The organism is Flavobacterium sp. ACN6, assembly GCF_002304005.1.
Classification (GTDB): Bacteria; Bacteroidota; Bacteroidia; order Flavobacteriales; family Flavobacteriaceae; genus Flavobacterium.
Genome location: NZ_MRCQ01000003.1, coordinates 1 through 230,686 on the forward strand (window position 1 = coordinate 1; position 230,686 = coordinate 230,686).

Annotated in this window: 210 protein-coding genes, 6 tRNA genes, 1 pseudogene and 1 riboswitch (1 of these 218 cut by a window edge); of the genes and pseudogenes, 127 read left to right on the top strand and 90 right to left on the bottom strand. The window is 32.9% G+C overall.

Annotation, left to right across the window (positions count from 1 at the left end; all coding sequences use genetic code 11):
- Positions 1-891 precede the first annotated feature (891 nt).
- From thrS to BSF42_RS05305, 11 genes are all read left to right on the top strand, one after another.
- Positions 892-2,838: a threonine--tRNA ligase gene (thrS, locus tag BSF42_RS05255; RefSeq protein WP_095952078.1), complete on the top strand. Its 1,947-nt coding sequence runs from the start codon at positions 892-894 to the stop codon at positions 2,836-2,838.
- Positions 2,839-2,860: 22 nt separating this feature from the next.
- A complete protein-coding gene (infC, locus tag BSF42_RS05260; RefSeq protein WP_095952079.1) occupies positions 2,861-3,412 on the top strand; it encodes a translation initiation factor IF-3 in 552 nt (183 codons plus the stop codon).
- Positions 3,413-3,544: 132 nt separating this feature from the next.
- On the top strand, positions 3,545-3,742 hold the full coding sequence (rpmI, locus tag BSF42_RS05265) for a 50S ribosomal protein L35 (protein ID WP_007810722.1): 198 nt from the start codon (positions 3,545-3,547) through the stop codon (positions 3,740-3,742).
- Between the two features lie 181 nt (positions 3,743-3,923).
- Positions 3,924-4,268, top strand: coding sequence for a 50S ribosomal protein L20 (gene rplT, locus BSF42_RS05270; RefSeq protein WP_008464948.1), 345 nt, complete (start codon positions 3,924-3,926; stop codon positions 4,266-4,268).
- Positions 4,269-4,419: 151 nt separating this feature from the next.
- Positions 4,420-4,992: a Crp/Fnr family transcriptional regulator gene (locus BSF42_RS05275; RefSeq protein WP_095952422.1), complete on the top strand. Its 573-nt coding sequence runs from the start codon at positions 4,420-4,422 to the stop codon at positions 4,990-4,992.
- A gap of 78 nt (positions 4,993-5,070) precedes the next feature.
- Positions 5,071-5,505, top strand: coding sequence for a carboxymuconolactone decarboxylase family protein (locus BSF42_RS05280; RefSeq protein WP_095952080.1), 435 nt, complete (start codon positions 5,071-5,073; stop codon positions 5,503-5,505).
- A 168-nt stretch (positions 5,506-5,673) separates the two neighbouring features.
- Entirely contained in the window at positions 5,674-7,398 is a 1,725-nt protein-coding gene (locus BSF42_RS05285) for an ATP-binding protein (RefSeq protein WP_095952081.1), read from the top strand.
- 1 nt (position 7,399) lies between these two features.
- A complete protein-coding gene (locus BSF42_RS05290; protein ID WP_095952082.1) occupies positions 7,400-9,169 on the top strand; it encodes a hypothetical protein in 1,770 nt (589 codons plus the stop codon).
- Between the two features lie 11 nt (positions 9,170-9,180).
- Positions 9,181-9,849, top strand: coding sequence for a response regulator transcription factor (locus BSF42_RS05295; protein ID WP_095952083.1), 669 nt, complete (start codon positions 9,181-9,183; stop codon positions 9,847-9,849).
- 138 nt (positions 9,850-9,987) lie between these two features.
- A complete protein-coding gene (locus BSF42_RS22625) occupies positions 9,988-10,155 on the top strand; it encodes a hypothetical protein (protein ID WP_162789231.1) in 168 nt (55 codons plus the stop codon).
- Between the two features lie 68 nt (positions 10,156-10,223).
- On the top strand, positions 10,224-11,027 hold the full coding sequence (locus BSF42_RS05305) for an endonuclease/exonuclease/phosphatase family protein (protein WP_095952085.1): 804 nt from the start codon (positions 10,224-10,226) through the stop codon (positions 11,025-11,027).
- Here the strand turns inward: BSF42_RS05305 and BSF42_RS05310 are convergent.
- From BSF42_RS05310 to tgt, 10 genes are all read right to left on the bottom strand, one after another.
- Positions 11,024-12,283 carry an asparagine synthetase B gene (locus BSF42_RS05310; protein ID WP_095952086.1) on the bottom strand — a complete coding sequence of 420 codons (1,260 nt, stop codon included), beginning with the start codon at positions 12,281-12,283 and terminating at the stop codon, positions 11,024-11,026. The two genes, BSF42_RS05305 and BSF42_RS05310, sit on opposite strands and share 4 nt — an antisense overlap.
- Positions 12,284-12,635: 352 nt before the next feature.
- Positions 12,636-13,301, bottom strand: coding sequence for a response regulator transcription factor (locus tag BSF42_RS05315; RefSeq protein WP_095952087.1), 666 nt, complete (start codon positions 13,299-13,301; stop codon positions 12,636-12,638).
- 117 nt (positions 13,302-13,418) lie between these two features.
- Positions 13,419-14,210, bottom strand: coding sequence for a sensor histidine kinase (locus BSF42_RS05320; RefSeq protein ID WP_095952088.1), 792 nt, complete (start codon positions 14,208-14,210; stop codon positions 13,419-13,421).
- 4 nt (positions 14,211-14,214) lie between these two features.
- Positions 14,215-14,655 carry a hypothetical protein gene (locus tag BSF42_RS05325; RefSeq protein WP_253250987.1) on the bottom strand — a complete coding sequence of 147 codons (441 nt, stop codon included), beginning with the start codon at positions 14,653-14,655 and terminating at the stop codon, positions 14,215-14,217.
- Between the two features lie 209 nt (positions 14,656-14,864).
- Positions 14,865-15,245, bottom strand: a complete 381-nt coding sequence (locus BSF42_RS05330; RefSeq protein ID WP_095952090.1) for a hypothetical protein — start codon at positions 15,243-15,245, stop codon at positions 14,865-14,867.
- Positions 15,246-15,381: 136 nt separating this feature from the next.
- Positions 15,382-16,926, bottom strand: coding sequence for a replicative DNA helicase (dnaB, locus tag BSF42_RS05335; protein ID WP_095952091.1), 1,545 nt, complete (start codon positions 16,924-16,926; stop codon positions 15,382-15,384).
- A gap of 140 nt (positions 16,927-17,066) precedes the next feature.
- The gene (locus BSF42_RS05340; protein WP_095952092.1) at positions 17,067-18,020 is read right to left on the bottom strand and encodes an acetyl-CoA carboxylase carboxyltransferase subunit alpha; all 954 of its coding nucleotides are present in this window, start codon (positions 18,018-18,020) and stop codon (positions 17,067-17,069) included.
- A gap of 112 nt (positions 18,021-18,132) precedes the next feature.
- Complete coding sequence (locus BSF42_RS05345) at positions 18,133-19,023, bottom strand: DMT family transporter (RefSeq protein WP_095952093.1); 891 nt, start codon at positions 19,021-19,023, stop codon at positions 18,133-18,135.
- Positions 19,010-20,098, bottom strand: a complete 1,089-nt coding sequence (locus tag BSF42_RS05350; RefSeq protein ID WP_095952094.1) for an LptF/LptG family permease — start codon at positions 20,096-20,098, stop codon at positions 19,010-19,012. The genes BSF42_RS05345 and BSF42_RS05350 overlap by 14 nt, the downstream gene beginning before the upstream one ends.
- Before the next feature lie 66 nt (positions 20,099-20,164).
- Positions 20,165-21,295: a tRNA guanosine(34) transglycosylase Tgt gene (tgt, locus tag BSF42_RS05355; RefSeq protein ID WP_095952095.1), complete on the bottom strand. Its 1,131-nt coding sequence runs from the start codon at positions 21,293-21,295 to the stop codon at positions 20,165-20,167.
- 335 nt (positions 21,296-21,630) lie between these two features.
- Between tgt and BSF42_RS05360 the strand changes: the two genes are divergently transcribed.
- From BSF42_RS05360 to BSF42_RS05370, 3 genes are all read left to right on the top strand, one after another.
- On the top strand, positions 21,631-21,951 hold the full coding sequence (locus BSF42_RS05360) for a hypothetical protein (RefSeq protein ID WP_095952096.1): 321 nt from the start codon (positions 21,631-21,633) through the stop codon (positions 21,949-21,951).
- A 322-nt stretch (positions 21,952-22,273) separates the two neighbouring features.
- Positions 22,274-23,125 (top strand): transketolase, encoded by an 852-nt coding sequence (locus BSF42_RS05365; protein WP_095952097.1) that lies wholly within the window; start codon positions 22,274-22,276, stop codon positions 23,123-23,125.
- Between the two features lie 75 nt (positions 23,126-23,200).
- The gene (locus tag BSF42_RS05370; RefSeq protein ID WP_095952098.1) at positions 23,201-24,154 is read left to right on the top strand and encodes a transketolase family protein; all 954 of its coding nucleotides are present in this window, start codon (positions 23,201-23,203) and stop codon (positions 24,152-24,154) included.
- A 152-nt stretch (positions 24,155-24,306) separates the two neighbouring features.
- On the opposite strand, the gene BSF42_RS05375 is transcribed toward BSF42_RS05370, so the two are convergent.
- Positions 24,307-25,398 (bottom strand): FKBP-type peptidyl-prolyl cis-trans isomerase, encoded by a 1,092-nt coding sequence (locus BSF42_RS05375; RefSeq protein ID WP_095952099.1) that lies wholly within the window; start codon positions 25,396-25,398, stop codon positions 24,307-24,309.
- 79 nt (positions 25,399-25,477) lie between these two features.
- Between BSF42_RS05375 and BSF42_RS05380 the strand changes: the two genes are divergently transcribed.
- Entirely contained in the window at positions 25,478-25,867 is a 390-nt protein-coding gene (locus tag BSF42_RS05380; RefSeq protein WP_095952423.1) for an RNA-binding S4 domain-containing protein, read from the top strand.
- A gap of 192 nt (positions 25,868-26,059) precedes the next feature.
- Complete coding sequence (locus tag BSF42_RS05385; protein ID WP_095952100.1) at positions 26,060-26,560, top strand: phosphoribosyltransferase domain-containing protein; 501 nt, start codon at positions 26,060-26,062, stop codon at positions 26,558-26,560.
- Here the strand turns inward: BSF42_RS05385 and BSF42_RS05390 are convergent.
- Positions 26,552-27,070: a shikimate kinase gene (locus BSF42_RS05390; protein ID WP_095952101.1), complete on the bottom strand. Its 519-nt coding sequence runs from the start codon at positions 27,068-27,070 to the stop codon at positions 26,552-26,554. The genes BSF42_RS05385 and BSF42_RS05390 overlap by 9 nt on opposite strands.
- A gap of 126 nt (positions 27,071-27,196) precedes the next feature.
- On the opposite strand from BSF42_RS05390, the gene BSF42_RS05395 reads away from it, so the two are divergent.
- From BSF42_RS05395 to BSF42_RS05410, 4 genes are all read left to right on the top strand, one after another.
- Positions 27,197-27,269, top strand: a tRNA-Lys gene (locus BSF42_RS05395).
- 40 nt (positions 27,270-27,309) lie between these two features.
- Positions 27,310-27,382: transfer RNA gene (locus tag BSF42_RS05400), tRNA-Lys, on the top strand.
- A 41-nt stretch (positions 27,383-27,423) separates the two neighbouring features.
- Positions 27,424-27,506, top strand: a tRNA-Leu gene (locus BSF42_RS05405).
- Between the two features lie 139 nt (positions 27,507-27,645).
- Positions 27,646-27,718, top strand: a tRNA-Lys gene (locus tag BSF42_RS05410).
- A 67-nt stretch (positions 27,719-27,785) separates the two neighbouring features.
- On the opposite strand, the gene BSF42_RS05415 is transcribed toward BSF42_RS05410, so the two are convergent.
- Positions 27,786-28,481: a hypothetical protein gene (locus BSF42_RS05415; protein WP_095952102.1), complete on the bottom strand. Its 696-nt coding sequence runs from the start codon at positions 28,479-28,481 to the stop codon at positions 27,786-27,788.
- A gap of 178 nt (positions 28,482-28,659) precedes the next feature.
- On the opposite strand from BSF42_RS05415, the gene BSF42_RS05420 reads away from it, so the two are divergent.
- The 7 genes from BSF42_RS05420 to BSF42_RS05450 all read left to right on the top strand — a co-directional run bounded on the left by BSF42_RS05420 (position 28,660) and on the right by BSF42_RS05450 (position 35,411).
- On the top strand, positions 28,660-29,160 hold the full coding sequence (locus tag BSF42_RS05420) for a tetratricopeptide repeat protein (protein ID WP_253250988.1): 501 nt from the start codon (positions 28,660-28,662) through the stop codon (positions 29,158-29,160).
- Between the two features lie 207 nt (positions 29,161-29,367).
- Complete coding sequence (locus BSF42_RS05425; RefSeq protein WP_095952103.1) at positions 29,368-30,267, top strand: MerR family transcriptional regulator; 900 nt, start codon at positions 29,368-29,370, stop codon at positions 30,265-30,267.
- Between the two features lie 39 nt (positions 30,268-30,306).
- The gene (locus BSF42_RS05430) at positions 30,307-31,773 is read left to right on the top strand and encodes an NAD(P)/FAD-dependent oxidoreductase (RefSeq protein WP_095952104.1); all 1,467 of its coding nucleotides are present in this window, start codon (positions 30,307-30,309) and stop codon (positions 31,771-31,773) included.
- A gap of 3 nt (positions 31,774-31,776) precedes the next feature.
- A complete protein-coding gene (locus BSF42_RS05435) occupies positions 31,777-32,616 on the top strand; it encodes a phytoene/squalene synthase family protein (RefSeq protein WP_095952105.1) in 840 nt (279 codons plus the stop codon).
- A 229-nt stretch (positions 32,617-32,845) separates the two neighbouring features.
- Positions 32,846-33,286: a sterol desaturase family protein gene (locus BSF42_RS05440; RefSeq protein WP_095952106.1), complete on the top strand. Its 441-nt coding sequence runs from the start codon at positions 32,846-32,848 to the stop codon at positions 33,284-33,286.
- Between the two features lie 147 nt (positions 33,287-33,433).
- Positions 33,434-33,943, top strand: coding sequence for an SRPBCC family protein (locus BSF42_RS05445; protein ID WP_095952107.1), 510 nt, complete (start codon positions 33,434-33,436; stop codon positions 33,941-33,943).
- 172 nt (positions 33,944-34,115) lie between these two features.
- Complete coding sequence (locus tag BSF42_RS05450) at positions 34,116-35,411, top strand: deoxyribodipyrimidine photo-lyase (RefSeq protein WP_095952425.1); 1,296 nt, start codon at positions 34,116-34,118, stop codon at positions 35,409-35,411.
- 172 nt (positions 35,412-35,583) lie between these two features.
- On the opposite strand, the gene BSF42_RS05460 is transcribed toward BSF42_RS05450, so the two are convergent.
- Both BSF42_RS05460 and BSF42_RS05465 read right to left on the bottom strand, forming a co-directional pair.
- On the bottom strand, positions 35,584-36,888 hold the full coding sequence (locus BSF42_RS05460; RefSeq protein ID WP_095952109.1) for an AarF/ABC1/UbiB kinase family protein: 1,305 nt from the start codon (positions 36,886-36,888) through the stop codon (positions 35,584-35,586).
- Positions 36,888-37,547, bottom strand: a complete 660-nt coding sequence (locus BSF42_RS05465; protein ID WP_095952110.1) for a TetR family transcriptional regulator C-terminal domain-containing protein — start codon at positions 37,545-37,547, stop codon at positions 36,888-36,890. Before BSF42_RS05465 ends, BSF42_RS05460 begins: the two co-directional genes overlap by 1 nt.
- A gap of 98 nt (positions 37,548-37,645) precedes the next feature.
- Between BSF42_RS05465 and BSF42_RS05470 the strand changes: the two genes are divergently transcribed.
- On the top strand, positions 37,646-38,557 hold the full coding sequence (locus tag BSF42_RS05470) for a TIGR01777 family oxidoreductase (protein WP_095952111.1): 912 nt from the start codon (positions 37,646-37,648) through the stop codon (positions 38,555-38,557).
- 2 nt (positions 38,558-38,559) lie between these two features.
- Here the strand turns inward: BSF42_RS05470 and BSF42_RS05475 are convergent, their stop codons facing one another.
- From BSF42_RS05475 to rmuC, 4 genes are all read right to left on the bottom strand, one after another.
- A complete protein-coding gene (locus tag BSF42_RS05475; RefSeq protein WP_095952112.1) occupies positions 38,560-39,129 on the bottom strand; it encodes a YceI family protein in 570 nt (189 codons plus the stop codon).
- Between the two features lie 236 nt (positions 39,130-39,365).
- Positions 39,366-39,761, bottom strand: a complete 396-nt coding sequence (locus tag BSF42_RS05480) for a VOC family protein (RefSeq protein ID WP_095952113.1) — start codon at positions 39,759-39,761, stop codon at positions 39,366-39,368.
- 42 nt (positions 39,762-39,803) lie between these two features.
- Positions 39,804-40,352: an acyl-CoA thioesterase gene (locus BSF42_RS05485; RefSeq protein WP_057117795.1), complete on the bottom strand. Its 549-nt coding sequence runs from the start codon at positions 40,350-40,352 to the stop codon at positions 39,804-39,806.
- Positions 40,353-40,535: 183 nt separating this feature from the next.
- Positions 40,536-41,909: a DNA recombination protein RmuC gene (rmuC, locus tag BSF42_RS05490; RefSeq protein ID WP_095952114.1), complete on the bottom strand. Its 1,374-nt coding sequence runs from the start codon at positions 41,907-41,909 to the stop codon at positions 40,536-40,538.
- Between the two features lie 185 nt (positions 41,910-42,094).
- On the opposite strand from rmuC, the gene BSF42_RS05495 reads away from it, so the two are divergent.
- From BSF42_RS05495 to BSF42_RS05515, 5 genes are all read left to right on the top strand, one after another.
- Positions 42,095-42,961, top strand: coding sequence for a protease complex subunit PrcB family protein (locus BSF42_RS05495; RefSeq protein WP_095952115.1), 867 nt, complete (start codon positions 42,095-42,097; stop codon positions 42,959-42,961).
- 90 nt (positions 42,962-43,051) lie between these two features.
- Entirely contained in the window at positions 43,052-43,264 is a 213-nt protein-coding gene (locus BSF42_RS05500) for a hypothetical protein (protein ID WP_253250989.1), read from the top strand.
- A gap of 124 nt (positions 43,265-43,388) precedes the next feature.
- Positions 43,389-43,904 (top strand): RNA polymerase sigma factor, encoded by a 516-nt coding sequence (locus BSF42_RS05505; protein WP_256385344.1) that lies wholly within the window; start codon positions 43,389-43,391, stop codon positions 43,902-43,904.
- Positions 43,901-45,535: a hypothetical protein gene (locus BSF42_RS05510; protein ID WP_095952117.1), complete on the top strand. Its 1,635-nt coding sequence runs from the start codon at positions 43,901-43,903 to the stop codon at positions 45,533-45,535. The genes BSF42_RS05505 and BSF42_RS05510 overlap by 4 nt, the downstream gene beginning before the upstream one ends.
- Positions 45,536-45,577: 42 nt before the next feature.
- Positions 45,578-46,108, top strand: a complete 531-nt coding sequence (locus BSF42_RS05515) for a MepB family protein (RefSeq protein ID WP_095952118.1) — start codon at positions 45,578-45,580, stop codon at positions 46,106-46,108.
- Between the two features lie 68 nt (positions 46,109-46,176).
- Here the strand turns inward: BSF42_RS05515 and BSF42_RS05520 are convergent, their stop codons facing one another.
- A complete protein-coding gene (locus tag BSF42_RS05520) occupies positions 46,177-46,929 on the bottom strand; it encodes an SDR family NAD(P)-dependent oxidoreductase (protein WP_095952119.1) in 753 nt (250 codons plus the stop codon).
- A gap of 148 nt (positions 46,930-47,077) precedes the next feature.
- The gene (locus BSF42_RS05525) at positions 47,078-47,521 is read right to left on the bottom strand and encodes a hypothetical protein (protein ID WP_253250991.1); all 444 of its coding nucleotides are present in this window, start codon (positions 47,519-47,521) and stop codon (positions 47,078-47,080) included.
- Positions 47,522-47,667: 146 nt separating this feature from the next.
- On the opposite strand from BSF42_RS05525, the gene BSF42_RS05530 reads away from it, so the two are divergent.
- Both BSF42_RS05530 and BSF42_RS05535 read left to right on the top strand, forming a co-directional pair.
- Positions 47,668-48,249 carry a pseudouridine synthase gene (locus BSF42_RS05530; protein WP_095952120.1) on the top strand — a complete coding sequence of 194 codons (582 nt, stop codon included), beginning with the start codon at positions 47,668-47,670 and terminating at the stop codon, positions 48,247-48,249.
- Positions 48,250-48,311: 62 nt separating this feature from the next.
- Positions 48,312-48,767 carry a tRNA (cytidine(34)-2'-O)-methyltransferase gene (locus BSF42_RS05535; protein ID WP_095952121.1) on the top strand — a complete coding sequence of 152 codons (456 nt, stop codon included), beginning with the start codon at positions 48,312-48,314 and terminating at the stop codon, positions 48,765-48,767.
- Between the two features lie 53 nt (positions 48,768-48,820).
- On the opposite strand, the gene BSF42_RS05540 is transcribed toward BSF42_RS05535, so the two are convergent.
- The 4 genes from BSF42_RS05540 to BSF42_RS05555 form a co-directional block, all read right to left on the bottom strand.
- Positions 48,821-49,597, bottom strand: coding sequence for an ABC transporter ATP-binding protein (locus tag BSF42_RS05540; RefSeq protein ID WP_172426652.1), 777 nt, complete (start codon positions 49,595-49,597; stop codon positions 48,821-48,823).
- Positions 49,598-49,697: 100 nt separating this feature from the next.
- On the bottom strand, positions 49,698-50,108 hold the full coding sequence (locus tag BSF42_RS05545; RefSeq protein WP_095952123.1) for a GxxExxY protein: 411 nt from the start codon (positions 50,106-50,108) through the stop codon (positions 49,698-49,700).
- Between the two features lie 144 nt (positions 50,109-50,252).
- Positions 50,253-51,281, bottom strand: coding sequence for an iron ABC transporter permease (locus BSF42_RS05550; protein ID WP_095952124.1), 1,029 nt, complete (start codon positions 51,279-51,281; stop codon positions 50,253-50,255).
- Position 51,282: 1 nt separating this feature from the next.
- Complete coding sequence (locus BSF42_RS05555) at positions 51,283-52,425, bottom strand: ABC transporter substrate-binding protein (protein ID WP_095952125.1); 1,143 nt, start codon at positions 52,423-52,425, stop codon at positions 51,283-51,285.
- A gap of 108 nt (positions 52,426-52,533) precedes the next feature.
- Here BSF42_RS05555 and BSF42_RS05560 point away from each other — a divergent pair, with 108 nt between their 5' ends.
- From BSF42_RS05560 to BSF42_RS05600, 9 genes and pseudogenes are all read left to right on the top strand, one after another.
- On the top strand, positions 52,534-52,881 hold the full coding sequence (locus BSF42_RS05560) for a DUF5522 domain-containing protein (RefSeq protein ID WP_371615194.1): 348 nt from the start codon (positions 52,534-52,536) through the stop codon (positions 52,879-52,881).
- Between the two features lie 30 nt (positions 52,882-52,911).
- A pseudogene (locus tag BSF42_RS05565) lies at positions 52,912-53,243 on the top strand (four helix bundle protein).
- Between the two features lie 30 nt (positions 53,244-53,273).
- Positions 53,274-53,780 carry a bifunctional adenosylcobinamide kinase/adenosylcobinamide-phosphate guanylyltransferase gene (gene cobU, locus BSF42_RS05570; protein WP_095952127.1) on the top strand — a complete coding sequence of 169 codons (507 nt, stop codon included), beginning with the start codon at positions 53,274-53,276 and terminating at the stop codon, positions 53,778-53,780.
- 303 nt (positions 53,781-54,083) lie between these two features.
- Positions 54,084-55,763 (top strand): nicotinate-nucleotide--dimethylbenzimidazole phosphoribosyltransferase, encoded by a 1,680-nt coding sequence (cobT, locus tag BSF42_RS05575; protein WP_095952427.1) that lies wholly within the window; start codon positions 54,084-54,086, stop codon positions 55,761-55,763.
- Between the two features lie 66 nt (positions 55,764-55,829).
- Positions 55,830-56,261: an IS200/IS605 family transposase gene (tnpA, locus tag BSF42_RS05580; RefSeq protein ID WP_095952128.1), complete on the top strand. Its 432-nt coding sequence runs from the start codon at positions 55,830-55,832 to the stop codon at positions 56,259-56,261.
- Positions 56,262-56,967: 706 nt separating this feature from the next.
- Positions 56,968-57,765 carry an adenosylcobinamide-GDP ribazoletransferase gene (locus BSF42_RS05585; RefSeq protein WP_095952129.1) on the top strand — a complete coding sequence of 266 codons (798 nt, stop codon included), beginning with the start codon at positions 56,968-56,970 and terminating at the stop codon, positions 57,763-57,765.
- Positions 57,750-58,283: an alpha-ribazole phosphatase gene (gene cobC, locus BSF42_RS05590; protein ID WP_095952130.1), complete on the top strand. Its 534-nt coding sequence runs from the start codon at positions 57,750-57,752 to the stop codon at positions 58,281-58,283. Before BSF42_RS05585 ends, cobC begins: the two co-directional genes overlap by 16 nt.
- A gap of 69 nt (positions 58,284-58,352) precedes the next feature.
- Positions 58,353-58,550, top strand: a riboswitch (cobalamin riboswitch).
- A 26-nt stretch (positions 58,551-58,576) separates the two neighbouring features.
- Positions 58,577-60,430 carry a TonB-dependent siderophore receptor gene (locus tag BSF42_RS05595; protein ID WP_095952428.1) on the top strand — a complete coding sequence of 618 codons (1,854 nt, stop codon included), beginning with the start codon at positions 58,577-58,579 and terminating at the stop codon, positions 60,428-60,430.
- Positions 60,431-60,433: 3 nt separating this feature from the next.
- Entirely contained in the window at positions 60,434-61,468 is a 1,035-nt protein-coding gene (locus BSF42_RS05600; protein ID WP_095952131.1) for a YncE family protein, read from the top strand.
- An 85-nt stretch (positions 61,469-61,553) separates the two neighbouring features.
- Here BSF42_RS05600 and BSF42_RS05605 read toward each other — a convergent pair whose 3' ends face one another.
- Positions 61,554-63,014 carry a S41 family peptidase gene (locus tag BSF42_RS05605; protein WP_095952132.1) on the bottom strand — a complete coding sequence of 487 codons (1,461 nt, stop codon included), beginning with the start codon at positions 63,012-63,014 and terminating at the stop codon, positions 61,554-61,556.
- A 165-nt stretch (positions 63,015-63,179) separates the two neighbouring features.
- On the opposite strand from BSF42_RS05605, the gene BSF42_RS05610 reads away from it, so the two are divergent.
- The 5 genes from BSF42_RS05610 to yiaA all read left to right on the top strand — a co-directional run bounded on the left by BSF42_RS05610 (position 63,180) and on the right by yiaA (position 65,813).
- Positions 63,180-63,689, top strand: a complete 510-nt coding sequence (locus BSF42_RS05610) for an RNA polymerase sigma factor (protein ID WP_095952133.1) — start codon at positions 63,180-63,182, stop codon at positions 63,687-63,689.
- Positions 63,676-64,140: a hypothetical protein gene (locus BSF42_RS05615; RefSeq protein WP_095952134.1), complete on the top strand. Its 465-nt coding sequence runs from the start codon at positions 63,676-63,678 to the stop codon at positions 64,138-64,140. Before BSF42_RS05610 ends, BSF42_RS05615 begins: the two co-directional genes overlap by 14 nt.
- Positions 64,141-64,158: 18 nt before the next feature.
- Positions 64,159-64,686 carry a DUF4252 domain-containing protein gene (locus BSF42_RS05620; RefSeq protein WP_095952135.1) on the top strand — a complete coding sequence of 176 codons (528 nt, stop codon included), beginning with the start codon at positions 64,159-64,161 and terminating at the stop codon, positions 64,684-64,686.
- A 1-nt stretch (position 64,687) separates the two neighbouring features.
- A complete protein-coding gene (locus tag BSF42_RS05625) occupies positions 64,688-65,227 on the top strand; it encodes a DUF4252 domain-containing protein (protein ID WP_095952136.1) in 540 nt (179 codons plus the stop codon).
- A gap of 187 nt (positions 65,228-65,414) precedes the next feature.
- Positions 65,415-65,813 (top strand): inner membrane protein YiaA, encoded by a 399-nt coding sequence (gene yiaA / locus BSF42_RS05630; protein WP_095952137.1) that lies wholly within the window; start codon positions 65,415-65,417, stop codon positions 65,811-65,813.
- Positions 65,814-66,148: 335 nt separating this feature from the next.
- On the opposite strand, the gene BSF42_RS05635 is transcribed toward yiaA, so the two are convergent.
- The 3 genes from BSF42_RS05635 to rpmH all read right to left on the bottom strand — a co-directional run bounded on the left by BSF42_RS05635 (position 66,149) and on the right by rpmH (position 70,672).
- Complete coding sequence (locus tag BSF42_RS05635; protein ID WP_095952138.1) at positions 66,149-67,342, bottom strand: M57 family metalloprotease; 1,194 nt, start codon at positions 67,340-67,342, stop codon at positions 66,149-66,151.
- Between the two features lie 164 nt (positions 67,343-67,506).
- A complete protein-coding gene (gene carB, locus BSF42_RS05640) occupies positions 67,507-70,362 on the bottom strand; it encodes a carbamoyl-phosphate synthase large subunit (protein ID WP_095952139.1) in 2,856 nt (951 codons plus the stop codon).
- 148 nt (positions 70,363-70,510) lie between these two features.
- Complete coding sequence (gene rpmH / locus BSF42_RS05645) at positions 70,511-70,672, bottom strand: 50S ribosomal protein L34 (RefSeq protein ID WP_008464848.1); 162 nt, start codon at positions 70,670-70,672, stop codon at positions 70,511-70,513.
- Positions 70,673-70,837: 165 nt separating this feature from the next.
- Between rpmH and BSF42_RS05650 the strand changes: the two genes are divergently transcribed.
- Positions 70,838-71,353, top strand: a complete 516-nt coding sequence (locus BSF42_RS05650) for a hypothetical protein (protein WP_095952140.1) — start codon at positions 70,838-70,840, stop codon at positions 71,351-71,353.
- A 320-nt stretch (positions 71,354-71,673) separates the two neighbouring features.
- Here BSF42_RS05650 and BSF42_RS05655 read toward each other — a convergent pair whose 3' ends face one another.
- Positions 71,674-72,333: an alpha/beta hydrolase family protein gene (locus BSF42_RS05655; protein ID WP_095952141.1), complete on the bottom strand. Its 660-nt coding sequence runs from the start codon at positions 72,331-72,333 to the stop codon at positions 71,674-71,676.
- Between the two features lie 291 nt (positions 72,334-72,624).
- Between BSF42_RS05655 and BSF42_RS05660 the strand changes: the two genes are divergently transcribed.
- A complete protein-coding gene (locus BSF42_RS05660) occupies positions 72,625-72,927 on the top strand; it encodes a GNAT family N-acetyltransferase (RefSeq protein ID WP_253250992.1) in 303 nt (100 codons plus the stop codon).
- Here the strand turns inward: BSF42_RS05660 and BSF42_RS05665 are convergent.
- The 5 genes from BSF42_RS05665 to BSF42_RS05685 all read right to left on the bottom strand — a co-directional run bounded on the left by BSF42_RS05665 (position 72,924) and on the right by BSF42_RS05685 (position 80,212).
- On the bottom strand, positions 72,924-74,354 hold the full coding sequence (locus tag BSF42_RS05665) for an anion permease (RefSeq protein ID WP_095952142.1): 1,431 nt from the start codon (positions 74,352-74,354) through the stop codon (positions 72,924-72,926). The two genes, BSF42_RS05660 and BSF42_RS05665, sit on opposite strands and share 4 nt — an antisense overlap.
- A 19-nt stretch (positions 74,355-74,373) precedes the next feature.
- Positions 74,374-75,531 (bottom strand): porin, encoded by a 1,158-nt coding sequence (locus BSF42_RS05670; protein ID WP_095952143.1) that lies wholly within the window; start codon positions 75,529-75,531, stop codon positions 74,374-74,376.
- A gap of 231 nt (positions 75,532-75,762) precedes the next feature.
- The gene (locus BSF42_RS05675; protein ID WP_095952144.1) at positions 75,763-77,196 is read right to left on the bottom strand and encodes an anion permease; all 1,434 of its coding nucleotides are present in this window, start codon (positions 77,194-77,196) and stop codon (positions 75,763-75,765) included.
- A gap of 24 nt (positions 77,197-77,220) precedes the next feature.
- Complete coding sequence (locus BSF42_RS05680; RefSeq protein ID WP_095952145.1) at positions 77,221-78,375, bottom strand: porin; 1,155 nt, start codon at positions 78,373-78,375, stop codon at positions 77,221-77,223.
- 202 nt (positions 78,376-78,577) lie between these two features.
- Entirely contained in the window at positions 78,578-80,212 is a 1,635-nt protein-coding gene (locus BSF42_RS05685) for an ABC-F family ATP-binding cassette domain-containing protein (RefSeq protein ID WP_095952146.1), read from the bottom strand.
- A 305-nt stretch (positions 80,213-80,517) separates the two neighbouring features.
- On the opposite strand from BSF42_RS05685, the gene BSF42_RS05690 reads away from it, so the two are divergent.
- The 5 genes from BSF42_RS05690 (at position 80,518) to BSF42_RS05710 (ending at position 84,019) form a co-directional block, all read left to right on the top strand.
- On the top strand, positions 80,518-81,189 hold the full coding sequence (locus BSF42_RS05690) for a response regulator transcription factor (protein ID WP_095952147.1): 672 nt from the start codon (positions 80,518-80,520) through the stop codon (positions 81,187-81,189).
- Positions 81,189-82,460: a cell wall metabolism sensor histidine kinase WalK gene (locus tag BSF42_RS05695; protein ID WP_095952148.1), complete on the top strand. Its 1,272-nt coding sequence runs from the start codon at positions 81,189-81,191 to the stop codon at positions 82,458-82,460. The genes BSF42_RS05690 and BSF42_RS05695 overlap by 1 nt, the downstream gene beginning before the upstream one ends.
- 71 nt (positions 82,461-82,531) lie before the next feature.
- Positions 82,532-82,975, top strand: coding sequence for a PepSY-like domain-containing protein (locus BSF42_RS05700; RefSeq protein WP_095952149.1), 444 nt, complete (start codon positions 82,532-82,534; stop codon positions 82,973-82,975).
- 25 nt (positions 82,976-83,000) lie between these two features.
- Positions 83,001-83,462, top strand: a complete 462-nt coding sequence (locus BSF42_RS05705; protein WP_095952150.1) for a PepSY-like domain-containing protein — start codon at positions 83,001-83,003, stop codon at positions 83,460-83,462.
- Between the two features lie 113 nt (positions 83,463-83,575).
- Positions 83,576-84,019 (top strand): PepSY-like domain-containing protein, encoded by a 444-nt coding sequence (locus BSF42_RS05710; RefSeq protein WP_095952151.1) that lies wholly within the window; start codon positions 83,576-83,578, stop codon positions 84,017-84,019.
- Positions 84,020-84,117: 98 nt separating this feature from the next.
- Here BSF42_RS05710 and BSF42_RS05715 read toward each other — a convergent pair whose 3' ends face one another.
- Together BSF42_RS05715 and BSF42_RS05720 are read right to left on the bottom strand one after the other, a co-directional pair.
- Entirely contained in the window at positions 84,118-85,293 is a 1,176-nt protein-coding gene (locus tag BSF42_RS05715; protein WP_095952152.1) for a GlmU family protein, read from the bottom strand.
- A 364-nt stretch (positions 85,294-85,657) separates the two neighbouring features.
- Positions 85,658-85,912 (bottom strand): type B 50S ribosomal protein L31, encoded by a 255-nt coding sequence (locus tag BSF42_RS05720; protein WP_095952153.1) that lies wholly within the window; start codon positions 85,910-85,912, stop codon positions 85,658-85,660.
- 250 nt (positions 85,913-86,162) lie between these two features.
- Here BSF42_RS05720 and BSF42_RS05725 point away from each other — a divergent pair, with 250 nt between their 5' ends.
- The 6 genes from BSF42_RS05725 (at position 86,163) to BSF42_RS05750 (ending at position 93,171) form a co-directional block, all read left to right on the top strand.
- Positions 86,163-86,693, top strand: coding sequence for a DUF4199 domain-containing protein (locus tag BSF42_RS05725; protein ID WP_095952154.1), 531 nt, complete (start codon positions 86,163-86,165; stop codon positions 86,691-86,693).
- A gap of 8 nt (positions 86,694-86,701) precedes the next feature.
- On the top strand, positions 86,702-87,658 hold the full coding sequence (locus BSF42_RS05730) for a glycosyltransferase family 2 protein (RefSeq protein ID WP_095952155.1): 957 nt from the start codon (positions 86,702-86,704) through the stop codon (positions 87,656-87,658).
- A gap of 86 nt (positions 87,659-87,744) precedes the next feature.
- Positions 87,745-89,472 (top strand): phospho-sugar mutase, encoded by a 1,728-nt coding sequence (locus tag BSF42_RS05735; RefSeq protein WP_095952156.1) that lies wholly within the window; start codon positions 87,745-87,747, stop codon positions 89,470-89,472.
- Between the two features lie 4 nt (positions 89,473-89,476).
- The gene (locus BSF42_RS05740; RefSeq protein ID WP_095952157.1) at positions 89,477-90,520 is read left to right on the top strand and encodes a YhcG family protein; all 1,044 of its coding nucleotides are present in this window, start codon (positions 89,477-89,479) and stop codon (positions 90,518-90,520) included.
- A complete protein-coding gene (locus BSF42_RS05745) occupies positions 90,513-92,342 on the top strand; it encodes an ABC transporter ATP-binding protein (protein WP_095952158.1) in 1,830 nt (609 codons plus the stop codon). The genes BSF42_RS05740 and BSF42_RS05745 overlap by 8 nt, the downstream gene beginning before the upstream one ends.
- A 127-nt stretch (positions 92,343-92,469) precedes the next feature.
- Entirely contained in the window at positions 92,470-93,171 is a 702-nt protein-coding gene (locus tag BSF42_RS05750; RefSeq protein WP_095952159.1) for a DUF2971 domain-containing protein, read from the top strand.
- Between the two features lie 194 nt (positions 93,172-93,365).
- Here the strand turns inward: BSF42_RS05750 and BSF42_RS05755 are convergent, their stop codons facing one another.
- The 4 genes from BSF42_RS05755 to BSF42_RS05770 are packed head-to-tail and all read right to left on the bottom strand — an operon-like array spanning position 93,366 to position 98,929.
- Positions 93,366-94,085, bottom strand: coding sequence for a hypothetical protein (locus tag BSF42_RS05755; protein WP_095952160.1), 720 nt, complete (start codon positions 94,083-94,085; stop codon positions 93,366-93,368).
- A gap of 31 nt (positions 94,086-94,116) precedes the next feature.
- Positions 94,117-94,773: a hypothetical protein gene (locus tag BSF42_RS05760; RefSeq protein WP_095952161.1), complete on the bottom strand. Its 657-nt coding sequence runs from the start codon at positions 94,771-94,773 to the stop codon at positions 94,117-94,119.
- Positions 94,770-97,235, bottom strand: coding sequence for a carboxypeptidase-like regulatory domain-containing protein (locus tag BSF42_RS05765; protein WP_095952162.1), 2,466 nt, complete (start codon positions 97,233-97,235; stop codon positions 94,770-94,772). The genes BSF42_RS05760 and BSF42_RS05765 overlap by 4 nt, the downstream gene beginning before the upstream one ends.
- Before the next feature lie 11 nt (positions 97,236-97,246).
- Positions 97,247-98,929 carry a M23 family metallopeptidase gene (locus BSF42_RS05770; RefSeq protein ID WP_095952163.1) on the bottom strand — a complete coding sequence of 561 codons (1,683 nt, stop codon included), beginning with the start codon at positions 98,927-98,929 and terminating at the stop codon, positions 97,247-97,249.
- A 180-nt stretch (positions 98,930-99,109) separates the two neighbouring features.
- Between BSF42_RS05770 and BSF42_RS05775 the strand changes: the two genes are divergently transcribed.
- The 3 genes from BSF42_RS05775 to rny all read left to right on the top strand — a co-directional run bounded on the left by BSF42_RS05775 (position 99,110) and on the right by rny (position 101,467).
- Positions 99,110-99,400: a hypothetical protein gene (locus tag BSF42_RS05775; protein WP_095952164.1), complete on the top strand. Its 291-nt coding sequence runs from the start codon at positions 99,110-99,112 to the stop codon at positions 99,398-99,400.
- A 4-nt stretch (positions 99,401-99,404) separates the two neighbouring features.
- A complete protein-coding gene (locus tag BSF42_RS05780) occupies positions 99,405-99,698 on the top strand; it encodes a cell division protein ZapA (protein ID WP_095952165.1) in 294 nt (97 codons plus the stop codon).
- Between the two features lie 209 nt (positions 99,699-99,907).
- The gene (gene rny, locus BSF42_RS05785) at positions 99,908-101,467 is read left to right on the top strand and encodes a ribonuclease Y (protein ID WP_095952166.1); all 1,560 of its coding nucleotides are present in this window, start codon (positions 99,908-99,910) and stop codon (positions 101,465-101,467) included.
- A gap of 75 nt (positions 101,468-101,542) precedes the next feature.
- Here rny and BSF42_RS05790 read toward each other — a convergent pair whose 3' ends face one another.
- The 5 genes from BSF42_RS05790 to BSF42_RS05810 all read right to left on the bottom strand — a co-directional run bounded on the left by BSF42_RS05790 (position 101,543) and on the right by BSF42_RS05810 (position 106,194).
- On the bottom strand, positions 101,543-103,063 hold the full coding sequence (locus tag BSF42_RS05790) for a PAS domain-containing protein (RefSeq protein ID WP_095952167.1): 1,521 nt from the start codon (positions 103,061-103,063) through the stop codon (positions 101,543-101,545).
- 152 nt (positions 103,064-103,215) lie between these two features.
- Positions 103,216-104,112: a site-specific tyrosine recombinase XerD gene (gene xerD / locus BSF42_RS05795; RefSeq protein WP_095952430.1), complete on the bottom strand. Its 897-nt coding sequence runs from the start codon at positions 104,110-104,112 to the stop codon at positions 103,216-103,218.
- Positions 104,113-104,193: 81 nt separating this feature from the next.
- The gene (locus BSF42_RS05800) at positions 104,194-104,715 is read right to left on the bottom strand and encodes a hypothetical protein (RefSeq protein ID WP_095952168.1); all 522 of its coding nucleotides are present in this window, start codon (positions 104,713-104,715) and stop codon (positions 104,194-104,196) included.
- 140 nt (positions 104,716-104,855) lie between these two features.
- Positions 104,856-105,437: a porin family protein gene (locus BSF42_RS05805; protein ID WP_095952169.1), complete on the bottom strand. Its 582-nt coding sequence runs from the start codon at positions 105,435-105,437 to the stop codon at positions 104,856-104,858.
- A 202-nt stretch (positions 105,438-105,639) separates the two neighbouring features.
- The gene (locus BSF42_RS05810) at positions 105,640-106,194 is read right to left on the bottom strand and encodes an outer membrane beta-barrel protein (protein ID WP_095952170.1); all 555 of its coding nucleotides are present in this window, start codon (positions 106,192-106,194) and stop codon (positions 105,640-105,642) included.
- A gap of 279 nt (positions 106,195-106,473) precedes the next feature.
- On the opposite strand from BSF42_RS05810, the gene BSF42_RS05815 reads away from it, so the two are divergent.
- The 3 genes from BSF42_RS05815 to BSF42_RS05825 all read left to right on the top strand — a co-directional run bounded on the left by BSF42_RS05815 (position 106,474) and on the right by BSF42_RS05825 (position 110,247).
- Positions 106,474-107,034, top strand: a complete 561-nt coding sequence (locus BSF42_RS05815) for a porin family protein (RefSeq protein WP_095952171.1) — start codon at positions 106,474-106,476, stop codon at positions 107,032-107,034.
- Between the two features lie 150 nt (positions 107,035-107,184).
- Positions 107,185-107,598 (top strand): type II 3-dehydroquinate dehydratase, encoded by a 414-nt coding sequence (aroQ, locus tag BSF42_RS05820; protein WP_095952172.1) that lies wholly within the window; start codon positions 107,185-107,187, stop codon positions 107,596-107,598.
- Between the two features lie 159 nt (positions 107,599-107,757).
- A complete protein-coding gene (locus tag BSF42_RS05825) occupies positions 107,758-110,247 on the top strand; it encodes a DUF5686 and carboxypeptidase regulatory-like domain-containing protein (protein ID WP_095952173.1) in 2,490 nt (829 codons plus the stop codon).
- 225 nt (positions 110,248-110,472) lie between these two features.
- Here BSF42_RS05825 and BSF42_RS05830 read toward each other — a convergent pair whose 3' ends face one another.
- The 4 genes from BSF42_RS05830 to BSF42_RS05845 all read right to left on the bottom strand — a co-directional run bounded on the left by BSF42_RS05830 (position 110,473) and on the right by BSF42_RS05845 (position 113,947).
- Positions 110,473-111,351: a cation diffusion facilitator family transporter gene (locus BSF42_RS05830; protein WP_095952174.1), complete on the bottom strand. Its 879-nt coding sequence runs from the start codon at positions 111,349-111,351 to the stop codon at positions 110,473-110,475.
- Between the two features lie 65 nt (positions 111,352-111,416).
- Complete coding sequence (gene murA, locus BSF42_RS05835; RefSeq protein ID WP_095952175.1) at positions 111,417-112,730, bottom strand: UDP-N-acetylglucosamine 1-carboxyvinyltransferase; 1,314 nt, start codon at positions 112,728-112,730, stop codon at positions 111,417-111,419.
- Positions 112,731-112,921: 191 nt separating this feature from the next.
- Positions 112,922-113,647 carry a DUF4290 domain-containing protein gene (locus tag BSF42_RS05840; RefSeq protein WP_095952176.1) on the bottom strand — a complete coding sequence of 242 codons (726 nt, stop codon included), beginning with the start codon at positions 113,645-113,647 and terminating at the stop codon, positions 112,922-112,924.
- Positions 113,648-113,650: 3 nt separating this feature from the next.
- Entirely contained in the window at positions 113,651-113,947 is a 297-nt protein-coding gene (locus tag BSF42_RS05845; RefSeq protein WP_095952177.1) for a DUF493 family protein, read from the bottom strand.
- A gap of 319 nt (positions 113,948-114,266) precedes the next feature.
- On the opposite strand from BSF42_RS05845, the gene BSF42_RS05850 reads away from it, so the two are divergent.
- From BSF42_RS05850 to BSF42_RS05875, 6 genes are all read left to right on the top strand, one after another.
- Positions 114,267-115,178, top strand: coding sequence for a S9 family peptidase (locus BSF42_RS05850; protein WP_095952178.1), 912 nt, complete (start codon positions 114,267-114,269; stop codon positions 115,176-115,178).
- Between the two features lie 1,597 nt (positions 115,179-116,775).
- The gene (locus BSF42_RS05855; protein ID WP_095952179.1) at positions 116,776-117,309 is read left to right on the top strand and encodes an AAA family ATPase; all 534 of its coding nucleotides are present in this window, start codon (positions 116,776-116,778) and stop codon (positions 117,307-117,309) included.
- Between the two features lie 63 nt (positions 117,310-117,372).
- Positions 117,373-119,268: an ATP-dependent DNA helicase RecQ gene (locus BSF42_RS05860; protein WP_095952180.1), complete on the top strand. Its 1,896-nt coding sequence runs from the start codon at positions 117,373-117,375 to the stop codon at positions 119,266-119,268.
- The gene (gene fmt, locus BSF42_RS05865) at positions 119,268-120,215 is read left to right on the top strand and encodes a methionyl-tRNA formyltransferase (RefSeq protein WP_095952181.1); all 948 of its coding nucleotides are present in this window, start codon (positions 119,268-119,270) and stop codon (positions 120,213-120,215) included. The genes BSF42_RS05860 and fmt overlap by 1 nt, the downstream gene beginning before the upstream one ends.
- Before the next feature lie 180 nt (positions 120,216-120,395).
- On the top strand, positions 120,396-120,668 hold the full coding sequence (locus BSF42_RS05870; protein ID WP_095952182.1) for an HU family DNA-binding protein: 273 nt from the start codon (positions 120,396-120,398) through the stop codon (positions 120,666-120,668).
- Positions 120,669-120,796: 128 nt separating this feature from the next.
- Positions 120,797-121,357, top strand: coding sequence for a YqgE/AlgH family protein (locus BSF42_RS05875; protein WP_095952431.1), 561 nt, complete (start codon positions 120,797-120,799; stop codon positions 121,355-121,357).
- Here BSF42_RS05875 and BSF42_RS05880 read toward each other — a convergent pair.
- Entirely contained in the window at positions 121,354-122,193 is an 840-nt protein-coding gene (locus tag BSF42_RS05880) for an aminotransferase class IV (RefSeq protein ID WP_095952183.1), read from the bottom strand. The genes BSF42_RS05875 and BSF42_RS05880 overlap by 4 nt on opposite strands.
- A gap of 54 nt (positions 122,194-122,247) precedes the next feature.
- Entirely contained in the window at positions 122,248-122,640 is a 393-nt protein-coding gene (locus tag BSF42_RS05885; protein WP_095952184.1) for an START-like domain-containing protein, read from the bottom strand.
- Positions 122,641-122,789: 149 nt separating this feature from the next.
- Between BSF42_RS05885 and BSF42_RS05890 the strand changes: the two genes are divergently transcribed.
- Positions 122,790-122,863, top strand: a tRNA-Met gene (locus BSF42_RS05890).
- Positions 122,864-123,013: 150 nt separating this feature from the next.
- On the opposite strand, the gene BSF42_RS05895 is transcribed toward BSF42_RS05890, so the two are convergent.
- Positions 123,014-123,496: a hypothetical protein gene (locus tag BSF42_RS05895; protein WP_095952185.1), complete on the bottom strand. Its 483-nt coding sequence runs from the start codon at positions 123,494-123,496 to the stop codon at positions 123,014-123,016.
- Positions 123,497-123,838: 342 nt separating this feature from the next.
- Here BSF42_RS05895 and BSF42_RS05900 point away from each other — a divergent pair, with 342 nt between their 5' ends.
- Positions 123,839-124,096 carry a hypothetical protein gene (locus tag BSF42_RS05900; protein ID WP_095952186.1) on the top strand — a complete coding sequence of 86 codons (258 nt, stop codon included), beginning with the start codon at positions 123,839-123,841 and terminating at the stop codon, positions 124,094-124,096.
- Between the two features lie 96 nt (positions 124,097-124,192).
- Here the strand turns inward: BSF42_RS05900 and BSF42_RS05905 are convergent, their stop codons facing one another.
- Together BSF42_RS05905 and BSF42_RS05910 are read right to left on the bottom strand one after the other, a co-directional pair.
- Positions 124,193-127,216 carry a hypothetical protein gene (locus tag BSF42_RS05905; RefSeq protein WP_141248433.1) on the bottom strand — a complete coding sequence of 1,008 codons (3,024 nt, stop codon included), beginning with the start codon at positions 127,214-127,216 and terminating at the stop codon, positions 124,193-124,195.
- 207 nt (positions 127,217-127,423) lie between these two features.
- Positions 127,424-127,840 carry a hypothetical protein gene (locus BSF42_RS05910; protein ID WP_095952188.1) on the bottom strand — a complete coding sequence of 139 codons (417 nt, stop codon included), beginning with the start codon at positions 127,838-127,840 and terminating at the stop codon, positions 127,424-127,426.
- Positions 127,841-128,163: 323 nt separating this feature from the next.
- On the opposite strand from BSF42_RS05910, the gene BSF42_RS05915 reads away from it, so the two are divergent.
- The 5 genes from BSF42_RS05915 to BSF42_RS05935 all read left to right on the top strand — a co-directional run bounded on the left by BSF42_RS05915 (position 128,164) and on the right by BSF42_RS05935 (position 133,359).
- Positions 128,164-128,688, top strand: a complete 525-nt coding sequence (locus BSF42_RS05915; protein ID WP_095952189.1) for an RNA polymerase sigma factor — start codon at positions 128,164-128,166, stop codon at positions 128,686-128,688.
- Positions 128,689-128,734: 46 nt separating this feature from the next.
- Complete coding sequence (locus BSF42_RS05920; protein ID WP_057117728.1) at positions 128,735-128,944, top strand: hypothetical protein; 210 nt, start codon at positions 128,735-128,737, stop codon at positions 128,942-128,944.
- Positions 128,945-128,955: 11 nt separating this feature from the next.
- The gene (locus BSF42_RS05925; protein ID WP_095952432.1) at positions 128,956-129,798 is read left to right on the top strand and encodes a FecR family protein; all 843 of its coding nucleotides are present in this window, start codon (positions 128,956-128,958) and stop codon (positions 129,796-129,798) included.
- A 98-nt stretch (positions 129,799-129,896) separates the two neighbouring features.
- A complete protein-coding gene (locus BSF42_RS05930) occupies positions 129,897-132,515 on the top strand; it encodes a carboxypeptidase-like regulatory domain-containing protein (protein WP_095952190.1) in 2,619 nt (872 codons plus the stop codon).
- Positions 132,516-132,519: 4 nt separating this feature from the next.
- The gene (locus BSF42_RS05935; protein ID WP_253250994.1) at positions 132,520-133,359 is read left to right on the top strand and encodes a DUF4249 domain-containing protein; all 840 of its coding nucleotides are present in this window, start codon (positions 132,520-132,522) and stop codon (positions 133,357-133,359) included.
- Between the two features lie 283 nt (positions 133,360-133,642).
- On the opposite strand, the gene BSF42_RS05940 is transcribed toward BSF42_RS05935, so the two are convergent.
- Both BSF42_RS05940 and BSF42_RS05945 read right to left on the bottom strand, forming a co-directional pair.
- Positions 133,643-135,445: a glycoside hydrolase family 2 protein gene (locus BSF42_RS05940; protein WP_095952192.1), complete on the bottom strand. Its 1,803-nt coding sequence runs from the start codon at positions 135,443-135,445 to the stop codon at positions 133,643-133,645.
- A gap of 421 nt (positions 135,446-135,866) precedes the next feature.
- Positions 135,867-136,472: a nucleosidase gene (locus BSF42_RS05945; protein ID WP_095952193.1), complete on the bottom strand. Its 606-nt coding sequence runs from the start codon at positions 136,470-136,472 to the stop codon at positions 135,867-135,869.
- A gap of 185 nt (positions 136,473-136,657) precedes the next feature.
- On the opposite strand from BSF42_RS05945, the gene BSF42_RS05950 reads away from it, so the two are divergent.
- The 4 genes from BSF42_RS05950 (at position 136,658) to BSF42_RS05965 (ending at position 139,019) form a co-directional block, all read left to right on the top strand.
- Positions 136,658-137,221, top strand: coding sequence for a DUF6642 family protein (locus BSF42_RS05950; protein WP_095952194.1), 564 nt, complete (start codon positions 136,658-136,660; stop codon positions 137,219-137,221).
- Positions 137,222-137,223: 2 nt separating this feature from the next.
- The gene (locus BSF42_RS05955; protein ID WP_095952195.1) at positions 137,224-138,144 is read left to right on the top strand and encodes an AraC family transcriptional regulator; all 921 of its coding nucleotides are present in this window, start codon (positions 137,224-137,226) and stop codon (positions 138,142-138,144) included.
- A gap of 72 nt (positions 138,145-138,216) precedes the next feature.
- Positions 138,217-138,417, top strand: a complete 201-nt coding sequence (locus BSF42_RS05960; protein WP_172426645.1) for a hypothetical protein — start codon at positions 138,217-138,219, stop codon at positions 138,415-138,417.
- A gap of 29 nt (positions 138,418-138,446) precedes the next feature.
- Positions 138,447-139,019 carry a pentapeptide repeat-containing protein gene (locus BSF42_RS05965; RefSeq protein ID WP_095952197.1) on the top strand — a complete coding sequence of 191 codons (573 nt, stop codon included), beginning with the start codon at positions 138,447-138,449 and terminating at the stop codon, positions 139,017-139,019.
- 150 nt (positions 139,020-139,169) lie between these two features.
- Here BSF42_RS05965 and BSF42_RS05970 read toward each other — a convergent pair whose 3' ends face one another.
- The 4 genes from BSF42_RS05970 to BSF42_RS05985 form a co-directional block, all read right to left on the bottom strand.
- The gene (locus tag BSF42_RS05970) at positions 139,170-140,744 is read right to left on the bottom strand and encodes a DUF5123 domain-containing protein (protein WP_095952198.1); all 1,575 of its coding nucleotides are present in this window, start codon (positions 140,742-140,744) and stop codon (positions 139,170-139,172) included.
- 30 nt (positions 140,745-140,774) lie between these two features.
- Complete coding sequence (locus BSF42_RS05975; RefSeq protein ID WP_095952199.1) at positions 140,775-142,565, bottom strand: RagB/SusD family nutrient uptake outer membrane protein; 1,791 nt, start codon at positions 142,563-142,565, stop codon at positions 140,775-140,777.
- Positions 142,566-142,585: 20 nt separating this feature from the next.
- Positions 142,586-145,801, bottom strand: a complete 3,216-nt coding sequence (locus tag BSF42_RS05980) for a TonB-dependent receptor (protein WP_095952200.1) — start codon at positions 145,799-145,801, stop codon at positions 142,586-142,588.
- A 626-nt stretch (positions 145,802-146,427) separates the two neighbouring features.
- Positions 146,428-147,594: an MFS transporter gene (locus tag BSF42_RS05985; protein ID WP_095952201.1), complete on the bottom strand. Its 1,167-nt coding sequence runs from the start codon at positions 147,592-147,594 to the stop codon at positions 146,428-146,430.
- Positions 147,595-147,696: 102 nt separating this feature from the next.
- Between BSF42_RS05985 and BSF42_RS05990 the strand changes: the two genes are divergently transcribed.
- The 6 genes from BSF42_RS05990 to BSF42_RS06015 all read left to right on the top strand — a co-directional run bounded on the left by BSF42_RS05990 (position 147,697) and on the right by BSF42_RS06015 (position 155,348).
- The gene (locus tag BSF42_RS05990; RefSeq protein WP_095952202.1) at positions 147,697-148,530 is read left to right on the top strand and encodes an AraC family transcriptional regulator; all 834 of its coding nucleotides are present in this window, start codon (positions 147,697-147,699) and stop codon (positions 148,528-148,530) included.
- 93 nt (positions 148,531-148,623) lie between these two features.
- Positions 148,624-148,956, top strand: a complete 333-nt coding sequence (locus BSF42_RS05995) for a hypothetical protein (protein WP_095952203.1) — start codon at positions 148,624-148,626, stop codon at positions 148,954-148,956.
- Between the two features lie 98 nt (positions 148,957-149,054).
- Positions 149,055-149,582, top strand: a complete 528-nt coding sequence (locus BSF42_RS06000; protein WP_095952204.1) for a DUF3347 domain-containing protein — start codon at positions 149,055-149,057, stop codon at positions 149,580-149,582.
- A gap of 1 nt (position 149,583) precedes the next feature.
- The gene (locus BSF42_RS06005) at positions 149,584-150,144 is read left to right on the top strand and encodes an AraC family transcriptional regulator (RefSeq protein ID WP_095952205.1); all 561 of its coding nucleotides are present in this window, start codon (positions 149,584-149,586) and stop codon (positions 150,142-150,144) included.
- 228 nt (positions 150,145-150,372) lie between these two features.
- Positions 150,373-152,907: a heavy metal translocating P-type ATPase gene (locus tag BSF42_RS06010; protein ID WP_095952206.1), complete on the top strand. Its 2,535-nt coding sequence runs from the start codon at positions 150,373-150,375 to the stop codon at positions 152,905-152,907.
- A gap of 200 nt (positions 152,908-153,107) precedes the next feature.
- The gene (locus BSF42_RS06015) at positions 153,108-155,348 is read left to right on the top strand and encodes a multicopper oxidase family protein (protein WP_095952207.1); all 2,241 of its coding nucleotides are present in this window, start codon (positions 153,108-153,110) and stop codon (positions 155,346-155,348) included.
- A 446-nt stretch (positions 155,349-155,794) separates the two neighbouring features.
- Here the strand turns inward: BSF42_RS06015 and BSF42_RS06020 are convergent, their stop codons facing one another.
- Complete coding sequence (locus BSF42_RS06020; RefSeq protein WP_095952208.1) at positions 155,795-156,247, bottom strand: DUF4442 domain-containing protein; 453 nt, start codon at positions 156,245-156,247, stop codon at positions 155,795-155,797.
- Positions 156,248-156,502: 255 nt separating this feature from the next.
- Here BSF42_RS06020 and BSF42_RS06025 point away from each other — a divergent pair, with 255 nt between their 5' ends.
- The 5 genes from BSF42_RS06025 to BSF42_RS06045 all read left to right on the top strand — a co-directional run bounded on the left by BSF42_RS06025 (position 156,503) and on the right by BSF42_RS06045 (position 160,889).
- Positions 156,503-156,958, top strand: coding sequence for a DUF4870 domain-containing protein (locus BSF42_RS06025; protein WP_095952433.1), 456 nt, complete (start codon positions 156,503-156,505; stop codon positions 156,956-156,958).
- Between the two features lie 195 nt (positions 156,959-157,153).
- Positions 157,154-157,486 carry a PadR family transcriptional regulator gene (locus tag BSF42_RS06030; protein WP_008464689.1) on the top strand — a complete coding sequence of 111 codons (333 nt, stop codon included), beginning with the start codon at positions 157,154-157,156 and terminating at the stop codon, positions 157,484-157,486.
- A gap of 3 nt (positions 157,487-157,489) precedes the next feature.
- Positions 157,490-159,232 (top strand): PspC domain-containing protein, encoded by a 1,743-nt coding sequence (locus tag BSF42_RS06035; protein ID WP_095952209.1) that lies wholly within the window; start codon positions 157,490-157,492, stop codon positions 159,230-159,232.
- A gap of 3 nt (positions 159,233-159,235) precedes the next feature.
- A complete protein-coding gene (locus BSF42_RS06040; RefSeq protein ID WP_095952210.1) occupies positions 159,236-159,970 on the top strand; it encodes a head GIN domain-containing protein in 735 nt (244 codons plus the stop codon).
- Between the two features lie 85 nt (positions 159,971-160,055).
- The gene (locus tag BSF42_RS06045) at positions 160,056-160,889 is read left to right on the top strand and encodes a GIN domain-containing protein (protein WP_253250996.1); all 834 of its coding nucleotides are present in this window, start codon (positions 160,056-160,058) and stop codon (positions 160,887-160,889) included.
- A 170-nt stretch (positions 160,890-161,059) separates the two neighbouring features.
- Here the strand turns inward: BSF42_RS06045 and trxB are convergent, their stop codons facing one another.
- Complete coding sequence (gene trxB / locus BSF42_RS06050) at positions 161,060-162,007, bottom strand: thioredoxin-disulfide reductase (protein ID WP_095952212.1); 948 nt, start codon at positions 162,005-162,007, stop codon at positions 161,060-161,062.
- Positions 162,008-162,184: 177 nt separating this feature from the next.
- Between trxB and BSF42_RS06055 the strand changes: the two genes are divergently transcribed.
- Positions 162,185-162,259, top strand: a tRNA-Pro gene (locus tag BSF42_RS06055).
- 359 nt (positions 162,260-162,618) lie between these two features.
- Here BSF42_RS06055 and BSF42_RS06065 read toward each other — a convergent pair.
- Entirely contained in the window at positions 162,619-164,763 is a 2,145-nt protein-coding gene (locus BSF42_RS06065) for a hypothetical protein (RefSeq protein ID WP_095952434.1), read from the bottom strand.
- Between the two features lie 228 nt (positions 164,764-164,991).
- Between BSF42_RS06065 and BSF42_RS06070 the strand changes: the two genes are divergently transcribed.
- From BSF42_RS06070 to BSF42_RS06100, 7 genes are all read left to right on the top strand, one after another.
- Positions 164,992-165,399 carry a septal ring lytic transglycosylase RlpA family protein gene (locus BSF42_RS06070; RefSeq protein WP_095952214.1) on the top strand — a complete coding sequence of 136 codons (408 nt, stop codon included), beginning with the start codon at positions 164,992-164,994 and terminating at the stop codon, positions 165,397-165,399.
- 274 nt (positions 165,400-165,673) lie between these two features.
- Positions 165,674-166,441, top strand: coding sequence for a ParA family protein (locus BSF42_RS06075; RefSeq protein WP_095952215.1), 768 nt, complete (start codon positions 165,674-165,676; stop codon positions 166,439-166,441).
- 5 nt (positions 166,442-166,446) lie between these two features.
- A complete protein-coding gene (locus tag BSF42_RS06080; protein ID WP_095952216.1) occupies positions 166,447-167,349 on the top strand; it encodes a ParB/RepB/Spo0J family partition protein in 903 nt (300 codons plus the stop codon).
- Positions 167,349-167,909 carry a DUF5683 domain-containing protein gene (locus tag BSF42_RS06085; RefSeq protein WP_095952217.1) on the top strand — a complete coding sequence of 187 codons (561 nt, stop codon included), beginning with the start codon at positions 167,349-167,351 and terminating at the stop codon, positions 167,907-167,909. Before BSF42_RS06080 ends, BSF42_RS06085 begins: the two co-directional genes overlap by 1 nt.
- A 40-nt stretch (positions 167,910-167,949) precedes the next feature.
- Positions 167,950-168,678 (top strand): 4-hydroxy-tetrahydrodipicolinate reductase, encoded by a 729-nt coding sequence (dapB, locus tag BSF42_RS06090; protein WP_095952218.1) that lies wholly within the window; start codon positions 167,950-167,952, stop codon positions 168,676-168,678.
- A gap of 62 nt (positions 168,679-168,740) precedes the next feature.
- On the top strand, positions 168,741-170,294 hold the full coding sequence (gene lepB / locus BSF42_RS06095; protein ID WP_095952219.1) for a signal peptidase I: 1,554 nt from the start codon (positions 168,741-168,743) through the stop codon (positions 170,292-170,294).
- Between the two features lie 155 nt (positions 170,295-170,449).
- Positions 170,450-171,070 carry a WbqC family protein gene (locus BSF42_RS06100; protein WP_095952220.1) on the top strand — a complete coding sequence of 207 codons (621 nt, stop codon included), beginning with the start codon at positions 170,450-170,452 and terminating at the stop codon, positions 171,068-171,070.
- Positions 171,071-171,155: 85 nt separating this feature from the next.
- Here BSF42_RS06100 and BSF42_RS06105 read toward each other — a convergent pair whose 3' ends face one another.
- The 6 genes from BSF42_RS06105 to BSF42_RS06130 form a co-directional block, all read right to left on the bottom strand.
- The gene (locus BSF42_RS06105) at positions 171,156-172,202 is read right to left on the bottom strand and encodes an endonuclease/exonuclease/phosphatase family protein (RefSeq protein WP_172426646.1); all 1,047 of its coding nucleotides are present in this window, start codon (positions 172,200-172,202) and stop codon (positions 171,156-171,158) included.
- 15 nt (positions 172,203-172,217) lie between these two features.
- On the bottom strand, positions 172,218-173,081 hold the full coding sequence (locus BSF42_RS06110; protein WP_095952221.1) for a rhomboid family intramembrane serine protease: 864 nt from the start codon (positions 173,079-173,081) through the stop codon (positions 172,218-172,220).
- A 43-nt stretch (positions 173,082-173,124) separates the two neighbouring features.
- Positions 173,125-173,874 carry a rhomboid family intramembrane serine protease gene (locus tag BSF42_RS06115; RefSeq protein WP_095952222.1) on the bottom strand — a complete coding sequence of 250 codons (750 nt, stop codon included), beginning with the start codon at positions 173,872-173,874 and terminating at the stop codon, positions 173,125-173,127.
- Entirely contained in the window at positions 173,871-175,802 is a 1,932-nt protein-coding gene (gene mutL / locus BSF42_RS06120) for a DNA mismatch repair endonuclease MutL (protein ID WP_095952223.1), read from the bottom strand. Before mutL ends, BSF42_RS06115 begins: the two co-directional genes overlap by 4 nt.
- Before the next feature lie 165 nt (positions 175,803-175,967).
- Complete coding sequence (ribH, locus tag BSF42_RS06125; RefSeq protein WP_095952224.1) at positions 175,968-176,540, bottom strand: 6,7-dimethyl-8-ribityllumazine synthase; 573 nt, start codon at positions 176,538-176,540, stop codon at positions 175,968-175,970.
- 93 nt (positions 176,541-176,633) lie between these two features.
- Positions 176,634-177,413 carry a tetratricopeptide repeat protein gene (locus BSF42_RS06130; RefSeq protein WP_095952225.1) on the bottom strand — a complete coding sequence of 260 codons (780 nt, stop codon included), beginning with the start codon at positions 177,411-177,413 and terminating at the stop codon, positions 176,634-176,636.
- A 374-nt stretch (positions 177,414-177,787) separates the two neighbouring features.
- Between BSF42_RS06130 and BSF42_RS06135 the strand changes: the two genes are divergently transcribed.
- The 12 genes from BSF42_RS06135 to BSF42_RS06190 all read left to right on the top strand — a co-directional run bounded on the left by BSF42_RS06135 (position 177,788) and on the right by BSF42_RS06190 (position 187,756).
- Positions 177,788-178,867 carry a DNA replication/repair protein RecF gene (locus tag BSF42_RS06135; RefSeq protein ID WP_095952226.1) on the top strand — a complete coding sequence of 360 codons (1,080 nt, stop codon included), beginning with the start codon at positions 177,788-177,790 and terminating at the stop codon, positions 178,865-178,867.
- A 158-nt stretch (positions 178,868-179,025) separates the two neighbouring features.
- Entirely contained in the window at positions 179,026-179,700 is a 675-nt protein-coding gene (locus BSF42_RS06140; protein WP_095952227.1) for a DUF2461 domain-containing protein, read from the top strand.
- Between the two features lie 226 nt (positions 179,701-179,926).
- Positions 179,927-180,967 carry a glycosyltransferase gene (locus tag BSF42_RS06145; protein WP_095952228.1) on the top strand — a complete coding sequence of 347 codons (1,041 nt, stop codon included), beginning with the start codon at positions 179,927-179,929 and terminating at the stop codon, positions 180,965-180,967.
- Positions 180,968-181,102: 135 nt separating this feature from the next.
- Entirely contained in the window at positions 181,103-182,116 is a 1,014-nt protein-coding gene (murB, locus tag BSF42_RS06150) for a UDP-N-acetylmuramate dehydrogenase (RefSeq protein ID WP_095952436.1), read from the top strand.
- Positions 182,117-182,142: 26 nt separating this feature from the next.
- On the top strand, positions 182,143-182,652 hold the full coding sequence (locus BSF42_RS06155) for a hypothetical protein (protein ID WP_141248434.1): 510 nt from the start codon (positions 182,143-182,145) through the stop codon (positions 182,650-182,652).
- A gap of 1 nt (position 182,653) precedes the next feature.
- Entirely contained in the window at positions 182,654-183,121 is a 468-nt protein-coding gene (locus tag BSF42_RS06160) for a GNAT family N-acetyltransferase (RefSeq protein ID WP_095952230.1), read from the top strand.
- Positions 183,121-183,735, top strand: a complete 615-nt coding sequence (locus BSF42_RS06165) for an FMN-binding negative transcriptional regulator (RefSeq protein ID WP_095952231.1) — start codon at positions 183,121-183,123, stop codon at positions 183,733-183,735. The genes BSF42_RS06160 and BSF42_RS06165 overlap by 1 nt, the downstream gene beginning before the upstream one ends.
- 83 nt (positions 183,736-183,818) lie before the next feature.
- Positions 183,819-184,925 (top strand): glycosyltransferase, encoded by a 1,107-nt coding sequence (locus BSF42_RS06170; RefSeq protein WP_095952232.1) that lies wholly within the window; start codon positions 183,819-183,821, stop codon positions 184,923-184,925.
- Positions 184,916-185,467: an RNA polymerase sigma factor gene (locus BSF42_RS06175; protein ID WP_095952233.1), complete on the top strand. Its 552-nt coding sequence runs from the start codon at positions 184,916-184,918 to the stop codon at positions 185,465-185,467. Before BSF42_RS06170 ends, BSF42_RS06175 begins: the two co-directional genes overlap by 10 nt.
- 159 nt (positions 185,468-185,626) lie before the next feature.
- The gene (locus BSF42_RS06180; protein WP_095952234.1) at positions 185,627-186,463 is read left to right on the top strand and encodes an energy transducer TonB; all 837 of its coding nucleotides are present in this window, start codon (positions 185,627-185,629) and stop codon (positions 186,461-186,463) included.
- Between the two features lie 112 nt (positions 186,464-186,575).
- On the top strand, positions 186,576-187,313 hold the full coding sequence (locus BSF42_RS06185) for a DUF4184 family protein (RefSeq protein ID WP_095952235.1): 738 nt from the start codon (positions 186,576-186,578) through the stop codon (positions 187,311-187,313).
- A gap of 62 nt (positions 187,314-187,375) precedes the next feature.
- Positions 187,376-187,756: a PH domain-containing protein gene (locus tag BSF42_RS06190; protein ID WP_095952236.1), complete on the top strand. Its 381-nt coding sequence runs from the start codon at positions 187,376-187,378 to the stop codon at positions 187,754-187,756.
- Positions 187,757-187,813: 57 nt separating this feature from the next.
- On the opposite strand, the gene BSF42_RS06195 is transcribed toward BSF42_RS06190, so the two are convergent.
- Positions 187,814-188,707 (bottom strand): M48 family metalloprotease, encoded by an 894-nt coding sequence (locus BSF42_RS06195; protein WP_095952437.1) that lies wholly within the window; start codon positions 188,705-188,707, stop codon positions 187,814-187,816.
- Between the two features lie 327 nt (positions 188,708-189,034).
- Here BSF42_RS06195 and lipA point away from each other — a divergent pair, with 327 nt between their 5' ends.
- The 3 genes from lipA (at position 189,035) to BSF42_RS06210 (ending at position 193,209) form a co-directional block, all read left to right on the top strand.
- On the top strand, positions 189,035-189,901 hold the full coding sequence (lipA, locus tag BSF42_RS06200) for a lipoyl synthase (RefSeq protein WP_095952237.1): 867 nt from the start codon (positions 189,035-189,037) through the stop codon (positions 189,899-189,901).
- Positions 189,902-190,012: 111 nt separating this feature from the next.
- Positions 190,013-191,011 carry a type I glyceraldehyde-3-phosphate dehydrogenase gene (gap, locus tag BSF42_RS06205; protein WP_095952238.1) on the top strand — a complete coding sequence of 333 codons (999 nt, stop codon included), beginning with the start codon at positions 190,013-190,015 and terminating at the stop codon, positions 191,009-191,011.
- Positions 191,012-191,037: 26 nt separating this feature from the next.
- Entirely contained in the window at positions 191,038-193,209 is a 2,172-nt protein-coding gene (locus BSF42_RS06210) for an ATP-binding protein (protein ID WP_095952239.1), read from the top strand.
- A gap of 6 nt (positions 193,210-193,215) precedes the next feature.
- Here the strand turns inward: BSF42_RS06210 and lpxK are convergent, their stop codons facing one another.
- On the bottom strand, positions 193,216-194,232 hold the full coding sequence (lpxK, locus tag BSF42_RS06215; RefSeq protein WP_095952240.1) for a tetraacyldisaccharide 4'-kinase: 1,017 nt from the start codon (positions 194,230-194,232) through the stop codon (positions 193,216-193,218).
- The gene (locus tag BSF42_RS06220) at positions 194,232-195,056 is read right to left on the bottom strand and encodes a KilA-N domain-containing protein (RefSeq protein WP_095952241.1); all 825 of its coding nucleotides are present in this window, start codon (positions 195,054-195,056) and stop codon (positions 194,232-194,234) included. Before BSF42_RS06220 ends, lpxK begins: the two co-directional genes overlap by 1 nt.
- A gap of 198 nt (positions 195,057-195,254) precedes the next feature.
- On the opposite strand from BSF42_RS06220, the gene BSF42_RS06225 reads away from it, so the two are divergent.
- From BSF42_RS06225 to rluF, 5 genes are all read left to right on the top strand, one after another.
- Positions 195,255-196,349, top strand: a complete 1,095-nt coding sequence (locus BSF42_RS06225) for a Nif3-like dinuclear metal center hexameric protein (protein ID WP_095952242.1) — start codon at positions 195,255-195,257, stop codon at positions 196,347-196,349.
- A gap of 3 nt (positions 196,350-196,352) precedes the next feature.
- Positions 196,353-197,132 (top strand): zinc ribbon domain-containing protein, encoded by a 780-nt coding sequence (locus tag BSF42_RS06230; RefSeq protein ID WP_095952243.1) that lies wholly within the window; start codon positions 196,353-196,355, stop codon positions 197,130-197,132.
- A 188-nt stretch (positions 197,133-197,320) separates the two neighbouring features.
- Positions 197,321-198,181 carry an alpha/beta fold hydrolase gene (locus BSF42_RS06235; RefSeq protein WP_095952244.1) on the top strand — a complete coding sequence of 287 codons (861 nt, stop codon included), beginning with the start codon at positions 197,321-197,323 and terminating at the stop codon, positions 198,179-198,181.
- Between the two features lie 66 nt (positions 198,182-198,247).
- Complete coding sequence (locus BSF42_RS06240; RefSeq protein WP_095952245.1) at positions 198,248-198,592, top strand: antibiotic biosynthesis monooxygenase; 345 nt, start codon at positions 198,248-198,250, stop codon at positions 198,590-198,592.
- Between the two features lie 201 nt (positions 198,593-198,793).
- A complete protein-coding gene (gene rluF, locus BSF42_RS06245) occupies positions 198,794-199,678 on the top strand; it encodes a 23S rRNA pseudouridine(2604) synthase RluF (RefSeq protein ID WP_095952246.1) in 885 nt (294 codons plus the stop codon).
- Positions 199,679-199,714: 36 nt separating this feature from the next.
- Here the strand turns inward: rluF and BSF42_RS06250 are convergent, their stop codons facing one another.
- The 11 genes from BSF42_RS06250 to BSF42_RS06300 all read right to left on the bottom strand — a co-directional run bounded on the left by BSF42_RS06250 (position 199,715) and on the right by BSF42_RS06300 (position 214,503).
- Positions 199,715-201,106: a DUF4173 domain-containing protein gene (locus BSF42_RS06250; protein WP_095952247.1), complete on the bottom strand. Its 1,392-nt coding sequence runs from the start codon at positions 201,104-201,106 to the stop codon at positions 199,715-199,717.
- A gap of 81 nt (positions 201,107-201,187) precedes the next feature.
- Positions 201,188-201,478: a transcriptional regulator gene (locus tag BSF42_RS06255; RefSeq protein WP_095952248.1), complete on the bottom strand. Its 291-nt coding sequence runs from the start codon at positions 201,476-201,478 to the stop codon at positions 201,188-201,190.
- Positions 201,479-201,487: 9 nt separating this feature from the next.
- Positions 201,488-202,102: a hypothetical protein gene (locus BSF42_RS06260; RefSeq protein ID WP_095952249.1), complete on the bottom strand. Its 615-nt coding sequence runs from the start codon at positions 202,100-202,102 to the stop codon at positions 201,488-201,490.
- 294 nt (positions 202,103-202,396) lie between these two features.
- Positions 202,397-203,323 carry a magnesium transporter CorA family protein gene (locus tag BSF42_RS06265; RefSeq protein ID WP_095952250.1) on the bottom strand — a complete coding sequence of 309 codons (927 nt, stop codon included), beginning with the start codon at positions 203,321-203,323 and terminating at the stop codon, positions 202,397-202,399.
- 405 nt (positions 203,324-203,728) lie between these two features.
- Positions 203,729-204,616, bottom strand: a complete 888-nt coding sequence (locus BSF42_RS06270) for a bifunctional 5,10-methylenetetrahydrofolate dehydrogenase/5,10-methenyltetrahydrofolate cyclohydrolase (RefSeq protein ID WP_095952251.1) — start codon at positions 204,614-204,616, stop codon at positions 203,729-203,731.
- Between the two features lie 140 nt (positions 204,617-204,756).
- Entirely contained in the window at positions 204,757-206,109 is a 1,353-nt protein-coding gene (ffh, locus tag BSF42_RS06275) for a signal recognition particle protein (RefSeq protein WP_095952252.1), read from the bottom strand.
- A gap of 855 nt (positions 206,110-206,964) precedes the next feature.
- Positions 206,965-208,647: an MBOAT family protein gene (locus BSF42_RS06280; RefSeq protein ID WP_095952253.1), complete on the bottom strand. Its 1,683-nt coding sequence runs from the start codon at positions 208,645-208,647 to the stop codon at positions 206,965-206,967.
- Between the two features lies 1 nt (position 208,648).
- A complete protein-coding gene (locus BSF42_RS06285) occupies positions 208,649-210,070 on the bottom strand; it encodes a GDSL-type esterase/lipase family protein (RefSeq protein ID WP_095952254.1) in 1,422 nt (473 codons plus the stop codon).
- The gene (locus tag BSF42_RS06290) at positions 210,067-211,545 is read right to left on the bottom strand and encodes an SGNH/GDSL hydrolase family protein (RefSeq protein WP_095952255.1); all 1,479 of its coding nucleotides are present in this window, start codon (positions 211,543-211,545) and stop codon (positions 210,067-210,069) included. The genes BSF42_RS06285 and BSF42_RS06290 overlap by 4 nt, the downstream gene beginning before the upstream one ends.
- Positions 211,546-211,819: 274 nt before the next feature.
- Complete coding sequence (locus tag BSF42_RS06295) at positions 211,820-212,410, bottom strand: HmuY family protein (protein WP_095952256.1); 591 nt, start codon at positions 212,408-212,410, stop codon at positions 211,820-211,822.
- Between the two features lie 26 nt (positions 212,411-212,436).
- A complete protein-coding gene (locus BSF42_RS06300; RefSeq protein WP_095952257.1) occupies positions 212,437-214,503 on the bottom strand; it encodes a TonB-dependent siderophore receptor in 2,067 nt (688 codons plus the stop codon).
- Between the two features lie 104 nt (positions 214,504-214,607).
- Between BSF42_RS06300 and BSF42_RS06305 the strand changes: the two genes are divergently transcribed.
- Positions 214,608-215,510 (top strand): DUF6607 family protein, encoded by a 903-nt coding sequence (locus BSF42_RS06305; protein ID WP_095952258.1) that lies wholly within the window; start codon positions 214,608-214,610, stop codon positions 215,508-215,510.
- Positions 215,511-215,593: 83 nt separating this feature from the next.
- Here the strand turns inward: BSF42_RS06305 and BSF42_RS06310 are convergent, their stop codons facing one another.
- The 3 genes from BSF42_RS06310 to argS form a co-directional block, all read right to left on the bottom strand.
- Positions 215,594-217,027 (bottom strand): SusD/RagB family nutrient-binding outer membrane lipoprotein, encoded by a 1,434-nt coding sequence (locus BSF42_RS06310; RefSeq protein WP_095952438.1) that lies wholly within the window; start codon positions 217,025-217,027, stop codon positions 215,594-215,596.
- 11 nt (positions 217,028-217,038) lie between these two features.
- Positions 217,039-220,230 carry a SusC/RagA family TonB-linked outer membrane protein gene (locus BSF42_RS06315; protein WP_095952259.1) on the bottom strand — a complete coding sequence of 1,064 codons (3,192 nt, stop codon included), beginning with the start codon at positions 220,228-220,230 and terminating at the stop codon, positions 217,039-217,041.
- 733 nt (positions 220,231-220,963) lie between these two features.
- Entirely contained in the window at positions 220,964-222,742 is a 1,779-nt protein-coding gene (gene argS, locus BSF42_RS06320; RefSeq protein WP_095952260.1) for an arginine--tRNA ligase, read from the bottom strand.
- A 331-nt stretch (positions 222,743-223,073) separates the two neighbouring features.
- Between argS and BSF42_RS06325 the strand changes: the two genes are divergently transcribed.
- The gene (locus tag BSF42_RS06325; protein ID WP_095952261.1) at positions 223,074-225,488 is read left to right on the top strand and encodes a TonB-dependent receptor domain-containing protein; all 2,415 of its coding nucleotides are present in this window, start codon (positions 223,074-223,076) and stop codon (positions 225,486-225,488) included.
- Between the two features lie 90 nt (positions 225,489-225,578).
- On the opposite strand, the gene BSF42_RS06330 is transcribed toward BSF42_RS06325, so the two are convergent.
- Together BSF42_RS06330 and BSF42_RS06335 are read right to left on the bottom strand one after the other, a co-directional pair.
- Positions 225,579-226,250 carry a copper homeostasis protein CutC gene (locus BSF42_RS06330; protein ID WP_095952439.1) on the bottom strand — a complete coding sequence of 224 codons (672 nt, stop codon included), beginning with the start codon at positions 226,248-226,250 and terminating at the stop codon, positions 225,579-225,581.
- 188 nt (positions 226,251-226,438) lie between these two features.
- Positions 226,439-227,446 carry a 3-oxoacyl-ACP synthase III family protein gene (locus BSF42_RS06335; RefSeq protein ID WP_095952262.1) on the bottom strand — a complete coding sequence of 336 codons (1,008 nt, stop codon included), beginning with the start codon at positions 227,444-227,446 and terminating at the stop codon, positions 226,439-226,441.
- Positions 227,447-227,709: 263 nt separating this feature from the next.
- Here BSF42_RS06335 and BSF42_RS06340 point away from each other — a divergent pair, with 263 nt between their 5' ends.
- Positions 227,710-230,121, top strand: coding sequence for a prolyl oligopeptidase family serine peptidase (locus BSF42_RS06340; RefSeq protein WP_095952263.1), 2,412 nt, complete (start codon positions 227,710-227,712; stop codon positions 230,119-230,121).
- A 107-nt stretch (positions 230,122-230,228) separates the two neighbouring features.
- Here the strand turns inward: BSF42_RS06340 and BSF42_RS06345 are convergent, their stop codons facing one another.
- A protein-coding gene (locus BSF42_RS06345) for an ABC transporter ATP-binding protein (RefSeq protein WP_095952264.1) crosses the window boundary here: on the bottom strand, positions 230,229-230,686 show its end. 493 nt of this gene lie beyond the right edge of the window; only the last 458 of its 951 coding nucleotides appear in the window; the start codon falls outside the window, past its right edge — the gene reads right to left on this strand; the stop codon is at positions 230,229-230,231.

The window sequence follows — 230,686 nt, forward strand, 5'->3', positions numbered from 1 at the left end:
GAACTTTCCCTGTTTGCGGGGTGCAAATGTAACATCCGTTTTCAAATATCACAAGCTTTTTTGAATCTTTTTTTGAAAAAACTTTTCAGTTTAAAATTCAATGCCTGTCAGTGTTTCAGTGAACGTTTGTCGTTGTTGCGGGTGCAAAAGTACCACCTTTATTTACATTTACAAGCCTTTTTTTTATATTTTTTCCATGTTTTAAACGCTTTTTTCTTAACACTCTGATAACTGCTTATTTACAAAACTAATTTTTTCTTTATATCCTAGGTTTTTTCTTATTTACACTATCTTTTCTGCATTTTTAATACTGTTTGAAATGCCTGTTTTGTCAATTTTATATTCTTGAAGGTACTTTTTTGATATTCATCTCCTCTTTTCCCCCTTTCCTTCTTTTGAAAACTACTGCCCTAGCCCCGAATTAAAAATAAATTCCAATTTTTTAAAACCCAAATTCCAATTTTCTTGGATTGTGGGATATTGGACGCGGGCTTCGACTTCGCTCAGCCTGACAAACGGTATTTGAATTCTAAAAACTTCCTTTGTCATTAAATAGGCTTCGGCTTCGCTCAGCCTGACATGACTTTACATTTTTCTTGGAAAGTCAGATTAACAAATAAGATTTTAAATAATACCTGCGTAATGCATAAGACGCACTGCTGTGTGTTTCTACGGAAAATTGGATTTTAATTAAAATTAATTCTATACATATATATAGGTATATACAAAAGTAAACCCGACAGGTTTCAAAACCTGTCGGGTTGGGTTGATCAAATCTATTCCTAATATGGTAGCAGCCTCCAGTACTTAGATAATAAAATAATCTTCTACATATATATATTGTATGTATTTTAGTAATCATGTATATTTGCATTCACAAAATTATAAACAATGATCAAGATTACTTTACCCGATGGGTCAATTAGAGAGTTCGCTTCGAGCGTAACTCCAATGGAGGTCGCTAAAAACATTAGCGAAGGTTTTGCAAGAAATGTTATTTCTGCATCTTTTAATGGTACAACTATTGAAACCGAAACTCCATTAACGACCGACGGTAATCTTATTTTATATACTTGGAATGATGCTGAAGGTAAAAAAGCTTTCTGGCATTCGACTTCGCATGTAATGGCTCAGGCCCTTGAGGAATTATACCCAGGAATTAAATTAACTCTTGGACCTGCAATTGCTAATGGGTTTTATTACGACGTAGATTTTGGTGATCAGAAAATTTCTGAGGCTGACTTTAAAAAGATCGAAGATCGTGTTCTTGAAATTTCGAGAGGGAAGCATGAATTTAAAATGCGTCCTGTAAGCAAAGCAGATGCATTAGAAATGTACAAAGACAATGTTTACAAGACTGAATTGATTTCTAATCTTGAAGACGGGACTATTACTTTTTGCGATCATGCTACTTTTACAGATTTATGCCGTGGTGGACATATTCCGAATACTGGAATCATCAAGGCTATGAAAGTTATGAGCGTTGCTGGTGCTTACTGGAGAGGGGATGAAAAGAACAAACAGCTGACTCGTGTTTACGGAACATCTTTCCCTAAACAAAAAGATTTAACGGAGTACCTTGAACTTCTTGAAGAAGCAAAACGTCGTGATCACCGTAAATTAGGAAAAGAACTTGAATTGTTTGCTTTCTCTCAGAAAGTAGGTCAAGGTTTACCTTTATGGTTACCGAAAGGAGCTGCACTTAGAGATCGTTTGGAGCAGTTTTTGAAAAGAGCTCAAAAGAAAGCAGGATATGAACAGGTTGTAACTCCACATATTGGTCAGAAAGAACTTTATGTTACTTCTGGACATTATGCGAAATATGGTGCTGATAGTTTTCAGCCAATACATACTCCAGCGGAAGGTGAAGAATTTTTATTGAAACCAATGAACTGCCCTCACCACTGTGAAATTTACAATGTAAGACCTTGGTCATATAAAGATTTACCTAAGCGTTATGCTGAATTTGGTACTGTATATAGATATGAGCAATCTGGTGAGTTACATGGCTTGACTCGTGTTAGAGGTTTTACTCAGGATGATGCGCATATTTTCTGTACTCCAGAGCAATTGGATGAGGAATTCAAAAAAGTAATTGACCTTGTATTGTATGTATTTGGTTCTTTAGGTTTTGAAAACTTTACTGCTCAAATCTCGTTGAGAGATCAAGAAGACAGAGAGAAATATATTGGTACAGATGAAAACTGGGAAAAAGCTGAAAATGCTATTATTAATGCAGCAAGAGACAAAGGTCTTAATACTGTTGTAGAATACGGCGAAGCTGCATTCTACGGACCAAAGCTTGACTTTATGGTTAAAGATGCTTTGGGAAGACAATGGCAGTTAGGAACTATTCAGGTTGATTACAATTTACCAGAACGTTTTGAATTGACATATAAAGGTGCTGATAATGAATTACATCGACCAGTTATGATTCACAGAGCTCCTTTTGGATCTATGGAACGTTTTATCGCAATTTTATTAGAGCATACAGCAGGAAATTTCCCACTTTGGTTAATGCCAGAACAGGCTATAATCTTGTCTTTGAGTGAGAAATACGAAAATTATGCTAAAAAAGTTTTAGATTTGCTAGAAAATCACGAAATTCGCGCCCTAATTGACAACCGAAATGAAACTATCGGTAAGAAAATTAGAGATGCAGAGATGCAGAAAATTCCATTTATGCTTATCGTGGGTGAGGAAGAAGAGAAAAACGGTACTATTTCTATTCGTCGTCACGGACAAGAAGGAAAAGGTAATATTACAGTTTCAATCGAAGAATTTGCTTCGATTGTAGACGAAGAAATAAAAAAGACATTAAAAGTATTTACAGTTTAACTTAAATTAGAAAGTCATAGCAATAAGAAGCAACAGAGGTTTTCAACCTCGAGTAGAAAAAAAAGATGCACACAGAATAAATAACAATATTCGTGGAGTACAAGAAGTAAGGTTAGTAGGCGAGAACATCGAACCAGGTGTATTTAAGCTTGCAGAGGCTTTGCGTCTAGCAGATCAGTTTGAATTGGATTTGGTTGAGATTTCGCCAAACGCTGAGCCGCCGGTTTGTAAAATCATGGACTACAAGAAATTTGTTTACGAACAAAAGAAAAGAGACAAAGCATTAAAAGCTAAATCTTCTCAAGTTGTGGTAAAAGAGATTCGTTTTGGTCCTCAAACTGACGAGCATGATTATGAGTTCAAAAGAAAGAACGCTGAAAAATTCTTAAAAGAGGGAGCTAAATTAAAAGCTTTCGTTTTCTTTAAAGGACGTTCTATCATTTACAAAGATCAAGGTCAGATTTTATTATTACGTTTGGCTACAGATTTAGAAGAGCACGGTAAAGTTGAAGCTATGCCTGTTTTAGAAGGTAAGAGAATGATTATGTTCATTGCTCCGAAGAAGAAAAAATAATTATTTGCTATAAGCAGTAAGCTTTAAGCTTTAAGCAAACGTTATTGTAAATCTTTGCTTAAAGCTTAAAGCCTAAAGCCTAAAGCTTTTGAAAATATAAGTAAGTAAGAATAAATTAAAACACTAGGAAAAATGCCTAAAATGAAAACAAAATCTAGCGCTAAGAAACGTTTTAAAGTTACTGGCTCTGGAAAGATTAAAAGAAAGCATGCTTTTAAAAGTCACATCTTGACTAAAAAATCTAAAAAACGTAAATTAGCTTTGACACACTCAGCGCTAGTTCACTCTACAGATATGAAAAGCATCAAACAACAATTAAGAATTATCTAATATAAGTTTAAAGTTGTAAAGTCTTATAAGTCGCAAAGTTGTAAACTTTTGACATTTGACTTTTAAACCTTTGACTAAAGATTTTCTTTAGGTTAAAAAAATATTTATATAACCTTGGAGTACGGCTTTCAAGTTCCTTTGATTCAATTCAGGACGCCTGCTACAAAAACACATTAAAATTATGCCAAGATCGGTAAATTCAGTTGCTAAAAGAGCAAGAAGAAAAAAAATAATGAAGCAAGCCAAAGGTTTCTTTGGTAGACGTAAAAACGTTTGGACAGTTGCTAAGAACGCGGTAGAGAAAGCAATGAGCTATGCTTACCGTGACAGAAAACAGAATAAAAGAAATTTCCGTTCATTATGGATTCAACGTATCAACGCTGGAGCTAGATTAGAAGGAATGTCTTATTCTCAATTCATGGGGAAAGTTAAAGCTAACGGAATCGAATTGAACCGTAAAGTTCTTGCAGATTTAGCTATGAACCACCCAGAAGCTTTCAAAGCAATACTTAATAAAGTAAAATAAACGTTTTATAAACTCAATTTAGATTACTTACTTATCATAAAAAAACCATTCGTTTATTCGAATGGTTTTTTGTTTTTATGGAGATTACAACAATTCTATTAGTTTACGAATTAAAATAATTAAAGTAAATTTACTTAAAACTATCAATGAAATGCATAATGCAATTTTAGACCATATTCAAAAGTTTGTTCCACTTGAGCCATCAGAAATTGACATACTCGAATCCTGTTTAACTACAACACAGATTAAGAAAAAGAGTCTCGTATTACAAGAAGGACAGGTCTGCAATACGATGTACTTTATTGTAAAAGGCTGTATGCGTCAATATATCATTAACCCAAAAGGAACGGAACAAACATTACAATTTGCTGTTGAAAATTGGTGGATAACAGATTATTTAAGTTATCATAACCATACTCCATCTCATTTTTATATTCAAGCAGTTGAAACGACAGAAGTGATTGCAATTGATAAAACGGTTTTAGAATCTGTACTGGTTCAGATTCCAAATCTTGAAAAGTATTTTAGAATTGTTGCTCAAAAAGCATTTGGCGCCGCTCAGATGCGAATTAAATTTTTGTTTACAATGTCTGCAGAAGAACGATATAATCACTTCAAAAACCAACAACCGGATTTTGTCCAGCGTGTTCCGCAATATATGCTTGCCTCCTATTTGGATTTTTCGGCAGAATTTATGAGTAAAATAAGAGCTGGAAAAGTGTGATTGAATTTCTTGAAGTAGTTCAAGTTTTTAAGAGTATACATTACTGACCTTTGTAATGAACTTTTAAAACATATAAAAATGAAATCAAGAATTGTTATCCCGAACGTTGCTCCAGAAGCTTATCAAGCTTTAATGAACTTAGAAAAATATATTTCTACAACTTCATTAACTGCGGTTCATAAAGAATTAATTAAAATTCGTGCATCACAAATTAACGGTTGTGCATTTTGTATTAATATGCATACTGCTGATGCTAGAAAGCATGGAATTTCTGAACAAAGAATATACTTAACAAGTGCTTGGCGCGAAGCTGATGTTTATACAGAAGATGAAAAAGCAATTTTGGCTTTAACAGAACAGGTGACTTCAATAAGCAACCATGTTTCTGATGAAGTTTATCAAAATGCAGCGAATTTATTTGATGAAAAATATCTAGCTGAAATCATTTTAGCAATTATTACAATCAACTCTTGGAACAGACTTGCAATTACAACTGGACTGAGAGCCGTTTAAATTTTATAAGGAGATTTTTACAAGCTTCAATCATTCAAAAGCCCTTTGTTTAAAAGGGCTTTTTGTATTTAGCTCTAAATGAGAATCAAAAAAAACGCTATTTGAAAATAATTGAAAATACCGTATTTATACTCTTTTGAGATTTCCAGAAATATTTATTTTTGGCGCATGATACCAAAAAGAGCGCAAATATTATTTTATGTAATTGTCATATTATTAACGCTTTTATCTTGCCAAAAGAGAAATTCTCCTAACAAAAAAGAAGCCTACAACAAAGCTAAAGCCGACAAACTAATAGCTGTGGCTGACACTTTGTTTGACAACAATAAATTTGACAGTGCGTTTTACTATTACAATGAAGCAATTTTTGTCTGCTCTCCAATTAAGGATGCTGAAAACTATATCAGTACTTTAAACCGAATGGCGATTATCCAGCAGACTCACGGAGATTTTGCAGGAAGCGAAGCCACAATTACAAAGGCACTGCCTTACGCAAAATATGTAAAAAACAAACTTCATACCTGGAACTTATATGTTACGCTAAGCGTTAACTACTTGGATACATACGATTACAAGAGCGCTATATTATATAATGAAAAAGCTTTACAATTAGACACAAAAAACTGGAGAAAGCTGGCAGCTAAAAATAATATCGGAGTTGCTCTTATTCAAGAAAAAAAATATTACGAAGCGCTTACTATTTTTCTTCCTTTAGAAACAAAAGATGAAATAGTTAAAGACAAGGATATTTACGGTTCTTTATTGGACAACATTGGTTTTTGTTATTTTAAAATAGACGCTCCTAAAAAAGGATTGGAGTATATGAATAGAGCTTTAGAAGTAAGGCAGGATGCTCAAAATCCTTTCGGCTTGGGAAAAAGCTACATGCATCTAGCTGAATTCTATCAACAAAGAGATCTTTCTTTATCTAAAAAATACATTCTTTTAAGCTATAAAGAATATAGTAAAATCAACTATATCGACGGCAGGCTTTCAGCCCTAAAAATGATAATTAACAACAGCAATAATAATGAATTAAAAGAGTACTCAAATCTTTACATTGCATTATCAGACAGCATTGATGAAGTAAGACAGAAAGCTAAAAATCAATTTGCAAAAATTAAGTATGACTCTAAACGTGAAAAAGAAGAAAATTTAAAGCTTAAAGCTCACAAGGCAGAAAATGAATTGGATCTCGAGAGACAAAAAAATAGAAATATTATCTCATACATTATAGTTATCTTGAGTTTGTGTCTGATATTAATTCTATATTATTATTTAACCTCTAAAGCAAATCGTGACAAAATTGAAGCCGCTTATAACAGCGAAACAAGAATTTCTAAAAAACTTCATGATGAATTAGCAAATGATATTTACCATACAATGGCTTTTGCTGAAAACAAAAACTTGTCTTTACTTGAAAACAAGGAACAGTTATTAAATAGTTTAGACACTATTTATTCCAGAACAAGAGATATCGCTAGAGAAAACTGTACAATTAGTACAGATGGAAATTATGTTTTATCAATTAAAGAAATGATTTCTGGGTTTAATACTCCAAATATAAATCTTTTAATTAATGGCTTGGATACAATTTCCTGGCATGAAATAGATAAAGCAAAGAAAACAGCAATTTACAGGGCGATACAGGAGTTACTGGTAAACATGAAGAAACACAGTGAAGCCAGTTTGGTTGCCATTATTTTTAAAGAGACGAACAAGGACATTACAATCAATTACACTGATAACGGTAAAGGAATTGATGTTACCAAAATGGTTTTAAAAAATGGACTGCATAATATTGAGAATAGGATTCTTGCCATAAAAGGTAAAATCAATATCGAATCTGATTTAGGAAAAGGATTTAAGGTGTTTATTAAATTTCCTTTGTAAGATGAAAAATATATTTTCTTATCTTCAAGCTAGTCTTATATTAAACTGCTTTACGCTGTTAGCTGTGGTTTTGTCAATATTATCCTGCGATAAAAAAAAACAAATCTATATTAAGAACACAGATAATACCACTGCTATATACAAAATGGTAAAAAAAGGAGACAGCCTAAATCATGTCTCAGAATATGACAGTGCAATTTTTTATTTTAATAAGGCTCAATTGCTTTGCAATCCTAAAATAGATTACGCAAATCAATATGTTTATTCATTATCACAAATAGGGTTTATTCTGCAAAGAAGTGGTGATTATTATGGCAGCGAAAATATACTCACAAAAACACTTCCGTATTTAAAATATACATCAAAACCAAGGCTCTCTCAAATCGTGTATAACATAACAGCTAATAACTATTATAATACTTATGATAACGACAATGCGCTATTGTATCATAAAAAAGCATTAAAAATTGCCATATCTCAATTTAGAAAAGCACAAATTAAATGTGATATTGCCTTCATTTATATGCAGCAAAAAAAATATTTGGAAGCGATAAATTTACTAGAACCATTAGCTAAGAAAAAAACCGAAGATAAAACCGATGCTGTAAATTCCGAAATTCAATATTCGGCAGTATTGTATAATCTTGGGCTTTGCTATCTACGTTTAGGAAATCATGAAAAACAAGCTTTGGATAATCTTACTAAAAGTCTGGAAATAACTCTTAAAACAAATGATAATTTTGAATTAATTGGTTGTTATCATGCTCTTTATTTGTATTACAAAAAATACAATAATCCTGAATTAAAGAAATATCATGCGATGAATGGATATATTTCTGCATGTAAAGCAAATTCAATATCCAATCAAATAAATTCTTTGGGCGAGGTAATTGAAGCTGAGGATGGTGAAAATCTAAAAAAATATGTAAAAATTTATCTTAAGTTAACTGACAGCATACATGACGCCCATAAAAGAACCAAAAATCAATCTTCTACCATAAAATTTCTTTTCAAAAAAGATAAAGAAGAAAATCTCGAACTTAAAACTCAAAAAGCAGAGAACGATTTACAGCTGCAAAGACAAAAAAATAGAAGTTACATTTCGTATGTAATAATATCTTTAAGTGTTTTAATATTACTTTTTTTAATATTTCATATCACTTCTAAAAGTAAACGAGAAAAAGATGATGCCATTTTTAAAAGTGAAATGAGAATTTCCAACAAACTGCACAATGAACTTAATTCAGATGTTTTTCAAACTTTATTATTTGCTGAAGATAATGATCTAGAGGATAAAGAAAATAAGGAAAAACTATTGGATAAGCTCAATAATATTTATTTAAAAACGAGAAACATTTCAAGAGAAAACAGCAAAATCCCTATCGATTATAGATATGTTTCTGCTTTGAAAGAAATGATTTCAGAATATAAAACAGAAGATGTAAATATATTATTAAACGGTTTTGATACAATCGCTTGGGATGCAATTAACAAAAACAAGAAGATAATACTTTACCGCGTTTTACAAGAATTATTGTTTAACATGAAAAAATTTAACAGCTCGAGTTTAGTAAGCATAATAGTAAAAACAACCCATAAAAATCTAGCTGTTTCGTACACCGATAACAGTAATGAAATTACTTCTAAAAATATTATTTTAGAAAAAAGACTACAAAATGTGGAAAACCGTATTAAAACAATAAAAGGAACTATTAATTTTGACAAAAGTTTAGAAAGAGGTTTTAAATTAAGTTTCACATTTCCTATATAAGATTAAATAATATGTTTAAAAAAGTTTTGGTTGCCGAAGATTTAGACAGTATCAGTATTGCTGTGATCCAAGTTCTTGAAGAGCTTAACATCCCAGTGATTGATCATGTAAAATATTGTGATGAAGGTTTACTCAAAGTAAAAAAAGCGCTGTTTGAAAAAGAACCCTATGATTTATTAATTACTGATTTATCTTTTAAACTGGATCACAGAAAAGCAAACTTAACTTGTGGAGATGAATTAATTGAAGCCGTAAACACTGTTCAGCCTGCAATAAAAAAAATTGTTTTTTCGATAGAAGATAAAAGCTATAGAATTAAAACTCTTTTTAATGAATTGGGTATTAATGCATATGTTTCTAAAGGAAGAAACAGCATTACAGAATTAAAAAATGCTATTGAAAGCACGTATAAAAACGAGGAAAAAGTACTTTCATCTGATTTGTCTTTCAGTTTTAATGATAAGGCTTTAATTGAAATCGAATCGTATGATATTTCTATTTTAAAACTTCTGTCGCAGGGGTATATTTTAGAGAGCATTTCAAAAGAATTTAAAGATCTGTCTATCACTCCAAACGGAACGAGCAGTATTGAGAAAAGAATAAATAAATTAAAAATATATTTTAAAGCTAATAATAATGTCCATTTAATTGCTATCGCGAAAGATTTTGGCCTAGTTTAATTTAATGGCTTTACGGAATCCCGTAAGGATTGCATGTTTGATAGTTTTAAATTTGTAAAACCTATTAACCAAATGAGACCAAAAAATAAAGCAATTTTTGTATTTACAAAAATTAACACAATCCAAAATAAAATTATTATGAAAACAATGTTTCTTTGTCTTTTTTTATCGATAAGCTTTGCTTTTGTTTCTGAAAAAACAGGCTGGCTGGAAATTGATTGGAAAATAATTTTTATTCCAGCACTATTAGTTTTACAAATTATAATTATTGGTACTGCCTTAAAAAACAGATATAAAAAGCACTAAAAATTCAAGAAAGGCCTGAAACGAATAATATAGGAAATAACTATATTTGACTTCATTTTTAATTTTACATGAAAAACGTTCTCAGCCCTCTCCTACTATTATTTACACTTTTATCATTTGCACAAACCAAAGTTTTATCTTGGAATATAGAGAACTTTGGAAAATCAAAATCTGCTGTTGAGTTAAATTATATTGCTAAAAAAATTACTGCTTACGATATAATTGCCATTCAAGAAGTAGTTGCTGGAAACGGCGGCGCTCAGTCTGTTGCTAAATTAGTAGACTTGCTTAATGAAAAAGGGGCAAAATGGGACTACAGCATCAGCGATCCCACATCGAGCAGCAGTTATAAAACGGAACGATATGCTTTTATTTGGAAGACAAATAAAGTCAAATTGAAAAATAAGCCGTGGCTTGAGAAAAAATATAACTTAGAAATTGATCGCGAACCTTATTTTGGTACTTTCGAAATCAATAAAAAAACGATAACTCTAGTTAATTTTCATGCTATTACCAAAAAGAAACAGCCTGAAACCGAAATCAAATATTTTAAATTTCTACCAAACGAATATCCAAGTCTAAATTTGATTTTTTTAGGAGACTTCAATTGCCCAGAGAAACATTCTGTTTTTAATCCATTAAAAGGAATGGGATATGCTTCTGTTTTAAAAAATCAAAAAACTACCCTAAAACAAAAGTGTAAAAATAATATTTGTCTTGCCTCTGAGTTTGACAATATATTTTACAAAACTTCTACTTTAAAAATCATTAATTCTGGGGTTATTAAATTTTATGAAGATTTTGATTCTCTTCAAAGTGCCAGAAAAGTTTCTGATCATATTCCGATTTGGTTTGAATTCTCTTTAAACTAGGTTTTGAGTTTCTTTTTTCGAGCAGCAGGAAACAATACATTATTCAGAATCAATCTGTAACCTGGAGAATTAGGATGCAGATCTAAAACAGTTGGCGGATCTCCAACCTGATGCTGAAAATCTTCTGGATCATGTCCTCCAAAAAAGGTAAACATTCCTTTTCCTTTTTCACCATGAATATATCTTGACTCGCCATTTAGTTCACAAGTTCCCATAATTAATACGTTCGATTTTATCAGTGAAGTATCAAATGAAGTTGTCTGTCCCATAAAACCTTTTACCAATTGTGTATGATTTTGGCAGAGCATACTTGGAATTGGATCCCATTTTGCAGAGAATTCCATTAAAGAAAAATAATCTTTATCCATCATAATACGTCTTTTCGTCGTCATATCGATATCTGAAAATTCGTAGACCTCAGGTTTTCTTTCCAAAGTAAAGTTTTTAAAAGCAAAAGAATTAGTATAATTTAATTTCGATTGGTAATTTGATTCGCTAGGATCACCGTCAAACATAGTCTCGCAGATATCAACTCCATCTGCAGCAAGAGCAATATCAAAGCTATCCGTTGCAGAACACATGGCAAACATAAATCCGCCGCCAACAACAAAATCTCTAATTTTCTTGGCTACAGCTCCCTTTTCCTGAGATACTTTTTCATATCCTAATTTTGTGGCTAATGCTTCGGCATCCTTTTTTTGATCAATATACCAAGGCGTATTTTTATATGCTGCATAAAATTTTCCGTACTGGCCGGTAAAATCTTCATGGTGAAGATGAAGCCAATCGTATAATAAAAGCTGATCACTTAAAACCTCTTCATCATATATTGGTGTAAACGGAATTTCGGCATAAGTCAAAACTAGTGTTACGGCATCGTCCCAAGGTTGTTTTCCCTTTGGCGTGTATACCGCAATTTTTGGTGCTTTTTCCAAAATTACTGATTCCATATTTTGAGAAGGACTTGAAATTTCGTTTAAAATCGAAGCTTGTTCACTGTCTGAAATAACTTCAAAACTAACTCCTCTAATTTTACATTCCTTTCTTATTTCCTCGGCATCCGGCAGCAGGAAAGATCCGCCGCGATAATTTAAAAGCCAGCTTGCTTTATAATCTCTGCTTAAACACCAATATGTTATGCCGTAAGCTTTTAAATGATTTTGCTGCGTGGATTCGTCCATCGGAAGTAAGATAAACGATGCTCGAGCATTAAATGTAATTAATAGTATAAAAATGTAGAATAAACTTCTATGCATCCGAAAATTATTTTAGTAAAGATATAAAGGAAGAGCCAAAAAAAAGAATGCTTAGAATCTTTTATAACTTAATAGAATGTTAAATGTAAAAACAGGGGTAAATACCTGATTTACAATATTGAAAAAAACAGGTAAAAACACCTATAGTATGGCAGAATATTCTATATACATTTGCTATCCCAGGTCATAAAACTAATCAAATGTATAAAAAAACAACCGCCATGAAGTTTAATGATAGTAATAATCAAGAAAAGGGTATGAATATAATTCAAAAAATAGGTTTATGCGTTTTAGTGCTCACAATCATCTTATATTATGTTTTGTCAATTCAATTTTTGACAGCATAATTATATTAGATTGTTAAAACCGCTAGATCATTTTGAATCGCATACACAACCAAGCCAGCAATGTTTCGTGATTCTGTTTTAAGGAGCAGATTATTTCGGTGTCCTTCTATAGTTCTCGGACTTAAAAAAAGATGGTCTGCAATTTCCGCAGTTGTTTTCTGCTGGCAGATCAGCTGCAGTATTTCGACCTCGCGAGGCGAAAGAAAATTAGTTTCTAAACCGCCTTTTGAATTTTTAGGAGAAACTATTGTGTCCTGAATTGTTTTTAAAACACTTTCGTTGTAATAAAATCCTTTTGAAGCTACTTCATTGATAGTGAGAATAAGATCTTTTGGAGTAGTATTTTTTATTAAGTAAGCAACGGCACCTACCTGAATCATATTGGCTATAAATGATTTTGTATCATAACTAGTCAAAGCTATTATCTTAATATCAGGATATGATTTTCTAATAATTTTTGTGGCTTCAACACCGTTTAATACCGGCATTTTTAAATCCATTATAATGATGTCGGGTTTTACTTCGTTTTTTTCTAACAGAGAAATAAGTTCATCTCCGTTTGAAGCTTCAAAAATGATGTCAATATTTTCTTCTCTTTGTAGTAAAAAAGAAATTCCTTTTCGAAACAAAATTTCATCATCTACTAAGGCGATTTTAATAGCAGCATTCATCTTACTTTGATTTTGGTCGTTTGGTTTGGTGTGCCGAATTTACGAAATATGATTTAGAAAAAGCTTAAATCACCTTATTTTATTGACTAAAAACCTTACTTTAGTGTAAATTTTAAATTAAAAAGTAAAATTCACTACAATTCCGTTATTTATTTCAGATGTAATATTTATAGTTCCTTCTAAAAACGATATACGGCTGTCAATATTTTTCATTCCCAAGCCTTTTTGATTTTCATCATTCGAGCTATCAAAACCAATTCCATTATCTTCATAATCGCAAATATTAACCCCATCTTTATTAGCAAAGGAGATCCATAATTCAGTTGCTTTTCCATGTCGAAGCGAATTATTCATAAGCTCTTGTAAAATTCTAAAAACATGTAAATGTCGATCGATATCATTATCGTCAAAATCGATCTCGTTTTTATAATGTGTTTTTACAGATTTACTACTTTCAAATTCTTCGCATAATTCTTCTATCCCAGCGTTTAAACCAAATTTCTCAAAAACTGGCGGCAATAAATTATGGGCAATTTTTCTAGAGTTATCTAATGCTTTAGTCGTTAGATTGATGATGTTTTCTGTTATTTCAGCAGTTTCTGCTTCAGTAAGGTTTGGAGCTGTCAGTAAATGACTATTCAAAGAAACAATATTTAATTTTGAACTAATATCATCATGAAGATCCTGTGCAATTCTTTTTCGTTCTTCTTCTTGTGTAATAATTATGGCATGTAACTGCTCCTTTTGATATTGAAGTATCAAATCTTTTTTCTCTAACTCCTTTTGAATAATTTTTTTTCTAGAAAAGTAAAAAAACACGATTAAAACTACTGCAACAATCATGAAGAAAAGAGAGGTGTATAAAATAATCGCAACAATTTCTTTTTCTGGAAGTGAATTTACTTTCATAACTTTAAGATAATTCTAATTTATCTTTCTTTTTTTTAGGTGCAAAACTAAATTTCCATTCATATAAAATGATAGAATAATACAAAACAAGTAATACTGCATTAAGCTCCCAGCTCAAGAATTTAAACTCCTTACTCAAATTATGGGTTAAATTACCAATTAGAAATAATACCGTACTAGTAAGTAAATAGAACACAACCCCAATATTGAAGTAATAATATTTTCTAGTTTCTGTAAGCATATTGTAAAAATGAATCAGGGCAAAGACTACAATTAAAACAGAAGTCAACGTTATCTCAAACAAATTGAAACGTAAAAACTGATTCCAATCCATCACAAATTGAACTCCTAATATTACCAGCGCAGCAATCAGGCTTATTTTTACAAAGTTTTTTTGGCTTTTTAAAGTGAATAATGAATTATAAAACAGTCCTAGCAATATCATTTGACCTATGATAAAAATATTGACGAGAAATAAATTATTCAATCGAAAATGATACATTACTTCCATTGAAAATTGCAATACACAACAAAAGGCAAGATAACTTACAAAAAAAACACTAGCTTTTTTCTCTCGAAAAAAGCTATATGTATATAATATAAAGTCTGCCAATAAAATGCAGTAAGTCAAATATATAATTAAATCAAACATTGTTATGGATTTAATGGGCTATCAGGATCTCCATAAGGAGGAACAGGGCGTGCGCCATCGTAAACAATAGGTGCGCCTCCTAAGCCGCCTTCGCTGCCTTCACTCTTGAAAACGTCAACATAGATTTCCTTTTCAGAATCCCATTTTGCCCCTACAAATATTAAAGTTTGCTCTCCGGCTTTGTTGATCCCTTTGTAAGCACGAACTGCTTCAATATCTTGATCCATTACTAATTTTAAGGTTTCCAAAGGAATTAAGTAACCGTCTACTTTTTTTCTTCTTCTTCCCTCTTCCGTTGCAGCGTCTTTACGATATTTGTCTGCCCATTCTATACCTTCGGTCAATGGTATTTCAACACTTCCAAGATTTAATTTTTCATTCATAATTTAAATTTGTTATTGGTTAATAATTTAAAAAAATTAATAGTTTACAATTGGTTTGGCTAAACTACTGATTTTAATTAAAAAAATTAACATCCAAACATAAAAAAAGCCTTAAAAATAAGGCTTTTATGATTTATTAAAATGGAACATCGCTGTCGTCATCGTCGTCATTCAAATTACTTCCAAAAGCTTCATTTGCAGAAGGAAGATTATTAGTAATAAACGGATTATCGTCATGATTCATTTTTGACGGCAAATCATCATAACCGCCCGTAAATTCATCTAGATTATCAAATTTTCCTAAGTGTCCTAAAAATTTCAAACGAATATTTTCAATACCACCATTACGGTGTTTTGCAATCATAATTTCAGCCTGTCCAGCAGTTGGCGAAGCCTCTTCATCATCCCATTCCTCAATTTTGTAATATTCTGGACGATATAAAAACGAAACGATATCGGCATCCTGCTCAATTGCTCCAGATTCACGAAGATCCGATAGTAAAGGTCGTTTACTAGAACCACGCGTTTCTACAGCACGCGACAACTGAGAAAGTGCAATAACCGGAACGTTAAGCTCTTTTGCCAAAGCTTTTAAGTTTCGGGAAATTGTTGAAATTTCCTGCTCACGATTTCCTCCTCCTTTATTATTTCCTCCCGCAGTCATCAACTGCAAATAATCTATAATGATAATTTTAATACCATGCTGCGACGCTAAACGACGGCATTTTGCTCTTAAATCGAAAATAGAAAGTGAAGGTGTATCATCAATAAATAAAGGCGCTTTCTCTAAATCTTTTACTTTAGTACTTAGCATTGTCCATTCATGAGCCTCTAATTTACCTGTACGCAATTTTTCTGATGACAATCCTGTTTCAGAAGAAATTAGCCTCGTAATTAACTGAACAGATGCCATCTCTAGAGAGAATAATGCTACTGCATGTCCAAATTGGATCGCAATATTTCTGGCCATAGAAAGTACAAATGCTGTCTTTCCCATCGCTGGTCTGGCCGCTATAATAATTAAATCACTCGGCTGCCATCCAGAAGTCAGTTTGTCTAAATTCGTAAAACCAGTTTCTACACCACTTAATCCCTCTTTTTTAGAAATCTCTTCAATTTTCTTTTTAGCTTGTAAAACTAAACTCTGCGCAGTTTCAGAACTACGCTTGATATTTCCTTGTGTTACTTCGTATAATTTAGATTCGGCTTTATCCAATAAATCAAAAACGTCTGTACTCTCATCATACGATTCTTCAATAATTTCTGAAGAAATTCTAATCAAACTTCTTTGAATAAATTTTTGAAGAATGATACGAGAGTGAAATTCAATATGCGCAGACGATGCAATTTTCTGCGTAAGCTGAATCAGATAAAAATCTCCTCCTGCAACATCCAGTTTTCCATTTTTCTTTAATTGAGACGAAACCGTTAAGATATCAATTGGCTGCGTTTCGGTAAAAAGCTGTAAAATTGCTTCAAAAATATGTTTGTGTGCATCTTTGTAAAAAGCATCGGGCTGCAAAATGTCAATTACATCGTCAACCCCTTTTTTATCAATCATCATTGCTCCCAATACAGCCTCCTCTAAATCAAGAGCTTGCGGTGGCAATTTTCCTTTTTCTAAGTTGATAATTGTAGTTTTGTCAACCTTTACGGGGTTTAAGTTTTTGAAATTTTCCATATAGCGAAAGTAGCAAAATTTAAAAAAAATCTGCTATCGAGTTATAACTATTAATTGTTTATAAATTATCCTGATTTGTTCATAACCAAAAAAAAATCCGAAACGGTAAGGCTTCGGATTTTAAGTCTCTTTGTATGAATTTACTCTTTATACTCGCCCATATTACTGTATTTGTCCATTCTTTGGGCAATTAAGTCGGCTGTTGATAAGTCTTTTAATTCATTATATCCTTTAGTGATGTATTCTGCAACCGTTTTAAAAGTTGTTTCACGGTCGTAGTGCGCTCCTCCTAATGGCTCAGGGATCACATCATCAACTAATTTTTGTTTTTTCATATCAGAAGAAGTCAATTTTAATGCTTCTGCTGCACGTTCTTTGTATTCCCAGCTTTTCCATAAAATAGAAGAGCAAGATTCTGGAGAAATTACAGAATACCAAGTATTTTCTAACATATATACTTTGTCTCCAACACCAATTCCTAAAGCTCCACCTGAAGCACCTTCACCAACAATTATAGTAATAATTGGCACTTGAAGACGAACCATTTCGAAAATATTTCTTGCAATAGCTTCTCCCTGTCCTCTTTCTTCCGCTTCAAGTCCTGGATATGCACCCGGAGTATCTACTAAAGTCAAAACTGGAATTCCGAATTTCTCTGCCATTTTCATTAAACGCAAAGCTTTACGGTATCCTTCTGGATTAGCCATACCAAAATTACGGTATTGACGTGTTTTAGTATTAAAACCTTTTTGCTGCCCGATAATCATAAACGATTGTCCGTTTACTTTACCAAGACCGCCAACCATAGCTTTATCATCTTTAAAACCTCTGTCTCCGTGAAGTTCTAAAAAAGTATCTCCACAAATTGCTTTAATATAATCTAAAGTGTAAGGTCTATTTGGGTGTCTTGACAATTGTACACGCTGCCAAGCAGTAAGGTTTTTATATATTTCTTTTTTAGTCTCTACTAATTTTTTGTTGATTTCCTTGCAAGTCGGCGTTACATCAACGTCAGATTCTTTTCCAATAATAACGCACTTTTCTAACTGTTCTTCAAGTTCTTTAATTGGAAGCTCAAAATCTAAATATTCCATGGATTTTTGAATTTTGTTTGTAAATCGAACCGCAAATATAAAAATATTATATCATTGGCGAAGTTAATTGTTATTTAAAGTATAAAAATGCAATTTAAAAATAAGTAAACTATTACAAGTTTTGTTTCTTATTCTGATAATGTTTGAAAACACCATTTAGAATAACTGTTATGATAATTATAACTGCTCCTATGTAAAATTCGACACTCATTTTTTCTTTTCCTCCTAATATAAAGTACGCCAAAACGATTCCGTAAACAGGCTCTAAATTAGTAGTTAACATTACCGTGTAAGGTGTTAATTTCTGCATCACTTTTACAGAAGCCGTAAAAGCATAAGCTGTACAAATTGAAGACAACACTAACAACAATACCCAGTTATTCAATGACATAGTGAAGAAATCTGCGGTAAATTTTCCTTGAAAAAGAAAGTAAATAGTAATAAAGAAAACGCCGGCGCCAAACTCGTAAAATGTGATTACTGAAGGTTCATGATCGGCAATTAATTTTCCATTCATCAAGGTAAATAAAACCCCTAAAATTATGGATGCCAAAGCAAAATAAACACCTTGAAGATATTTTATTTCTACTTGAAGAATTAACCCTAAACCTGCGATAATAATAAGTCCAAAGAAAACTTCGTACCATAATACTTTTCGTCCGTAGAATAAAGGTTCCAATAAAGAGGCAAAAAAAGCGCCTAACGAAAATATGGATAACGTAATGGAAACATTTGAAACATGAATTGCCTTGAAAAAGAAAATCCAATGCAGTGCAATTAATAATCCAACAAAAATCAGTTTAAAAAATTCTTTGATTGGAACTTGAAAAGACTGCTTTTTAAAAACAATAAAACCACCAAGAAAAATCCCTGCCAATAACATTCTAAACCAAACCAGATTTTCCGCGTCAATAGTAATTAAAGCGCCTAAAATGGCTGTAAAACCCCAGATAAAAACAATTAAGTGAAGATTTAAATAACTTTTTAAATTATCGTTTCGCATTGCGTAATAAGTAAACTGCCAAGATTCCGAAAACAATATTTGGAAACCAAACAGCTAATAAAGGTGAGAAAGTAGATTTTTCGGCAAGTGTACCGAATATTTTATCAAAAAACACAAATGAGAAAGCAATTGCAATTCCAATTGCTAAGTTGGTCCCCATTCCGCCGCGTCGTTTCATAGAAGAAACCGAAACCGCAATAATCGTTAAAATAAACGCTGAGACAGGTACACTGTATTTTTTATAAAGAACAACTAAATAGGTATTGATATTTCCAGAACCTCTTTTTCTTTCTTTTTCAATAAAATCGTATAATTTACCTAAAGTCAGTGTTTCTGCTATATAAACAACAGGTGTTAAATCTGCTAGTTCAAACTTAAAAGCGATGTTTTTTTCTGGAGATTTTTCGATCACGTCATTCAATTCGCCAACTGTTCTTTTGGTGTAATCGTATAAAATATAAATCTTCTTTTTAGGATCCCATTTAATACGGCTTGCCGTAATTTTATAGGTCAATTTTTCTTTTTCGAAATGTTCTAATGCAAAATTAAAAGCCGTTTTAGATTCTTCATTAAAACTGTTTACAAATATAAAATCGTGATCATTAATTTGTCTGTAAACATTGGTGTTTTCACCCCGCATGAGCTCTTTTCCATTTCCCTTTAAATAGGTATATCTAAAATTATTGTATCCTTCACTCGCCGCAGGCACAATAAAAAATCCCATTAACAATACAAAAAGCGAAACAATTGTTGCCCCAATAATATAAGGACGCAAGAAACGGGTAAAAGAAATTCCCGAACTCAAAATCGCAATAATCTCGGTATTATTTGCCAGTTTTGACGTAAACCAAATTACCGACAAAAACAGGAATATCGGAAAAAGTGAGTTAATAAAATAGATCGTAAAATTGTAATAATAGAAGGCAATATCCCAAAACGGAATCTTGTTTTCCAGCATCTTATTCACTTTTTCAGAAACATCAATAACAACTCCAATTGGCGCAAACAAAAGCAGCATAACAGAGAAAGTTCCCAGATATCTTTTTAAGATGTATTTATCTATTATTGACAACATAAAGTTTAATCGTTTATTTGTTCAAATCGTTTAACCGAATAAACGATTAAACGAATAAACCTATTTTTAAAGTCTTTGACTCATATTTTTAACCATCATTTCTTTCCATGGTCTAAAATCGCCTGCTAAGATATGTTTTCTAGCTTCACGAACCAACCACATATAGAACCCAAGATTATGAATGGTTGCAATTTGTTTTCCTAAATATTCATTGGCAGCAAATAAGTGACGCAGATAAGCTTTTGTATATTCTGTATCCACAAAAGTATGTCCCATTTCATCAATTGGAGAAAAATCTGCTTCCCACTTTTTGTTTTTGATGTTGATGGTTCCGTTTGCTGTAAATAACATCCCATTTCTTGCGTTACGAGTTGGCATTACACAGTCGAACATATCAATTCCTAACGCAATATTTTCTAAAATATTTATCGGAGTTCCAACTCCCATTAAATAACGAGGTTTGTCTTCTGGTAAAATTTCGCAGACAACTTCTGTCATAGCATACATTTCCTCTGCTGGTTCACCAACCGAAAGTCCGCCAATTGCATTTCCCTGCTGACCCGAGTTCGCAATATATTCAGCCGACTGGCGTCGTAAATCTTTATAGGTACTTCCTTGAACAATTGGAAAAAATGTTTGTTCATATCCATATTTATAAGGCACTTTATCCAGATGACTAATACAACGGTCCAACCAGCGGTGCGTCATATGCATCGATCTTTGGGCATATCTGTAATCACAAGGGTAAGGTGTACATTCATCAAAAGCCATGATAATATCGGCCCCAATGGTACGCTGAATTTCCATTACATTTTCTGGTGTAAAAAAGTGATAAGAACCGTCAATATGCGACTTGAACTTAACTCCTTCTTCTTTAATTTTTCTATTATTTGAAAGAGAGTACACTTGATAACCTCCAGAATCAGTCAAAATATTACGATCCCAATTCATAAATTTATGCAGTCCTCCCGCTTTTTCAAGAATTTCAGTCTGCGGACGTAAATATAAATGGTAGGTATTTCCAAGAATAATATCAGGATTTATATCGTCTTTTAATTCACGCTGATGTACACCTTTTACAGATGCAACCGTTCCAACAGGCATAAAAATAGGAGTTTCTATAACTCCGTGATCAGTAGTAATACTTCCCGCTCTCGCTTTAGACTGCGGATCTTTTTGTAATAAATCAAACTTCATCTGTTTCTTTTTTCTCCCAATTGTTCGGGACGGCAAAGATAGTTTAATTTCAGAGAAATTTAATTAGATAATTTGTCAATTAGAAAATTTGATATTGATTAAAATTAACTTAAAACCTAAAACCTTAAACTTCTAAGATCTTACTACTTTCTATAACTCAGTGGCTACACCTCAAACGAAGTATACTGATCTCCAATAAGAATAAAATCTCAGAAGAAATCAAATGTAAAAACTACAACAATCAGATTAGTAATATGTAACGGAACTGCTTCATTATTTCTTAATTTTAAATGAAATAAAAAGACAATTATTATCAATTTTAAAGAATAGAAATCATGATAAATTCAGAAGAAAGAGATCCAGCAGAACGTTTAGACGATATTAAGGATGAACAAATTGAAAGAAATCTGGAAAATTTAGATTATCCAGCAAATGAAGATATTTACAATCAGGAAGAAAAATTAGAAGACATTGATCCAGAAGGCATTTCCGGTGAAAGAATCATCAATCAAGATAACAATCACGAATGGAAACAAAACAGCGATAAACTAGGAAACGACCTAGATGTTCCAGGATCAGAACTTGATGATGAACAGGAAGACATTGGTTCAGAAGATGAAGAAAATAATTTCTACAGCGAAAGCGATACCAATTAAAATTGCTTTAATTTTTTTGCCACAGATTAACACAGATTTTTTTAAATCAATTTAATCTTTTTAATCTGCGGCAAAACTTTATAATATATGCACTGCTTTTTTTGCCACAGGTTTCACAGATTTACACAGATTTTTTAATCAAGTTAATTCGTGAAATCTGTGGCAACACTTTTATACAGAATATACATTTCGTACTTTTTTTCTAAAATCAATTAAAAAAGACTACAAAAATTTAACAATTGAAACAAACTAAAGCAGAAAATCATTTGTCTCCCCGCAAAATAACAATTACTTTTGCTACAGTTTAAAATTTTACATATAAATGAAGCCTAACACACAACAATTAAGCGATTTAACGATCCAAGTAAGAAGAGACATTCTTAGAATGGTACATGCTGTCAACTCAGGTCACCCAGGTGGTTCTTTAGGTTGTACTGAATTTTTGGTAACTCTTTACCAAAACATTATGGAGCGCAAAGAAGGTTTTGATATGGACGGAATTGGAGAAGATATCTTTTTCCTTTCAAACGGCCACATCTCTCCAGTGTTCTATAGCGTTTTAGCTCGCAGCGGTTATTTTCCAATTTCAGAACTTGCTACTTTCAGATTATTAGATTCTCGTTTGCAAGGGCATCCAACAACTCACGAAGGTTTACCGGGAGTTCGTATTGCATCTGGTTCATTAGGACAAGGTTTATCTGTGGCTCTTGGAGCAGCGCAGGCTAAAAAATTAAACGGAGACAATCACTTAATTTACACTTTACACGGTGACGGAGAATTGCAGGAAGGTCAAAACTGGGAAGCAATTATGTACGCATCTGCTAAAAAAGTAGATAATATTATCGCAACAGTAGACCTTAACGGAAAACAAATTGACGGAACAACTGATGAAGTTTTACCAATGGGAAGTCTTCGCGCTAAATTCGAAGCTTTTGACTGGGACGTTATAGAAATTGCAGAAGGAAATAATATCGACGCAATCCTTGCAGGATTAAATGATGCAAAATCAAGAACAGGAAAAGGAAAACCTGTTTGTATTTTATTACACACAGAAATGGGTAATGGAGTTGACTTTATGATGCACACACACGCTTGGCATGGTAAAGCTCCAAACGATGAGCAATTGAAAAATGCTTTAGCTCAAAATTATTCTGCAGATCAAATCGACTATTAAAAAAAGCTTTATGCTATAAGCAGTAAGCCATGAGCTTATTGCCTAAAGCCTATTGCCTAAAGCAAAAAAACAAAAATGAAAAAATACGAAAATACAGGAAGCAAAGATACTCGTTCAGGGTTTGGAGCGGGAATGACTGAACTAGGTCAAAAAAATGAAAATGTAGTAGCATTATGCGCTGATTTAATTGGATCATTAAAATTTGATGATTTCAAGAAAAATCACCCAGAGCGTTTTTTCCAAATCGGAATCGCAGAAGCGAACATGATTGGAATTGCTGCAGGTTTAACAATCGGCGGGAAAATTCCTTTTACAGGAACTTTCGCTAACTTCTCTACAGGAAGAGTTTACGATCAAATTCGTCAATCTGTTGCTTACTCAGACAAAAACGTTAAAATTTGTGCTTCTCACGCTGGTTTAACTTTAGGAGAAGACGGTGCAACTCACCAAATTTTAGAAGATATTGGTTTAATGAAAATGTTGCCAGGAATGACTGTAATCAACACTTGCGATTACAATCAGACTAAAGCAGCTACGATTGCATTAGCAGACCACCATGGTCCAGCTTATTTACGTTTTGGACGTCCAGTTGTACCTAACTTTACTCCTGCTGACGAACCATTCGTAATCGGAAAAGCAATCTTATTAAACGAAGGAACTGACGTAACAATTGTTGCTACTGGACACTTAGTTTGGGAAGCGCTTGTTGCTGCAGAAGCTCTTGAAGCAAAAGGAATTTCTGCCGAAGTAATCAACATTCACACTATCAAACCTCTTGATGAAGAAGCTATTCTAAAATCGATAGCAAAAACTAGATGTGTGGTTACTGCAGAAGAGCACAACTACCTTGGAGGTCTTGGAGAAAGCATTTCAGGAGTATTAGCTTTAAACAATCCAACTCCTCAAGAATTTGTAGCTGTACAAGATAGTTTTGGTGAATCTGGAACTCCAGAGCAATTAATGAACAAATACAAATTAAACAACCAAGCAATTGTTGAAGCTGTAGAAAGAGTTATTAAAAGAAAATAATTTTTAGATTTTCTTACTTATAAAAAAACCTCGAAATTCACATTTCGAGGTTTTTTTATTGATCAACTATCGTCCTACTCATAAAAGACGATTTGCATAAAAAAAGCCTCGTAAATATACTTACGAGGCTTTAATATTTTTTATTTTCTTTATTATTTAGCCGAGTGATGATCTTTATCAACATGGATTCTTAATCTGCCCGGTGAAGTATAATCTGGATTTCCTGTTGCTGAGAAAGCAGGAATTCCCCATGTCTCACTTTCATCTACGTTTGGTGTAGCAGGATTATCTGGAATTGGATCATATGGATAATACAAACTAATTCCTGTTACTAGAGCATCAGCTGGTTTTGTAATTTCGAATCTTGTTGTGTAGCCATCACCATCATCATCAAAATCATAAAAATCAGGAGTTCCATCTCCATCAGTATCATCGATTAGTTCTTTTGGCAAGTTAGGAAACCTAACCGTATCTCTTTGATCATATAAATAGCCATCACCATTAATATCTTCTAAATAAGTTGGCACACCATCTCCTAATACTACTTTAGATCCACCTGAAACGATATACTCACTATCTGATCTCTTTAGAGCAAACAATTTAAAACTAAAAGTTAAAGGTGAATAAGCCGGAATACCGCTCGGAGACGAAGCATAATAAGCAAGCCCTGAAGGCAAAAACATTACTCCAGCACCATAATTATCATAAGTAATAGTTCCATCTGCACCAGCAGGATTCTCAATACCAACTCCAAACTTCGGCATAATTTCTCCCCATCCGTCAATTGTTGGCTGCGCTGAATAAATATCTAGATCTAAATTACGTACTAAACCATAAGAACTATCAAACTGGGTTCCATCAAAAAGGGTTCCTGTATAAGAAACAGAAACACTGTCAAAATTACATGGTGATTCTCCAACTCCCTTTCTTAAAGTTAAATAATACACTCTATAAGTAACATCACGACTGTAAACATCTCTATGCTCTAATGGATAAGTAGTCTGGTCCCAAATAGAAGTCTGTGTTGTCGGATCTGTAATTTTCGAAATAGTAACATCAAAATTTGGCGTTACTGTAATAAAATTTGTTTTTAAATATTTTTCAATCGAGTCATTATCTGCTTTATACTGCTCTGCATAATCTCGTACTGGAGTAACAACTACCTCATCATCATCCTTTTTATTACAAGAAACGACAGCAACAACTGCCAGCAATAAAACAAAATAATATTTAAATTTATTCATTATTATGATTTTTTTAGGTGCGCAAGATACAATATTGATTTATTTTTGTAAAGAATTTAACTTGGATTTTAGAAAAATTATGAGAATAGACAAATACTTGTGGTGCGTTCGATATTACAAGACTAGAAACATGGTTACTGAAGCTTGTAAAAAGAATCATATCACTGTAAATGGGCAGGTTGCAAAACCCTCAAAAGAAGTTTTCCCTACGGACCGAATTACTTTTAGGAAAGATCAAATTACGCAAATTATAACTGTTCTTGACATTCCAGAAAGTCGTGTCGGCGCAAAATTGGTTGATATTTACCGTAAAAACGAAACGCCGCCAGAAGCATACGCGCATTTAGAGTTATTAAAATTATCGAAAGAACATTACCGAAAAAGCGGAACAGGACGTCCAACTAAAAAGGACAGAAGGGATATCGACGAATACGGAAATGAAATTTTTGATGAAGAGGAAACGGAATAAATTTCTAATTTTCAATTCCAAACTCCAAAAACTTACTAACACATAAATTCCTAAATCAAAAAATCAATTTTGGAATTTGAGATTTAAAATTTGGAATTTAAATTTTCTAAATTGGAATTTGGAATTAAAAAATTGGAATTTGGATTTTTAATATTGGAATTTTAATTAATTATATTAGCAAAAAAATAAATTATGAGCAGTAACATTATCTTAACCAATCAAGAAGTCGAACACAAAATAAAACGCATCGCTTATCAGATCTACGAAACATTCGTAAACGAAGAAGAAGTTATTATTGCCGGCATTGCTTCAAATGGATATGTTTTTGCCGAAAAAATCGCAACAGCACTAAGCAGTATATCAACTTTAAAAGTTTCCATCTGCGAAGTAAGAGTAAACAAGCAAAATCCACAGGACGCAATAAAAACTTCATTAAGCCCTGAAGAATATAAAAACAAAGGATTAGTACTGGTTGATGATGTTCTAAACTCAGGAACTACATTAATCTACGCTGTCCGTCATTTCTTAGACGTTCCGCTTAAAAAATTCAAGACAGCGGTTCTTGTGGACAGAAATCATAAAAAATATCCTGTAAAAGCAGATTTTAAAGGAATTTCCCTTTCAACTTCATTATTGGAGCACGTCCAAGTTGTTTTCGATTCTGAAAACGGCGATTATGCTTCTTTAAGCTAAAATCTTCAAAATATCCTGAACCGTTTCTTCGACAGACTTATCATCTACCGAAACTTTATGCTGCGCGTGATTGTAATAAAAGCTTCTGTCGAATAAATGTTTCGCGATGAATTCTTTCATCTCTTCTTCATTCATATTAGCTATTAAAGGACGCTTGCTCTTATTATATACTAATCTATTATATAAAGTATCAATTGATGCTTTTAAATATACAGAAGCAACGTCGTCTCCTTTTAGCAATTCATGATTATTAGCATAACAAGGAGTTCCTCCTCCTAATCCGATAATGTTATTTTCGTCAGATTGCAGCAATTCGACAAAAATTTGGTGTTCTAATTTTCGAAAATAGATCTCTCCATGCTTCTCAAAAATTTCATTTATGGACATTTTTGCTCTTTCTTCGATAATTTTATCCAAATCTAAGAACGGAATATTTGTGATTTTTGACAAATTTTGGGCAATTGTCGACTTTCCGCAGCCCATATAACCTAACAATACAATTTTCTTCATACTAATAAAACCTTATAAACTAAGCGATTGGAAATTTTTCCAAAAAAAAGACAAATTTATAATAAATTTGCTTGGAAACTTCAAAATAAACTCCTTATATTTGCACCCGCATTCAAGAAATTAAATGACTCGATAGCTCAGTTGGTAGAGCACATCACTTTTAATGATGGGGTCCTGGGTTCGAGCCCCAGTCGGGTCACAAATTTTGTGATTAACAAATTAAATTTCTTGAAAGCATTGACTCGATAGCTCAGTTGGTAGAGCACATCACTTTTAATGATGGGGTCCTGGGTTCGAGCCCCAGTCGGGTCACAAAAGGTTGTTCGCCATGGCGAATGACCTTTTTTATTTTAGGCCACGTGGAGAAACGGTAGACTTGCCATCTTGAGGGGGTGGTGCTCGTAAGGGCGTGTGGGTTCAAATCCCACCGTGGTCACAAAAAAAAAATAAAGCATATCATATTGTAATATAGACTTTTACAACAATGCGTAAAATTTATTGCAAAATTCATTTAAAAAAAGGCTTATAAAGCTAAAATAAGTACTTATATTTGCACCCTCGTAAGAGAAAAAACAGACTCGATAGCTCAGTTGGTAGAGCACATCACTTTTAATGATGGGGTCCTGGGTTCGAGCCCCAGTCGGGTCACAAAAGGTCAAGTAATTATTTTACTTGGCCTTTTTTGTTTTTAGGATATTACAAAATGAACAACTGATTACAAACTGCCCGTTAATAATTTATTTTTATACAACAATTCCAATTGTCTTTCCTGCATATCAATCCCTATAATAAAACCAAGTTTGTTCTTATACGCTATATCCAGCAATTCTAAGAAAGATTCTGCACGTTCATTATCCTCAAAATGCAAATTTTCTTTATCCAGAAAAAGAAGCTCAACATCTTCATGTGTTATCCAATTTGCAATTCCCATTCCGTCTTGCAGCAAAAAATCATTCCAATTGTCAAGCTCATCAATAATATTGCACGTTACTGTTTTACTATTAATCGTAAAATTTCTAGAAACCCCGCCTTTACCTAATCCCAAATGCGGATTATAATCAGCGCAAGTTTTGAATAGATAGTATTCTAAAAATTTAGAAAACTCATAATGCCACTCTAATTTTCCCAAAAAAAGCTTCTGACTCTCATAATCTGTTATTTTTTCAAATTCATCATGAATCTTAAAAGTTTGATTCATTGCCTTCGAAATTGAAATAACGCTTTGATTATTCTGCTCAATCAAACTATTAATTTTCTCTTCAGACAAATGAGAAATCCCACCAACAAAATAATGCTTTAAGAATTCCCGACTAGCTTCAGTCAAGTCACCGGCTTCTCCTTTTAGTTGCGGAACTACTTCTCTATAAAATTTCCTATCATCAAACAAATGCAGACTGCACCAATACCCCATTTTTGTTTATTTTTTAACGAATGTATAAATACTTTACTCTTCTTAATTATTTTTCTTTTCAAATTTTAGATTAAAATAATCCAATCTCCAGCCATCATTTACAAAATAAATTTCCTCATAAAATAAAAACTTTCTTAAATTCGTTGCAAATAATTAATCACTAATCCCAAATTAGTTTATGAAAAACCTACTATTAGCATCATTTATGATGATTACCTGCTCGATCTGGGCACAATCGGCGACTGGTTACTTCGACAAAGCCATGAAGAAAGCGGACGCTGGAAACACAAAAGGCGCAATTGCCGACTATACCAAAGCTATCAGCATGAATTCTAAATTTGTTGAAGCTTATCAAAATCGAGGCGTTGCAAAATACAAACTAAATGACCTTAAAGGCGCTCAGGCAGATTTTAGCAAAACAATCGAATTAGACAGCATGAACGCAGATGCTTTTACCGGCAGAGCCAACGTGAACTACAAATTACAAAACTACCAAGGCACAATTGACGACTGCACTTCCTCTTTAGGATTAAATCCAAAAGACTACATAGCTTACAATTTAAGAGGTTTGGCCTATAATAAAATTGGCAACAGCAAAAACGCCTGCAAAGATTTTACAAAAGCGATTGAATTAGGAAGCCAAAGCGCTGTAAAAAACAGAGCTACTTTCTGCAAATAACATCCAAAAACAAAATAGTCTGCAGATTTATTCTTCAGACTATTTTCTGTTTTTTATTAAAGTAATATATTTCTTAAAAAAAATATACCTGTTTTTACGTATAAAATATATTTTTAGTATCTAAACCTCTAATCCTCTATCTTTTTAATGTAGTTTTAAGACAGCATATAAGATTTTGTTTTACATTTGTCGACCTAATCGCTAGAAATGATAAACAACATTAAAACTGTTTTCAGTATTAAAGATCTTGAGAACTTATCTGGAATAAAAGCGCATACCATACGCATCTGGGAAAAGAGATACAACATCCTTGAACCAATGCGAACCGATACTAATATAAGATTTTACAATCTTCAAAACCTGCAGAAACTTCTCAACATCACCTTATTACACGAATACGGTTACAAGATTTCTAAAATAGCAACGTATCCTGATGAAAAGATACCGCAATTGGTACGCGAAATAATCTCCAAGAAAAACTCACAAAACTATGCCATTACCTCTTTTAAAATGGCCATGATGAACTTTGATCAGGAATTATTCTTTAATACATTCGATTGGCTTATTTCCGAAAAGACTTTTAAAGAAGTTTTCAAGGAAAATTTTTTACCTCTTTTAAAAGAGCTTGGGTTGTTATGGCAGTCTGAAACGATCACTCCCGCAAATGAACACTTTATGAGTCATTTGATCAAACAGAAAATATTAATTTACACAGAAAGCCTTCAAATAAGAAAACCAACCAAAACAGATAAAATTTTTGTTTTATCGCTTCCGCTGAATGAGATTCACCAAATTGGATTATTATACCTGCAATATGAAATTCTAGATAAAGGTTACAAAACCATTTATTTGGGCGAAAGCATGCCAATAGAAAACCTTCAGGATTTAACCAGACATTTTGAGAATATTACATTCGTTTCGTTTATGACCGTTCAGCCGGACAGAAGCGTTATCAATCAATATGTAAAATCTATGGGACAGAAATTATTACAGAAAAATAATGAAATCTGGCTTATGGGAAAAATGGTTGAACATATCGACGAAAAGGCTTTAAGCGATCGAATTCGAATTTTCGATTCCATGGAAGAAACTATTAACATGATCTAATTTTATTTTGTTTAAGTTTTTCTTATATTTGTTAAACAAATGAAGAAAACAATTGCAATAATAGGATCTGGCTTTTCCTCCCTAGCCGCCGCTTGTTACCTTGCACAGCAAGGAAACAGTGTTACTATTTATGAAAAAAACCAAACGATTGGCGGTCGCGCCAGACAATTCAAAAAAGACGGTTTTACTTTTGACATGGGACCAAGCTGGTATTGGATGCCCGATGTTTTTGAACGTTTCTTTCAAGACTTCAATAAAAAACCATCTGATTACTATGAACTCGTAAAGCTAAACCCTGCTTATCGTGTTTATTTTGGAATAAATGATTTTATCAGCATTTATGACAATTTAGAGAACATAAAATCTACATTTGAAGAAATCGAAAAAGGAAGTGCGCAAAAGCTTCAAAACTTTATCGATAAAGCCAAAAGCAATTATGATATTGCCATAAAAGATTTAGTTTATCGCCCTGGAGTTTCGCCGCTTGAATTAATTACAAAAGAAACCGCTTTAAAACTCAATCAGTTTTTAGGTAATGTCAGTGCTGATATTCGCAAGGAATTTAAAAACGAAAGACTTATCCAGATTCTGGAATTCCCTGTTTTATTTCTCGGAGCAAAACCAACCAAAACGCCATCGTTTTATAATTTTATGAATTATGCCGATTTCGGTCTCGGAACCTGGCATCCAAAAACGGGAATGTTTGATGTTATTCGAGGCATCGAAAAACTGGCTGTAGAATTGGGCGTTACCATTAAAACCAATTCTTCAATAGAAAAAATAATCGTCGAAAACAAAACTGCAACTGCAATCGTTATCAACGGCGAAATCATAAAAGCCGATATTATTTTAAGCGGTGCCGATTATCAGCATACCGAAACTTTGTTAGAAAAAGAACATCGTGCGTATTCTGAAAAATATTGGGAAAGCAGAATTTTTGCTCCCTCTTCTCTACTCTTTTTTATTGGTTTCAATAAAAAAATAGAAAACATTTCTCATCACGCTTTATTTTTTGATACCGATTTTAATCAGCACGCTGTTGATATTTACGATAAACCAAAATGGCCTGACTCACCATTATTTTATGCCAATTTCCCATCAAAAACGGATCTAACTGCTGCGCCTGAAGGAATGGAAACTGGTTTCTTCTTAATTCCGCTTGCGCCAGGAATCGATGATAATGAAGCACTTAGAGAAGAATATTTCGAAAAAATAATTACTCGTTTTGAGCAGCTTACACAACAAGAAATTAAAAATAATATTATCTTTAAGAAGTCCTTTTGTAAAAATGACTTTGTAACAGACTATAATGCATACAAAGGAAATGCTTACGGAATGGCAAATACATTATTGCAAACTGCATTTTTAAGGCCCAAATTAAAAAGCAAAAAAGTCAGGAATTTATATTTTACAGGACAGTTAACTGTTCCGGGACCGGGTGTTCCGCCTGCTTTAATTTCAGGTAAACTAGCAGCCGAATTAATTCAAAAATCCCTAAGATCTTAAAAAATGAAATCACTATTCGACGCCGTTTCTTTCAAATGCAGTAAGCTGGTTACCAAAAGTTACAGCTCTTCATTTTCGCTTGCCGTAAAAATGCTTTCACCAAGCATACGCGACGCCATTTACAGTATTTACGGATTCGTTCGTTTTGCTGATGAAATTGTAGATTCCTTTCATGACTATGAAAAAGAATATCTTATAGACGATTTTGAAAAAGAATATTACAAAGCAATGGAATTAGGAATCAGCCTAAATCCTATTCTAAACTCTTTTCAGCACACTGTCAAAGAATATAATATTACAGACGATTTAGTTCAGGCCTTTTTAAAAAGCATGAAATTAGATCTTATAAAATCAACTTATAATACACAAGAAGAATACGCAGACTATATTTACGGTTCTGCAGACGTTGTAGGATTAATGTGTTTAAAGGTATTTGTTTCTGGAAAAGAACATAAATACGAGCAGTTAAAAGATGAGGCTATGCGTTTAGGATCGGCTTTTCAAAAAGTGAATTTCTTAAGAGATTTAAAAGATGATAATACCATTCTAAACCGAACTTATTTTCCAGGCGTTAATCTCAACAATTTCAACGAAGACTCAAAAGAGCAGATTATCAAAGAAATCGAAGAAGATTTCCGCATTGCCTACCAAGGAATTGTAAAACTGCCAATCGAAGCAAAATTCGGCGTTTACACGGCTTATGTTTATTACCGAAAACTGCTCAAAAAACTAAAAAACACACCGTCTCATAAAATTGGAAATGCAAGAATTCGCGTTTCTAATTATACAAAAGCCGGACTTTTAGCGCAGTCTTTTGTAACTTATAAATTGAAGTTGGTTTAATAATCACTACTATTTGTCATTTCGACCGAAGTGAGAAATGACACTAATAGCTGGACAAAGATGGTCACCATAGATTGCAGAGTTACTTGCAGAGATTTCTCCTTCGGTCGAAATGACAAAAATGAGAGAATAACAAAGCAAAAAAAATAATCTTTAGAGTCAATCTTTTATAATCCAAAGTCAAACTCAACAGATTTTAAATCATAATTTTAATTACAACATTTACAAAATGATTTCTTTTTTAATCTTTTTAGGCGTTTTTCTATTTATGGAATGTGTTACGTGGCTTACGCACAAGTACGTAATGCACGGTTTTATGTGGTATTTTCACGAAGATCACCATCAGCCGAGATACGAGCATACTTTTGAGCGCAACGACATTTTCTTCGTCATTTTTGCGATCCCAAGTATCCTTTTATTTTATTTTGGTGTCCTAGGCGGCTTCAACTATTTGTTTTTCATTGCCTGCGGTGTCACGCTTTATGGTATTTGTTACTTTCTAATTCACGATGTATTAATTCATCAGCGTTTTAAATGGTTCAAAAACACCAAAAACAAGTACCTCATCGGACTAAGAAAAGCACATAAAATACACCACAAACACCTCAACAAAGAAAAAGGAGAATGTTTCGGAATGTTGTTTGTACCATTAAAATATTATAAAATGTAGCATTATTTGGGCGTTCCCCAAGGGTCGGGTTTTTCGTTCCCGCTTTTTTATGTCTGGCAAAAAGGCCAGCCACAAAAAGAGCTCCACTACAACCCCTAACGCTCACGTAATACAAGAAACATTTTTATAACAATTGATTTAAAACAAATGAAATTATACAAAATAGCAACCGTACAATATGTAAATGCCAGCGTTGAAGACTGCTGGGATTTTTTCTCCAGTCCAAAAAACCTGCAGACCATTACACTGGACAACATGAATTTCCAGATTAAAGATTTCGACGACAAGCGAATGTATCACGGACAGATTATTACCTATACTTTAAAACCCCTTTTAGGAATAAAAATTTCTTGGGTTACTGAAATTACTGCCTGCAAAGAAAATGAATACTTTATCGATGTGCAGCGTTTTGGACCTTACAAATTATGGCATCACAAACACTTTTTTGAACGCACACCAGACGGCGGAACCAAAATGACAGACATTGTGCATTACGCATTACCCCTTGGCATTCTCGGACGCATGATGAACAGTTTAGTCGTAAAAAACAAATTGAAGACTATTTTCGATTTCCGTTACAATAAAATCGAAGAATTGTTTAATTCAAAATCACAACCAAAGATTATAAAAATCCACGCAGAGCAAAAAAGCATTTAAGCAGTTTGAATTATTTAAAACATAAATAAAGCCACAGATTTTTTCAATCTCGCAAAGACGCGAAGTTGCAAAGTTTTATAGAAAAAACTTAAATAAATAACTTTGCGGCTTCGCGTCTTTGCGAGCAATTTTAAGTGCTAAAGAAAAACTTAACTTAGCGAGAACAAATACAATGACAAAACAAAAAGTTTCTTTTTTCTGGTTCAGACGTGATTTACGTCTCGAAGACAATACCGGATTATTTCACGCTTTACAATCAGATTTTCCTGTTATTCCTCTATTTATTTTTGATGAAGACATTTTAGAAAACCTTCCAAAAAATGACGCCAGAGTCAGCTTCATTTACGATTCACTACAAAAAATAAACACAGAATTACAGCAATTTGAATCTTCGATCTTAATCAAAAAAGGAAAAACAAAAGAAGTTTGGAAATCGCTAATCGAAGAATTTGATATTCAAAATGTATTCTTCAATAAAGATTATGAGCCATTCGCTATTAAGAGAGACAACACAATTTCTGGATTATTAAAAGAAAACAACATTGAATCTTTCTTATACAAAGACCATGTTATTTTCGAAGAAAAAGAAATCACAAAAGCAGACGGACTTCCGTACACCGTTTACACTCCTTATAAAAACAAATGGCTGGAGAAATATCACCTTTCAGGCACCGCTCCAGAATGTGATTCTAAACCCTTCCACTCCAATTTTGCCAAAAACCAATATTCATTTCCTGATTTAGAGGAAATAGGTTTTGAAAGAAGTACCATAAAAGTACAGCCGCACAACTTAACACAAATTACCAATTATAAAGAAACCAGAGATTTTCCTGCTTTAGACAGCACCTCTTATCTTTCGCCACATTTACGTTTTGGAACGGTAAGTATTCGCAAATTAGTAAATTGGGCAAATAAAAAGAACCAAACCTTTTTGAGTGAATTAATTTGGCGGGAATTCTTTATTCAAATTTTATTCAGTTTTCCCAATTGTGTCAATCATAATTTCAAATCGGCTTACGACGGAATTCAATGGCGTAACAACGAAGAAGATTTTAAACGCTGGTGTTCTGGAACTACAGGCTATCCAATGGTCGATGCAGGAATGCGTCAGCTTAACGAAACAGGTTATATGCACAATCGCGTCCGCATGGTTGTGGCGAGTTTTTTATGTAAACATTTATTGATTAACTGGCAGTGGGGCGAAGCCTATTTTGCTGAAAAATTATTAGATTTTGAATTAGCTTCAAACGTAGGAAACTGGCAGTGGGCCGCAGGAACAGGCTGTGATGCCGCACCTTACTTCAGGGTTTTTAATCCCGAAATCCAACAAAAGAAATTTGACGAAAAAGGCGAATACATCCGCAAATGGATTCCTGAGTTTGATCTTGGCTACAATGAACCTATGGTAGATCATGCTTTTGCGAGAGATCGTGCGATTGCAACTTATAAAAAGGGAATTGTTAAATAAAATTCCAATCCCGATGCTTCGGGATAAATTCCAAATTCCAATATTTCCGAAACGTTTACCCAAAAAACATAAAAAAAACCTTTGTCAAAGTTTAAAACTTTGACAAAGGTCTGTAGTATTTTGTTCTGCATCAATTTAAAACCTGAAACTTGAAACAAAAGAAACAAAATCCTTAATACTTCAAATAATTATCAACCACAATCTTAGCTTTCAAATCGAACATTAAATTATAAAGTCCGAAGAAAGTACGGTTCATATAAATGAAGTGCTTAGAACCACGATTTCCGTTCATTTTTTTCAAGTTCGTATCTTCAGAAAAGCGTTTTCCTAATTCGGCGATAGCGTTAAAAAAAGATTCATCGGCAAAATCGAAAGTTTCGTTTTGAAAAGGTTTTGTAAACAGCGACAATAAATCATGAAACATATCTGTGAAGTACGTCACTTCTGCAGGAGAGTCGTCTGGTCGAAGAATTTCTAATTCGAATAACTTTTCATTGAAACGATTTTCATCAGTAATCACATTTTTGTTGATTAGCTCAAAATATGGCGTATAAAAATCTTCTGGAATTTGTTTCATACAGCCGAAATCCAAAGCAATTAACTGATTTTGATCATTAACCAAAAAATTTCCAGGATGCGGATCTGCGTGTACTTTTCTCAAAACGTGAATTTGGTACATATAAAAATCCCAAAGTGCCTGCCCTATTTTGTCTCCAACTTCCTGATCTGTATTAATTGCTGTAAATTCAGAAAGATGAATTCCCGTCATCCAATCCATTGTAATTATTTTCTCTGACGAGAATTCTGGATAGTAATTTGGAAAAATGATGTTTTCAATTTTATTACAAGCGTCAACAACTTCCTGACTTTGTTGTAATTCTAACAAATAGTTAGTTTCTTCAATCAGTTTGTCTTCAACCTCTTTAAAATATTTATCAGAATCCTTTCCCTGAAGATTAAACATTCTAATGGCAATTGGTTTTACCAAAGCCAAATCTGAAGAAATGCTGTTTGCAACTCCCGGATATTGAATTTTAACTGCCAGTTTTTTGTCGTTTTTCTTTGCTAAATGTACTTGACCAATACTTGCTGCATTTACTGAATTTGGATTAAACTCATCAAAAATTTCGTAAGGTGTTTTTCCAAAATTATTCTTGAACGTTTTTAAAACCAAAGGAGCAGAAAGAGGTGGTACTGAAAATTGCGACAACGAAAATTTCTCCACATAAGCCTGAGGCAGGAAATTCTTATCCATACTCAGCATTTGAGCCACCTTAAGCGCGCTTCCTTTCAAACTTTTTAATCCGTCGTAAATATCTTCTGCATTATTCTCGTTTAGTTTATCACGGGTTAAATCTGGGTTTACTATTTTTTCGGCATAATGCTTTACGTAGTTCACTCCGATTTTTGCTCCGGTTTGAACTAGTTTTCCAGCTCTTTCTATTTTAGAAGTTGGAATATAATCGATTGTTTTCATTATCTGCTGTGTATTTTTTCTTTAAATAGAAATTTTCCAAAATCTATTAAATGGTTCATTGGCGCAACATTCATTAATTCAAATGATGCATTAACTGATTTTTCGATAAAAATATCTGTTTTCTCAAAAGCAGCCGATTCGTCTTCCATCCAGAATTTAATCGTCAGCATTAACTGCAGCCAAGACGATTCCTGAATAGCTTTTTCCTGAAATTTTTGAAACTTCTCCTGTTCCAATCTGTAATCGTCAGTTAAAATTTCCGAAACATAATTTTTAAAGCTGTCTCTAAGCGAAGTAAGCTGTACTAAATTTTTAAGCGGATTTCTATCGATTTTCAGCGATTGTAAAACATAACTTCTATTTGCTGTTAAGATTTCGAAAAAAGTAAAATAAAAGCTCAGCATTTTGTTTTTCATATCATATTGCTGATATTCTTCGTTCTTGTGAAGCAAGTCAACTGCGTTTTCAAAAAACAGTCGAAATATCTCTTTTTCTAAACCTTCTAATGTTCCGAAAAAAGCATAAAACTCAGCTTCTGTAAAATCATTTTCTTTGGCAAAATGATAAACCGATTTTGGTTTTTGACCCTTTTCTAAAACCTCATCCATATATTTTGAAACGATATCATCTTTGGTAATTACCTTTTTATTAGTCGTCATTTTATTAAAATTTAGAATTTGCCATAAAGGTAAACATTGTTTAAGTACCTTTACTAATCCTTAAACAATATACACTGTTAAATATATTATAAACTATTATGGCTCAAAATGTTCTCTTAACCGGCGGAAGCGGATTCATTGGAAAACACTTAACAGATGTTCTTTTAGATGCCGGATATTCTGTGTCTATTTTGAGTCGTTCCAACAGAGAAAACACTGCAGCAATTACCTATTATAAATGGGATTTGAATAAAAACTATATTGATGAAAATGCAGTTTTAAACGCCGATTATATCATTCATCTTGCTGGAGAAGGAATCGTGGAAAAACGATGGACAGAAAAAAGAAAAAAAGCCATTATAGAAAGTCGGATTAAACCAATTGATTTAATTTTTTCGGTTTTAGAAAAACACAATAAAAAACTTAATGCTTTTGTTTCTGCTTCGGCTGTTGGAATTTACGGCGCTTTTACGAGCCATAAAATCTGTACGGAAAATACGCCGCCTGCAAATGATTTTTTAGGCACAACGTGTCAAAAATGGGAAAACGCGGTTGATACAATCGGCTCTTTACAAATCCGAACGGTTAAAGTAAGAACTGGTATTGTATTAGGCAAAGACGAAGGCTTTCTCAAAAAAATGATTCCGACTTTTAAATCTGGTTTTGGGTCTGTTCTTGGTTCTGGAAAACAATATCTTCCTTGGATTCATATTGACGATTTGTGCCGAATCTATTTAAAAAGCATCGAAGACGAAAAACTAGAAGGCCCTTACAACGCCTGTATTACAGACAATACAACCAACTCTAGGTTTTCTAAAACATTAGCCAATTTATTCGGCTACTCGATATGGCTGCCAAAAATTCCGCCATTTTTACTGAAAATTTTCTTGGGCGAAATGAGTATAGCTGTTTTAACAGGACAGCGGGCTTCTTCTGAAAAAATTCAGAAAACAGGTTTTGAATTTCAATTTAGTGATCTTGAAAAAACACTTATAAACTGCGTAAAATAATTTTATTTCAGAGTTAAGTACATTACATCATCTGTACGGATTACTCCAGTTAACGCTGTATTAGCCGTCTGCGCAATTTTAGCCGCGACTGAACTCGGAATTTGAATATTAAAATCTGAAACTGCAATTGGAAAATCTGAAATTACCTGAATTCCTTCTGCAACTTTCTTAATTAAAGCATTCACCACAATGTCTTTTGATTTGCCGCGTAAATAAAGCTTTCCTTTAATCTGATATTGTTTCTCGACATCATTGATATCTTTCAAATCAAATTTCTCAATTTTTCCTTTAAAAACAGCTTTTGGATAACGACGGCTTTCCATATAATTTTCGTTAAAATGGTCTTGCATCATATCCAGTTTAAAACGAAAATCTTTGATCATTACAGTACAGACAAACGTACTGGTTTTAGGTTCTAATAGAATTGCGACTTGTCTGTTTACTGCTTTTATTTCTTCAAAAAAAGGAACAGACGCTTCAAAGTTTACCGTAGCGGTATTGGTAAAAAACTTGTCTTGGGCAAGTACAGAAAAAGCAGTAAAAAATAAAAATAATAAAGTAGTTGTTTTCATAATCGTCTACATTAAAACAATTATGTCATTCAAGTTTTTCTATTTAAAAGAAAGTAAAAAGTTAGATTCAGATAAGTCAAAAAAGTCGAACGGCAGTAATCCGTGAAAAATTTCGTAACCTTATGATTACACTTAAAGTTACGAAATTTCCAAGTGCAAAGTTCTGCCGCTAATGCTAAATATTTGTGAATGTTTTAATGAAAAATGTTTGTTGTGAAATGTGAGATATTTGCAAACTACATTTTAACTTCTGTACATATTTCAATTAAAAATCCATTTAAATCTCTTGCATAAGCTACAACTTGCCCCCATGGTTTTTCTACTGGTTCAGAGACCATAACAGCGCCAAAGGAAGTTGCTTTCTGCAAAACTTCAGGAACATTTTCAACAATAAAACCAATTTCTATGGCAAAAGGTTTGTCTTCTAAACTGCTTTCTATAAAACCATCTTCCAAATTTTGCGATGCTAATTTTTTTGAAGCAAACGAAAGTGTTGTTTCGCCGGTAATTAATTCGCCGTAATCATTATCAGGACTTATAAATTTCCTTGAGAAACCAAATGCATTTTCATAAAATGCTAATGCCTCTTCGACATCTTCAACGTACAATATTGTATATCCAAACTTTATCATGTTTTCTTTTATTTAATGTGTAACATATAAATATAAGAAATATTAACTGATTTCTAGAAGGACATTGTATTTTTCTAAACTAGCCAAATCTTCGATAGAATTAATATTGGTAAGTTTTTCATGCTCTTCGACTTCTCTGCGGACTTCGATATGTTTTATCGCTTTTCTAAAACGACGCACTTCTTGTAAATTGGATAAAATCAATCCGGGAACTTGAACGCTTTTTCCTTCTTTATCTTTGGCAACCATGGTAAAATACGATGAATTACAATGTTTGACAACTCCGGTCTGAATATTTTCTGCCTCAACACGAATGCCGACAATCATGGAACTTCTTCCAACATAATTAACAGAGGCTTTCATGGTTACCAATTCTCCTACTTCGATTGGTTTTAGAAAGTTTACGGTATCAACAGAAGCTGTTACGCAATAATTACCGCTGAATTTTGAAGCCGATGCAAATGCAATCTGATCCAGCAATTGCAAAATATATCCTCCGTGAATTTTACCGCTGAAATTAGTGTGCGAAGGAAGCATTAATTCTGATATGCTAATTTTTGATGAAGAAACGGGTTTAAAATCTGTAGTCATGTTTTTGTTTTTTGGAAAGTTTTTGTTTTTAATTTTTTAAACACATAGATTCATAGTTTTTTACTCAGGAAAGACGTTTCACTCTTTTAAGCAAACAAAGTGCTAGGCGTGAAACTAGTTTCTTTTTATATTCTTTATCAGACAAAACAAAAATCTATGTTTCTATGTGTTTAAAAATTTTTATTAATTCAATAATTCATTTTCATCTGAATTTAAAGCTCTTGCTATAATATTTTCGGGAAGTGATTTCTTTGCCTTTGCTCCCATTTTCTTTAACCTTTCTACGCTCGAAATCAAATTTCCTTTTCCGTCTACCAATTTATTCATTGCGCTTTCGTATTCAGTTTTGGTATCTTTTATTTTATTTCCAATTCGAACTAAATCAGAAACAAAACCTTCAAATTTATCGTATAATGCGCCCGCTTGTCTTGCAATCTCAAAAGCATTTTCCTGCTGTTTTTGATTGCTCCACATACTATCAATGGTTCTTAAAGTTGCCAGAAGTGTGCTTGGCGTTACAATAACGATATTGCGATCGAATGCTTTAGTGTATAAACCAGGATCTTCGTTTAACGCAATTGCAAATGCAGGTTCCATCGGAATAAAAAGCAGTACAAAATCTGGACTTTCTATTTGATATAAATCATGGTAATTTTTACTTCCAAGCTGTTCCACATGTCTTCTGATAGAATTGACATGTTCTTTTAGAAAATCAATTTTTAAAAGCTCGGATTCTTCATTAATCCATTTTTCATAGGCGGCAAGTGAAACTTTAGAATCGACAATCATTTTTTTACCGTCGGGAAGATTAATTACAACATCTGGAAAAACACGGTTTCCTTCGCTGTTTGTAAAGCTTTGCTGTACTTCATATTCCCTTCCTTTTTCTAATCCCGATTTTTCTAAAACACGCTCTAAAACCAGTTCGCCCCAATTTCCCTGCATTTTGCTGTCGCCTTTTAATGCTTTGGTTAGATTTAAGGTTTCTTTGCTCATTTGGGCATTCATTTCGCTTAAACCTAAAATCTGCTGGCGAAGTGCGGCGTGGTAATCGATACTTTCTTTGTGTGTCTGATCTACTTTTTGTTCAAAGACATGAATTTTATCCTGAAGCGGTAACAGAATATTTTTCATATTCTCACTGTTCTGCTCGGTAAACTTAGCCGATTTTTCTTCAAGGATTTTATTGGCTAGATTTTCAAATTCTTTGGTAAATTTCTCCTGAAGTTCGTTGATCTCATTTTTTTGTTCTTTATGGCGTTCCCATAAATTTTCAAAATCGACTTCTTTTTTAGAAAGCTGGATTGCTAAACTGTCTTTTTCTGTTCGAATATTTTCTTTCTCTGAATTAAGCAGCTGCAATTGTTTCTGAAAATAATTTTTCTCGTTTTCAAACTGCTCTTTCTGCATTTGCATCTGATTGTTCACAGCATTCAATCTTTCTTCAGAAATTGCTTTTTCAGACTGATATTTTGATCCTGAAAGCATTTTACCTAAGTATATCCCAACAAAAAGCGCTACTACAAAACCTAATAAAAATGGTAGATAATCAGACATAACTAAGTTTATTTTACGTAAAAGTACGCAATAATACGTAGTACATAGTTCATAAAATAGAAAATTCACGAATTCAGATTCAATCCAAACTAAACCAACATTTTAATTTTAAAAAAAAATAAACGTTCAACGCAACCTTTTTTTTAAAGTGCCATCTACAAATTATAAACCTATTAAAAAGAATTATGAAAAAATTAATGTTGAGCTTATTTATAGCTTTTGGAATCAGCGCTTGTTCTCTTAACGATGACAACAATTACATTGACTGTGGCGTTAACACAAGTGTTGCCTTTACCGGATTTCCTTTCTTGTGTAATTACAGCGTAAAAACACAGCAAAACACTGCTGCTGTAGCAGTTATTGGATCTCAGGAAAAAATGAATGAATTATTCATTAAACATGAAAATAGTTGTCCTGTTGCAAGCGACCCTAACATCGATTTTACAAAACAATATTTAGTTTCCATTTTTGCAGGGGTTAAACCTACCAGCGGTTATGCTATTAAAATTACTTCTATTGTAGAGAATAATTGCGAAATCATCGTTAATTACTATGAAAAAGCTCCAGTAACCGGCGAAAATGTAACGCAGAATCCAACTTACCCTTCAGATTTTGTTTTAATTCCAAAAACAGCTAAAGGTTTCATTTTTGTGAAAACAAATGAAAACAGTGACAATATTGTTATTGGAAGTTATGACAGCCAATGTACTACTGCCGACTGCCAAAAATTCTTCCAAATCAACGATTATAATATTTTAAAATTCCTAAACGTTGCAGCTGGACAATACGATTTTGGTCAATATAAATACACGCCAACTATAAAAAGAGGAGATTATACATTATTGTTAAAAACTGTTCCTGCTGAAATTTTGGCTTTAAAAGGACAAACAAAAACTTACGGTACGCCTAATGCAGCTGGTGTCTATTTTGAATTACGCCAAGGTGCAGTTGTAACAAAAGTTTATATTGATAACAATGACACTCAAGATCAAAGTGCAGAAATAAAAGCTTTCAAAAAAGTTATTCAAGAAAAAATTACAAGTTTAAAATAATTTAAACATGAAAGAACTCTTTTTATCTTTTATTGCATTCTTTCTTTTGCCAGTTTTTACACTATAGAAACTACTAAAGCAGAATCAAGTTTGATTGTAAATACTTGGATCTGGAAAAAATCTGTAGGCGGAACTAGTAATCCTTATTTGAGATGGAAGAATATAGAGATTAGAAACAACACGTATAAAATACAAAAAGGGATAGGATATTTTGACAAGTCAGAACATGATTTAATTATGTTTGAAGGCAAAACTTACGTAATAGAAAACCTTGACAATCAAAACCTAACGAATTGTGAGTAATAATCAAGACGTAGCTCGTACTATTTTTAAAAGATAGTTTTATAAGCTTTTTAGAACTATTTTTGCAAAACCAAACAATACCACTTTTTTGAAAGACGAGTTAGAAAAATATATCAAACTGTGTATGAAAAATGACAGAGAGGGACAACTGAAAATTTATCAGTTGTTCTCTCCTGTTTTGTATGGCATCTGTTTGAAATATATGAAAAACGAAGATGACGCCAAAGATGTCTTTCAGGATGCTTTTGTAATTGTCTTTCAGAAAATAAACCAATACAAATTTGAGGGAAGTTTCGAAGGATGGCTCAAACGGATTTTCATCAATAAGCTCATCGAAACTTTAAACAAAAAGAAAAAGGAAAGTTTCTTTTTAGATGTCTTCGATCCTGACACTGATTTTATTGAGGAAGAGGAATTAGAGGCAATACCGATGGAACAGGAAAAACTTTTGGAATTTATTCGGGATTTACCTGATCAATATCGAACGGTTTTTAACTTATATGTTTTTGAAAAAATGAAACACAAAGAAATTGCCGAATTATTAAAAATCTCCGAAGGAACATCAAAATCAAATTTAAATCGCGCCAAACATATTTTACAAAAGCGAATTTTGAGTATAAAAAATTTTAAGACAGCATGAAGAAGCATAAAATAGAAGATATTTTTTCATCAATGGAAGACTTCTCGAGTATTCCGCCTCCTGAATTGTGGGGTCAAATTGAAGAAAAATTAAATAAACCTAAAAGGAAGAAGCGTGCTATTCTTTGGTGGTCGGCTGCTGCATGCTTATTATTGGGGCTGCTTCTGCCTTCAATTTTATATTTTACTGCCAATCCTCAAAATAAAAACTTTGAAAATGGCGGTTTCGAAAATAACCGTGTCGTTCTTGAAGAAAAAACAAACAATACTGATACTAATAAAAACAGCACTAACGAACATATAGTAAACCATACAAAAGCGGCTGATTCTGTAATTACTATTTCTCCAGAAAAAAATCAAGTAAATAATCCGAAAGGAAATCAAGGACAAGAAACTGCTGTAGCGCATTCAAATAAAAATAATAAAACGAATAAAAAAGGTTCTGAATCTAATATGCAGATCCCAAGCAATGCTCCGAACCAATCTTTTGCTAGTCAGAATTTTTATTCTTCGAAAGATAAATCGAGTGGTAAATCTTCAAAAAAATCCATTTTAGAAAATGGAAGACAAGCTGCAGCTAAAGGAATTTCTGAAGACAGAATTGCTTTTGGAAAAGAAAGTAAGTTTAATTCAAATGCTCAAAAACAACTTTCTAATTCTATTTTTGATGCAGGTTTAATCGGGAGAGACAACAAGAATTTTGCCTACAATAATCAAAGTTCTGTGGTAAGTAACAACACATCAAAACAAAATGATGTAAATAATAAAAGCGGAAAAACAGGAACTGATAAATATGTTGCTGCAAAGGAAAATTCGAAATTCAACAATGTTTTAAGTAAAAAAGATTCTGCACAGCTGGCTGAACTTCAAAACTTAGAAAAAGGAATTTTAACTGCTGAAACTACAAAAGACGAAAAAGAGAAAAAAGACAAATTAATTGATAAAAAGGAAAAATGGGCCGTTGCAGTTTTTGCGGGTGTTGCAAGTTCTGAAAACACTAGGAACGAAAAAACTTTAGGTAATGTAAACGATTCTAAGCAGTCTAATTCTTATGGAGTTAAAACGAAATACAGTATTAATAAAAAATGGGCCGTTGGTTCTGGTCTAAAAATTAATGAGCTTGGACAAAGTGTTGCTAACGTTTCGTATGTAAGTGCCAAAAATAATGCTTTATTTGCTCCAGGCGAATCGCGTGCAGACAGTCCAATTGCGATGTCAGGCAGTAATCCTGAGTATCTTCTTATTTCAAACAGCACAAAAGAGGCTTTAAAAAATGATAATATACAAACAGGAAAACTGGATCAAAACTTACGATATATAGAAATGCCTTTGGAAGTTTCGTATGCTGTTTTCAATAAAAATAAAGCAAGTATCAATTTGAATACAGGTGGTTTTGTGGGCAAATTGATATCTAACAACGTAGCTTTGGATGGAAATTCTATTGGTCAGAATGTAAGTGCAAACGATTATGTATATGGTTCGACTTTGAGCAGTACAATTCAATACCGTGTTTACAAAAAGACAAATGTATTTGTAGAACCTGCTATGAATTATTATATCAATCCGTTAAACAGTCAGTCTTTTAATCAGTTTCAATGGGGATTAAATTTTGGATTAAATGTTTCGTTCTAAATTAAATTCGTAATAATTTCAGAACTTAATTACTCTTTTTTTATGGATTTTACTGCTTCTTCAATTGATTCAAAATCAGTTCCAACCGATTTATTTTTGGCTAAAGAAAAAGTTTTTGATAAAGCCGGTCTTCAATTGAAAACACTTTTAAAAGAAAAAGAAAGTGAAGAATACAGCGCTTTCCGTTTTCTTATAAATGAAAAAAACATTTGCTACAGAGAAGCAAAAATAACTCCAACCAAAACAGGTCAGTTTGTTACTTTATGGAAAAGAAATACAAGCGGAACAATCGAACCTTTTGACTTTTCTGACACAATAGACTTTGTGATTGTAAGTGTTCGAAAGGATGAAAATTGGGGACAGTTTATTTTTCCGAAAAGTATATTATTAGAAAAAGGTGTTTTTTCTACCCAAAACAAAGAAGGAATAAGAGCAACAAGAGTTTATCCGCCTTGGGATGAAACTACAAGCAAACAAGCTCAGAAAACACAAAAATGGCAATTAAATTATTTTCATACGCTTACTAATTCAAATCAAATTGATTTCGATCAATTGAGAAAATCATTGTTATAGATTTTCAACAAGAAAGGCTTCCAGATTTGGAAGCCTTTTTTACTATTTCTCAATTGATGTACATTTCATTATACCGCTGTATAACCGCCGTCGGCAATAATATAACTTCCTGTTGTAAATGATGATTTATCAGAGTTTAAGAAAACTACTAACTCTGCAATTTCCTCAGCAGTTCCCAAACGGTTCATGGCAGATTTTGCTGCAACGGCATTCATCATATCTTTATTTAAATTGTCTTTTAAAAGCGCTGTTTCAATATAACCAGGTCCAACAGCATTACAACGAATATTTTTCTGCGCATATTCTACTGCAATATTTTTAGTCAAGCCAACGACAGCATGTTTACTTGCAGTGTAAGCTGGGCTATTTGGAGCTGCAACTTGCCCATGAATTGAAGCAATATTAACAATACTTCCACCGCCATTTTTTTCCATTTGTTCCAGTTGATAGCGGCAGGCATAAAAGACACCGCTTAAATTTAAAGCAATTACTTTATCCCATTCGTCTGGTTCGTATTCTCCAGTTGGTTTTGCAGGTCCGCCCATTCCGGCATTATTACATGCAATATCAAGTCGGCCGTATTTTGAAACCGTAACCTCAATCATATGTTTGTTATCAATTGCACTCGACGAATCTCCTTTTACGAAAAAAGCTTCTCCGCCATTTTCTTTTATAACTTTTACGGTTTGTTCACCGTGATCTACATTAATATCAGATACTACTACTTTTGCTCCTTCGCGAGCGTATGCTTCTGCAACTGCGCGTCCAATTCCTGAACCTCCGCCAGATACAAATGCAACTTTATTTTCTAAAAGTGACATATTCTTAAGATTTAAATTTGTACTTCTAATTTACGAAGATCTAAAGCGATTCTCAAGGTTTGAGAGGAGTTTACAATAACATTAACGCTTACCGCTAATCTTATGTTATTTGATATTAAAAAGACCTTTATGTTTAAAAAATTTCGTATTATTCATCTTCATCCAATTTCATATTACCGCGGTCTTTATGACTTTCCGGATTTGAATTTGGATATCGGTCTGGAGTTACATCTGAATTGCGATCCTTATTCTCAACCGTTTTTTTTGCTTCTTCTTCAGAAGATACACCACGATTAGAATTTGGATTGTCCGATGACGTTTTTGGAGTTTTCAATTGAATATCTTCGTTTTCATTTCGAGCTCGATCTACTATTTTTTTATCTCCGTCTGCATCTGTTACCACTTCTTTTTTCAATTTTGCATCTTTTAAATCTTTATCGTGCGAAACATTTTTCCCTTTAGATTCGTCGATATCTTTTTGGGTTCCATTTATCTTTTTCGTTCCTAAATTATTCGTTGCCATAGCTTTATTCTTTTGAGTTTCTACTATAATATTACGAATTCTAAGTCTTAAATCTAAATGGTTTAACATTGCTTTAGCTTAATAACGGCAGTTCTTTCATAATTCTTTTTCTTATTTACAACATTCGCTGATTCAGAGATTATTTTGCTAAGAAACTAATAGACTGACTTCACTTTTAATTTTAGGAAAGAAACTATCTTTGCAAAAAATTAAAAATGCACAGACACTTCATTCTTTTTAAACCTTATGGCTACTTAAGCCAATTTATTTATGAATTAAAAAGAAAGAAAAAGCTTTTGGGCGAATTACATGATTTTCCCGAAGGAACAATGGCGATTGGAAGATTGGACGAAGATTCTGAAGGTTTACTTTTATTAACAACTGATGGAAAAGTAAGCGAACAAATAAGAAGCAAAAAAGTAGACAAAGAATATTATGTCCAAGTAGACGGCATAATAACACCCGAAGCAATTGAAGAATTGCAAAAAGGTGTCGAAATTGGTTTTGAGGGAGGAAAATACAAAACAAAACCCTGCTCTGCTTTTATTGTTACCGAAATTCCAGATTTTGGACCAAGAGCCAAAAAAATCAGAGATGAGCGCCACGGCCCGACTTCTTGGGCATCAATCACTATAAATGAAGGAAAGTTTCGTCAGGTTCGCAAAATGACTGCCGCAGTTGGTTTTCCTACGCTGCGTCTTGTTCGCGTTCGAATAGGAAATGTATATTTGCAAGACCTAAAAGCTGGGGAAGTTTTAGAAGTTTCTGATTTCAAATTAGAAAATGTGTCAATTTGATCATTAGAAAATAAACCAAACCTGCCAAATTAACGATTAACCGATTAAACAAATAAACGATAATGCTAAACGTTGTTCTTGTAGAACCTGAAATACCAAACAATACTGGAAATATTGGAAGATTATGTGTGGGCACAGAAAGTCGTCTTCATTTAATTCATCCTTTCGGATTTGTGATTAATGATAAAAACCTGAAACGTTCTGGTTTGGATTATTGGGTTCATTTGGATGTAACCGAATATCAAAATGTTGAAGAATGGATACAGCAGATTCCAGATCAATCGCGTGTATTTTTAATGAGTTCGCATTCTGAAAAATCGTATTTGGAAACTGAATTTCAAGATGGAGATTGGTTAGTTTTCGGAAAAGAAAGTGTTGGTTTGAGTGCCGAATTTATGGAAAGGTTTGAGAATCATTTAACGATTCCGATGTCTCCGCTTATTCGCAGTTTTAATATTGCCAATTCTGTTGCTTTTGTAGTTGGTGAAGCTAAGAGACAAATTGGATTGAAAAAATAAGTTTACAAATTAATCTCCTACAAGGTTTTGCAAACCTTGCAGGAGAAGACTAATTAAGTCACAATAAATTTCCCTTTTTCAGCATCAAAAATAATATGCTCGTCTTTGAAGAGATTGCTGAAACTTCCGTTTGAAATTAAGTTACAAGGCTGATCCTGCGTAATATTTTCTGGTGTCATCATGATCATTTCGTCGCTTAATTGAATTGCTAAGTCAATATCGTGTGTCGAAAACAAAATACATTTTTGAGTTTCCTGAGTCAGTTTTTTCAATAATTTGAATAATGAAACTTTATGAAGTAAATCAAGATGCGTTGTTGGCTCATCTAAAATAATCAGCGGTGTATCTTGTGCCAAAGCTCTGGCGATTAAAACTTTCTGCAATTGACCGTCGCTAATTTCAAAATGTTTTTTTGATGCTAAATGCTCGATTTGAGTCAGATTCATTGCTTCTTTAACTTTCGCTATATCATCATTTGACAAAATATCTACCCAATTTGTATACGGCTGACGCCCCAATGCAACTAATTCAAAAACGGAAAGATTACTTGGAGGCAGTTTTTCTGTTAAAACCAAACTTAGATTCTGTGCCAATTCTAAAGGTTTAAAATCGGAAATATTCTTTTCGTTTAAATAAACATTTCCCGATAACGGTTTTTGAATTCCAGTAAGCGTTCGCAGTAAAGTCGATTTCCCAATTCCGTTGGCTCCTATTAAAGTAATAAGTTTACCAGATTGCAGATTTAAATTTAGATTGGCCGCGATGGTCGTAATGCCTTTTTTGGATTTATATCCAATATTTAAATCTGAGGTTTTTAATATACTTCTAATCATTGCAATTATTTTTTAAACACATAGAAACATAGGTTTCATTTTTCATCTAAAAGTGTATTTGAAAATTTACTCGCAAATTAACACATAGCTGTTGAACTTAGAACTTTGGCAACAGTTTGAAATATTCGTTTACAAATGTTTTTTGACCTTCTTTAAAAATATTGAGGCAGTTAAAATTAATTATAATTCCTTTTGGAGCTTTTAGCAGTTTCATGTATGTCATTAATTGTGCCTCATATATTGGACTTATTTCTGATGTTGCTTTTAATTCAACTACCAAACAATTCTCTAAGAACAAATCACATTTTAAATCTACATGTAATTCTTTGCCTTTATAGATTAAGAGCGCCTTCATTTCTGTAAAAAACTGTATGTTTCGAGATCTTAATTCTTCTTTCAAACATTGATGATAAATATTTTCGAGTAAACCCTTTCCAATTGCTTTATGTACTTCAATACAAGCACCAATTACATTAAAAGTTAATTCATCTAGATTTTTGAGTACCATATTAAAATTAGTTTTATAATAATAGAAAACCAGTTTAACTCACTAAAACTATTATTGTTTAAAAAAGTGAAACGCCTTTAATCGGCTTTGAAAACTATGTATCTATGTGTTTAAAAAACTAAAGACAACAATATTTGTAGGTTTTTACCTAAAATTTCTTTTTCTTACCAAAAGCCAGATTACAACCGGCGCTCCAATTATGGACGTAATCGCATTAATTGGCAGCGTAACATCAAAGCCTGGCATTTGCGAAACTATATCACAAAATAACATTATAATAGAACCGAAAAACAACGTACTCCAAAATAGTATTGTATGATTACTAGTTTGAAACGTGAGTTTTGCAATATGCGGAACGGCTAAACCAACAAAAGCAATCGGGCCTGCAAAAGCTGTAATAGAACCTGCTAGAATACTGGTTGCAAAGATGATTATTAATCTGGCGCGCTTAAAGTTCAATCCCATACTCTTTGCGTAGTTTTCACCCAGAAGCAATGCGTTTAATGGTTTTATACTATTTGCGCTTAAAAGCAATCCGATTGCAACGCAGAAAGTCAGAATTCCGATGGTTGGCCACGAAAGATTTCCGAGGCTTCCCATAGACCAGAAGGTAAATTTCTGTAATTGTTCTGCGGTACTAAAATAGGTTAAAACACTTACGATTGCCGTTGTAAAACTACCGAACATTAAGCCGACAATTAGAATTGCCATTGTATCTCGTAATCTTTGTGAAACTACCAAAACCAATAATAAAACCAATGTACTGCCAAATGTAGAAGCTAAGACAATTCCGTAAGATGACAGTGCAATGACACTTAAAAAAGACGGAAGAAATCCTGCTCCTAAAATTACAAAAGCAACGCCCAAACTCGCTCCAGAACTTAATCCTAAAACATAAGGCCCAGCAAGCGGATTTCGAAATAAAGTCTGCATCAAAAGGCCGCTGATGGCAAGTCCGCTTCCAACCAAAACTGCCGTAATTGCTTTTGGCAGGCGATAATTAATAATAATATATTCCCAAGTTGATTTTTCTACATGACCTCCCGTTAAACTTGCAAAAACATCTTTGAACGGAATCAACACGGATCCCAAACTAATGCTTGCGAAAAACATCAGCAAAAGACCTAAAGCCAAAACGACAAATAAAATCGTATTTCTTTTTTTATTCGCCAATTTAGTTCAGTTTTGATGCAAAAGTAAATTCGTAACTTGCTAATAAATCAGGGTGGAAAATTTTGATATAATCTTTTAAAACCAAATCTGGACGGCTTGGAGCCAATTCGTAATACACTGTTCCGCCGGTTGCTCCCAATTTGCCTTCAAAATTATAAACACTTTTATTTTTAAACGCATCAAATTCCCCATAATGTGGATTTGCTTTTTGCAATTCATCTAAACTTTTAAACGAACCAGAAGCAATCCAGATATTGGCGGTTTTGGCTTTGTCTAAAACTTTTTCAAAAGACAAACCTTCGCTTCCTGTTCCTTTTAAATCCGACCATAGATAATTAGCTTTAGCATCATTCATAAACTCGGCAACCCAGCTATTTCCTTTGGCAACGTACCAAACATCTTCATACATTGAACCGTATAACACTTTTGATGTAGCCGGCTTGTCTGCAACTAACTTTTTAGCCTGATTGTAACTTTCTACAATTTTGTCAAAAAGCTCTTTTGCCTGCTCTTCCTTACCAAACAAAGCACCGTAAAGTTTGATCCATTCTGCTTTTCCAAGTGGAGATTGTTCCATCCAATCGCCTTGAATTAAAACTTTTAAACCGCTTTTTTTCAAATTATCCAGCATCGGATTATTATTGTCAACACCAAAAGTCACAATCACATCTGGAGATAATTCGATCAACTGCTCAATATTTAGTTTTTCGTTTTGTCCAACGTTTTTAACAGAACCTTTATCAATTAATGCTCGTGTTTTTTCCGAAGAAATATAATCTGTATGAGGAAATCCAACCAATTTGTTTTCTACTTCAAGCATTTCTAAAAACGGGATATTAGTCGTTGAAGTAACAACAACAGACTCTAATGGCACTTGAATTGTAGTATAAGTTTGAAGACTGTCTGGAACTTTAGCTTCTTTTTCTTTTAATATATATTTAAAATCTTTATTCGCATTTGGCCATGGATTTGAGACTGTTACAACCGAATAATCTTCATATTTTACGATCGAAAGTCCCGATGCATATTCGATACTATTCTTTGCATTCGCAGCTTTTACAATTTCAACTTTCTCATTCTTCTTACATCCGATAAGAATAAAAAAAGAAGCTGCAAAAATCATTTTAGGGAATAAATGTCTCATGTTTTATGTTTTGGATGAAGCAAAGGTAAAGTATTTTCTATTTTTTTTGTTTACCTTTATTCTTACAAATTTAAACAATTGTATCTTTACAACATGAATACCACAAAAATGAAAATTTGCTCAAGCTGTGAATCTGAATTCAGCTGTGGAGATATATCTATAGAGAACAAGTGCTGGTGTAATGATTACCCGCCAATCTTCAATCTTTCTGAAGGCGGAGACTGTCTCTGTCCCAATTGTTTCAAAGAAGCTTGCGAGGATAAAATCGATGCTTATATTGAAACTGTTACACCTCATAATGCTCCAAAAAACAAAGCCATATCTTTGCCCAAAACAGAAAAATTAATCGAAGGGATTGATTATTATATTGAAAACGGCAACATGGTTTTTAAAACTTGGTTTCATTTAAAACGCGGCACTTGCTGCGGAAATGATTGTCGTCACTGTCCGTATTAATTGTTAATTATAAATTGTTAGTTGTTAATTATGAAAAGCAACGTCATAAAAAGTAAAAGTTTTGATTTTGCAATCAGAATTGTCAAACTATATCAATATCTTAATAATGAGAAAAAAGAATTTATACTTTCAAAACAACTTCTAAGATCGGGAACAAGTATTGGAGTAATGATTAGAAAAGCAGAACATGCAGAAAGTAAAAGTGATTTTATTCATAAATTTGCCATTGTGCAAAAAGAAGCTAATGATGTCGTTTAAACGAAAAAGAATTTGAAAACATCAATAATGATGCAATTTCAATTTTAAAATTAATAACCAGCATTATTAAAACTTCTAAAGTCAATCAGCTTCAAAAAAATTAACAATTAACAATTAACAATTAATAATTATAAATGATTTACTTGATAACGGGAGGTGAAAGATCTGGAAAAAGCAGTTTTGCTCAAAAATTAGCTTTAGAACTTTCCAACGCACCTATATATGTGGCAACAGCTAGAAAATGGGATGCCGATTTTCAAAACCGAATTGACAGACATCAGCAGGAAAGGGACGAGCGCTGGACGAATATTGAAAAGGAAAAATATCTAAGTGAAATTGATTTCTCTCAAAAAACAGCTTTAATCGACTGTGTAACGCTTTGGTTGACTAACTTTTTTGTAGATCATAAAAATGATGTTGCTTTAAGTTTAGAAGAAGCAAAAAAAGAATTTCTCTCGATAGCCAGTCAAAAAGACACTAATCTAATTATTGTAACAAATGAAATTGGAATGGGCGTTCATGCTTCAACAGAAATTGGAAGAAAATTTACCGAACTACAAGGCTGGATGAATCAGTTTCTGGCTTCAAATGCAGATGAAGTTTTCTTGATGGTTTCGGGAATTTCGGTTAAGATAAAGTGAGAAAATTCCAAATCTTAAAAAAGAAAATTCCAAATTTTTAAATTTCAAATTCCAAAGCTTACAAAAGAAAATTCCAATTTTTTAAATTCCAAATTCCAAAGCTTAGAACAGAAATTGCAAAATTTAAATTCCAAATCCCAAAGCTTACAAAAGAAAATTCCAATTTTTTAAATTCCAAATTCCAAAGCTTAGAACAGAAATTCCAAATTTTAAATTTCAAATTCGAAAGGTATACTTTATCTTTACTAGAATGTTATCCATTTTCACATTTGGAATTTGGAATTTAAAAAATTGGAATTTAAAATGAGCAATCTAGACGATATATTAAAATCACGCCGCGACACCCGACATTTTACCACCGATGAAGTTCCTGACGAAGTAATTCAGAAAGCTCTTCAGGCAGGACATTGGGCGCCATCTGTTGGACTGACAGATGCGACGAGATATTATATCATTAAATCGGATGAAGTAAAAAACTCGATTAAAAAGCTTTTTTTAGATTACAATAAAAAAGCTGAAGAACTCACTGACAATCCAGAACAGAAAGAGTTGTACCGATCGCTAAAGTTAGAGGCAATCGAAGAAGCTCCAATCGGACTTATTATTGCGTATGATCGTTCTGTGCTGAATCAGTTTACTATTGGAACTATCGGCAGTAACGAAGCGGTGAAATTTAGTTCGGTTTGTGCTGCGCAAAATATTTGGCTTTCCCTGACGGAACAAGGTTACGGAATGGGATGGGTTTCGATTTTAAATTATTATCAGTTTAAAAAAATCCTCGATCTACCCGAAGATATAGAACCGCTTGGTTACTTCTGCATCGGAAAACCCGCAACCAATTACAACAATCAGCCCATGTTGCAGCAGCTGCATTGGAAACAGAAATCAGAAGCGCCAATTTGTACCGAAATTACAGAAATTCATAAAATAAACATTCCGGATTCTCAATATAAATCAGAAGATGAAATTGAAACTGAATTTGATTTCACTACTCTTCTTCAAGAAAAAATAGATTCAAAAACCAAACCTTTAGGTTCTTTAGGAACTTTAGAAACTCTAGCTTTTCAAATGGCGAATGTTTTTGAGACTTTAAATCCAAAAATTATAAATCCGAACATTGTTGTTTTTGCAGCAGATCACGGAATTGCGAATCATGGTGTAAGCGATTATCCGCAAGATGTCACGCGTCAAATGGTAACTAATTTTCTAGAAAATGGTGCAGCAATAAATGTTTTCTGTAATCAAAATGATATTGAATTATCGATTGTAGATGCTGGCGTTAATTATGATTTCCCTACAAATACAAAATTGATTGATGCTAAAATCGCTAAAGGAACCCAATCTTTTTTACACGTTCCTGCGATGAGTGAATCTGAAGTTAAATTGTGTTTTGAGAAAGGAAAATCCATCGTAGAAAATATCGCAAAAACAGGTTCAAATTGTATCGGCTTTGGTGAAATGGGAATTGGAAATACTTCAACAGCTTCTGCTTTAATGAGCCTTTTAACTGAGTTTCCTATAGAAGAATGTGTTGGGAAAGGAACTGGAGTTGAAAATGAAAAATTAATTCATAAACAAAATTTACTCCAAAAAGCAATCGGAAATTATTCCGGTCAAGCCGATTTAATTTCGCAGCTCGCCTATTTTGGCGGTTTTGAGATTATTCAAATGGCTGGCGGGATGCTCGCGGCTTTCGATAATAAAATGCTGCTTTTGGTTGATGGTTTTATTTGCACGACAGCTTTTTTAATTGCTTCCAAAATCAATCCGAATATTAAGAAAAATGCCGTTTTTTGCCATTGCTCTGCAGAAAAAGCACATCAAAAATTATTAGATTATTTAGATGCAAAACCTATTTTAAATCTTGATTTACGATTAGGCGAAGGAACCGGCTGCGCAATTGCTTTTCCTATTTTAAAATCGGCTGAGGTATTTTTAAATGAAATGGCTAGTTTTGAAAGCGCTGGAATAAGCAGGAAATAGCTTTCATTTTTAAACAACAGTTTATAACTTTGAAGAGTTATTTAAAATTGATTTAAAAATTCATATATGCCTTTTACTAAAGTTTATATTCATTGCGTTTGGAGTACTAAGAATAGATTTCCATTTTTAAATTCAATTGAGCTTCGTAAAGAAGTTTGGCATCACATCCAAGAAAATGCATTAAAAAAAGAAATATATTTAGATTTTATTAGTGGATATTCAGATCATTGCCATTGTCTAATTTCACTAGGTAATGATCAAACAATTCAAAAAATAATACAATTATTAAAAGGTGAATCTTCGTATTGGATCAATAAAAATAAATTGACTAAAGAAAGATTTGAATGGCAGGATGAATATTTTGCTGTTTCAGTTTCAGAATCAATGGTGGATAAAGTTCGAGATTATATTAAAAATCAAGAAGAACATCACAAAAAGAAAACTTTTCAAGAAGAATATGAGGAGTTTATGATCAAATTTGGGTTTAAGTATTTATAAAAAAAGGTTTGGCTAAAGCCCTCGTTAGAATCAATAAGTAAACCCACATCTAAAGATGTTGGCTATTCATAAAACATTGTCAATACTTTTTATTTTTATGAATTGCCCCCAAATTTATCTGAAGGGTATAACATAAAATGATTTAGTTTTTTTGAATTGCCTCCAGATTTATCGGGAGGCTATAAATTTGAAACCCAAAAGGCTTTAGCCAAATAATCACAACCTAAATGAAAAAGAACTAAATAATTTCTTTAATACTTGATATTTTTACTTTAATTCTATCAAATCATAAAAATTATTTAGATTTTTTCTGAGTTGCCTCCAGATTTATCTGGAGGTTGTAAATTTGAAACCCAAAAAAGGCTTTAGCCAAATAATCACAATCTAAATGAAAAAGAACTAAATAATTTCTTTAATACTTTAATATTTTTACTCTAATCCTATCAAATTATAGAATTATTTAGTTTTTTTGAATTGCCTCCAGATTTATCTGGAGGTTATAAATTTGAAACCCAAAAGGCTTTAGCCAAATAACCACAACCTAAATGAAAAAAGAACTAAATAATTTCTTTAATACTTGATATTTATACTTTAATTCTATCAAATCATAAAAAATTATTTAGATTTTTTGAATTGCCTCCAGATTTATCTGGAAGTTGTAAATTTGAAATCCAAAAAAGGCTTTAGCCAAATAATCACAACCTAAATGAAAAAAGAACTACATATTTTCTTTACCTGCTTAATGTTCTACACTAGAATTCCATGTCCAAAAAACATAACGCATGATCCAGATTATTTAAATAAAGCCACAAGATATTTTCCTTTTATTGGATGGATTGTTGGGAGCATGTCATTTCTGGCTTTTTATCTTTTTTCTCTTTTTCTTTCAATAGAAACGGCTGTTATTTTTTCGATCGTGATTTCCGTTTTAACAACTGGAGCCTTTCATGAAGATGGTTTTGCAGATGTCTGCGACGGTTTTGGCGGAGGCTGGACGAAAGAAAAAATCCTGATGATTATGAAAGACAGTGCCATTGGAGTTTACGGAGCAATCGGATTGGTTTTGCTTTTTTTATTAAAATTTAGATTGCTATCAGAATCTATTTTGCTATTTCAAGTTTATGATGACATGGCAGTTTTTAAAATTTTTCTCTTATTTATTTCCGCTCATTCCTTAAGTCGTTTGGCTGCGATTTCTATCATTTTTACCCATCAATATTCTCGTGAAGATGCTTCGAGCAAAAGCAAACCTATTGCAAAGCAATATACTTGGAAAGAAGTTTTTGGTTCGTTCTTTTTTGGACTTATTCCCCTATTTACACTCTCCTATTTCGATCATAAAGTAATATTGGCTGTAATTCCTGTTTTTATAAACCGTTATTTTTTAGCCCGATATTTTCAAAAATGGATCGACGGCTATACGGGAGATTGTCTTGGTGCAACGCAGCAAGTTTGTGAAGTTATCTACTATTTAAGTATTTTATTTTTATGGAAATTTATTTAGTCCGTCATACCGAAACTATCTGTGAAAAAGGAATTTGTTACGGACAATCTGATGTAGAAATTGCTGAACCTTTTGACGAAATATTTGGTCAAATTATTTCTAAATTACCATCAGAGGCTGTTGTTTTTTCGAGTCCGTTAAAGCGTTGCTCCATTCTGGCAAAGCATATTCAGAAAAACACAAATGCCGTTTTTTATCAAGAAGACGAACGTTTAAAAGAAATGAATTTTGGAGATTGGGAATTGAAAAACTGGAACGAAATTCTGCCCGAAGAACTTAATCCTTGGATGGAAGATTTTGTAAATATCAAAGTCTCAAACGGCGAATCTTTCACAGAATTACATGAAAGAGTTGGTGATTTTTTATCCAATGAAATTTCAAAAATAAAAACGCCCGTAATTATTGTCACTCATGCGGGAATTATAAGAAGTATTTTGTGTCATCAAACTTCACTTCCTTTAAAAGATGCATTTAATAATAAAGTCGATTTTGGAGAAGTTATCAGAATCGAATTATAAATATCCATTTTGTTTGACTATTAAGCCCTAAAAGTGAAACAAATTTGAATATTCAATATTTTTAACTTTATCTTTGCAGCAAATTAAGGTTGTGTTTTTATAAACACATTAAAAGGGAATCAAGTAATTTCTTGAGCTGTACCCGCAACTGTAAGCTAAGTTCTAAAAGAATGTTTGTTGTAACTGCAAAACCACTGTTCGCTGGACGAATGGGAAGGTAACAACAAAACGCAAGCCAGGAGACCTGCCTTTGTAACCAATATCGAACTCTCGGGAAAAAGAGTGTAGAAATTATGACTATAAAACTAGGTTTTGCTTTTTGTTTACTGTTGTTGTGCCAAATAACTATGGCGCAGAGCGATTCTATTAATAACCTAAAAGAAGTTGTCGTTTCTGACGCAAATCTTAAAAAATATTCTACTTCACAATCTGTTTTAAGGCTTACCGATTCTGTTATCAATAAAAACGAAGCTTTACTAACCGACTTATTAAACTTTAATTCTACTTTATATTTCAAAGAATATGGACGCGGAATGCTTTCTACTGTTTCGTTTAGAGGGACTACTTCTTCGCAGACTGCAGTAATATGGAACGGAATCAATATCAATTCCCAAATGAATGGAAGCACGGATTTCAACACCATTTCTGGTTCCGATTATAATTCAGTTAGTGTAAAAGCCGGAGGTGGAAGTGTTATTTACGGAAGTGGCGCCATTGGAGGAACGGTGCATTTAAATAACGATTTGGTCTTTTTTAATCGTTTTGAGAATAATTTAAAACTAGATTACGGAAGTTTTAATACTATTGGAATCAATTATAAAACTTCTATTTCTAACAAAAAATGGAGTACGCAGCTTGGTTTTTCTAAAAACAGCTCGACGAACGATTACAAATATTTAAATCGATACACTTGGAGAGGCGAACAGCGCTGGAACCAAAATGGGCAGTATGACATTATTACTTTGAATGCAAATGTGGGTTATAAAATAAACGAAAACCATGTTTTAAAGCTTTACAGCCAGACTTCGAACACCGATCGAAATACTTCTCTAATTACAGAATCGGAAACGAAAAGTAAATATGTGAATGGTTTTAATAGAAATCTGTTGGAATACGATGGAAATTACGGAAAGCTGAAAACGAACTTTAAAACAGCATATATTTTTGAAAACTATCAATATTTTGCTGACAATTCAAGTAACAACTTTACTTACGGAAAAACCGAAAATTTAATTACAAAATTAGATTTAGATTATACTTTATTTAAATCTACTCACATCAACGGAATTGCCGATTACAGCAGAACAAATGGTTACGGAACTAGTTTTGGAGACCATGTTCGCGAAATTAGTTCGGCTTCTTTATTAGTAAGACAAGATATTGGCAGTAACTGGAAAAATGAACTTGGAATAAGAAAAGAATTTACCGATAATTATAAATCGCCGCTATTATTCAACTTCGGTTCTTCTTATAAATTCAATGATTTATATAATTTAAAATTGAATGTTTCCAGAAATTTCAGAATTCCAACATACAATGATTTGTATTGGGAAACAGGTGGAAATCCAGATCTAAAACCTGAAAGCTCTTATCAAGCAGAAATTGGAAATGTGTTTACGTTCAAAAATATTTCCTGGACACAGAATTTCTATTACATAAAAATAAAAGATATGCTGCAGTGGGTTCCAGGTGCAAACGGTATTTGGACACCACAAAACCAAGACAAAGTAAACAGTTACGGAACTGAAACTTTATTGAGCTGGAAAAAGAGTTATGGCAAAAACAATTTTGCAGTAAATGCAACATACGCTTACACAGTATCACAGGATGATGAAACAAAAAATCAGCTGTTTTTTGTTCCTTTTAATAAAGCTACTGGCGCCGTTTCGTATTCTAGAAATAAAATCAGCGCTTATTATCAAGTTCTATATAACGGATTTGTTTATACAAGAGCAGACAATAATCCTGATGAAATTATAAACGATTATTTAATTTCAAATATCGGAATTGATTATGATCTAAAATTTTTAGATTCTTTTAAAGTAGGTTTTCAAGTTTTAAACCTTTTAAATAAAGACTACGAAAGTTTAGAAAACAGGCCAATGCCAGGCCGTAATTTTAATATGTATATAACCTTAAAATTTTAATATATGAAGTTTAGTAAATTACTTTTAATAGCGTTAAGCATTTCGTTATTCGTTTCTTGTTCAAGCGATGATGACGATACTCCAAAAGGTGCTTATGACAATGGTTTTTTTATTTTGAATGAAGGAAGTTCAGATGTTGGAAGTGTATCATTCTCTAGTAATGATTTTAGTGTATTTACAAAAGATGCTTATAAAGCAGAAAATGGAAGTGATTTAATTGGAGGCTATTTACAGAATATCTTTTTTGACGGAGATAAAGCTTATATTATTTCTGGTGGATCTAACGTAATCAATGTAGTAAACCGATATACTTTTAAATTAATTGCAAAAATCGATTCAGGTCTTGCAACTCCAAGATACGGTGTTGTAAAAGATGGAAAAGCGTATGTTACAAACGCAAACACTTACTCGTACATTAACCCAGCGACTGGAGATACGGACGATTTTGTTGCGGTAATTAATTTGGCTACTAATAAAGTAGAATCAAAAATTGAATTAAATGCAACTGCAAACAGATTGGTTTTAGAAGATGGTAAATTGTACATCACTGAACCAAACAGCAGCAGTAAACTGCTAATTGTAAATATTGCTACAAAAGCAGTTGAGTCTTTAGAAATTGGTTACAGCGCAGATTGCATCGAAGAAGAAAATGGTACTTTATTCATTTTAAGAGCTCCTTTTACAGGTACTGGAGAATTAGTAAAAGTGAAAATGTCAGATAAATCAATTTCTAAAATTGCATTCCCAGAAAGTTTAGCTGGAGTTAGTTTAATGGATATTGAAGACGACAAAATTTATTATACAGCAGGAAGTTCTGTTTATGCTATGGGTATTAACGCAACAGCTCCTTCTACAACAGCAATTGTTACAACACCTGCTGCTTATATATACGGATTTACAGTTGAAGATAATCGTTTTTATGTAGCAGATGCAAAATTCGATAAAGACAGTAAAGCATTTATTTACAGCTTGTCTGGAAGTTTATTAAAAGAATTAGCAACTGGAGCAGGATCAAACGGTTTTTACTTCAACGATTAATTTAAACTACTTAGAATTAGTTTTTGTTTTTTTTACGAAAAAAGGCTTTCATTTCTGAAAGCCTTTTTTATTTCTTAGAATTTAATTAAAATCCTTTTGGTGTAGTTTTAAGATACATACCGTGTTTCAATCCGTTGATAATTTTCGAATCTGTTAAGTAAGGACGTTCTGGTTCTGAATCGTTGAAAATTCTTTTAGCAGTTGTTCCTGTAATTTTTGAAATTGCAAGATTTAGGTATGGTTCTGATGTTTCTCCTAAAACCCCAAAAGTACTTACCTGCTCATATTGCTGATATGTTGGCTGTAAACCTTGCGTGTAATCTCCAAAATTAGCCGAATTGGTAATTTTTAAAACCAAAGGCTGCATTGCGTATTTATGATTTGGATTAACATTCTTTTTTGTCAATGTTTCTGAATCGTAAACTGTAAACGATCCAACATTTTTTCCTGTTGTTGTTTCACCAATTTGAACTACATTAATATAAGGTTTCAATCCGTTGATGATTAATTCACTTGCAGATGCTGTACTTTCGGTTGTAATAATATAAACTGTATTTAAGTTTAAACTGTTTAATGCTTTTCCATCAATATTATTGACAAATCTTTCGTTTAGACTTTCCAAATCATCATTGGTAAAACTTTTCATTTGCTTGGCATTAAATTCCATTTTAGAAAAAACCTGACCTTCAAACTGTCCAGTAATCATACTTGCCAGTCTGGTTGAAGATGTAATAGATCCTCCTCCATTATATCTAAGATCTAAAATTAAATCTGTCGCTCCTTGCGCTTTTAATTCACCAAATGCTTGATTAAGTCTATCATCGTATTCAGCATAAAAACCATTATACATTAAATAACCAATTTTATGACTTCCTGAAGTAATTACTTTATTAATCAAAATAGGATTTTCTTCTAAAACCGTTTTCGTTAAAGCAACCGATTTCCCATTCAAAACAAAAGTAGTTCCATTATAATCAGCTAGATTTAAAGTATAACTATCTTGATTCAATAATAATTGCTGATAATTAGAAACCGTAAGTTTTGTTCCGTTTACGCTTGTAAACAAATCACCACGTTTAATGGCTTTTGTAGAGGCATCAGAATTTGGTATAATATAACGAACAAATCCAACAACATCATTTGAACCAGAAGAAATAAGGCTCAATCTAAAATCGACACCATTATTTTTTGTGATTCCGCTTAGTTCTTGTTCCAAAACAGTGTAGTCATCAACAATCCAGCTGAAACGGTCAATCGCATCTCCGTTAGGATATTTACTTTCTGGTTTATTCAATAAATCTTCAAACAAATCTTCTGGCTTAGAATATCCTCGTAAAAAACTATTGAAATCATTTTCGTTAGCAAAACGGTTATCAGCCAAATTAGGTACATCGGCCTGCCATAAATAAACTTCATTTAATCCTCTCCAGATAAAACTATTAATTTGTAAATCTGCCGGCGCGGCAACATCATCATTATCTTCACAAGATTGCAAAGAAAAAGCAAATAGGAAAAGTAGCAGGGCGCTCTTTAAAAGTGTTTTCATATTATTTGGGTTTCTTAGTGGTATGATGTAAAAGTAATATCTTTAGTTTTAGCTTTGTCAAAAAAGCAGTATTTTTTTTACGTAAAAAAAAATTTGTTTTTTGTTGTAACAAATCTAATTGTACCTCGTCTTGAATATATAAGCTAACGATTAACCATCAGTTTAATGAACCAAGTTGTATTTATAGAATTAATAAATCCTTTTAAAGACAAAGTTTTTCGTCTGGCAAAAAGATTGCTTACAAGTACTGAAGAAGCCGAAGATGCTACTCAGGAAGTAATGGTGAAATTATGGAACAAGAAAGAAAATCTCGAAAGTTATAATAGTGTTGAGGCCTTGGCCATGACAATGACTAAGAATTACTGTCTTGACCAGTTAAAATCTAAAAGAGCGAGTAATCTGCAGATTGTTCATAATAATTTCACAGATCGCGAACCGCAGTTAGACAAAAAACTGGAAGATGAAAATAGTCTGGAATGGGTTGAAAAAATTATAAATCAGCTGCCAGAACAAATGCAGTTATTAATTCAGCTCCGTGATGTTGAACAATATGAATTTGACGAAATAGCAAAAATTGTCAACATGAACGAAACTGCAATACGAGTGGCACTTTCGAGAGCAAGAAAAAAAATAAGAGAATCAATGACAAATACACACCTTTATGGAACTAAATAAAATAGAAGAAATAATTGAAAAATACTTTCAGGGAGAAACCACTATTGCCGAAGAAAATCAACTAAAAGAATATTTTTCTTCACCGAATGTTGCGCAGCATTTGGAGCACTACAAGCCTATGTTTGGCTATTTCTCTCTAGCAAAAGAACAGAAGTCGACGTATGAGATTCCACTACAAACTAAAAAACGAAACGTAGCGTGGTTATCGATTGCAGCTTCAGCTGTTATTATGCTCGGAATTGGAACCTATTATTTTGCCGGCGAACAAAAAATCACTACTAATACAGTAGCCTCGCAGACAGAGTTAGGAACCTATGATAGTCCTGAAGAAGCACTTAAAGCTACACAAAAAGCTTTGGCTCTATTATCAAACAATGTTAATGTGGGTATTGAAAGTGTACAATACATTAACGAATATGAACAGTCAAAAAACAAAATTTTTAAGCAATAATTAAAATCAATCAGAAAAATGAAAAATTTAATCATAACACTAGTTTTCGCATTCGTAACAAGTACTTTTTATGCACAATCCGCTTTTGACAAATTTGATGGTCAAGACGATGTGACATCAGTAATTGTCAACAAAAAAATGTTTGACTTAATGAGTAAAGTAAAAGTTGATGCTTCTGATAAAGAAACACAACAGTACATTGCTCTAATCAAAAAATTGGATTACCTAAAAGTGTTTACCACAAAAAATCCAAAAATCGAAGCCGATATGAAATCAACAGCTGATAAATACATAAAAACAGCTGGCTTAGAAGAATTAATGCGTGTAAATGACAGCGGTAAAAATGTTAGAATAATGGTAAAATCTGGTGCAACAGACACAAAAATTAAAGAATTACTAATGTTTGTTGACGGAGCAAAAAATGATGAAACTGTTTTATTATCTTTAACTGGTAATTTTGATCTAAACGAAATCTCAGTATTAACAGATAAAATGCAGCTTCCTGGCGGTACCGACTTAAAGAAAGCTTCTAAAGGCAAAAAATAAAATGAAAGGAAAAATTTTCACCTTAGCACTTATGGCTGTACTAACTTTAGTAAGCTGTAATTCTGAACCAACATTACAAAAGTATTTTGTTGAAAACACAGAAAACAAAGATTTTATCGCATTGGATATTTCACCCAATATTTTAAATCTTGAAAAAACGAAACTTTCTGCTGAACAGACAGAAGCCGTTAATTCTTTCGAAAAAATGAATATTCTGGCTTTCAAGGCAAATGATAAAAATCAGGCGCAGTTTGAAACAGAAAGAACTAAAGTGAATGCCATTTTAAAAAATCCAAAGTACGAACAATTAATGAAATTTGGATCTGGTAAAGATGGTGCATCTGTAAGCTACGTCGGATCAGAAGACAATATTAAAGAGTTTGTAGTGTTCCTAAACCGAAAAGAAACTGGTTTTGCTGTAGTTCGTGTTTTAGGTGAAGATATGAATCCGAATAATATTATGACATTAATGTCTGTTTTACAAAAATCTAAAATAGATATGGATCAGTTAAAACCTTTAGAACAACTGATGAAAAAATAACATCTTACTTTTATATTCTAAGAAAGCTCCAGTTTTGGAGCTTTTCTTTTTTCATGAATAAAGAAGACAATACTTACTAATTTAGGTTTGATTTTATTTTGTCAATAGACGAATTTAATTACATTTACAAAATGAGTTTTGGAATTACCAAAAAACAAAATCTCATAAATAAACAAACCTAATTAATATGATACAAAAAACATCAAATGCCTTTATCGCGGCATCGTGGGTAGCTCTTGGAGCCGGAACAATTGGATTTATTGTTGGACTTGCCAGAGCCGAAATGCTTTTAAACGAAAAAGGATATTACTTTACAGTTTTAATGTTCGGACTTTTTGCTGTAGTTTCATTGCAGAAAAGTGTTAGAGACAGACTTGAAAAACTTCCTGTAACTGATATGTACTATGGAATCTGCTGGTTCGGAACACTTCTATCAATCGTTCTTTTAGTTGTAGGATTATGGAATGCTACTATTCTGCCAAGCGAAAAAGGGTTCTATGCATTTGCATTTTTGTTAGCGTTATTTGGTGCTATTTCTGTGCAGAAAAATACAAGAGATAATATGAACTTTGGTCAAAGTGAATAATTCTAAAAAAAGAAAAAAAATCATTCACTAGGAATTTCTGATCGGTCGAATTAAATTTCAATTTCAGCTATACGTTCCTAGGGAACGTTTGATTAATGCGTCAGAATTTGTCATTTCGTAAAACAGGTGTCCCTACAGGACACAAATACTACATAATACATTTTTTTTTCTACCGATGAGATATTCCTACGGAATATACAATTCGTTCTGAGTGACTCTGCTCCTATTAAATTAATTTATATCACTAATCTTATCAACTTTTTAGGACGAGACATATCATAAAAAAACCTCCAATTTACATTGGAGGTTTTTTTATCGCTTGAAATATTGCTAGTTTAGAACACAATCCCATCATACTTGCCGTTTTTAGCAATTTTATGCAGAACGAAACCATAAGTCAGCCTTAACAAAGGTCCTGAATTGTCGGTTGTATAGATGTCTTGTGTAGAATTCTTATAACAATACAAAGCCGTAGTTCCAGGATATTGTTCAAGATATAAATATCCTAAAATTACATCACTTGAAGCCATTTGAGATTTACTTAATTTATGCCCTTTTTCAACACTACCATTTATTGACCTATATAAAGGCACAGTTCCAGATACTTGTGTAGAATATAAATATCCTAAATCTCCATCAAAAACATAGCCATCCTTGCCATTAGTTATTTCACAAGGATCTATTGTGTAAAAATAGTATCCATTCCTTTTAAATCTATATAATTTTATTGCTCCTAATTCTACAGGATACAAAGTACTAATCGCAATTTTATCAAATACAGAAAACCCTTCCCATTCCCTAACCTTCGAAAACATTATAGAAGACATTTCTGAAATTGGAGTACAAGGTATTAATCGTCCCCCATCATCATCAGTATGATATAGTCCGAAACAGTGACCAAATTCATGAGTCATTACGCTGACTTTTTCTGATGCTGTTTTTCCATTATAATAAGTATTTATTATAATAGATTTACCAGGTTGACGATCGTGAGTAGGGTATGAAGCTGTGGCAACTACACCTGATTTCTTTCCTTGATTTAACGCCGTTACATTGATACTTGTAGGTGTTACTACATCTACTAATGAGATATTGATACTTGAATTTATAGTATTCCAATTACTTATTGCTTCAATTATTGCGACTTTCCATTGTGATGTTACTTCTGGAGCAATATAAACTTTTATTAACTCCGAATTTTCTTTAGAGACTGGCAAACCATTAAATCTTTGATTTGTTTTATTTGTAATTTTAGTTTTTATATTATTAAAATGTCCTCTTGCTTCTTCTAATGGCATCAATACATCTCCATCAATTATAAAAGTGCTCGTATTTAAATCATAAATAATTTTTTTTGAATTCAGACCTAAATTCTCCGAAAGAAAATTAATTAATGCACTAATTTCAGGTGTTTCTTGTTCGGTTAATGTCCCTTCTTCAATTACTTTATTTTCATCTTTGTTACATTGTATTAAAAGTAGCGGGAAGCATAAAGCAATCATCATTACTATTCTTTTTGTCTTTTTCATGGCTAATAGTCAAATTATTTTAAGATTAATCACACGAAAATAAACCTAAAATAAGTTAATTCCTACTTTAATTAAATATTCTTCTTTTAATTTATTAACGGAAACTATTATAAAAGAAAAAGCTCCAATTTACATTGGAGCTTTTCATATAATAAATCTGAGAATTATTTACTCAAATACATTTTTCTTCTAGAGTACAATTCATAGAATTGATCATCTTTTAAGTCATCAATAAACAAGATGCTTTCTCCTGTTGACTTCATTTCTGGTCCTAGCGCTTTGTTTACGTTCGGAAACTTGCTGAAAGAGAAAACGGGTTGTTTGATTGCGTACCCTTTTAATTGCGGGTTGAAATCAAAGTCAGTTACTTTATTATGACCTAACATTACTTTTGTAGCATAGTTTACATAAGGTTCTCCGTAAGCTTTTGCAATAAACGGAACCGTTCTTGAAGCTCTTGGGTTTGCCTCGATAATATAAACCGTATCATCTTTAATTGCAAACTGAATATTTATTAAACCTACTGTTTTTAAAGCTCTTGCGATTTTATAAGTATGGTCTTTAATTTGCTGCATTACAAATTCTCCTAAGTTAAAAGGAGGCAATGTTGCGTTACTGTCTCCAGAGTGAACACCGCAAGGCTCAATATGCTCCATAATTCCGATGATGTAAACATTTCCATCAGCATCACAAATGGCATCAGCTTCAGCTTCAATTGCTCCAGCTAAATAGTGATCCAGCAATAATTTATTTCCTGGAATTGTTTTCAACAAATCGATAACGTGCTCTTCAAGCTCTTTCTTATTGATCACAATTTTCATTCCCTGACCTCCTAATACATAAGAAGGGCGAATTAAAAGCGGGAAATCTAAAGTGTCAGCCAAAGTTGAAGCTTCGTCAGCAGTTTCTGCAATTCCAAATCTTGGGAAAGGAATATTTAATTCTGTCAATAAATCTGAGAATCTTCCTCTGTCTTCTGCTAAATCAAGTGCGTCAAAACTAGTTCCGATGATTTTTACACCATATTTAGATAATTTATCTGCTAATTTAAGTGCAGTCTGACCACCAAGCTGAACGATTACACCTTCTGGTTTTTCGTGTTGTATGATGTCGTAAATATGTTCCCAGAAAACTGGTTCGAAATATAATTTATCAGCTGTATCAAAATCTGTAGAAACTGTTTCAGGATTACAGTTAATCATGATCGTTTCGTAACCACATTCTTTTGCTGCTAAAACTCCGTGTACACAAGAATAATCAAACTCAATTCCCTGACCAATTCTGTTTGGTCCAGAACCAAGAACGATAACTTTCTTTTTATCTGTTACAACACTTTCGTTATCAACAAAACGCTCTCCGTTTGCTTTTTCAATTTCTGCTTCAAAAGTGGAGTAGTAATAAGGTGTTTTTGCTTTAAACTCAGCCGCACAAGTATCAACCAATTTAAACACACGGTTAATGTTTTTTTCCATACGTAAAGTATGTACTTCACTTTCCAGACAATTCATCATGTGAGCGATTTGTCTGTCTGCAAAACCTTTTTGTTTCGCTTCAAGCAGCAATTCTTTAGGAAGATTAGAAATTTTATAGTTTGAAATTTCTTTCTCTAAAACATATAATTCTTCGTATTGTTTCAAGAACCACATATCGATTCTTGTAATTTCATGAATCGTACTCAACGGAATTCCCATTGCGATTGCATCATAAATTACGAAAACACGATCCCAGCTTGCATACGTAAGTTTTTCGATAATCTGCTCGTAATCTTTATATCCTTTTCCGTCAGCTCCTAACCCATTTCTTTTAATTTCTAAAGATTGAGTTGCTTTGTGAAGCGCCTCTTGAAAAGAACGTCCGATTCCCATAACCTCACCTACAGATTTCATTTGAAGTCCTAAAGTTCTGTCAGATCCTTCGAATTTATCAAAGTTCCAACGCGGTATTTTTACGATTACATAATCTAAAGTTGGTTCAAAAAGAGCCGAAGTAGATTTTGTAATTTGATTTTGTAATTCATCTAAATTATATCCTAAAGCAAGTTTAGAAGCAATTTTAGCAATTGGATAACCAGTTGCTTTTGAAGCCAATGCAGAAGAACGAGATACACGAGGGTTAATTTCGATCGCTACGATATCTTCTTTTTCGTCTGGAGAAACTGCGAATTGTACATTACAACCTCCAGCAAAATTTCCGATACTTCTCATCATTAAGATGGCGTAGTCACGTAATTTTTGGAAAGTAGTATCAGACAAAGTCATTGCCGGCGCAACTGTAATCGAATCTCCAGTGTGGATTCCCATTGGATCCATATTTTCGATAGAACAGATAATTACAACATTATCGTTTTTATCTCTTAAAAGTTCTAACTCATATTCTTTCCATCCCATTAAAGCTTTATCAATTAAAACTTCGTGAATTGGAGAAGCTTCAAGTCCGCGAGTTAAAAGCTCATCAAAATCTTCTTTTTTGTAAACTACTGCTGCTCCAGTTCCTCCAAGTGTAAACGATGGACGAATTACTAAAGGAAATCCAAATTCTTGTGCAATTTCTTTTCCTTCTAAATATGAAGTAGCTGTTTTTGCAGGTGCAGTTGGAACATTAATTCTTTCTAAAAGCTGTTTAAACTGCTCTCTATCTTCTGTAATATTAATTGCGTTTACATCAACACCGATTAATCTTACTCCGAAATCCTGCCAGATTCCTTTTTCTTCAGCTTCCAAACACAAGTTTAATGCAGTTTGTCCTCCCATTGTTGGTAAAACAGCGTCAATTTGTGGATGTTCCTTAAGAATTTCAATAATCGATTTTGTCGTTAATGGTTTCAAATAAATATGATCGGCCATAGATGGGTCGGTCATAATCGTCGCTGGATTCGAGTTAATTAAGATAACTTCAATTCCTTCTTCACGAATAGAACGTGCAGATTGAGAACCTGCATAGTCGAATTCGCAAGCTTGACCAATAACAATAGGTCCCGAACCTATTATTAAAACTGATTTAATTGATGTGTCTTTAGGCATTTTGTATGTATTGTGTAGTTATATAAAGTACTTCTAAAAAACATTCGTAGTCTATTCTAAACTAGAACGTTGCAAGTTTTTTTACCGACAAGGTATAAAAAAAGGCGATACTAAAAAAGTAATCGCCTTATGTATGTTTATACAAACATTATTTTTTGTGTCTAGGTTCGCTAGAAACAGTTAATTTATGTCTTCCTTTTGCTCTTCTACGCGCTAGAACTTTTCTTCCATTCGCAGAAGCCATTCTGTCCATAAATCCGTGCTTATTTCTTCTTTTTCTTTTCGATGGTTGAAATGTTCTTTTGCTCATTGCTTTGTATCTTTAAAATGGTATCTAATATCTTTTTCTAGTTTTTAATATCGTTGCTCAAAAACCGAGTGCAAATATACAAAGACTTTTTTTTCTGGCAAGTAGTTTTATAAAAATATTTTTAATTCCTTTTACTATCTTTGCAATCACAAATTTACATTAATTATGTTTCACAAAAATATTAAACTTATTTTGGCCGGACTTCTTGTTGTAGCTGGCGTTTACGAAATTATCGATCATGAAGTAGGAACTGGGATCTTTCTTATAATACTAACTGCAATTCCAATTTTTCTTTACTTTAAAAACGAATTTATCCTTTTAGCTTTCCTAAAATTAAGAAAACAAGATTTTGAAGGCGCTAAAAAATGGCTGTCATATATTAAAAATCCAGAAGGAGCATTAGTAAGAAAACAACAAGGTTACTTAAACTATTTACAAGGAATCATGTTATCTCAGACAAATATCAACCAAGCAGAGAAACATTTTAAGAAAGCTATCGAACTTGGACTATCTATGGATATGGATTTAGCTGTAGCTAAATTGAACCTTGCAGGAGTGGCAATGTCACGCAGAAGAAAACTGGAAGCGACTAATTTATTAAACGAAGCTAAAAAATTAGACAAACAAGGTATGCTGAAAGAGCAAATCACGATGATGAAAGAACAAATGAAGAAAATCTAAATTTCTTTAAATCACAATATTTAAAATCCCAAATTCCAATTAATGGTTTTTGGGATTTTTTTTATTTTAGATTTCTGAGTTTAGATTTTAGATTTTTCTTCTATTGAAAAGAATACCGTTTAGCTTGTCAATTTCGACCGAAGAGAAATCACAGGCGTAACTCTACAAAGATTGGCGATTTTGATTGGGGAGTTTCTTGCGGAGATCCCTCGTTCCCCGGGATGACAAGATTGCGAGTAATAACTTTGCGCGTAAATCTTTGTCAAAGTTTTAAACTTTGACAAAGATATCGAACCGGCCAAAAAATTGGAATTTTCGAATTAATCTTCCAATATAATAGATGGCAAATTCTCATTCAGCCATTTGTATTTATTAAGAATCATAATATGAGTACCTCCTTTTACGATAATACACTTATTAATATATTTTATTGGGAAAACATCGTCTTTATCGCCGTGAATATGTATTACGTTTTCATCGATTTGATTTCTATCCCAACGAATTACGCTTTCTACAGCCCATTGCAGATAGCCTAAATCACGTACCGCTAAAAACTTTTCATAGAGCTTAATTCTTTTATTTACTTTTTCTCCAAAAGAAAATTTGGCTAATTTTTCTACATTCAGAATTAACTGCATCGGAATTAACTTGTATGCTTTTGTGCTCTTGCCTATTTTCATTCTTCTCGGAAATTCAACATTACTTCTAACACTGGATACAATGATAACTTTTCGGGCATTTATATGCTTTGCAATTTCCTGAACCAGAATCCCGCCAAAGGAAACTCCAATTAAAACAGGATTTTCATGCTTTATATTTTTACTTATTCGCAGTGCATAATCTGACAATGATTCTTTAGGCTTTGGGATTTCCCATTCTAAGAGGCACATTTCAAAAATTGTTCCATCCAGTTTTATTCTTTCAAAAATAGATGAACTTGCCGCCAGACCCGGCATAAAATAAACAGGAATCTTACTCATATTATTAAAATGAAATTTATCATTACGAGATTTATTAAAAAAAATAAAGTTACTTTTTTTACTATCATCTTAATCAAATTTCGCTCCATATTATTAGTAGAAACTAAAAAAAAGATTTAAAACCAATTGCTTAATCTTTAGCTGTTCAAAAAATAATTTAATATTGAAAATCAAATGATTACCTTTGTATTTGAAATGTTTTTTGATTTTAAAATCTTATAAAGAATTTTCTTTCAATACTATTTCACATCCCAAATTCAATTTATAAACATAACCTAAAAGAAAATTACTATGGAAACTTTTGTAACTATGGAAATAAAAGACAACACTTTTGCACGCCAATTTGAAACTGTCGTACCTGAAGGAATGCTGGCAGTTGAATATTCATTTCAAGAAAAAAAAATCTTCTTAACCAAAATCAACACTCCAGATTCTTATCAAAATGACGAAGCTATCAATGCTTTGCTTAAGAATATTTTAGAGTTAAGCTCTGAAAAAAATTACAGGGTTGTTCCAATTCACCCAAAGATTGTTTCATTTTTCAAAAAAAATCCTAGATACAAAGAATTGCTTCCTCCCGGAATCAGGATCTAGAAATCCCCAATAATTCGGAGCCACAATCCTCCAATTACCATATAAATAAAGAGCATAACTAGACCAGTTACAAGTCCTTTGACCCACCAGCTCTTTAAATCAACGTAGCCGCTCCCAAAAAACACGGGTGCCGGACCGTGACCATAATGCGTTAAAGTTCCGTAGATTGAGCCTATAAAACCGAGCATAAAAGCTAAAAGTAAACCCGGAATTCCAAGTGAAACTCCAACACCAAGTAAAGCAGCATACATCGCGGCGACGTGTGCTGTTGCGCTTGCAAAAAGATAATGGCTGAAAAAGTATACCAAAATAATAATCGGAAAAGCCATCTGCCAGCTTAATCCGCCTATTTCTGTTTTTACAAGATCACTAAACCATGCAATGAAACCTAATTCATTAAGCGAGCTAGCCATCATTACTAAAACAGAAAACCAAACTATAGTATCCCAAGCTCCTTTTTCGGCTTTAACATCATCCCAAGTTAAAACTGAGGTTAGAAGTAAAATCACTAGACCGATAAATGCTGTTGTTGTAGCATCAATAGAAAAAAGATCTCCCGTCATCCAAAGAAAAAGCAGGATAAAAAATGTCAGCAACATCATCCATTCGTTCCGAGTTATTGCTCCCATTTCTTTTAATTTCTGAGAAGCAATCTGCGGCGCATCGGTTGTTTTTTTCAATTCAGGAGGATAAATTTTATACAATAGAAACGGAATCACAAAAAAAGCGCACAACCCCGGAACAATCGCCGCAGCCGCCCAAGACATCCAAGTGATTTTGATACCTAAGTTAAGTGCAAATTTCTGACACATCGGATTACTCGCCGTTCCTGTTAAAAACATAGAGGACGCAATCAAATTCATATTATAACTATTTAAGGTTAAATATGCACCCAACTTTCTGTGTGTATCTGGCTGATCTGGCATGGAACCAAAACTCATCGACATGGATTTCATTATCGGGTAGATAATTCCTCCTCCTCTTGCTGTATTACTTGGAACCGCAGGCGCTAAAACCAAATCGGCCAAACCTAAACCGTACGCTAATCCTAAAGAACTTTTTCCGAATATTTTAATAAACAAAAAAGCAATTCTATTTCCCAAACCCGTTTTAATAAAACCTCTCGCTATAAAAAACGAAATTCCGATAAGCCAAATTACTTTATCTCCAAATCCTTTTAAAGCAAGAGTAATTGATTTACCAGGATCTCCGGGCGCTAAAACCTGAGACATTGCCGTTAATGCAATCGCAATCATACACATCGTTCCCATTGGTGCCGCTTTCAAGATAATTCCTAAAATTGTAGCTGCAAAAATGGCAAACAAATGCCATGCTTCTATTACAACACCATTTGGCGCAGGAATGAACCAAATTGCAATTAAAACTGCCAGAGTAATTAAAGTCTGTGGGATTTTTACTTCTTTCATAAAATAAAATTTAAGTGAATTAAAGTCGGAGCTGTAATTGAATTAAGAACAAATCATCATTGTAGGTTGATGTGTCTGGAATATTTCTATCCAATCGATCAATTTCAAATCCCAATTCGATTCGTCCGGTGTAAGCTTTTCCAAATTCTAAACTTATCATCGGCGTATAAGTCTGTCTCACATTCGAATTGATTTTATAACTTGGATCGAAAGTTTCGTAACGACAAGACAATTCTAGCGCTGTCAATTTTTTATAGTTGACGACATATCTTAGATTTGGAAGAAAATAAACGCCCCGCATTTGATAATCGGCAACATTAGCTGTTCTGCTGTCAACAGGCAAAGAAAAATATAAGTTGTGATTTGTTCCTTGTTTGTATTCTATTTGAAAATCAAAACTAAATCTGTCAGTAAGTTTAAATTCACTGGTTATATCAAGTCCAACCGCAAAAACGTCTTCTTTAAATACTTTTCCGAAACCCCCATTTAAACCAAGGTTTATTTTATATTCTTTAGACAAACCAAAAACCCACCTTGTCGAATATTGTTTTCCGTTGTCTTTGTCCATTTCGACATTTTTTCCATTTCCATTTAAAACAGAAACCGCATAATTTACAGGAATTTTTCCAACATCAAAAGCTCCGGTTGCCGATGCTCCAATTTGAAAACTGGTCCAGCCGTTTTTTCCAAATTCATAATATTGATTGGAGAAATCGAATGATTTAATAATATCAACAGGAACAAGTTCTTCAAGACCAAATGCTGGCCGAAACTGACCGCCCGTTAAAGCAATGTATTTACTAAAAGTATATTTTCCGTAGGCATTTTCAAGAACTTTACCTTTGGCATCCGACTTAAAATCGGCTAAATTGACCAGAATCACCACTTCTGTAGCTTCGCTTAGTTTGGTATTTAAGCCAACACGCATTCTTTTGATATCGAATGAACTCTGAGTTACATCGCCTGTAGAATGATGAACACCTAAAACATCGACGTTATCTCCAAAGCTTTCTAAATACCTTGCCTGCAAAAGACCTTTAAGCTGATATTGCGGATACTTTATTTCGCTTTCTGTTTTTTCTGTTTTCCCACTTTCGTTTACATCGTTTTGGGCTTGTAAAAAAAGCGGTGTCAGACAAAAGAAAAAAACAATTGGAACTAGTAGAATTTTACTCATAGATTTCAAATAGATAAAATATTTGTTTTTATGCAACTGAATTCAGAATCATCATACTTTTTGAAAATCAAAAAGTTAACTTCTATAGTAAATACGAAATGGGAGTACTAAAATAACAAAAAAAGATAAGTATTGTAAAAAAAATTGCATTAAAATAATGTTATAATATACATATAAAAACAAAAAAGGCATAAGTAATTCTTATGCCTTTTAAAAATATGTTATTCTTTTTTAGTTAATGTATCCTATTACATTTAGCCATAAACCTCCAATAACCAGATAAATCAATAACATTGCAAGCCCTGTAATAAGTCCTTTTGTCCACCAATTTTTTAAATCTACATAACCACTTCCAAAATAAACCGGTGCCGGTCCGTGGCCGTAATGAGTTAATGTTCCATATAATGAACCCACAAATCCTAACATAAATGCCAAAAACAATCCTGGAACTCCCAGCGAAACTCCAACTGCCAGTAATGCGGCATACATTGCAGCAACGTGAGCTGTTGCACTTGCAAAAATATAGTGACTAAAGAAGTAGACTGCAATAATAATTATGAAAGCTAACTGCCAGCTCAAACCTAACATATGACTTTTTACAATTTCACTAAACCAGCCAATAAATCCTAATTTATCTAAAGAACTTGCCATCATCACTAAAACTGCAAACCACACAATTGTATCCCATGCTCCTTTTTCTCCTTTTACATCTTCCCAAGTTAAAACAGAAGTAAGCAGTAAAACTACCAATCCTATAAATGCAGTGGTAGTTGCATCTATCGAAAAAAGATCTCCAGTCATCCAAAGAAATAATAAAATAACGAACGTTAAAAGCATCAGCCATTCGTTTTTTGAGATTGCCCCCATCTCTTTTAATTTTTGAGATGCTAATTTTGGAGCGTCACCTGTTTTTTTTAATCCAGGAGGGTAAATTTTGTATAATAAAAAAGGAATTACAAAAAATGCTGTCAAACCAGGAATTAATGCCGCAATCGCCCAAGAAGTCCAAGAAATATGTATACCTAAATTTTCAGCAAATTTTTGACACATCGGATTACTTGCCGTTCCTGTTAAAAACATAGACGAGGCAATTAAATTTACGTTATAACTGCTTAACGTTAAAAAGGCTCCTAACTTTCTGCGTGTTTCTGGTTTATCAGGATCTGAATCGAAATTCATTGCCATTGCTTTCATAATAGGATAAATTATTCCTCCTCCGCGTGCCGTATTACTTGGCACAACTGGCGCCAAAACTAAATCTGCCAACCCTAAACCATAAGCTAACCCAAGCGAACTTTTTCCAAATATTTTAATAAATAAAAAAGCGATTCTGTTGCCTAAACCTGTTTTTATAAATCCGCGAGCTATAAAAAATGAAATTCCTATAAGCCAAATCACCTTGTTACCAAAACCTCCTAAAGCGAGAGTAATAGAATCCCCGGCACTTTCTGGTGCCAAAACTCGAGTAAAAGCAGTAAGAGCAACAGCAATCATGCACATACTCCCCATTGGTGCGGCTTTTAAAATAATTCCGATAATTGTTGAGATAAAAATTGCAAATAAATGCCAGGCTTCAGGTGTAAGTCCTTTTGGAATAGGAACAAACCAAATCATCAAACCTATTACAAGTGTAATAAGTGATTTTTTTATATCTATTTCTTTCATGATATTTAAAATAATTTAATATGTTTAGAAAAATCTTCCTTGAAATTGTATGATAAATAAATTGTTATCGTATGCTGTAGTATTTGAAATGTTACGCTTATAATTATCAAACTGCATTCCCGCTTCGATACGCCCAGTATAGCCTTTTCCAAACTCTAGACCCACCATAGGTGTATAGGTCTGTTTTGCGTTTGAATCAATTTTAAAACTCCTATCAAAATATTCATATCTGCAGGAGAATTCTATTGCAGTAAGTTTTTGGTATTTTATTTCATATCTTAAATTTGGCAGAAAGTAAGCGCCTCTCATTTGATATTTGTTAAGGTTCGAAGTTCTCGAATCTGCAGCTAAAGAATAATACAAGTAATGATTAATTCCTTGTTTTGCCTCAATCTGCGTTTGAAGTATTAATTTATCTGTCAATTTAAAGTCGGCCGTAAGATCTAGTCCCACTGCATATACTTTATTATTATAAACTTCACCAATACCGCCATTGATTCCGAAATTGACAGCATGTTTTTTGTCCAATTCAAAACCTAAGCGTGAAGAATATAGTTTACCATTATCTTTATCAGATACCTGGTCTTTTCCATTTCCATTTACCGCACTAACTGCATATGTAACTGGTAGTTTTCCTAAATCAAACTTTCCGAACATTGAAGCTCCAATCTGAAAGCTTGTCCAGCCGTTATTTCCAAATTCTGTATACTGATTAGAATAATCGAATGATTTAAGAATATCAGCAGGATTCAATTCTTCGATTCCAAAAGCGGGTCTAAACTGACCAATCAAAAATCCAACGTTTTTATTAAAAGTATATCTCGCAAAAGCATTTTCAAGAACTTTCCCTTTTGGATCAGATTTGAAATCAGCTAAATTTGCCAAAACCACAACATCAAACCGTTCTCCCAATTTGGTTGTTACTCCCAAACGCATTCTTTTAATGTCAAATGTATTTTCGACTGCCTTACCATCAGAATGCTGCAAGCCTGTTGTCGCATCAATCCCGTTGGTAAAACCACTTAAATAACGTGCCTGAAAAAGTCCTTGAAATTTGAACTGCGGGTATTTTACTTCTGTCTGCGAATTGGACTCTGCAGTTTGTCCATTTGCTAAAAAAGGAAGTATTAAAAGTAGAAGAAAGGTTTTAAAACCGAAAAAATTATTTATCTGATTCATAACTAAAAAAATTAAATTTTTGATTGAATAAACATTTTTTAAAATAAGTTTATTCTTACAGTAAATTTAATTTTATACATTAGGTAAAAACCTGATCTAAGTCATATTTTAAACTATTACAAACCTTAAACTTTTTTAATATTAAAGCACAAAAAAAGCATAAGAATTAACTTATGCTTTTTTGAATTTATATTGTTTTAACTTATTTTTCGATCTCTCTCATCGAATCCATTTTTTTATGAGCAAGGAAACCTGCAACATCTTCAAAATGTTCTTTTACTCTTTTGTTTCCAAATTCAAAAACTTTAGTTGCCAATCCGTCTAGGAAATCACGGTCGTGAGAAACCAGAATTAAAGTTCCGTCAAAATCGCGAAGTGCATCTTTAATAATATCTTTAGTCTTCATATCCAAGTGATTTGAAGGCTCATCCAGAATTAATAAGTTAACTGGCTCCAACAATAATTTGATCATTGCTAAACGTGTTTTTTCTCCTCCAGAAAGTACTTTTACTTTTTTGGTAATATCATCACCTTGGAACATGAAAGCTCCTAAAATATTTTTAATCTGTGTTCTAATATCTCCAACAGCAATATTGTCAATAGTTTCAAAAATGGTAGCATTTTCATCTAATAAAGCTGCTTGATTTTGTGCAAAATAACCAATTTGAGAATTATGTCCAATTTCAACGCTTCCTTCATCAATACCAATTTCTTTCATGATCGCTTTGATCATGGTCGACTTTCCTTCTCCATTTTTTCCAACAAATGCAACTTTTTGTCCTCTTTCGATGACAATATTAGCATCTTTAAAAACGACATGATCACCGTAAGATTTAGACAAATCTTTTACCACAACAGGATATTGTCCAGAACGCGCTGCCGGCGGGAATTTTAATTTTAATGCTGATGTATCTACTTCATCAACCTGAACAATAACCAGTTTTTCTAACATTTTAACACGAGACTGAACAGCATCTGTTTTAGAAAAAGTTCCTTTAAAACGATCAATAAAAGCTCTGTTATCTGCAATCATTTTTTGCTGCTCGTCGTAAGCTTTCTGCTGGTGGATACGACGGTCTTTTCTCAATTCTAAATAATGAGTATATTTTGCTTTGTAATCGTAGATTCTTCCCATTGTAACCTCGATAGTACGATTTGTAATATTATCTACAAACGCTCTATCGTGTGAGATTACCACAACGGCTTTAGCTTGGTTCAACAAGAAATCTTCTAACCATTGAATACTTTCGATATCCATGTGGTTAGTAGGCTCATCCAGCAAAATTAAATCTGGTTTTCTCAATAAGATTTTAGCAAGCTCGATACGCATTCTCCATCCTCCCGAAAATTCAGAAGTCTGACGTGAGAAATCTTCACGTTCGAAACCTAAACCCACTAAGATCTTCTCTACTTCTGCTTCGTAGTTTACTTCTTCAATTGCATAAAATTTTTCGCTTAAGTCAGAAACCCTTTCGATCAATTTCATGTATTCGTCACTTTCATAATCCGTACGAACTGTTAACTGCTCATTTATTTCGTCAATGTCCGATTTCATTTTAAAAATCTCACTGAATGCTTTTGACGCTTCTTCCATAACAGTAGAACCGTCTTGTGTAAGCAAATGCTGTGGCAGATAAGCGACTACAGCTTCTTTCGGAGCAGAAATACTTCCGGTAGAAGGTTTACTTACACCAGCAATTATTTTTAAAAGTGTAGATTTTCCTGCACCATTCTTACCCATAAGGGCAATTTTATCGTTTTCATTTATAGCAAAAGAAACATCGCTAAAAAGTGTAGTTCCACCAAACTGAACCGAAATATCGTTAACTGTAATCATTTAGATTTTTAGATTTTAGACTGCTTAGAGTATTAGATTTCTTAGCAAGCGCTTTTTTGAAGGTGCAAAGATAGATTTAATTAGAGAATGTGGCAATTAGAATTCAAGATTTTAGAAAGAGTTAGACTTCTTAAACTTTTAGAAATATCAAAAAAAGAATAAATATTCAGCGGTGCACTTTAAAATCTAAGAAGTCTAAAAATCCAACAATCTAATAAGTATGTCAAAATTCCCAAATGTTTCCAGAAATGAGATGTTATTTTGAGCTTGTATTCTTACATTTGATTACATAAAACAGGCAAAAGATGAAAATTTTAATAATAGAAGATGAAGCAGGTTTACGTGAAGTAGTGCAACAATCACTTGAAAAAGAGAAGTATATTGTAGAAAATGCACATGATTATATTTCAGGATTTGACAAACTTGGATCTTATGATTACGATTGCATCCTGATTGATATTATGTTACCTAACGGCAGCGGATTGGATTTGCTTCAGGAAATTAAAAAGCAAAAAAAACAGAGTGCCGTGATTATTATTTCGGCAAAAGATGCTGTTGATGATAAAGTAAAAGGACTGGATTTAGGTGCTGATGATTACTTAAGTAAACCTTTTCATTTATCAGAATTACATGCCCGAATCAAGTCGGCAATGCGAAGAAACAATCATAATGGAGATAATCTTATTATCTGGAAAAACATCACACTTTCTCCGGAACAAAGAACGGTTTTGATCGAAAATAATACATTGGATTTAAACCGAAAAGAGTTTGATTTACTATATTATTTCATCATTAACCCAAACAGATTAATTAATAAAACTGCGATTGCTGAATATGTATGGGGTGATCATACAGACCAGGCCGACAATTTAGATTTTGTATATTCACAGATTAAAAATCTTCGTAAAAAACTGAAAGATAGTAATGCTGAAATTGACATTCAGGCTGTTTACGGTATTGGATATAAAATGAGTTAATGAAATTACAAAATTATACACTTCGCTATCTGGCTGTCACCCTGCTTCTCGTTATCCCAATATGGGCAGGAATTTTTTATGTTCTGATTTTAGATGAAGTATATGATAATATTGACGACGACTTAAAAAACTCAAAAATAATTATTGTTCGTCACGCTTTCGCGGATAGAAAATTGTTAAATTCTCCTGAATTTGGAATCAATAAATTTACCATAAAACCGCTTCCTAAAGGAAATTACCGCACCAAAGATGAGTTTTTTTCTACCAAGGAATTCATGGAATATGATAATGATGATGAACCTATCAGAATTTTAAAATCTGTTTTTAAAGATGAGGAAGGAAACAATTATGAGCTCATTATAAAAGCTTCTATTGTTGAAGAAGACGAATTGCTTCAAGATTTATTTTTGGCACTAATTGGTTTATACATCATGCTAGTTATAAGTATATTGATAGTAAATCATTTATTATTAAAAAAAATATGGAAAGCATTTCATGTTGTCCTGGATAACCTTAAAGAAATAAAACTAGGAACCGGAAGCAAACTAAAAGCAATCGATTCTCCTATTGATGAATTTAATACGCTGGCAAAAGAAGTCGAGAAAATGCTTAATCGTAACGAAAGTATATATTCGAGCCAGAAACAATTTATAGAAAATGCTTCTCACGAATTGCAGACCCCTTTGGCAATAAGCATCAATAAACTGGAATTATTTGCAGAAAACAGCACGCTTCCGGAAGAACAAATGATAGAAATTGGAAAAATAACGGATACTTTAAACCGATTAACTAGATTGAATAAATCTTTATTAATGTTATCCAAAATTGAAAACCAACAATTCTCTCAAGAGCAAGAGGTTGATTTCAATAAACTTATTTTAACATTGACGGAAGATTATACTGATCTGGCCGAATTTAAAAAAGTAAAAATAATTATTACAGAAAATGATTCGTTACTCTTTAAAATGAATAAAGGTCTTGCGATTGCATTGATTAGTAATTTATTAAAGAATGCTTTGATACATAATCATAAGGAAGGTTTTGTGAATTTTGTTATCAATAAAAATGAAATCATAATTTCAAATTCCGGAAATAATGCACCGTTAAATTCAGCTGTTATTTTCAATAGATTTTACCGTCACACTACTACAAACGAATCTACAGGTTTAGGTTTATCTATTGTAAAATCTATTATCAATAATTATTCGATAACGGTCGAATATATCTTTACTGGCGATCATCAGTTTAAAATTAATTTTCCTAAAAAGTAGTATTTTTCTTTTTTCCTAATTGTTTCCTAATTCAGGTTATAAACTTGTATTAGAATTTAAAACATACAATTATGAAAACGACATTAAATCTCGCTGCATTAGCAATTATAGGGTTAACATTTGGACTTTCTGCCAATGCACAAAAAACTGTTATTACAAAAGCCGCTTTGCCAGTTAATGCTCAGACTTTTCTAAAAACTCATTTTACCGGTCAGGAACCTACGTATATTTTACAGGATAAAGAAACTTTTTCTACAGATTACAAAGTTCAGTTTGCCAACAATATGGAAGTGGAATTTGACGGAAAAGGAAACTGGGAAGAAGTAGACGGCAATCATCAGCCGATTCCGGTAACAGTACTCCCAAAAGGAATTGCAAATTACGTTAAAACCAATTTTGCAGGTGCAACAGTTACCAAAATCGACAAAGGAACCTGGGGTTACGAAGTGGATTTAAGTAATGGCATAGAACTGGAATTTAACTCAAGAGGGAACTTTTTAAGAATCGATAATTAAACAAGATATATTAAATAATACAATCATGAAAAAAATATTTTTAACCGGCTTTATCGCTTTATCACTTTTATTCACCACTACATCATGTGATAGTGACGATGACAATAATGAATCTGTAATTAATGCCAGCGATTTACCAAAAACTGCTGATACATTTGTTAATACTTATTTCCCTAATGTTACTTATATTAATGTAACAAAACAAAATATTGCCGATATAGACGGATCTATTTATGAAGTTAAACTAAGCAATAATTTCGAAATTGATTTTGATGCTAATGGCAATTGGATTGATATAGACGGACATCATCAGGCTGTTCCTGTTGCATTAGTTCCAGAGAAAATACAAACCTATGTAACAACAAATTATCCTAATCAGTTTGTGACTTCTATTGATAATAAAAAAACAACTGTTGAAGTAGAACTTTCCAGCGAACTAGATTTAGTTTTTGATCTTCAGGGAAATTTTCTGAGAATTGATAAATAATCTTTAATTAAAATAAAACCTAAAGCTCTGATTCCAACATTAGGGCTTTTCTTTTTCAATACATCTTTCAAAATTTAGTCTTATCTTGTATAACAATTAAAAATCAGCAAAATATGAGAACGAAATTAAACTTGGCAGCCAGCCTAATGGCAGGATTAATATTTGGACTTTCTGCACATGCACAAAAAACTGTAATCAAAAAAGAAGCTTTACCTGCAAATGCACAAACATTCTTAAAAACACATTTTGGATCAAAAAAACCAAGTTATATATTGGAAGACAAAGAAATTCTTTCTACAGAATATAAAGTGCAGTTTGATAATAAAATTGAAATAGAATTTGATAAAAAAGGAAACTGGAAAGAAGTAGACGGTAATGGAGATAAAATTCCTTCCTCTATTATCCCGAAAAAAATCGCTTCGTATGTAAAAACAAACTTTCGTAAGGAGAAAATAATCAAAATCGAAATAGGAACTTTTGGCTATGAAGCTAAACTTACCAATGGTTTAGAATTAAAATTCAACTTAAAAGGAGATTTTACTAAAATTGATAAGTAACATTAATTTTAAAAATAAAAAAGCCCACAAGTTTCTAAAAACCTGTGGGCTTTACTAAATTATCTCATTATCTAATTGACTAATTATTAAATTAAAAATTAGTCTTTTCTCCATTTCTTAGTTTCCTCAAAAATATGTTCTAGAATTGCTGTTTCTGTTGCGTCGAAATCAATATTTCTTCGGCTCATAACTAATCGTGCTGTTTCAAAAGCTTTTTTAGTCACATAAGTTGTAAATCCAGCCGCACCGCCCCAAGAGAAACTTGGAACAAAATTACGCGGAAAACCAGATCCAAAAATATTAGCGCTTACTCCAACAACAGTTCCTGTATTGAACATTGTATTGATACCGCATTTACTATGATCTCCCATCATTAAACCACAAAACTGAAGTCCGGTTTTTGCAAAACCTTCTGTTTCGTAACTCCATAACTTTACTTCTTCGTAATTATTTTTCAGGTTTGAATTATTAGAATCAGCTCCAATATTACACCATTCCCCTAAAACAGAATCACCTAAAAACCCTTCATGTCCTTTATTTGAATTCGCAAAAAGAACAGAATTTTTAACCTCGCCGCCTATTCTAGATCCTGGCCCAACGGTTGTTGCCCCGTAAACTTTAGCCGACATTTTTACCATCGCTTTTTCGCATAAAGCGAAAGGGCCGCGAATCGTAGTGCCTTCCATAATTTCCGAATCTTTACCTATATAGATAGGTCCGTTAGAAGCATTTAAAGTTACAAACTCTAATTTTGCACCTTCTTCTATAAATATATTTTCGGGAGCAATTACATTAACGCTTTTTGGAATTGGCTGTGATTTTCGATCTTCGGTTAAATAATTAAAATCCTCACGGATTGCTGCATCATTTTTAGAGAAAATATCCCAAGTATGTTCAATGGTGATACAATCATCATTGTAATGAATAATTTCATAAGAATCAAAATCGACTTCTTCTTGATTTTCAGACGCAAAAAATGCTATTACATCTTCCCCTTTAAATATTGCCTGATTTTCTGTTAAGTTTGAAACCATCTCTGCAAGTGTATCATTTGGCAAATACGCTGCATTGATCATTACATTTTCTTCCATTTCCACCATTGGAAATTTCTCAGACAAATATTCTTCGGTTATAGTAGTAATTGTCGAACCCAGACGTTTTTCCCATTTTTGACGAATGGTCATTATTCCGACCAAAATATCAGCCACAGGCCTCGTAAAGGTAAAAGGTAATAAAGCATTCCGAACGGGTCCGTCGAAAAGAATGTAGTTCATAAATAATTGAGTGTTTGTTAAAATATTGATTTGGTTACCTGGCTCAAAGTTACAAATATTTATACTTTACATGAACCATATTCATATGTAAATAGCCACGAATGCACAAAATTTCATATTGTCTTGAATTTTAATTCATTTAAATTACATCAATTAGTAAAGCCTGAGGTTTGATTTTACAATTTTAACATAGCCAGCGGTTTCAACCGCTGGGACGCAATATATTCACAATACGCACCCCATGGTTAAAACCACGGGCAATATTTTAAAATCAGATTCTTATTTTTTTTGCAGTTAAGAAAATTTAACGCCAAAAAAAAAGCCTCCCAAATCTGGAAGGCTTTTGTATAATTTAAAACAGCTATTATTTTTTAGCGTGTTTTGCATATTTAGTTTTGAATTTATCAATACGTCCTGCAGTATCGATAAGTTTAGATTTACCAGTATAAAAAGGGTGAGATGATCTAGAAATCTCCATTTTTACAACTGGATACTCAACTCCGTCAACTTCAATTGTTTCTCTTGTATCTGCAGTAGATTTAGTGATAAAAACGTCATCATTTGACATGTCTTTAAATGCAACTAATCTGTAATTTTCTGGGTGAATTCCTTTTTTCATCTTTTCTTTTATTTATTGTTTGGAGTATGTTTATTTTGAAGCTTTTTCATGGTTAGAAAAAGGTGTAAACAAATGATACTCTTTTTGTTTAAAAACTTTTAATTATTTTTGAGTGTGCAAATTTACAATTCTTTTTTAATAAACAAATAGTTAGCCCACTTTTTTTTAGTTTATTTCGAAAAGCTTTTTTTATCTCCGATTATAGTGGGAATTACTATATTTGTGGATTAATTTTAAAACATATAAAAATATGATTAATGAAGTTATAAAAAAGAATGGTATTACGTATGGTGTAATGATTGGAATTGCATCTGCTTTGGTTACTGCTACGATATACGCTGTTGATTTAAACCTATTTACAGCTTGGTGGATGGGAATTATAGGAATAGCGATAAGTCTTACAATCAGCATTATTTTACTTTCTAAAACTAAGAAAGAACTGAATGGCGTTTTTAGTTTTAAAGATGCTTTTACCACTTATTTTATAGCTGCTGTAATTGGTATTTTAATTTCTACAACTTTTAACATTGTTTTATTTAATGTTATTGACCCGGGAGCAAAAGATACTTTAAGCGAAATTATGATCAAATATACTGTCAATATGATGCAGAAATTTGGCACACCTGCATCTGCAATTAATGAAGCAGTTGCTAAAATGAAAGAAAGCAGTCCATATTCTACTGTAGAACTAGCAAAAGGATCTGTTTTTGCTATTGTTGTCAGTGCAATTTTCGGATTGATTTTCGCCGCATTTTTTAAAAGCAAATCTACACAAGAATAAAAATATAAATGAATTTATCTATACTTATACCGCTTCTAAACGAGGAGGAATCACTTAAAGAACTCTATACTTGGATCATTCAAGTGATGCAATCTAACAATTACTCTTATGAAATCATTTTTGTAGATGATGGTAGTACAGATAATTCTTGGCAGATTATCGAAGGTTTTTCTAATGAGAATCCGAATGTAAAAGGCATTCGTTTCATGAAGAACTTTGGAAAATCGCAGGCTTTACATGCTGGTTTTGCAAAAGCGAAGGGCGACGTTATTATTACAATGGATGCCGATTTGCAAGATAGTCCAGATGAAATTCCTGAATTATACGATATGATTACAGGTCAGAAATACGATTTGGTTTCTGGCTGGAAAAAGAAACGTTACGATTCTGTCGTGGCAAAAAATCTTCCTTCAAAATTATTTAACTGGGCTGCGAGAAAAACTTCTGGAGTTGAGCTAAATGATTTTAACTGCGGATTAAAAGCATATAAAAACGTTGTGGTTAAAAACATTGAAGTTTCTGGCGAAATGCACCGCTATATACCAGTTTTGGCCAAAAATGCCGGTTTCGGAAAAATTGGCGAAAAAGTGGTTATTCACCAAGCTAGAAAATATGGTGAAACCAAATTCGGAATGGAACGTTTTATCAACGGATTTCTTGATTTAATTACCATTTGGTTTTTATCGCGTTTCGGAAAAAGACCTATGCACTTATTTGGTGCAATGGGTTCTATTATGTTTATCATCGGATTTTTGTCTGCAGGATATATTGGAGTTTCAAAGCTATACCATATGTATAACGGAATGCGATATACTCTAGTTACTAGTAATCCTTGGTTTTATATCGCATTAACAACAATGATCTTAGGAACACAGCTTTTCTTAGCTGGATTTTTAGGTGAAATTATTTTAAGAACCAAGAATAATGAAGAAAGATATAAAGTAGCACGTGAAGTGAATTTTTGATACAAATCAGGAAAAAAAAATCGTTTTGAGTCAAATTAACTTTTCAAGAAAAACTACCTTTATTTAAAACATAAAAGAAAATTTAAATGAATATAGCACCTAATATTTTAAACGCTGTAAATGAATGGCTCACGCCTACGTTTGATCAAGAAACGCAGGCAGCAGTAAAAGAATTAATGACTACCTCTCCAAAAGACCTGGAAGAGAGTTTTTACAAAAACCTAGAATTTGGAACCGGCGGTATGCGAGGTGTTATGGGGGTTGGAAATAACCGAATCAACAAATACACTCTTGGAAAAAATACTCAGGGATTATCTGATTATTTACACAAAGTTTTTCCAAACGAACCTTTAAAAGTAGTTATTGCTTACGACTGTCGTCATAACAGTAATACTTTGGCAAAAGTGGTTGCTGATGTTTTTTCTGCAAACGGAATTCAAGTTTATTTGTTTTCGGACTTAAGACCAACTCCAGAATTATCTTTTGCACTTAAACATTTAGGATGCCAATGCGGTATCGTACTTACTGCTTCTCATAATCCGCCAGAATATAACGGATACAAAGTGTACTGGCAGGATGGCGGTCAAATCGTTCCTCCTCAAGATGGTGAAATCATTAAAGTTATCGAAAGTTTAGACTACGATAAAATTAAATTCAATGCAAACGAGAGCTTAATTCAATATATTGATACTGAAATTGACAAAGCTTTTGTAAAATCATCTATCGAAAACGCAAGTTTTAATACTCCGGCAGAAGCCAAAGACAATCTTCATATTGTTTTTACTTCATTGCACGGAACTTCTATAAAATCTATTCCGGATACTTTATCTCAGGCTGGTTACAAAAATGTTCATATTGTACCTGAACAAGCAGTTCCAGACGGGGATTTCCCAACGGTAAAATCTCCAAATCCAGAAGAACCAGAGGCTTTAACAATGGCTTTGGCTTTGGCAGACAAAACAAATTCGGATATTGTTGTTGGAACAGATCCTGATTGTGACCGTTTAGGTGTTGCTGTTAGAAACAATGACGGTAAAATGATTTTATTGAATGGAAACCAAACTATGGTTTTAATGACTTCTTTCCTTTTAAAACAATGGAAAAAAGCAGGTAAAATTAATGGAAAACAATTTGTAGGATCCACTATTGTTTCTACTCCAATGATGATGGAACTGGCAACAAGTTATGGTGTTGAATGCAAAGTTGGTTTAACAGGATTTAAGTGGATCGCAAAAATGATTGTAGATTTCCCAGAACTTCAATTTATTGGAGGTGGTGAAGAAAGTTTCGGTTTCATGGTTGGCGATGCTGTTAGAGATAAAGATGCTGTTGCTGCTACTTTATTAATTTGCGAAGTTGCTGCACAAGCGAAAGCCGCAGGAAGTTCCGTTTATAAAGAACTTTTACAACTTTATGTTGAAAATGGTTTTTACAAAGAATTTTTAGTTTCATTGACTAAAAAAGGAATGGAAGGTTTACAGGAAATTAATCAGATGATGATTGATTTACGTCAAAATCCTTTGAAAGAAATTAACGGACAGCGTGTTATTATGGTTGAAGATTATCAATCATCTACTGCGTTGAACTTGTTAACAAATGAAGAATCTGTAATGGATATTCCAAAATCAAATGTATTGATTTACTATACAGAAGACGGATCTAAAATTTGCGCAAGACCAAGTGGAACAGAACCAAAAATTAAATTCTATATTAGCGTAAATGCTGAATTAGAATCGGTTCAGGATTTTGATGAAGCGGAAAGTTTCTTAGATCAAAAAATACAGAATATCATTACAGATATGCAATTGAAGTAATAAAATGAGTGACAAACTTGACACAAGTGACAACCCCGAACTATTAGACTCAATAATTGGACTAATAGATCAGACGCGCCATTTTGTTGCCAAAACAGTCAATCAGGAATTGACACTTCTATATTGGAAGATTGGAAAAAACATCAATGATGAAATTCTAAAAAACGATCGAGCTGATTATGGAAAGAAACTTATTTTAAATCTTAGTACCGAACTTTCTAACCGATATGGAAGTGGATTTAATAAAAGAAACCTACACAGCTTCATCAAGTTAAACACTATATTTCAAGACCTTACAATTGTGCACACAGTGTGTGCACAATTGACATGGTCTCATTTAAGAACTCTCATTTATATTGAAAACAATATTAAGCGTGAATTCTATATCCAAATGAGTATTCACGAACGCTGGAGCGTACGAACCTTACAAGATCGTATTGACAGCATGCTTTTTGAAAGAACTGCTATTAGCAAAAAGCCGGAAGAAACAATTATTAACGACTTAGCTTTATTAAAAAACGAAAAACAAATCAGTCCAGATTTAGCTTTTCGTGATCCCTATTTCTTAGACTTCTTAGGTCTTCATGACAGTTATTCCGAAAAAGATTTAGAAAGTTCCATTTTAGCACAATTACAAAACTTTATTACCGAAATGGGCAGTGAGTTTGCTTTCTTGGCACGTCAAAAAAGAATAACTATAGATGATGAAGACTTTTACATCGATCTGCTTTTTTATCATCGAGGCTTACGCCGACTGGTTGCTATAGACTTGAAATTAGGGAAATTCAAGGCTGGATACAAAGGTCAAATGGAATTATATCTTCGCTGGCTAGAGAAAAATGAACAAAAAGAAGGAGAAAACAAACCAATTGGATTAATTTTGTGCAGTGAAAAATCGCCTGAACAAATTAATTACTTAATGCTGGACAACGACGAACAAATTAAAGTTTCAGCTTATTTAACCCAATTACCAGAAAAAAAATTATTGCTGGAAAAACTCGAAAGAGCAATTGCCATCGCAGAAAACAATATCCATAAAAATGAGTAATTTCAAAAAAATAGTTCCTTTTATATACCCATATAAAAAATATGCATTCTTAAATATTTTCTTTAATGTTTTGTATGCACTCTTCAGTACACTTTCTTTTGTGTCATTAATTCCAATGATTCAAGTTTTATTTGATCAAACTAAAAGAAATACTGTAAAACCAGTCTATACTGGAATTACTGAAATCAAGCATTATGCAGAAGATTCTTTGAGTTACTTCATTACGAACACAACAGATACTTATGGCGCCGGACATACTTTAGCAATAATGGTTTCCGTAATTATCACTATATTTTTATTAAAAAACTTATGCGATTATCTAGCCATGTTTTTTATCAATTTCCTAAGAAACGGAATATTGAAAGATATGCGTAACGCGATGTACAAAAAAACACTTGAACTTCCTCTGGCTTTTTATTCTGAAAAAAGAAAAGGTGATGTAATTTCAAGAATTTCCGGCGATGTAAATGAAGTACAAACTTCATTTTTAGCGATCTTGGAACTTATCGTCAAAGAACCTTTAACGATAATATTTACCATTTTTGCAATGCTTTATATCAGCGTTAAGCTAACCGTGTTTGTTTTTATTTTTATTCCGATTTCCGGCTATTTAATTTCCCTGATTGGAAAACAACTTAAAAAACAATCTACTAAAGCACAGCAGGAACAAGGAACTTTTCTATCTACAATTGAAGAAACAGTCGGCGGATTAAAAGTTGTAAAAGGCTATAACGCTGAAAACTACTTCAACTCTGTATTTCAAAATTCAACAGACCGTTTTTTCAAACTTTCAAACAGCATAGGAAACAGACAAAACCTTGCCTCGCCAGCGAGTGAATTTATGGGAATTCTGGTTATTACTATATTATTGTGGTTTGGAGGACAAATGGTTTTAATTGACAAAACTTTAGATGCAGCCTCTTTTATTGGCTACATGAGTTTAGCTTATAACATTTTAACTCCAGCAAAAGCAATTTCTAAAGCTTCGTATGGTGTAAAAAGAGGAAATGCCGCAGCAGAACGCGTATTAGAAGTTTTAGATCAGGAAAACACAATTGTTTCTAAAGAAAATGCAGTCGAAAAAACGACTTTTGATGACAATATCTCTGTTCAACATGTAAACTTTAAATACGAAGAAGAAACGGTTTTAAAAGACTTTTCTCTTCAAATTAAAAAAGGACAAACCGTTGCACTTGTTGGTCAGTCTGGAAGTGGTAAAAGCACAATAGCTAACTTATTAACCCGCTTTTACGATGTTAACGAAGGAATAATTTCTATTGATGGAATTAACATCAAAGATTTAAATCTTCAATCACTTCGAGGTTTAATGGGATTGGTAACACAAGACAGTATTTTGTTTAATGACACTATAAAAGCCAACATTGCATTAGGAAAACTAGACGCTACAGATGATGAGATTATTGAAGCACTAAAAATTGCAAATGCTTACGAATTTGTAAAAGACCTGCCGGCTGGAATTTACACCAACATTGGCGACAGCGGAAACAAACTTTCTGGAGGACAAAAACAACGTTTATCTATTGCCAGAGCGGTATTAAAAAATCCGCCGATTATGATCTTGGATGAAGCAACATCTGCATTAGATACTGAAAGTGAAAAATTTGTTCAGCTTGCACTCGAAAACATGATGCAGAACAGAACTTCAATAGTAATCGCCCACAGACTTTCTACTATTCAAAAAGCAGATTTAATTGTAGTCATGCAAAAAGGAAAAATTGTTGAGCAGGGAACTCATGACGAATTAATAGCCCATAATGGGACTTATAATAAATTGGTTACCATGCAGTCTTTCGAATCTTAAGACTTATACATAAAATCAAAATCTACACAGATTAAGGAAATATTAAAACTCAATTTAATTTCTTTAATCTGTGTTTATTTTTATAACTTTAGGTGAGTTTAAGAATAAATCATTTAACCTCAAAAGAATGTATCTTAACAACCCAAACATCACGCTTACTGAAGATCCTGACACTATAGTTTGGAAATATCTGGATTTGTCTAAATTTTTAGATCTTTTACTTTCAAAGAAATTATTCATGTCACGTTCTGACAAATTTGAAGATCAATATGAAGGTACTTTCAGTGAACCCACTTACGAAGAGATTAAAAAACTAGCAGTCGATAATCCTGATTTTTTAAATTATTACAAAACGCATCGCGAAAAAGTAGCTATAAGCAGCTGGCATATTAATGAATATGAATCGTTTGCTATGTGGCAGATTTTCACTCAAAACAGCGAAGGATTAGCCATTCAGTCAACCATTGGGAGATTACAGAAAGCTTTAAAACCAGAAAACAATTTTGATCAGTATATTGGTGAAGTAAATTATATCGATTACAAAAAAGAATATATTCCGTTTGATGATTTGTTCTTTCCGTTTTTATTCAAAAGAAAAAGTTTTCAGTACGAACGTGAAGTCCGCATTATTACTGATACCTCAAAAAGCACTTTAAAACTAAACGACGGACTAAAAATTAATGTCGATATTAATCAGTTAATTGAGAAGATTTACATTCACCCTAAATCTGAAAACTGGTATAAAAAACTAGTTATCGAATTGGTCGAACGCTTGGATTTTGGTTTCGAAATTGAAAAATCAGATTTGGAGAGCGATATTTTAATTTGAGTTTTTTTTTTTAAAAGATGCTAAGGTTCTGAGATACTAAGGCTCTAAGATTTTTTTGCCTTAGATTAAAAGAATTAAAAAGAATTTCTTTTTTGATTACAAAAAAAAGCCATTTAAAAATCTACATTTTTAAATGGCTTTTTAAGTGTAAGATTCAAAACCTTAGAACCTTAGTATCTTAGTATCTCAGAACCTTAAATAGGTTTATAACTTTTAACTTCCCATTTTTTAGAAGTCAAATCTATATAATTATAATGCAGTACATCATTTTTATCAAATTGACCATTTTGATTGGTGTCTTCTATTGTTCTAAAATACAAACGATTTTTAGATTCTACTAAACTCCAGTCAATTAACTCTTCCAGATCAGCAGAAACTTTAGTAAAACCTTCTCCGCTGATATCACTTAAATACAGAGTTTTAATATCGCTGGTATCTATTTTTCCGTCTTTATTTGTATCAGAATCTGTTAGGGTGTAAACCATAACATTATTATGAGTTTTATCTGCAACTGTTTTTAAATAAGTCGCCGTTAATATCAAAATTGGTTTATCTGACAAAGGACGAATAGAATCTGAGTCTACTTTTTGAAATTTTAAATTCTGAAGATAACCTGTGATTTCATATTCGCCTAAATTAGAAATAGTAAAACTTATATCATTTACGCTTGAAGAACCTAATCTGGCTTTTGACCCTTTTTCATAAACCCTTAAATCTCCAACTGGGTGAATTAAATAGTTTGTTCCTTCCATTTGAATTGGCAGATCTGCAATTTCAATTTGAGAAGAATCTGCTTTAGTAATACTTACTTTATTTGAGACGTCGTAACTTACTTTTGGCTTTTTAACTTCCTCACGACAGCTTATTACTGTCCCAATGATTCCCAAGGCTATATATTTAAAATACTTTTTCATCTAAACGGATTATATTCGATTATCAAATATACTATTTTTGATTGTAATTCTGGTTTTTATTGAATTTTACTAACGCAAAGATGTTGATTAGAACAATTCCGAAATAGCCAAAAAATAGAATCCAATATTTTTTATAGAGATCGAAAGCATTTTTGAATTGTCTTTCTCTTTCTTGTTCTAAAAAATAATCTTTATTCGCTTCCCAATAACCACATTGAAAAGGGATAATTTTCTTTCCATATGGCACCGGCTTTGGCTTTGGCTTGGGCAACATTACAACAAAAAAATCATTCTTATATTGTGTATATAGTAGCATTTTCTCAATACTAAAAATATCTAAAATTCTAATATAAACTTCATATTTCATTTTCTTTCCTAAATGAATTTGAATTCCTTTTACAGTATCATTTGTACGATTTAAATTTCTCAAGGCAAACTGAAGTTTTTCCAATTTCTTTCCCTCTAAATCAAGAGAGCTTTCCAAATGAAAAACTTGATAATTTCTTTTAAGGGATAAAAAATCTTTTATCTCGATAGAATCAGAAGGAATATAAATACCAATGCATCGCTCCCCTTTAAATGCATCCGTTTTATAAAAATAACAAAAACAGAATATCGGGATCAAAACCAAAGAAACCATTCCTGGAACGTAAAAAATTTTCTTTCTTTTTTCACGTTTTTCTATCATAACCTCGCATTAATCTTAACGTTAAAAACTCTAGAAGTCATATAATTTGGGATCGCATATTGATTTTTAGAATACACATCGCGAACCCAAGTATTTGTAATCGCATTTTGATTATTAAAGAGATTGAATATTTCCAATCCCACAGATAATTCTTTGAAGTTTTTAAGCCAGCTTGTTTTCGTATTCTGCGTACTGCTGTCTACAAAAACTTTTGCAAAACCAATATCAGCTCTTCTGTAATCGTTTAATCTGTTTTGGTACAAATAGGGATCTGTGTATGATGGAGCACCGCCTGGTAAACCTGTATTGTAAACTAAATTCAGATACACTTTTACACTCGGAATGTTTGGCATATAATCCTGAAACAACATAGCAAACTTTAAACGCTGGTCTGTTGGGCGGGCGATATACCCTTTGTTTTCGTAATTTTCTTCGGTTTTCATATATCCAAAACTAACCCAAGATTCTGTTCCCGGCACGAATTCTCCGTTCAATCTAAAATCAAGACCTTGTGCGTAAGCTTTCGCATTATTATTGGCGACATATCGAATTCTGACATTATCAATCGAATACACATTGACATCTGAAAGCGATTTATAATAAATCTCAGTTACCCATTTAAAAGGGCGATTCCACATTTTAAAATTATAATCATTTCCTAAAACCACATGAACAGCTTCCTGAGCTTTTACGTTCGGATTTACAACACCATCCAAATCACGAAGTTCCCTATAAAATGGCGGCTGATGATACAATCCCCCCGAAATTCTAAAAACCATATCGCGATCCCAATCTGGCTTTATAGCAAATTGCGCACGCGGACTTACAATAGTCTGATTCTTGCCTTCTTCTAAAGCTCCTGAAACATTCCAGCTTTGAAAACGCGCTCCCAAATGATACCAAATCTGACTCGAACCAATTTCAGATTGTTTATTCCATTGCGCATATCCAGAAAAGCGGTTTATTGTATTAAAATTAGTAGCACGAATATCTTGGTAAGGTAAAAGCGGGCCCGCATAAGGCGTATAAGGCTGATTGTTTTCTGGCAGAATATTCAAAGGAGGATTTATAGAAAAACCTGCTGAGTCAATCATCTCCCACTCTACCACTCTATCTCGAATTGATTCTCTAGTGTATTTTAAACCAAATTCCAGCTGGCTCTCTTTCCACTCTTTTGTTCCTTTCAATTCAATATTGGCAATTAATGCATCCAAATCGTTACGAGCATGATTTAACTGCGAACCAATTCCGCGCGTAAAATCAATTGCTGATGGATTTGTTGGATCTTCAGCATTAACATTTCCTAAACGATACTGCGCCAGAATATCGAAATGTTCCTTTTCTGTGGTATGAAATAAAGATCCGATTAATTTTAAAGTCAGTGAAGGCGAAACTTTATAAGTTGTTTTTAAAGCGCCAAAATAAGTATCGTATTGGTCTTTTTCCTGACCTTGATAATAAACAGCAAGTGCCATTGGCTGATCGATAGTTCCAAATTTTGTTTCGCGGGTTAACGGCTGGTACAAATATTTATTCTGCGAAATATTACCTAGAAAACTCATCTGCCATTTTTCAGAAATATCATAATTAATATTCGTCTGAACATCTGCAAAAGTTGGCGTATAATTTGTCTGTGTATCTTGGCTATTTACCAGCAGACTATTATTTCGATAACGAACTCCGGTAACGGCAGACCATTTTTTATTTTTAGAAACCAAATCTACAGAAGCGCTTCCGCCCAAAAAACTAGCTTCAAAAGAAGCACCAAATTGTGTTGGCTTTCTATACGTGATATCTAAAACCGAAGATAATTTATCGCCAAATTTTGCTTGAAATCCACCTGCCGAAAAATCAACATTCTGCACCAAATCTGTATTCGTAAAACTCAACCCTTCCTGCTGTCCCGAACGAATTAAAAACGGACGATACACTTCGACTTCATTTACATAAACTAAGTTTTCATCGTAATTCCCCCCGCGAACCATGTATTGTGTACTTAATTCGTTATTGGAATTTACACCTGGAAGCGTTTTTAAAACATTCTCAATTCCCGCATTTGCACCGGGAATCTTTTTTATGGTTTCGGTGTCAATTGTTGCAATTCCTTGAACACGTTTTCTATTTCCCGATGAAACGAAAACCTCTCCCATTTGTTCCTGAGAATTATTCATAATCGGATTAAAAATAAACTCTTCATTGTTTTTCAAACTGACCGTCAAACTGATCATCTTTAAAGAAACATGGGTAAATATCAGAGAAACTTTTTTATTGGAAGGAACAGCAATTTCATAAAAGCCACTCCTATCTGACTGCGCCATATTGCCCTGCGAAGAAATATTAACACCTGACACCGGATGTTTCTCTGTATCTAAAATCACTCCTTTTATACGAGCATTTTGAGCAAATGCAATACAGCTGAAAAACAGAAAAAAGAAAGCGAATATAAATCTATTGTAATTCAAAGATTTGAGTTTTATTTTTGTTGACTTCTAAAAAAATGAGTTTCAAAGATAGCAGTATTTCCTACATTGTCAACAACTTCTACTTTTAAAAAGTTTTCACCTTCCGTCAAATATTGATCATCAAAAGTGTGCGTGATTTTTCGCGTTTTATTTTCATACTCAAACAAAACCCAGCTTCCATTTAAGTAACCATTGTACGATTTTATTCCAGAAGAAGAATCGCCAATTGTAAGCTCAATTTTTTTCTGGTCACTAATCCATTTTCCTTCAACTGGTTTGGCCATTCTTATAACTGGAGCAATAGTATCTAATACTAAACCGTACTGCCCTAAAATTTTTGCTTTTGCTGTAAATACATCAGCTTTTCTAATTGTTCCGTTAAAACTTGTACCTTTTCCAATATAAAGTTTGTCACGTAAATTTTCAGGATACGAATCGTCTTTGATTGTTATGGTAAAATTAGAATGAACAGGAACGGTATCGTCATGAATGTAAATTTTCTTATTTCGAACATCAAAGTTCATATTAAAATCTTCATAGAAAGTTCCAGCAGGAATAAACACAGACATATTATCCTTTTCAAAATTAGAATCTTTATTATATCGCACAAAATAAGGACCCATAACTGGTTCAGCTTGCACAAGCGGTGTTGCAGTATCGTATTCAATTGGCACTGTAATCGAATTTAAATTACCAAAATAATCTGAAACTTCAATTCTGTAATTTGATGCCAAGTTTGGTTCTGGCGTGATAACTCCGTACTGAGAATCTGTTTTAATTATGCTTAAAGCGAAAGGCGTTTTCATAAAAAGTTTCTGAACTCTCTGACTTGTTTTTTTATACCTCGAATAATCTATAAAAGCATTGATATAACGCATTTCATCAAATGAGTACGTATTAAATTGATAATTATAGTTCGGATTTCCATTTAAAAAAGTCGAGACATTAAAAACACCATTTTTGTTATACGAAACATCATCTGTATCTACAGCGTTAATTCCGAAACCAATTTTACCGTTTGCTTTTACTTTTGATGCCAGATAAGTTCCATCTTTTTGCAGTGCCATGTTAAGCAACAAAGGCTGTTTAGACTGATTAACAGTTGCATTGTCCAGCGGATAAACATACAAACTTGACAAAGTCGGCTTTTTAGTATCTTTTATATTTTGGTCAAAGCCAAAGAAAATCGGATTGATTACAAATTCTGTTTTGCTGTCGCGAATTTCAAAATGAAGATGCGGCCCTTCTGAAGAACCTGTATTACCAGAAAGTCCGATAATTTGTCCCTTTGTAACTGGAAGTTCATCAGGCTTTAGAAACATTTCAATTTCATATGCTTTTTCTTTGTAATGTGTGTTTTTTACATAATCAAGAATTGTCCCCACCGGTGTTTGTAAATGCCCGTAAACAGACGTATATCCATTAGGATGCGTGATGTAAATACACTTCCCATTTCCGTAAGTTGAAATTTTAATTCTCGAAACATAACCATCAGCAATTGCATGAACACTTAGTCCTTCTCTCTGGTTTGTTTTTAAGTCAAAACCAGCATGAAAATGGTTCGGTCTCAACTCTCCGAAATTACCAGAAAGCTGCATTGGAATATCAAGCGGAGCACGAAAATAATCTTTAGGATATTGTGTTTGGGCAAATAGAAAATGACAGGATAAAAGGGCTAGTATAGATAATCTCATAAAAAAATATTTTTGCTAAAATAAAAAATTAACAGGTAAAAACCTAGAAAACAAACTTAATAACACAATATACTGAATTTCATTTATTTGTCTCTTTTTAATGTAAAAAATTCGATAAAAAATTGCATTAATAAAAAGGAATACTAACTTTGTAGGATTAAGTAATGAATAGGATGTATAATGAGTGTAATTGCAGAAATAATTGATACTCTTGAATATAAAGTCGAAAAGCTTTTTGAAAAATCAAAAGGTTTGGAGAAAAACAATCAAGCGCTACGATTAGAACTAGCCAAAGCTGCGCAAATTATCCAGAAACAATCTGAAGAAATTGAAGCTTTGAAAAAGCAAAATGAAACACTTAAGATAGCCAATTCGTTGCTTGGCAGCGACAATAACAAGAGAGAGACAAAGCTTAAAATAAATTCATTAATTCGCGAAATTGATTACTGTATAGCACAACTATCAGATTAGTAATATGGACGGAAAGCTTAAAATCAAAATATCAATTGCAGACCGCGTTTACCCGTTAACGGTTGAACCTGCTCAGGAAGAAGGACTAAGAAGTGCTTCTAAAAAAATTGATGCTATGATAAAGCAGTTCGAAGAAAATTACGCAGTTCGTGACAAACAAGATGTACTAGCGATGTGCGCATTGCAATTTGCATCGCAAGTAGAACAAAAACAAATTGATAACGCAATCGATGGAGAAGATACCATTGAACGAATTAAAAAATTAAATTTGCTTTTAGATCAATATCTCGAAAATTAAACGTTCTTTACAAGAAACTAAGATACTGCCTACATTAGTTCACAATTGGTAAACTCAACACTAACAATTTAGAATGAGCAAATCGTCGCTACTATAGTATGCCCAGCTTTGACCGGGAAACTTGAACAGTGAGTTAGCTCAAAACTTGTCTTTACGAGTTTATTCAAGCAATTAATGTAGGCTTTTTTTATATATAAACCCTAACAAACATGGACATCATAACGATCATTATTGGTATTGTAGGTATTGCAGCAGGATTCGCAATAGCTAAAATTATCGAGAAAAGTAATATTTCAAACCTAATCAAAAACGCTAAAAAAGAAGCGGCTTCAATTTTAAAAGACGCTAATTTAGAAGCCGAAAATATTAAAAAAGACAAAATTCTTCAAGCAAAAGAAAAATTCATTGAATTAAAATCAGAGCATGAACAAGTTATTTTAGCACGAGACAAAAAAGTAGCTGAAGTAGAAAAGCGTGTGCGCGATAAAGAATCACAAGTTTCAAATGAGCTTTCTAAAGCTAAAAAAGTAAATGATGATTTTGAAGCTAAAACAGCGGAATATCATAACAAAGTTGAAGTTTTAGACAAAAAACAAGCTGAAGTTGATAAACTTCACAAAAGTCAATTACAACAATTAGAAGTAATCTCTGGTCTTTCTGCTGAAGAAGCAAAAGAGCAATTAGTTGAAGGTTTAAAAGCTGAAGCTAAAACTAAAGCGATGTCTCATATTCAAGAAACAATTGAAGAGGCTAAACTTACAGCACAGCAAGAAGCTAAGAAAATTATCATCAACACTATTCAAAGAGTTGGTACAGAAGAAGCAGTAGAAAATTGCGTTTCTGTTTTCAACATTGAATCTGATGATGTAAAAGGAAGAATTATTGGTCGTGAAGGACGTAACATTAGAGCGCTTGAAGCTGCAACTGGAGTGGAAATCATTGTTGATGACACACCAGAAGCTATTATCCTTTCTTGTTTCGATCCTGTTCGTAGAGAAATTGCTCGTTTGTCTTTACACAAATTAGTAACTGACGGACGTATTCACCCTGCAAGAATTGAAGAAGTGGTTGCTAAAACTGCTAAACAAATCGACGACGAAATTATCGAAGTTGGAAAACGCACCGTAATCGACTTGGGAATTCACGGTTTACATCCAGAATTAATTAAAGTTGTAGGTAGAATGAAATACCGTTCTTCTTACGGACAAAACTTATTACAACACTCAAGAGAAGTTTCTAAACTTTGCGGTATCATGGCTGCAGAATTAGGGCTGAATGTAAAATTAGCTAAAAGAGCTGGTTTACTTCACGATATTGGTAAAGTGCCAGATACAGAAAGTGATTTACCACACGCGCTTTTAGGTATGCAGTGGGCTGAGAAATACGGCGAAAAAGAAGAAGTGTGCAACGCAATTGGAGCGCACCACGACGAGATCGAAATGAAATCATTGTTGTCTCCAATTATCCAAGTTTGTGATGCTATCTCTGGAGCAAGACCAGGCGCAAGACGTCAGGTTCTAGATTCTTACATCCAGCGTTTGAAAGATCTTGAAGATGTAGCGTACGGATTTAGCGGTGTAAAAAATGCCTATGCAATTCAAGCAGGTAGAGAACTTCGTGTAATTGTAGAAAGCGAAAAAGTTTCAGACGATAATGCAGCAAACTTATCTTTTGAAATTTCCCAAAAAATTCAAACAGAAATGACTTATCCTGGTCAAGTAAAAGTGACAGTTATTAGAGAAACTAGAGCTGTTAATATTGCTAAATAATCTAGGAGATTTTTTATAAAAAGAAAGGCTGTCGATCTATTTCGACAGCCTTTCTTTTTATAAAAAATCTAAGCTTTACATATCATTAAAAACAATTTTAAAGCTGGTTCCTACTCCTACTTCACTTTCTACCAAAACTGTTCCTTTCATCGCTTCAATTTGGTTTCTTGTAATATACAATCCAATTCCGCGGGCTTCTTCGTGTTTGTGAAAAGTTTTATACATTCCGAATAACAAATCTCCATAAACTTTTAGATCGATCCCCAGACCATTATCAGTTATCTTAAGCGACTTAAAACCTTCAGGTTCTATCGCAAAATCAAAAACAATCACAGGATCTCGATCCGGATGCGCATATTTTATTGCGTTTGTGGTAAAATTCAACAAAACGCTTTCCATATAGGCCGGATTAAAATTAATCGTTAGATATCTTGGAACATTGTTTACAATCGTAACGTTACGCTGTTTATCATACCCTTTAATCGTCGATATAGTTTTTTCGATATACTCACACAACTTCAACGGAACAACAGCGATATTGATATTGCTCTGCGTTTTTACAATCTGCGTCAGATTTGAAATTGTTTCATTTAAATCATTAGAAACTGTTCGCAGATGTTCCAGCATTTCTTCGACGGTCTGCTTATTCACGTCGGCATCAATAAAATCCAGAATCGATTTTATATTTCCCGCCTGAGTATTTAAATTATGCGAAACGATATGCGAAAAATTCAACAAACGACTGTTTTGATCGCTGTACAATTTCATCGTTTTTAAAAGCTCCAATTCCTTTTCTTTTTGAGCAGAAACATCCGTATGCGTACCAATTACGCGTAGAGGTTTTCCGTTTTCATCACGTTTAATTACTTTCCCACGGTCCAAAATCCATTTGTAATTACCGCTCGATGTCATTACACGATGGTAATTTTCGTAGTATGGAATTTTATTATCAAAATGTTCCTGAATATCAGAGTAATATTTTGGAAGATCGTCAGGATGCACAATTTTATCCCAACGTTCTGGATCATCAAAAATATCAGAAGATTCTAATTCTAAAATCTTAAGGGAAAGCGACGAATAAAAAACACTATTTGTTACCATATCCCAATCCCAGACACCAGCAGTAGAAGCATCAAGAGCAAATTGGAAACGTTCTTCAGATATTCTAAGTTTTTCTTCTTTGTCTTTTAATTCTGTTATATCCGCAACGTGGCCGTAAAAAACCACTTTACCTCCTAAAGTCGATTCCGTTTTTGAAGTAATTCTAAACCAGCGAGTTCCTCTTTTAGGAAGAACCGCTCTAAATTCAATTTCCCACGGCTTAACTTTTCTTTTAGCTTCGACTAGAGAATGAAAAAACCGCTCACGATCATTTGGCACTATTCGGTCGAAAATTATAAACTTTATATCATTAGTAAAATCTGCCGCAGAAAGCTCAAATATTTCATCTGCTGATTTACTTACAAGTGGAAATGAATAATTATTATCTGCATCAATAATAAATTGAAAAAGCACGTCAGGCATTTCGGCCAACAATTTTTTATAAAAATTATTTACCTCTAAGCAATCGTCATTTCCATATAAATCAAAAACCATATAACACCTTTTTATGTAAATAAAACATTCGTAACATTTATTCTAAAAAAATAAAATAAAATCACAAATTAATTCTTTTTTGTTTTTATTAAAACAAAAATTTAACACAATATATTAATTTTTACGAGAAGATAAACGCAAGAATGATAAAATTATTTTCTTGGATGAAAACTATGCATTACTTCTTTTAAAAAACTGCGATCTAAATGCACATAAATTTCCGTTGTTGTAATAGATTCGTGACCTAACATTAATTGAATTGATCTTAAATCTGCACCGTTTTCTAACAAGTGAGTTGCAAAAGAATGACGCAGGGTATGCGGACTTATATTCTTTTTTAACCCAACTTTTTGCGCCAGATCTTTGATGATCGTAAAAACCATTGCTCTCGTTAAATAATTCCCTCTTCTATTTAAAAACAAAGTATCTTCGGCACCTTTTTTAATATTCAAATTAGAGCGAATGGCATTTTTATAAATATCAATATATTTTTGGGTTAATGGGCCAATGGGAACAAATCGCTCTTTGTTTCCTTTTCCAGTTATTTTAATAAAACCTTCATCAAAAAACAAATCGGAAATTTTGAGCGAAACCAATTCAGAAACCCGAAGTCCGCAGCCGTATAAAGTTTCAAGCATTGCCCTGTTTCTTTCGCCTTCATTTGTACTTAAATCTATTGCTTCTATGAGATTATCTATTTCTTCAAGCGAAAGTGTATCAGGTAATTTACGTCCCGTTTTGGGCGCTTCAATTAATTCCAGCGGATTATCGTTTCTATAATCTTCAAAAACCAAATAATTAAAAAAGCTTTTTAAACCAGAAATAATCCTTGCCTGAGATCTTGGATTAACTTCTTTTGCTACTGCATAAATAAATTGCTGTAAGGTTTCGTCCGAAATTTTAATTGGAGAAATGTCAATTTGATTGGCTTCTAAGAACAAACATAAACGCTCAATGTCAAAACCATAATTTTCAATAGTATTTTTAGACAATCCTCTTTCTATCCTCAAATACGCTTGATAATCTTTTATATATCTACTCCAATTCATATTCACAAAGTAAGTCATTTTTCTGTATAAAAAAACCTTCTCAAAATAAAGAAGGTTAATACATTTCTAAAAATTAGAGTTTTAGAATTTATAATTAAATCCTATGTTTAAAGATGAAAGACTGCCGCTATCACTAATTCTTTTATAAGCCGCATATAACTCAATTTTGTCGTTTTGGTAACCAAACTTTGGTTGAACTAAAATACCTCCTCCAGTATCCGTTGCGCCAACACCGTCAGCTCCTAAAAAAATTGCGTAACCTAAATCAATACCAGCAAATAAATTATCTGTTATTGAATATTGCGCTGTACCTGCAACTGGTATAAATCCAGCATCTTTTACTTTAATATCATAGGAATTAACACCATCAAAGAATTCATTCTTTTTACCAGAATATAGCGTATAACCAGTGGTTGCACCAGCACTAAATTTATCTCCTAAGTTCCAAAGATAAGCAGCATCAACGCCAAAGTTAACTGAAAATACATTTGAAGCATCTCCTATTGGCAAACCCGCATGTGCACCAATTTTAAAATGTCCATCTTGAGCGTTTGCAGTTGAAAATGCAATAATTCCAATAAATGCTAAAATAATTTTTTTCATGTTTTGAGTGGTATTTAAAATGTTTTTGCCAAATATAAAAATATACTTACGAAAAAAAAAATTAATTTAACAATAAAAAAGCCATAAAAAAACCTTCCCTAATAAGGAAGGCTATATGATATTATCTTTTAAAAAGAATTTTAGAATTTGTATGCTAAAGATATGGCAAGGTTACTATTTTTAGCACTATCATAATAATCATCTGCATTATCAACATCTTCATCGGTTAAAGGAGATAAACCAATAGTATATCGAAGACCTACTGAAAGATTATCTGTAAAATTATATCCAGCTCCAATGTTAAAACCAAAATCTACCGATCTTGTAAAATCTTTAATATCATTATCTTCTGCTTTAGCAGATAATAAAACTCCTAATTGAGGACCCGCTTCTACACTAAATTTATTATCTACAATATAGTACTTTGCAAGTACAGGGATATTCAAATAATTTAATTTAAAATCAACATCTCCTCCGAAACCTCCATCCACTTTTGCTCCTTGAGTCGAAAACAAAAGCTCAGGCTGAATAAAAAACTTCTCTACAATATTAATTTCAGCAAAGCCTCCAACATGAAAACCGACTAAAGTTTTAGTATCTTCAACATCTCCTCCAACTATTGTTGAAAGGTTAAGACCTCCTTTTATTCCAAATCTTGTTTGTTGTGCATTTGCAAAACCAAATGCCATTACCGCTATAGCAGTTAAAATAATTTTCTTCATACTATTTGTTTTGGGTTAAATTTTAATTAATCAAATATAAAAATATTCTTCATAAAAAATGATTTGGAATTTAACAAAGAAAATAGTAATATATATAAATTATTATTAGAGACTTTAATTTTTTTAAATTTATTAATATAAAACAAAAAATTCTTCCTCATTATGAGGAAGACTTTTAAAAAAACTAACTAAATTTTTTTATTTAGAATTTGTAGATAACTCCAAAGCTAACATCTCTTAAATCAGTACCAAGACCAAATCTATTAGTTTTATCAGCTCCGTCTCCGCCGTTATTATTTACACTATATCCTAGACCAGCCCAAGTAGCTTCAATAGCAAAATGGTTAGATAAGAAATAGCTTAAACCTAATCCTACATTTACACCCAGTTCATTTGATTTAAAATCTCCAGTTTTGTAGTTGGTAAAATCTAATCCAGCTTGACCATAAACTGAAAATTGAGAAGCAGGTGTAAAGTAGTATCTGCCGAAAGCACCAACTGTAAATGCATTTTCTTTTACATCATCCACTTTACTTGAACCAAAACCTAATTTTGCTCCAAGAGCAACATTTTCAGAAACAAAATAACCTACACTTGGAACAAGCGTAAAATCATTTGATTTAGCATCACCTGTTTTTTCTGTCCCTACATTAAAGGCTCCAGAAATAAATGTATCACCTTTAGAGAATCCTGTTGTTTGTGCATTAGCAGCGCTAAATCCCATTACTGCAATAGCAGCTAAAATAATTTTTTTCATGATTTACATTTTTAATTACAAGGCAAAACTAAGATTAGACCTACAAATAAGTGTCCACTAAAAGTTTAAAAAGTATTAAAATAAGACAGAAAAAAACGACTAAAAATAAATCTGATAATCAGCATTATAAAAGAAAAACCTATACATTTTGATACTAAAAAACATGTTTGAGTGGGAATTTTATTAATTATTTAATCCAAATTATAAGGCAATAAAATGCTAAATATGTAGTTTTGACTTTTAAATAACATTTAAATACCAAATTTTAAAAAACATTTTATGAAAAAAATAATTGTAGCCGCTGTATTGTTCCTAGCAACATCAGCAACGATGAATGCACAATTTGTACAAATTGGGGTTAAAGCAGGTGTTAACTTTGCTAACCAAACAGGAGGTTCTGATTTTAATGGAATTTCAGTTGACAAAGAAGGTATTACAAGTTACCATGCAGGTCTTGTAGCAGAACTTAAATTATTAGAAAAATTTTCAATCCAGCCAGAGCTTTTGTATACTACTCAAGGTGCAACTTATAAAAATGCTCTTACGGAATTTAAAAACGAAATGGGTTATATCGCTATTCCAGTAATGGCAAAAATTTACATGACTAAATCACTTAGTTTAGAACTTGGTCCACAAGCTTCATTCCTTGTAAGTAATAAAAAGGAATTTGATGCTGCTGATCCAAAAACATTTGACTTCTCTCTTAATGCAGGTTTAGGATTAAAAGTTGTTGGAGGTCTTTTTGTTCAAGCTCGTTACGGAATAGGTTTGACAGAAGTTTCAAAAGAAGCTGACTTTAAAAACTCTGTATTCCAACTTTCTGCTGGATACATGTTCTAAAAGAATATCACATACTTTTACAAAAACCGCTCTATTTATTAGTGCGGTTTTTTTATTTTTACACAGTTCTATGGCAATTGCAAAAATCAATTTCAATGGCAATGTCAAAAATCAATGAAAATTATACTACCTCAACATAAATAATTAAACATGAAAATCTGCATTATCAACGGACCCAATTTGAATCTTTTAGGAAAACGCGAACCAGAAGTTTACGGAAGCCAGACTTTTGAAGATTATTATGAAACGTTGAAAGAGAAATTTCCAAACATCGAACTTTCATATTATCAAAGTAATATTGAAGGCGAACTAATTGGAAAAATCCAGGAAGTTGGATTTTCATATGATGGAATCATTTTGAATGCGGGCGCTTATACCCACACTTCAATTGGTTTAGGCGATGCGATGAAAGCAGTCACAACACCAGTTATAGAGGTTCATATTTCTAACACTTATGCACGCGAAAGTTTTAGACATCAATCGTATTTATCTGGAAATGCTAAAGGCGTTATTTTAGGATTTGGACTAAAAAGTTACGAATTGGCGATTCAGTCGTTTTTATAAGTTTCGACTAAATATGATCTGAACCCTGTCTGCTGCGGGAGAGGCGCTTCGACTGCACTCAGCATGACAGCGTAAAGGACATTGCCTTTCTTTAATTTAACAAATTATTAATAGGCTCGCTTTTAAGTTCTTTTATTTTTGTAAGGGAAAACCACTTACATGAAAAACTTTACGCTATTTGCTTTTTTAATTTTTTCAATTTCCAATTTTGCACAAATCAAAGGCACTGTAACCGATGAAAAGGGAAATCTGCTTCCTTTTGTTTCCATTTTTGAAGATGGAACTTATAGAGGAACTACTTCAAATGAGCAGGGAAAATATCAGCTTCAAGTAAAAGAAATTGGTAAAAACCAAATTGTCTTTCAGTACTTAGGTTTTAAAACGCAGAAAATCTCAGTTTCGGCAGATTCACAAACCATAACTTTGGATGTAAAAATGCAGGAAGAAAGTTTCTCCTTAAATGAAGTAGTGATTGATCCCAAAAACAATCCTGCAAATGCCATTATTAAAAATGCTATTGCAAACAAAAAAGACAACTCCGACAAAACTGGTCGTTACACAGCCGATTTTTATTCAAAGGGAATGTTTAAGGTAAAAGATCTTCCTAAAAAGATCCTCGGCCAAAAAGTAGATCTTGGTGCTGATATGGCATCGAATTTAGATTCTACAGGAACAGGGATTTTATACTTATCTGAAACCGTTTCTAAAATCACTTTTGAAAAACCTGCCAAGTTAAAAGAGAAAATTATTGCCTCAAAAATCTCAGGAAACAACAGAGGTTACAGTTACAACACTGCCGCTTTATCTACTTATGATTTTTATGATAATGCGTTAGACTTTGATGTTAAAATGATTTCTCCAATTGCAGATAATGCTTTTAGTTACTATAAATATAAACTGGAAGGCACATTTTATGATGATAATAAACAACAGATTTATAAAATAAAAGTCATTCCAAAACGTGATAAAGAACCCGTTTTTGAAGGTTACATCTATATTGTAGACGATAGCTTTGCCATTTATGCCATAGATTTAGACATAAAAGGCTACCGAATGAAAAATGAATTTACGGAGGCAATGTCTTTAACGCAAAGTTATAGTTATAATAAAAAGAATAAAATTTGGTCTAAAAATGCGCAGACGCTTTCTTTTACTGCGGGTATTTTTGGAATAAAGTTCTCTGGAAATTTTAATTACGTGTACTCTAATTATGAATTTCCTTCTTCATTTGAAAAGAAGACTTTTGGAAATGAAATTGTTTCTTTTGAACCAAATGCCAATAAAAAAGATGATGCGTTTTGGAACGAAATCCGCCCAATTCCTTTGACAATAGAGGAAAGTAATGATTATAATAAAAAAGACAGCCTGCAGACTGTTCGAACTTCCAAAAAATATACTGATTCTATTGATGCTAAAAACAACAAGTTTAAAGTTTGGGATATTTTAATGGGCTATGATTATAAGAATACATTCAAAAAATATTCATTTAATTATCAAGGTTTATTGAATATCGCCTCTTTAAGTTTCAATACCGTACAGGGATTTAATTTGGATTCTGGTTTTTCATTTAAAACAGAAAATGAAGAGAAAGGAAAAACAACTAGTATTGGAACGACTTTTAATTATGGTTTTTCAGATGAACGTTTTAGAGTTACGGGACAATTTACCCATAAATTCAATACAATAAATTTTGCTACAATTGTCATTTCAGGAGGAACAAAAGTAGCACAGTTTAATAGCGCTGAACCTATTACTAAATTGGTCAACTCTGTAAGTTCTTTATTTTTTAAGGATAATTATATGAAGTTGTATAATTTAGAATATGCTCAAATCAATTATTCACAAGATGTTTTAAATGGCGTTAATTTGTTCGCAAAAGTGGCTTATGAGCAGCGAAAACCTCTTTTTAATACAACTGATTATTCTTTCTTTAAAAGAGATGATTTGTATTCTTCTAATAATCCGCTTGCTCCGGATGATTTTACAACAGCTCCATTTGAACAGCATTATTTATTTAAAGCCGGAATCAATGCCCGAATTAACTTTGGAAACAAATACATTTCGAGACCTGACGGAAGATATAATTTTAAAGACGATAGATATCCAACTATAATTTTAGGTTTTGAAAAAGCATTTGCTGGAAGCGAAAAGAAATATGAATTTGAGAGAATTGGAGCTTCTGTGCAATACGATTTACAACTTGGAAACAAAGGTACGCTGGGAACCAATTTCAGAGCGGGAAAATTCTTCAATGCTGAAAATATTGCTTTTATAGATTACAGACATTTTAACGGAAACCAAACTCATATTGGTACAAGCGGTCGTTATTTAAATGTTTTCAATTTGATGCCCTATTATGCCAACAGTACAAATGACAGTTATTTTGAGATGCATTTGGAACATAACGACACTGGGTTTATTATGAATAAAATTCCGTTGTTGAATCTTTTGAAATCTACTATGAATATCGGATTTCATTCGCTGGCAATCCCCGACCGAAAACCGTATACTGAATTTACTGTTGGCTTGGATAATTTAGGTTTTGGTAAATTTAAGCTATTCAGAGTCGATTATATACATTCTTATCAAGGAGGCACTCAACAAAATGGAGTTGTTTTTGGGTTGAAAATTTTAAATGCGTTGGATTAGACCTAAGTTTCTGAGAGACTAAGGTTCTAATATTCTAAGGAAATAATTGAATGGTTCTCGACTTAGCGCGAACTGACAAAATGTAACATAAAAAACCGTTTACTCTATTTAAAGAATAAACGGTTTTTAAATTAATCTTTGTCAAAGTTTAAACTTTGACAAAGAGATATATCACAAAGTAAAACCTTAGAATCTTAGCAACTTAGAACTTAGCATCTCAAAGACTTAGCAATGATAATCATCTGGTTCGATATGAATCAAAACATTCCCTAATTGAGGAATTAGTTCTTTTAAAGTGTCTTGCAGTTTATGGGATAAATCATGTCCTTCTTTTACCGAAATTTTAGCCGAAACAATTGCATGAAGATCTACATGATAACGCATTCCAGCTTTTCTAATAAAACATTTTTCGGTTCCAAGAATTCCCGGCACCGTTAATGATTTTACTCGAATTTCTTCCACTAAGTCATCATTCAGGTTTTCATCCATGATTTCGCCCAGTGCAGGTCGGAAAATTTTATAGCTGTTATACAGAATAAAAAATGCGGCAAAAAGTGCGGCCCAGTCATCTGCTGACTCGTAGCCTTTTCCCATAATCAAGGCAATCGAAATTCCGATAAACGCTGCAACAGAAGTTATCGCATCACTTCTATGATGCCACGCATCTGCCGCTAAAGCTGAACTATTAGTCTGCTTACTGCGTTTCATTACCAATCGAAACGAATATTCTTTCCAGATAATAATTGCACCTAAAACATACAAAGTCCAAGATTTTGGCAAATTGTGCGAAGTTCCAATATTGGCAATACTTTCGTATCCAATAATTGTTGCTGAAGTAATTAAAAAACCAACGACCAAAAACGTAATCAAAGGTTCTGCACGGCCGTGGCCATAAGGGTGATTTTCATCAGCAGGTTTATTCGAATACTTTATTCCGAATAAGACCAGACAAGACGAAAATATATCCGTCGTAGATTCGATCGCATCTGCAATCAGGGCGTATGAATTGCCAAAAAAACCTGCGAGACCTTTTACAAGGGCCAGGCAGGTATTTCCAGCTATACTAAATATAGTAGCTTTTATAGCTTTTTGTTCATTTGTCATTTAGACTGTTTTTTTCGCCGGGAATTCACGAATTATAAAAATCAATGAATTAACGGCTAACTTATTTAAGCTCTCACGATTTTTGCACCGATTGCTCTTAAACGCTCGTCGATACGCTCGTATCCACGATCGATTTGTTCGATATTTTGAATTGTACTTGTTCCTTTTGCAGAAAGCGCTGCGATCAACAATGAAATTCCCGCACGAATATCTGGAGAAGACATTGTTGTTGCTTTCAATTGAGATTCGAAATTATGTCCCATAACCACAGCTCTGTGCGGATCACATAACATAATTTTTGCTCCCATATCGATCAATTTATCCACGAAGAACAAACGGCTTTCGAACATTTTTTGGTGAATCAAAACATCGCCTTTTGCTTGCGTTGCCACAACCAAAACGATACTCAATAAGTCAGGTGTAAAACCTGGCCAAGGTGCATCGGCAATAGTTAAGATCGAACCATCGATATCTGTTTTTACTTCGTAACCATCTTTATGAGCCGGAATGTAAATATCGTCGCCGCGTTTTTCAATTGTAATACCTAATTTCCTAAATGTATTCGGAATCAAACCTAAATTCTCCCAGCTTACATTTTTGATCGTGATTTCGCTTTTTGTCATAGCCGCAAGACCAATCCAAGAACCAATTTCGATCATATCAGGCAAAATCGTGTGCTCACAACCTCCAAGGCTTTCAACACCTTCGATAGTCAATAAGTTAGATCCAACTCCTGTGATTTTTGCTCCCATAGAGTTCAACATTTTACATAATTGTTGTAAATATGGTTCGCAGGCAGCGTTGTAAACCGTTGTTGTTCCTTTTGCTAAAACAGCAGCCATTACAATATTTGCTGTTCCAGTTACAGAAGCTTCGTCAAGAAGCATATCTGTTCCTTGTAATCCCTCTTCTGGAGATTCAACTCCGTAAAAGTGATCTTCTCTGTTATATCTGAATTTTGCTCCAAGGTTAATGAAACCTTCAAAGTGCGTATCTAATCTGCGACGCCCAATTTTATCTCCTCCCGGTTTCGGGATATATCCTTTTCCGAAACGAGCTAAAAGCGGTCCAACAATCATAATAGAACCACGAAGTGCTCCACCTTCTTTTTTGAAAGCTTCTGTTTCTAAATATCCAACATTAACCTCATCGGCCTGAAACGTAATCGAACCCGGTTCATTGCGTTGAATTTTCACTCCTAAATTACCCAACAAAGTGATTAATTTGTTGATGTCAATAATATCGGGAATATTATTAATTTTTACTTTATCCCCCGTTAGAAGCACGGCACATAAAATTTGTAATGCCTCGTTTTTTGCTCCTTGCGGAGTGATTTCTCCTTTTAAAGGAATTCCTCCTTCGATTTTAAAAATTCCCATAGATTTTTTTTAAGGTTCTAAGGTTCTGAGATTCTGAGGTTCTAAGGTTAAGCTAAAATCTTAGCATCTTAGTTACTTAGGATCTTAGCAACTTCTTCTATTTTTGATTGTTATTTTTAGGTTATAAAGCTCTGCTTTTTGAGATTCCAAAAGTCTTAGCCTCTTAGTCCCTTAGCCTCTTAGCTCCTTCTTTACTTCTGATTATTATTTTTCTGGAACGTCTTTTTCTGACCTCCTTTGTTGTTGTTTTTGTTGTTGTTTTGAATTTTTGGCTGTCCGACAACTGCTGTTTTATTAGACATACGTTTATTGGTACGCATTAAATCCGTTGTGTTTAACAGCTCTTCTGTACTGTGAAGTAAATTTATTTTCCCTCCAGACAATTCAAATAAATGTTCAAAAATCACATCGTCTTTTACAGTGTCTTTGTTCCAGCTCAGGAAAGATTTTTTCATGTGGTTGGCAATCACCATAACCAATGCAGTTTTCATTTCTCCATCATCCCATTTATTGGCAACATCAATCATATATTTGATGTTATTCCCATAAAATCTGTATTTTGGAAAGTTCTGCGGATATTGCAAAACATCTGGCTTTAACTCCAAAACTTCTCTTGACGGAATTGGATATGGGGATTCTACATTCAATTTAAAATCAGACATTATGAAAAGCTGATCCCAAAGTTTATGCTGAAAATCTGGCACATCACGCAAATGCGGATTTAAGCTTCCCATAACCTGAATGATGTATTTCGCCGCTTTGTTACGTGCTTCATCATCTTCTATTGCGGTAGCCTGATCGATCAATTTTTGTAAATGACGACCATATTCCGGAATAATCAAACGCTGTCTTTCAGAATTGTATTCTAAGTTAAAAACAACGTCATTTGCGACTTCTTTTTTATATTTTTCGACCATAAGTTATAATGAAACTATACCTTCTATTGTAGAAACTTCTTTGTATTTACTAATCACATCATCTGAACTGTTCATAGTAACATCTACAGAAACGCTGGTAAATTTACCCGTTTTAGATTTTGTTGTTTTAATAACCGCTCCCATGCTGTCAAAAGCTTTTTCGACACGCTCTACATTATCGGCTACAGATGGCACAATAAATTTATACAAATATTCTGCTGGCCAAGTGTTTGCGTTATCTAGCTCGACTTTTAATCTTTCGTAAAATTCGGCGGTATTCTTTTCTTTATCGTTCTCCATTCGTAATTAAAAATAAACGCAAATATACGGTTTTGATTTTAGACTTTTGAGTTTAGATTTTAGATTTTTTTTGGACTTAAAACTTTGTTTTAAAGAGACAAAGTTACAATCCCGTCCCGATGCTTCGGGATCAAGGACAAAGGTGCAGAGAAAAATTTAATACAGGATTATTTCATTGTAAATTTTACGCTTATATTTGAGAAAATAATCTGCAGAAATCTCTCGGAAAGCTGCAGAGACGCAAAGTTTTTTTTATTAATTAAGCTTTTAAGAAATTACTTTGCGTCTCTGCTACTTTGCGAGATTAAAAAATAGTACAATGAAAAAACTTCTTTTACTTTTTATCGTTCTTACACTAAATTCACTTCAAGCGCAAGAAGTTAAAACGCTGACTTATTTCCAAAACGACACCTTAAAGCTGGATTTAGATTTATACCTGCCGAAGAAAAAAGCGGGTGAAAAAATCCCTTTAATTCTATTTGCTTTTGGCGGCGGATTTTCTGGCGGTGAACGTACAAGCGAAAAAGACTTCGGGAAATTTATGGCGCAAAACGGTTATGCAGTAGCCAGTATTTCATACAGTTTATATATGAAAGGAAAAGATTTTGGATGTGGCGGCATTTTAACTGAAAAAATAAAAGCAATTCAGATTGGCGTGAGTGATATGTGGCAGGCAACTTCGTATTTAATCGAAAACGCAGCTAAATATAACCTTGACACTTCAAAATTCTTTATTTCTGGAATCAGTGCTGGAGCGGAAATTGGTTTTCACGCTTCTTTCTGGGATTATAAATTGATGAATTTATACAAAAGTAATTTACCTGAAAATTTCAAATACAAAGGTTTTATTGGCGGTTCTGGTGCGATTCAGGATATTAATTTGATTACGAAAGAAAAAGCAATTCCGATGTTGTTGGCACACGGAAGCAATGACGATACAGTTCCTTACAATGCAGGTTCGCATCGCTCCTGCCCAACAAATGCTTCTGGCTGGCTGATTTTATTTGGTTCTTATGCAGTTTACAATCACATGAACGCCTTACATAAAGATATTGAACTGATTACTTTTTGCGGCGGCGGACATGAATTCTCAGGTTATCTTTTTCACGAAGGACAACAATATGTTTTAGATTTTGTAAATGATGTTTTGAAAGGAAAGAAATTTGAATCGCATTTGATAATTCCTTCTAAAAATGGAAAAGGTTCTGGAGGATATTTGTTTTGTGAGTAGTTAATTTGGCTAAAGCCGAAATCTAGATTTCATTAAATCCGTTGGTTAAAACCAACGGCAATTCAAAATTACAATTTGACTTCCTGCAAGGCTTCCAAAACCTTGTAGGTATTTATTTTTTACCCATCTTGAGAAAAAGCTTCAGAGAAGCGAAATATTTATAGAGAATTCAATTTTCAGATATCAAAAGCTCCAACGGAGCGACAACATTTCACCCCGATGGGGTTTTATATTTAGGTGCCTAAAATTTCCTATAAATATTTCGTCGCGATGGGACTATAAACTTGAATTTGTTTTGGAGAAAGTGTAGCATTGGGCTAAAACTGAATCTAAAAATCATTAAAATCCGTTGGTTAAAACCAACGGCAATTCAAAATTACAATTTGGCTTCCTGCAAGGTTTCCAAAACCTTGTAGGTATTTATCTTTACCCATCTTGAGAAAAAGCTTCGGAAAAGCAAAATATTTATAGAGAATTCAATTTTCAGATATCAAAAGCTCCAGCGGAGCGACAACATTTTACCCCGATAGGGTTTTATATTTAGGTGCCTAAAATTTCCTATAAATATTTCGTCCCGATGGGACTATAAACTTGAATTTGTTTTGGAGAAAGTGTAGCATTGGGCTAAAACTGAATCTAAAAATCATTAAAATCCGTTGGTTAAAACCAACGGCAATTCAAAATTACAATTTGGCTTCCTGCAAGGTTTCCAAAACCTTGTAGGTATTTATTTTTACCCATCTTGAGAAAAAGCTTCGGAGAAGCAAAATATTTATAGAGAATTCAATTTTCAGATATCAAAAGCTCAAGAGGAGCGACAACATTTCACCCCGATGGGGTTTTATATTTATATGCATAAAATTTTCTATAAACATTTCGTCCCGATGGGACTATAAACTTGAATTTGTTTTGGAGAAAGTGTAGCATTGAGCTAAAGCTGAATCTAAAAATCATTCAAAACGTTGGTTAAATCCAATAGCAATTAAAAATATCAGTCAGCTTCCTGCAAGGTTTCCAAAACCTTGTAGGTATTTATTTTCTACCCTTTTTAACAAAAAGCTTCGGAGAAGCGAAATATTTATAGAGAATTCAATTTTCAGATATCAAAAGCTCCAGCGGAGCGACATATAAATTACACAAACGTTTCACCCCGCTGGGGTTTTATATTTGGGGTGTAAAATTTTCTATAAACATTTCGTCCCGATGGGACTTTTAATAAAACGATTGAAACCGCTAATTATTCAATAAAAAATATTTAGACCTCAACTCCTTCAAGGTTTCCAAAACCTTGTAGGTATTTCATGATTGCGTGATTTACAGCTTTAGATTAGCTTAAACTAAAGATACCTAGAAGGTTTTGGAAACCTTGCAGGAAAGGTAACATTAAAATTTTTCCAAAAACAAAACCAATATTTCCCTCTTAGCCCTGATTGAGGCGGTATCCTTTTTTGGTCTCGTTTTTTTCTAACGAGACCAAAAAAGATTGAGCCGAAAGCAGGAACCATTTATCCTAAAAATGCCAAATCTTTCGCTTCTAGTAAATATTCTTTTTAATTACGAATAAGTTTAGGTAAATTTGCGCTTTATTTTTAGAATAGTGCAAAAAGAAATTATAGTCTTGCTTGGCGGACCTGGTACTGGAAAATCGACTCTTATTAACGAATTGGTAGCTCGTGGCTTTTGCTGCTATCCTGAAATCTCTAGACAGGTAACCATGAAAGCGCAGCAGGAAGGTATTGAACAACTGTTTTTGGAACAGCCTCTTTTGTTTAGCGAAATGCTTTTGGAAGGGCGTATTGAACAATATCAAAATGCTCTCGAAGAACCTGATAATGTGGTTTTTATCGACAGAGGAATTCCTGATGTTGTGGCTTATATGGATTATATTGGCGACGAATATCCGGAGCGTTTTACAAAGGCGTGCGAAGATTATAAATACTCTAAAACTTTTATTCTGCCGCCGTGGGAAGAGATTTACCAAAGCGATACGGAGCGTTATGAAAATTTTGAGCAGGCAGTTAAAATTCAGGAACATCTAATTGAAACGTATAAAAAATACGGTTACAAATTGATTGAAGTTCCAAAAGATACGGTAGAAAACAGAATTCTTTATATCTTAGATAAAATTTAGCGACGAGTTTAAAGTTGTGAGACTAGAACTGTTTTCTGAATTTTTAACTTTAAAACTAAAGCAATGCTCGGAGCACAGGATATTCTTCTAAAATACTGGAAACACGACAGTTTTAGACCGTTGCAAAAAGAAATTATTGATTCTGTTCTTGATGGACAGGATACTTTTGCAGTACTTCCGACTGGGGGCGGAAAATCAATTTGTTTTCAGGTGCCCGCGATGATGCAGGAAGGAATTTGTCTGGTAATTTCTCCCTTGATTGCTTTGATGAAAGATCAGGTAATGAATTTGCAGAAAAGAGAAATTAAAGCAATTGCTCTTACAGGTGGTATTCATACGGAAGAAATTATTGATCTTTTGGATAACTGCCAATTTGGGAATTATAAATTTCTTTATCTCTCTCCAGAACGTTTGCAATCCGATTGGATTTTGGAGCGTATCAAAAATCTTCCTATAAATTTAATTGCTATTGATGAAGCGCATTGTGTTTCGCAATGGGGACATGATTTTAGGCCTGCATATCTTAAAATCTCTGAACTAAAGAAATTTTTTCCAAAGATTCCATTTTTAGCTTTGACAGCGACAGCAACTCCAAGGGTTATTGAAGATATTAGAACGCAATTGGAATTAAAAAATCCGAAACATTTTCAGCAGTCGTTTGAGCGAAAAAATATCGCTTATATGGTTTTTGAAGTGGAAGATAAACTATATCGTACGGAACAAATTCTTAAAAAAAATCCGCAACCTTCTATTATATATGTTCGAAATCGTAAGTCTTGTCTAAACATTTCTTCGCAGTTACAGTCTTTAGGTTTTTCAGCAACATATTATCACGGCGGACTTTCGGCAAAAGAAAAAGACAAAAACATGCAGTTGTGGATGTCAGAACAAGCGCAGGTTATTGTGGCTACGAATGCTTTTGGAATGGGAATTGACAAAGACAATGTTAAAACGGTTATTCATACCCAGCTTCCAGAAAATCTTGAAAATTACTATCAGGAATCTGGAAGAGCGGGACGAAATGGCGAAAAGGCTTTTTCGGTTTTGCTCTACAATAATTCTGATGCAACACAAACCGAACAGCAGTTTTTAAGTATTCTTCCTGACAAGAAGTTTCTAAAAACGATGTACATCAAACTTTGCAACTATTTTCAAATTGCTTATGGAGAAGGTTTGGATGATTCTTTTTCGTTTAAACTGAATCATTTTTGCAACAAATACGACTTCCCTACTCTAAAAACTTATAATGCTTTGCAGTTTTTGAGTCAGCAGGGAATTATTACAATGTCTCAGGAATTCTCAGAAAAAATTAGCATTCAGTTTTTGCTCGAATCTAGGGAAGTAATTCGATATATGAGTTTGAATCCGAATGATGAAGAAATTATTTTAGCAATTCTAAGAACTTATCCTGGAGTTTATGAGGTAAAAGCAAATCTTAATCTAGGGTTGATTGCAAAAAAATCAAATCATTCTGAAGAACAGGTTACCGCGCTTTTAGAAAAATTACAGGAAAAAGAAATTATAGAATACAAGTCTAAAAATAACGACGCTACTATATTATTTAACGAAGTCCGCGAAGACGATCATACCATAAATAGGGTTTCGAAATATTTAGAAAAACAAAATCAAATTAAACAAGAACAGCTTTTATCTGTTTTACATTATATAAAAGACGCTAAAACTTGTAAAAACAGATTAGTCTTAGCTTATTTTGGTGAAGAAACCACCGAAAACTGCGGTATTTGTTCGTACTGTATTACACAAAAAGGAAAAATAACAGAAGCTGATTCGATTGCTGACAAGATTTTATCTTTGCTCAAAACTGCGTCTTTGACTTCGAGAGAAATTGAGAACCAAATAAAAATGGATACTAAAGACATTATTTCGGTTCTTCAGGAATTGCTCGAAAATAATCATATTACCATACAAGCGAATAATAAATACACTTTAAAATTATAATGGAGAAATTGAGAATTATATTTATGGGAACGCCAGAATTTGCTGTAGGCATTTTGGACACCATTATTAAAAATAACTATGAAGTTGTCGGCGTGATTACTGCTGCAGACAAACCAGCAGGACGCGGACAAAAAATAAAATATTCAGCTGTAAAAGAATATGCACTAGCTAATAATCTTACTTTATTACAGCCTACCAATTTAAAAGACGAGAATTTTCTAGCCGAACTAAAAGCTTTAAATGCCAATTTACAAATAGTAGTTGCTTTTAGAATGTTACCAAAAGTAGTTTGGGAAATGCCAAGTTTAGGAACTTTTAATCTTCATGCATCTTTGCTTCCAAATTATCGCGGCGCCGCTCCTATAAACTGGGCAATTATTAATGGAGAAACCAAAACTGGAGTTACAACATTCTTTATTGATGATAAAATTGATACTGGTGCTATGATTTTAAATTCTGAAATCGCAATTGAACCGGAAGAAACTGCTGGACAATTACACGATCGATTGATGAATTTAGGAAGCACGACCGTAATTGATACTTTAAAAGTTATTGAAAACGGAAATGTTACAACAACTATTCAAGAAGATAACTCCGATATCAAAACTGCTTATAAATTAAATAAGGAAAATTGCAAAATCGACTGGACAAAATCTGGAGAAGAAATCAATAATCTAATTCGAGGTTTAAGTCCTTATCCAGCTTCTTGGTGTTTTTTAAAGGATCAGAATGATGAACTAAATATTAAAATATATGAGGCAAAATTGATTTCAGAACCCCATTCTTATGAAGTTGGAAAAGTAATTAGTTCAAAAAAAGAAATCAAGATTGCAATAAAAGAGGGCTTTATTCAGTTATTAAGTCTACAATTTCCAGGAAAAAAGAGAATGCTTGCTTCTGAATTATTAAATGGGGTAAGCTTTTCAGATGTTGCAAAAGTGTATTAAGGTCAGTAAAACAGGGGTTTGTACTTGTTTTGAATCGATGAATAACACTGTTTATGAACAAAAAAAGCAAGTTATCAACAATTTTTACTAAAATTAAAGAAAACACTTGCACGCAACGGATTTCCTACTAAATTTGTGTATTAACAATTTTTTTTAACCAACAATTAATAACTAATTATTATGAACAAATCAGAATTAATCGATGCTATCGCTGCTGATGCAGGAATTACAAAAGCTGCGGCGAAATTAGCTTTAGAGTCTTTTTTAGGTAATGTAGGAACTACTTTGAAAAAAGGTGGAAGAGTTTCATTAGTAGGTTTCGGATCATGGTCAGTATCTGCTAGAGCTGCTAGAGACGGTAGAAACCCTCAAACAGGAAAAACAATCAAAATCGCAGCTAAGAATGTTGTAAAATTCAAAGCTGGAGCTGAATTAGAAGGTGCAGTGAACTAAGTAAGAAAGTTCTCTAAACTTATAATATAATCAAAACCTTCCTCATGGAAGGTTTTTTTATGCGGTTTAACGATTTTTTTTGTGATTTTAATTTTTTTATGATTAAATTTAATAAAAATTGTAACCGTATGATTTCAGAAAAATTAAAAAAAGGACACCTGCTTATTGCCGAGCCTTCAATAATTGGAGATTTATCATTTAACAGATCGGTAATTTTATTAGCAGACCATAACAAAGAAGGATCAATAGGTTTTATCATTAATAAGCCATTAAAATATACTATTAATGATTTAATTCCTGAGATTGAAGCCAATTTCAAGATATATAACGGAGGCCCTGTAGAACAAGACAACCTATATTTCATTCACAATATTCCAGAATTAATCCCAAATAGTGTGGAGATTTCTAATGGAATTTATTGGGGAGGCGATTTTGAATCAACCAAGGACTTAATAAACGACGGATCTATTAACAAAAATAATATTCGTTTTTTCTTAGGTTATACTGGCTGGGACGAAAATCAGCTTGAAAGTGAGATGCAGGGAAACTCTTGGATTATTGCCGATAATAATTATAAAAATAAAATTATCGGAAAATCTACCACCCACTTTTGGAAAGAGCAGATCATTGAACTTGGAGGCGATTACCTTATATGGTCTAATGCACCAGAAAATCCATATCTGAATTAATTTTCAGAAATGGATTCATTCAATTTCTGCACTAATAAATGCGCCAGATTAGTTGTAAACTCCTTTTTTCGATATTTAGTTATCGGCTGTATTCCCATGATTACATTTGTCAGGAATAATTCATCTGCTTTTTGAAGATCGAAAGGTGAAATTATCTCCTCTGAAATTTCTATGCCTTCTATTTTCTTCGCTAATGCTAAAATTTGCTTGCGCATGATTCCGTTCAAGGCTCCTTCTGAAACTGGCGGTGTAACTAGTTTATTTCCTGTTACCATAAAAATATTCCCCTGAAGTGCTTCTACTACATTTTTGCTGTCATTTAGCAAAATACAATTAGCAAGATCATTTTCATGAGCATAAATACTTCCTGTGATATGAATCATCTTATTAGTCGTTTTAAGAGACGATAATAATTGTTTTGTCACATAGAAATCTTTATATAAATCTACTTCGTATTCGTTTGAATTTAAAGCATAAGAAGTATTTTCCAAAGCAGATGCTTTGATTAAAAATGAAATTTCGTTTGTTTTAGGAAGATATAATCCACCATCATTTCTAAAAACGGTAATTCTAGCTCTAGCCGAAGAAGATATTCCTTGTTCTTTTACCAAATTAAGGATTTGCTCTTCGAAATATTCCATTGTAAAATTCATTGGAATCATCATTCTAACTACCCGCATAGAAGCCATTAATCTAAAATAATGATCTTCAAGGAACAAAATTTTTCCGCTGACAATTTTTACTGTTTCAAAAACACCGTCTCCATATAGGAAAGCGCGGTTCTGAGTTAATATATTACTATCTTCCTGCGCTATATTTCCGTTAAAATTAATCATAAAAAAACCCTGAATTTTGTTCAGGGCAAATATAAGGTATAAAATAGAATTTTACTAAACAGAGCCTATAAGATGTTTTAGGTCTGAGATTTGATTCTCCCACAATTGTTTAGCTTCACCTATTTCTTCTTTATCGGCAAAATCAACTACCATAAGCGATACATCTTTAGTCAATTCATCAACTAAAATATGAAGTTCGAAGAAGTATTCAGTATCCTTACTACTGTCATCTACCCATTTAAATTTTACTTTTTCTCCAGTTTTTTTTGAAGCCAAGCGTGCTTTTTCCTGCGAATCGTTCCAGATGAAAGTAAAAAATTCACCTCTTGAATTAACATTGTCAGCAAACCATTCTGATAAACCTGACGGAGTTGATATATATTGATACAATAATTGCGGCGAAGAATTGATCGGAAACTCGATTTCGTAACGTATTTTTGAATCCATGTGCTACTTTTAATTTTTTCGAAATATAAGAATATATGTCCAAAAACAATGCATAATTAAAAATATTTTTTTTTCTTCATTTTATACTTGTACGCTTTAATATTATTTCTATCTTTGCACCCGCAATCAGGAATAATGATAGCAGTCCAGGCGAGGTAGCTCAGTTGGTTAGAGCGCAGGATTCATAACCCTGAGGTCACGGGTTCAACTCCCGTCCTCGCTACAAGTATAAAAAACACCACTTTTTCAAGTGGTGTTTTTTTTGTTTAAATATTTGATTTTATGGAAGAATTTATTGTCGATATTCTTTATTTTGAAAGATTTAATAAAAACTACACAGGATTTAATTCTAAATGATTTATTATAATTTTTTTTATTTTACTATCTTAAAATAGCACTCTTCAACACCATAATCTAATTGCCAAACCAGTTTATTGTTATACCAAATCTTTTTGGGTCTGTAAAGATTATAAGATTTTTCAAAAGTTGATTGAATAGTATCTTTCTGACTTTCATCCCACTGAAGATATATTGTTGTTTTTTCTGATTTATCATAATCATTCAAAAGCATTTTTATTCTATATTCATTCTCACGTTTGACAATTCTTAGTACGCTAGTACTTTCAACGTTTAAATTATGAAATTCTTGATTAACACCATTTATTACATAAAACAATCGTATTTTGGAAATATCTAAATGATTTGGGTTATTCGGATTCAATAAGTCTTCGTTCTGATCATTAAAAATTGATAATTCAGCACTAATATCATAGGTAAGCCCTAAAACATCTTTTTCATCTTTACTGTCACAGGCGCACAAAGTAATTACCGTTAAGAACATTAATATTTTTTTCATATGGCTATGGTTTTATATTATAGAATTAATAATAATGCGTTAATTTTTCTTTTTTTCATAATTGTTAAATATTAAAAGCAAAAAACAAATATATAAGAAAAAAGCTACCAATTATATAATTTGTAGTCTTTTATTTATATTTTTCTATAATGTTTAAGTTTTTCTTAATAATACAGTTAGGAATGAGGTTCATGTTCTCTTTCTCATAGGAAACAAAAGACCACTTAATTGAAGTGCTCTTTTGTTTCCTATGAGACTTTTGTAATTATACTAAATTTGTGGTTTTTCTATACAACCGTAATTAAAAATACTATTTTTGCAAAGAAGTAATTAAAACACATAATGGATATAGTTAAATTTAAAATCACATCAAAAACGATAAAAGTAGAAGTACGTAATTCGAATAATTATGTTTTTAATTTTAATACGGCTTTAGACATTGCAAAAGAAGACAAAGATGTTTTATTAAAACTATATCATGCATTAGATCTTCTTTTTAAGAAAGAAAATACTGGCGAGGTAAAAAACTATATTTCACCAAATCAAACTAATATTTTGGATCAAATCTCTGCGGTTGAAGATTCAGGCGAAGAAAAATAACTCAATTACTATTTAAAAAAGTGATAGGTTAAATAAAAGAAGCCACAAATTCGTTCATTTGAATTTGTGGCTTTTCCGTTTTATGCAATTCAACTTTTAATCAAATCGTTCCTTGTATTTTTTAAATAAAGTATTCATTACTAAAAGCACTACTCCTACGCCTAATAAAACTAATGCTCTAATTAAGAAATCGGCATTTGATAAATCAAAAAACATTAGTCTAATAACACAAATTCCTACTAAAGAAAGCGAGACATAGCGGAAATACTTTTCTTTCAGAATAATTCCGAGTATCAGCAATCCTAAAGATTCTAAAATCCAGAAGAATGTTAAGATTCCTTTGTCGAATGAAAGAAATAGAAATAATCCAATACTGAAAGTCGCCGGGTAAATTATAATACTATTTTTAAACTTGAAGTCTTCAATATATTTATAAACGATAAAAACATACAACGCTAATAAGGCAAATATGATAAGGTACACAAATTCAAATTTAGCTTCGAAATAAGTAAAACTAACAAATGCTAAATGAAAATTAGCCAGCAAATAATAAACAATACTGATTTCTTTTTTGTCGCCAATTTTTTTATAGTAAAGCAATACATTTACGATCGCAGTTGCTGCCCAAAATACGGGTAGCCATTTATGTTCTAATTGTGAAAACATAACTATAGAAAGCCAAACATTTATGACAATCTGGTAATCTATTTTTAATGTTTTAATAAATTCCTTCCTCTTAATTAGAATGACCAAAACGATCAATAAAACAATACTAGAAAGCTGTAACAGCCAATCTGATAAAGTAAAATTGTTTAGTACCCTGATACTATAAAAAACAGAAGTTAAAATTGATAAAAGCCCGATAACCAAAACCGATTCTGAAGCTAAGTTTATTTTTCTGTACAAAATCAAAACAAAATTTAAGATTCCCAAAAGCATAAATAGCGACGCGAGATAAACTATTTCGACTTGGATAAATAATAAAGCAATTATCCATAAGTTTTGAATAACAGGTAAAATTGTGCTAAACATTCTGCCTTCTTCTTTAGGACTTTTTATCTGCATATAACTATACGCAACAGACAATAAAATGCTTATTATTTGTATCACATAAAGTGTTTTCTCACCAACATTGTGCTCTTCTAAAACAGCCAAATAAAGAGTTAGAATTATACTCCCAATTATTAGTGCAAAAGAGTAAATGTTGCAGCGTTTAATTTTTTGAATTCTTTGAAAAATAAAAAAGACAATTAATGCTAAGCTTTCTAAATAAACAGGCATATAATCAATTTGGATACACGAAAAACCAAAAACTAGAGCATTAAAAAGAATAAATTCAGAATGCAGTGTATCAAAATTTCTCCACCCTGAAATAACTTCATTCGATTTATTTCTGATTTTATCAGCAAATAAAAAATAAGTTTCAATAACAGAAAGTCCAACGGCGATTAATCCAATTTCCGGATTACTTAAAAATTGGGCATTGTATAAAAACGCAAAGCTTCCAAATATCGAAAAAGCAAGACAAAAAAGATAAAGCAGAATTTGGTTATCTGTAGTGAGTGTTTTTCTTTTAAATTGTATCCACAGAAATTCGTGATTCAGCAAAGCAATACCAAACCATCCAAAAATCTGAGGGATATTATAAGAAGCTAAATATTTAAACGAAAGCGAAACCAATAAAGCATTTATACCAATAATTCCAATCGTTTTTATGATATTTTCATCTGTATAGAATAATTTCGTAAACCAGTTAAATGATATTACAGAAACAATTCCCAGAGCCAAAACCACATCTAAACTCGATTTTGGCTGTAAAAGCATTAACAGTAATCCTGCGGCAATAGTTGTGTTTAAAAAAATGAACCTTCCTAAATCAAAAGTATTTGTTTTGAATTTGAAACGTAAAAAACACCACAATAAAGCAAGAAACACAAGAGGATAATATAAAGAAAATTCGATAGTATTATACCAGCTTATTAAAAATAAGATTGAAAACAGAACTGAAAAAATTCCGTTTAAACTCAAATCTTTCTTAACAATAAAAGAATCTATTTCTAAAAACTCTTTTTTGACAACGCAAAAAACAGGAACTGCTAATGTCATCACTGTAACAGCAATCAACGCAGCAAAAACATTTGTAATATGAGTCTGCTCTGGAGACGGCATAATGTGCAAAAGAAAAAATAAAAAGACAAACAAACCTAAAACATGATTGATTCCTAAAAATATTTTATGCAATAAAACCTCCCTGCTTTTATAAACGATAAATAAACAAGTGATGACTAAAAAGTACAATCCGCACGAAATAATATCAATACCAACTTTCCAGTCATTAAGCATAATGATACTTAAAGCGAAAAGTATAAACGAAACCATTCCGTCTAAATGATACAACCAAAAAATCTTTTTCTTTCTGGCAAAAAGAGCCGCGAGAAGACATAGAATTCCCGCCGCAAATAAGACAAATATTTTGATTTTGCTTCCGGTTGAATGTAAAATTAGACCTAAAGCAAATAAAATCCAGTTGGTAAGATGCGTCACAAAAGCTATTCGGTCAAAACGCGTATTGGTATAAATGCTTCTGTACTGCATGTACATACAACTTACAGAAACCAGAATAATACCCAATATCGCAAAAATATTTTGAGACGCAGTTAACGCATTTCTACCTTGTGTAAACCAAATATCAAATATTATAAAGGCAGAAATAACAATCATTAAATGATATTCCCATTTCTCTTTATAGGATAAAATGATTCCCGCCGCAGCCGTTAAAGACGCTAATAAAAATGTTATTAAGAGTTTCTCTGGAATTACACATAAAATTAAAATACTTAAAATGACATGAAGCGATAAAAAAGTCTGCTGTCTTATAATATATCCTACAAACAAATTGATTGCAATTCCAAGTCCGATGAGTGAATATGCCAGTGGAATATTATCTATAAAGGTGAGCGCTGGAATCTGCGAAGCACCAAAACATCCAAACAAAAATAAGCTTGCTCCAGCACTGCGAAGCCAAAGTCCTGTTTTAAACCACTTTTCTTTTTTCTTCAAAAAGAAATAAGAACCGGCTAAAACTCCTGCATAAAGCCAAAGAATTAAAATTCGGAACATTGGGGAAACTTTCAATGCTGTATAAATGCTCAGATAACCAATTCCTAAAACCATTATTGCGGTTCCTAAAATTCCAGTCCAATTTTCAATAAATTGTTGTTCCAGTTTTTTTATTAAAATTGAAAAAGCACTTTCTACGAATATCTCTTCTTCATATTGAGGTTCTTTTGGTTCTTCAAATTGGTAAACTGTATGTGTTTCAGGATTTTATACAGGTTTTGTAGTTTGTTTTTCTTCAGCAATTTGATTGGCATCGAAAACAGGAATAACTTGTGAATCGAAACTGAACACAGGTTTCTCTACAACTTCGTCATTAATTGTATTTTCATTTTGAAGAGTATCTTCAAAAGTATTAACTGGATCCGGAATAATTGGAGGAGAAACTTCTGCAGCTGGATCAGGGATTATCGCTGCTTCATCAATTTTTGGAGGTAAAACAGCAGCAAAATCAGGTTTTGTAATTTGCTTTTTAATTTCCTCTAATTCCTTTTTCAAATACTTATAATCGTCCTTGATATTTTGGTAGAGAGAGTCTAACAATTCATTTTCTCTCTTTAATTTGGAAAAATTATTAAACAAAATAATAACGCATGCAATTAATATAATAAGAATAAAGTTCTCCATAGTTTAATTTTTGAGTCGGTAAATGTAAGAATTTACATTTAATTTTGCTTTTGCAAATTTGTTTCTAAAATAGAATACATTTTTGGAAGTTAGGCGGTAAATCAAAATTACTTTTGAAATAAAATATTCAACATCAATTATCAAAACAAAAAACATCCATTTTCTTGTAACATTTTCCAATAACAGCGTCAAAATATAAAATTAAATTACAGTTCTTTGTTACTTATTACATTCATCTTTTAAAATCAATCTTTTTTTGAATGCAATAAATGTTAAGACCAATGAGTTTTGATTAGTTAAAAACTAGTCGCGATATTTTCGTTATGGACAATAAAAAGTTTATTATAAGTTTGAAAAAAGGTAATGAAGCGGCCTTCAAAGAGGTTTATTTCAATTACTATGATAAGCTGATAAACATTGCCAGACGATTTAATCTCACCGTACTTACTCCAGAAGATTTTGTTCAGGAAAGCTTTTTGAGACTTTACAACAAAAGAGAATTACTTAATGAAAATGTTTTGTTTGACAAGCAATTGTTTACAATCTGCAAAAACATTATTCTCAATCACGTCAATAGAGAAAATAAAATAGTGCAGCTTGACACTTTTCAAGTTGATATCTTAGACGAAGAGGAATCTGATTCTGGAATTTTTGAAGAAAGACAAGAAAAACTTCAAAACTTCATTAATCAGCTTCCAGAGCAGCAACAAAAAATATTTACTTTACACAAACTGGAAAACCTTAGCTATAAGGAGATTGCAGCAATAACGGATCTTTCTGAAAAGACCATCGCCAATCATATTTACCTCGCCAGTAAATTTATTCGAAAAAAAATCGCAGATCATTAGGAACTTTTCTGTTCTCGTTTGTTATATATAAAAACAAGAACAAAAAATGCACATTGAAGCGTATAAAACAAATGTTAGAACTAAAAAAGATGCCAGCCTAATTGTGGTTCTTTTGCAGTTCATTATTTCTGATTGTATTATATATTTTGATTTCAAAAATCGCGAAAGAATTCTAAGAATCGAAACCAACAGAGACATTAAGGAAATGGTTTATGGTGTTTTTAATAAACAAGGATTTTATTGCCAGAAACTCTAACACCAAAAAAAATGGACAAGGAAAATTTAGACGAAGAGTTTAAAAAGCTTTGGAACGAAACTCCAGCTTCACATTCAGAAAGCACAAAAGGAGCTTCTTGGGAAGAATTCCAAGCAAAAGCTTTTACCAATAAGAAGAAGAAATTTAAACCTTGGCGTTATTATGCAGCGGCATCTGTTTTACTTTTTGTTCTTATCGGAACTGGAATTTATTTTAACAACGAACCGCTGGCTGAAAAAGCTGTTATCGCCGGAAACGTGATTGAAAATACGACTACGAAAATAAAATATGTGGTCTTACCCGATAATTCAAAAGTAGAATTGAGTCCGAATTCTAAAATTTCTTATGGGAAAGATTTTGCCTTAAACAGAAAAATTGAAATGGAAGGTCAGGCTTATTTTAAAGTTAAAAAAGACAAACAGCATCCTTTTCAGGTTTTTTGTAATGAAACCACAACGACTGTTTTAGGAACTTCTTTTATTGTGAAAGAATCTGAAAAAGAAGATGTAACGGTTGAGCTTTATGAAGGAAGTGTTCAAATGAATGTAAAAGGCCAAAATCAAAAATGGATTCTAAAACCTGGTGAGAAATTTACTTATGGAAACCAAACTGCTTCAGTTGCAGAATTCAGCCGATTTATAGATTTTGACAATGAAAAATTAACAGCTGTCGGTATTTATATGGAAGATAATTATGGTTATAAAGTGATTATTCCACAAGAATATTCAAACCAAAAAATCACAATTAGAATCAATAAAAAAGAAGATTTAAAAATAATTGTACAATTAATAGCAGAAATGTATAACCTAAACTTTGAAATAAATGAAGATCTAAAACAGATTACTTTTCAATAGGAAGAAAAAGGATGTAAGCCGCGAAACTACACATCCTCCTTATAATCAGGATAACACGAAGTTATTCCATTTAATAATATTCAAAAATACAAAATTTCATGAAGCATATAATTTCAGCATGCTTTTTTTTATTCAGTTTATGTATGTCTGCTCAGAGCGTTACAGTAACTGTAGATCAAAATGTTACCTTAAAAGAATTCTTCAAGCAAATTGAAAATCAATCGGATTTCAAATTTGCTTTTACAGATCAAATTGATACCAGCAAAAAATATTTTAATCAAAAGAGCACTTTTAAGCAGACCGAAATCAAGAGTCTTATTAATGAATTAAACAAGATTTCCTCTATACAATTTTCGATAGCGGGAAATAATATTTTTGTAAAGCAGAAAGCTCAAACTCAGAAAGCAGCTAAAAAAAAAAGCAGGCTAAAAGGTCAAATCCTTGATGAGGAAAGACAGCCTGTTATTGGTGCCAATATTTTTATTCAAGAATTGGGAACCAGTGCCATAACAGATGAAAATGGAAAATACAGCATCGAAATTCCAAACGGAAGTTATACTGTTTCCATTAGCTACATCGGATTTAAAAATGAAGAAAAACGTATCACCGTAAATGATGATCTTACGCTTAATTTCAAAATAGAATCGGACAGCCAGCAATTGGGAGAAGTTATTGTGATGAACAATAAAGCGGTTGATATCAAAACGACTCAAATGAGCGTGAACCGACTTTCGATGCAGGAAATAAAGAAAATCCCAGTTGCAATGGGAGAACCGGATCCTTTAAAATCTATTTTGACATTGCCTGGAGTTACCAATGCTGGAGAAGCTTCATCGGGTTTTAATGTCCGCGGCGGTGCAGCCGATCAGAATTTGATTCTTTTAGACGGCGCTCCTGTTTATGCAGATTCGCATATGTTTGGATTTTTCTCCATTTTTAATGCAGATATTGTAAACGGTTTAGATTTATATAAAGGCGGTATTCCGTCTAAATTTGGAGGACGTGTTTCTTCTGTTCTGGATGTAACACAGCAGACTGGAGATTTCGAAGAATATAAAGTAAATGGAGGAATCGGAATTATTTCGAGCCGCCTTTTGGTTCAAGGACCAATCCAAAAAGAGAAAAGTTCGTTCATCCTTTCCGGACGTGCTTCGTATGCGCATTTGTTCATGAAACTGGCAGACAATAAAAACTCTGCCATGTTTTATGATTTGAATGCTAAATTCAATTATCGCTTCAACCCAAATAATACTCTTTCTTTTTCTGGTTATTTAGGAAATGATTTATTTGATATTAATGAACGTTTTTCGAGCACATACGGAAGTACAATGGGAATTTTAAGCTGGAAACATAAATTTTCTGATAACTTAAATTCTAATTTATCTGCTTTTTACAGCGATTACAGATTCAATTTGGGACTTTCTACAGAAAATTTCGAATGGGACAGCAGCATTAGCAGTTACGGACTGAAGTATGCTTGGAATTATCAAACTTCAGAAAAATTTAAAATCAATTACGGAATTGATGGCTTGTATTATAATTTTAATCCTGGCGTTGTACAGCCAACAAGTAGTGATTCTCAGTTTAATTACAAACAGCTGGATAAAAAATTTGCGTTAGAAACTTCTGCTTATATCGATTTTGAAAATCAAATTACAGAGAAATTGAATTTCCGTTACGGACTTCGTTACAGTTCGTTTTACCGTTTAGGCGGAGAAGAAATCAGTACTTACGAAAATGGTCAGGCAGTCGTATACAATCCGTTATATAAAATTTATGAAGAAGGAATTCCAACGGGAACCATAAATTATAAAAAGGGACAAGCCATAAGTACTTTCAATAATTTTGAACCGAGAGCCGCTTTATCTTATTCATTTAATGATGATACTTCTATAAAGGCAAGTTATAACAGAATGGCGCAGTATATTCATATTCTATCAAATACACAGTCACCCCTGCCTATGAGTATTTGGACGCCAAGCGGGCCTTTTACTAAACCGCAGCTTTTGGATCAATATGCAATGGGTTATTTTAAAAATTTCAGAGACGGTGATTATTCTTTTGAAGGAGAATTATTTTATAAAAAAGTTCAAAACCGTATTGACTATATTGACGGTGCCGATGTTTTAGCCAACAATAATATCGAACAGGTTATTTTAAATGGTAAAGCCAGATCTTATGGATTGGAATTATTATTTAGAAAAAATACAGGAAATTTTACGGGATGGGTTTCTTATACCTTATCTAGAGCAGAACAAAAAACAGCTGGAAGAACTCCTGAAGAACCAGGAATTGCTAATGGAGATTGGTATTTATCTGGATATGACAAATTGCATAATTTAAGCATTGTAGGAAGTTACGAATTGAATCCGAAATGGTCTTTTAATGGTAATTTTACTTTACAGTCGGGTCAGCCGGTAACGTATGCTAATGGATATTATGAATTTGGAGGAATCAATGTTCCTAATTATTCTTTAAGAAACGAAAACAGACTGCCTCTTTTCCACCATTTGGATGTTGCGGCAACTTACACTCCAAAACCAGACAAAAAGAAAGGATGGCAAAGCTATTGGGTATTCAGCCTTTATAATGTTTACAACAGAAAAAATGCTGCTTCTATGAGTTTTACCACTAATGATGATACGGGAGCTAATGAAACGAGAAGACTTTCTATTTTCGGAATTGTACCTGGAGTTTCTTATAATTTTAAATTTTAATGCTATGAATAAATTGAAAAAATATAGAGTAATGAATAAAGCATTGGCATTACTAACTCTTTTGCTGGCATTGTCTTTTACTTCTTGTGAAGATGTTGTAAATCTTGATTTGGAAACTGGCGAAACAAGATTAGTAATTGATGCTGAAATTATCTGGAAAAAAGGAACTACTGGAAACGAACAAACTATAAAAATCAGTAAAACTGCTCCTTATTATAACGAGACAACGCCAAAAGTTTCGGGCGCGCAGGTACGTGTTGAAAATAGCAATGGTGACGTTTTTACTTTTACAGAAACGGAAGCGGGAGTTTATAAATGCAACAATTTTGTTCCAGTAATCGACATGGACTATAAATTATTTGTTGAAGCCGAGGGACAAAGTTTTACAGCTGCAGAAAAATTAACGTCTGTAACTCCAATTACTAAAGTGGAACAAGCCCTCGTTCCCGATTTTGGCGGAGAAGATGTAATCGAGCTGACTTTTTATTATACAGATCCTGCAGATCAAGTTAATTTTTATTTAACCGATTATCAAAGTGAATTTCTAATTTTTCCTGAATATGAAAACACAAATGATGAATTTTATAATGGAAATGAAATCAGTACAAGATTTTCTGATGAAGATATGAAGGCGGGAAATACTGTAAAAATTACACATAGAGGTGTTTCTAAAAACTTTTTCAATTACATGAAATTAATTTTAGAAGCTTCAAGCTCCAATCCTTTTTCTGTTCCTCCTGGAAATATCAGAGGAAATATTATCAATAATAACAACGTAAATAATTACGCAATGGGTTACTTTAGACTTTGCGAAGCGGATCAGGTTGATTATTTGGTGAAGTAATTTTTTATAAAAACAGAGCTTTTCATTTTTTCTACCCAATCATCATTCCATAGGAATGTTTCATCGGTAGAAAAAAAAATAACAACCCAATAAATTACGTTCCGTAGGAATGTCTGATCGGATTTAAAAAAATCATATCAACACGAAACGTTCCTTCGGAACGTAAAATAATGATGATTATCTAATTTTTCTACCGATGAGATTTTCCTACGGAACATATTAAAAAACCCTCAAAAATCAGTTTTTGATTTTGAGGGTTTTTTCACTTTATTTAACTACTAACTTATTTATATTCCTCTTCTTTCTCCGCATACCAACCCTTCATTACATAAAAAGCTTTCTTTTTAATTCCTTGATCTGAAATTAAACCTTTGCGATTAAAGAAATCCTGAATGTTTGGCAATTGTCTTCTCGGCGATCTAAAGTCTACTAAAATCCAAGGAGAAACTCCTGCTAAACCTTCGATACGATTAAACATCTGCGTGTTTTGAATGTATAATTCTTCCTGATATTCTTCGTTCCAGCGTTCTTTTTTGTCGCCGTGTAAACCTTGTAATGCCTCGCCGCCAAACTCGCTCACAATAACAGGTTTGTTATACGGAATCACCCATTTCATGTCTTTACAAGATTCATTCGTTCCTCGGTACCAGCCTAAATATTGGTTGAAACTTACAATATCTACATATTCATTCATATTATCATGAAGTGTATTGACATTATTGGCGCTCGAAGTCACTTCCATCGCCATACTGATTAAACGAGAACTGTCTTGTGTTCGGGCGTATTTTGCCAGTTTACTTAAGAAAATATCTCTGTCATCTCCATGCGGTGTTTCATTTGCAATGGACCAAATAACGATTCCACAGCGGTTTTTATCTCTGTAAATCATATCGTGCAATTGACGTTCGGCATTGGCATAAGTATCTGGATTTGCCCACGAAATGGTCCAATATACAGGAACTTCAGACCAAATCATTAATCCCATTTTTTCGGCTTGCTTTACCATGTTTTCGTTATGCGGATAATGTGCCAGACGAACATAATTACAACCCAATTCTTTTGCCCAAGATAATAGAGTAACCGCATCTTCCTCCGACCAAGCTCTGCCAGATCTGAAAGGCGCTTCCTCGTGAATGCTGATACCGCGCAAAAAGACTTTTTTTCCGTTTAACAGAATTTCTTTTCCTTTTGTTTCAATAGTTCTAAAACCAATTTTATCTGAAATATTTTCATCGGCTTTGCTTACCATTACGTCGTATAATTTCGGTTTTTCAGGCGTCCATAAAACGGGATTCGCTTTAATTTCAAAATAAGCCATTCCTTTTGCATCGGTTGTAATATTCTTTTTGATTTTTAATTCTGGAATTGCTATTGAAAGGGTTTGATTTGCCGTTTCGCTGTTCAACTTTACCCAGCCAGAAATTTTTCCTTTTTCTTTTTTATCCAATTGAACCAGATAATCTTCGATATAAGTATTCGGAACTTGAGCCAAAGTAACATCTCTGGTGATTCCGCCGTAATTCCACCAATCCATATTTACCGTTGGTACATTATCTTTATGGCGTTTGTTGTCAACTTTTACTACAACAAAATTATTTCCGTCGACCAATAAATCGGTTACATCAAAATTGAACGGTGTATAACCACCAACATGAGTTCCTGCCAATTTTCCGTTTACATACACTTTTGCATCGTAATTGACTGCTCCAAAATGAAGAATCCCTTTACTTTGAGAATTCTTTTTATAATTGAAGTCTTTCTCAAACCAAACTGTTCCTTCATAAAAAAACAATCTTTGCTCTTTAGAATTCCAATCAGATGGAATATCTATAACTGCTGAGGTTGCGAAATTATATTCACTCAGTTCTGTCGTGTTGAATTTTTTATTTTCGAAAAAGCCATTGTCTTTAAAAGGCTCTAAACGATAATTATAATATCCGTTTTCGAGAGGATCTACAATATATCTCCATTTTCCGTCTAACGTAATATTGTTTCGAGATGAAATATTGGATAGTAAAGGAATTTCCTGCGCCATTGCTTTTCCAAAAAACAGAAAAGTACAGCACAACATGACAATTTTCTTCATAATAAAATCATTTTGGTTTCAATAGTTAATTAGTTTCTCATCAAAAAATGAAAACCATAAAGTTAAAAAGTTTCTTTAAAGCTCTATTAAATCAAACTCATTCATTTCTTTAAAATACCCCATCAAATACTTATCAGTTTAGTATTTATAGAATTTTCTAATTTTAAAATCAGTTTTTTTTGATCTGCGAAATAATTGGCAATTAAGAACGACTGAATTTTATTTGCAAAATGGATTGAGAATTGATTCTACATTTAAGAATAATTTTGACCTAAAAATAGGAGACTCTATTTCAAAAAAATCAAATACTCCTATTTTTAGTGTTTATAGGAAAGAAAATGGAAAATATCTATTTTATAAAAAATATACTATCGATTAAAGCAAACATATCTTGAATTTAAAAATAAAAAAGCCATTTCAACTAAGAAATGGCTTCTGATTCTTTTATCAATCCTAAAATTTTACCGTAAGCAATAGCTGCTTTATGAACCTGAACCGTCCAGTCTTCGGCAGCATTATCATCGGCACCATCAGAAATATATTTAAGACATAAAAACGGAATGTTTTCTTTCATGGCGATCATGGCTAAAGCATAGGCTTCCATATCGACAACATTATAAGCATCAGAACAATGTCCCATTTCGAAATTGTCGCCAGTTCCGCAGATTCCTTCAGTCAAATTATCCATTAACAAACCGTATTCCAGAATTGGAGGTAAATTCGACAACGGCGTTTCATATTGTGCAAAACCCAAACCGCGCACATCCATATCGCGCTGCACAAATTTGGTACAGCAGATTACTTCGCCTTTTTGAAAACAACTGCTTCCCGCCGATCCTAGATTCACAATTATCGAAGGTCTTTTCTTTTGGATTGCCTTTGACAATTCATAAGCTGCATTTACTTTTCCGATTCCTGTAATTAAAGTATTGTGTCCTTTAAAAACTTCTGCTGCTTCTGATTCCAATGCAAATGAGAATAATATATCTTCAAGAGCAAATGACTGCTTTTCGTTAATCTGTATCATGGATAATTGTAATTTTCAGTCCACAAAAATACGGTTAAATAATTATGTAAAGAAGTATCTGCATAAATTCCAAAAAGCAAGTTAAATTCTGTTTTCTATGCTAGATTTTGTTTCAGAAAAAATACTTTTGCTAAAATCAAAAAACAAAGAAATTTCAATCCTTAAAAATCAGAAAGCGCAACTGTATGGATAATGAAAAATTTATTTTCTGCCTAGAAGGTGTTCCAGATATAGACGATCTTACTCCAACACATGTGGTAAAATGTCTGGAAGAATTGGCTATTGACCAAGGTATTGCCAGTATCCATAAAACTTGTGATACTATTGAAGGCTTAGAAGAAAGTTTGAATATTTTACTTTACGAAGATCATAATTTCAAAGATTACGAAATCATTTATCTTGCAATGCCGGGACAGGAAAATAATATCTGTCTTCATAATTATTATTACAGCTTAGAAGAGATCGCTGAACTTTTTGAAGGTAAAATGAAAGGTAAAATTATTCATTTTGCCAATCTTAAAGTTTTAGATTTAACTGAAGATGAAGCACAGTATTTTCTTGACATAACGGGCGCAAGAGCTATTTCTGGTTATGGTTCTACTTATAATAAAATTGCCAGCTGCAGTACGATTGACAAAGCGTTCTTTAGTTTGTATCAGGAAAACGACAATTTGATTGAAGTGGTTGAAGATCTTTATATGAAACATTACAATTTGTGCAAACTGCTTGATTTCAGATTATATTATTAAGGATGAAAACAAAAGGCACGGAAAAAATAAAAACCTACGGACCAACAGGATTTCGGGAGAAATTTCTAGGAGAAGACAATCCTATTCATTTGCTTTTCAAATCAAATTCTGATCATTTTTTCTGCCTTGAAATTGAAGAAGTAATGCAGATACAACATCCTGTTCCTCCTTCTAAACATTCCTGTCATACCTTAATTTTTATTTCTTCAGGTCAGCATGTCATGAAATTGGGTTATCAGGAATATACAACCTCCAATAATGAAATTATCATGGTTCCTGCCGGACAGATTTTCTCACTTGACAATGTTAACAATATACATAAAGGCTATATCTGCCAATTTCATCCTGATATTTTAATTAGAAAATACGGAAGCCGCGAATTACTCAATGATTTTGATTTTTTAAAAATTTCCGGAAATCCTAAAATTACGCTGACGCCTCAAGATATAAGTGCAATTACCAATATTTTAGAACGATTAAAAAAGGAGTATTCCGAAACAGCCTTTACTGATTTGAATATTGTTCAGTCGTATCTGATTACTTTATTTTATGAAATGAATAAAAATGCTGTAAAATCTACTAAAGGCATTTCGGCTGCTGAGGTTATTACAGGAAAATTTAAGGAGCTTATTCATGATCAAATAAAGACGCAGCATCAAGTTAATTATTATGCTTCGCTGCTTAATGTCACGCCTAATCATTTGAATAAATGCGTAAAATCGGTAACTGGAAAATCTGCCGTAAAATGGATTGACGAAAACATATTACTAGAAGCTAAATATCTGCTGTTTCAAACTACACTTTCTGTAGGTGAAATCGCAATACGAATAGGTTTTGAAGACCAATCTTACTTTAGCCGATTTTTTAAGAAAGCAGAGGGAATTTCACCAATCCGATACCGAAAAATGATTGATAAGTCCTAATTATTGATTATAGAATCCTAACAAAACGCACTACTTTTTTCAGAAATTTGCCTGTTCAAAATTATGCAAATTATGATTTATGTATTTAAAACTTCTGTTGACAGCGTTTCAAAATTTGAGTCGGCTGCTGTTCTCCTTCATGAATTACTGCCAGATGTGTTGTGGAATTTTGATCTTGAAGACTGCGATAATATTTTAAGAATTGACAGTGAATTAGATATTCCAAATCTAATTCAAAATAATGGCATTTTTGACTGCGTCGAATTAGAATAAAATTACTTCAACATTTTTCACCAAATTATATGGAAACCAAATTATATCAAAATCGCACATTTGATACTGTAGATTATTCTGAACAACGTTTATCGGACACCGAATTTGTCAACTGCGAATTCATCAATTGTAATTTCTCAAAAAGCGATTTGAGTCATAACGACTTTTTAGATTCGACTTTTAAAAATTGTAATCTTTCTCTAGCCGTTCTTAAAAATACGGGACTAAAAAACATAAAATTTATTGGCTGTAAATTAATGGGCTTAGATTTCAGCGCGAGTAACAGCTTTTTGTTTTCGATGAATTTTCAGGATTGTATTTTAGACTATTCTACTTTCATTTATAAAAAACTAAAGAAAACCAACTTTATAGATTGTTCTCTAAAAGAAGCTGATTTTTCTAACACCGATTTATCTCTGTCTGTTTTTAAAAACTGTGATCTCTCTAATGCCACTTTCGTGGAATGTATTTTGGAAAAAACAGATTTTAAGACTTCCAGAAATTATGCTTTTGATCCTTCAGATAACAAAATAAAAGGCACAAAAGTTTCGCACACCGCACTTGCAGGTTTATTGCAAAAATTTGATTTAGCTATTGAGTAGTTTTTAGTCGCAGTTTTCAGTCTCAGTCGCAGTCGCAGCTGAAAACTGAGACTGAAAACTGAGACTGAGACTAAAAACCGAGACTAAAACAAAAAAGCGGCATACAATTTTACTTGCATACCGCTTTTCCTATTTATTAACCATGAAATTTTATTTAATCCAACGCGGATCTCCTATTCTATTATCAATCATAGTTTGATTTTTAACAGTAAAATCTCCAGTTGCAGCATTTACAAATTGTGGATTTGCAGTAGTTGCAGACGCATCAATTTTATTATTTGCAATAGTAGCATCAATAAAACTTGCTGCCTCGTAATAGTAATTTTTATTAAATGTTGGCAAAGTGGTCCCTGCCTGATTTGTATAAATTCCAGTCGTAGACACAATTAATGTATTTCTTACCGTTGATGTGTTTGATCCAAAACGTAAATACAAAATTCTTTTTGGTGCTGCCGTATTTGATACTTTATACAATGTACAGCTGTCAATTAATACGTTTGTAGTTAAACCAGTTCCTGAAAAACCGTTTGCAGGCGCTACAGCATCTGTTCTAACAAAATCACGTCCAACTGAACAAGTATCAAAAGTGCTGTTTTTGACGACTATATTAGCAACATACGTATTTCTAAAATCTATAAAATCTGCCTGCGCATTAGTATTTACATTTTTAACTATACTGTTGTCTACTGTAAATGATGCAACTTTTGCTGTACTAGCATTTCCATAAATTAATGCACGTAAATAATCATGAACATAACAACCGCTAATTAAGATATCTCCATAAGTTGTACTTGCACCAGAAATTGTAATAAAATTACTGTCGCCAACACCAGAGCCTTCTAAATCTAAATCAATTAAAGACAGGTTTGCTGTTCCTGCACTTACTGTGAATTTGACATGTAATTTTGGCTTATCGCCCGGACGCAATCCACGAAGTGTAATTGTTTTATTTAAAATAATTTCACCCTTAAATACTTGATAATCTCCCGGCATTAATACTAAGACAGCACCAGCTGCCGCTTCAGTAATTTTTGCGTTTAAATCATCTTCAGGCTTAACTAAAATTCCTGTTCCGATGTCGATTCCTGTTTTAAAAGTTCTTTCTCCTCTTTTCTTCGCTCCGTTAAACAAAGAAGCGGTATAATCTGTTTCTCCCACAAGTCCTGTAACCAAAGCCACTCCAGCCGTTTTTTCTGCAGGCGTAACTGCATGAATTATGTTTCCTGGATTAACAACAATTTGTGTTACATTGCTGTTTGGAGTCCATCTTAAAGTAACTTGTTTTGCTTCAATATCAGCATCTTGAACAACATTCATCAATTGTTCAGATAAAGTAGTAGCAGTAGTTATAGACCATTTCGAATCTTCTAAACCTACAGAACTTACTGATTTTACTCTGATAGAATAAACTGTTTCTCCTTCAAGAGGTACTTGTACAGGTAATTCTGTTGGAGCAACATTTACTGTTTTATAAATCGTTTTAAATTCTGGATCATCTGCACTAAACTCTACTACATAATGATCTGCATCTTCATCTGCTTTAACAGTCCAATTTAATTCGACTGTGGTTTGATTTCTAATTGTTGCTTTAAGTCCAATTGGAGAAAATTCTCTGCTTACGTCTAAAGTTTCTATTACTGGCTCATTAAACGTCTCGCAGCTAGAAAAAGCAAGCATGAGCATTAATGAAGCAATTAATCCTTTTGTTATATATTTTGTTTTCATAATTATACTTTATTAATTTTCAGCGAGTTGTTAGTAAGAATAATCATTAGTTAATTTTCCGTTGCTTCCATCAATAAACACCTGCCAGATTGGCCAAAATTGTCTATTATCTGGATTAACTCCTGGTTTATACAAAGTATTTATTTTAGTATCTGTTGCAGCACCTGTCCATGTCCATGCAAATTGCGTATAATCTGTACCCGGGCTTGTTGTTTCACCACGATTAAGACCATAAATATCTAAACTTACATTATCTGCTTTATATTTATAGTACAAAGCAGCTGGAACATCAGCATATCGTCCTGTACGATCAGCTAAATTTTTCATATTTACTTTAGCTTCATCCAATTTTGCTTTTAATAAATTCCAACGGATAAGCGCTTGTTTACGCTCCATTTCACCAGTAAATTCAAATTTATTTTCTTCCACCAAAGCATTAAGCATAGATTCTTTACTCGTCAAAGCGTTTACATAGTTCTCAACTTTCACCGCCTGAACTGCTGCTGGAAAAGCTCTTCTTCTTATTTCTTTTAAGTACGGAGCCGCTGCGGAAGGGCCTTCTAATTCATTTGCCGCTTCAGCGGCAATTAAAAGAACTTCTGCATATCTCATATAAATTTTATTTACACCATCGTCATTTGTAGAAGTTACAAAACGAGTCATCCATTCGTAACGGTATTTTCCGAAATACCAAGTATTCAAAGCTCCTAATTCTTGTTTTGCAACATTATTTACAGCTGTACCATATTTGTAAGGAACACAAGTTACATCTCTTCTAGTATCTGCCTGATCGTAATCATAAAATACTGTTGGAAGCGGTCCTGCAGTTCCACCGCGATTCGCTCCATTTGCATGGAATTGGTCATTTGTTGTATGACGAACAGCAAAAGTAAACAACATACGTCCTCTACCATCTGCAAAAGGAAGTTCCCAAAGAGATTCTCCACCCGCCGTGATGTATTCCTGATTGTATTTTTTCCAGAAAGTTTCAAATGAAGGTTCTAAATGTGCAGATCCGCTTGCAATAACAGAACGAGATTCTGCTAAAGCTAATGCATACATATTTCCAACAGACAATTCAGGATCTGTACTTCTTCTGATTCCGTCAGGATATTGCTGGAAACCGCTGGCTGCCATTGCCAAACGAGCACGGAATCCTTTTACAAAAGCTTTGTTAATTCTCTCAACATTGCTTGTTGCCGCAGTTTCACCAGGCCAAGGCACCAATGTCGCTGCTTCTCCTAAATCTGCAATAATCTGTTTGTAAACTATATCTCTACTAGATTTTTCGATATAAAGAGTTGCGTTACTTACTGGTTCAAATCTTGCAGGAACATCTCCCCAAGTTTTTAATAAATCAGCATAATAGATTGCTCTTAATGTTAAAGCCTCACCTAGTAAATATCCTAATTGTGATCCTGGAGTTGGATTCCCATAAGTTCTTAAACCACGAATACAAACATTCGCACGTTCAATACCTGAGTACATCATTGCCCAAGCATTGTTTGTTGTATTCATTTGAGAATTATTCGGCTTTGCATCATAAGTACACAAATCAGAAGCATCGCTTACAGTTTGTGAAGAGTTATACCATTCTGTATCCGTATTTAATCCGTAGAACGGAAGAAAACGACCTCTATAAGAATTTGTTTCCGCAAAAGGAACTTTAATTCCGTCAATTGCTCCTTCCGCCAATCCAGGGCTTGAAAAAATAACTGATTCGTCTAATGTCGATTGCGCTGGAGCGTCTAAGTAATCATCTGAGCAAGAAGAAAAAAGACTTGCGACAAACATTCCTGCTATTAATATTTTATGTTTCATCTTGTGAAAGTTTTACTGAATTAAAAATTAAGGTTTAAACCAAAAATCAACTGTCTGCTTCTCGGATAAGCTGAGTAATCAACTCCCGGAGTAAGAGGTGTGTTTCTTCTTGTTGAAGACTCAGGATCTGGGCCTGAATAATTAGTCCAAACAAAAACATTACTAGCTGTAAGATAAAATCTCAACTTAGAAACACCCAGAGCTGAAGTTAAAGCTTCTGGCGAAGTATAACCTACTGTCAAATTATTAAGTCTCAAGAATGATCCATCTTCAACAGCCCAATCACTAAATACAGCGCGAGGCATATAAGGAGACCACATTGTTGTATTAGCATTTAAGGCAGTCAATGCAGCTGGATCTGTAACCAATTGTCCTGTTGCAGGATCAAAATTTGTCCATCTTGTACCGTCAGCCATTTCAGAATTTAAATTTCTGTATTGTCCATTTGGCACTGAAGTACCAAATTCAATCTTGTTGGCATTGTAAACATCATTTCCAATGCTGTAGTTAAATGCAGCAGAAAGGTCGAAACCGTAAGCGTTTGCATTCAACACAAAACCACCCGTACTTTTTGGATTAGAATTTCCAATTACAGAAAGGTCATTTGCAGTTACTTTACCGTCACCATCAATATCTTTCAATTTCATTGCACCAGGTTTCATTGGCCCTACAATTGTTGAACCGTCTGCTACTCCAGTTTTTAAAGTATATGTTCCTCCATTGTAATCAAAATCAGACACCTCATAACGTCCGTCGCTTTTATATCCGTACATGATACCAATTGGCTGGCCCACGTTTACTAAGAAATCATTTCCAATTGCAGTTGAAGCCCATCCAGAACTTGCTCCATAATTACTCATTACACCAAGAGAATTGATTCTATTGGTATTGAATCCTGCATTAAAAGATACACTTACGCCGTATTTAGCTCTTTCGATAAGATTTAAATTTAACGTAGCCTCAACTCCGCTGTTTTGAACCTCACCCATGTTTCTGTATTGAAAATCATATCCTCCTCCAGCAATAGGGAAGTTGATTAATAAATCTTTTGTAACATTTTTATATACCTCTACAGATCCTGTTACTTTATTTTTAAATAAGTCAAAATCTAAACCTAAGTTTTGTGTTACTGTAGTTTCCCATTTTAAATCTGGATTAGCCATTGTTTTAGAAGCTGCCCAGAAATTATCTACTCCGTTGATCCATGTAGTTGTAGAAGATATAAAACTTTGAACCATTTGTCCTGTTGGAATATTGTTGTTACCTGCTTCACCATAACTTACTCTTAATTTAAGTAAATTAACCCAAGAAGCATTTTTCATAAATTCTTCTCCTGAAATTTTCCAAGCTGCAGCTGCTGCTGGGAAAAAGCCCCATTTATTATCTCCTGAAAATTTACTAGAACCATCGGCACGATATGTTGCAGTAAAAAGGTAACGGTCTTTATAGTCATAATTTACACGACCAAAGAATGAAAGTAATTTATCATCTGGGAAATAGAAATTATCAACAGAAACTGGTGTTCCCTGCGTTGTCAATTTTTTTGCCTGATCTAAATCAAAAGACAATGGATATCCTTGAATTGCAGAGCTTACGTCATTTCTTTTATAATCAATTGATTCCTCACCTAAAAGGAATTTTAAACTATGATTTTCTCCAACTATTTTTTTCAAATCATAATTAAGCGTATTGGCATTTCTAAAACGAGTATCTTTTCTGTCTCCCATTATCATAGCCGGCATACCTTGTCTTTCTGCCGCAGGGCTGTTTTTTACATAATAAGTTGTACGACCGAAATAACGGTAATCTTGTAAATTATAATTATCTAAACCTAATTCTGTTTTGAATATTAAATCTGAAGTTAGTTTCCAAGAAAAACTTCCCAGCATATTAAAGTTTTTTCTGAATTGCTGGCGGTCACTATCTGAAATTGCCACAAAAGGGTGTGTTAAATTATCAGCAACAGCTTCATCAGTATCATCAGTTGTTAAACCTGGAACTGGAATTGGAGCATAACCAACAATATTTTTCAAACGAGAATCTGCAGAAGAAACCTCATTTTGTTCGTTCATACCACCACCATTAATTTCAGTATCAGAATAACGCATTGTAAAACTTAAATCTATTTTATCAGAAGCTTTACTGTTTAGAGCAAGAGATAAGTTATTTCTGTTATAATCTGATCCGAGCATAATTGCTTTTTCATCATAATGAGCATAATTGAAATTATAGTTCATTTTATCAGAACCTCCACGAATAGATAAATCACGACTTTGAACCTCACCTGTGCGTCCAAAAATTTGTTTTTGCCAATTATTACCTTTCATGCCTTTGTACATATCGTAATCTTTCCATGAACCAAAGTACTTTTCGTAAGAACTTAAATCTGTATTGTCTTTAAGCAAAGCATATTCGTACTGCCATTTTACGTAATCTTCTGGAGCCGTAACACCAATCGTATTGGCCATTTTTTTCATACCGTAAAACATATTAAAGTTTACAGCTATTTTTCCGTCTTTACCTTTTTTTGTCGTAACAATAACAACTCCATAAGCACCTCTAGAACCGTAGATTGCTGTAGACGACGCATCTTTTAAAATTGTCATAGTATCAATATCAGATGAAGAAATGTCATTGATATTGTTTACAGGAAATCCATCAACAATGTATAATGGAGAAGCATCTTGTGTTAAAGATCCGTTTCCACGAATTCTAATCTGTACGTTTGAATCTGGCGAACCTTCAGAAGAAGTTACCTGAACCCCCGCAATACGTCCTGTTAAAGCTTCAGTTACGTTAGGAGTTGGAATTTTTCGCATTTCATTTCCAGAAAATGTAGCTACAGCACCTGTCAAATCAGATTTTTTAGATGTACCGTATCCAATTACAACAACCTCATTTAAGTTATTAGAATCTTCAGACAGAGTTGCGTTTACTTTCGTTTTTCCTTCTGTAGAAATGTCGGTTGTTTTAAATCCTATAAAAGAAAAACTTAAAACCGCTTTCGGATTGGTTAATTTCAATTTGTAATGACCGTCGAAGTCAGTAGAAGTCCCGTTCTTAGTTCCTTTCTCCAAGACATTTACGCCTGGTAAAGAAAGTCCCGCAGCATCTTTCACAGTTCCCTCTATCGTTGTGGTCTGCGCGTATGTTTGACTGCCGATCAATAAGCACAGTAAGAAAACAAGTTTAAAGCAAAAATCTGCTCCTTTGTTTAATAATTCTTTAAAGTTCATGGTTGATTGTTTAAGTTAATTAATTTTTTTCGTTTTAGTTTAAGTGGTTTTTTGTGGTTACGTTCAATTCATTTTATTATAATTATTATAAGTACTTTTTTAACATTTAATTTTACTGCATTCAATAATAGTGTACTCTTTATCTTTTTTTACCCTTGAGTACTTAATCGATTTCGTGTATTAGAAAAAATTGTTGTAATCGATTACACAAACATAGATATTTTTTTTAAACGAAAAATAAAAATTCCTAAAAAATTCCTAAAAAAAATTATATATCAAAAAAATTACCGATTTTTTATATGACATGTATAATTTTAATCAATATAAAATATTAAATATATTATTACTTATCGCTCATTTGATTCGATTTTTGCAAAAAAAACAATCGATTACATGAATATTAATTATGAAATTATTAGGTGTTATTTTTACACTTAAAAATCACAAGAAGCTTAAAAAAAAATTAATTTTATTAGAAAATGGCCTTAAAATTTAAAGTGTATTTTCTGACGTAAGTGCATTCAGAAAAGAGAAGTATAAAATTTCATACCGAAAGGCAGCGCGGACAAAGCACAAAAAAGCCCTTAAACAAAAGTTAAGGGCTTCAAAAAAAGATTATATTATTTTTAAACAGGCTGTACAGCTAACTGCTTGCGATGTAACTTCATCAAAATGAATGTTATAATCATTCCGATAATTGACATTCCAACACCAATTAAATTTGGAGATGAGTAACTAAGTCCCGCTGCCAAAGGCAATCCGCCTAGAAATGCTCCTAAAGCATTACCAATATTAAAACTTCCCTGCAATGATGCTGAAGCGATCATCTCTGCTCCTTTTGCAGATCGAATCATCAACATTTGAATTGGCGCAATAACAGAAAATGAAATAGCTCCAGTTAAGAAAGTCAGAAATAAAGATACATATTGATTAAAGGAGAAAAAGTAAACCAAAACCAAATCGATAGACATTACAAGTAATAAGGCTAATGTTGTAGGCGCGGGCGAAAATTTATCTGCCAATTTTCCTCCTGCAAAATTCCCAACAACCATTCCTAATCCTGCCAAGATCAAAATATACGACACATCTTCTGGCGAAAATTTAGATACATTAGTTAGCAGCGGTGCAATATAACTGATCCACGCAAACAAGCCGCCAAAACCAATTGCCGTAATTCCGATGATTAACCATGCTTCTGTTTTCTTAAAAAATTGAAGCTGTGTTTTCATATTGACACTTTCGCCTTTTTCTAGATTTGGCATCCATAAATAAATCGCTAAAAATGTCAAAAGCCCCACAATCGCAATTAATATAAAGGTATAACGCCAAATAAAGTGGTGACCTATATATGTTCCAATTGGCACACCTATTAAGTTTGCAATAGTTAAACCAGAGAACATAATAGAAATTGCCTGTGCTTCTTTTCCTTTATCTGCCAAACGGCTTGCAACTACCGCTCCAACTCCAAAGAATGCTCCATGCGGTAAACCAGAAAGAAATCGAGACGCAAATAAAATATTATAGCTTGGTGCGATAATTGACAATGCATTGAAAACTGCCAGCATTAAAGCTAATATTAAAAGCATTTTCTTTGGTGCAAAATTCCTGCCTGCAATTACTAATAAAGGTGCTCCAATTACAACTCCAAGTGCATAAGCGGAAATTAAATAACCCGCCACAGGAATTGAAACTTTCATATCTGAAGCAATATCAGGAAGTAAGCCCATCATTACAAATTCTGTAATTCCAATAGTTAACCCTCCTAAAGAGAGAGCAATAAGACTTTTTTTCATTTCATTAAAAGTAGAAAGGAATAAATTTCTACGATGCAAAATTAGCACCATTAGTCTTAACAGAAGTTGTATATTTGTGATATAAAATTGTATATTTAAGTTATGCCGAAATTAAATCAATTTAAAACACTTGTGCTGGATGAGTTTGAAGAAGAAAAATTTCATCTTCCGCCGCATACGCATACCTATTATGAAATTATTTATATTAAAAAAGGGAGTGGCATTCATCACTTGAACAACAATCTATTACCTTATAAAGCAGGAGATTTATTTGTAATTTCTCCAGATGACAAACATTATTTTGATATAAAGAAAAGCACAAAGTTTACTTTTATCAAATTCACAGATAATTATTTCAACTCTAAACAGAATCTTACCTGCGATGAATTTCTTGTGAACACGCCAGAAAGCTTCATGCGAGATAAAATTTTGAAAGAAACTGTTTTGAAGTTTGATGAGCCTTGCAAAACTATTCTGAGAAACACGGTTGAAAACATTGTAACTTATGGCCAATATATTGATGTTACTTCTTCTCCAATCGTTTTTTACCAGATTCTTTCGATTTTCGGTTTAATTAAAGAAACGATCCGTTGTATGAATCTGCAGATGAAATCGACACATTTGGATAACGAACAAATCGCAAATTATATTCACCAGAATATTTACCAGCCAAAATTGGTTCAGGTTAAAGTAATAGCAGATCATTTTAATATTGCACAAACTTACTTTAGCGCTTATTTTAAAAGAACATTCAGTATTAGTTATCGCGAGTACATTCATAATTTGAGAACGACTTTAATCGAAAAAAGGTTTCACAACAATCAATTGCCTATTAAACAGATTGCGTATGAATTTGGTTTCACCGATGAAAGTCATTTGAGCAATTATTTTAAAAAGAGAAAAAACATGAAACCAACTGATTTTAAAAAACTGTAGTTATTGAAATCTTAAAAAACAATATCCTCGAACATTTTTAGTTAAATTTGTATTTGAAAAACAATTTCCTTGTCTAGAAAAATCCACATATTCATGCTTTTGCTTACACTCAGCTTCTTTTTGAGTCCGAGCTCTTACGCATGCAATAATGGTCATAAGACAGAAATTACTTCTAAAGAGAAAAACAGCTGTTCTAAAAAATGCTGTGAAAACAAACATTCCAAAAAAGAAAAACACAATTGCAACGGAAAATGCAGTCATTCGGGCTGTAATACCTCAACTTTTCAATCCATTATTTTAAATTCAAACAATTTTGATTTGGAAAATGATGTATTTAATTTTTCTTTAAAAAGCACTTTTTCTTATTATCCTGAAGTTACCATTTCTTCTGGATTTACTTCAATCTGGCTCAAGCCTAAAATATAAGTTTCGCATTTTTGACAGCCCATATTGGGCCTTTTTGACACGAATAATTTTTAATAATTTTAAAGGAATTTCAAATTTCTTTATCAAATCAAAACACAATGAAAAAATCTATAATAGCTGTAACAGCAATAATCACATTATTATTTTCTGCAAATAACATTCAAGCTAGCACAGCTAAATCTGAAATAACAGAAATTGAAGCTGCAGATTCACAATTACAAAGCGTTTATGATGCTTATTTTACCGTAAAAGATGCACTTATAAAAAGTGACAGCAAATTAACTTCGGCGAAAGCCAAAGATTTATTGAACGCCATTACCGCAGTAAAAATGGACAAACTAAAAAGTAGTGAACATACGGTTTGGATGAAAGTGGTAAAAAAATTAACTGCCGATGCAAAAGGTATTTCTGCAACAACAGATCTTAAAAAACAACGTGAGACTTTTAAATCATTATCAAAAAACACTTATGATCTTATAAAAGTTTCAAATCCAGAACAGCCAATTTACAAACAATACTGCCCAATGGCAGATGCAGATTGGTTAAGCAAAGAAAAAGCAGTTAAAAACCCGTATTACGGTTCTTCAATGCTGACTTGCGGCAACGTAGTAGAAACGATTAAATAATATGAAGCTTTACATCAAGAATATGGTGTGCAGCCGATGCAAAATGGTTGTGAAGTCTGAGTTCGAAAAACTCGGACTTCAAACTATTGCTGTCGAATTAGGAGAAGTTGAGCTAAACGAAGAAATCAACGATACGCAGAAAGAAGTTTTATTGGAAAATCTCCATGCTTTAGGTTTTGACTTAATCGATGATAAAAAAACAAAAACGGTTGAGAAAATAAAAAACCTAATTATCGATTTGGTGCATCATAAAAACAATGATCTCAAAATCAATTTATCAGATTATCTGGCAGAAAATCTCAATCAGGATTACAATTCGTTGAGTAATTTGTTTTCTGAAGTTGAAAACACCACAATCGAGAAATATTTTATAAGTCAGAAAATCGAAAAGGTAAAAGAATTATTGGTTTACAATGAGCTTTCGTTAAGCGAAATTGCCGATATTTTAAATTACAGCAATGTGGCTCATTTGAGTAATCAATTCAAAAAAATTACTGGCTTTACTCCTACTTCGTTCAAACAATCGAATGATAAAAAACGTATTCAGATCGAGAATATATAGTTTTTAACCGCAAAGAACACAGAGAATTTACGCAAGGTTCGCAAAGATTTTTTAAGACAAAGCTTTGCGAACTTTGCGTTTTTATATAAAACGAGCATAGCAAAAATGCTTGCGTCCTTTGCGGTTAAATAAAATTTAGTAAATCATACAAATCATTCCCAAAATTCTACAAACCGTTGTAAACCTTAGTTCGGAAATTTGCATTGTACTACACTAAAAACAAAAACAATGACTCATCAATATATAATTTCAGGAATGTCTTGTAACGGATGCCGAACCAAAGTCGAAAAAACTTTGAATGAAGTGGAAGGAATTCAGGCAGAAGTAACTTTAAATCCTCCGTTGGCAACCATAACAATGCAACAGCATGTGCCAACAGAAAAACTTCAGGAAATTTTAGCCGCCGCTGGAAATTATACCATTGAAATGGATTCTCCAAAAAATCATTCTGAAACACCGGCAAAATCATGCTGCTCGAGTCATAAAAAACAGAATCAAGATCCTCATAAAAAAGAAACTCCAAAAATGCATCAACACAGTGCCAACGGAGTTTATTATTGTCCAATGCATTGCGAAGGCGACAAAACCTACAACAAACCTGGAGATTGTCCAGTTTGCGGAATGGATTTAGTCCCTCAAGTTACCGTTTCGGCGACACAATTTACCTGCCCGATGCATCCCGAAATCATTTCAAACGAGGCAGGAGACTGTCCGATTTGCGGCATGGATTTGGTTCCGATTCAGGCTTCAGAAAATGAAGAAAACAAAACCTATTCTGATTTATGGCGAAAAATGAAAATAGCAATTTTGTTTACGCTTCCTATTTTCATCATTTCAATGTCAGAAATGATTCCGAATAATCCGCTTTATAATATAATGTCTGTTGAAAAATGGAATTGGGTTCAATTTTTATTTTCGATTCCTGTTTTATTCTATGCGGGCTGGATGTTTTTTGTTCGCGCTTACAAATCAATTGTTACTTGGAATCTTAATATGTTTACTTTAATCGGTATTGGAACCAGCGTTGCCTTTCTATTTAGTCTTATCGGAATGTTTTTTCCTGATATTTTTCCTGCTGAATTTAAATCACACCACGGAACCATTCATTTGTATTTTGAAGCTGCAACCGTAATTATCACTTTAGTTTTATTAGGACAATTATTGGAAGCCAAAGCACACGGACAAACCAACGGAGCCATAAAAGAATTATTGAAACTCGCACCGACCGAAGCAACATTAGTTGAAAACGGAAATGATAAAGTAATCTCCATTCACAATATTAAAAAAGGCGATTTACTTCGTGTAAAACCCGGAGAAAAAATTCCTGTTGACGGTAAAATAACTTCTGGCGAAAGCAGTATAGACGAATCGATGATTACGGGAGAGCCTATTCCAGTTGATAAAAAAGTGGAAGATACTGTAATTTCCGGAACTATAAATGGTACAAAATCATTTGTAATGATTGCAGAAAAAGTAGGTTCAGAAACGATGCTGTCGCAAATTATTCAAATGGTAAATGATGCCAGCCGATCTCGAGCTCCGATTCAGAAATTAGCCGATCGTGTGTCTAAATATTTTGTTCCAACTGTTGTTATTATTTCTATTTTAACCTTTTTTGCTTGGGCAAAATTTGGTCCAGAACCTGCCTATGTTTACGGATTAATTAATGCAATTGCCGTTTTAATTATTGCTTGTCCTTGTGCTCTCGGATTAGCAACACCTATGTCGGTTATGGTTGGCGTTGGAAAAGGCGCTCAAAACGGAATCCTGATAAAAAATGCTGAAGCCTTAGAAAACATGAATAAAATTGATGTTTTGATAACCGATAAAACAGGAACAATTACGGAAGGAAAACCATCTGTAGAAAAAATTTATGCCCTAAATAACAACGAAGATTTTCTGCTTCAAAACATTGCTTCTCTAAATCAGCACAGCGAACATCCTTTGGCGCAGGCCGTAGTCAATTTTGCAAAAGCAAAAAACATTCTTTTCAAAGAAGTTGAAGGTTTTGAAACCGTTGCTGGAAAAGGTGTTTTAGGAACTATCGAAAACAAAAAAGCCGCATTAGGAAACAAAAAATTGATGGATGAAATAGGCGCAGCTATTGCTGAAGATTTAGAAAAACAAGTTACTGCTGAACAAAATTTAGGCAAAACGATTTCGTATATTTCTATCGAAAAAGAAGTTTTAGGCTATGTTGCGATTACCGATGCGATAAAGGAAAACAGTGCAAAAGCAATTAAAAAATTAATCGATCAGGGAGTTGAAGTAATCATGATGACCGGCGACAACCATAATACAGCAAAAGCCGTTGCCGATCATTTGCATTTGAGTTCTTTTAAGGCCGATTGTCTTCCAGAAGATAAACTAAAAGAAATTGAACGTCTTCAAGCCCAAGGCAAAATTGTGGCAATGGCCGGCGACGGAATCAATGATGCACCTGCTCTAGCACAATCTAATATTGGAATTGCAATGGGAACGGGAACTGATGTCGCTATTGAAAGTGCTAAAATTACTTTGGTTAAAGGGGATTTAAATGGAATTGTAAAAGCCAAAAATCTTAGTCACGCCGTAATGTCAAATATCAAGCAAAATTTGTTTTTTGCTTTTATCTATAATACTTTGGGCGTGCCCATTGCAGCGGGAATTTTATATCCATTTTTAGGAATTTTGCTTTCGCCGATGTTAGCCGCAGTTGCCATGAGTTTGAGTTCTGTCTCAGTAATTGTAAATGCTTTGCGATTGCGAAATCTAAAATTGTAGGTTGGAACGTAATTATTTTCAACACATAGAAACATAGTTTTGCATTGTGCGTAAAGGCGTTTCACTTGCATCAATACACATAGCTACGTTTGAAAACTAGTTTCTTTTATTATCTTTTTTTAGACAAAAAATCTATGTCTCTATGTGTTAAAAATAAATTGTTTTCAATTTAACATAAAAATTTAAAATTATAATTTATAATGAAAATCAAATACTTATTTCTATTCTTTTTAATTGCTTTTCATCTGAAGGCTCAAAAAATAGTACGTTACGATTTACATGTTCGCGATACGATTGTCAATTTTTCGGGTAAAGAAAAACGCGCCATTTCGGTTAATGGACAAATTCCGATGCCGACTTTGACTTTTACAGAAGGTGATATTGCAGAAATTTATGTTCATAACGAACTCAAAAAAGAAAGCACTTCGATGCACTGGCACGGATTGTTTCTGCCAAATAAAGAAGATGGTGTTCCGTATTTGACTCAAATGCCAATCGAACCTGGAACAACTCATAAATATACTTTTCCTATAATTCAAAACGGAACCTATTGGTATCACAGCCATTCGGGTTTGCAGGAACAAATTGGTTTATACGGACTTTTTATCATCAATAAGAAAAAAGACGACGCCACTTTTAGAAAGGGAATTGACGATTTGCCAACCATTCCTGTTATTTTAAGTGAATGGTCTGATCTTAAACCAGAGAATATTCAGCGAATGCTGCACAATGCCAATGATTGGTTTGCCATAAAAAAAGGAACAACGCAGAGTTATTTTGAAGCCGTAAAGCAAGGGCATTTTTCAACCAAAGTAACCAACGAATGGAAACGAATGAACGCGATGGATGTCAGCGATGTTTATTATGAAAAATTCCTGCTTAATGGTAAAAACGAACAACAGCTTTCTCAATTTAAACCAGGCTCCACAGTGCGATTGCGAATTGCCAACGGCGGTGCTTCGAGCTATTTTTGGCTGACTTATGGAGGCGGAAAAATAACGGTTGTGGCCAGCGACGGAAATGATGTCGATCCTGTAGAAGTCGATCGTTTGATTATTGCTGTTTCTGAAACGTACGACGTTGTAGTTACCATTCCTGAAGACAATAAATCTTTTGCTTTTTTGGCTACAGCCGAAGATAGAACGGGATCTGCTTCCTTATTTTTAGGAAATGGAGAAAAACAGCCCATTCATCATCTTTCGAAATTAAAATATTTTGAGGGAATGAAAATGATGAACGACATGATGAAAATGAACGGCGAAATGAACGATATGGGTATGAATATGTCTTTGAATAAAATGGACATGAACGCCGTAATGTATCCGGAAATTTCTGGTGAAGATGAAAATTCAAAACCAAAAATGGATCAATCTAATCATAATATGGAAGAAATGAAGATGGGGAATGACAGTACTGAAACTCCCGAAATTGTTACTTTGAATTACGGAATGCTGAAATCGCCCTTTAAAACAACGCTTCCAAAAGACGCTCCTGTAAAAGAATTACGTTTTACGCTTTCTGGAAATATGAATCGTTATGTCTGGAGTTTGGATAATAAAGTAGTTTCTGAAACCGATAAAATTTTAATAAAAAAGGGAGAAAACGTTCGAATTGTTTTATACAACGGTTCGATGATGCGCCATCCCATGCATTTACACGGACATGACTTTAGAATTCTGAACGAACACGGCGAATATTCACCCTTAAAAAATGTCATTGATATTATGCCAATGGAAACCGATACAATCGAATTTCAGGCCAATGCAGACGGCGACTGGTTTTTTCACTGTCATATATTATATCACATGATGGCAGGAATGGGACGTATTTTTAGTTATGAAAATTCAGCTCCGAATCCGTTAATTCATCATCCTGAAATGGCTTATAAAATGTTAAAAATGGACGATCGAATGTTTCATTTCATGGCAGAAAATGATTTTGCCAGTAATGGAAATGATGGAGAAGCGATGTATAGTAATACACGCTGGAGCATTGGAACAGAATGGAGATTGGGTTACAACGACAAACACGGTTATGAAACAGAAACCCATATTGGAAGATACATTGGAAAAAATCAATGGCTGATGCCTTTTATTGGATTTGACTGGCGTTACCGAAAAATGGGAATGGACGAACAGGAACAAAACTTATTTGGACAAACAAATACTAAAGACAATCGTTCGGTTTTTAGTGCTGGTCTTGAATATACCTTGCCAATGCTCATAAAAGCACAAGTCGAAGTATATACAGATGGAAATGTGAGAGTGCAATTTGAAAGAAAAGATATTCCGCTTTCGCAGCGCCTTCGAATGAACCTGATGTGGAATACAGATAAAGAATATATGGCAGGATTAAAATATATCGTAGCAAGAAACTTCGGAATCACAACACATTATGACAGCGATATGGGAATTGGGTTTGGAGTTAATTTGAATTATTAGAATTAATTTCTATTTGCTTTTCAATTACATATCATTATAAAAACATTAACAAATTGTAAGAATCAACTCTAACAAATATCATTATATTTGGTCCTCCAATGATACGATACTAACAAAAACATTTAAAAACAAGATGACCAAAGTAATCACATTTTTGACCGCTGCTGTATTTTCAATTGGCGTAAACGCCCAAGACACGAAACCGGCTCCTAAAAAAGAAAAAGCAAAAAAAGAATCCTGCTGTAAAAAAACGTCAACAGAAAAAAAAGATCAAAAGTCTTGCTGCGTTAAAAAATAATTGAAATTTTATTTCAACAAGAAAGACCTCAAGCAAATTGAGGTCTTTTTTTATACTTTTCTGCATCAACTTTGACAAAGTTTAAAACTTTGTCAAAGTTCCTCTAACAAAATAATTTTTTTTAATCCTTTAATCTGTGGCAGAAAAATTATTTCACTCTAATACTCCATTCAAAATCCATTTCAGAAACCTGAATACCTTCTTCATTTGTTCCAATAGATTTCATCCAGAACGTCTGTCCTTCTCCAGTTTCAATTGTTCTCTTGATTGCATCGGCAATTAAATGCCCGTCATTGCAGACAAAAGTGATTCGGCCTGTTGCTTTTTTGGTAAAGTTCCCTTTATTATTAGCAACCAGCATAGAAATCTTTTTGCCGCTTTGCTGAATCTGAGAAATCACCAAAGCCCCAGTTGTCAATTCAGCCGCCATTGCCTGAACAGCAAAGTACATAGAATTGAAAGGATTCTGATTAATCCATCTGTGTTTTACTGTTACCGTACAACTATTATCATTTATATCCTTTACACGAACACCGCAAAAGAATGCAGATGGTAGTTTGAAAAAGACGAACTTATTAAGTTTTGATACCGAAATTGCCATGTGATTTATTTTTTTATGTAAAAATACGAAAAAACTATGCACGCACAATACTTTCTTCAAATATGAAAAAAACCTCAATAAAATCAATAGTTACGAATGATTTTCACCGTTTTAAGTTTAATTTTCACATTTCACTTTTGTTAATTTTTTGTTAATATTTGGTACTATGCAAAACAAGATACTGTTTTTTAGATATATATTTGCATAAGAAATTACTATATACTTTTAATCATGGAAACAACAACACCACTCATCATGGAAAACACATCAGAAAAGAATACAGCAACCTTTACTCATTTGAGTACTTTAAGTCAATATATTATTCCGTTTGGAAACTATATTTTTCCACTATTAATCTGGACAAACTATAAAGACAAATCTGAATTTGTAAATCATCACGGAAAACAGACTTTGAACTTTCAGTTAAGCTTACTGCTTTATACTTTGATTTTAGCACTAATTGCTATACCAATTTTCTTAACTGTGTTCTTGCAGAATATTCCAGTTGAAGCTGTTTTTAATGACCGCAATTTTGTGATTAGAAACTTTGACTTTCATGCACACATCGGAATGCTGAGTGTAGGGATCACAGCAGTAATACTTTTTGGATTACTAAAATTTGCTGAGTTCTTTTTAGTGATTTACGCTTCTATAAAAGCATCAAACGGAGAATTATACAAATATCCGCTTACGATTCCTTTTATAAAGTGATAAAAAAAGGCTTCTCCCGACGCCTCGGGATCGCTCAGCCTGACATTGAGTTCGCTCAATGTGACATAAAAAAAATTAAAAGTTATAGTCGGAACCATTAAATCATCAATCAATATATAGTTTCGCAATCAATCATCAATCATCATCATCAATCAAAAAACGAATTGTTCAATCAAAAAAAAACAAAATGAAATTATGAACATTGAAAACACAAAAGCACAGATGCGCAAAGGTGTTCTTGAGTTTTGCATCTTATCTGTATTGAAAGAAAAAGACGCATATACATCTGAAATATTAGACACTTTAAAAAACGCAAAATTACTAGTTGTAGAAGGAACCGTTTATCCGTTGTTAACTAGACTGAAAAATGACGGTTTACTCAATTATCGCTGGGAAGAATCGACCTCTGGGCCGCCAAGAAAATATTATGGGCTAACCGAAATAGGACAAACATTTTTAAACGAACTTAGCGGCACTTGGACAGAATTGTCTGACGCTGTAAACTTAATCACCAATCAAAATCAATAAGTCATGAACAAAACAGTAAATATTAACTTAGGCGGGATGTTTTTTCATATCGATGAAGACGCATACTTAAAATTGACACGCTACTTTGACGCAATAAAACGATCTCTAAACAACTCTTCTGGACAAGATGAAATTATTAAAGATATCGAAATGCGTGTTTCTGAATTATTAACAGAAAAACAAAAAAGCGAAAAACATGTTGTTGGACTGAAAGATGTTGACGAAGTGATTACGGTGATGGGACAACCAGAAGATTACCGAATTGAAGACGAGGAAAACACCAATCAATCTCATAATGATTTTGGAACTAGAAAACACAAAAAATTATACCGCGATAAAGAAAAAGGTATGATTGGTGGTGTCGCTACAGGTTTAGGACATTATTTTGGAATTGAAGCTGTTTGGATCAAAATCATATTCTTGATCTTCGTTTTTGCAGGTTTTGGAACTGGAATTTTAGCTTATTTCGTTCTTTGGATTGTAACTCCTGAAGCAGTTACAACTACAGAAAAATTAGAGATGACAGGAGAACCGGTAACAATTTCGAACATCGAAAAAAAAGTTCGCGAAGAAATTGAATCATTATCTGATAAATTCAAAAATGCAGATTATGACAAGATGGGAAACCAAGTAAAGTCGGGAGCTGGGAGAATAAGTAGTTCATTTGGAGACTTTGTTATGACGGTTTTTAAAATTTTTGCTAAATTTTTAGGAGTTGTTCTAATCATTTCAGGAATTTCTACCTTAATAATGTTATTGATTGGGGTTTTTACTTTAGGCACTAACATCTTTATTGATTTTCCTTGGCAGAATTTTGTTGAAGCAGGAAACTTTACAGAATATCCTCTTTGGTCATTCGGTCTATTAATGTTCTTTGCCGTTGGAATCCCATTTTTCTTCTTAACGCTTTTAGGATTTAAATTGTTGTCTCCAAACTTGAAATCAATTGGAAACATTACAAAATATACACTTTTAGCAGTTTGGATTATTTCTATTGCAATTCTTACCAGTATCGGAATCAAACAGGCAACTGAAATTTCATACGACAATAAAGTCATAGAGAAAAAAGCTTTCGGAATCAAACCAGCTGATACATTATTTATCAAGTTCAAATACAGTGACTATTACGCAAAAAGTCTGAATCACTACAGAGATTTCGAATTTGTACAGGATTCTGCAAACAACGAATTGATTTATTCAAACGACGTTCGTTTACACATCTTACGCACCGATGAAGCTGCTCCATTTATTCAGGTAGAAAAAACGGCAAGAGGTAATTCTTTTACAAATGCTAAAAAAAGAGCAGAAAAAATTAATTATAAGTTTCAAATTAGCGGAAATCATTTAATTTTGGATAACTATTTTCTGACAGATGTTAAAAACAAATTTAGAGGACAAGAAGTTGATATTTATTTATACGTACCAGAAGGACAATTAATTAAACCAGATTCTTCAGTAAGAGATTACTATAATTCTGATGATGATTTCTTTAACTTAAACTATGACGGAGATTACAATTATAAAGTTGAAGGTTCTAAAGTAAGATGTCTAAACTGTCCTGTAGAAGAAAACAACGACAATGATTATGAAAATGATTACGAAAATAATTATGAAAATGATTCAGTAGACAATGATACTATAAATGAAGTTTCGGTTAAAATTAACGGAAAAGAAGTTATAAACGGAAAAAAAACAAAAGGAAAGCTAACCACTGACAAAAACGGAGTTATAATCAAAATAAACTAAGCCATGATAAAAATAATCATTCATATTACGAAATTTGTAATTGCCACTGTAACCGCATTATTATTTGCTTCTTGTAATTTAAACATGAATTCAATTGAAGGAAGCGGCAATGTTACAACAGAAAAAAGAACGGTTCAAGGAGATTTTAAAAACGTTTCAGTAAGCAGTGCTATTGACTTAGTAATCGAACAATCTGATGCTACAGAAATTACTGTTGAAGCCGATGATAATCTGCAAAAAGAAATTGTAACGAAAGTTGAAAACGGAACATTGGTAATAAGCTGTAAATTCAGTTCTTTCCGCAACATTACGATGAAGAAAGTAACAGTAAAAATGCCGGTAATTGATAAAATTGAAGCTTCAAGCGCTTCATCTGTTCAAAGCAAAAATGTTATCGAAGGAGAAAATATTACTTTAGAAACTTCTAGCGCAGCATCGATGCAGGTTAATATTGAATCTGATAAGATCTCTGTAGATTCTGGAAGCGGCAGTTCTGTTACTCTTGAAGGTAAAGCTTTAAGCCTAAGCACTTCGGCTTCAAGCGGAGGAAGTATTGAAGCAGATAAGTTGGCAGCAAATGATGTCGAAGCACAAGCGTCAAGCGGAGGAACAATTAATGTTCGTCCAATCGTAGCCTTAAAAGCAAAAGCTTCAAGCGGAGGAAATATAAATTATACTGGTTCTCCAAAAACAATCGAAAAAGAAGCAAGCTCTGGAGGAAACATCAGCAAAAGCTAAAACAGATTAACTGTTAAATATAAAAGAAATCATTCATCATAAGTGGATGATTTTTTTATATTTGTCAAAATCAAATCTAGAATTAATGAAAAAAAGTACAGCGCTGCTCCTATTATTATTAGTTACAACATTAACATTCGCTCAAAAGAGAGAAAAAGTTAAAGGTTCTAAAGTTGTAACGACTTCGATAAAAGAAGTTGGTAGTTTTGACGCCATTGAAGTCGATGATAATCTGGAAGTTTATTTGGACCAAGGAGAGAAAAACGAAATTAAAATTGAAGCCGATGATAATCTGCACGATATCATTGGGATGGATTTAAGAGAAAAAACACTGCGATTGTATACCAACAAAGAATCGACTATTTTTAAAAAGTTATCTGTTCGAGTTACTTACACTAAATCATTAAATAAAGTTATTACTAAAAATGAAGCTGTGGTTTATGCAATTCAAGAACTGCAATTAGATGATCTTACAATGAATTGTGTTGACTATTCTAAGTTGTTTTTAAATGTTAATGCCAAAAAATTCACTTTAATTGCTGATGATAAATCGAAAACAGAATTGAATTTAAAAGCGGAAGAAGGAAGTTTACAATTGAGTAAAAATGCTTCTATAAAAACATTGGTTTCTGCGATTAAATTTAAATGTGATTTGTACCAAAAAGCAAATGCTGCAATTGAAGGAATTGCCGAAAAAGCAACCATCAGATTAGATAATAATTCTGTTTTTACAGGAGCAAAATTCACCTTGAAAGATGCTAATGTTACTGCTGAGAATTATGCCGTAGGAACTATTTTTGCTGATACCACGCTTTCCTTAGCAGTTGGAGACAAAGCAGAAATTTCGCTTTTAGGAAGTCCTGCTATAACATTAACACGTTTTTCTGAAGAAGCTAAGTTGTTTAAGAAGGCTAAATAAGATTCAAGTTTTCAGTCTCAGTGACAGTTTTCAGTTGTTAGAATCTGACAAGCATATAAATGAAAAGTCCCAATCTTAATTGATTGGGACTTTTTTAATTTAATTATAAGTCTATTCCTGAGACTAAGTACTTGACTAAGTACTGTGACTGAATACTGTGACTAAAAAAATTACTCTTTAGATGCTAAATATCTCTCAGCATCCAATGCAGCCATACATCCTGTACCTGCAGCAGTAATTGCCTGACGGTATACGTGATCTGCAGCATCACCCGCAACGAAAACACCATCAACATTTGTTTTAGATGTTCCTGGAGTATTTACGATATATCCTGTTTCGTCAAGTGTAATATAATCTGCAAAAATATCTGTATTTGGTTTGTGTCCAATTGCTACGAAGAAACCTGTTGCAGGAATTTCGATAACTTCACCAGTAGTTTTGTTTAATGCTTTAATAGCATGCACCACATTGTTATCTCCTAAAACTTCAACAGTATCATGATTCATTAAAATCTCGATATTTTCAGTTTTACGAACACGTTCTTCCATAATTTTAGAAGCTCTGAATTTTTCGCTTCTTACTAACATCGTTACTTTTTTACAAAGTTTAGATAAATAATGTGCTTCTTCACAAGCTGAGTCACCTGCTCCAACAATTACAACATCTTGATTTCTGTAGAAGAAACCATCACAAACAGCACAAGCAGAAACACCGCCACCCATATTTAAATAGTGTTGTTCTGAAGGTAATCCTAAATATTTAGCCGAAGCACCTGTCGAAATAATTACAGTTTCACAGTGTAATTCGATTGAATCGTTAATCCAAACTTTATGAATATCGCCAGAAAAATCAACTTTTGTTGCCCAGCCATCACGAATATCAGCACCAAAACGTTTTGCTTGTTCCTGTAACTGAACCATCATTTCTGGTCCTGTAACTCCATCAACATACCCTGGAAAATTTTCAACCTCATTAGTTGTAGTCAATTGACCACCAGGCTGCATTCCTTGGTATAATACTGGATTCATATTTGCTCTGGCTGCATAAATTGCCGCAGTATAGCCTGCAGGACCAGAACCTATAATTAGGCATTTAATTTTTTCAATTGTATTTGACATAGTATCTATAGTTTTTTTCAGTTGCAAATGTAAACTTTATTATAAAAAATTAGAGCTAAAATAAATCCTAAATAACTATGTCAAAATAAGTTTTATTTATTTTCATTTTTTCCTTTTGTAAACAAAATTAATTTATATCTTTGCATCCGCTTTCGGGCAGTATCACAATACATCAATCGGGGTGTAGCGTAGCCCGGTTATCGCGCCTGCTTTGGGAGCAGGAGGCCGCAGGTTCGAATCCTGCCACCCCGACAAAAAGTCTTTTCATTTACTTGAAAAGACTTTTTTTTTTGCAATAAACTTTAATTAAAAAATGAACGGTTATCACGTCCCAATTGTGATCGGGAATACCACAGGTTCTCCCGAAAGCTTTCGGGACTGCCACCCCGACAAAAGTCTTTTCATTTACTTGGAAAGACTTTTTTTTTTGCAATAAACTGAATATCAAAATTGTAATATCAATATTCCAGAATTTCAAAATTTATTACATTTCAAAACATAGCCCGTGGTTTCAACCACGGGGACACATTATATAAAATCACATTTCGTCTCCCACGGTTGAAACCGTGGGCTATGTTTTATTAATATTAAAAAAAAAATCTATACCTCATTCATTTTTCCATCTTAATGTAAGCAGGATACGATTCACGATCAGGCAAATTAAATTCCTCATCATAAGGGTGTGTACCTTCTCCATTATTATATAATGCCACACGTTTTGCGCCAGTTGCTGTACTTCCACCTGTACTATTAATAACATTTTGAATATTTCCTGGTCCTGCAAAACGAGTGGTGCACATTTTCTCCAATTTTACATTTGGACTATTAGGTATTTCAAAACCATTTTTCTTGTTCACATTTCCATCAGTTCCTGTAAAAACTGCATAAGACCCCATTCCAATAGTGCGATGTTCTTCTACAATGTTTGCTACTTTAAATGCTGCAAAACCATCAACTCTGCCTCCTTGACTGCTCCAGCTTGCTTGGTTTGGCGCATCGTATGGAGGCTCATTTTGAAAAAAATAAGCTCTGCCGCGTTCTCCCAGCCATAACACTTCATATTCTTGGTAATGTTCGGTAAATAAAGCATAAAGTGTAACATCATCTCCAGTTACTATAAGTCCGTTTTTACATCTGTCTCTTATCCATCGAACATCGCCGCCTTTCTGTAAACCATGATCTGCACGCCATAACCAGAAATGATCGCCCACTACATTATTACTATTAATTTGCATTGAAGCATGTATCTGAATATTTTTTGACTGAACCCCGCCTACTCTACAAGTAATATCTGAAAGTAATATAGGATTCGCAGAATGGTCTGCATTAGCTCCTTCATCCCCAATACGAACTTGATAAGTTGTACTATTAAATGAATCCATCAGAAGTCCTGAAATGATAATTCCGTCCTTGTCATCTGCATAAATACAACCCCAAATATTTTTCTCCGTAGGTTCTAACGTCACCGAAGCTATTCCTGCACCCAGAAGTATGGCGTCTTTCCTATTTACCTGAATCGGGGCATTCAAAGAATAATGTCCTGGCGTAAAAAAAATATTCCTGCCTTCTTTTAATGCCTTATTGATTTCCATATCAGTATCACCTTCTTTGGCAATATACCAGCTTGTAATCAAATCTTGACCTTTACCCTTACCCATATCTGTTGACGACCAAGAAACTCCCACTTTATCCTTTTGCCATGCTGGAACAAATACTTTGTATTCGCCATCATTATCTATAAAGAGAAAAGGCTTTTCTCTAATAATAGGCGTAGTAAGAATTGGAGAATTCGAATCATCTTCTTTTGGCGGATTGATACAGCCTTGCCAAACCATATTGTATGAACCACCCATAGCTCCCGAACCAGAAGGAAAAACAGCGTTTCTAGTATACCATTGCTGCTGTCCGCCCCAATTTGGTCTGGACGATGTGTAATGTGTATCTGCAATAAAACCGCCGCTGCCCCAAAAGTTAGTATTTCCAACATCTGAAATATATTTCGAAGTACTTTCAATCAGCATTCTTCGCGCACTTGTTGATTGAGAAACTGTCCAGGCAAAATCTCGCATTACAGCTGCATTTTCTACAGAACGCCAAAATGTACAGGTGGCATTTGCTCCTCCCGAAAGATGAGGCCTCGTAAATATAGATCCCAGCTTAACATCTGATGGTACTTTGCCTAAACCTCCAATATGAGAATAGAAACCTAACTCTATTGCATTAGCTTCTGCCGATGATGCAGAACCAGATCCGCCAGAATCATAAGTCTGATCATCAATATTTGCTTTAAAATAATATGCCTGACGTTTTGTTGTCCATTCACCATTTTCTCCACCTAGACCGATAGCAGGAAACTGCGAATTAATTTCGTTTCTTGCTGTTTCAGCTTTTTCATATTTTCTGTCATAGAAATACATATTATCGCCAAACATTTGGTTTTCTAATGAAATTATGACTGTTATAGAATCACGAGTAACTTTGTAATAGTTTTCGTATTTATCTTTATTTGGCTTATTATCTGTAAATATCAATTTAGAAGTTGAACCCACATTTACAAAGTCCGATGCCAAACGACTTCCTCCTCTTGTAACGATATAATTTCCCGAAGAACCGAAAGCCGACCATGACAAAGTCATTGTATGTTTCTTTTTGTTATAAACAATTTTGTGCTGTACTTTTTGATTAGGAGAAACAAAACTGGATAGAATTAAAATACAAAGAAAAGATGCAAATAATGAGATAACTTTTTTAATCATAAGAATGTTCATTTGTGGTTTGATAGATCGTAATAGTAATAATTTTAGAAAGCCCAAAATAGCAATAATCTTTAAGCTTCATCCTCATTCTTATTCTCAATTTTCTCATCAAAAACACTACAAAATCTAAAAAAAATGTCTTTTTCTGACATAAATAAACCTTCTTGAACATATCTATTTTTCTTTAATAGCTTTTTTTTGCCCGCAATGGAAAAGAAAATAAATAACATGAAAGAGATTATACTATTTACTGCCTTGGTTTTTTCTATCGCAACAGCCGCACAGCAGAAAAACATCACTCCTATTGATTCATGTGCATCAACCATAGAAAGTGTGCTATATAAAAAAAATGCCCACGCTTCTTATTATCATGATAAATTTAATGGAAGAAAAACAGCGAGTGGCAAAAAATTCAACAATAATGATCTGACCGCCGCACATAAAACATTCCGCTTCGGCACAAGACTAAAAATCACAAACGAAATAAATAAAAAAAGTGTTGTAGTAGAAATTACTGACAGAGGACCCTTTATTAAAGGAAGAGAAATCGACCTTAGTAAAAGAGCTTTTATGGATATTGCTTCTAATAAAAAGAGCGGTTTAGTTTATGTTACAATCGAAATTTTACAAAACTAACCTATTTCAAAACTACGTCTAAAACCAGAATCTTTAAAACTATAAAATAGAAACACAAAGGTTTTGTTTAAAATTAAAATCGTTTCTAAGGTTTAATCCCATAAAAGTGAATTAATAAATAAAAAACACCATTAATAACTCTTTTGAAAACTAAAATTAATTTCTGTTAACACCCATAAAACCACGGTTAAACAAACTTTCATAAATGTTAACAAAATAGATTTTCAAAAACCATAAATAATTGTATTTTTACGGTTCAAAATTCAGAAAATAAATGGGCAAAATCATTGCTATTGCTAATCAAAAAGGAGGCGTGGGAAAGACTACTACATCAGTAAATCTTGCCGCTTCATTAGGTGTTTTAGAAAAAAAAGTTTTATTGATCGATGCTGATCCTCAAGCCAATGCTACATCTGGTCTTGGAATTGACGTAGAAACAGTTGAGGCTGGAACGTATCAAATCCTTGAACACAGTATAACACCAAAAGAAGCCGTCTTAAAATGTACAGCTCCAAACGTAGATGTGATTCCTGCTCACATTGACCTTGTTGCTATCGAAATTGAATTGGTTGACAAAGAAAACCGTGAATACATGCTTAAAAAAGCATTAGAAAGTGTGAAAGACGAATATGACTATATCATTATCGACTGCGCACCTTCTTTAGGTTTACTAACTTTGAATGCTTTAACAGCTGCAGACTCTGTAGTTATTCCTATTCAATGTGAGTATTTTGCTCTTGAAGGATTAGGAAAACTATTGAACACTATTAAAAGTATTCAAAAAATACATAACCCTGATCTTGATATCGAAGGTTTATTATTAACAATGTACGATTCGAGATTACGTTTATCTAATCAAGTTGTTGAAGAGGTTCAAAAACACTTTAACGATATGGTTTTTGATACAGTGATTCAGCGAAATGTAAAATTAAGCGAGGCTCCAAGTTTTGGCGAAAGCATTATTAATTATGATGCAACTAGCAAAGGTGCGGTTAATTATATTAACCTTGCTCAAGAAATTATAAAGAAAAACAGTAAATAGTTTTTATGACAAAAGCAATTAAAAAACAAGCCTTAGGAAGAGGATTATCAGCATTATTAAAAGATCCGGAAAACGACATTACATCAGTAGAAGACAAAAATGCTGACAAAGTTGTTGGAAATATTATAGAGCTTGAAATAAGTGCTATCGAAATAAATCCGTTTCAGCCAAGAAGTAATTTTAATGAAGAATCTTTACGCGAATTAGCCACTTCTATCAAAGAACTTGGTGTAATTCAACCTATTACTGTTCGTAAATTAGATTTCAATAAATACCAGTTAATCTCAGGAGAGCGTCGTCTTCGTGCCTCTACTTTAATAGGATTAACACATGTACCTGCATACATCCGTATTGCAAACGACAACGAATCTTTGGTTATGGCTTTGGTTGAAAATATTCAACGCCATGACTTAGATCCAATTGAGATTGCATTATCATACCAACGTTTAATTGACGAAATTCAATTAACTCAGGAACAAATGAGTGAAAGAGTTGGAAAAAAACGTTCTACAATTGCTAACTATTTACGTCTGTTGAAATTAGACCCGATTATCCAAACTGGTATTCGTGACGGTTTTATCAGCATGGGACACGGTAGAGCAATTATCAATATCGAAGATTTAGATGTTCAAACTGATATTTACCAAAAGATTGTAAGTCAAAATCTATCGGTTCGTGAAACAGAAGCTCTAGTAAAAAATTATCACGAAGGTAATCAGCCAAAAGCAGAAGGAAAACCAAAAGCTGACTCTGCATTTACCATTAGAGAAACACAAAAAAACACTTTCAACGATTATTTTGGTGCGAAAGTTGATGTAAAAGTCGCTGGCAACGGAAAAGGAAAAATCACAATTCCTTTTAATTCTGAAGCCGACTTTAACAGAATTATAAAATTAATAAACGGATAGTGAATAAAATTGTCCCCATCGGTCTATTGTTCTTTCTAACAGGAACCGTTTCTCTTTTTGCCCAGGTAAAAAAAGACACGGTTTTGGTCGTAAAAGACACCACTGCATTACAAGAGATAGATCCGTTAACACCAGCAAAAGCAGCTTTTTACTCTGCAATTCTACCTGGTTTAGGTCAAGCATACAATAAAAAATACTGGAAAATTCCATTGGTTTACGGAGCAATCGGAACAAGTTTGTATTTCTATATTGATAATAATAAAAAATACCACAATTATCGTGATGCCTACAAGCGAAGGCTAGAAGGCTATAACGATGATGACTACCAATTTCTAGACGACAGCCGACTTGTTGCCGGTCAAAAATTCTACCAACGAAACAGAGACTTATCTGCTTTGTTTGTTGTAGGTTTTTATGTTCTAAACATAATCGATGCCAATGTCGACGCTGCTTTGATTCAGTTTAACGTAAACGAAAGACTATCAATGCGTCCTGAAATTTATCCCAACGATGTAACATTTAGACCAAACGTTGGACTAACCTTTAATTACAAATTTTAATAGATTACTCTCTATTTAAAAATTAATAAAAACAATCATAATGAAAATTGCGCTTTTAGGATACGGAAAAATGGGTAAAGTAATCGAAAGAATTGCTTTAGAAAGAGGTCATGAAATAGTTTTAAAGAAAGACGAATTCAGCAGTTATGACGGACTTTCAACAGCTGATGTTGCCATTGATTTCAGTGTTCCAGCAGCAGCAGTGAGTAATATTTCGGCATCTTTTAATGCGAATGTTCCAGTAGTTTCCGGCACAACAGGATGGCTAGAACATTATGACGAAATGATTGCTCTTTGCAATGAGAAAAAAACTGGGTTTATTTCCAGCTCAAACTTTAGTTTAGGTGTAAATATTTTCTTCGGATTAAATGAATATTTAGCAAAAATCATGAATCAATTTGATTCTTATAAAGTTTCGATGGAAGAAATTCACCACATCCATAAACTTGATGCGCCAAGCGGTACTGCAATTTCATTAGCAGAGGGCGTTATAAAAAACAGCAATTACTCTGGCTGGACTTTAGACGAAGCTAACGATAATGACCCGAGCGCTAGCGAACTGACGAAGCAAATTCGCATTGAAGCAAAACGAATTGGAGAAGTTCCAGGAACTCACACTGTAAATTACGATTCAGCAATTGACAGCATTGAAATAAAACATACGGCTCACAATCGCGAAGGCTTCGCATTGGGCGCTGTTATTGCAGCAGAATGGCTTGCAGGCAAGCAGGGAATTTTCACTATGAAAGATGTACTAAACTTACAATAAATCGAATAAGGCTTTGAATTAATTAGATTCAATCCTGAATTTGAAACTTAAAATACAATATTATGACACTTTACTCTTGGTTCGTATTTTTCTTAGCTGTTCAAATAATCCATTTTCTTGGTACTTGGAAATTGTATCAGGCAGCAGGAAGAAAAAGCTGGGAAGCAGCAATTCCGGTATACAATTCTATCGTTTTAATGAAAATGATCGGACGCCCGACTTGGTGGACGTTTTTACTTTTTATTCCAATTATCAACTTGATTATGTTTCCAGTTGTATGGGTAGAAACTTTAAGAACTTTTAACAAAAGATCTACTTTAGACACTTTTCTTGGACTTTTCACATTAGGCTTTTACATCTATTACGTAAACTATACTCAGAAATTAGAATACCGTAAAGACAGAAGTTTAACCCCAGAAAACAAAACTGCAGACACAGTAAGCTCTTTGTTATTTGCTATTATAGTAGCGACTTTAGTACATACTTACGTTGTACAGCCTTACACGATTCCGACATCATCTTTAGAGAAATCTTTATTAATTGGAGATTTTTTATTTGTGAGCAAAATAAATTATGGACCAAGAGTACCAATGACTACGGTAGCATTACCAATGGTTCACGATTCTATTCCGTTAACCAAAAGTAAATCTTACCTAAGCTGGCCGCAATTACCTTATTTTAGACTTCCAGCGATTCAAAAAATAAAACGATCTGACATCGTCGTCTTTAACTGGCCTGTTGATACCGTTCGTTATTTCTTTGAACCAAAAGGAAGACCAGGCGTTATTAAACCTATTGATAAAAAATCAAATTACGTAAAAAGATGTGTTGGTATTCCTGGAGACAGTTTATCAATCAAAGATGGTTTTGTTTTTATTAACGGCAAAAAATTAGTTTTACCAGAAAGAGCTAGACCTCAATATTCTTATTCTGTAGCTTTAGACGGAAAAACACCTATTGATTTCGAAAGTCTTTTTAAAGAATTAGACATCACAGATCCTGCAGGTTTTACAACTGAGAAAAGAGATACTCTTTATTTAGGTTCACTAACAGAAGCTGGAGCTGAAAGATTCAAAAACACTCCGGGTGTTACTGCTGTAATACGAAAAATTGACAGATCTAATGACAATAGAATTTTCCCGCATATTAACAAATGGAGCCAGGACAATATGGGCCCAATTTATATTCCTGAAGCTGGAAAAACAGTTGCATTGAACAATGAATCACTTCCATTTTATAAAGAAATCATTACCAATTACGAAGGAAATACATTAGAGCTACAAGGTTCTAAATTTTTAATAAATGGAAAACCAACCACTACTTACACCTTCAAACAAAATTACTACTGGATGATGGGAGACAACCGTCATAACTCTGAAGACAGCCGTTATTGGGGTTACGTTCCAGAAAATCATATCGTTGGTAAACCAGTATTCATTTGGATGAGCTGGGACACTAACGGAAAAGGCATCAACAAAATTCGCTGGAATAGAGTTTTCACCACAGTTGACGGTGAAGGCCAGCCACAATCTTACTTTAAATATTTCTTAATCGTCCTTGCATTATATTTCGTTGGAGATTTTGTATGGAGAAAAAGAAGAGAGAATAAAGCATAATTAAAAAAGTTATTTTTGTTTCAGGTTTCAAGTTTCAAGTTCGTAAAAAACCTGAAACTTGAAACCTGAAACATTTAGACAAATAAAAACATTCAATCGTTTAATCGTTTTCAAAAAGTACGATTAAACGATTTACCGATTAAACTAAAATCACAATGAACTCCTTAATACTTCCAACTTATTTTCCTTCTATAAGTCATTTTGCAGTAATCGCTCAATCTGATAAAATTGTATTTGAAATGGAAGATAATTTTCAGAAACAGACCAATAGAAATAGAACTTACATCTATAGTCCGAATGGAATTCAATTATTAAATATTCCCGTTAAGCATTCAAAAGAAGCGCATCAAAAAACAAGAGACGTTTTAATTGAGAACGAATTTGATTGGCAGAAACAGCATTTTAAATCGCTTGAAGCCGCTTATAGAAGCTCTCCTTTCTTTGAGTTCTTTGAAGATGAAATTGCTCCTATATTCGAGAAAAAGCACACTTTTTTAATGGATTTGAATTTTGAAGTTTTAGACATTGTAACAAAATGTCTGAGAATAAAATTTGAATTTGGAAAAACTACTGAATACTTTCCCGAAACTCCAGATTTTGCTGATTTTAGATATTTGGCAAACGGAAAAAAAGATACTAATACTTTCGAAAAATACACTCAGGTTTTTGATGACAAACATGGTTTCATCAATAATTTAAGTGTTTTGGATTTACTTTTTAATGAAGGGAAATTTGCAATGGATTATTTGAAAACCCAAAAATTAGATCTAAAATAGAAAAATCAGCTTTCATTTTTGAAATTCAAATTTTGGATTTTCGAATTTGGAATTTGGAATTTTAAAAATTGAAATTTTATATCATTTATTCCATTGAAAGTCTCGTCATAATAGGATAATGATCGGAATTTTCGAAATCTGAAAAGCTTTCAAATTGCTTTACTTTCATTTTACTATCCGTGAAGATATAGTCAATTCTAGCAGGATAATAACGGAATTTATAAGTAGCTCCAAAACCTTCACCAGCTTCTTCAAAGGCATCTTTTTGCTTTCCTTTTATACTTCTATATACATAAGAGAAAGGACTATTATTCATATCGCCGCAGATAATAAACGGAGTTTTACACTGCTTGATATTTTCCTTAAAAATTTCTGCCTGCTCTTGCTGCTGTGTAAATCCTTTACTGATTCTGGCATAAATACGTTGTGATTTCTTTTGATTTACATTATCAATATCATCAGAAATCTCACTCACATCTGGAGATATTTTAATAGATTGTAAGTGCATATTATAAACACGAATAACATCTTTTCCGCGTTTTATATCTGCATATACTACATTATTATCCGATTTTGGAAAAATAATCTTGCCCTCGTTTATTATGGGAAACTTAGAAAAAATCGCCTGGCCTGTTTTTATCTTTTTTCCATCAATAAAAATATAACGGTGCGGATACACTTTTAAATCTAGGTGGGCCGAATTTGAATATTCTTGAATACATAAAATATCAGGATCTTTTTCGTCTATAAAAGATTTAATGTTATCGGGAATATCATCACGGTCCAGCCATTTAAAAACATTAAAAAGACGAACATTATAACTCATTACAGAAAAATCTTTTTCGTCCTGAATATATTCTTTCGCAGAAAACTTATAGAACTTACTAATAAATGTAATTCCTGTCAGCAATACCAAACCAGATAAAATAAGGCGCTTTTTAAACTGAATTGCCCAATAGACAAAAAACAGTCCGTTTGCCACAAAAAAGGCCGGCATAAACAACGTAAGCACCGATAAAAGCGGAAAGCTCTTAGGTGCTAAAAAAGGCAGAATATAAACGCTAAATGTGAGCACAGTAAGCACTATATTCAGAAAGAACATTATTTTATTAAACCAAGAAAGGTTTTTCATATTTTCTCCTACAAGTTATTTTCCAGCTTTAAATAAAAACTCTTTTTCTTCTTTTGTCAGACAATCATATCCAGACTGGCTGATTTTGTCTAAAATCTCATCAATCTGTTGCTGCGTTTTGTCTTTAGTAACAATTCTTGATGTAGGTTTCTGTGTAGGTTTTTGGTAATTTTTATGAACTTTTGTAAATGGGGACGAAGGAGATTTTCTAAAGAGATTGACAAAGAAGTCTAATGTTTTAGAAACAATGATACTTAAATCGGTACCGTTTTGTAATAACTTAATATAAGCAAATCCGAAGAAAGCACCAGCAAGATGCGAAATATGGCCGCCCATATTTCCTAAACGAAACTGCATTAAATCCAAAATTAAAATGACAGCAGTAATATGCCAAAGTTTGACATTTCCGAATAAAAACAAACGAACATTCATTAAGGGCGAATACGTTGTTGCTGCAACTAAAATAGCCATTATTGCAGCAGAAGCTCCAACAATAGAACCGCTGATATTAGACAAATAAAAACTTAGTGCAAAAGCAACTCCAGCAAAAAGAGCACTTAAAATATATAATCCTAAATATTGTTTTTGAGTAAAATAAGTTAAGAATAATGTACTGGCAAAATTCAAAACCATCATATTAAATAACAAATGCAAAAATCCGTCGTGAAAAAAAGCATAGGTTAAGAAAGTCCAAGGTTTAAACATGAAAACCTGAGGATCTGACGACAATGCTATCCAGCTTGGAAAATCAAATTGACCGATTGAATACTGATAGAAAAAAATCAAAGAAAGAATAAAACATGCGATATTCCAATAAATAACCCGCATGGCAATACCCCCCAATCTATATTGTAATTTTAAATCGTCTAGAATATTCATAGAAACTTCTTTTGGTTTTAGAATTTAAACTTAAAGTTAAAAATTAATTCCAACGATTGTTATTAAACTGATTTTTTTTCCAGTACCACATCATTAAAAAACCCGTAATTGCACCGCCAACGTGAGCAAAATGTGCTATACCAGTACCACCTCCGCCAAATAAAGAAGTCCCTTTAACTCCTAAAAACAAGTCGATTAACAAAAGTCCTGGAACAAAATATTTCGCTTTGATTGGAACGGGAATAAATAATAAAGCCAACTCTGCATTTGGAAACATAAATGCGAAAGCGGTCAATAATCCATAAATTGCGCCAGATGCACCAACGACCGTACCAATGTAAGCACTAGTAAATCCTTGAAATTGGGCAACACTTACCAAACTCTGCCATCTAGTATCGATTTTTCCTTCACCTAAAATCTGTAAAATCTGGGTTTTGTCGAAACCATTTGAGGTCAAAGTACTCATTGTGTCCTGAAAAAAATAATAATTCACAAGGGTATGAAGTAAAGCTGATCCTAAACCACAAGAAATATAAAAGAAGATGAATTTTTTTCCTCCCCAAAAATGCTCCAAAGCAGATCCGAAGGAAACCAATGCAAACATATTAAACGCTATATGCATAATACCGCCATGCATAAACATATGCGTGATTGGCTGCCAAGCTCTAAAATTTGGGTTTTCTGGAAAAAACATAGCCAAATATTCATAAGAAACCGGCACTAATTGAGATCCAATAAAAAATATAATATTAATAATTAGCAGTTGTTTAACTACTGGAGTCATATTCATCATAATGCAAACTTTTTATCTATATCTTCAACACGCATGGTGATGAAAGTTGGTTTTTGAAAAGGTGAAATATTCGGATCTTTACAAGCAAACAAACCGTTTACCAGATTATCTTGTTCTTTTTCGGTTAAATAAGATCCCGTTTTAACCGCTAAACTTTTCGCCATTGATTTAGCAATAGTATCATTTTGACTGTAACTATTTGCTGGAATTCCGTCTTGTAAATCGCTCAATAACTGCTCGATTACTAGAGAAACTTCGCTTTCGGTAATATTTACTGGAATTCCAGAAATCACAATATGATCTGACTTTGCTTGATCGAAAACAAATCCGGTGGTTTCTAGTGAAGGTTTTAATTCTTCAATTAATTCCATTTCTGATGCCGAATAAAATAAATCTAATGGAAAAAGCAATTGCTGGCTTGACGCTTGATTTACTGTCATATTCAACAAAAATTGTTCGTACAAAATACGTTGATGAGCCCTTTGCTGATCAACAATAATCATTCCTGATTTGATTGGCGAAACAATGTATTTTTTATGAATTTGATAGGTTTTATGAGTTGCCTGTTCAACCTCATCGTCATTAAACAAAGAAGAAGTTACTTCTTCATTTTCAAATGTAAAAGGCGAACTTTCTATACTTTCAGGATTTTCTGTATCTAAACCAACATAAAGACTTTCCCAGCTTGCAGTTGGTTCCACTCTTTTGGAATAACCCGAATAGGACGGACTCGAATATGAAGATCCAGACGACGATGATGCTCCTGAACTATAACTAGATCCTGTACTCGCTTTACTATAATGCTGATTAGTTTTATCATCTGTAAACGGATTAAAAGTCCCGTCTACTTGAATTGTAGGCGTTTCTACCTCCATATCTTTATAATGATAAGGCGTATCTAAGTTGGCATCTCTATCAAAATCTAAAACCGGCGCTACGTTAAACTGCCCCAGACTATGTTTGATTGATGCTCTTAAAATAGCATATAACGCTTGTTCGTCATCAAACTTAATTTCAGTTTTAGTTGGATGTATATTGATATCAATTGTATTTGGCGGCACTTGCAGATATAAGAAATAACTTGGCTGCGAGCCATCTTTCAATAATCCGTCGTAAGCAGACATTACTGCATGATGCAGATAACCGCTTTTTATGAAACGATCGTTTACAAAAAAGAACTGCTCTCCCCTATTTTTCTTAGCAAATTCAGGCTTGCATACAAAACCTTGAACATTTATAATTTCGGTATCTTCATTTACAGGAACCAATTTTTCATTGGTTTTACCAGACATTATACCCACAATTCTCTGGCGGTATCCTGCAGCAGGAAGATTGTACATTTCACTTCCATTATGGTAAAAACTAAAATGAATATTTGGATGCGCCAAAGCCACACGCTGAAACTCATCCATAACATGGCGAAATTCAACGGTATCTGATTTTAAGAAATTACGACGAGCCGGAATATTAAAAAACAAGTTTTTAACAGCAAACGAAGTTCCTTTTGGTAAAACCGCCACTTCTTGCGAAACAAATTTACTTCCTTCAATTACAATGTGTGTCCCAAGTTCGTCCTGATCTTGTTTGGTTTTCATTTCCATGTGTGCAATCGCAGCAATAGAAGCCAAAGCCTCGCCGCGAAAACCTTTTGTACCAAGAGCAAACAAATCTTCTGCCTGACGAATCTTTGAAGTTGCATGACGTGCAAAACACAAACGTGCATCGGTAACGGTCATCCCTACTCCATTATCGATAACCTGCACTAAAGATTTGCCAGCATCTTTTATTATCAATTTAATGTCAGTTGCTTTTGCATCAACAGCATTTTCTAACAATTCTTTTACAACTGAAGCGGGTCTTTGGACCACTTCTCCAGCAGCAATTTGGTTAGCAACGTGATCAGGAAGCAATTGGATAATACTCGACATTAAGCAAAAATAGTTTTAAAGTTTAGATTAGTTTTTATAAACCAAGAAGTACAAATTTAGTGAATTTTGATTGGCTTTCAGAACAAGAACTGTCATAAAAAAAACAAAAAAACCTATACCGTTATTACACAGTATAGGTTTTCTATTTTTTAAAACTAATGTGTTTTATTCGTTTTCTATTTTTCTTGGCGAATCTTCAATTTGAATCGCTCCAGAAGCCAATAAGGGCTGACTATATGCGTGCGCTATAGAAGCCTGCTGACGAATATAAGCCATTTTAATTGCTGCAATTGCAGCTTCAGTTCCTTTATTTCCATGAACTCCACCGCTCCTGTCAATAGACTGCTGCATATTATTGTCTGTTAAAACACAGAAAATAACCGGAATATCAGTTTGAACATTTAAATCTTTAATTCCTTGTGTAACGCCTTCACAAACAAAATCAAAATGTTTTGTTTGCCCTTGAATTACGCATCCAATTACGATAACAGCATCAACATTTTGTGTTTGAAGCATTTTTTTTGCTCCGTAGATCAATTCAAAACTCCCCGGAACATTCCAGCGGATAATTTGCTGTGCAGGAACATCGCAATCGATTAAAGCTTCATAAGCACCAGTATAAAGTCCTTCTGTTATGGTATCATTCCATTCAGAAACAACAATCCCAAATCGAAAGTCTTTCGCATTTGGGATTGTGTTTTTATCGTATTCTGATAGATTTTTATTTTCAGTAGCCATCTGTAATATTTTAGTTTTTTGATTTTCGTCCCGAAGCCTCGGGATAGATTCTTAAATACAAATCTACAATCTTAAATCTAAAGTCTAAAATTTTTATTGTGCTAATCCAATCAAGGCATCAACAGATGCTGATTCTGGAGTACTGTCGTAATTATCTTTAATATCATTAAAATATTTCAAGGCATCTTCCTTTTGACCTAAAGCCAAAGCCGTTTTTCCAGCTTTTAATAAGAAACGAGGTGTAGTAAAGTCATTTTTGTTAGACTCAGCCGCTTTTACATAAAAATCAAGAGCTTCTTTTTGCTGATTTTTTTGAGAATAAGCATCACCTGTTGCACCTTTAGCCAAAGCAGTTAAAATTACATCTTCAGATTTAAAATCACCTAAATATTTAATTGCCTCATCAAATTTACCAGTATTTAAATAAGCGATACCAGCGTAATAATTAGCTAAATTACCTGCATCTGTTCCAGAATATTCGTCAGCGATTTTAATAAATCCGAATTTACCTTCTGAACCGTTTAATGATAATTTGTATAATGAATCGCTAGAAACACCGTTTACAGCTTTTTCAAAATTTTGCTGCGCAACAAACATTTCACTAGCTGCTTCTTCTTGTTTTGGAGTTGCAACGAATTTTTGGTAAGCCAAATATCCAATTGTAGCAACTGCAATACCTGCAACTAACCCAATAATGATTTTTTGATTTTTAGCCACCCAATCCTCAGTTTTTGAAGCTGTCTCATCTAATTTTGAGAAAACACCAGCAGTAGTGCTGTCTTTTTCGTCAATAACTACCTGCGCTTCTTCGTTAACTTCTTTAACTTCCTTCTCTTTTGGTGTCTTATATCCTCTTTTATTGTAAGTTGCCATTTAAAAATTATTTAGTGAACGGCAAAAATAAAATTTTTATTGAAACCGACGTAAAAAATTTCAATTTTATCACTATTTTAAAAAAAATATTTTTGTTATTCAGCTGCCCTTTCGCGGAAGCAGTAAAATAAATCGGTTTCAAACCGCTCCCACGCCAATTATATCAATAATTTTCGATAATTTGCACCCTCAAATTCAAAACGACTTTTTAAAAGCTAAAAATATTGTTTCGGCCAATGTTTTCGCAGATTGACACAGATTTTAAAGTTCTAAATAACAAATCCTTTTTAATCATTTTAATCTGTATCAGAAGAAAAAAACAAAAAATTGATACAAAATTTTAAACTTTATCTTTTATAAGGTCTTCTAAAAAAATGCATTTAAACAAAATTTCATTATTCAATTATAAAAACTTTTCCGAAGCCAGTTTTGATTTCGATATCAAGATCAACTGTTTCGTGGGTAAAAACGGCATTGGAAAAACCAATGTGCTTGATGCTATTTATCATTTAGCCTACGGAAAAAGTTATTTTAATCCGTTGGCGGTTCAAAATATCAAACATGGCGAAGAGTTTTTTGTGATTGATGCCGAACTGGAAAAAAACGATCGTACAGAACAAATTGTCTGCAGTTTAAAAAAGGGACAGAAGAAAGTTTTAAAACGAAACGGAAAAGCTTACGATAAATTTTCAGATCACATTGGATTTGTTCCGCTGGTAATTATTTCGCCAGCCGACCGAGATTTAATTATTGAAGGAAGCGAGACGCGCCGTAAATTTATGGACAGCGTTATTTCGCAGTTAGATTCTACTTATCTTCATCAGCTTATTCAATATCAAAAAGTAATTGTGCAGCGAAATGCACTTTTGAAGTATTTTGCCCTTAATCATACTTTTGACAACGACACTTTGTCTATCTATAATGAACAATTGAATGAATATGGAAAATCGATTTTTGAAAAGAGAAAAGATTTCTTAGAACAATTTATACCTATATTTAATACACACCATCAAGCAATAACAGGATCTGAAGAAAGCGTACAATTGGTTTACGAAAGTCATTTGTACCAAAAAGACTTACTAACGCTTTTGCAGGAAAGTATAAATAAAGACCGCGTGCTTCATTATACTACCGTCGGAATTCATAAAGATGATTTGTCTTTTGAAATTGATTCGCATCCAATAAAAAAATTCGGATCGCAGGGACAGCAGAAATCTTTTCTGATTGCTTTAAAGTTAGCTCAATTTGAGTTTTTGAAAAAACAGAGCGGCGTCAAACCTATTTTACTTTTTGATGATATTTTTGATAAACTGGACGAAACCCGCGTAGCCAAAATTGTAGAAATGGTAAACAGCGAAACGTTTGGTCAGCTTTTTATTTCTGACACGCACCCGGAACGAACAGAAGCGATTGTGAAATCGACACATCAGAGTTATAAAATATTTAATTTATAAAGTTTTTTTGCCACAAATTTCACGAATTTTCACTAATTAAAAACTTTGACAAAGTTCAAAACTTTGGCAAAATTGAACGATAAGCAATTAAAAAATTAGTGTAAATTCGTGTAATTAGCGGCAAACATAAAAACAGCTTCAATCAAAAACATAGATATATGCTAACGAAAGAATCATTGCAATTTTTAGACGATTTAAAGAAAAACAACAATCGCGAATGGTTTCAGGAAAACAAAAAGAGATACGAAGTCTTTAAAAAAGATTATCATCAATTGGTGAGTGATTTTTTGGATGTGATGAAACCGCTTGATCCTGCTTTAGAATTATTGGAAATTAAAAACTGTACTTTTAGAATCAACCGTGATATTCGTTTTTCTAAAGATAAATCTCCTTACAAAGCTCATTTAGGCGTTTGGATGTCAACTGGAGCAAAAGGCGCAAATCGTGCAGGATATTATGTGCATATCGAAAAAGGCGCAAGTTTTATTGCCGGCGGATTTTATTCTCCTGAATCTGAAGATTTGAAAAAAGTTCGTAAAGAAATTGCATTTTTCCAGGATGATTTGGAAGAAATTTTAAACAACAAAGATTTCAAGAAAGAATTTGGGAATTTAGATATAAACGAAAACAATTCGCTTAAAAGTATGCCTCGCGGTTATGAAAAAGACCATCCTGCAATTGAATTCTTAAAATTGAAAAGTTATACTGCAACTCAAGTATATGATATTTCTGAAGTAACCAAAAAAGATTTTGTTTCTAAAATGAGTCAAAAACTGATTGCCTTAAAACCTTTGAATGATTTTATTAATCGCGCCTTAGAAACTGAGGAATAAAAAAGATAAAATTGCCACGAATTTCACAAATTGACACGAATTCATTTTATCTGCCACAGATTAAAGAGATAAGGTGATTTTTTTCGCCACGACCCGAGCGATAGCGAACGGACGAATTAATTACACAAATTTTCACTAATTAATTAGTGTCAATTCGTGAAATTCGTGGCAACATTAAGACGAATCCTTTTAATCTTTTTAATCTGTGACAAAAAATAATAACTGAATGAAAAGAAAAATACTTTTTCTTGGAGAATCTTACCGCGCCGATGCTATCACTTGGATGAAAGGCTTGAAAGAATTTGGCGATTTTGAAATTATCACTTGGGAACTTCAAACGGCAAACAATCAAAGATTTAAACGTATTTTAGAATATTTATTCGCTCCCATTGCTATTCGAAAAATCATTAAAAAAGAAAAGCCAGATATGGTTATTGCCGAAAGAACTACAAGTTATGGTTTTCTTGCTGCAATATCTGGTTCTAAAACCATTGCAATCGCACAGCAAGGCCGAACGGATTTATGGCCGGAAGACTCTATTCTATATCCTTTTAAAAAATTCATTCAGAAATACGCTTTCAAAAAAGCACATTTAATTCACGCATGGGGTCCAGTCATGACAATTCACATGAGAGAAATTGATGTTGATATGAATAAAGTTCTGGTTATGCCTAAAGGAATTGATTTATCGCTTTTTTCTCCTTCAATAAATAATTCAAATAAAATTGAAGCAATTGTAACACGTTCGCTTCAACCCGAATACCGACACGATTCCATTTTAAAAGCTTTTGGAATTTTACATCAAAAAGGAATCGATTTTACCTTAACGATTGTTGGAGACGGAACCCGATTGCAGTTTTTAAAAGATTTAGCCAAAGATTTACAAATCGAAAGCAAAGTTATTTTTACAGGAAGAATTCCGAATACAGAACTCCCACAATTATTGCAGCAATCGAATATTTACATAAGCATGCCTATTACCGAAGGTGTTTCGGCTTCTTTGTTTGAAGCAATGGCTTGCAATTGTTATCCTGTAGTTTCTAATATTCCGGGAAATCAAAGCTGGATTACGCATCGAGAAAACGGACAATTAATTGAAGTTGATAATATCGAAATGTTAGCCGAAGAATTAATTTGGTCTTTTGAAAATTCTGAATCTCGAAATCAGGCAATTATTCGAAATAGAAAATTTGTGGAAGAAAATGCTAGTTATGATATTAATATGAAGGTTATTGCAGAGAAATATCATGAGTTGTTTTCAAAATAATGAACCGCAAAGCTCGCAAAAGGTTTACGCTATGAACGCTAAGCTTTGCGAACTTTGGGCAAACTTTGTGCCTTTGCGGTAAAAACAAAAATTATAATTCATACTTTTGAACTCAGATTTAAAAGCCTTTTATTTATGGAAATCCAATCCAATTTTTCTTTAAAAAACTATAACACTTTTGGTATTGAAGCCAAAGCCAAACAATTTGTAGCTGTTCATTCTGTTGAAGAATTGAAAACAATTTTAGAAGAAAACAAAAACCAGAAAAAATTTATTTTAGGAGGTGGCAGCAATATGCTTTTGACCAAAGATATTGAAGCTCTTGTTATTCATATCGACTTAAAAGGCAAAAAGATAATTAAAGAAGATGACGATTTTGTATGGGTTGAAAGTCAGGCTGGAGAAACTTGGCATGATTTCGTTCTTTATACTATCGACAATAATTTTGGCGGATTAGAAAATATGTCGCTGATTCCTGGAAATGTAGGCACAACTCCAGTTCAGAATATTGGCGCTTACGGAACTGAAATTAAAGATACTTTTGTTTCGTGCGAAGCTATGAATATTGATACTCAGGAAATAAAAACGTTCATAAATACTGAATGTAATTTTGGTTACCGCGAAAGTATTTTCAAACATGAAGTTAAAAATCAATTTATTATTACTTCGGTTGTTTTTAAATTAACCAAACGAAATCATAAAATCAATACTTCGTACGGGGATATTTTGGCAGAATTGGCTAAAAACAACATTTCAGAACCCACATTAAAAGACGTGAGTAATGCTGTTATCGCGATTAGACAAAGCAAATTACCAGATCCTAAAGAACTAGGAAACAGCGGCAGTTTTTTTAAGAATCCAATTTTATTAAAATCTGATTTCGAAAAAATCCATCAGAAATTTCCAGAAATGAAATTTTACGAAGTTTCTCCAACCGAAGTAAAGGTTCCTGCAGGATGGCTTATTGAACAGGCAGGTTTTAAAGGAAAACGTTTTGGTGACGCTGGAGTTCATAAAAACCAAGCCTTGGTTTTGGTAAACTATGGTAATGCAACAGGACAAGAAATTCTCGCCGTTTCTAAAGAAGTTCAAAAAACTGTTTTTGAAAAATTCGGCATTTCTATTGAAGCAGAAGTGAATGTCATTTAAAGTTTTATTTAACCATTTTCTTTTTAATGAAAAAGCTTAACTTCAAAGTAATCATAATGCAAGTACTTGGACTCATTCTTCTGATTCATGGAATATTGCAATTACGATTTTATACCGTAGCCGAAAAATTTATCTGCGCTGTAAATCATTTTCAGGACAAAAGTTCAGAATGCTGGAACAGATTATTTCCTGCCAAAGAAGATATTTTTAATTTTTGGCCTAGTATTTATATCTGGATTTTTTTAGGATTTTTGTCTGGAATTATTTTGGTTTCTTTTCTAAATTGGAAAAATAAGCTTTCACCTCTAAACACGATTTTAGCCGCGATAGTGATGTATATTATAATGCGATTTAAATTTTTTAGAAAAGGAATATTATCTCGTTTATTTGACTCTTTTTTATCTGTCTTTTCAGATGATTTTAAATTGCAATTTATCATTGGCGGAGTTCTTTCCGCTTTGATTGGAATTTTAATTTTATGGTTAAGCGTTAAACCTGTTTTTTTTAATCCGAAAGAAGAAGAAAACCCAGATTAAAATGACAGAACTCATCTCTATAAAAATTACAAATCCAAACAATGAAAAAGTTTTAGGAATCGTCGACGAATTATCAGCAAATCTTTATCTTCGTTTTGGAAGCGATGGAAAAAATTCTTTTACAGATTGGGAATACAACAATTCTAATTTTGTATTTGTTACTGCAGAAATTGAAGACGAAATTGTTGGCTGCGGGGCAATCAGACCAATTGATGCAAACGCTGGCGAAGTGAAAAGAATGTATTCAAAATATCCTGGAAAGAAAATTGGACAGACGATTTTAGCTTTTTTAGAAAATAAAGCAAAAGAAATTGGATACACCAATTTAGTTTTAGAAACGAGGCTGAAAAATGACATGGCTATTCAATTTTATCAAAAGCAAGGATATAATGTAATTCCAAATTACGGAAAATATATAGATCGTCCAGAAGCAATTTGTCTTGGAAAATCTTTAAATAGACTCATATAATGTATACACCAGATTTATACAAAAATGAAAATCCTGAAGAAATCAGAACTTTTTTGAAAGAAAACAGTTTCGGAATTCTGATTAATCAGACTAACGGAAAATTATTTGCGACGCATATTCCGATTGAGCTTGAAATAAATGCTGACGGAAAGGAAATACTTCAGGGCCATATTTCTAAACTGAATCCTCAGGCAGAAGGTTTCAGAGAAAACGATCAGGTTTTGGCGGTTTTTAATGGTCCGCATAGTTACATTTCCTCTTCTTGGTACGATCACGAAAATGTACCAACATGGAATTACATAGCTGTGCATGTTTACGGAAGGATCAAAATTGTAGATTATGACACTTCTGTAGAACAGTTAAAAAAGTTAGTAGATAAATACGAAGCTAATTCTCAAAACCCTGTTCGAGTTGAAGATTTATCTGAAAAAACAATGCGTGAAGCACGAGGGATTTTTGGTTTTGAAATAGAAATTGAAAAAATTCAAGCCACAAAAAAACTTTCACAAAACCGCGACGATCATAATTACAGCAATATTATTCATGAATTAGAGAAAACTGAAAACCCTCAGTCTATTGCCGTTGCAAAAGAAATGTCGAAATGCCGAAAGTAAATTGGCTTTAATCATTGGAAATTACTAATTCATAACTACATTTGTTCTCGCAAATTTCAGATATTAACAGACATTAAAACTATATGCTTATAACTTTATTTTACTTTTTTATTGCTATTGTTTTTATTCAACTTTTCTATTATTTAGGAATTTTTGGAAAATTTGCTTTTGGTAAGCCTCAAGAAATTACGCAAAAAAAACTTCCTGTTTCTGTAGTTGTCTGCGCTAAAAATGAAGAAGAGAATGTGAAAAAATACATTCCGATTTTAGCACAGCAGGATTATCCCGATTTTGAAATTGTCTTAATTGACGACGCATCAAGCGATGAAACTTTGGAAGTATTTGAAGAATTTGAAAAAGAGTTCCCAAATATCCGTTTGGTAAAAGTTGAAAATAATGAGGCTTTTTGGGGAAATAAAAAATACGCCCTGACACTCGGAATTAAAGCTGCCAAAAAAGATTATTTATTGTTTACAGATGCAGACTGTTACCCAACGTCTAAAGATTGGATTACTGCCATGACTTCGAAGTTTACTATGAACAAAACAATTGTCTTAGGTTACGGAGGTTATGAAAAAGTAGAAAATTCGTTTTTAAATAAGATTATTCGCTTTGAAACTGTTTTAACTGCAATTCAATATTTTTCATGGGCAAAATTGGGACTTCCGTACATGGGTGTCGGAAGAAATTTAGCCTATAAAAAAGAAGAGTTTTTTAATGTAAATGGCTTTATCGATCATATACAGGTTCGTTCTGGTGATGACGATTTATTTATTAATCAAGCGGCAAATAAAGAAAATACTACTATTTCTTATACCCCGGAAAGTTTTACCTATTCAAAACCAAAAAGAACGTACAAAGAATGGTTTACCCAAAAAAGAAGACATATCTCTACTGCAGAACATTATAAGTTTTTTGACAAGATGCAACTGGGATTATTCTTTATCTCACAATTATTCTTCTTTTTATTAGTTATAATTCTGCTGGCTTTTCAATTTCAATGGATTGCCGTATTAGCAATTTTAGCCACACGTTACACCGTTGTTTGGACAGTAGTTGGATGTTCAGCTGGAAAACTGAAAGAAAATGACCTTAAAATTTGGTTTCCAGTGGTTGAAGTAGCACTTATATTAACGCAAATTAATATCTTTATAACTAATATCTTTTCAAAACCGGTATATTGGAAATAAATTCTAAAATAGAAAAAGCAAAAAAAGGCGATCAGATCGCCTTTACTTTTTTATTAGATCATTATTGGAATGAGGTGTATGCTTTTATGCTCAAACGCACCGAAAATGAAACCACCGCAGAAGACATTACCATTGAAACTTTCTCTAAAGCTTTTGACAAAATAGGATCTTACAATCCTGAATTTCAATTCAACACCTGGCTGATTGCTATTGCAAAAAATGTTTACATTGATTTATTACGAAAAAAGAAAACCAATCTTTTTATAGAAATCACAGATAACGAAGACCAGCAGGCATACAATATAGCCGACCCAACTCCATCTGCAGAAGATGCTTTAATTAAAGAACAGAATCTTTCCCGTCTGCTTTTGTGCATTAAAGAACTCAAACCTCACTACCAAGAAGTAATTCAGCTTCGTTATTTTCAAGAAATGTCTTATCAGGAAATTGCGGTTAAGATAGATGAACCTCTGAGCAGTGTAAAAGTTAAACTTCTGCGCGCAAAAAAATTATTGGCAGAAATTATCGAACGTAATAGATAATTTATTATCTTTAATCAAAGAATAATATACTATTCGTATTTTTATTCTTAAAAAACAAGTATTACCACACTAAAACTACAACTATTGCGTTGTTAGCTCCAACCCTAAACCTTTTTATGCGTATGATTTAAAGTTACTTAACCTTAAAACCCAAAAATTATGTCTAAATTAAGTATTTATGAAAACAAGTGGATTGACCTTGTTTTCGAAAACAAAAACAAAGAGTACGGTGCGTATCAATTACGCCAAGAGAATTCTAAAAATTCTGTTACAGCTCTATTTATGGGTTTACTGTTATTAACGGCTTTAGGAAGTGCATCTGTACTTATTAGCAAATTTAAGCCACAAGTGAGCGATCCCTCAACTGAAACAACTCCTCTTTACGAAGATCCTCTAGTTTTGGTAAATATCGATCCTACTGTTGCACCGCCGCCACCCGCTCCACCTGCACCAGTAGTAGAGCAAACCGCAGCGACGAGTACAACAGACGCAACGCAGTTGATTAATCCTGTAGTAGCAAAAACTGAAGAAGCTGTAAAGGAAATTGCCACTAATAAAGACAATGCTCCAGTTATAGAAAATCTTAACGGAACAGGAACTTCTGCTAACACAATGCCAACAACAGGAGGCGGAGGAAATGGTGATGTTGCTTCGGCAGCTCCAACTACTAGTGAACCTGTTTCATCTGCAATTCTGGACAAACAACCTGAATTTCCAGGGGGAATTAACCAATTCTACAAGTATGTAGGAAACAATTTCCGCAGACCAGAATTGGAAATGGAAAAAACATTAAGAGTTTATGTTTCTTTTGTAGTTGAAAAAGACGGATCACTTACTGATATTATGGTAAAAAATGATCCTGGCTACGGAATGGGGAAAGAAGCTGTTAGAGTTTTAAAATCTTTAAAAACAAAATGGAATCCGGGAATTCTGGACGGAAAGGCGGTACGAACTATGTACAACCTTCCAATTACGATTAAGACGGATGTAGAATAATAAATAAAAAAGCAGAACTTAGGTTCTGCTTTTTTATTGGGTTTTATTTTAAAAAAAACCAAAAGAATGAAAGTTTATTACATTTACAATTCATTCTTAAAATTTGATTGTAATGCCTTTTACTTTTTCTCATCCAGCAATTATTCTTCCTTTAAGATGTTTACCAAAATCGTGGTTTTCTTTCACATCTTTAATAATTGGCAGTCTCACACCTGATTTTGAATATTTCCTGCGGATGAAAGTCAAAAGTAATTACAGCCATACTCTTTCGGGCATTTTTTGGTTTGATTTACCTTTGACTATTATACTGGCTTTTATTTTTCATAACCTCGCTAGAAATTTATTATTTCAAAACCTTCCATCAATTATTAAAAATAGAGTATTCGTTTTTACAGAATTTAATTGGAATATTTACTTTAAAAGAAATTGGTTTATTGTTTCACTTTCTGCACTAATAGGTATAATTTCTCATGTCTTTTGGGATGGCTTTACTCATAACCATGGCTACTTCGTAAATCAAATTGATTTTCTTAGAAATTCTTTATCCTTTTTGGGAAAAGAAATTCCATTTTGGAAAATAGCACAGCATGGAAGCTCAATTATTGGGGGTTTAATTATCATAGTTACTTTTTTCAAACTTCCACAAAATGTAAATTCTCCAAACTCCATCCGAAGATTATATTGGATTTCAATAATTTTATTTAGCATTTCTATATTCTTCATTAGATTTATAATAAATCCAAAAGCGTTAAATATTGGAAATATGATCGTATCTATTATTGCTTCATTTTTAATTGCAATAAGTTTAATTCCGCTGTTAATTAAACTTAAATCAAGCACAAAAAATTAGCAAAATCAATTACTTTTACTATATGTAAAGTCAATTCATGTAACTAAATAAAAAATAAAAAAATGGGAATATTTTCAGCTCTTATGGGCAATGCAGGCGCTGTAAGCCAAGAAGATTTAGTTAAAAAATACGGACAGCTTTTAACTACAAACGAAGAAATCGAAATGGGTTTTAAACTTATTCGAGATACTTTTATCTTCACCAACAAAAGATTAATTTTAGTTGATGTGCAAGGAATTACCGGAAGTAAAACAGAATACAAATCAATTGCTTACAAAAGCATTACACGTTTTAGCGTGGAAACTGCCGGAACTTTTGATCTGGATGCCGAATTAAAAATTTGGGTTTCCAGCGAATTAAATCCAAGTATCGTAAAACAATTTAACAAATCGGTTAATGTTTACGAAGTACAAAAGATCCTTGCTTTTCACGTATTAGGATAAAAAAGCAAACCCGGCAAACTCAAAATTTGCCGGGTTTTATTATTTAAGAAACTGACTTTATTTCTTTTTTGTTGTAGTCTTCTTCGTTGTTGCTGCTTTTTTAGTAGTTGTTGCAGCTTTTTTAGTAGTTGTCGCAGGCGGAACAGTATTCACAATCTTTTGCTGCACATACGGTTTATACAGACCATCCTTCTCTGCTCTTTTCTTAGCATCTTCTGCTCTTTTCTGCGAGTCTGGATGCGAACTCATCATCTGGTCAATAAATGAAGCCTGAGCTCCTTCACTCATTTTTGCTAAAATTCTAAACGCAGATTCCTCAGCATTTACATTGTAACCATTTTTCTTCATGAAATTGTACGCAAACAAATCTGCTTCTGCTTCTTGTTTACGGCTGAATTTACTATCAACGATAGCACTTCCAATTTTACCAAGCTGACTGTCTGTAACCGTCGCAACTGTAGCTGATTGCGAAGAAACACCATCCATTAGTGCTTCTTTTTGATAAGCTGCTCTAATAGCATCTCTTGAGTCATTGTTCGCAACGTGACCAATTTCATGGCCAATTACCGCAATTAATTCATTATCATCCATAATATCCATTAATCCCGAATACACGCGAACGCTGCCGTCTGCTGTTGCAAATGCATTTACTTCTTTTAATTTATAAACTTTATAATTTAAAGTAAATCCCTCTCCAGATACATGTTTTCCAAAAACTCTGTTCAATCGTAAAGCGTAACCATCTGCAGCTCCAGCAATTTCATGCTCAGAATCCAATTTATCAACTGCTTCTTTAGATAATTTAGCCGCGTCTGCGTTACTAAAAGTAAAACCAGTAACTCCTTTTTGAACTGCCCCTATTGCTTTATCTCCAAAATTAATCTGTGCATTCAGTTTAGTTAAACTAAAAGCTGCTAATAAAGCCCCTAATACAATAAATTTCTTTCTCATTTTTACTCTTATTAATTTTAATAACAAATGTATTACAAAAATATGGTTGATTCCAATTTCGAAATTTAGTTTTTTAACAAATAAAGGTATAAAATTTAAACGTTTAAAAATCAAATGAATGCCAAAATCACATTCGATTTAAAAATAATCATAATTAAAACTAATTGTTATTGCAAAAGATAACACAAAGGATATTGATTTAACTTCATCATTAAAGATTCTAAAAAATAAACTTCGTATCTATTCGCTTTCAAATTACTAAATTAAATCCTAAACAAATCTCCAAATAAACTACATTCCGTATCTTTGCACTTTGAATATTGATATATGGAAACAGTCTCTGCAAATATACCTGCCACAAAACCTAAGTGGTTGAAAGTAAAATTACCAATTGGACAAAAATATACTGAACTTAGAGGTTTAGTTGATAAATATAGTTTAAATACCATTTGTACTTCAGGAAGCTGCCCTAATATGGGAGAATGCTGGGGCGAAGGAACAGCAACTTTTATGATTTTAGGAAATGTCTGTACTCGTTCTTGCGGCTTTTGCGGCGTAAAAACCGGAAGACCTGAAACGGTAGATTGGGACGAACCTGAAAAAGTAGCCCGCTCTATAAAAATCATGAACATCAAACACGCGGTAATTACAAGTGTTGATAGAGATGATTTAAAAGACGGAGGTTCTATTATTTGGATGGAAACTGTTAGAGCAATTCGCAGAATGAACCCTAACACCACGCTTGAAACTTTAATTCCGGATTTTCAAGGAATTGAAAGAAATATAGATCGTATTGTTGAAGCAAATCCAGAAGTGGTATCTCACAACATGGAAACTGTGAGACGTTTGACACGTGAAGTTCGTATCCAGGCTAAGTATGACAGAAGTTTAGAGGTGCTTCGTTATTTAAAAGAAAAAGGCATTAACAGAACTAAATCTGGAATTATGCTGGGTCTTGGAGAAACTGAAGAAGAAGTTTTTCAGACTATGACCGATTTACGAAATGCAAATGTTGATGTGGTAACGATTGGACAATATTTACAGCCAAGTAAAAAACATCTTCCTGTAAAAGAATTTATAACTCCTGAACAATTTGCGAGATACGAACAATTCGGTCTTGATTTAGGTTTCAGACATGTAGAAAGCGGACCTCTTGTTCGTTCTTCTTATAAAGCACAAAAACATATTTTATAAAAAAAGTTTAATCGTTTTAATTGGTTAATCGCAGGTACGTTTAACCGTTTAAGCAATTAAACGATTTCAACGATTAAACGATTAACCTAATTAAACGAATAAACCAAATAATTGAAAACAAGAATTGCCATTAATGGATTTGGGAGAATCGGCAGAAATTTATTTCGTCTCCTTTTAAATCATCCTGAAATCGAAGTCGTTGCTATAAATGACATCGCAGACAACAAAACCATGTCACATTTAATTAAATATGACAGTATTCATGGTGTTTTACCTTTTGCAGTAAGCCACGACGAAAACAGCATTATTGTAGACGGCAGGCATTTTTTCTTTTTTCATGAAAAAAAAATCTCAAATATAGACTGGAAATCGCATTCGATTGATATTGTTATCGAATCGACTGGTAAATATAAAACGCATGAAGAACTAAATGCGCACTTAGAAGCTGGTGCAAAAAAAGTAATTCTTTCTGCTCCTTCTGAAGTTGATACTATAAAAACAGTAGTTCTTGGGGTAAATGAAAGTATTCTTGATGGTACTGAAAATATAGTTTCAAATGCAAGCTGTACCACAAACAATGCTGCGCCAATGATCAAAATCATTGAAGAATTGTGCGGTATTGAACAAGCTTATATTACCACTATACATTCTTACACAACAGATCAAAGTCTTCATGACCAGCCCCATAAGGATTTACGCCGTGCAAGAGGTGCCACCCAGTCAATTGTTCCAACAACTACAGGCGCAGCTAAGGCATTAACAAAAATTTTTCCTAAATTGCACAATAAAATGGGAGGATGCGGCATTCGAGTTCCAGTTCCCGACGGTTCATTAACAGACATAACCTTCAATGTAAAACGCGCTGTAACCATTGAAGAAATAAATAAAGCATTTAAAGAAGCCTCAAAAACAAATTTAAAAGGAATATTAGATTACACCGAAGATCCTATTGTCTCGGTCGATGTAATTGGCAATACACATTCTTGTTTGTTTGATGCACAGTTAACTTCAGTTATCGATAAAATGGTAAAAGTAGTAGGCTGGTATGATAACGAGATTGGCTATTCATCAAGATTAATAGATTTAATTTTAAGAATAAGTAAAAAATAAGGTTCATTGTAAAAGCATTGCCATACATGAAATACTGTCTTTTTATTGTTGTTTGTTTTCTTACCCCGTTTTTGTATTCTCAAACCAAAAAGAATACAGATAGCGTTACCTATTATAACAAACTGGCCAACAATAATCTTGACAATAAAAAGTTTAATCAGGCAGTTCTTTACACCCAAAAATCTATCAATTTTTGCGAAGTACACGGAAAAACAGAAAACCTTGCCAATCAGACTTTAAAGCTTGGCAAAATCTATTACAATCAGGGAAAATTTGACGCTGCTTTAAAAAATTTCCACAAAACAGTTTCCTTATACGATACAATTAAACCAAGCTGTATCAAAGTTCTAGCATTGCACTACATTGGCGTAACGAATACTGCAAAAGGCGATTATAAAACTGCAGCTATTTATTATGCGAAAGCAAATGATTTACTAAAACAGCTTAACATTGCAGACCACAGTGAAGCTTTAGAATATCAAAAAGCGTTAGCGCTGAAAACAAATAATGATTTAGTTTTAGCCGCCAAAACTTTTAGAAAAATCACCAAACATCCCGATAATTCTTCTATTATAAAAACTAAAGTTGATTCCTACTACCAGCTTGGTTTAATTGAAACACTGCTTAGAAGAAATGATTCGGCCATAATCTATTTCGACAAAGCAATAGAGTACAATGATAAAATCAATGATTTTCAAAAAAAATCTAAAATTGTTTTGGCAATAAGCCAATATTACAAGCAGAATAAAAATTATGACTTGGCCTATTCGTATTTAAACGAACATTATCAGCTAGAAAATTATCTGCTGAAATTGAAAAATGCCAAAGTAGATTTAAATGAATTTGAAAAATTCAAAAAAAATCAATCTTTAAATAATACTATAAAAAGAGAAAGCGAAGAAAAAATTCAGCTTAAAACCTATCGATATTCTAAGCTCGTCAGCATTTTAGCAATTGCATTGATTTCGATTTTATCTCTTTTAAGTCTCGCTTTGTACAAAAATAATATCATTAGAAATCAGAATAATTTACTGCTTCGCGAAAAAAACAAAGAACTAATTTTAGCTAAAAATAAAGCAGAAAAAGCATCCAAAGCAAGATCTGAATTTTTATCAACCGTAAGTCACGAACTGCGGACACCTCTGAATGCAATTAACGGAATTACGCATATCTTACTTGAAGATAACCCCAAAAAAAGGCAGTTAAAATATTTAGAATCTCTAAAATTTTCTGGTAATTATTTGACTACTTTTATTAATGAAATTTTAGAAATCAATAAAATTGAATCCACTAAAGTTGATGTAGAAAATATCAGCTTCAACCTGAAAGAACTTCTTTTTAACATTCAAAGCTCCTTAAAAGAGTTAGCTACAGCCAATAAAAATTATTTCAATTTAGAAATAGATCAATCTATTCCAGACAATCTAATAGGAGATCCGACCAAATTATCCCAAATCATACTTAACTTAATCAATAATGCTTTAAAGTTTACTCAAAACGGACATGTAAATGTTATTGCAAAATTGTATTCGCAAGAAGATGAAAATGCTATAGTTTATTTCGAAATTGTTGACACAGGAATTGGTATTCCTGAAGATAAGCTTCAAAGTGTTTTCGAAAGTTTCTCGCAAGGATCTATCGAGGTAAACAGAAAATACGGCGGAACCGGTCTTGGACTTACAATTGTAAAAAAACTAATAGAACTTTTAGGAGGCGAAATAAAATTAAAAAGTGAAGTTGGTAAAGGATCTACTTTTACCTTCAAATTAAATTTCAAAATTAATAACGAAACATTGGAAGTAATTGAAGAAGTAAAACCTTATAACGACAAACAATTGAAAAACAAATCTATTTTATTGATCGAGGATAACAAAATCAATCAAATGATTACCCGAAAAATGCTTGAAAACAAACACATTACTTGCGAAATCATAGATAATGGAGAAGATGCTGTCGAGCTTTTAAAGATTAAACGTTTTGATATGGTTTTAATGGATGTCCATCTTCCTGGAATTAACGGTACAACGGCTACCAAATTGATTCGAGAATTTGACAAAACAACTCCGATTATTGCATTAACTGCCATTTCGCTTGACGAAAACCGTGATATGCTTCTTTCTTTCGGAATGGATGATGTTATTACTAAACCTTTCGTTCCAGACGAATTTTACACTACTATTGCCAAGTTTTTTGATTAATTAAGATTATAAATTTAATTTGACATACTCCAAAATTGTCGCATCAAAATTTTGCTGATGGTTTATAAAAGAGCTTTTTATTGGCAGATAATACAATTGAGAAACTAATATTGAGTCTTTTAAACGCACATAATCTTTTTCCGTTGTAATTATTTTTCTTCCGTTAGCTTTAGTTGTAATAGAATCTAAATCGGAATCAGAAAAATGATGATGGTCTGGAAAAGTAAGGCATTCATCATTTTCATTTTTCAAATAGTCAAAAAATGGTTTTGGTTTTGCAATTCCAGCCAAAAGCAACTTAGGCTCAGATTTGATTTCAGCTACATCAATATTTTCTTCTTTCCCATAAATTACTGTATCATAATCTATAAAAGTAAAAAACACCTGCTGCGAACACGTTAGTTTTAATTTTAATCTAATCTCAGCCTGTTTTTCATCAGACAAAACTTTAGGGCATTTTGTAACCACAACAATATTAGCTCTTTTGGCTCCGCTCCTGCTTTCTCTTAAATTTCCTGTTGGCAGCATAAAATCATCTGCATACAAATCATCGTATGAAGTCAGCAGAATATAAAAACCTGCTTTTACTTTTCGGTGCTGAAAAGCATCATCAAGCAAAATAATTTCTGGTTTACTAGGCTGGGAAAGTAATTGCTGAATTCCATTTGTACGATTTGCATCGACCGCAACCTGTACATTTGGAAATTTTTGATAAAACTGAAAAGGTTCATCGCCAAGGATTTCGGCATTCGAATTATTATCTGCCAAAACAAAACCTTCCGATTTCCTTTTATAACCACGGCTTAATGTCGCTGCTTTATATTTATCTGATAACAATCGTATCAAATACTCTATTTGAGGTGTCTTCCCAGTTCCGCCAACGCTTAAATTACCAACGGCAATAACAGGAAGATTAAAAGAAGTTGATTTAAGAATTCCTTTATCAAAAAGAAAATTACGAATGCTTGTAATGAGTCCATATAAAATGGCGAATGGGAAAAGTATTTTTCGAAGTATGTTCATTATTTCAATTTATTCAAAACAGTAGAATTAATTAGCGATTTCATTTGGCTAATAGCAATTTCGTTTAATTTTAATACCCTTTCAGCCTGTATAATTCCTTGTTGTATTAACATTGCATTTATACTTTCAAGATTTGACAATACAACTAATTGTTCAATCGATGCCGAATCTCTAATATTACCTTTGTCATCTGGATTTTCATCACGCCATTCCTTGGCAGTTTTACCAAATAAAGCAACATTCAACAAATCTGCTTCGTCAGCATAAATAAAATTCTTCTGTTTTATATTTATCATCAATGGAATTAGTTTTTCCTTAATTGCATCTGTATGTATAGTATAATTAATTTTTGAAATGGTCCTCTGCAAGTTCCATTCTAACTTTTTTGTTTTACTTTCCTCTTCTTTTAAGCGCTGAAATTCCTTTATAAGATAAAATTTAAACTCTGCACTTAACCAAGTGGCAAATTCAAAAGCAATGTCTTTATGTGCAAATGTACCGCCATATCTTCCAGTTTTCGAAGTTATTCCTATTGCATTTGTTGTTTCAATCCATCTTTTAGGCGTTAATGAAAAACTATTAGAACCTGCCATACTTTTAATTCCTTCGAATTCGATGGAATTAAAATCTGGGTTATTAAATTTTTCCCACAATCCAATAAATTCAATTGTACTACGATTCCTCATCCAGTTTTGCAATATATAATCACTACGTTCGCTATCGCGATGTCTAGCGATATCCGTTAGAGACATAAAATCATCTTTATCGTCTTCAAATACAACTATATCTATTCCTTGAACATTTATTCTTCTATTTTTCGCCATTTTATTAATTTAAACTAATCTCTTTTTAATACACGTAAGAAAAAACACAAAAATAAACAGTAGCTCTAAATAAAATAGTGAAAGGAAAAAGTATTTTTCAAAGTAAGTTCATTTTACGAAAGTATAATATTTTTTGTTAATTTGTCTTAAGTTTCAAGTTCAACAACCTGAAACTTGAAACCTGAAACTTAAACACAAATGAAAATATCAAACATACTTAAAGTTCTAGAAGAAATGTCGCCTCTTGCCTATGCAGAAGATTTTGACAATGTTGGACTTTTAGTCGGAGATTCTGAAACTGACTGCACCGGAGTTTTAGTCTGTCATGATGCTCTAGAAAATGTTATTGAAGAAGCTATTACCAAAAATTGTAATCTGGTAGTTTGTTTTCACCCGATATTATTTTCTGGAATTAAAAAAATTACTGGTAAAAATTATGTTGAGCGCGCCATTCTAAAAGCAATAAAAAATGATATTGGTATTTATGCCGTTCATACCGCGCTTGATAATCATTCACAAGGTGTAAATAAAATTTTCTGCGATGCAATAGGATTAACGAATACTAAAATATTAATTCCTAAAAATAATTTCATACAAAAATTAATTACTTATACCGTTCTAGATAATGCTGATAAAGTCCGGAATGCTTTATTTGAAGCCGGTGCGGGCAAAATTGGCAATTATGACAACTGCAGTTTTAATTCACAGGGCTTTTTTACTTTCGAAGGAAATGAAGACAGCAATCCTGTAATTGGCGAAAAAGGAAAACTGCATACTGGAGAAGAAATTAAAATTGAAGTCGTTTTTGAAAAACATCTCCAATCACGAATTTTAAAAGCGCTTTTTACCAATCATATTTATGAAGAAGTGGCTTATGAAATTTATGATCTGCAAAATTCTCATCAAAATATTGGTCTGGGAATGATTGGTGAATTTGAAACCGAAATGGATGAAAAGAGTTTTCTTCATTTGGTTAAAGAAAAAATGATTGCCGACGGAATTCGTCATTCTGCATTTTTAGGAAAAGAAATTAAAAAAGTTGCAGTACTTGGAGGTTCTGGAAGTTTTGCAATAAAAAATGCAATTCAGGCTGGAGCCGATGCTTTTTTGACCGCAGATTTGAAGTATCATCAGTTTTATGAGGCTGAAAACAAGTTACTTTTGGCCGATATTGGTCATTTTGAGAGCGAACGCTATACAAAAAACTATATTGTTGATTATCTTCGAAAAAAAATTCTTAATTTTGCGATCATTTTATCGGAAGAAAATACAAATCCAGTTAAGTACTTATAGAATATGACGAATACGAAAGAATTAAGTGTTGAGGACAAGTTAAGAGCAATATATGATTTACAGCTTATTGACTCTAGAATTGACGAAATCAGAAACGTTAGAGGTGAGCTTCCTTTAGAAGTTGAAGATTTAGAAGATGAAGTTGCAGGTTTGAGCACTCGTTCAGAGAAACTGAAAAGTGAACTTGAAGTGATTGAGGAGCAAATCAAAGCGAAGAAAAACGCTATTGATGAGCATAAAGAGGTTATCAAAAAATACACAAAACAACAGGAATCTGTACGTAATAACAGAGAATTTAATTCTTTGACAAAAGAGGTTGAATTTCAAGAATTAGAAATTCAATTGGCTGAAAAGCAAATTAAAGAAATGAAAGCTTCTATTGAGCACAAAAAAGAAGTTATTTCTAATTTAAAAGAAAAACTTGATGCTAAAAGTTCTCACTTAAAGCATAAAAAATCTGAATTGGATGCAATTATGTCTGAAACTCAGAAAGAAGAAATTTTCTTGACTGAGAAATCTGCTGAGTTTTCTGGACAAATCGAAGACAGATTATTAGCTGCTTACAATAGAATCAGAAGCAGTGTTCGTAATGGTTTGGCTGTAGTTTCTATCGAAAGAGGAGCTTCTGCTGGATCTTTCTTTACAATTCCACCACAAACTCAGGTAGAGATTGCTTCAAGAAAGAAAATCATCACAGATGAGCACTCTGGAAGAATTTTAGTTGACAGCGCTTTGGCTGAAGAAGAAAAAGAAAAGATGGAACAATTGTTCTCAAAATTCTAAATAAACGGTCCCGATTTAATCGGGACTTTTTTTTTGTAATTATTTTGCCGCGAATTATACAAATTCTCACTAATTTTTAATTTGTTTCTAAATGGAATAAAAATTCGTGGTAAATTTGTGTAATTCGTGGCAAAACTTTTTAGAGCACCTCGCGAATATTCTTTTACCAATAAAATAAAATTTAAGTTTTGAAAATTAAAAGAGGAATTCGTTTTATTACGTTAAAATCGGTTGGATCTTATATTAACTTTTTGAGTTATGTTCGTCCGCAAAGAGCTACTGAACTTTCTTATGCTCTTTTTAGCCAGCCGCGAATTGGCAGGTTCAAAAAAGAAACTCTTCCAAAAGTACTCCAAAATACAGAAACAGAGATTTTTCATCACAACGAACATCATTTTCAAACTTATATCTGGAAAGGAAACGAAACTAAAATTTTATTAGTTCACGGTTGGGAAAGTAATGCTTCGCGCTGGAAAAAAACGTTACCTCATCTGCAAAAGTCAGGAAGTACAATTATTGCTATTGATGCGCCCGCTCACGGCCAAAGCAGTGGTAAAGAATTTAATGTACCGCTTTATGCCGAATTCATTAATAAAGCTGTAGAAAAATATCAGCCTACTATTATTATCGGACATTCTATTGGAGGCGCAGCCTGTGTTTATCATCAGTATTTATTCCCTAATACGAGTATCAAAAAAATGGTAATTCTTGGTGCACCATCTGATTTAAAAACTTTAATTGACAATTATATTTCGATGCTGAGTTTGAATACTAAAATGTTAAGCCTTTTAGAAAGCAAATTCATAAATCGTTTCAACTTTAAGCTGGAAGATTTTTCGGGACAAAAATTTGCAACTCAATTCAATATTCCAGGTTTTATTGCACATGATACTACGGATAAAATTGTTGCTTTTGAAGAAGGAAAAAAAATTGCAAGCGGTTGGAAAAACAGCCAATTTATCGAAACCAGCGGTTTAGGCCACGGAATGCATGATGATGAATTGTATCAAAAAGTGATTGAGTTTCTTTTTTCCGGAGATACAAAATAACAAAGACTCAAAAGAACAAAGGTTTTCCATAAATCTAAAATCTGAATTCTAAAATCTAAAATTAAAATGGTTGCTGTAATTTTTGAAGTTATTCCAAACGAAGGAAAAAAAGAAGAATATCTGGATATTGCCGCTAGTCTTCGTCCTGAATTAGATCATATTGAAGGATTTATTTCTATAGAACGTTTTCAAAGTCTGAATGATCCTGAAAAAGTTTTGTCTTTATCATTTTGGAAAGATGAAGAAAGCATTCAACAATGGAGAAATCTTGAAATGCATCGTCATGCGCAATCAAAAGGAAGAAATGGAATTTTTAAAGATTATCATTTGAGAATTGCAACAGTAGTTCGTGATTACGGAATGTTTGAAAGAAAAGAAACTCCTTCTGACAGCTCTAGTTTTCATTCTTGAAAGGTTCAAAGGTGCAGAGGATCAAAGTGACAAAGGTTTTATTTTGAGGTTATTTTACAATTTTTTGTCAATTCGGAGGAATGACAAGATTGCAGAAAAATCTAAAATCTAAAATCTAATTTAAAATCTAAAATCTAAAAATTCCAAGAAGTCTAAAATCTAAAATTCTAAGAAGTCTAAACTTTTGCCTACTTTTGCAGTATGGAAGAGAATTTAAAACGTCTGAATAAATTTATTGGTGAAACAGGTTACTGTTCTCGTCGTGAAGCCGATAAATTAATCGAAGAAGGACGCGTAACAATAAATGGTGCTGTGCCAGAAATGGGAACGAAAGTTTCTCCAAATGACGAAGTACGAATTGACGGAAAACTAATTGTCGAAAAACATGAAAAGCTGGTTTACTTGGCGTTTAACAAACCTGTCGGAATTGAATGTACAACCAATCTTGACGTTAAAAACAATATTGTAGACTATATTAATTATCCGAAACGTATTTTCCCAATCGGGAGATTAGACAAAGCCAGTGAAGGATTAATTTTCATGACTAATGACGGCGATATTGTAAACAAGATTCTTCGCGCCAGAAACAATCACGAAAAAGAATATACCGTTACAGTTGACAGACCAATTACAGATCGTTTTATTGAGCGTATGGGAAATGGGGTTCCGATTTTGGACACTGTTACCAAAAAATGTAAAGTAGAACAAATTAGCAAGTATACTTTTAAAATCATTTTAACGCAGGGATTAAACCGCCAAATTAGAAGAATGACCGAATATTTAGGTTATGAAGTTACGGCGCTTAAACGTATCCGAATTATCAATATTTCGCTTGATGTTCCTGTCGGACGTTTTCGCGATTTGACTGATGAGGAAATTACAGAATTAAATCTGTTAATTGAGCCTTCGAGTAAAACGGAAGAAGCAAGTTTTCCTAAAGTTGAAAATCGTAATCAAAGTTCAAACCAAAGCTCGAGCCAAAGTTCTAATCGAAGCTCGAATCAAAGCTCCGGCCAAAGTTCGAATAGAAGAACAACATTTATTTCTAAACACGATCCCCGATTTAAAAAAAGAGGAGATAATTAAATAGCAAAACCATCAGCTCTCACTGATGGTTTTTTATTATTTATTCTTTTCATTCAAAAATTCATAATACAAAGCTTTCGATAAAAATCCTTCTTTCTGATAATTCAAAATCATTTCTTCTCTACTGCTTTCATCATGGCCTCCATTTAAATTATTTTTTAAAAAGTATTCGCGTCGGACATCATCATTAAAGTTCAGTCCGCTTAAAAATTTTGGTTCGGTACATTTGTTTACAGCAATATTGTAGTTTGTAATCAGATTTCCCCAGTTTACAAAACTGCATAATAATAATGTTCCATAAAAATACCAAATCATATTGTTTACCAAGTAAGCATTTGTTTTTTGCTTTTTAATTTTTAAAAAAACATAGACTAAACCTATAATAGACAAAATCAAAAAGGCATAAACACCCAATCTTTTATACGTTAAACCAAAAACCGAAATGTATTCTGAGTTTTTAATTATAGTACTTAAAATCAAAAAGCCATTTAAAACAATCCAAATTTTAGCAAGTTTTTTTAGGGAGGCTGCTTTTTCATCAAAATTAAATCCGCCTTTAAAATAGAACATGATTAATCCTACTGCCATCAGGATCGAAAAAATTACAGAGTTTACTCGTTCGTGTGTATCTGCGCTTAAATTTGTTTTCTCTACTACTTCAAAAAACTGCTCGTAATTATAAGTTCCTATAAAAACCAAAAGCATAATATTTAATAAAACCAATGTGATTTCGCCACTTTTTCTTTCGAAATCAAGATCTAAAAATGAAAATGTATTTTGGTTTTTTACTTCAGAAACATTCACAAAATCATTATTAAGTTTTGAATTGTATTGGTAACAAACGTCTGGAACCCAATAATTCCAGAAACTAAAGGAAATATAAAATCCCAAAACACAAACCAATATTAATTGTGGCAGATTAAGATCTAAAGTATAATCTGTAAACAATGAAGAAAAATGATCGCTTCCGAAAGAATAAACGATAAAGAACAATCCTAGAAAGATAACTGGTATGATGACAAAAGCAACAAGCTTCTTTGCAAAATCATTATGAATTTTTCGTTCTGGAAGCCATTGATGAAAAATAAATATACGTCCTAAAGAGGTGATTCCGTTTAAGAATATCAGTGGAAAAATCTGTATTGTCTTGAGTTCTTCGTCTTGGGTTTTAAATTGTAAAAACAAAATTGAAAGCGCTAAAGCAAAAAATGATGCCGCATCTCCGTACCAAGCAAATGCCAAACAAGACAGAATAGAAGTCATTACTAAAACCAAATGAGATCTGTCTACAAGCTTCTCCTGAAAGAAGTAACTAATTAATAGAGTGAGTACTACTCCAAAAATAGAAAGATTAATACCAACAGATTCGTTGTAAAAAAGCAGTATAAAAACCGCTGTACAGGCTACGATAATTTGATGTTTTTTCATTTTAATAGATTTTAATTTTAGTTAATTTATTTTTAAAAGTACTTTGTAATTCAAAGTTTTCGGATAAAAAAATAGAGTTAGTTAGGATTTCATTAATTTTTCCAAATAGGATAAGTGTTCTTTAAAAGCAGCACGCCCTAAATCGGTAACCTGATATGATGTTCTAGGTTTTTTACCCACAAATTCTTTCTTTACTTCGATATAACCCGCTTTTTCAAGTGCAGATGAGTGACTTGCTAAATTACCATCGGTGATATTTAAAAGTGTTTTCATTTCGGTAAAATCTACCCAATCATTGACCAGCAGAATAGACATAATACCTAATCTGACACGACTTTCAAAATCTTTATTTAGTTTATCAATGATTCCCATCTGGCTGGTTTATTTGTATTTTTTGAACATGATTAATCCGTACAAAATATGTAAAATTCCAAAACCTAAAATCCAAAACAATAATCCATATCCAATAAAAAACAAAGAAATTAAGCCTAAACAAAGTTCGCAGAAACCTAAATATTTCACGTCTGAAAAAGTATATTTTTCTGCATTAATAAGCGCCAAACCGTAAAATAGTAAAGTAGACGGTGCAACTAAACCAAAGTATCCGTGGTATATTAATGCTAAACAAAATACACCTCCAACAAAAAGCGGAACTGCTAAATTGAATAACATTTTTTTTGTTGCCGAAGTCCATATTGGTAAATTGTACTTTCGGCTTTTTCTGATGGTGAAAAAGATTCCAAAAACAAATGCGCAAGCTAAAATTAGAACTCCGATCCAAAATAATTCTGAAACTAAATTGGCTGAATACATTCTGTGCTCGTCCGTAAAATAATCTAGTCCGTTTGCTTTAAATAACTGATAAACGTACATACCACCAATCAACGCAGATAAGCCTGCAAAAACGCCTGATAGTCCGCTTAAAGATATAAATCTGGAAGAACGCTCCATCATGGAACGAATATGTGCTAAATCTTCTTGGTGCTGTTGATTCATAATTAAAGTACTTTGCAGTACAAAGTTATTATTATTTTTGGATTGGCAAATAAAAAAGGTTGTTTTTTTTATAAAGACTTAACAGGTTTTAAAAACCTGCTAAGTCTCTTTGTACGACCGCGTGAGGGATAGAAGCTGGCTACCGAAGTAGCGCGGATAGCCCGACCTTTTTTGCGAAAAGGCGCACATACGCACAAAGATTGGTGCGCCTTTTTGCAAAAAAGGTCACGCCCAAACTATAAAACGAAAAAGCCTATTCTTAATGAACAGGCTTTTACTATTGTGAAGTTTTAATTAAAACCATCTTCTTCTTTTGAATAAAAAGACTCCAAAAGTTGACAGGATAATGGAAACTAAAAGCAGAATCCAGATTCCGTATTTACTTTCTTCTAATCCGTTTGGGACGTTCATTCCGTATAAACTGGCGATCAGGGTTGGAATCATCAGGATAATCGAAATTGAAGTCATCTGCTTCATGATGTTATTCATGTTGTTTGAAATCACAGATGCATACGCATCCATCATTCCGGTCAAGATGTTGTTGTAAATATTCGCGGTATCCTGCGCCTGATTTAATTCGATTTCGACATCTTCAAGTAATTCTGGATCGTAATTGGCTTTGTGGGCTTTTAGATTTTTGATTCTTTGAAACAAAACGTCATTTGCTTTTAAAGAGGTTATAAAGAATACAAAACATTTTTCGATTTGAAGCAGCGCTTGCAGTTCTTCATTTTTTATCGATTTCTCTAAATTATCTTCTGCTAGTTTTATTTTTTGATTGATTTGTTTCAGATATTTTAAGTACCAAACGCTTGATGACAAGAGCAATCTTAAAACCAAATTGAAATTATCTTCGATTTCGATGTTTTTGCGCTGCGAATAGGCAACGAAATCTTTTATTATTTCTGTTTTATAAAAACTAATTGTAACACAGATATCTTCTTTGAAAATTACGCCCAGCGGAACGGTATGAAAAGGAATTTTGATATCGCCGCTTTTTATGGGAATTCGCATAATTATCAACGTCCATCCGTCTTCTATTTCGATACGCGGTCTTTCGTCGATATCTTCAATGTCGTTGTAAAATGCTTCGGGAATTTGAAGCTCGTTTAATAAATAATCTTTGTCTGTTTCTGTTGGTGATTCGATGTGAATCCAGCAATTAGAAGTCCATTTTTGGATTTCGATCAATCCGTTGTTGTTTGTGTAAAAGGCTTTCATTTCAAAATACAGGATTTTATCGCAGCATTTTGAAATTTCTAAAGCTGCTTAATTTAATACTAACGAATAATAATAATCGTCCATTTGGAGAAGTGTTTTTTAAGTGGTGCAAAAGTATCCTTTATTTTTTAGAACCAAAAGTTTAAACTATTAATTATATATTAAAATGCTTTTTGGGACTATTTTTTAAACACATAGAATTTTCTTAAATTCCAAATTTAAAAATTCCAAATTCCATTTTAACAGAAAAGAATGCAAGGCCTTGTTTTTAAATCTTTTGAATCTTTTAAAAATTCAAATCAATCATGGCCGGAGTCAACTATTATTTAAAAGAAAACTTTTAGCTGCATAATACAAGAAAGCCTGTTCAATTGAACAGGCTTTGTATTCTATTTTGAAACGAAATTATTGATTTTTTGCGCTTCTCATTTTACGTGCTAAAAGTGTATTTTTAAGCAGCATTGCAATTGTCATTGGTCCTACTCCACCAGGAACTGGTGTAATAAATGATGCTTTTTTGCTTACTCCGTCAAAATCAACGTCTCCTTTAATAACGTATCCTTTTGGGTTTGATGCATCTTCTACGCGAGTAATTCCAACGTCTATAATTGTTACTCCTTCTTTTACCATATCTGCTTTTAAAAACTCAGGAACTCCTAAAGCAGTAATAATAATATCTGCATTTTTAGTATATTCTTCTAAATTTTTAGTACGGCTGTGTGTTAGGGTAACTGTTGAGTCTCCAGGATTTCCTTTACGGCTCATTAAGATACTCATTGGGCGTCCTACGATATGACTCCTTCCAATTACAACGGTGTGTTTTCCTGAAGTTTCTACTTTGTAGCGCTCCAATAATTCCATAATTCCGAATGGTGTTGCTGGAATAAAACTTTCCATTTCAAGCGCCATTCTTCCAAAGTTTGTTGGATGGAATCCGTCTACGTCTTTATCAGGATCAATTGCTAATAAGATTTTTTGCTCATCGATGTGTTTTGGCAAAGGCAATTGAACGATGTATCCGTCTAGATTATCATCTTCGTTTAGCTCTTTAATTTTAGCAAGCAGTTCTTCTTCGGTAATGGTTTCCGGCAGGCTTACTAAAGTTGAATCAAATCCGATTTCCTGACATGATTTTACTTTGCTTCCTACGTAAGTTAAACTCGCACCATTGCTACCTACTAAAACGGCTGCTAAATGAGGCACTTTTCCTCCAGCTGCCTTTATAGATTGAACTTCGGCTGCAATTTCATTTTTAATGTCGTTAGATGTTTTTTTACCGTCTAGTAGCTGCATTTTTTTTGTTTCAGTTTAAAGTTGTTTTGTTTCAGGTTTCAGGTTTCACGTTGAAACGAAATTCATATTTATTTTATCGAAAAAAGTTTCAAATTTCAGACTCTTAATTTGAGACCTGAAACTTGAAACTTTTAATTTTATTACTTCGGCATTCCTCCTGGCATTCCTTTCATGCCTCCCATCATTTTCATCAGGTTTTTTCCGCCTGGCCCCTGCATCATTTTCATCATCTTGCTCATTTGGTCAAACTGCTTCATTAACTGATTTACCTGCTCGACTTTCGTTCCGGAACCTTTAGCTATTCTGGCTTTTCTTTTTACGTCGATGATGGCCGGTTTGCTTCTTTCGATTGGTGTCATCGAGTGAATGATTGCTTCAATATGTTTAAAAGCATCATCTTCTATTTCTACATCTTTCATGGCTTTTGAAGCTCCTGGTATCATTCCTACCAAGTCTTTCATGTTACCCATTTTTTTCACTTGCTGAATCTGCGTTAAGAAGTCATCAAAACCAAATTCGTTTTTAGCGATTTTCTTTTGAAGTTTTCTAGCTTCTTCTTCGTCAAATTGTTCTTGCGCTCTTTCTACAAGTGACACAACGTCTCCCATTCCTAAGATACGCTCTGCCATACGTTCTGGATAGAAAACATCAATTGCTTCCATTTTTTCTCCAGTACCAACAAATTTGATTGGCTTATTTACAATCGATTTGATCGAAAGTGCAGCTCCACCACGAGTATCTCCATCTAATTTTGTTAAAATAACTCCATCAAAATTCAGGATATCGTTGAATGCTTTTGCTGTGTTTACAGCGTCTTGTCCTGTCATAGAGTCTACAACGAACAATGTTTCTTGCGGCTCAATTGCTTTGTGTACACGCGCAATTTCGTCCATCATTTCCTGATCGACTGCCAAACGACCTGCTGTATCGACAATTACAACATTAAAACCGTTTGCTTTTGCATGTTTGATTGCGTTTTGAGCAATTTCAACAGGATTTTTATTTTCTGGCTCTGAGTAAACCTCAACACCTATTTGATCTCCTACAATATGTAGCTGGTTGATCGCCGCCGGACGGTAGATATCACACGCTACAAGAAGTGGTTTTTTGTTTTTCTTAGTCTTTAAAAAATTAGCTAATTTTCCAGAGAAAGTAGTTTTACCAGAACCTTGAAGTCCCGACATTAAAATAACAGTTGGATTTCCTGACAAGTTAATACCAGCAACATCTCCACCCATTAATTCTGTCAACTCATCTTTTACCAGCTTTACCAACAATTGTCCTGGCTGAAGCGTGGTTAAAACGTCCTGACCAATTGCTTTTTCTTTTACTTTTGCTGTAAAATCTTTAGCAATTTTAAAGTTAACGTCGGCATCAAGTAAGGCACGACGAACTTCTTTTAAGGTATCGGCAACGTTTACTTCTGTAATTTTACCGTGTCCTTTTAATATATGGAACGCTTTATCTAACTTATCACTTAAATTATCAAACATATTATTTTCTTTATTTGAAGTGCAAAGATAATCTAATTAGATATTTCAGGCAATTTTTATTTAAATGCAATTTTGCTGTGTAGTTTGATTTTGCCACGAAGACTCAAAGACACAAAAGTTTTGAATTACATAAATCGCAAAGTTTATTGTTTCTCGCAGATTTAGCAGATTCTGCAGATTATTTTTCAAAGTGAGTATAAAAAAAATTAGCTGAATCTGCTACATCTGCGGGAGAAAAAAAAGCGCAAAAGAAAAACCTTTGCGCCTTTGTGCCTTTTTGGCTATGAACATTTGAAGTGCAAAGATAATCTAATTAGATATTTCAGGCAATTTTTATTTAAATGTAATTTTGCTTTGTAGTTTGATTTTGCCACGAAGACTCAAATACACAAAAGTTTTGAATTACATAAATCGCAAAGTTTATTGTTTCTCGCAGATCTAGCAGATTCTGCAGATTATTTTTAAGAGTGAGTATTAAAAAAATTAGCTGAATCTGCTAAATCTGCGGGAGAAAAAAAAAGCGCAAAAGAATAAACCTTTGCGCCTTTGTGCCTTTGTGGCTATGAACATTTGAAGTGCAAAGATAATCTAATTAGATATTTCAGGCAATTTTTATTTAAATGCAATTTTGCTGTGTAGTTTGATTTTGCCACGAAGACTCAAAGGCACAAAAGTTTTGAATTACATAAATCGCAAAGTTTATTGTTTCTCGCAGATTTAGCAGATTCTGCAGATTATTTTTAAGAGTGAGTATTAAAAAAATTAGCTGAATCTGCTAGATCTGCGGGAGAAAAAAAAGCGCAAAAAGAATAAACCTTTGCGCCTTTGTGGCTATGAACCTTTGAACCTTATAAATTAAAACTGGAAGTAAATAAACGGCTGTGATCCGGCAACTGCTGTTGCGTAAACTATCCAGTAAACGAAACCTAAAATTATTGCTTTTACTAATAATGGTGTTCTGTCGAATGTCCATTTCATTTTGTCTGTGATGACTTCTGGTAAGAAATGCCAAACGTAACCAAACAACATTAATCCGAATACATTTTTGTAACCTAAAACAATTGTTTTCCAAAGTTCTGGTTCGAATGTTAATTGTCCAATAGTATTAATTACCTGTAAAGCTGTTTCGAAATCTCTTGCTCTGAAAAAGATCCAGCAGAAAACTACAAAATGGAAGGTAATTAGAATAGAGAAAAATCTCCATAAGAAATTTGGTCTGCTTTCTTTTTTAGATGGAAAAAATTCCATGAATATTTTATGAACCGCTAATGCTAATCCGTGAAGTGCTCCCCAAACGATAAACTGTGCCCCTGCTCCGTGCCATAAACCGCCCAAAAGCATTGTGGTAAACAAGTTAAAATTGGTTACCAAGGTTTGTTTTCTTTTGCTTGACAGTAAAAATGATAAACAGAAAAGTAAAATACTTCCAAATGCAACAATCAATGGAATTATACTCGTTGTATAATTTGCCATTCCCCAAAGTAATAATCCAAAGAAGAATAAACTTGGGAATAAATATCCCGCGAAAGAACCTTCTCTGTTTCCTCCAATAGAAATATACAAAAAGTCTTTTAACCAAGTGGAAAGTGAAATGTGCCATCTTCTCCAGAAATCTGTAATTGAAGTTGATTTATACGGAGTTCTAAAGTTCTCAGGCAATTTAAACCCAAGTAATAATGCAATACCAATTGCCATATCTGAATATCCAGAGAAATCACAATAAATTTGAATGGCATATCCGTAAGAAGCCATTAAATTTTCAAACGATGTATAACTCAACGGCGTATCGAAAACACGATCGACAAAATTTACCGAAATGTAATTTGAGATTACTGTTTTCTTAATTAAACCTCCAATAATTAAAAACAAAGCATTGTTTACGTCTTGCTTGGATAAATTTAATTTTTGATAAATCTGAGGTAAAAAGTCTTTTGCGCGAACAATTGGTCCAGCAACTAACTGCGGGAAAAAGGATACGAAGAATAAATATTCGATATAATTTTTTGTCGGCTTGATTTCTTCTCTGTAAATTTCAATAATATAACTCATCGATTGGAATGTATAAAACGAAATTCCAACAGGAAGAAAAACATTATGAAGTGCAAAATTACCATGAAACATATCATTATATGTTACAATTAAAAAGTTCATGTATTTGAAATAACCCAAAAGGGCTAAATTTAAAATTACACTTATAACCAGATATAATTTCTTTACACCGTCTCTGCTTTCTTTATAAATAATCTGGCTCAAACCATAATCTACAACTGAAGAAAGCAATAACAGCAGGAAATAAATTCCGCTTGATTTATAGTAAAAGAATAACGAAAAGAGAATAACATAAGTTAATCTCAAATAAAATGTTTTGCGTAGAAAGCCATACACAAAATAGAAAACCAAAAATAGGCCTAAAAATAAGCCGGTATTAAATAAAAGTTTTTCGTCTGGATTATATACAAACCAACTTTCAACTTGTTCTATTGTAATTACACCAAAATTTTGGACGAACCAATTATTAATGCTCTCTATTGTTGTCAATTTACTTCTTTAATTTATAATTATCGTATGTTTTTAAAAACGCCTCTGTAAACAAGTTTCCTTGTTTTTCGTACCCTTTTTTAGAGTAATGAACCCAATCTGGACCAATTAGTCCTTGTGCTTTCAATTGTTTGATACCGCTCATTCCTCCAAATTCATCGTACAAATCCCAAACTGCAAAACCATCTTTCTGGGCTATATCAATAATTTGTTTGGTGTAATCATCAATATAAGTATTTGGTTTTCTTCTCAGCAAAGATGGCGGCGGTGTCATGATTATTATCGGCGCATCAATTTTCTGGGCTTTAATATTACTTATAAACTCTCGCAATTCTTTGATAAAATTTGAGGAGTCCAGATGATCGTAACTTTCATTTGTTCCGAGTGAAAAAACAAGTAAATCGGGATGCAATGCTTTTAACTGTTCAAAAAATAATGGATATTTATTATAATCTGAAAACTTCGCTCCATTTACGCCAATACCGCTGTAAATAACTCCAGGAGTATCTTTTTCTAAAACCAGTCCATTTAACTCATAATTGGAAGCTTCTTTATTCGGAATCAGGAAAATGCGGCTTAAAGCATTATCTGAATTGTAATAGTGAGAATAAGAATCTGATTCTATTGCTAAAGGCACAAACTCAGACATAGAAATTGTTTTTGCCCTAGTTTCGTTTGTTGCGATTTTTAAAGTTCTACCAGCCCGAATATTATTTGACTTTAGACGATTGTCTCTTTTAATTTCTGCAACCGAAACATTGTATTTGTCTGCTATGCTCCCAAGTACTTCGCCTTTTTTAATTTTATGGGTTATAACTTTTCGCTCTGTTGTTTGAATGGAATTAACCTTAGAAGAAATGGCCAAATCAAACATATCTTGATTCTGAGGCGTTATAATTTTTATGGTATTAAATTTATAAGCGGGATCTTTTACATCCATTTCCATTACAAATCCGCCAGAATCTCTCCAAAGTCCAATACCACTTAAACCAACTGGATTGTTTTTAAAGGGATAAATATTTCTATAACTTTCCCAAACACGATTCGATTTGAAACGTTCGTTATAAGATCCGTTTGTTTTTGCCAATTGATACGGAAACACAAGACCTCGCCCAGCATTTCCAAATTTTTGCTGCAAATTTTTTCTAATTTCATTCGTCATCAAGTCACCTTGAATGTGCGAATCTCCAATATGTACAATATTGATTTTTTGCTTTTTCTGATCTTCATTTTCTTCCAATTTCTGAAAAAAACTTTTTAATACTTTCGCATTATAAAATTGACCTTCTAAAGGCGCATCAGTTGCTGCGGTATCCACTTTCTGAATCATACTTTTGGGTATTGGATGTACATCTGTTTTTGAAGTCTTCTCATTTGTTGAGATAAAAAGACAACAAAAGAAAACAATAAGTTTATTCATCATACGCTGTCTTTTGTTACGGAAACGGAATCTGGTCTGGCTCTTCTTACTGGTTTTGGTTTAGCGCCGCCAGCATCTCTTTTTTCTCTAAGCACTTTATATTCCTCGTATCCTTTATTTAATTGTCCATACAATAAATTACCTATGACTTTTGCACCGCGCTGGTTAAAGTGTGTGTAATCTTTATTGGCTTTTGCCGGTGTTTCATCAACCCATTTTATCATAGAACCGTCGCCACCCATTAAGGTGTATAAATTCACAAATCCAGACTCGGTTTCCAGTGCATAATGTTTTTGCGCTTTCATTAACGGCACTACTGCAGAATCGGTTTTCATTTCCAATTCATATTTAGTCGATTTATCAGCCGTAGAAACAATCAAGATCGAAACTCCTGGAAATGATTCTTTGATTTTATTTACAGTTTTGGTCATTCCTTTTTCATACCAAGAATAATTTTTGGTTCCGTAATTCAAAACGTTTGTTCCGTAATGCAGAATGATCAAGTCGTATTTCAAACTGTTATTAAAAGCCTGCATCACATCGGCATTAAACATTGAAATTGGAAGTCCTGAATTTCCTCTCTGAGAGAAATTATCAACGTGAACTCCGCTTCCATTATCGAAATTAAATCCGTAAATCGGAATTGAATCTGCATGCACGAAATTCGCCTTAAATGCTTTTAAACTTCCAGATGAAACCTTTAAAGTATTCACTAAATTATTCGGAGAAAGGTTTTTCTTAATGGTATCTTTTCCAACAATAAAATTAACTTTCCCAGTTTTAGATGAACGTCCATAAAATAAAGTGGCATTATCTAAAGAAGTAGAATATTTGCTCAAACCTGCTTCATACTGAACCCAAGTTGGATTGGATTGATCATTTGCGAAAAACACATGTCCGTTAACGCCAAATGGACTTGTAGGTCTTTTTACATTCAAATACGATTGTGTTTTCCAGTTTTTAGAATAAGTAGATTTTACAGAACCTCTAGAAGCAGCAGATTCTGAAGTAATTGGAACAAAGCCAACGCCATTTCCTCCAAAACGTTCTTGGTAATTGGTACGAACGTCCTGAACGATTAAATCCCCATCGGTCATAGAATCTCCGTAATAAGCAATTCTAACTTTGTTCTGTGGATTTTTTTCTAATTGATATAATTTTTCATAAAAAGAAATCAGGTATTGATATCCTTTATAATTCTCAAATGTTTCTGCAGGAAATTCGATTCCTTCCGTTTCATCAAAAACAATTTTCTGATTGTTTAATTTTCTTTCGCTTGCGGCAATACTATCGTCATCTAAAGAAAGTGAATCTTTAGCCACAGACTCTAAAAGCAGACTATCTATTAATATGTTTTTAGAATCTAATTTACTCTCTGAAAATATTTTGTCTGGAAGGATTTGTTTGAATCCAATAAAGGCAACCAGCGCTAACGCTACGATTGCAAAAGACTGAAAAAAATAAGATTTTGTATTCACTTAATAATTATAAAAATATGAAGAACTGCAGTACAAAAATAAAACCAATTAAGTTACTGTTAATTTATTGCAGGGAAAATTTGTGCAAAGATAGAATAACATTTTGTTTCTAATTCAATTTAACAAGAAAGTAGAACAAAAAAAAGAGGTTAGATAAATCTAACCTCTAAATCAAAAAAAAATAAAAAAAACAAAGCTAATGATTAACTAAATTTTTGATGCTTTTTATTATAAACATTCTACTAAATAGACTTTTTTGAAACTATAATTCTTATTAGAATGTCGTAGTGCTATTAGCTTGGTATGCAAAGTTAAAAGTGTAGATCCCAGATACAGAAGTCAATTCAGGTGTTGCTGGTGCATCTTTGTAATAACTTAATATTTCAAATTTAGCATACTTACCATCGTGTGTTTTAACTACAAATACTTTACCAGCAATAGGTGAAATAATATGAGTTGAAGCATTATAACTATACCAACCATTATTACTTCCTGTAGGAATTGCATAAGCAGCAGTACCATCTTGAACAAAAGTAGATGCAGCAGGAAATAATGTTACACTTGCAAATGTACCAGAAACGATACTTATTGATCCAGATCCTGTTCTTGTTGGTTCAGCATCTGCTTTTTTAGTTCCGCCATTTACAATAATAGTAGTTTTATTGAAAGCAATATCCCAATTATCACTGGTAACCACTTTATTTTCTGAAAAACTGAATTTTGTAAATTCTGTAGCTGATGCATCAAGATTAGATACTTTTGTTGTTACGACTGGGATTACTTCATTTTTATCATCGTCGCTACTGCAAGATGCTGTAAAAATAAATAATGCTAAAAGTGAAAGTTTTAGAAATTTTGTTTTCATGTTAAGGGTGTTTAAATAAATGTTGATTAAAAATTATATTGAATTCGTGCAAAAAGCTGCCTTCCTGCTAGGTTACTAATTTGGCTAGGATCTGTAAAATCAAGTAAATTGTTTGCTCCTGCTTGAAGCATAAATTTATCTCCGATATATTTTGAAATAGATAAGTTTGTTATGAAGTAATCAGCAACAAATGTGTCGTATTTATCCAGAATTTGATTTCCGTTAGTATCAAACATTCCATATTTACTTCTATAAAAAACGCGCAAATTAATATCGGTCTTGATTTTTGGAATAGAATAAGCAACTTTGACATTTGCAGTATGTTTAGACCTATTATACAATCCGAAATAATCCGATTTATTAATTTGAACAGTTTGTAAATCAGAGTTACGGATATATTGATAGTCTTCGAAATTATCTAAAACAGATTTATCCTTTGCTGTTAAATATTGATATCCAAATGACACCGATAATTGTTTAGTAAAGTCATACGTTGAATTAAATTCTAAACCATAGGTGAAAATTTGACTTATATTAAAGTAGCTAAAAACATTTTGACCATTAGTTTTTTGAGCTACAACACGAGTGTCAATCAAATTCTCTATTGAATTATAGAAAGCATTAACATCTATCCTGAGCTTATTCTTTTTGTAAAAAGTTCCAAAGTTGAAGTTTATAGAACTTTCAGCCTCTAATTGATTGTTAAAGTTTATTCCTTCAACTCTACTCAAAATCTGTCCTTGTTCCTGAAGCTGATTCAATCGAGCTTCAGCTACATTATATCCTAAAACAGTGTATCCAACCGATGGGTTTGTAAAATCAAAATATAATTGACGGAAATCTGGTGCTTTATAGCCATACCCCACTGACGATTTTAAGGATAAATTTTCATTAATTTTATAGTTTGCAGCCAGTTTTGGACTAAATTGTGAGGCATACACACTGTGATTATCATATCTAAAACCAGCTATTATATTCCATCTTTCTGTTGGATTATAATCATATTGCAAAAAGACATATTGTGAATTAAACTCTACTTTTTTATCAAAGTAAGTTCTATCCAAAGTCTCATAATTTAATCCAAGGCCCCCAGTTAATTTAGCATTCTTTAGTGAAAGTGTAGTTCTAATCTCTGGACGAAAAAGCCATTGATCGTAATAAGCACTTTCGTAAGTAATATTGTTCTCATCGTTTAAGAACGAATCATTTTTGTAATTGGTAGCATAGAATTCATATTCAGAATATACTTTAGAACTCCACTTATGTTCTAGTTTAACCTGCGAATTCCACTCTTTCTCTTTCGCATCACCTTTATAATTTTCAGAATCAATAATAGCGACGTTATCCATTTTCATATCATAAAAACGGTTACTCATAATTAATTTTAAATTTTCTGAGAAATCATAATATATTTTAGGCTGAATTGTAAAATTATAGAAAGGTTCTACATTTTTTAAAGGTGTACTTTTATCTAAATCATAACCATCTGTAGAATAAAAATTAGCAAAAAGATTAGCCGAAAATTTATTTTTTTTCCAAAGAAGATTTGTATTTGCATCATTAGTATTAAATGTCGCATACCTATAAGAAAGACTGCCCGAAAACATATCTTTTTTAGGTTTTTTAGTAATCACATTTATTACTCCTCCCATTGCTTCAGAACCATATAATGCAGACGACGCTCCTTTTACAATTTCAATTCTTTCAATATTTCCAACCGAAACTCGTGATAAGTCCAAAACACCAGCGCTTCTTCCTACGAGAGGCACTCCATCAATTAAAATCATGGTGTAGGCCGCATCTAAACCCTGCATTTGAATCCCCTCAAAACCACTTTCGTCTGGAATTAAAATAATCCCTGTTTGTTCACTCAAAATTTCATTTAATCGTGTAACACCAGATTTTATAATGGCTTCTGATGTAATAATTGTCATTGGCAAAGGCAATGAAGAAAGTACCCTTTCTGTTCTCGTTGCGGTTGTAACTTTAACTTCTGACAATTCATTTGCTGAGACACTATCTTTTCTAATTTCTTGAGCAATACAAACTTGACAAAAAAGTAAAATTATAAAAAGGGTAATTTTTATTTTCATTATTTTTATTCAGTCTTAATAATCGATGCAAATATATAACTATTTTTAATTGTTCTAAATTAAATTTATATATTTGCAAAAATTAAAAAACAAAACAATAAGTTATGATTTCAAAAAGCCTTTTTTTGTCAGCCGTTATGGCTTTAACATGTGGTCTTGGTTTTAGTCAGGACAAAAAACAACAAGACATAAAATCAATTAAATCTATGTGTGGTTGTTATGAAGTGAAGTTTAACTTCACAGAGACATTCTCATACCCAAAAGACACACTTACTTATAAGCCATCTGAGACGAAACATGAATCTGCTTTAGAATGGGTAGAATTACTAGAAGATACTCCTAACAAAATCGTAATGCAGCATTTACTTATTGTAAGTGATGATATGATCATTAAACATTGGAGACAAGATTGGTTATACGAAAACACAGACTTATATTCTTTCGACAAAGGAACTTCTTGGAAATACAAAAAATTAGATAAAAAAACGGTTAAAGGGCAATGGACTCAAAAAGTATATCAAGTAGATGATAGTCCGAGATATGAAGGATCTTCGACTTGGGTACATGTTGATGGAAAAGATTATTGGGAAAACGTTGCTGATGCACCGCTTCCAAGAAGAGAGCAGACAAAACGCAACGATTATAATGTTTTAAAAAGAAGAAACATTCACGAAATCACTGCTACAGGATGGAATCATGAGCAAGATAACGACAAATTGATTCGTGACGATGCGGGAAAAGATGTATTGTTAGCACAAGAAAAAGGATTTGATGTTTACACTAAAGTTCCAGATATTAAATGTATTGCTGGTCAAAAATGGTGGGCAGCAAATAATGTTATCTGGAAAAATGTTCGTGACAAATGGCAGACTCTTTTCGACAGACACAAAGATTTAAACTTAGAAGCTAAAGTTGACAGAAAAGCACTTTACTCTCTATTGTTCGATTTAAAACCAGATACTGCTAAAGCAGAAACAGATAAAATCATTGACAAATTTGTTAAATAGTTAGAATTAGTTGTTATAAGAAAGCCGGAAGTTTTGAGACTTCCGGCTTTTTTTGGTTTTATTTTTTATAATGATGAATACTATTATCTAGTACCACCTGCCCACCAAACATTTTCTTTATACACATAAGATCCGTCTCCATATAGATCTTTTAGATTAGAATTCGAAGCAACATCTGATTGACCGTAAGTAAATCTTAGAGGAAATAATTCAGGTTTTGCATTTACCATAGGGATAAAATTTCCATTTCCCATTGCTTTCAAACGTCTAATATCATTATACGATTCAATACCTTCATTTTCGTAAAACGAAATATGTTTTTCGAGCATAATCTTTTTTAACAATGCGTCACCATTTAGTGTTCCAATGGAAGCTATGTAAGCATCTGCTTGAGTTTCAGTAAAGGTTACTACTTGTTTTTTTGTGTAAGATGCTTTTATCGCAGCATTCATAGTAGTTTGTGCTTGAGGCAGATATAACCTAGCTTCAGCTTCAGCTTTCAAAAATAATAACTCATGGTAACTCAATAAGTAAACAGGATTTTTCTCATTAATCATAGATGAGACAGAATAGATACCCTGCCCCTCTACATCTTCTTTTGAATTGTCAAAAGGAACAACTACTCCTCCTATTTTAGAAAAGAATGCATCCGTACGAACATCAGCCGGTCCATTAGCAATCATTGTGGTGTAGAAACTTTTAGCGACACATATAGCACCTCTGTCTAATTGAAATCTCGCATAAGGATTTGGCACGCCAGCGTTTACAAATTTCAATTCATCATTCGCATTCGCAAAAGAAGCATTGACGTAATTAATTACACCTTGATAATCTGCTTTTCTAAGAGACAACCTCATAGTATATCTAGCCAATAAACCATTTGCAGCTTTTATCCATTTTGCTGAATTCCCGCCATAAATTAAGTCTTGATTTCCTAAACTTGAGTAAGTTGTTGTTTTTTTTAGGTTAGTTACACCTTCATTTAATTTAGTAAATATTTCTAGATAAATTGCCTCTTGTTTGTCAACCTTAGGCTGAAAAATCACTCCTGGTTTTCCTGCTTCTTCGTAAGGTACATCACCGAATAAATCTGTTAGAATAGCTAAATTATAAGCTAGTAGTATTTGAGCTATTCCTAATGTTTGATAGTTTCCTTTTTCTTCTCCTTTTGTACATTTATCAATAATAATGCGTAATGTTTTTAGTTGTTCATAACTATTATTCCATCCATTATTATAAGTAGAAGATAATTGAGGTTCAGAGCGTCTAATTTGTGCATTATACATTTGGTTATGATTTCCTGCATTTAATTCAGAATATATTCCTGCATAAAAAGATGCATCGGAGCCCGTAACAGTAAAAGCAGAATTAATCATTACATCCGTAATTATTAAACGGCTTGCCATATCTGTTGGATTATTCACATTCTTATTTATCTCATCCATCTTATCTTCTGAACAAGACTGAAATAAAAATAAAGTTACTAAAGCTGTTATTGCTAATTTTATATTTTTCATTTGATTTTTAATTAAAAAGTAAAGTTCATTCCAAAACCAATGCTCTTCGTTTGTGGCATTGACCATTGTTCGAATCCACCCGAGAAATTATTATTTCCTTGTGTAGCTTCTGGATCAAGATTAGGCATTTTAGACCACAATAAAATGTTTCTTGCAAAAACCGAAGTTCTAAGATCAACAGAATTATTTAACAATTTAGGAAATTGGTATCCCAGAGTGACTTCTCTTAATTTTACAAAACTTGCGTCAAAAACTGCAGATTCTGCGATACCATTTAATACCGCTTGCAATTGTTGCTGTGCATTAGGATCTGAAACACCTCCTCTAACAATATCATTTGGAGTTCCATTTTCTTTAACACCTGGGAATACAAATTCAGAAGTTCTATCAGCTGTTCTTGCATCTATACCATAGTAATTCATTAAATTATTCGATCCGCTATAAATTTTTCCACCATTTTTCCAGTCAACAACAGCTCCCATTGAAATTCTTTTGTATGTAAATTGAGTAGAACCTCCTAAAGTAAATTTTGGAGCAACTTCTCCTAATACTTTTAATTCACCATCAGCTACAGGAAGCCCTTCAGCGTTTACTATTATATTATTTTGAGCATCTCTGGCATAACCTGTACCGTAAATAACTGGGAAACGATCTCCTACACTAGCTCTAAGTTGCGGAGTTACAAATCCACCTAAAAAAATGTTATCAACACCATTTGCTAATGCCTCAACATAAGAGTCAATTTTCGAGAAGTTTGCATTTAATGTCCAATTAAAATCTTTTGCGCGTACAGGATTTAACATTACAGTTAATTCGTGTACGTCATTACGCATTTTCCCTCCATTTGTAACAAGGGAACTGGCTCCTGTTGAACCAGCTAATGGAACGCTAAAAATTTGATCAGTTGAATTTTGCTTAGAAAAAGTATAGTCAATTCCAACTCTATTATTGAAAAATTTCAAGTCTACTCCAAATTCATACGATTTAGTGTTTTGTGGCTTTAAATTTGGATCGTATTGTACATTATTAGGAATATACGAACTAATACCCCCTAACGGATACTGTATTGGTTGTCCTGACCAAAATCCACCACCGTAGGATGGACTAGTATAATAATTTCCTATATAATTTCCTGCTTGCCCTACTTGAGCAATGGATCCTCTAAGTTTTGCATATGAAATAAATGAATTTTCCTTCAATCCTTCTAATTCTGTTACAACAAAACCTAAAGAAGCAGATGGATAAATAAAATCCCTATTTCCTCTAGGCATATTTGACGCAATATCTTTACGAATAGTACCACTTAAGAAAAGCATATTTTTGAATGATAATTCAATATTATTAAAAAAACCAACAGTACGTATTTGTCTACGATATTCTTCAGCAGCTATTGTTCTGGCATTACCAATTGTTGGCAATCCACCAAAGTTAAAAGCCGTACCCATCTCATCATATTCTTTAGTATTTTGATGGTTATACTCATTTCCAACTAAAACATTTAAATTAAGGTCTTTTGTTATATTTAAATTGTAATTTAAAGTAAATAAAGAGTTAATTACATCATTTGTTGTACCAAAAAGATGAGCACTGCTACTTTGTCCTGATAAATCAAGTTTGTTTCCAAATTCAAAAATATTCCTGTAATTGGTAGTCCACGAATCTATCCCTACCTGATACTTCACTGTTAACTTGTGGTTTCCTTCTAAACTTACGATTGGAGAATATTGAATATATGTGTTCCCAAAAGCACGATTCGTTTTTTCACTAAACTCGTTATTGTTAGCTGCCCAGTAAGGATTATTGAAAACACTTGGCCTATAATAAATTTGATCATACGGATTTGCTGGATTAGCATAACCAATTCCTTTTAAATCGTAACTTCTTGGAGCAGCGAAAACACCAACTATAGCACCATCATTTGCTGATGTACTTTTATTTATTTTAGTTTGAATATAATTAAATGAAAAACCTGTTTTCCATTCATTATTCAATTTAGTATCTACTACAGCCTTTGCAGTATATCTACTCATACCCGTTTCTGGGATAATACCATCTTGTTTTGATGTACCTATACCAAATGAGTAGTTAGTTTTTTCTGTTGCTTGAGAAATATTTAGTGAGTTATTGATCGTTATTCCAGTATTAAAAAAATCATTAACATTATTATAAGCTCTAGGATTAACCCACGGATCTAGACCAGCTTTTGCTCTTTGAGGTACATAATATTTATCTGGTTGTAATACTCCGCCATTAAGCGCATTAGCAACATTTCCTCCATATATAGGGTCATTTGGTAATTCTGAAATTTTTGGTCCCCAGTTTGTTGAAGCATTTGGATTAAATACCCCATTTGAACCTTGTGCATATTCATTTTGAGTATTTGGTTTCTTCGAAATTGTTTCAAAACTTGTAGAAGTATTAAAAGTAATAATAGGTTTTCCGTTTTGAGCAGAATTTTTTCCATTTTTTGTAGTAATCACAATTACACCGTTAGATGCTCTCAATCCATATAATGCAGATGCAGCTTGTCCTTTTAAAACATTGATTGACTCAATTTCGTTTGGATCGATATCTACTGCCCTGTTAGCAATATCAGAACCAGAAACTCCATTTCCTGTGCTAAAGTCTGGTTGAGATGCTACAGGCATACCATCAATAACATACAAAGGACTATTATTTCCTGTAAATGATCGAGCGCCACGAATTACTATTTGAGAAGAAGCTCCCGGAGCACCACTTGAAGGAGTAATTTGAACCCCTGCCAATTTACCTTGCAAAGCACCTGAGAGGCTATTATTATTTCCTCTTGTGATGTCTGAAGCTTTTACCTGTTGAGTAGCATATCCAATTGAACGAGCATTTTTCTTGACTCCCAATGCAGTAACGACTACTATTTCTTTCAATTCTTCACCTTGCTCTTGCATTTTGGCATTTAGAATTGAGCCAGAAGGCACTGTCAAATTTAAATCTTTCATACCCATGTAAGAAAAAGTAAGAATATCGCCGTTTTTGGCTTTAATACTATACTTTCCATTTAAATCAGATTGCACACCCAAATTTGTGCCTTTCACCAAAACATTCACTCCTGGAACTGGTCCAGATGCATCCGACACTATTCCTGAGATTGTTCTTTCCTGTGCAAAAAATAATTGCGTTGTAAGAATAAAAACTAGAATAAGTATTCCTTTAATTTTTCTTTTCATTATAGTTTGTTTGAATTTAGGGGCGCAACTTATAAAATTAAATTAATTTTAACAAGAATTTATTTCTTTTTAACAATAAATAATTAATGTTTAATCTTACAAAATTAAAATTTAAAAATAAAAAACCGCCTAATCAATTTAGGCGGTTTTGATCCTTATAATTTCTTACTAAAAGGGTTACTAATTCAAAATAGTTAAAAATGAATATAAGGAAGGCATCGTAAATGTTTTATATCAAACGCAAAATCATTATTTTACCTGTTTAAAATTTCAATAGATTTCTTCTTCAAAAACTTCATTAAAGTAAAGTCTTAATTCTTTTGAAGTCGCAAAATTAACATGAAAAATCTGTTATTTAAAAAAATTAACAATATTTAGCATCAAATATGTCCTATTCTGATACTTTTCATTTTTTTAGGGGCTGTTAGCATATCACGAAAAGCAAAAATTAAAATTTTGTATTTTTATACTGCATTTTTATGATTATTCAGCACATTAAGAGTAAATAATTAATTAAGCATATGCTTAGTGTAATCAGTTCATTTTTTGAATTTCTAAAGATTCTTAATATTTGACTAATCATTTAGTGAAGAATGAACTCTTATAAACTTTTTATTTAATCTATTAGGTTTAAGAAATTCTTTTACTCTATGATTTAGACCCCTGGATTAATTCAAAAAAAAGGCCGATAATTAAAATAATTACCGGCTCTCTAAATATGTTATCTTTCTAATTACATTCTCTCAGGAACTTCAATTCCTAATAACTCAAATGCAGCTTTTATTACTTCGGCTACTTTTTGAGAAAGCTGTACTCTGAATATTTTTTTAGTCAAATCTACTTCTCCTAAAATATGAACGGATTGATAAAATGAATTATATTCTTTTACTAAATCGTAAGTATAGTTAGCAACCAAAGCCGGACTGTGATTCTGCGCTGCGTTCTGAATTACTTCTGGAAAAAGTTCGATTTGTTTTACCAATTCTTTTTCTTTTTCGTGAAGTTCTTCGATTTCAATTTTCGAAGAAAAATCAAAATCAGCTTTACGGATTATCGATTGAATTCTAGCGTAAGTATATTGAATAAACGGCCCTGTATTTCCTGCAAAATCTACAGATTCTGCTGGATTAAACAAAATACGTTTTTTGGGATCTACTTTTAAAATATAATATTTCAAAGCTCCAAGACCGATTGTTTTGTATAATTTCGCTTTTTCTTCATCAGAATAGTAATCAAGTTTTCCTAAATCTTCTGAAATTTGTTTTGCTGTATCTGTCATATCCTGCATCAAATCATCTGCATCTACAACAGTTCCTTCACGGCTTTTCATTTTTCCAGACGGCAAATCAACCATTCCGTATGATAAATGGTATAAACTTGAAGCCCAGTCAAAACCTAACTTTTTTAAGATTAAAAACAACACTTTAAAGTGATAATCCTGCTCGTTCCCTACTGTGTAAACCATACCTCCAACATCTGGCATATCTTTTACACGTTGAATTGCTGTTCCTATATCTTGCGTCATGTACACTGCAGTTCCGTCAGAACGTAATACAATTTTACGGTCAAGGCCTTCATCTGTCAAGTCAATCCAAACCGAACCGTCTGGATCTTTTTCAAAAACGCCTTTATCTAAACCAACCTGAACTACATCTTTTCCTAATAAATAGGTATTGCTTTCGTAGTAATATTTATCAAAATTAACTCCAAGATTGGTATAAGTTGTTGCAAAACCATCATAAACCCATTGGTTCATTCTCTTCCAAAGCGAAATTACTTCTTCATCTCCTGCTTCCCATTTCTTAAGCATATCTTGTGCTTCAATAATAATAGGCGCTTGTTTTTTTGCTTCTTCTTCTGTTTTACCAGTTTCAATTAAGCCATTGATTTCCGTTTTATACGCTTTGTCAAACTCAACATAATACTTACCAACCAATTTATCTCCTTTTAAACCAGAAGTTTGAGGAGTTTCTCCGTTTCCGAATTTTTCCCAAGCCAGCATCGATTTACAGATGTGAATTCCTCTATCGTTGATAATTTGTGTTTTGTATACTTTTTTACCAGAAGCTTTTAGAATTTCTGCAACAGAATATCCTAACAAGTTATTACGAACGTGTCCTAAGTGTAAAGGTTTGTTGGTATTTGGCGATGAATATTCTACCATCACTGCTTTTTCTGCAGGATCTGGAGTTACATATCCAAACTGCTTATTATCTTTTATTCCATTAAAGAAATTTAAATAATAACTATCTGAAATTACGATATTCAAGAAACCTGAAACTACATTAAAGCGCGCTACTTCAGAAACATTTTCAACTAAATAATTTCCAATTTGATTTCCCAATTCAGCCGGATTGCTTTTAATCACTTTCAGCAGTGGAAAAATAACCATTGTAATATCGCCTTCAAACTCTTTTCTGGTAGTTTGAAACTCGATTTTATCAACAGTAACATCAAATAATGCTTGTATTGCTTTTTGTATAGAAGGTGTAAGAATTTGTGGTAATGACATGTAAACTTATTTTAAAGTGAGCAAAGATACTGCTTATTCATCAATTAGAGAAAATCAAAAACATATAAAATTCAAGAAAAGAATTTGAATTTGATAAAAATGCATGATTTTCAATTGGTAAAATTATCAAAAAATCAAAAGCTTAATCTCTTACAATACAAGGCTTGACATCTTTTTTGTGTTTTTTTTCACAATTTCTTGTAACATATCAAACACAAAAGAGTCTTAATAGAGACTTCAAATTCATTTTGAAGTACCAAAAAAAAAAGAAAAACGAACAAAATCAATCATCAATCAAATCAAAACAATCAAAATAATCAACAAGGAAATCATGAAATTAAAATTCTTTCTGTTCGCGTTATTGGGGGTAATCGCAACAGCACAAGCTCAGAATACGGGAACCGTTTCTGGAAAAATTACAGAAAAGTCAAACAATGCACCTATTTCTTATGCATCAGTTTCTCTTAAAGAAAATGGAAAAGTAGTTTCTGGAGTTAACACAGATGACAATGGAGATTTTTCATTTAAAAACATCGCTTTAAAAAACTACACAATCGAAATTCAATATATCGGTTTTAGAAAATTTATTGGTTCTGTTCTTTTAAGTGAAAACAAAAAATCTGCAACTGTAAATGTTTCTCTTGAAGAAGAAGCAACGCAGCTTAAAGGCGTAAACATTGTTGCCGAGCGTTCTACAATCGAACAAAAAATCGACAGAAAAGTGGTTAACGTTGGTAAAGATTTAACAACAGCTGGAGCTTCGGCATCAGACATTATGAACAATATTCCTTCTGTGAATGTAGATCAGGACGGAAAACTTTCGCTTCGCGGCAACGATAATGTTCGTGTATTAATTGACGGACGTCCATCTAATATTGATCCAGCGCAGTTATTGAAACAAATTCCTTCAACTTCTATCAAAAAAATTGAGTTGATTACGAATCCAAGTGCAAAATACAATCCAGAAGGAATGTCTGGAATTATTAATATTATTTTGCATAAAAATGCTAATACAGGTTTTAACGGAACTTACAGCGGCGGAATTACTTTTGGACAAACGGCAAAATACAATCAGTCTTTAGATTTGAACTACAAAACTGGAAAAGTAAATTTCTTTGGAAATGTGGGACAAAATTTCGGAACATATTATAATGATGGATTCATCAAAAGATTAGACCAAGATATTGTTCAAAATATTGCTGTAATAAACGATAATGATTCCTACTTATATAAAATTGGAATGGATTATTTAATTGATGATCATAACACTTTGTCTATTTATACAAACCAAAACAAATCTAACGGAAAAGGATACGTAAATACTGATATTTATTACAATAATGTACTGGATTCTGATATTGCCAACATTTTTCAAAAATCAAGATATTGGGGACCAGAAACAACCGGAACTTATAATTTGGCTTACAAACATATCTTTAAAAAAGAAGGGCACACTTTAGATATTGAAGGAAATTATAGTGATACTAAAGAAATTCAAAACGCTTCTTTTGATACTCAGGTTATAAATATCGACAATACATCTAACAATTCTATTTATGATGATTATATTAACGGTACAAGAAAATTAAGCACTGTAAACGTAGATTACGTAAATCCGTTGAATGAAAAAACAACATTAGAAGCAGGTGCCGAAGCCAGAATTACAAGAACGGATAATCTTTACATTACTGGAAACACTCTTGCAGAATTGCCAACTTCTAATTACACCTACGATACAGATATATATTCGGCTTATGTAACATTTGGTCAAAAATTCAAAAAATTCAGTTATCAGTTAGGTGCTCGTTTTGAGAGTTACAAAGTTGTTGCGAATTTAAATTCTGGTTTCCAAAAATTTAATGATGACTACATTACGTTATATCCTTCTGCATATTTAACTTATAACTTAAATGAGAAAAACGTATTGCAATTGAGCTACAGCCGTCGTGTTGACCGCCCAAGTTTAGAGCAGACAAAACCTATTCGTGAATTTTCTACTCCATTAGTAACATCATTAGGAAATCCTGAATTAAGACCTCAGTTTACCAATTCTGTTGAAGTTAATTACACTAAAACACTTGAAAAAGGAAGCTTTACAGCTGGTGTTTTTGTGAGAAGTATAAATGATCAAATCAGCAGAATCTTATATCCAGACGATACAGATCCAGATGGAAACAAGCAAATTATGACATTTACAAACTACGATCATAATACAGCATACGGATTTGAAGTTTCTTTTAATTATAAAATCACAAAGTGGTGGGATATCCAGCCTTCTATAGATTTCTCAAGTATAAACCAGCAAGGTGTTGTATTTTTATACGATCCGGCAACAAAAATGAGTAATCCTTTAGAAAGAAAAATTACTGTTGCAGCTTTCAACGGACGTATGAATTCAAACTTTAAAGTAAACAAACGTTTAAGTTTCTTAGCATTTGGATTCTATAGAGGCGCTGTAGACGGGCTTCAAAATAACAGCCACGAAATGTATAAAATGGATATTGGTTCACGTTATACCTTGTTAGACAACAAAATGAACATTAGTGTGCGTTTCAACGACGTTTTCAATACTATGAAATATGCTTTTGATACCATGTATCCTTATCCTCAAACAGGTCAGTTTGGTTGGGAAAGCCAAACTGTTTATCTAGGTTTAACGTATAATTTTGGAGGAGCAAAAATCAAAAACTTACAACGTAAACAAAGAGAAGATAATACTAATAAAGACGGGGGCGGTATGTTCTAATTGCCTTTCTTAAATATTTTTTTATAATTTTTGAATAATTTGTAGAAAAGTCTGGAGATGCCACTCCAGACTTTTTTTTATTTTATGAATTTATAAAAAGTTTCGAAGTTCTTTTATTTCTTCAGGATTTGCAGTTTCAGAATCGTTCGTGATTGCAGATGAATGATAAAAAGTCAGATCCAATTTTTCTTGTAATAATTTTATATTTGAAGATCTCAAACCGCCGCCAGGCATAATCTCGATTCTATCTCCGGCTAGTTTTTGAAGTTTTTCTAAAGTCCAGATTCCTTCCGTCACATTGATTCCCTGACCCGAAGTTAAAATTGTTTTGAAACCACATTCAATAACATCTTCAAGTGAATCTTCAACATCTTTTACAACGTCAAAAGCTCGGTGAAAAGTACAAGAAAGCGGATGTGCCAGATGCACTAATTCTTTATTCTGTTTTTTATTGACTTTTCCATTTTCTTTTAAAATTCCGAAAACAAAACCGTCAACTCCCAATTTTTTAAATTGTTTAATATCTTGTTTCATTTCTGTAAGTTCTTCATCAGAATAAACAAAATCACCGCCTCGAGGCCTAATAATTACATGCATTTTGATATTTAAACTCTCCCGTACTTTTACTACCAATATTGAATTTGGTGTTGTTCCGCCAAGTTTCATATTTTCGCAAAGTTCGATTCTGTCCGCACCATTTTCCTGAGCAATAAGTGCCGATTCGTAATTAAAACAAGCTATTTCGAGTTGATTTTTTTTCATTAAATTATTACATTTATTATAGTTTGTCATTAGAGGAACGAAGCAACCGTGAGGTAATAGGCACAGTTGCTGGCGCAAAAAACTAAATGCGGTTGCTTCGTTCCTCGCAATGACTCCAAACAAAATTATAAAAAAAACCTGCTCCAAAAATGAAGCAGGCCTTAAAATATAATGTAAGATGATTTATTTTACCATTTAATAATAGCACTTGCCCAAGTAAAACCACTTCCGAAAGCTGCTAAAACTACAGTATCTCCAGATTTGATTTTTCCTTCTTCCCAAGCTTCAGTTAAAGCAATCGGAATCGACGCTGCTGTTGTATTTCCGTATTTCTGGATATTATTATGAACTTGATCGTCTGTCAACTTAAATTTATTTTGAATGAACTGCGAAATTCTCAAATTGGCCTGATGCGGAATCAACATATCGATATCTGAAACCTGCAAACCGTTTGCTTCCAATCCTTCATTGATTACTTCTGCAAAACGAACTACAGCATTTTTAAATACAAATTGTCCGTTCATATACGGGTAATAACTTTCGTCATTTGGATCATTATCAGCCAAAATATCAGTTACCCAGCGTGCTCCCATTCCTGGTGCCTGCAGCGCTAATTCTTCAGCATGCTGTCCTTCAGAGTGTAAGTGTGTAGAAAGAATTCCTTTTGTCAAATCTTCTTCACGGCTTAAAACAGCTGCTCCTGCTCCATCTCCAAAAATTACCGAAACACCACGTCCGCGGGTTGTCATGTCTAAACCTGTAGAGTGAACCTCAGAACCAATTACCAAAATGTTTTTATACATTCCCGTTTTAATATATTGATCTGCAACAGAAATGGCATAAACAAATCCAGAACATTGGTTTCTAACATCTAAAGCCCCAACAGTTCGTAAACCTAAATCTCTTTGTACCAAAACTCCTGGTCCTGGAAAATAATAATCTGGACTTAAGGTAGCAAAAACCACAAAATCAATATCTTCTTTAGCAACGCCAGAACGCTCAATTGCAATCTTAGCCGCTTTTACTCCCATTGAGGTTGTAGTATCTTCTCCACGAATTATATGTCTTCTTTCTTGAATTCCTGTTCTTTCCTGAATCCATTCATCATTGGTATCCATGATTTTAGACAAATCATCGTTTGTCACAACATTTGAAGGAACATAGTATCCTAAGCCTGTTATTTTTGAATGATACATATTGTATTGTTATTTGTTTGAAAATTTAGACTGCAAATTTACGTATACTTTAAAATATAAGAGTACAAATTACTCTTTTTTTCGTTATTGGCAATTTAATATAATTTAATTATAATACTGCTTGAAATCAATTAGTTCTCAAATTAAAAACTTTTAGATATATTTATTGCTAAAAATGAAAAATACGATTTAAATTGTAACAAGCCGCAAATATCAAAGACAAACATTTTAAATACCATTTTAAACCCGATAAAACTTAAATTATGAAATTAAAGGTTACACTGTTCTTACTTTTTAGTTGTGGTTTTTATTCTTTTGCCCAAGAGAATCTAACTTACCAAAAACCATCCAAATCTATTTTAGATCTAGCAGATTATCAAAGAGCGCCGACAGTATCTATGGATACAAAAAAGGAAAACATGCTTTTAATGTATCGAAACACTTATAAAACTCTTGATGATTTAAATCAGGATGAAGTTCGATTAGCTGGTTTAAGAATTAATCCTGTTACTAATATCTCAAGTACAGTAACTTATATCAACAATCTTAAACTGAGAAAAATAAACGCTAAAGAAGAAATTCAGGTTGCAGGTCTGCCAGAAAATCCAAAAATTACAAATATTCTTTGGTCTCCAAACGACAAGAGAATTTTATTTTCTCACACTGCAAATTCTGGTGTTGAACTTTGGGTTATAGATATTACTGCTGCTCAAGCGACTAAACTTACCACAGCGACAGTAAATGCTAATTTAGGAAATCCTTTTAGCTGGTTCTCAGACAGTGAAACGATTTTGGTAAAAATGCTTCCAAAAAACAAACAGCCTCTTTTAGATTCTAAAAAAGATTTACCAACAGGACCAATTGTTTCAAATACTTCTGGAGAAAAGTCTCAAAACAGAACTTATCCTGATATGTTGAAAAACAAAAATGATGAAGCCAATTTTGAAAGCAGTATTACATCTGAATTATACAAAGTAAAATTAAATGGAGATGCTGTTTTATTTAAAGAAGCTGCTATGTATGCTGGAGAAAGAATCTCTCCAGACGGTAATTATATTATGCTGACTACGATTCACAAACCATTTTCGTATGTTGTTCCTTTAAATAGATTTCCGCTTAAAACCACTGTTTATGATGTGAAAGGAAAAGAAATTAAAGTTGTAAACGAAGTTCCACTGAACGAAATTATGCCAAAAGGTTTTATGGCAGTTCAAAAAGGAAAACGCGAAATGAGCTGGAGAAACGACAAACCGGCAACTTTATGCTTTGTAACAGCTTTAGACGAAGGAAATCCTGCGAATAAAGTTGATTTTAGAGACGAGGTTTTTCTTTGGGATGCTCCTTTTGACAAAGACCCTTCTTCATTGGTTAAAACACCACAGCGTTTCGATGGAATTACTTGGGGAAATGAAAATCTTGCTGTTCTTAAAGACGAATGGTATGATACTAGAAACACTAAAACATATTTAATAGATCCTTCAAACCCAAGTCAGCTTCCAAAAGTAATTACAGATAGAAATTCTCAGGATGCCTATTCTGATCCCGGTACTTTTGAAACTAGAAAAAATGAATACAACAAATATGTTTTAGCGATAGAAAAAGAAAATCTTTACAGAATTGGTGATGGCTTTACTAAAGAAGGGCAATTTCCTTTTATTGATGAATTTGATTTTAAAACTTTGAAAACAAAGCGCATTTACACTTCATCATACAAAGACAAAAAAGAAGAAATTTTAGAAATTGAAGATTTTAAATCGGGGAAAGTTCTTGTTCAGATTCAGTCAAAAACAGAATATCCGAATTATTATTTTAGAAATATTAAAAAACAAAACAGCTTAACTCCAATTACTACTTTTAAAAATCCGTTTGAAAGTATTAAAGATGTGAGCAAAGAAGTAATCAAATACAAACGTAAAGACGGATTGGAACTTTCGGGTACTTTATATCTTCCTGCGGGTTATGATAAAGCAAAAAAAGAGAAACTTCCTTTATTAATCTGGGCTTATCCAGCTGAATACAAAGACCGAAATAGTGCTTCACAGACAACTCAAAACTCAAATGAATTTACATTTCCATATTATGGTTCATTTGTTTATTGGGTAACCAAAGGATATGTTGTTTTAGATGATGCTGCTTTTCCAATTATTGGAGAAGGAACGACAGAACCAAATGATAATTTTATTTCACAATTGGTAGATAATGCAGCCGCTGCAATTGATGCCGTTGATGCATTAGGATATATTAATCGTAAAAAAGTGGCTGTTGGAGGGCATTCATATGGCGCATTTATGACAGCCAATTTATTGACACATTCCAATTTATTTGCCTGCGGAATTGCGAGAAGCGGTGCTTACAACAGAACGCTTACTCCGTTTGGTTTTCAAACAGAACAACGTAATTACTGGGAAGTTCCAGAAGTTTACAATACTATGTCTCCTTTTATGAATGCAGACAAAATGAAAACTCCATTATTACTAGTTCACGGTGAAGCCGATAATAATCCGGGAACTTTTACTTTGCAGACAGAACGTTATTTCCAAGCTTTAAAAGGTTTAGGCGCACCGGCAAGAATGGTAATTTTACCAAAAGAATCTCACGGTTATGCGGCCAAAGAAAATATTTTACACCTGCTTTGGGAACAAGATCAGTTTTTAGAAAAGTATCTAAAAAACTAAATTCATAATTGATTCTAAAAGTAAACCCGACAGGTTTTTGAAACCTCTCGGGTTTATTATTTTAACAATTAGAAATTATCTAATTTTCTAATTAACACATTCCCTAATTACAAATAATTTAAAGCCAAAAATACTTCCTGCTCGAGCGGTAAATCAATCTCACTTTCAAAGAAAATTAATTGTCTTTTATAAACGGTTTCAATTAAATAATGACTTCCTCTAAAATAAGTTCTTCTAATTTTTACCATTAGTTTAGATTCTGAAACCATCTTAAACTGATGCGGATATACAAGCGTTTTATGTGTTTCGTCTTCGTATGATAATAATAAATGAGTCGGAATTTCATTTACTTCTCCAAATAAAGAAGCTACATATTTTATCTGCGGATCTTCATAAATTTTTGCAGGATCATCTTTAACGATTAACTCTCCATTTCGCATTACAATTGCCTGATCTGCAAAAGACAAAGCATCTGTACTATCGTGCGTTGCAATGATACAGGTAATTTCTTTTTGTTTTAAATAACGAAATAAATTACGACGAAGGGCATTTTTTCTAAAGGCAT

Coding starts and splice junctions, on each gene's coding strand:
- thrS (WP_095952078.1), top strand. CDS start 892: ATGATCAAGATTACTTTACCCGATGGGTCAATTAGAGAGTTCGCTTCG.
- rpmI (WP_007810722.1), top strand. CDS start 3,545: ATGCCTAAAATGAAAACAAAATCTAGCGCTAAGAAACGTTTTAAAGTT.
- rplT (WP_008464948.1), top strand. CDS start 3,924: ATGCCAAGATCGGTAAATTCAGTTGCTAAAAGAGCAAGAAGAAAAAAA.
- BSF42_RS05275 (WP_095952422.1), top strand. CDS start 4,420: ATGCATAATGCAATTTTAGACCATATTCAAAAGTTTGTTCCACTTGAG.
- BSF42_RS05280 (WP_095952080.1), top strand. CDS start 5,071: ATGAAATCAAGAATTGTTATCCCGAACGTTGCTCCAGAAGCTTATCAA.
- BSF42_RS05285 (WP_095952081.1), top strand. CDS start 5,674: ATGATACCAAAAAGAGCGCAAATATTATTTTATGTAATTGTCATATTA.
- BSF42_RS05290 (WP_095952082.1), top strand. CDS start 7,400: ATGAAAAATATATTTTCTTATCTTCAAGCTAGTCTTATATTAAACTGC.
- BSF42_RS05295 (WP_095952083.1), top strand. CDS start 9,181: ATGTTTAAAAAAGTTTTGGTTGCCGAAGATTTAGACAGTATCAGTATT.
- BSF42_RS22625 (WP_162789231.1), top strand. CDS start 9,988: ATGAAAACAATGTTTCTTTGTCTTTTTTTATCGATAAGCTTTGCTTTT.
- BSF42_RS05305 (WP_095952085.1), top strand. CDS start 10,224: ATGAAAAACGTTCTCAGCCCTCTCCTACTATTATTTACACTTTTATCA.
- BSF42_RS05310 (WP_095952086.1), bottom strand. CDS start 12,283: ATGCATAGAAGTTTATTCTACATTTTTATACTATTAATTACATTTAAT.
- BSF42_RS05315 (WP_095952087.1), bottom strand. CDS start 13,301: ATGAATGCTGCTATTAAAATCGCCTTAGTAGATGATGAAATTTTGTTT.
- BSF42_RS05320 (WP_095952088.1), bottom strand. CDS start 14,210: ATGAAAGTAAATTCACTTCCAGAAAAAGAAATTGTTGCGATTATTTTA.
- BSF42_RS05325 (WP_253250987.1), bottom strand. CDS start 14,655: ATGATATTGCTAGGACTGTTTTATAATTCATTATTCACTTTAAAAAGC.
- BSF42_RS05330 (WP_095952090.1), bottom strand. CDS start 15,245: ATGAATGAAAAATTAAATCTTGGAAGTGTTGAAATACCATTGACCGAA.
- dnaB (WP_095952091.1), bottom strand. CDS start 16,926: ATGGAAAATTTCAAAAACTTAAACCCCGTAAAGGTTGACAAAACTACA.
- BSF42_RS05340 (WP_095952092.1), bottom strand. CDS start 18,020: ATGGAATATTTAGATTTTGAGCTTCCAATTAAAGAACTTGAAGAACAG.
- BSF42_RS05345 (WP_095952093.1), bottom strand. CDS start 19,023: ATGCGAAACGATAATTTAAAAAGTTATTTAAATCTTCACTTAATTGTT.
- BSF42_RS05350 (WP_095952094.1), bottom strand. CDS start 20,098: ATGTTGTCAATAATAGATAAATACATCTTAAAAAGATATCTGGGAACT.
- tgt (WP_095952095.1), bottom strand. CDS start 21,295: ATGAAGTTTGATTTATTACAAAAAGATCCGCAGTCTAAAGCGAGAGCG.
- BSF42_RS05360 (WP_095952096.1), top strand. CDS start 21,631: ATGATAAATTCAGAAGAAAGAGATCCAGCAGAACGTTTAGACGATATT.
- BSF42_RS05365 (WP_095952097.1), top strand. CDS start 22,274: ATGAAGCCTAACACACAACAATTAAGCGATTTAACGATCCAAGTAAGA.
- BSF42_RS05370 (WP_095952098.1), top strand. CDS start 23,201: ATGAAAAAATACGAAAATACAGGAAGCAAAGATACTCGTTCAGGGTTT.
- BSF42_RS05375 (WP_095952099.1), bottom strand. CDS start 25,398: ATGAATAAATTTAAATATTATTTTGTTTTATTGCTGGCAGTTGTTGCT.
- BSF42_RS05380 (WP_095952423.1), top strand. CDS start 25,478: ATGAGAATAGACAAATACTTGTGGTGCGTTCGATATTACAAGACTAGA.
- BSF42_RS05385 (WP_095952100.1), top strand. CDS start 26,060: ATGAGCAGTAACATTATCTTAACCAATCAAGAAGTCGAACACAAAATA.
- BSF42_RS05390 (WP_095952101.1), bottom strand. CDS start 27,070: ATGAAGAAAATTGTATTGTTAGGTTATATGGGCTGCGGAAAGTCGACA.
- BSF42_RS05415 (WP_095952102.1), bottom strand. CDS start 28,481: ATGGGGTATTGGTGCAGTCTGCATTTGTTTGATGATAGGAAATTTTAT.
- BSF42_RS05420 (WP_253250988.1), top strand. CDS start 28,660: ATGAAAAACCTACTATTAGCATCATTTATGATGATTACCTGCTCGATC.
- BSF42_RS05425 (WP_095952103.1), top strand. CDS start 29,368: ATGATAAACAACATTAAAACTGTTTTCAGTATTAAAGATCTTGAGAAC.
- BSF42_RS05430 (WP_095952104.1), top strand. CDS start 30,307: ATGAAGAAAACAATTGCAATAATAGGATCTGGCTTTTCCTCCCTAGCC.
- BSF42_RS05435 (WP_095952105.1), top strand. CDS start 31,777: ATGAAATCACTATTCGACGCCGTTTCTTTCAAATGCAGTAAGCTGGTT.
- BSF42_RS05440 (WP_095952106.1), top strand. CDS start 32,846: ATGATTTCTTTTTTAATCTTTTTAGGCGTTTTTCTATTTATGGAATGT.
- BSF42_RS05445 (WP_095952107.1), top strand. CDS start 33,434: ATGAAATTATACAAAATAGCAACCGTACAATATGTAAATGCCAGCGTT.
- BSF42_RS05450 (WP_095952425.1), top strand. CDS start 34,116: ATGACAAAACAAAAAGTTTCTTTTTTCTGGTTCAGACGTGATTTACGT.
- BSF42_RS05460 (WP_095952109.1), bottom strand. CDS start 36,888: ATGAAAACAATCGATTATATTCCAACTTCTAAAATAGAAAGAGCTGGA.
- BSF42_RS05465 (WP_095952110.1), bottom strand. CDS start 37,547: ATGACGACTAATAAAAAGGTAATTACCAAAGATGATATCGTTTCAAAA.
- BSF42_RS05470 (WP_095952111.1), top strand. CDS start 37,646: ATGGCTCAAAATGTTCTCTTAACCGGCGGAAGCGGATTCATTGGAAAA.
- BSF42_RS05475 (WP_095952112.1), bottom strand. CDS start 39,129: ATGAAAACAACTACTTTATTATTTTTATTTTTTACTGCTTTTTCTGTA.
- BSF42_RS05480 (WP_095952113.1), bottom strand. CDS start 39,761: ATGATAAAGTTTGGATATACAATATTGTACGTTGAAGATGTCGAAGAG.
- BSF42_RS05485 (WP_057117795.1), bottom strand. CDS start 40,352: ATGACTACAGATTTTAAACCCGTTTCTTCATCAAAAATTAGCATATCA.
- rmuC (WP_095952114.1), bottom strand. CDS start 41,909: ATGTCTGATTATCTACCATTTTTATTAGGTTTTGTAGTAGCGCTTTTT.
- BSF42_RS05495 (WP_095952115.1), top strand. CDS start 42,095: ATGAAAAAATTAATGTTGAGCTTATTTATAGCTTTTGGAATCAGCGCT.
- BSF42_RS05505 (WP_256385344.1), top strand. CDS start 43,389: ATGAAAAATGACAGAGAGGGACAACTGAAAATTTATCAGTTGTTCTCT.
- BSF42_RS05510 (WP_095952117.1), top strand. CDS start 43,901: ATGAAGAAGCATAAAATAGAAGATATTTTTTCATCAATGGAAGACTTC.
- BSF42_RS05515 (WP_095952118.1), top strand. CDS start 45,578: ATGGATTTTACTGCTTCTTCAATTGATTCAAAATCAGTTCCAACCGAT.
- BSF42_RS05520 (WP_095952119.1), bottom strand. CDS start 46,929: ATGTCACTTTTAGAAAATAAAGTTGCATTTGTATCTGGCGGAGGTTCA.
- BSF42_RS05525 (WP_253250991.1), bottom strand. CDS start 47,521: ATGTTAAACCATTTAGATTTAAGACTTAGAATTCGTAATATTATAGTA.
- BSF42_RS05530 (WP_095952120.1), top strand. CDS start 47,668: ATGCACAGACACTTCATTCTTTTTAAACCTTATGGCTACTTAAGCCAA.
- BSF42_RS05535 (WP_095952121.1), top strand. CDS start 48,312: ATGCTAAACGTTGTTCTTGTAGAACCTGAAATACCAAACAATACTGGA.
- BSF42_RS05545 (WP_095952123.1), bottom strand. CDS start 50,108: ATGGTACTCAAAAATCTAGATGAATTAACTTTTAATGTAATTGGTGCT.
- BSF42_RS05555 (WP_095952125.1), bottom strand. CDS start 52,425: ATGAGACATTTATTCCCTAAAATGATTTTTGCAGCTTCTTTTTTTATT.
- BSF42_RS05560 (WP_371615194.1), top strand. CDS start 52,534: ATGAAAATTTGCTCAAGCTGTGAATCTGAATTCAGCTGTGGAGATATA.
- cobU (WP_095952127.1), top strand. CDS start 53,274: ATGATTTACTTGATAACGGGAGGTGAAAGATCTGGAAAAAGCAGTTTT.
- cobT (WP_095952427.1), top strand. CDS start 54,084: ATGAGCAATCTAGACGATATATTAAAATCACGCCGCGACACCCGACAT.
- tnpA (WP_095952128.1), top strand. CDS start 55,830: ATGCCTTTTACTAAAGTTTATATTCATTGCGTTTGGAGTACTAAGAAT.
- BSF42_RS05585 (WP_095952129.1), top strand. CDS start 56,968: ATGAAAAAAGAACTACATATTTTCTTTACCTGCTTAATGTTCTACACT.
- cobC (WP_095952130.1), top strand. CDS start 57,750: ATGGAAATTTATTTAGTCCGTCATACCGAAACTATCTGTGAAAAAGGA.
- BSF42_RS05595 (WP_095952428.1), top strand. CDS start 58,577: ATGACTATAAAACTAGGTTTTGCTTTTTGTTTACTGTTGTTGTGCCAA.
- BSF42_RS05600 (WP_095952131.1), top strand. CDS start 60,434: ATGAAGTTTAGTAAATTACTTTTAATAGCGTTAAGCATTTCGTTATTC.
- BSF42_RS05605 (WP_095952132.1), bottom strand. CDS start 63,014: ATGAAAACACTTTTAAAGAGCGCCCTGCTACTTTTCCTATTTGCTTTT.
- BSF42_RS05610 (WP_095952133.1), top strand. CDS start 63,180: ATGAACCAAGTTGTATTTATAGAATTAATAAATCCTTTTAAAGACAAA.
- BSF42_RS05615 (WP_095952134.1), top strand. CDS start 63,676: ATGGAACTAAATAAAATAGAAGAAATAATTGAAAAATACTTTCAGGGA.
- BSF42_RS05620 (WP_095952135.1), top strand. CDS start 64,159: ATGAAAAATTTAATCATAACACTAGTTTTCGCATTCGTAACAAGTACT.
- BSF42_RS05625 (WP_095952136.1), top strand. CDS start 64,688: ATGAAAGGAAAAATTTTCACCTTAGCACTTATGGCTGTACTAACTTTA.
- yiaA (WP_095952137.1), top strand. CDS start 65,415: ATGATACAAAAAACATCAAATGCCTTTATCGCGGCATCGTGGGTAGCT.
- BSF42_RS05635 (WP_095952138.1), bottom strand. CDS start 67,342: ATGAAAAAGACAAAAAGAATAGTAATGATGATTGCTTTATGCTTCCCG.
- carB (WP_095952139.1), bottom strand. CDS start 70,362: ATGCCTAAAGACACATCAATTAAATCAGTTTTAATAATAGGTTCGGGA.
- rpmH (WP_008464848.1), bottom strand. CDS start 70,672: ATGAGCAAAAGAACATTTCAACCATCGAAAAGAAAAAGAAGAAATAAG.
- BSF42_RS05650 (WP_095952140.1), top strand. CDS start 70,838: ATGTTTCACAAAAATATTAAACTTATTTTGGCCGGACTTCTTGTTGTA.
- BSF42_RS05655 (WP_095952141.1), bottom strand. CDS start 72,333: ATGAGTAAGATTCCTGTTTATTTTATGCCGGGTCTGGCGGCAAGTTCA.
- BSF42_RS05660 (WP_253250992.1), top strand. CDS start 72,625: ATGGAAACTTTTGTAACTATGGAAATAAAAGACAACACTTTTGCACGC.
- BSF42_RS05665 (WP_095952142.1), bottom strand. CDS start 74,354: ATGAAAGAAGTAAAAATCCCACAGACTTTAATTACTCTGGCAGTTTTA.
- BSF42_RS05670 (WP_095952143.1), bottom strand. CDS start 75,531: ATGAGTAAAATTCTACTAGTTCCAATTGTTTTTTTCTTTTGTCTGACA.
- BSF42_RS05675 (WP_095952144.1), bottom strand. CDS start 77,196: ATGAAAGAAATAGATATAAAAAAATCACTTATTACACTTGTAATAGGT.
- BSF42_RS05680 (WP_095952145.1), bottom strand. CDS start 78,375: ATGAATCAGATAAATAATTTTTTCGGTTTTAAAACCTTTCTTCTACTT.
- BSF42_RS05685 (WP_095952146.1), bottom strand. CDS start 80,212: ATGATTACAGTTAACGATATTTCGGTTCAGTTTGGTGGAACTACACTT.
- BSF42_RS05690 (WP_095952147.1), top strand. CDS start 80,518: ATGAAAATTTTAATAATAGAAGATGAAGCAGGTTTACGTGAAGTAGTG.
- BSF42_RS05695 (WP_095952148.1), top strand. CDS start 81,189: ATGAAATTACAAAATTATACACTTCGCTATCTGGCTGTCACCCTGCTT.
- BSF42_RS05700 (WP_095952149.1), top strand. CDS start 82,532: ATGAAAACGACATTAAATCTCGCTGCATTAGCAATTATAGGGTTAACA.
- BSF42_RS05705 (WP_095952150.1), top strand. CDS start 83,001: ATGAAAAAAATATTTTTAACCGGCTTTATCGCTTTATCACTTTTATTC.
- BSF42_RS05710 (WP_095952151.1), top strand. CDS start 83,576: ATGAGAACGAAATTAAACTTGGCAGCCAGCCTAATGGCAGGATTAATA.
- BSF42_RS05715 (WP_095952152.1), bottom strand. CDS start 85,293: ATGAACTACATTCTTTTCGACGGACCCGTTCGGAATGCTTTATTACCT.
- BSF42_RS05720 (WP_095952153.1), bottom strand. CDS start 85,912: ATGAAAAAAGGAATTCACCCAGAAAATTACAGATTAGTTGCATTTAAA.
- BSF42_RS05725 (WP_095952154.1), top strand. CDS start 86,163: ATGATTAATGAAGTTATAAAAAAGAATGGTATTACGTATGGTGTAATG.
- BSF42_RS05730 (WP_095952155.1), top strand. CDS start 86,702: ATGAATTTATCTATACTTATACCGCTTCTAAACGAGGAGGAATCACTT.
- BSF42_RS05735 (WP_095952156.1), top strand. CDS start 87,745: ATGAATATAGCACCTAATATTTTAAACGCTGTAAATGAATGGCTCACG.
- BSF42_RS05740 (WP_095952157.1), top strand. CDS start 89,477: ATGAGTGACAAACTTGACACAAGTGACAACCCCGAACTATTAGACTCA.
- BSF42_RS05745 (WP_095952158.1), top strand. CDS start 90,513: ATGAGTAATTTCAAAAAAATAGTTCCTTTTATATACCCATATAAAAAA.
- BSF42_RS05750 (WP_095952159.1), top strand. CDS start 92,470: ATGTATCTTAACAACCCAAACATCACGCTTACTGAAGATCCTGACACT.
- BSF42_RS05755 (WP_095952160.1), bottom strand. CDS start 94,085: ATGAAAAAGTATTTTAAATATATAGCCTTGGGAATCATTGGGACAGTA.
- BSF42_RS05760 (WP_095952161.1), bottom strand. CDS start 94,773: ATGATAGAAAAACGTGAAAAAAGAAAGAAAATTTTTTACGTTCCAGGA.
- BSF42_RS05770 (WP_095952163.1), bottom strand. CDS start 98,929: ATGAGATTATCTATACTAGCCCTTTTATCCTGTCATTTTCTATTTGCC.
- BSF42_RS05775 (WP_095952164.1), top strand. CDS start 99,110: ATGAGTGTAATTGCAGAAATAATTGATACTCTTGAATATAAAGTCGAA.
- BSF42_RS05780 (WP_095952165.1), top strand. CDS start 99,405: ATGGACGGAAAGCTTAAAATCAAAATATCAATTGCAGACCGCGTTTAC.
- rny (WP_095952166.1), top strand. CDS start 99,908: ATGGACATCATAACGATCATTATTGGTATTGTAGGTATTGCAGCAGGA.
- BSF42_RS05790 (WP_095952167.1), bottom strand. CDS start 103,063: ATGGTTTTTGATTTATATGGAAATGACGATTGCTTAGAGGTAAATAAT.
- xerD (WP_095952430.1), bottom strand. CDS start 104,112: ATGAATTGGAGTAGATATATAAAAGATTATCAAGCGTATTTGAGGATA.
- BSF42_RS05800 (WP_095952168.1), bottom strand. CDS start 104,715: ATGAAAAAAATTATTTTAGCATTTATTGGAATTATTGCATTTTCAACT.
- BSF42_RS05805 (WP_095952169.1), bottom strand. CDS start 105,437: ATGAAGAAAATTATTTTAACTGCTATAGCGGTAATGGCATTTGGTTTT.
- BSF42_RS05810 (WP_095952170.1), bottom strand. CDS start 106,194: ATGAAAAAAATTATTTTAGCTGCTATTGCAGTAATGGGATTTAGCGCT.
- BSF42_RS05815 (WP_095952171.1), top strand. CDS start 106,474: ATGAAAAAAATAATTGTAGCCGCTGTATTGTTCCTAGCAACATCAGCA.
- aroQ (WP_095952172.1), top strand. CDS start 107,185: ATGAAAATCTGCATTATCAACGGACCCAATTTGAATCTTTTAGGAAAA.
- BSF42_RS05825 (WP_095952173.1), top strand. CDS start 107,758: ATGAAAAACTTTACGCTATTTGCTTTTTTAATTTTTTCAATTTCCAAT.
- BSF42_RS05830 (WP_095952174.1), bottom strand. CDS start 111,351: ATGACAAATGAACAAAAAGCTATAAAAGCTACTATATTTAGTATAGCT.
- murA (WP_095952175.1), bottom strand. CDS start 112,730: ATGGGAATTTTTAAAATCGAAGGAGGAATTCCTTTAAAAGGAGAAATC.
- BSF42_RS05840 (WP_095952176.1), bottom strand. CDS start 113,647: ATGGTCGAAAAATATAAAAAAGAAGTCGCAAATGACGTTGTTTTTAAC.
- BSF42_RS05845 (WP_095952177.1), bottom strand. CDS start 113,947: ATGGAGAACGATAAAGAAAAGAATACCGCCGAATTTTACGAAAGATTA.
- BSF42_RS05850 (WP_095952178.1), top strand. CDS start 114,267: ATGAAAAAACTTCTTTTACTTTTTATCGTTCTTACACTAAATTCACTT.
- BSF42_RS05860 (WP_095952180.1), top strand. CDS start 117,373: ATGCTCGGAGCACAGGATATTCTTCTAAAATACTGGAAACACGACAGT.
- fmt (WP_095952181.1), top strand. CDS start 119,268: ATGGAGAAATTGAGAATTATATTTATGGGAACGCCAGAATTTGCTGTA.
- BSF42_RS05870 (WP_095952182.1), top strand. CDS start 120,396: ATGAACAAATCAGAATTAATCGATGCTATCGCTGCTGATGCAGGAATT.
- BSF42_RS05875 (WP_095952431.1), top strand. CDS start 120,797: ATGATTTCAGAAAAATTAAAAAAAGGACACCTGCTTATTGCCGAGCCT.
- BSF42_RS05880 (WP_095952183.1), bottom strand. CDS start 122,193: ATGATTAATTTTAACGGAAATATAGCGCAGGAAGATAGTAATATATTA.
- BSF42_RS05885 (WP_095952184.1), bottom strand. CDS start 122,640: ATGGATTCAAAAATACGTTACGAAATCGAGTTTCCGATCAATTCTTCG.
- BSF42_RS05895 (WP_095952185.1), bottom strand. CDS start 123,496: ATGAAAAAAATATTAATGTTCTTAACGGTAATTACTTTGTGCGCCTGT.
- BSF42_RS05900 (WP_095952186.1), top strand. CDS start 123,839: ATGGATATAGTTAAATTTAAAATCACATCAAAAACGATAAAAGTAGAA.
- BSF42_RS05905 (WP_141248433.1), bottom strand. CDS start 127,216: ATGTTCCGAATTTTAATTCTTTGGCTTTATGCAGGAGTTTTAGCCGGT.
- BSF42_RS05910 (WP_095952188.1), bottom strand. CDS start 127,840: ATGGAGAACTTTATTCTTATTATATTAATTGCATGCGTTATTATTTTG.
- BSF42_RS05915 (WP_095952189.1), top strand. CDS start 128,164: ATGGACAATAAAAAGTTTATTATAAGTTTGAAAAAAGGTAATGAAGCG.
- BSF42_RS05920 (WP_057117728.1), top strand. CDS start 128,735: ATGCACATTGAAGCGTATAAAACAAATGTTAGAACTAAAAAAGATGCC.
- BSF42_RS05925 (WP_095952432.1), top strand. CDS start 128,956: ATGGACAAGGAAAATTTAGACGAAGAGTTTAAAAAGCTTTGGAACGAA.
- BSF42_RS05930 (WP_095952190.1), top strand. CDS start 129,897: ATGAAGCATATAATTTCAGCATGCTTTTTTTTATTCAGTTTATGTATG.
- BSF42_RS05935 (WP_253250994.1), top strand. CDS start 132,520: ATGAATAAATTGAAAAAATATAGAGTAATGAATAAAGCATTGGCATTA.
- BSF42_RS05940 (WP_095952192.1), bottom strand. CDS start 135,445: ATGAAGAAAATTGTCATGTTGTGCTGTACTTTTCTGTTTTTTGGAAAA.
- BSF42_RS05945 (WP_095952193.1), bottom strand. CDS start 136,472: ATGATACAGATTAACGAAAAGCAGTCATTTGCTCTTGAAGATATATTA.
- BSF42_RS05950 (WP_095952194.1), top strand. CDS start 136,658: ATGGATAATGAAAAATTTATTTTCTGCCTAGAAGGTGTTCCAGATATA.
- BSF42_RS05955 (WP_095952195.1), top strand. CDS start 137,224: ATGAAAACAAAAGGCACGGAAAAAATAAAAACCTACGGACCAACAGGA.
- BSF42_RS05960 (WP_172426645.1), top strand. CDS start 138,217: ATGATTTATGTATTTAAAACTTCTGTTGACAGCGTTTCAAAATTTGAG.
- BSF42_RS05965 (WP_095952197.1), top strand. CDS start 138,447: ATGGAAACCAAATTATATCAAAATCGCACATTTGATACTGTAGATTAT.
- BSF42_RS05970 (WP_095952198.1), bottom strand. CDS start 140,744: ATGAAAACAAAATATATAACAAAAGGATTAATTGCTTCATTAATGCTC.
- BSF42_RS05975 (WP_095952199.1), bottom strand. CDS start 142,565: ATGAAACATAAAATATTAATAGCAGGAATGTTTGTCGCAAGTCTTTTT.
- BSF42_RS05980 (WP_095952200.1), bottom strand. CDS start 145,801: ATGAACTTTAAAGAATTATTAAACAAAGGAGCAGATTTTTGCTTTAAA.
- BSF42_RS05985 (WP_095952201.1), bottom strand. CDS start 147,594: ATGAAAAAAAGTCTTATTGCTCTCTCTTTAGGAGGGTTAACTATTGGA.
- BSF42_RS05990 (WP_095952202.1), top strand. CDS start 147,697: ATGCCGAAATTAAATCAATTTAAAACACTTGTGCTGGATGAGTTTGAA.
- BSF42_RS05995 (WP_095952203.1), top strand. CDS start 148,624: ATGCTTTTGCTTACACTCAGCTTCTTTTTGAGTCCGAGCTCTTACGCA.
- BSF42_RS06000 (WP_095952204.1), top strand. CDS start 149,055: ATGAAAAAATCTATAATAGCTGTAACAGCAATAATCACATTATTATTT.
- BSF42_RS06005 (WP_095952205.1), top strand. CDS start 149,584: ATGAAGCTTTACATCAAGAATATGGTGTGCAGCCGATGCAAAATGGTT.
- BSF42_RS06010 (WP_095952206.1), top strand. CDS start 150,373: ATGACTCATCAATATATAATTTCAGGAATGTCTTGTAACGGATGCCGA.
- BSF42_RS06015 (WP_095952207.1), top strand. CDS start 153,108: ATGAAAATCAAATACTTATTTCTATTCTTTTTAATTGCTTTTCATCTG.
- BSF42_RS06020 (WP_095952208.1), bottom strand. CDS start 156,247: ATGGCAATTTCGGTATCAAAACTTAATAAGTTCGTCTTTTTCAAACTA.
- BSF42_RS06025 (WP_095952433.1), top strand. CDS start 156,503: ATGGAAAACACATCAGAAAAGAATACAGCAACCTTTACTCATTTGAGT.
- BSF42_RS06030 (WP_008464689.1), top strand. CDS start 157,154: ATGAACATTGAAAACACAAAAGCACAGATGCGCAAAGGTGTTCTTGAG.
- BSF42_RS06035 (WP_095952209.1), top strand. CDS start 157,490: ATGAACAAAACAGTAAATATTAACTTAGGCGGGATGTTTTTTCATATC.
- BSF42_RS06040 (WP_095952210.1), top strand. CDS start 159,236: ATGATAAAAATAATCATTCATATTACGAAATTTGTAATTGCCACTGTA.
- BSF42_RS06045 (WP_253250996.1), top strand. CDS start 160,056: ATGAAAAAAAGTACAGCGCTGCTCCTATTATTATTAGTTACAACATTA.
- trxB (WP_095952212.1), bottom strand. CDS start 162,007: ATGTCAAATACAATTGAAAAAATTAAATGCCTAATTATAGGTTCTGGT.
- BSF42_RS06065 (WP_095952434.1), bottom strand. CDS start 164,763: ATGATTAAAAAAGTTATCTCATTATTTGCATCTTTTCTTTGTATTTTA.
- BSF42_RS06070 (WP_095952214.1), top strand. CDS start 164,992: ATGAAAGAGATTATACTATTTACTGCCTTGGTTTTTTCTATCGCAACA.
- BSF42_RS06075 (WP_095952215.1), top strand. CDS start 165,674: ATGGGCAAAATCATTGCTATTGCTAATCAAAAAGGAGGCGTGGGAAAG.
- BSF42_RS06080 (WP_095952216.1), top strand. CDS start 166,447: ATGACAAAAGCAATTAAAAAACAAGCCTTAGGAAGAGGATTATCAGCA.
- dapB (WP_095952218.1), top strand. CDS start 167,950: ATGAAAATTGCGCTTTTAGGATACGGAAAAATGGGTAAAGTAATCGAA.
- lepB (WP_095952219.1), top strand. CDS start 168,741: ATGACACTTTACTCTTGGTTCGTATTTTTCTTAGCTGTTCAAATAATC.
- BSF42_RS06100 (WP_095952220.1), top strand. CDS start 170,450: ATGAACTCCTTAATACTTCCAACTTATTTTCCTTCTATAAGTCATTTT.
- BSF42_RS06105 (WP_172426646.1), bottom strand. CDS start 172,202: ATGAAAAACCTTTCTTGGTTTAATAAAATAATGTTCTTTCTGAATATA.
- BSF42_RS06110 (WP_095952221.1), bottom strand. CDS start 173,081: ATGAATATTCTAGACGATTTAAAATTACAATATAGATTGGGGGGTATT.
- BSF42_RS06115 (WP_095952222.1), bottom strand. CDS start 173,874: ATGATGAATATGACTCCAGTAGTTAAACAACTGCTAATTATTAATATT.
- mutL (WP_095952223.1), bottom strand. CDS start 175,802: ATGTCGAGTATTATCCAATTGCTTCCTGATCACGTTGCTAACCAAATT.
- ribH (WP_095952224.1), bottom strand. CDS start 176,540: ATGGCTACTGAAAATAAAAATCTATCAGAATACGATAAAAACACAATC.
- BSF42_RS06130 (WP_095952225.1), bottom strand. CDS start 177,413: ATGGCAACTTACAATAAAAGAGGATATAAGACACCAAAAGAGAAGGAA.
- BSF42_RS06135 (WP_095952226.1), top strand. CDS start 177,788: ATGCATTTAAACAAAATTTCATTATTCAATTATAAAAACTTTTCCGAA.
- BSF42_RS06140 (WP_095952227.1), top strand. CDS start 179,026: ATGCTAACGAAAGAATCATTGCAATTTTTAGACGATTTAAAGAAAAAC.
- BSF42_RS06145 (WP_095952228.1), top strand. CDS start 179,927: ATGAAAAGAAAAATACTTTTTCTTGGAGAATCTTACCGCGCCGATGCT.
- murB (WP_095952436.1), top strand. CDS start 181,103: ATGGAAATCCAATCCAATTTTTCTTTAAAAAACTATAACACTTTTGGT.
- BSF42_RS06155 (WP_141248434.1), top strand. CDS start 182,143: ATGAAAAAGCTTAACTTCAAAGTAATCATAATGCAAGTACTTGGACTC.
- BSF42_RS06160 (WP_095952230.1), top strand. CDS start 182,654: ATGACAGAACTCATCTCTATAAAAATTACAAATCCAAACAATGAAAAA.
- BSF42_RS06165 (WP_095952231.1), top strand. CDS start 183,121: ATGTATACACCAGATTTATACAAAAATGAAAATCCTGAAGAAATCAGA.
- BSF42_RS06170 (WP_095952232.1), top strand. CDS start 183,819: ATGCTTATAACTTTATTTTACTTTTTTATTGCTATTGTTTTTATTCAA.
- BSF42_RS06180 (WP_095952234.1), top strand. CDS start 185,627: ATGTCTAAATTAAGTATTTATGAAAACAAGTGGATTGACCTTGTTTTC.
- BSF42_RS06185 (WP_095952235.1), top strand. CDS start 186,576: ATGCCTTTTACTTTTTCTCATCCAGCAATTATTCTTCCTTTAAGATGT.
- BSF42_RS06190 (WP_095952236.1), top strand. CDS start 187,376: ATGGGAATATTTTCAGCTCTTATGGGCAATGCAGGCGCTGTAAGCCAA.
- BSF42_RS06195 (WP_095952437.1), bottom strand. CDS start 188,707: ATGAGAAAGAAATTTATTGTATTAGGGGCTTTATTAGCAGCTTTTAGT.
- lipA (WP_095952237.1), top strand. CDS start 189,035: ATGGAAACAGTCTCTGCAAATATACCTGCCACAAAACCTAAGTGGTTG.
- BSF42_RS06210 (WP_095952239.1), top strand. CDS start 191,038: ATGAAATACTGTCTTTTTATTGTTGTTTGTTTTCTTACCCCGTTTTTG.
- lpxK (WP_095952240.1), bottom strand. CDS start 194,232: ATGAACATACTTCGAAAAATACTTTTCCCATTCGCCATTTTATATGGA.
- BSF42_RS06220 (WP_095952241.1), bottom strand. CDS start 195,056: ATGGCGAAAAATAGAAGAATAAATGTTCAAGGAATAGATATAGTTGTA.
- BSF42_RS06225 (WP_095952242.1), top strand. CDS start 195,255: ATGAAAATATCAAACATACTTAAAGTTCTAGAAGAAATGTCGCCTCTT.
- BSF42_RS06230 (WP_095952243.1), top strand. CDS start 196,353: ATGACGAATACGAAAGAATTAAGTGTTGAGGACAAGTTAAGAGCAATA.
- BSF42_RS06240 (WP_095952245.1), top strand. CDS start 198,248: ATGGTTGCTGTAATTTTTGAAGTTATTCCAAACGAAGGAAAAAAAGAA.
- rluF (WP_095952246.1), top strand. CDS start 198,794: ATGGAAGAGAATTTAAAACGTCTGAATAAATTTATTGGTGAAACAGGT.
- BSF42_RS06250 (WP_095952247.1), bottom strand. CDS start 201,106: ATGAAAAAACATCAAATTATCGTAGCCTGTACAGCGGTTTTTATACTG.
- BSF42_RS06255 (WP_095952248.1), bottom strand. CDS start 201,478: ATGGGAATCATTGATAAACTAAATAAAGATTTTGAAAGTCGTGTCAGA.
- BSF42_RS06260 (WP_095952249.1), bottom strand. CDS start 202,102: ATGAATCAACAGCACCAAGAAGATTTAGCACATATTCGTTCCATGATG.
- BSF42_RS06265 (WP_095952250.1), bottom strand. CDS start 203,323: ATGAAAGCCTTTTACACAAACAACAACGGATTGATCGAAATCCAAAAA.
- BSF42_RS06270 (WP_095952251.1), bottom strand. CDS start 204,616: ATGCAGCTACTAGACGGTAAAAAAACATCTAACGACATTAAAAATGAA.
- ffh (WP_095952252.1), bottom strand. CDS start 206,109: ATGTTTGATAATTTAAGTGATAAGTTAGATAAAGCGTTCCATATATTA.
- BSF42_RS06285 (WP_095952254.1), bottom strand. CDS start 210,070: ATGATGAATAAACTTATTGTTTTCTTTTGTTGTCTTTTTATCTCAACA.
- BSF42_RS06295 (WP_095952256.1), bottom strand. CDS start 212,410: ATGAAAACAAAATTTCTAAAACTTTCACTTTTAGCATTATTTATTTTT.
- BSF42_RS06300 (WP_095952257.1), bottom strand. CDS start 214,503: ATGAAAATAAAAATTACCCTTTTTATAATTTTACTTTTTTGTCAAGTT.
- BSF42_RS06305 (WP_095952258.1), top strand. CDS start 214,608: ATGATTTCAAAAAGCCTTTTTTTGTCAGCCGTTATGGCTTTAACATGT.
- BSF42_RS06310 (WP_095952438.1), bottom strand. CDS start 217,027: ATGAAAAATATAAAATTAGCAATAACAGCTTTAGTAACTTTATTTTTA.
- BSF42_RS06315 (WP_095952259.1), bottom strand. CDS start 220,230: ATGAAAAGAAAAATTAAAGGAATACTTATTCTAGTTTTTATTCTTACA.
- argS (WP_095952260.1), bottom strand. CDS start 222,742: ATGTCATTACCACAAATTCTTACACCTTCTATACAAAAAGCAATACAA.
- BSF42_RS06325 (WP_095952261.1), top strand. CDS start 223,074: ATGAAATTAAAATTCTTTCTGTTCGCGTTATTGGGGGTAATCGCAACA.
- BSF42_RS06330 (WP_095952439.1), bottom strand. CDS start 226,250: ATGAAAAAAAATCAACTCGAAATAGCTTGTTTTAATTACGAATCGGCA.
- BSF42_RS06335 (WP_095952262.1), bottom strand. CDS start 227,446: ATGTATCATTCAAAAATAACAGGCTTAGGATACTATGTTCCTTCAAAT.
- BSF42_RS06340 (WP_095952263.1), top strand. CDS start 227,710: ATGAAATTAAAGGTTACACTGTTCTTACTTTTTAGTTGTGGTTTTTAT.